The organism is Pseudomonas allii, from assembly GCF_055380095.1.
The window spans coordinates 3,661,642-3,889,195 of sequence record NZ_AP039450.1 but is presented as its reverse complement, the minus strand read 5'-3'; the positions used below and the strand labels follow the sequence as shown (position 1 = coordinate 3,889,195).

Annotated in this window: 206 protein-coding genes and 1 pseudogene (2 of these 207 running past the window's edge); 120 read left to right on the top strand and 87 right to left on the bottom strand. The window is 61.8% G+C overall.

Annotated elements, in window-relative coordinates:
• The 7 genes in view from ACZ445_RS17425 to ACZ445_RS17395 are tightly spaced (at most 9 nt apart) and all read left to right on the top strand, a layout consistent with a single transcriptional unit that may run on beyond the window.
• On the top strand, window positions 1-133 hold the final stretch of the coding sequence (locus ACZ445_RS17425; protein ID WP_179040702.1) for a LacI family DNA-binding transcriptional regulator. Its footprint begins 887 nt before the window's first position; 133 of the gene's 1,020 nt are visible here — the last part of the coding sequence; its start codon lies beyond the left edge, outside the window; it ends in the stop codon at window positions 131-133.
• A complete protein-coding gene (locus tag ACZ445_RS17420) occupies window positions 117-1,121 on the top strand; it encodes an ABC transporter substrate-binding protein (RefSeq protein ID WP_058423988.1) in 1,005 nt (334 codons plus the stop codon). The genes ACZ445_RS17425 and ACZ445_RS17420 overlap by 17 nt, the downstream gene beginning before the upstream one ends.
• A complete protein-coding gene (locus ACZ445_RS17415) occupies window positions 1,122-1,940 on the top strand; it encodes an ABC transporter permease (protein WP_464707328.1) in 819 nt (272 codons plus the stop codon).
• A complete protein-coding gene (locus ACZ445_RS17410) occupies window positions 1,937-2,731 on the top strand; it encodes an ABC transporter permease (protein WP_058423986.1) in 795 nt (264 codons plus the stop codon). The genes ACZ445_RS17415 and ACZ445_RS17410 overlap by 4 nt, the downstream gene beginning before the upstream one ends.
• On the top strand, window positions 2,728-3,759 hold the full coding sequence (locus ACZ445_RS17405; protein ID WP_179029203.1) for an ABC transporter ATP-binding protein: 1,032 nt from the start codon (window positions 2,728-2,730) through the stop codon (window positions 3,757-3,759). The genes ACZ445_RS17410 and ACZ445_RS17405 overlap by 4 nt, the downstream gene beginning before the upstream one ends.
• Window positions 3,760-3,768: 9 nt before the next feature.
• On the top strand, window positions 3,769-4,602 hold the full coding sequence (locus ACZ445_RS17400) for a phosphodiesterase (protein ID WP_310863871.1): 834 nt from the start codon (window positions 3,769-3,771) through the stop codon (window positions 4,600-4,602).
• A 7-nt stretch (window positions 4,603-4,609) separates the two neighbouring features.
• A complete protein-coding gene (locus ACZ445_RS17395; protein WP_058423983.1) occupies window positions 4,610-5,929 on the top strand; it encodes an OprD family porin in 1,320 nt (439 codons plus the stop codon).
• A 117-nt stretch (window positions 5,930-6,046) separates the two neighbouring features.
• Here the strand turns inward: ACZ445_RS17395 and ACZ445_RS17390 are convergent, their stop codons facing one another.
• Both ACZ445_RS17390 and ACZ445_RS17385 read right to left on the bottom strand, forming a co-directional pair.
• Complete coding sequence (locus ACZ445_RS17390; RefSeq protein WP_058423982.1) at window positions 6,047-6,418, bottom strand: GFA family protein; 372 nt, start codon at window positions 6,416-6,418, stop codon at window positions 6,047-6,049.
• A gap of 223 nt (window positions 6,419-6,641) precedes the next feature.
• Entirely contained in the window at window positions 6,642-8,285 is a 1,644-nt protein-coding gene (locus ACZ445_RS17385) for a sensor domain-containing diguanylate cyclase (protein WP_058423981.1), read from the bottom strand.
• Between the two features lie 132 nt (window positions 8,286-8,417).
• Here ACZ445_RS17385 and ACZ445_RS17380 point away from each other — a divergent pair, with 132 nt between their 5' ends.
• Both ACZ445_RS17380 and metE read left to right on the top strand, forming a co-directional pair.
• The gene (locus tag ACZ445_RS17380) at window positions 8,418-9,026 is read left to right on the top strand and encodes a LysE family translocator (RefSeq protein ID WP_058423980.1); all 609 of its coding nucleotides are present in this window, start codon (window positions 8,418-8,420) and stop codon (window positions 9,024-9,026) included.
• A gap of 97 nt (window positions 9,027-9,123) precedes the next feature.
• A complete protein-coding gene (gene metE, locus ACZ445_RS17375; protein WP_464707327.1) occupies window positions 9,124-11,412 on the top strand; it encodes a 5-methyltetrahydropteroyltriglutamate--homocysteine S-methyltransferase in 2,289 nt (762 codons plus the stop codon).
• 9 nt (window positions 11,413-11,421) lie between these two features.
• Here the strand turns inward: metE and ACZ445_RS17370 are convergent, their stop codons facing one another.
• Window positions 11,422-12,576, bottom strand: coding sequence for an acetyltransferase domain-containing protein (locus ACZ445_RS17370; RefSeq protein WP_058423978.1), 1,155 nt, complete (start codon window positions 12,574-12,576; stop codon window positions 11,422-11,424).
• Window positions 12,577-12,669: 93 nt separating this feature from the next.
• Between ACZ445_RS17370 and ACZ445_RS17365 the strand changes: the two genes are divergently transcribed.
• Window positions 12,670-13,206 carry a DUF924 family protein gene (locus ACZ445_RS17365; RefSeq protein ID WP_058423977.1) on the top strand — a complete coding sequence of 179 codons (537 nt, stop codon included), beginning with the start codon at window positions 12,670-12,672 and terminating at the stop codon, window positions 13,204-13,206.
• Window positions 13,207-13,216: 10 nt separating this feature from the next.
• On the opposite strand, the gene ACZ445_RS17360 is transcribed toward ACZ445_RS17365, so the two are convergent.
• Complete coding sequence (locus ACZ445_RS17360) at window positions 13,217-13,912, bottom strand: hypothetical protein (RefSeq protein ID WP_058423976.1); 696 nt, start codon at window positions 13,910-13,912, stop codon at window positions 13,217-13,219.
• Between the two features lie 177 nt (window positions 13,913-14,089).
• On the opposite strand from ACZ445_RS17360, the gene yfcF reads away from it, so the two are divergent.
• From yfcF to ACZ445_RS17340, 4 genes are all read left to right on the top strand, one after another.
• Entirely contained in the window at window positions 14,090-14,707 is a 618-nt protein-coding gene (gene yfcF / locus ACZ445_RS17355; protein WP_179029198.1) for a glutathione transferase, read from the top strand.
• Window positions 14,708-14,817: 110 nt separating this feature from the next.
• The gene (locus ACZ445_RS17350) at window positions 14,818-15,549 is read left to right on the top strand and encodes a GntR family transcriptional regulator (RefSeq protein WP_058423974.1); all 732 of its coding nucleotides are present in this window, start codon (window positions 14,818-14,820) and stop codon (window positions 15,547-15,549) included.
• Between the two features lie 98 nt (window positions 15,550-15,647).
• Window positions 15,648-16,928: an MFS transporter gene (locus ACZ445_RS17345; protein ID WP_058423973.1), complete on the top strand. Its 1,281-nt coding sequence runs from the start codon at window positions 15,648-15,650 to the stop codon at window positions 16,926-16,928.
• A 27-nt stretch (window positions 16,929-16,955) separates the two neighbouring features.
• Entirely contained in the window at window positions 16,956-17,789 is an 834-nt protein-coding gene (locus ACZ445_RS17340; RefSeq protein ID WP_058423972.1) for an amidohydrolase family protein, read from the top strand.
• Here ACZ445_RS17340 and ACZ445_RS17335 read toward each other — a convergent pair.
• Window positions 17,766-18,029 (bottom strand): hypothetical protein, encoded by a 264-nt coding sequence (locus ACZ445_RS17335; RefSeq protein WP_058423971.1) that lies wholly within the window; start codon window positions 18,027-18,029, stop codon window positions 17,766-17,768. The genes ACZ445_RS17340 and ACZ445_RS17335 overlap by 24 nt on opposite strands.
• A 131-nt stretch (window positions 18,030-18,160) precedes the next feature.
• Between ACZ445_RS17335 and ACZ445_RS17330 the strand changes: the two genes are divergently transcribed.
• Together ACZ445_RS17330 and ACZ445_RS17325 are read left to right on the top strand one after the other, a co-directional pair.
• Window positions 18,161-18,805 carry an ATPase gene (locus ACZ445_RS17330; RefSeq protein WP_464703871.1) on the top strand — a complete coding sequence of 215 codons (645 nt, stop codon included), beginning with the start codon at window positions 18,161-18,163 and terminating at the stop codon, window positions 18,803-18,805.
• A 34-nt stretch (window positions 18,806-18,839) separates the two neighbouring features.
• A complete protein-coding gene (locus ACZ445_RS17325; protein ID WP_464703869.1) occupies window positions 18,840-19,181 on the top strand; it encodes a hypothetical protein in 342 nt (113 codons plus the stop codon).
• A 131-nt stretch (window positions 19,182-19,312) separates the two neighbouring features.
• Here ACZ445_RS17325 and ACZ445_RS17320 read toward each other — a convergent pair whose 3' ends face one another.
• Window positions 19,313-20,059, bottom strand: a complete 747-nt coding sequence (locus tag ACZ445_RS17320; protein WP_058423968.1) for a creatininase family protein — start codon at window positions 20,057-20,059, stop codon at window positions 19,313-19,315.
• Between the two features lie 28 nt (window positions 20,060-20,087).
• On the bottom strand, window positions 20,088-20,801 hold the full coding sequence (locus ACZ445_RS17315; protein ID WP_058423967.1) for a murein L,D-transpeptidase catalytic domain family protein: 714 nt from the start codon (window positions 20,799-20,801) through the stop codon (window positions 20,088-20,090).
• 39 nt (window positions 20,802-20,840) lie between these two features.
• Here ACZ445_RS17315 and ACZ445_RS17310 point away from each other — a divergent pair, with 39 nt between their 5' ends.
• Window positions 20,841-22,436 carry a L,D-transpeptidase family protein gene (locus ACZ445_RS17310; protein ID WP_058423966.1) on the top strand — a complete coding sequence of 532 codons (1,596 nt, stop codon included), beginning with the start codon at window positions 20,841-20,843 and terminating at the stop codon, window positions 22,434-22,436.
• Between the two features lie 140 nt (window positions 22,437-22,576).
• Here ACZ445_RS17310 and ACZ445_RS17305 read toward each other — a convergent pair whose 3' ends face one another.
• Complete coding sequence (locus ACZ445_RS17305; RefSeq protein WP_058423965.1) at window positions 22,577-23,098, bottom strand: P-loop nucleotide/nucleoside kinase family protein; 522 nt, start codon at window positions 23,096-23,098, stop codon at window positions 22,577-22,579.
• A gap of 73 nt (window positions 23,099-23,171) precedes the next feature.
• Between ACZ445_RS17305 and dapF the strand changes: the two genes are divergently transcribed.
• Window positions 23,172-23,975 carry a diaminopimelate epimerase gene (gene dapF, locus ACZ445_RS17300; protein WP_058423964.1) on the top strand — a complete coding sequence of 268 codons (804 nt, stop codon included), beginning with the start codon at window positions 23,172-23,174 and terminating at the stop codon, window positions 23,973-23,975.
• Here dapF and ACZ445_RS17295 read toward each other — a convergent pair.
• The gene (locus ACZ445_RS17295; protein ID WP_464707326.1) at window positions 23,963-25,105 is read right to left on the bottom strand and encodes a PAS domain-containing sensor histidine kinase; all 1,143 of its coding nucleotides are present in this window, start codon (window positions 25,103-25,105) and stop codon (window positions 23,963-23,965) included. The genes dapF and ACZ445_RS17295 overlap by 13 nt on opposite strands.
• A complete protein-coding gene (locus ACZ445_RS17290; protein WP_058423962.1) occupies window positions 25,095-25,910 on the bottom strand; it encodes an alpha/beta fold hydrolase in 816 nt (271 codons plus the stop codon). The genes ACZ445_RS17295 and ACZ445_RS17290 overlap by 11 nt, the downstream gene beginning before the upstream one ends.
• Before the next feature lie 128 nt (window positions 25,911-26,038).
• Here ACZ445_RS17290 and ACZ445_RS17285 point away from each other — a divergent pair, with 128 nt between their 5' ends.
• On the top strand, window positions 26,039-27,244 hold the full coding sequence (locus ACZ445_RS17285; protein WP_310863861.1) for a TPM domain-containing protein: 1,206 nt from the start codon (window positions 26,039-26,041) through the stop codon (window positions 27,242-27,244).
• A gap of 4 nt (window positions 27,245-27,248) precedes the next feature.
• Here ACZ445_RS17285 and ACZ445_RS17280 read toward each other — a convergent pair whose 3' ends face one another.
• From ACZ445_RS17280 to ACZ445_RS17265, 4 genes are all read right to left on the bottom strand, one after another.
• Entirely contained in the window at window positions 27,249-27,674 is a 426-nt protein-coding gene (locus ACZ445_RS17280; protein ID WP_058423960.1) for a GNAT family N-acetyltransferase, read from the bottom strand.
• An 18-nt stretch (window positions 27,675-27,692) separates the two neighbouring features.
• Window positions 27,693-27,953, bottom strand: coding sequence for a hypothetical protein (locus ACZ445_RS17275; RefSeq protein WP_147467435.1), 261 nt, complete (start codon window positions 27,951-27,953; stop codon window positions 27,693-27,695).
• A gap of 320 nt (window positions 27,954-28,273) precedes the next feature.
• Complete coding sequence (locus ACZ445_RS17270; protein WP_179028647.1) at window positions 28,274-28,765, bottom strand: GNAT family N-acetyltransferase; 492 nt, start codon at window positions 28,763-28,765, stop codon at window positions 28,274-28,276.
• 142 nt (window positions 28,766-28,907) lie between these two features.
• Window positions 28,908-30,323: a purine-cytosine permease family protein gene (locus tag ACZ445_RS17265; RefSeq protein WP_310863859.1), complete on the bottom strand. Its 1,416-nt coding sequence runs from the start codon at window positions 30,321-30,323 to the stop codon at window positions 28,908-28,910.
• A gap of 218 nt (window positions 30,324-30,541) precedes the next feature.
• Here ACZ445_RS17265 and ACZ445_RS17260 point away from each other — a divergent pair, with 218 nt between their 5' ends.
• Window positions 30,542-31,453 carry a LysR substrate-binding domain-containing protein gene (locus ACZ445_RS17260; RefSeq protein WP_058423956.1) on the top strand — a complete coding sequence of 304 codons (912 nt, stop codon included), beginning with the start codon at window positions 30,542-30,544 and terminating at the stop codon, window positions 31,451-31,453.
• Window positions 31,454-31,656: 203 nt separating this feature from the next.
• On the opposite strand, the gene argE is transcribed toward ACZ445_RS17260, so the two are convergent.
• The 5 genes from argE to ACZ445_RS17235 all read right to left on the bottom strand — a co-directional run bounded on the left by argE (window position 31,657) and on the right by ACZ445_RS17235 (window position 35,956).
• Window positions 31,657-32,802: an acetylornithine deacetylase gene (gene argE, locus ACZ445_RS17255; RefSeq protein ID WP_310863858.1), complete on the bottom strand. Its 1,146-nt coding sequence runs from the start codon at window positions 32,800-32,802 to the stop codon at window positions 31,657-31,659.
• Window positions 32,799-33,476 carry a DUF1028 domain-containing protein gene (locus ACZ445_RS17250; RefSeq protein ID WP_464707325.1) on the bottom strand — a complete coding sequence of 226 codons (678 nt, stop codon included), beginning with the start codon at window positions 33,474-33,476 and terminating at the stop codon, window positions 32,799-32,801. The genes argE and ACZ445_RS17250 overlap by 4 nt, the downstream gene beginning before the upstream one ends.
• A gap of 11 nt (window positions 33,477-33,487) precedes the next feature.
• Window positions 33,488-33,898 carry a RidA family protein gene (locus ACZ445_RS17245; RefSeq protein ID WP_003207327.1) on the bottom strand — a complete coding sequence of 137 codons (411 nt, stop codon included), beginning with the start codon at window positions 33,896-33,898 and terminating at the stop codon, window positions 33,488-33,490.
• Between the two features lie 23 nt (window positions 33,899-33,921).
• Window positions 33,922-35,253, bottom strand: coding sequence for a flavin-containing monooxygenase (locus ACZ445_RS17240; protein WP_464707324.1), 1,332 nt, complete (start codon window positions 35,251-35,253; stop codon window positions 33,922-33,924).
• A 97-nt stretch (window positions 35,254-35,350) separates the two neighbouring features.
• On the bottom strand, window positions 35,351-35,956 hold the full coding sequence (locus tag ACZ445_RS17235; RefSeq protein WP_464707323.1) for a LuxR C-terminal-related transcriptional regulator: 606 nt from the start codon (window positions 35,954-35,956) through the stop codon (window positions 35,351-35,353).
• A gap of 116 nt (window positions 35,957-36,072) precedes the next feature.
• Between ACZ445_RS17235 and ACZ445_RS17230 the strand changes: the two genes are divergently transcribed.
• Complete coding sequence (locus ACZ445_RS17230) at window positions 36,073-37,686, top strand: ATP-binding response regulator (RefSeq protein ID WP_310863854.1); 1,614 nt, start codon at window positions 36,073-36,075, stop codon at window positions 37,684-37,686.
• Here the strand turns inward: ACZ445_RS17230 and ACZ445_RS17225 are convergent.
• A complete protein-coding gene (locus tag ACZ445_RS17225; protein ID WP_033896666.1) occupies window positions 37,676-38,011 on the bottom strand; it encodes a hypothetical protein in 336 nt (111 codons plus the stop codon). The genes ACZ445_RS17230 and ACZ445_RS17225 overlap by 11 nt on opposite strands.
• 176 nt (window positions 38,012-38,187) lie before the next feature.
• Between ACZ445_RS17225 and ACZ445_RS17220 the strand changes: the two genes are divergently transcribed.
• Window positions 38,188-38,658, top strand: coding sequence for a GNAT family N-acetyltransferase (locus ACZ445_RS17220; RefSeq protein WP_464707322.1), 471 nt, complete (start codon window positions 38,188-38,190; stop codon window positions 38,656-38,658).
• Between the two features lie 9 nt (window positions 38,659-38,667).
• Here ACZ445_RS17220 and ACZ445_RS17215 read toward each other — a convergent pair whose 3' ends face one another.
• Window positions 38,668-39,156, bottom strand: coding sequence for an HIT family protein (locus ACZ445_RS17215; protein ID WP_058423947.1), 489 nt, complete (start codon window positions 39,154-39,156; stop codon window positions 38,668-38,670).
• A gap of 125 nt (window positions 39,157-39,281) precedes the next feature.
• On the opposite strand from ACZ445_RS17215, the gene ACZ445_RS17210 reads away from it, so the two are divergent.
• Entirely contained in the window at window positions 39,282-39,611 is a 330-nt protein-coding gene (locus tag ACZ445_RS17210; RefSeq protein ID WP_058423946.1) for a DHCW motif cupin fold protein, read from the top strand.
• Window positions 39,612-39,627: 16 nt separating this feature from the next.
• Here the strand turns inward: ACZ445_RS17210 and ACZ445_RS17205 are convergent, their stop codons facing one another.
• Entirely contained in the window at window positions 39,628-40,110 is a 483-nt protein-coding gene (locus ACZ445_RS17205) for a copper chaperone PCu(A)C (protein WP_058423945.1), read from the bottom strand.
• Window positions 40,110-40,718, bottom strand: a complete 609-nt coding sequence (locus tag ACZ445_RS17200) for an SCO family protein (RefSeq protein WP_016976099.1) — start codon at window positions 40,716-40,718, stop codon at window positions 40,110-40,112. Before ACZ445_RS17200 ends, ACZ445_RS17205 begins: the two co-directional genes overlap by 1 nt.
• Window positions 40,719-40,882: 164 nt before the next feature.
• Between ACZ445_RS17200 and ACZ445_RS17195 the strand changes: the two genes are divergently transcribed.
• Both ACZ445_RS17195 and ACZ445_RS17190 read left to right on the top strand, forming a co-directional pair.
• A complete protein-coding gene (locus ACZ445_RS17195) occupies window positions 40,883-41,266 on the top strand; it encodes a DUF2946 domain-containing protein (protein WP_058423944.1) in 384 nt (127 codons plus the stop codon).
• Window positions 41,267-41,328: 62 nt separating this feature from the next.
• Window positions 41,329-41,874: a putative natural product biosynthesis protein gene (locus tag ACZ445_RS17190; protein ID WP_058423943.1), complete on the top strand. Its 546-nt coding sequence runs from the start codon at window positions 41,329-41,331 to the stop codon at window positions 41,872-41,874.
• Here ACZ445_RS17190 and ACZ445_RS17185 read toward each other — a convergent pair.
• Window positions 41,849-42,763 carry an aromatic alcohol reductase gene (locus ACZ445_RS17185; RefSeq protein ID WP_058423942.1) on the bottom strand — a complete coding sequence of 305 codons (915 nt, stop codon included), beginning with the start codon at window positions 42,761-42,763 and terminating at the stop codon, window positions 41,849-41,851. The two genes, ACZ445_RS17190 and ACZ445_RS17185, sit on opposite strands and share 26 nt — an antisense overlap.
• Window positions 42,764-42,853: 90 nt before the next feature.
• Between ACZ445_RS17185 and ACZ445_RS17180 the strand changes: the two genes are divergently transcribed.
• Window positions 42,854-43,249 (top strand): winged helix-turn-helix transcriptional regulator, encoded by a 396-nt coding sequence (locus ACZ445_RS17180; protein ID WP_071493274.1) that lies wholly within the window; start codon window positions 42,854-42,856, stop codon window positions 43,247-43,249.
• Here the strand turns inward: ACZ445_RS17180 and ACZ445_RS17175 are convergent, their stop codons facing one another.
• On the bottom strand, window positions 43,250-44,131 hold the full coding sequence (locus ACZ445_RS17175; protein ID WP_058423940.1) for a LysR substrate-binding domain-containing protein: 882 nt from the start codon (window positions 44,129-44,131) through the stop codon (window positions 43,250-43,252).
• A 154-nt stretch (window positions 44,132-44,285) separates the two neighbouring features.
• Between ACZ445_RS17175 and ACZ445_RS17170 the strand changes: the two genes are divergently transcribed.
• Window positions 44,286-45,308, top strand: coding sequence for a zinc-dependent alcohol dehydrogenase family protein (locus tag ACZ445_RS17170; protein ID WP_464707321.1), 1,023 nt, complete (start codon window positions 44,286-44,288; stop codon window positions 45,306-45,308).
• Complete coding sequence (locus ACZ445_RS17165; RefSeq protein ID WP_464707320.1) at window positions 45,305-46,459, top strand: MFS transporter; 1,155 nt, start codon at window positions 45,305-45,307, stop codon at window positions 46,457-46,459. Before ACZ445_RS17170 ends, ACZ445_RS17165 begins: the two co-directional genes overlap by 4 nt.
• Here ACZ445_RS17165 and ACZ445_RS17160 read toward each other — a convergent pair whose 3' ends face one another.
• On the bottom strand, window positions 46,460-47,203 hold the full coding sequence (locus tag ACZ445_RS17160) for an SDR family NAD(P)-dependent oxidoreductase (RefSeq protein WP_058423937.1): 744 nt from the start codon (window positions 47,201-47,203) through the stop codon (window positions 46,460-46,462). It abuts the gene before it with no gap.
• Window positions 47,204-47,354: 151 nt separating this feature from the next.
• Window positions 47,355-48,308, bottom strand: coding sequence for a LysR family transcriptional regulator (locus tag ACZ445_RS17155; RefSeq protein ID WP_058423936.1), 954 nt, complete (start codon window positions 48,306-48,308; stop codon window positions 47,355-47,357).
• A gap of 184 nt (window positions 48,309-48,492) precedes the next feature.
• On the opposite strand from ACZ445_RS17155, the gene ACZ445_RS17150 reads away from it, so the two are divergent.
• The 5 genes from ACZ445_RS17150 to ACZ445_RS17130 all read left to right on the top strand — a co-directional run bounded on the left by ACZ445_RS17150 (window position 48,493) and on the right by ACZ445_RS17130 (window position 54,659).
• A complete protein-coding gene (locus tag ACZ445_RS17150; RefSeq protein WP_464693745.1) occupies window positions 48,493-50,667 on the top strand; it encodes an FUSC family protein in 2,175 nt (724 codons plus the stop codon).
• Window positions 50,668-50,796: 129 nt separating this feature from the next.
• Entirely contained in the window at window positions 50,797-52,113 is a 1,317-nt protein-coding gene (locus ACZ445_RS17145) for an OprD family outer membrane porin (RefSeq protein ID WP_464707319.1), read from the top strand.
• Window positions 52,114-52,212: 99 nt separating this feature from the next.
• Window positions 52,213-53,235: a hypothetical protein gene (locus ACZ445_RS17140; RefSeq protein WP_058423933.1), complete on the top strand. Its 1,023-nt coding sequence runs from the start codon at window positions 52,213-52,215 to the stop codon at window positions 53,233-53,235.
• 72 nt (window positions 53,236-53,307) lie between these two features.
• Window positions 53,308-53,751: a CopD family copper resistance protein gene (locus ACZ445_RS17135; protein WP_058423932.1), complete on the top strand. Its 444-nt coding sequence runs from the start codon at window positions 53,308-53,310 to the stop codon at window positions 53,749-53,751.
• Window positions 53,752-53,759: 8 nt separating this feature from the next.
• Complete coding sequence (locus ACZ445_RS17130) at window positions 53,760-54,659, top strand: oxygen-independent coproporphyrinogen III oxidase (protein ID WP_464707318.1); 900 nt, start codon at window positions 53,760-53,762, stop codon at window positions 54,657-54,659.
• A gap of 2 nt (window positions 54,660-54,661) precedes the next feature.
• Here ACZ445_RS17130 and ACZ445_RS17125 read toward each other — a convergent pair whose 3' ends face one another.
• Genes ACZ445_RS17125 through nirS form a run of 11 tightly spaced genes read right to left on the bottom strand, consistent with a single transcriptional unit; the run spans window position 54,662 to window position 63,568 of the window.
• Window positions 54,662-56,116 carry a nitrite reductase gene (locus ACZ445_RS17125; protein WP_058423931.1) on the bottom strand — a complete coding sequence of 485 codons (1,455 nt, stop codon included), beginning with the start codon at window positions 56,114-56,116 and terminating at the stop codon, window positions 54,662-54,664.
• The gene (cobA, locus tag ACZ445_RS17120) at window positions 56,113-56,937 is read right to left on the bottom strand and encodes a uroporphyrinogen-III C-methyltransferase (protein ID WP_058423930.1); all 825 of its coding nucleotides are present in this window, start codon (window positions 56,935-56,937) and stop codon (window positions 56,113-56,115) included. Before cobA ends, ACZ445_RS17125 begins: the two co-directional genes overlap by 4 nt.
• A gap of 43 nt (window positions 56,938-56,980) precedes the next feature.
• The gene (nirJ, locus tag ACZ445_RS17115) at window positions 56,981-58,159 is read right to left on the bottom strand and encodes a heme d1 biosynthesis radical SAM protein NirJ (protein WP_058423929.1); all 1,179 of its coding nucleotides are present in this window, start codon (window positions 58,157-58,159) and stop codon (window positions 56,981-56,983) included.
• Window positions 58,160-58,171: 12 nt separating this feature from the next.
• A complete protein-coding gene (gene ahbB, locus ACZ445_RS17110; protein ID WP_464693741.1) occupies window positions 58,172-58,672 on the bottom strand; it encodes a siroheme decarboxylase subunit beta in 501 nt (166 codons plus the stop codon).
• Window positions 58,647-59,090 (bottom strand): Lrp/AsnC family transcriptional regulator, encoded by a 444-nt coding sequence (locus ACZ445_RS17105; protein ID WP_464703841.1) that lies wholly within the window; start codon window positions 59,088-59,090, stop codon window positions 58,647-58,649. Before ACZ445_RS17105 ends, ahbB (ACZ445_RS17110) begins: the two co-directional genes overlap by 26 nt.
• Window positions 59,083-59,598: a siroheme decarboxylase subunit beta gene (ahbB, locus tag ACZ445_RS17100; RefSeq protein ID WP_310863839.1), complete on the bottom strand. Its 516-nt coding sequence runs from the start codon at window positions 59,596-59,598 to the stop codon at window positions 59,083-59,085. Before ahbB (ACZ445_RS17100) ends, ACZ445_RS17105 begins: the two co-directional genes overlap by 8 nt.
• Window positions 59,595-60,053 (bottom strand): Lrp/AsnC family transcriptional regulator, encoded by a 459-nt coding sequence (locus ACZ445_RS17095; RefSeq protein WP_310863838.1) that lies wholly within the window; start codon window positions 60,051-60,053, stop codon window positions 59,595-59,597. The genes ahbB (ACZ445_RS17100) and ACZ445_RS17095 overlap by 4 nt, the downstream gene beginning before the upstream one ends.
• Before the next feature lies 1 nt (window position 60,054).
• Window positions 60,055-61,224 (bottom strand): cytochrome D1 domain-containing protein, encoded by a 1,170-nt coding sequence (locus ACZ445_RS17090; protein ID WP_058423925.1) that lies wholly within the window; start codon window positions 61,222-61,224, stop codon window positions 60,055-60,057.
• Window positions 61,221-61,538 carry a c-type cytochrome gene (locus ACZ445_RS17085; protein ID WP_058423924.1) on the bottom strand — a complete coding sequence of 106 codons (318 nt, stop codon included), beginning with the start codon at window positions 61,536-61,538 and terminating at the stop codon, window positions 61,221-61,223. The genes ACZ445_RS17090 and ACZ445_RS17085 overlap by 4 nt, the downstream gene beginning before the upstream one ends.
• A gap of 17 nt (window positions 61,539-61,555) precedes the next feature.
• The gene (locus tag ACZ445_RS17080) at window positions 61,556-61,870 is read right to left on the bottom strand and encodes a c-type cytochrome (RefSeq protein ID WP_179029174.1); all 315 of its coding nucleotides are present in this window, start codon (window positions 61,868-61,870) and stop codon (window positions 61,556-61,558) included.
• A gap of 24 nt (window positions 61,871-61,894) precedes the next feature.
• The gene (gene nirS / locus ACZ445_RS17075) at window positions 61,895-63,568 is read right to left on the bottom strand and encodes a nitrite reductase (protein ID WP_058423922.1); all 1,674 of its coding nucleotides are present in this window, start codon (window positions 63,566-63,568) and stop codon (window positions 61,895-61,897) included.
• Window positions 63,569-63,761: 193 nt separating this feature from the next.
• On the opposite strand from nirS, the gene ACZ445_RS17070 reads away from it, so the two are divergent.
• Genes ACZ445_RS17070 through ACZ445_RS17060 form a run of 3 tightly spaced genes read left to right on the top strand, consistent with a single transcriptional unit; the run spans window position 63,762 to window position 65,325 of the window.
• On the top strand, window positions 63,762-64,538 hold the full coding sequence (locus tag ACZ445_RS17070) for an AAA family ATPase (RefSeq protein ID WP_464707317.1): 777 nt from the start codon (window positions 63,762-63,764) through the stop codon (window positions 64,536-64,538).
• Entirely contained in the window at window positions 64,522-65,085 is a 564-nt protein-coding gene (locus ACZ445_RS17065) for a cytochrome c oxidase subunit 3 (RefSeq protein WP_464707316.1), read from the top strand. Before ACZ445_RS17070 ends, ACZ445_RS17065 begins: the two co-directional genes overlap by 17 nt.
• Window positions 65,086-65,091: 6 nt before the next feature.
• Window positions 65,092-65,325, top strand: a complete 234-nt coding sequence (locus tag ACZ445_RS17060) for a cytochrome C oxidase subunit IV family protein (protein WP_310863835.1) — start codon at window positions 65,092-65,094, stop codon at window positions 65,323-65,325.
• 374 nt (window positions 65,326-65,699) lie between these two features.
• On the opposite strand, the gene ACZ445_RS17055 is transcribed toward ACZ445_RS17060, so the two are convergent.
• On the bottom strand, window positions 65,700-67,811 hold the full coding sequence (locus ACZ445_RS17055) for a peptidase domain-containing ABC transporter (protein ID WP_464707315.1): 2,112 nt from the start codon (window positions 67,809-67,811) through the stop codon (window positions 65,700-65,702).
• Between the two features lie 441 nt (window positions 67,812-68,252).
• Between ACZ445_RS17055 and ACZ445_RS17050 the strand changes: the two genes are divergently transcribed.
• The 6 genes from ACZ445_RS17050 to ACZ445_RS17025 all read left to right on the top strand — a co-directional run bounded on the left by ACZ445_RS17050 (window position 68,253) and on the right by ACZ445_RS17025 (window position 73,754).
• The gene (locus tag ACZ445_RS17050) at window positions 68,253-68,429 is read left to right on the top strand and encodes a hypothetical protein (RefSeq protein ID WP_156790784.1); all 177 of its coding nucleotides are present in this window, start codon (window positions 68,253-68,255) and stop codon (window positions 68,427-68,429) included.
• A 134-nt stretch (window positions 68,430-68,563) separates the two neighbouring features.
• A complete protein-coding gene (locus ACZ445_RS17045; protein ID WP_464707314.1) occupies window positions 68,564-69,313 on the top strand; it encodes a HesA/MoeB/ThiF family protein in 750 nt (249 codons plus the stop codon).
• Window positions 69,314-69,317: 4 nt separating this feature from the next.
• Entirely contained in the window at window positions 69,318-69,827 is a 510-nt protein-coding gene (locus tag ACZ445_RS17040) for a GNAT family N-acetyltransferase (RefSeq protein ID WP_058427514.1), read from the top strand.
• 152 nt (window positions 69,828-69,979) lie between these two features.
• Window positions 69,980-70,420, top strand: coding sequence for a c-type cytochrome (locus ACZ445_RS17035; protein ID WP_071492610.1), 441 nt, complete (start codon window positions 69,980-69,982; stop codon window positions 70,418-70,420).
• 3 nt (window positions 70,421-70,423) lie between these two features.
• The gene (locus ACZ445_RS17030; protein WP_179028251.1) at window positions 70,424-71,842 is read left to right on the top strand and encodes a cbb3-type cytochrome c oxidase subunit I; all 1,419 of its coding nucleotides are present in this window, start codon (window positions 70,424-70,426) and stop codon (window positions 71,840-71,842) included.
• Between the two features lie 70 nt (window positions 71,843-71,912).
• Entirely contained in the window at window positions 71,913-73,754 is a 1,842-nt protein-coding gene (locus tag ACZ445_RS17025) for a nitric oxide reductase activation protein NorD (protein WP_179028250.1), read from the top strand.
• Here ACZ445_RS17025 and ACZ445_RS17020 read toward each other — a convergent pair.
• Complete coding sequence (locus ACZ445_RS17020; protein WP_179028249.1) at window positions 73,748-73,939, bottom strand: protein DnrP; 192 nt, start codon at window positions 73,937-73,939, stop codon at window positions 73,748-73,750. The two genes, ACZ445_RS17025 and ACZ445_RS17020, sit on opposite strands and share 7 nt — an antisense overlap.
• A complete protein-coding gene (locus ACZ445_RS17015; protein WP_058427519.1) occupies window positions 73,936-74,619 on the bottom strand; it encodes a Crp/Fnr family transcriptional regulator in 684 nt (227 codons plus the stop codon). Before ACZ445_RS17015 ends, ACZ445_RS17020 begins: the two co-directional genes overlap by 4 nt.
• A 134-nt stretch (window positions 74,620-74,753) precedes the next feature.
• On the opposite strand from ACZ445_RS17015, the gene ACZ445_RS17010 reads away from it, so the two are divergent.
• The 8 genes from ACZ445_RS17010 to ubiT all read left to right on the top strand — a co-directional run bounded on the left by ACZ445_RS17010 (window position 74,754) and on the right by ubiT (window position 81,331).
• The gene (locus tag ACZ445_RS17010) at window positions 74,754-75,929 is read left to right on the top strand and encodes an NnrS family protein (RefSeq protein ID WP_179028248.1); all 1,176 of its coding nucleotides are present in this window, start codon (window positions 74,754-74,756) and stop codon (window positions 75,927-75,929) included.
• 9 nt (window positions 75,930-75,938) lie between these two features.
• The gene (locus ACZ445_RS17005) at window positions 75,939-76,355 is read left to right on the top strand and encodes a hypothetical protein (protein WP_058427521.1); all 417 of its coding nucleotides are present in this window, start codon (window positions 75,939-75,941) and stop codon (window positions 76,353-76,355) included.
• A gap of 100 nt (window positions 76,356-76,455) precedes the next feature.
• A complete protein-coding gene (gene pdxH, locus ACZ445_RS17000) occupies window positions 76,456-77,103 on the top strand; it encodes a pyridoxamine 5'-phosphate oxidase (protein WP_058427522.1) in 648 nt (215 codons plus the stop codon).
• Window positions 77,104-77,186: 83 nt separating this feature from the next.
• Window positions 77,187-77,741: a molybdenum cofactor biosynthesis protein B gene (gene moaB, locus ACZ445_RS16995; RefSeq protein ID WP_179028247.1), complete on the top strand. Its 555-nt coding sequence runs from the start codon at window positions 77,187-77,189 to the stop codon at window positions 77,739-77,741.
• Entirely contained in the window at window positions 77,738-78,964 is a 1,227-nt protein-coding gene (locus ACZ445_RS16990; RefSeq protein ID WP_464707313.1) for a molybdopterin molybdotransferase MoeA, read from the top strand. Before moaB ends, ACZ445_RS16990 begins: the two co-directional genes overlap by 4 nt.
• A 9-nt stretch (window positions 78,965-78,973) precedes the next feature.
• On the top strand, window positions 78,974-79,969 hold the full coding sequence (gene ubiU / locus ACZ445_RS16985; protein ID WP_071492620.1) for a ubiquinone anaerobic biosynthesis protein UbiU: 996 nt from the start codon (window positions 78,974-78,976) through the stop codon (window positions 79,967-79,969).
• Between the two features lie 10 nt (window positions 79,970-79,979).
• Window positions 79,980-80,870 carry a U32 family peptidase gene (locus ACZ445_RS16980; protein WP_179040926.1) on the top strand — a complete coding sequence of 297 codons (891 nt, stop codon included), beginning with the start codon at window positions 79,980-79,982 and terminating at the stop codon, window positions 80,868-80,870.
• Complete coding sequence (ubiT, locus tag ACZ445_RS16975; protein ID WP_179040927.1) at window positions 80,864-81,331, top strand: ubiquinone anaerobic biosynthesis accessory factor UbiT; 468 nt, start codon at window positions 80,864-80,866, stop codon at window positions 81,329-81,331. The genes ACZ445_RS16980 and ubiT overlap by 7 nt, the downstream gene beginning before the upstream one ends.
• A gap of 792 nt (window positions 81,332-82,123) precedes the next feature.
• Here ubiT and narL read toward each other — a convergent pair.
• Window positions 82,124-82,771, bottom strand: a complete 648-nt coding sequence (gene narL / locus ACZ445_RS16970; RefSeq protein WP_179028317.1) for a two-component system response regulator NarL — start codon at window positions 82,769-82,771, stop codon at window positions 82,124-82,126.
• The gene (locus tag ACZ445_RS16965; protein WP_058427559.1) at window positions 82,768-84,570 is read right to left on the bottom strand and encodes a HAMP domain-containing protein; all 1,803 of its coding nucleotides are present in this window, start codon (window positions 84,568-84,570) and stop codon (window positions 82,768-82,770) included. Before ACZ445_RS16965 ends, narL begins: the two co-directional genes overlap by 4 nt.
• A gap of 310 nt (window positions 84,571-84,880) precedes the next feature.
• Here ACZ445_RS16965 and ACZ445_RS16960 point away from each other — a divergent pair, with 310 nt between their 5' ends.
• The 12 genes from ACZ445_RS16960 to ACZ445_RS16905 all read left to right on the top strand — a co-directional run bounded on the left by ACZ445_RS16960 (window position 84,881) and on the right by ACZ445_RS16905 (window position 101,494).
• Window positions 84,881-86,131, top strand: a complete 1,251-nt coding sequence (locus tag ACZ445_RS16960) for an MFS transporter (RefSeq protein ID WP_081049362.1) — start codon at window positions 84,881-84,883, stop codon at window positions 86,129-86,131.
• Between the two features lie 2 nt (window positions 86,132-86,133).
• A complete protein-coding gene (locus tag ACZ445_RS16955) occupies window positions 86,134-87,531 on the top strand; it encodes a NarK family nitrate/nitrite MFS transporter (RefSeq protein WP_310863822.1) in 1,398 nt (465 codons plus the stop codon).
• A 57-nt stretch (window positions 87,532-87,588) separates the two neighbouring features.
• Window positions 87,589-91,362 carry a nitrate reductase subunit alpha gene (locus ACZ445_RS16950; RefSeq protein ID WP_464703830.1) on the top strand — a complete coding sequence of 1,258 codons (3,774 nt, stop codon included), beginning with the start codon at window positions 87,589-87,591 and terminating at the stop codon, window positions 91,360-91,362.
• Window position 91,363: 1 nt separating this feature from the next.
• Window positions 91,364-92,902, top strand: a complete 1,539-nt coding sequence (gene narH / locus ACZ445_RS16945; protein ID WP_058427563.1) for a nitrate reductase subunit beta — start codon at window positions 91,364-91,366, stop codon at window positions 92,900-92,902.
• 3 nt (window positions 92,903-92,905) lie between these two features.
• Window positions 92,906-93,661 carry a nitrate reductase molybdenum cofactor assembly chaperone gene (gene narJ, locus ACZ445_RS16940; protein WP_464707312.1) on the top strand — a complete coding sequence of 252 codons (756 nt, stop codon included), beginning with the start codon at window positions 92,906-92,908 and terminating at the stop codon, window positions 93,659-93,661.
• Window positions 93,654-94,334, top strand: a complete 681-nt coding sequence (gene narI, locus ACZ445_RS16935) for a respiratory nitrate reductase subunit gamma (protein ID WP_248482089.1) — start codon at window positions 93,654-93,656, stop codon at window positions 94,332-94,334. Before narJ ends, narI begins: the two co-directional genes overlap by 8 nt.
• A 10-nt stretch (window positions 94,335-94,344) precedes the next feature.
• Window positions 94,345-95,160, top strand: a complete 816-nt coding sequence (locus ACZ445_RS16930; RefSeq protein WP_310863821.1) for a peptidylprolyl isomerase — start codon at window positions 94,345-94,347, stop codon at window positions 95,158-95,160.
• Between the two features lies 1 nt (window position 95,161).
• Window positions 95,162-96,148 carry a GTP 3',8-cyclase MoaA gene (gene moaA, locus ACZ445_RS16925; RefSeq protein ID WP_310863820.1) on the top strand — a complete coding sequence of 329 codons (987 nt, stop codon included), beginning with the start codon at window positions 95,162-95,164 and terminating at the stop codon, window positions 96,146-96,148.
• 783 nt (window positions 96,149-96,931) lie between these two features.
• A complete protein-coding gene (locus ACZ445_RS16920; RefSeq protein WP_310862930.1) occupies window positions 96,932-98,926 on the top strand; it encodes a ribonucleoside triphosphate reductase in 1,995 nt (664 codons plus the stop codon).
• A 31-nt stretch (window positions 98,927-98,957) separates the two neighbouring features.
• Window positions 98,958-99,113 carry an anaerobic ribonucleoside-triphosphate reductase gene (nrdD, locus tag ACZ445_RS16915; protein WP_058427276.1) on the top strand — a complete coding sequence of 52 codons (156 nt, stop codon included), beginning with the start codon at window positions 98,958-98,960 and terminating at the stop codon, window positions 99,111-99,113.
• On the top strand, window positions 99,110-99,805 hold the full coding sequence (locus tag ACZ445_RS16910; RefSeq protein WP_179040833.1) for an anaerobic ribonucleoside-triphosphate reductase activating protein: 696 nt from the start codon (window positions 99,110-99,112) through the stop codon (window positions 99,803-99,805). The genes nrdD and ACZ445_RS16910 overlap by 4 nt, the downstream gene beginning before the upstream one ends.
• A 69-nt stretch (window positions 99,806-99,874) precedes the next feature.
• Window positions 99,875-101,494, top strand: a complete 1,620-nt coding sequence (locus ACZ445_RS16905; protein ID WP_310862931.1) for a methyl-accepting chemotaxis protein — start codon at window positions 99,875-99,877, stop codon at window positions 101,492-101,494.
• Window positions 101,495-101,605: 111 nt separating this feature from the next.
• Here ACZ445_RS16905 and ACZ445_RS16900 read toward each other — a convergent pair whose 3' ends face one another.
• The 4 genes from ACZ445_RS16900 to ACZ445_RS16885 are packed head-to-tail and all read right to left on the bottom strand — an operon-like array spanning window position 101,606 to window position 104,651.
• Window positions 101,606-102,952 (bottom strand): 4Fe-4S binding protein, encoded by a 1,347-nt coding sequence (locus ACZ445_RS16900; protein WP_310862932.1) that lies wholly within the window; start codon window positions 102,950-102,952, stop codon window positions 101,606-101,608.
• Complete coding sequence (locus ACZ445_RS16895; RefSeq protein WP_179029911.1) at window positions 102,949-103,788, bottom strand: FTR1 family iron permease; 840 nt, start codon at window positions 103,786-103,788, stop codon at window positions 102,949-102,951. The genes ACZ445_RS16900 and ACZ445_RS16895 overlap by 4 nt, the downstream gene beginning before the upstream one ends.
• A 9-nt stretch (window positions 103,789-103,797) precedes the next feature.
• Window positions 103,798-104,121 carry a cupredoxin domain-containing protein gene (locus tag ACZ445_RS16890; RefSeq protein WP_058427281.1) on the bottom strand — a complete coding sequence of 108 codons (324 nt, stop codon included), beginning with the start codon at window positions 104,119-104,121 and terminating at the stop codon, window positions 103,798-103,800.
• Complete coding sequence (locus ACZ445_RS16885) at window positions 104,121-104,651, bottom strand: iron transporter (RefSeq protein ID WP_179029912.1); 531 nt, start codon at window positions 104,649-104,651, stop codon at window positions 104,121-104,123. Before ACZ445_RS16885 ends, ACZ445_RS16890 begins: the two co-directional genes overlap by 1 nt.
• A 179-nt stretch (window positions 104,652-104,830) precedes the next feature.
• On the opposite strand from ACZ445_RS16885, the gene ACZ445_RS16880 reads away from it, so the two are divergent.
• On the top strand, window positions 104,831-105,046 hold the full coding sequence (locus tag ACZ445_RS16880) for a DUF3079 domain-containing protein (RefSeq protein WP_179029913.1): 216 nt from the start codon (window positions 104,831-104,833) through the stop codon (window positions 105,044-105,046).
• Window positions 105,047-105,096: 50 nt separating this feature from the next.
• The gene (locus tag ACZ445_RS16875) at window positions 105,097-105,303 is read left to right on the top strand and encodes a PLDc N-terminal domain-containing protein (protein WP_058427284.1); all 207 of its coding nucleotides are present in this window, start codon (window positions 105,097-105,099) and stop codon (window positions 105,301-105,303) included.
• Window positions 105,304-105,364: 61 nt separating this feature from the next.
• Here ACZ445_RS16875 and ACZ445_RS16870 read toward each other — a convergent pair whose 3' ends face one another.
• Window positions 105,365-105,925: a type 1 glutamine amidotransferase domain-containing protein gene (locus tag ACZ445_RS16870; RefSeq protein WP_058427285.1), complete on the bottom strand. Its 561-nt coding sequence runs from the start codon at window positions 105,923-105,925 to the stop codon at window positions 105,365-105,367.
• A gap of 193 nt (window positions 105,926-106,118) precedes the next feature.
• On the opposite strand from ACZ445_RS16870, the gene ACZ445_RS16865 reads away from it, so the two are divergent.
• From ACZ445_RS16865 to ACZ445_RS16855, 3 genes are read left to right on the top strand one after another with little or no spacing between them, the layout of a single operon-like run.
• Window positions 106,119-106,331, top strand: coding sequence for a hypothetical protein (locus ACZ445_RS16865; RefSeq protein ID WP_179029914.1), 213 nt, complete (start codon window positions 106,119-106,121; stop codon window positions 106,329-106,331).
• Window positions 106,332-106,333: 2 nt separating this feature from the next.
• Window positions 106,334-106,765, top strand: a complete 432-nt coding sequence (locus ACZ445_RS16860) for a DNA methylase (protein ID WP_179029915.1) — start codon at window positions 106,334-106,336, stop codon at window positions 106,763-106,765.
• Complete coding sequence (locus ACZ445_RS16855) at window positions 106,762-107,499, top strand: DUF72 domain-containing protein (protein WP_058427288.1); 738 nt, start codon at window positions 106,762-106,764, stop codon at window positions 107,497-107,499. The genes ACZ445_RS16860 and ACZ445_RS16855 overlap by 4 nt, the downstream gene beginning before the upstream one ends.
• On the opposite strand, the gene ACZ445_RS16850 is transcribed toward ACZ445_RS16855, so the two are convergent.
• Window positions 107,464-108,249: a DeoR/GlpR family DNA-binding transcription regulator gene (locus tag ACZ445_RS16850; RefSeq protein WP_310862933.1), complete on the bottom strand. Its 786-nt coding sequence runs from the start codon at window positions 108,247-108,249 to the stop codon at window positions 107,464-107,466. The genes ACZ445_RS16855 and ACZ445_RS16850 overlap by 36 nt on opposite strands.
• 121 nt (window positions 108,250-108,370) lie before the next feature.
• Between ACZ445_RS16850 and ACZ445_RS16845 the strand changes: the two genes are divergently transcribed.
• The gene (locus ACZ445_RS16845) at window positions 108,371-109,528 is read left to right on the top strand and encodes an alpha-hydroxy acid oxidase (protein WP_179029916.1); all 1,158 of its coding nucleotides are present in this window, start codon (window positions 108,371-108,373) and stop codon (window positions 109,526-109,528) included.
• A 194-nt stretch (window positions 109,529-109,722) separates the two neighbouring features.
• Here ACZ445_RS16845 and ACZ445_RS16840 read toward each other — a convergent pair whose 3' ends face one another.
• Window positions 109,723-110,649: an alpha/beta hydrolase gene (locus ACZ445_RS16840; protein WP_464703815.1), complete on the bottom strand. Its 927-nt coding sequence runs from the start codon at window positions 110,647-110,649 to the stop codon at window positions 109,723-109,725.
• Window positions 110,650-110,811: 162 nt separating this feature from the next.
• Between ACZ445_RS16840 and ACZ445_RS16835 the strand changes: the two genes are divergently transcribed.
• Both ACZ445_RS16835 and ACZ445_RS16830 read left to right on the top strand, forming a co-directional pair.
• A complete protein-coding gene (locus ACZ445_RS16835) occupies window positions 110,812-111,669 on the top strand; it encodes an SDR family NAD(P)-dependent oxidoreductase (protein ID WP_464707311.1) in 858 nt (285 codons plus the stop codon).
• Between the two features lie 10 nt (window positions 111,670-111,679).
• Window positions 111,680-112,267, top strand: a complete 588-nt coding sequence (locus ACZ445_RS16830; RefSeq protein ID WP_464707310.1) for an NUDIX domain-containing protein — start codon at window positions 111,680-111,682, stop codon at window positions 112,265-112,267.
• A gap of 297 nt (window positions 112,268-112,564) precedes the next feature.
• On the opposite strand, the gene ACZ445_RS16825 is transcribed toward ACZ445_RS16830, so the two are convergent.
• On the bottom strand, window positions 112,565-112,924 hold the full coding sequence (locus ACZ445_RS16825; RefSeq protein ID WP_058427294.1) for a hypothetical protein: 360 nt from the start codon (window positions 112,922-112,924) through the stop codon (window positions 112,565-112,567).
• A 5-nt stretch (window positions 112,925-112,929) separates the two neighbouring features.
• Complete coding sequence (locus ACZ445_RS16820) at window positions 112,930-117,774, bottom strand: RHS repeat-associated core domain-containing protein (protein WP_464707309.1); 4,845 nt, start codon at window positions 117,772-117,774, stop codon at window positions 112,930-112,932.
• A 201-nt stretch (window positions 117,775-117,975) separates the two neighbouring features.
• On the opposite strand from ACZ445_RS16820, the gene lexA reads away from it, so the two are divergent.
• The 6 genes from lexA (at window position 117,976) to uvrA (ending at window position 128,032) form a co-directional block, all read left to right on the top strand.
• Window positions 117,976-118,593 carry a transcriptional repressor LexA gene (gene lexA / locus ACZ445_RS16815; RefSeq protein ID WP_464707308.1) on the top strand — a complete coding sequence of 206 codons (618 nt, stop codon included), beginning with the start codon at window positions 117,976-117,978 and terminating at the stop codon, window positions 118,591-118,593.
• Window positions 118,593-119,207, top strand: a complete 615-nt coding sequence (imuA, locus tag ACZ445_RS16810) for a translesion DNA synthesis-associated protein ImuA (RefSeq protein WP_458958828.1) — start codon at window positions 118,593-118,595, stop codon at window positions 119,205-119,207. The genes lexA and imuA overlap by 1 nt, the downstream gene beginning before the upstream one ends.
• Before the next feature lie 7 nt (window positions 119,208-119,214).
• Window positions 119,215-120,627: a Y-family DNA polymerase gene (locus tag ACZ445_RS16805; RefSeq protein ID WP_464707307.1), complete on the top strand. Its 1,413-nt coding sequence runs from the start codon at window positions 119,215-119,217 to the stop codon at window positions 120,625-120,627.
• The gene (locus ACZ445_RS16800; protein ID WP_464707306.1) at window positions 120,603-123,695 is read left to right on the top strand and encodes an error-prone DNA polymerase; all 3,093 of its coding nucleotides are present in this window, start codon (window positions 120,603-120,605) and stop codon (window positions 123,693-123,695) included. The genes ACZ445_RS16805 and ACZ445_RS16800 overlap by 25 nt, the downstream gene beginning before the upstream one ends.
• A gap of 108 nt (window positions 123,696-123,803) precedes the next feature.
• Complete coding sequence (locus tag ACZ445_RS16795) at window positions 123,804-125,516, top strand: ATP-binding protein (RefSeq protein WP_464707305.1); 1,713 nt, start codon at window positions 123,804-123,806, stop codon at window positions 125,514-125,516.
• Window positions 125,513-128,032 (top strand): excinuclease ABC subunit UvrA, encoded by a 2,520-nt coding sequence (gene uvrA, locus ACZ445_RS16790; protein ID WP_464707304.1) that lies wholly within the window; start codon window positions 125,513-125,515, stop codon window positions 128,030-128,032. The genes ACZ445_RS16795 and uvrA overlap by 4 nt, the downstream gene beginning before the upstream one ends.
• Window positions 128,033-128,153: 121 nt before the next feature.
• Here the strand turns inward: uvrA and tkt are convergent, their stop codons facing one another.
• Window positions 128,154-130,217: a transketolase gene (tkt, locus tag ACZ445_RS16785; RefSeq protein ID WP_464707303.1), complete on the bottom strand. Its 2,064-nt coding sequence runs from the start codon at window positions 130,215-130,217 to the stop codon at window positions 128,154-128,156.
• A 175-nt stretch (window positions 130,218-130,392) separates the two neighbouring features.
• Here tkt and ACZ445_RS16780 point away from each other — a divergent pair, with 175 nt between their 5' ends.
• A complete protein-coding gene (locus ACZ445_RS16780; protein ID WP_071488022.1) occupies window positions 130,393-130,617 on the top strand; it encodes a DUF465 domain-containing protein in 225 nt (74 codons plus the stop codon).
• An 80-nt stretch (window positions 130,618-130,697) separates the two neighbouring features.
• Here ACZ445_RS16780 and ACZ445_RS16775 read toward each other — a convergent pair whose 3' ends face one another.
• The 4 genes from ACZ445_RS16775 to hglS all read right to left on the bottom strand — a co-directional run bounded on the left by ACZ445_RS16775 (window position 130,698) and on the right by hglS (window position 134,664).
• Entirely contained in the window at window positions 130,698-131,483 is a 786-nt protein-coding gene (locus ACZ445_RS16775) for an MFS transporter (RefSeq protein WP_464707302.1), read from the bottom strand.
• Entirely contained in the window at window positions 131,426-131,911 is a 486-nt protein-coding gene (locus ACZ445_RS16770; protein WP_464707301.1) for an MFS transporter, read from the bottom strand. Before ACZ445_RS16770 ends, ACZ445_RS16775 begins: the two co-directional genes overlap by 58 nt.
• Before the next feature lie 294 nt (window positions 131,912-132,205).
• Window positions 132,206-133,120: an EamA family transporter gene (locus tag ACZ445_RS16765; protein ID WP_058424192.1), complete on the bottom strand. Its 915-nt coding sequence runs from the start codon at window positions 133,118-133,120 to the stop codon at window positions 132,206-132,208.
• A 167-nt stretch (window positions 133,121-133,287) separates the two neighbouring features.
• Complete coding sequence (gene hglS / locus ACZ445_RS16760; protein WP_464707300.1) at window positions 133,288-134,664, bottom strand: 2-oxoadipate dioxygenase/decarboxylase HglS; 1,377 nt, start codon at window positions 134,662-134,664, stop codon at window positions 133,288-133,290.
• A gap of 289 nt (window positions 134,665-134,953) precedes the next feature.
• Here hglS and ACZ445_RS16755 point away from each other — a divergent pair, with 289 nt between their 5' ends.
• The gene (locus ACZ445_RS16755) at window positions 134,954-136,363 is read left to right on the top strand and encodes an OprD family outer membrane porin (RefSeq protein WP_464703797.1); all 1,410 of its coding nucleotides are present in this window, start codon (window positions 134,954-134,956) and stop codon (window positions 136,361-136,363) included.
• A 69-nt stretch (window positions 136,364-136,432) separates the two neighbouring features.
• Complete coding sequence (locus tag ACZ445_RS16750; protein WP_464703796.1) at window positions 136,433-139,066, top strand: MGH1-like glycoside hydrolase domain-containing protein; 2,634 nt, start codon at window positions 136,433-136,435, stop codon at window positions 139,064-139,066.
• A gap of 47 nt (window positions 139,067-139,113) precedes the next feature.
• Here the strand turns inward: ACZ445_RS16750 and ACZ445_RS16745 are convergent, their stop codons facing one another.
• Window positions 139,114-139,428: an SCP2 sterol-binding domain-containing protein gene (locus ACZ445_RS16745; protein ID WP_071493079.1), complete on the bottom strand. Its 315-nt coding sequence runs from the start codon at window positions 139,426-139,428 to the stop codon at window positions 139,114-139,116.
• A 56-nt stretch (window positions 139,429-139,484) separates the two neighbouring features.
• Window positions 139,485-140,195, bottom strand: coding sequence for a histidine phosphatase family protein (locus tag ACZ445_RS16740; RefSeq protein WP_058424187.1), 711 nt, complete (start codon window positions 140,193-140,195; stop codon window positions 139,485-139,487).
• A 195-nt stretch (window positions 140,196-140,390) separates the two neighbouring features.
• Here ACZ445_RS16740 and sohB point away from each other — a divergent pair, with 195 nt between their 5' ends.
• Window positions 140,391-141,416: a protease SohB gene (sohB, locus tag ACZ445_RS16735; RefSeq protein WP_058424186.1), complete on the top strand. Its 1,026-nt coding sequence runs from the start codon at window positions 140,391-140,393 to the stop codon at window positions 141,414-141,416.
• 132 nt (window positions 141,417-141,548) lie between these two features.
• On the opposite strand, the gene ACZ445_RS16730 is transcribed toward sohB, so the two are convergent.
• The gene (locus ACZ445_RS16730; RefSeq protein WP_058424185.1) at window positions 141,549-143,078 is read right to left on the bottom strand and encodes an MFS transporter; all 1,530 of its coding nucleotides are present in this window, start codon (window positions 143,076-143,078) and stop codon (window positions 141,549-141,551) included.
• A gap of 151 nt (window positions 143,079-143,229) precedes the next feature.
• Between ACZ445_RS16730 and ACZ445_RS16725 the strand changes: the two genes are divergently transcribed.
• Entirely contained in the window at window positions 143,230-144,105 is an 876-nt protein-coding gene (locus ACZ445_RS16725; RefSeq protein WP_058424184.1) for a LysR family transcriptional regulator, read from the top strand.
• On the opposite strand, the gene ACZ445_RS16720 is transcribed toward ACZ445_RS16725, so the two are convergent.
• Window positions 144,083-145,198 carry an MDR/zinc-dependent alcohol dehydrogenase-like family protein gene (locus ACZ445_RS16720; RefSeq protein WP_179029067.1) on the bottom strand — a complete coding sequence of 372 codons (1,116 nt, stop codon included), beginning with the start codon at window positions 145,196-145,198 and terminating at the stop codon, window positions 144,083-144,085. The genes ACZ445_RS16725 and ACZ445_RS16720 overlap by 23 nt on opposite strands.
• Window positions 145,199-145,262: 64 nt before the next feature.
• Window positions 145,263-146,270 (bottom strand): substrate-binding domain-containing protein, encoded by a 1,008-nt coding sequence (locus ACZ445_RS16715; RefSeq protein WP_179040748.1) that lies wholly within the window; start codon window positions 146,268-146,270, stop codon window positions 145,263-145,265.
• Between the two features lie 467 nt (window positions 146,271-146,737).
• On the opposite strand from ACZ445_RS16715, the gene ACZ445_RS16710 reads away from it, so the two are divergent.
• Window positions 146,738-148,300 carry a TerC family protein gene (locus tag ACZ445_RS16710; RefSeq protein ID WP_058424181.1) on the top strand — a complete coding sequence of 521 codons (1,563 nt, stop codon included), beginning with the start codon at window positions 146,738-146,740 and terminating at the stop codon, window positions 148,298-148,300.
• A 21-nt stretch (window positions 148,301-148,321) separates the two neighbouring features.
• Here ACZ445_RS16710 and ACZ445_RS16705 read toward each other — a convergent pair whose 3' ends face one another.
• The 5 genes and pseudogenes from ACZ445_RS16705 to ACZ445_RS16685 form a co-directional block, all read right to left on the bottom strand.
• Window positions 148,322-149,278 (bottom strand): hypothetical protein, encoded by a 957-nt coding sequence (locus ACZ445_RS16705; RefSeq protein WP_058424180.1) that lies wholly within the window; start codon window positions 149,276-149,278, stop codon window positions 148,322-148,324.
• A gap of 10 nt (window positions 149,279-149,288) precedes the next feature.
• Window positions 149,289-150,050 carry a hypothetical protein gene (locus ACZ445_RS16700; protein WP_310862946.1) on the bottom strand — a complete coding sequence of 254 codons (762 nt, stop codon included), beginning with the start codon at window positions 150,048-150,050 and terminating at the stop codon, window positions 149,289-149,291.
• Window positions 150,051-150,120: 70 nt separating this feature from the next.
• Window positions 150,121-150,303 (bottom strand): annotated as a pseudogene (locus ACZ445_RS16695) (GGDEF domain-containing protein); the annotation flags it as partial.
• Between the two features lie 71 nt (window positions 150,304-150,374).
• Window positions 150,375-150,689, bottom strand: a complete 315-nt coding sequence (locus ACZ445_RS16690) for a thioredoxin family protein (protein WP_464703790.1) — start codon at window positions 150,687-150,689, stop codon at window positions 150,375-150,377.
• 67 nt (window positions 150,690-150,756) lie between these two features.
• A complete protein-coding gene (locus ACZ445_RS16685; RefSeq protein ID WP_464703789.1) occupies window positions 150,757-151,005 on the bottom strand; it encodes a hypothetical protein in 249 nt (82 codons plus the stop codon).
• A gap of 333 nt (window positions 151,006-151,338) precedes the next feature.
• On the opposite strand from ACZ445_RS16685, the gene ACZ445_RS16680 reads away from it, so the two are divergent.
• The 8 genes from ACZ445_RS16680 to ACZ445_RS16645 all read left to right on the top strand — a co-directional run bounded on the left by ACZ445_RS16680 (window position 151,339) and on the right by ACZ445_RS16645 (window position 157,935).
• Entirely contained in the window at window positions 151,339-152,187 is an 849-nt protein-coding gene (locus ACZ445_RS16680; RefSeq protein ID WP_058424176.1) for a transporter substrate-binding domain-containing protein, read from the top strand.
• A gap of 51 nt (window positions 152,188-152,238) precedes the next feature.
• Entirely contained in the window at window positions 152,239-152,901 is a 663-nt protein-coding gene (locus ACZ445_RS16675; RefSeq protein ID WP_058424175.1) for an amino acid ABC transporter permease, read from the top strand.
• A gap of 11 nt (window positions 152,902-152,912) precedes the next feature.
• A complete protein-coding gene (locus ACZ445_RS16670) occupies window positions 152,913-153,575 on the top strand; it encodes an amino acid ABC transporter permease (protein ID WP_058424174.1) in 663 nt (220 codons plus the stop codon).
• Window positions 153,572-154,354, top strand: coding sequence for an amino acid ABC transporter ATP-binding protein (locus ACZ445_RS16665; RefSeq protein ID WP_464707299.1), 783 nt, complete (start codon window positions 153,572-153,574; stop codon window positions 154,352-154,354). Before ACZ445_RS16670 ends, ACZ445_RS16665 begins: the two co-directional genes overlap by 4 nt.
• Before the next feature lie 15 nt (window positions 154,355-154,369).
• A complete protein-coding gene (locus ACZ445_RS16660) occupies window positions 154,370-154,759 on the top strand; it encodes a RidA family protein (RefSeq protein WP_010210958.1) in 390 nt (129 codons plus the stop codon).
• Window positions 154,760-154,926: 167 nt separating this feature from the next.
• Window positions 154,927-155,691 (top strand): IclR family transcriptional regulator, encoded by a 765-nt coding sequence (locus ACZ445_RS16655; RefSeq protein WP_058424172.1) that lies wholly within the window; start codon window positions 154,927-154,929, stop codon window positions 155,689-155,691.
• Window positions 155,692-155,700: 9 nt separating this feature from the next.
• Window positions 155,701-156,909 (top strand): amino acid deaminase, encoded by a 1,209-nt coding sequence (locus tag ACZ445_RS16650; RefSeq protein WP_179030340.1) that lies wholly within the window; start codon window positions 155,701-155,703, stop codon window positions 156,907-156,909.
• A gap of 117 nt (window positions 156,910-157,026) precedes the next feature.
• Window positions 157,027-157,935, top strand: a complete 909-nt coding sequence (locus ACZ445_RS16645) for a sugar kinase (RefSeq protein ID WP_179030247.1) — start codon at window positions 157,027-157,029, stop codon at window positions 157,933-157,935.
• A 120-nt stretch (window positions 157,936-158,055) separates the two neighbouring features.
• Here ACZ445_RS16645 and ACZ445_RS16640 read toward each other — a convergent pair whose 3' ends face one another.
• The 12 genes from ACZ445_RS16640 to ACZ445_RS16585 form a co-directional block, all read right to left on the bottom strand.
• Entirely contained in the window at window positions 158,056-158,331 is a 276-nt protein-coding gene (locus ACZ445_RS16640; protein WP_003174397.1) for a peptidylprolyl isomerase, read from the bottom strand.
• 43 nt (window positions 158,332-158,374) lie between these two features.
• Window positions 158,375-160,870: a PAS domain-containing hybrid sensor histidine kinase/response regulator gene (locus ACZ445_RS16635; RefSeq protein WP_464703786.1), complete on the bottom strand. Its 2,496-nt coding sequence runs from the start codon at window positions 160,868-160,870 to the stop codon at window positions 158,375-158,377.
• Between the two features lie 135 nt (window positions 160,871-161,005).
• Complete coding sequence (locus ACZ445_RS16630) at window positions 161,006-162,964, bottom strand: acetoacetate--CoA ligase (protein WP_179030389.1); 1,959 nt, start codon at window positions 162,962-162,964, stop codon at window positions 161,006-161,008.
• 160 nt (window positions 162,965-163,124) lie between these two features.
• Window positions 163,125-163,898 (bottom strand): 3-hydroxybutyrate dehydrogenase, encoded by a 774-nt coding sequence (locus tag ACZ445_RS16625; RefSeq protein ID WP_464707298.1) that lies wholly within the window; start codon window positions 163,896-163,898, stop codon window positions 163,125-163,127.
• Window positions 163,899-163,905: 7 nt separating this feature from the next.
• On the bottom strand, window positions 163,906-165,297 hold the full coding sequence (locus ACZ445_RS16620) for a GntP family permease (protein WP_058424166.1): 1,392 nt from the start codon (window positions 165,295-165,297) through the stop codon (window positions 163,906-163,908).
• A gap of 295 nt (window positions 165,298-165,592) precedes the next feature.
• Entirely contained in the window at window positions 165,593-166,987 is a 1,395-nt protein-coding gene (locus tag ACZ445_RS16615) for a sigma-54 interaction domain-containing protein (protein WP_464707297.1), read from the bottom strand.
• Window positions 166,984-168,558, bottom strand: coding sequence for an ABC transporter ATP-binding protein (locus tag ACZ445_RS16610; protein WP_058424164.1), 1,575 nt, complete (start codon window positions 168,556-168,558; stop codon window positions 166,984-166,986). Before ACZ445_RS16610 ends, ACZ445_RS16615 begins: the two co-directional genes overlap by 4 nt.
• Window positions 168,559-168,568: 10 nt before the next feature.
• The gene (locus tag ACZ445_RS16605) at window positions 168,569-169,591 is read right to left on the bottom strand and encodes an ABC transporter permease (RefSeq protein ID WP_058424163.1); all 1,023 of its coding nucleotides are present in this window, start codon (window positions 169,589-169,591) and stop codon (window positions 168,569-168,571) included.
• Window positions 169,591-170,652, bottom strand: a complete 1,062-nt coding sequence (locus tag ACZ445_RS16600; RefSeq protein ID WP_016976573.1) for a microcin C ABC transporter permease YejB — start codon at window positions 170,650-170,652, stop codon at window positions 169,591-169,593. The genes ACZ445_RS16605 and ACZ445_RS16600 overlap by 1 nt, the downstream gene beginning before the upstream one ends.
• Window positions 170,652-172,511 (bottom strand): extracellular solute-binding protein, encoded by a 1,860-nt coding sequence (locus tag ACZ445_RS16595; protein ID WP_464707296.1) that lies wholly within the window; start codon window positions 172,509-172,511, stop codon window positions 170,652-170,654. Before ACZ445_RS16595 ends, ACZ445_RS16600 begins: the two co-directional genes overlap by 1 nt.
• A gap of 130 nt (window positions 172,512-172,641) precedes the next feature.
• Window positions 172,642-172,923 carry a peptidylprolyl isomerase gene (locus ACZ445_RS16590; protein ID WP_003174386.1) on the bottom strand — a complete coding sequence of 94 codons (282 nt, stop codon included), beginning with the start codon at window positions 172,921-172,923 and terminating at the stop codon, window positions 172,642-172,644.
• A gap of 158 nt (window positions 172,924-173,081) precedes the next feature.
• The gene (locus ACZ445_RS16585) at window positions 173,082-173,576 is read right to left on the bottom strand and encodes a DUF1543 domain-containing protein (protein WP_179029735.1); all 495 of its coding nucleotides are present in this window, start codon (window positions 173,574-173,576) and stop codon (window positions 173,082-173,084) included.
• 106 nt (window positions 173,577-173,682) lie between these two features.
• On the opposite strand from ACZ445_RS16585, the gene ACZ445_RS16580 reads away from it, so the two are divergent.
• Complete coding sequence (locus tag ACZ445_RS16580; RefSeq protein WP_464707295.1) at window positions 173,683-174,504, top strand: aldo/keto reductase; 822 nt, start codon at window positions 173,683-173,685, stop codon at window positions 174,502-174,504.
• Window positions 174,505-174,556: 52 nt separating this feature from the next.
• Here the strand turns inward: ACZ445_RS16580 and ACZ445_RS16575 are convergent, their stop codons facing one another.
• The gene (locus tag ACZ445_RS16575) at window positions 174,557-175,072 is read right to left on the bottom strand and encodes an Hcp family type VI secretion system effector (RefSeq protein WP_025858362.1); all 516 of its coding nucleotides are present in this window, start codon (window positions 175,070-175,072) and stop codon (window positions 174,557-174,559) included.
• Window positions 175,073-175,546: 474 nt separating this feature from the next.
• Here ACZ445_RS16575 and tssA point away from each other — a divergent pair, with 474 nt between their 5' ends.
• From tssA to ACZ445_RS16495, 16 genes are read left to right on the top strand one after another with little or no spacing between them, the layout of a single operon-like run.
• Entirely contained in the window at window positions 175,547-177,100 is a 1,554-nt protein-coding gene (tssA, locus tag ACZ445_RS16570) for a type VI secretion system protein TssA (RefSeq protein WP_464707294.1), read from the top strand.
• A gap of 32 nt (window positions 177,101-177,132) precedes the next feature.
• Window positions 177,133-177,630, top strand: coding sequence for a type VI secretion system contractile sheath small subunit (tssB, locus tag ACZ445_RS16565; RefSeq protein ID WP_058424157.1), 498 nt, complete (start codon window positions 177,133-177,135; stop codon window positions 177,628-177,630).
• A gap of 28 nt (window positions 177,631-177,658) precedes the next feature.
• The gene (gene tssC / locus ACZ445_RS16560; protein WP_071493105.1) at window positions 177,659-179,134 is read left to right on the top strand and encodes a type VI secretion system contractile sheath large subunit; all 1,476 of its coding nucleotides are present in this window, start codon (window positions 177,659-177,661) and stop codon (window positions 179,132-179,134) included.
• The gene (tssE, locus tag ACZ445_RS16555; RefSeq protein WP_058424155.1) at window positions 179,131-179,550 is read left to right on the top strand and encodes a type VI secretion system baseplate subunit TssE; all 420 of its coding nucleotides are present in this window, start codon (window positions 179,131-179,133) and stop codon (window positions 179,548-179,550) included. The genes tssC and tssE overlap by 4 nt, the downstream gene beginning before the upstream one ends.
• On the top strand, window positions 179,540-181,327 hold the full coding sequence (gene tssF / locus ACZ445_RS16550) for a type VI secretion system baseplate subunit TssF (protein WP_464707293.1): 1,788 nt from the start codon (window positions 179,540-179,542) through the stop codon (window positions 181,325-181,327). Before tssE ends, tssF begins: the two co-directional genes overlap by 11 nt.
• Window positions 181,291-182,298, top strand: coding sequence for a type VI secretion system baseplate subunit TssG (tssG, locus tag ACZ445_RS16545; RefSeq protein WP_310862953.1), 1,008 nt, complete (start codon window positions 181,291-181,293; stop codon window positions 182,296-182,298). Before tssF ends, tssG begins: the two co-directional genes overlap by 37 nt.
• A gap of 12 nt (window positions 182,299-182,310) precedes the next feature.
• Window positions 182,311-184,743, top strand: a complete 2,433-nt coding sequence (locus ACZ445_RS16540) for an AAA family ATPase (RefSeq protein WP_464707292.1) — start codon at window positions 182,311-182,313, stop codon at window positions 184,741-184,743.
• Window positions 184,740-186,275: a sigma-54 interaction domain-containing protein gene (locus ACZ445_RS16535; protein ID WP_464707291.1), complete on the top strand. Its 1,536-nt coding sequence runs from the start codon at window positions 184,740-184,742 to the stop codon at window positions 186,273-186,275. The genes ACZ445_RS16540 and ACZ445_RS16535 overlap by 4 nt, the downstream gene beginning before the upstream one ends.
• Window positions 186,276-186,317: 42 nt before the next feature.
• Window positions 186,318-186,449 (top strand): type VI secretion protein, encoded by a 132-nt coding sequence (locus ACZ445_RS16530; RefSeq protein ID WP_464703769.1) that lies wholly within the window; start codon window positions 186,318-186,320, stop codon window positions 186,447-186,449.
• 16 nt (window positions 186,450-186,465) lie between these two features.
• On the top strand, window positions 186,466-187,638 hold the full coding sequence (tagH, locus tag ACZ445_RS16525; protein ID WP_464707290.1) for a type VI secretion system-associated FHA domain protein TagH: 1,173 nt from the start codon (window positions 186,466-186,468) through the stop codon (window positions 187,636-187,638).
• The gene (tssJ, locus tag ACZ445_RS16520; protein ID WP_058424149.1) at window positions 187,635-188,129 is read left to right on the top strand and encodes a type VI secretion system lipoprotein TssJ; all 495 of its coding nucleotides are present in this window, start codon (window positions 187,635-187,637) and stop codon (window positions 188,127-188,129) included. The genes tagH and tssJ overlap by 4 nt, the downstream gene beginning before the upstream one ends.
• Window position 188,130: 1 nt before the next feature.
• Window positions 188,131-189,459 (top strand): type VI secretion system baseplate subunit TssK, encoded by a 1,329-nt coding sequence (gene tssK / locus ACZ445_RS16515; protein ID WP_058424148.1) that lies wholly within the window; start codon window positions 188,131-188,133, stop codon window positions 189,457-189,459.
• Between the two features lie 4 nt (window positions 189,460-189,463).
• Window positions 189,464-190,324, top strand: coding sequence for a type IVB secretion system protein IcmH/DotU (gene icmH / locus ACZ445_RS16510; RefSeq protein WP_179029742.1), 861 nt, complete (start codon window positions 189,464-189,466; stop codon window positions 190,322-190,324).
• 15 nt (window positions 190,325-190,339) lie between these two features.
• The gene (tssM, locus tag ACZ445_RS16505) at window positions 190,340-193,714 is read left to right on the top strand and encodes a type VI secretion system membrane subunit TssM (RefSeq protein WP_464707289.1); all 3,375 of its coding nucleotides are present in this window, start codon (window positions 190,340-190,342) and stop codon (window positions 193,712-193,714) included.
• On the top strand, window positions 193,711-194,424 hold the full coding sequence (locus ACZ445_RS16500; RefSeq protein ID WP_464707288.1) for a PP2C family protein-serine/threonine phosphatase: 714 nt from the start codon (window positions 193,711-193,713) through the stop codon (window positions 194,422-194,424). Before tssM ends, ACZ445_RS16500 begins: the two co-directional genes overlap by 4 nt.
• A complete protein-coding gene (locus ACZ445_RS16495) occupies window positions 194,421-195,266 on the top strand; it encodes a serine/threonine-protein kinase (protein WP_058424145.1) in 846 nt (281 codons plus the stop codon). The genes ACZ445_RS16500 and ACZ445_RS16495 overlap by 4 nt, the downstream gene beginning before the upstream one ends.
• 4 nt (window positions 195,267-195,270) lie before the next feature.
• Here ACZ445_RS16495 and ACZ445_RS16490 read toward each other — a convergent pair whose 3' ends face one another.
• Window positions 195,271-195,600 carry a DUF6388 family protein gene (locus ACZ445_RS16490; protein ID WP_058424144.1) on the bottom strand — a complete coding sequence of 110 codons (330 nt, stop codon included), beginning with the start codon at window positions 195,598-195,600 and terminating at the stop codon, window positions 195,271-195,273.
• Window positions 195,601-195,802: 202 nt separating this feature from the next.
• Here ACZ445_RS16490 and ACZ445_RS16485 point away from each other — a divergent pair, with 202 nt between their 5' ends.
• A complete protein-coding gene (locus tag ACZ445_RS16485) occupies window positions 195,803-197,878 on the top strand; it encodes a PTS sugar transporter subunit IIC/EAL domain-containing protein (RefSeq protein WP_464707287.1) in 2,076 nt (691 codons plus the stop codon).
• Here ACZ445_RS16485 and ACZ445_RS16480 read toward each other — a convergent pair.
• The 3 genes from ACZ445_RS16480 to ACZ445_RS16470 are packed head-to-tail and all read right to left on the bottom strand — an operon-like array spanning window position 197,875 to window position 201,149.
• Window positions 197,875-198,708 (bottom strand): metal-dependent hydrolase, encoded by an 834-nt coding sequence (locus ACZ445_RS16480; RefSeq protein ID WP_058424142.1) that lies wholly within the window; start codon window positions 198,706-198,708, stop codon window positions 197,875-197,877. The two genes, ACZ445_RS16485 and ACZ445_RS16480, sit on opposite strands and share 4 nt — an antisense overlap.
• 15 nt (window positions 198,709-198,723) lie before the next feature.
• Window positions 198,724-199,614: an SDR family NAD(P)-dependent oxidoreductase gene (locus tag ACZ445_RS16475; protein ID WP_464707286.1), complete on the bottom strand. Its 891-nt coding sequence runs from the start codon at window positions 199,612-199,614 to the stop codon at window positions 198,724-198,726.
• Complete coding sequence (locus tag ACZ445_RS16470) at window positions 199,611-201,149, bottom strand: flavin-containing monooxygenase (protein ID WP_464707285.1); 1,539 nt, start codon at window positions 201,147-201,149, stop codon at window positions 199,611-199,613. The genes ACZ445_RS16475 and ACZ445_RS16470 overlap by 4 nt, the downstream gene beginning before the upstream one ends.
• Before the next feature lie 266 nt (window positions 201,150-201,415).
• Between ACZ445_RS16470 and ACZ445_RS16465 the strand changes: the two genes are divergently transcribed.
• The 10 genes from ACZ445_RS16465 to ACZ445_RS16420 all read left to right on the top strand — a co-directional run bounded on the left by ACZ445_RS16465 (window position 201,416) and on the right by ACZ445_RS16420 (window position 214,957).
• Window positions 201,416-202,414: an alpha/beta fold hydrolase gene (locus ACZ445_RS16465; protein WP_464707284.1), complete on the top strand. Its 999-nt coding sequence runs from the start codon at window positions 201,416-201,418 to the stop codon at window positions 202,412-202,414.
• A gap of 294 nt (window positions 202,415-202,708) precedes the next feature.
• On the top strand, window positions 202,709-203,989 hold the full coding sequence (locus ACZ445_RS16460; RefSeq protein WP_179029365.1) for an alkane 1-monooxygenase: 1,281 nt from the start codon (window positions 202,709-202,711) through the stop codon (window positions 203,987-203,989).
• A gap of 133 nt (window positions 203,990-204,122) precedes the next feature.
• On the top strand, window positions 204,123-204,617 hold the full coding sequence (gene praA / locus ACZ445_RS16455) for an alkane oxidation protein activator PraA (protein WP_058424137.1): 495 nt from the start codon (window positions 204,123-204,125) through the stop codon (window positions 204,615-204,617).
• 132 nt (window positions 204,618-204,749) lie between these two features.
• Window positions 204,750-205,253, top strand: a complete 504-nt coding sequence (gene praB, locus ACZ445_RS16450) for an alkane oxidation protein activator PraB (protein ID WP_464703755.1) — start codon at window positions 204,750-204,752, stop codon at window positions 205,251-205,253.
• Window positions 205,254-205,374: 121 nt separating this feature from the next.
• Entirely contained in the window at window positions 205,375-206,784 is a 1,410-nt protein-coding gene (locus tag ACZ445_RS16445) for an outer membrane protein transport protein (RefSeq protein WP_058424135.1), read from the top strand.
• A gap of 290 nt (window positions 206,785-207,074) precedes the next feature.
• Window positions 207,075-209,600, top strand: a complete 2,526-nt coding sequence (locus tag ACZ445_RS16440; protein WP_464707283.1) for an acyl-CoA dehydrogenase — start codon at window positions 207,075-207,077, stop codon at window positions 209,598-209,600.
• Window positions 209,601-209,689: 89 nt separating this feature from the next.
• The gene (locus ACZ445_RS16435; protein ID WP_179029368.1) at window positions 209,690-211,033 is read left to right on the top strand and encodes a 3-oxoacyl-ACP reductase; all 1,344 of its coding nucleotides are present in this window, start codon (window positions 209,690-209,692) and stop codon (window positions 211,031-211,033) included.
• 3 nt (window positions 211,034-211,036) lie between these two features.
• Window positions 211,037-211,927: a MaoC/PaaZ C-terminal domain-containing protein gene (locus ACZ445_RS16430; protein WP_464707282.1), complete on the top strand. Its 891-nt coding sequence runs from the start codon at window positions 211,037-211,039 to the stop codon at window positions 211,925-211,927.
• Window positions 211,924-213,222, top strand: a complete 1,299-nt coding sequence (locus tag ACZ445_RS16425) for an acetyl-CoA C-acetyltransferase (RefSeq protein ID WP_310862966.1) — start codon at window positions 211,924-211,926, stop codon at window positions 213,220-213,222. Before ACZ445_RS16430 ends, ACZ445_RS16425 begins: the two co-directional genes overlap by 4 nt.
• Window positions 213,223-213,253: 31 nt before the next feature.
• On the top strand, window positions 213,254-214,957 hold the full coding sequence (locus tag ACZ445_RS16420) for an AMP-binding protein (protein WP_464707281.1): 1,704 nt from the start codon (window positions 213,254-213,256) through the stop codon (window positions 214,955-214,957).
• Window positions 214,958-215,027: 70 nt separating this feature from the next.
• Here ACZ445_RS16420 and ACZ445_RS16415 read toward each other — a convergent pair whose 3' ends face one another.
• Window positions 215,028-216,143 (bottom strand): Gfo/Idh/MocA family protein, encoded by a 1,116-nt coding sequence (locus ACZ445_RS16415; protein WP_058424129.1) that lies wholly within the window; start codon window positions 216,141-216,143, stop codon window positions 215,028-215,030.
• Window positions 216,144-216,450: 307 nt separating this feature from the next.
• Between ACZ445_RS16415 and ACZ445_RS16410 the strand changes: the two genes are divergently transcribed.
• Both ACZ445_RS16410 and ACZ445_RS16405 read left to right on the top strand, forming a co-directional pair.
• The gene (locus ACZ445_RS16410) at window positions 216,451-217,491 is read left to right on the top strand and encodes a WD40/YVTN/BNR-like repeat-containing protein (protein WP_464708624.1); all 1,041 of its coding nucleotides are present in this window, start codon (window positions 216,451-216,453) and stop codon (window positions 217,489-217,491) included.
• A gap of 30 nt (window positions 217,492-217,521) precedes the next feature.
• Entirely contained in the window at window positions 217,522-219,897 is a 2,376-nt protein-coding gene (locus ACZ445_RS16405) for an efflux RND transporter permease subunit (RefSeq protein WP_058424127.1), read from the top strand.
• Between the two features lie 47 nt (window positions 219,898-219,944).
• On the opposite strand, the gene ACZ445_RS16400 is transcribed toward ACZ445_RS16405, so the two are convergent.
• Both ACZ445_RS16400 and ACZ445_RS16395 read right to left on the bottom strand, forming a co-directional pair.
• Window positions 219,945-224,921: a dermonecrotic toxin domain-containing protein gene (locus tag ACZ445_RS16400; RefSeq protein ID WP_464707280.1), complete on the bottom strand. Its 4,977-nt coding sequence runs from the start codon at window positions 224,919-224,921 to the stop codon at window positions 219,945-219,947.
• A gap of 252 nt (window positions 224,922-225,173) precedes the next feature.
• Window positions 225,174-227,554, bottom strand: the 3' portion of a protein-coding gene (locus tag ACZ445_RS16395) for a dermonecrotic toxin domain-containing protein (RefSeq protein ID WP_464707279.1). It continues 1,612 nt past the right edge of the window; 2,381 of the gene's 3,993 nt are visible here — the last part of the coding sequence; its start codon lies off the right edge, out of view — the gene reads right to left on this strand; its stop codon occupies window positions 225,174-225,176.

Below are 227,554 nucleotides of genomic sequence, written 5' to 3'. Positions count from 1 at the left end.
CAGCACTGTGATTGACCAACTGCTGGCGCAGATCGCCGGCAATGCCCCGACGTCCCATTGCCTGCCTTGCCATATCCGGCCGGGCGAAAGCACTCAACCCCACGAGGAAACCCCTGATGCGCGCACTCCGTAAAACCCTGGCAGCCGTGCTGCTGTGCGGTGCGGCCAGCCTGGCCCAGGCCGCCGACACCGCGATCTGCTACAACTGCCCGCCGGACTGGGCCGACTGGGGCACCCAGCTCAAGGCCATCGCCGCCAGCACCGGTGTGCAGGTACCGCTGGACAACAAGAATTCCGGCCAATCCCTGGCACAGTTGGTGGCAGAGAAAGCTGCACCGGTGGCCGACGTCGTTTACTACGGTGTGACCTTCGGCCTGCAGGCGCAGAAAGCCGAGGTGGTCGACACCTACAAACCCAAGGCCTGGGAGCAGATTCCCGCCGGGCTGAAAGACCCGGCCGGCCATTGGTTCGCGATCCACTCCGGCACCTTGGGCATCATGGTCAACGTCGATGCGTTGGGTGGTCTGCCGGTGCCGCAAAGCTGGGCCGACCTGCTCAAGCCTGAATACAAAGGCATGGTCGGTTACCTCGACCCGTCCAGTGCCTTCGTCGGCTACGTGTCGGCGGTGGCGATCAACCGCGCCATGGGCGGTGACCTGGACAACTTCGCCCCGGCCATCGACTACTTCCAGAAGCTGGCGAAAAACGCGCCCATCGTGCCCAAGCAGACCGCCTATGCGCGGGTGCTGTCCGGCGAGTTGCCAATCCTGGTGGACTACGACTTCAACGCCTACCGCGCGCGCTACAAAGACAAGGCCAACGTCGCCTTTGTGATCCCCCAGGAAGGCAGCATCAGCGTGCCCTACGTGATGAGCCTAGTGGCCAACGCGCCGCACCGCGCCAACGCAGAGAAGGTCCTCGACTTCGTGCTGTCGGACGAAGGCCAGGCGCTCTGGGCCAAGGCCTATCTGCGCCCGGTACGGCCGATGAAGATGCCGGCCGACGTGGCCGCACAGTTCCTGCCCGACAGCGACTACGCCCGTGCCGGCGTGGTGGACTACGAAAAAATGGCCGCTGTGCAGGAAGCCTTCGCCGCCCGTTACCTGAACGAGGTCAAGTAAGTGGCCGCATCGGCAAGACACGCAGCCTGGGCACTGGCCCCGGCGTTTGCGGTGCTGCTCGCGTTCTGGCTGCTGCCGCTGGCGCACCTGATGGTGCTCGGCGCCGACAGCCGCGACAGCAACGGCAGCGGCTACTGGCAGGTGCTCAGCAGCGCGCAGTATTTGGGCAGCCTTGGGCAAACCCTGCTGCTGGCGGTGGTGGTGACGCTGGTGGCGCTGCTGATCGGCGGCATCAGCGGCGTGTTCCTCGCCCGGCAGCAGTTCTTCGGGCGCTCGGCGCTGGTGGCATTGCTCACGTTTCCGCTGGCGTTTCCCGGCGTGGTGGTGGGTTTCCTGGTGATTCTGCTGGCTGGCCGTCAGGGCCTGTTGGCCTCGCTGGGCCTGCAACTGGCCGGTGAGCGCTGGATCTTTGCCTACTCGCTGGCGGGGCTGTTCGTGGGTTACCTGTACTTCTCGATCCCGCGGGTGATCCTCACGGTGATGGCCGCGTGCGAGAGCCTTGATCGCAGCCTGGAAGAGGCCGCGCATTCCCTGGGCGCCGGGCATTGGCGAGTGGTGTGCGATGTGATCGTGCCGGGCCTGGCGCCGGCGCTGGCCTCCTGCGGGGCGATCTGTTTCGCAACCTCCATGGGCGCCTTCGGCACCGCCTTTACCTTGGGCACGCGGCTGAACGTCACCCCGGTAGCGATCTACAACGTGTTCACCAACTACGCCAACTTCGCCGTGGCGGCCGCACTGTCGGTGGTGCTCGGCGCGGTGACCTGGGTCGTGCTGCTGCTCACGCGGCGCCTGGTCAAGAACTCGGGGACTGTGCTGTGAAACGCTCATCGCTGTTTGTGCTGCAACTGCTGTTCACCCTGTTGGTGTGCGCCTTCATGCTGGTGCCGGTGGTGATGTCGCTGCTGGCCGGGTTGACCCGCAATTTCTTCGTCGGGCTGTCCAGTGGCTTGACCTTCGATTGGCTGGTGCAGGTGTGGCAGGCGTATTCGCCCACCGTGTGGTTGTCGCTGCAACTGGCGCTGGCCTGCGCGGTGTGCGTCTGCGTGATAGGTGTGCCGGCGGCCTACGGCTTGGTGCGCATGAACAACCGCTTCAGCCGCGCCTTCGAAGAGTTGATGGTGCTGCCGGTGGCCATGCCGGGGTTGGCCAGTGCGTTGGCCTTGCTGCTGACCTACGGCCAGTTCGGCAGCTTTCGCAGCAGTTGGCTGTTCATCCTGGTCGGCCATGTGCTGTTCACCTTGCCGTTCCTGGTGCGCCCGGTGATGGCGGTGATGCAACGCCAGCAGCTGCCGGTGCTGGAGGAAGCGGCGGCCAGCCTGGGTGCCGGCCCGATCAAGCGCTTTTTCAGCGTGGTGGTGCCCAACTGTCGGGCCGGGATCCTGGCCGGTGTGTTGATGGTGGTGACCCTGTCCCTGGGTGAGTTCAACCTGACCTGGATGCTCCACACGCCGATGACCAAGACCTTACCCGTGGGCCTGGCCGACAGCTACGCCTCGGCACGCCTGGAAATCGCCAGCGCCTACACCCTTATCTTTTTGCTGATGATCGTGCCGCTGCTGATTGCGCTGCAGGCCATCAGTGCCCGTTTGTCCCGTGGAGAGCGTCGATGACCGCTATCACTATCCGCCTGCAAGGCTGTCGCAAGGCATTCGCCGACGGCACCGTGGCCGTGCATGACCTGGACCTGACCGTCGAAGGCGGCGAAACCCTGGCCATTCTTGGCCCGTCCGGCTGCGGCAAGACCACCACCTTGCGCCTGATCGCCGGCCTCGAACGCCCGGATGTGGGCCAGGTGTGGTTCGGCGACCAGGACGTGACCCGCCTGCCGATCGAACGCCGTGACGTAGGCATGGTGTTCCAGAACTACGCGCTGTTTCCCAACCTGGATGTGGCCGGGAACATTGTGTATGGCTTGAAGATTCGCGGTATGTCGGTGGTGGAGCGCAACAAGCGCTGCGAGGAATTGCTGGAACTGGTGGGCTTGCAGCACCACGGCCAGCGCAGCATCCACGAACTTTCCGGCGGCCAGCGACAGCGCGTGGCCTTGGCGCGTGCGTTGGCGCCGCGCCCGAAAGTGTTGCTGCTGGACGAACCGCTGGCCGCCCTCGATGCGCAACTGCGCGAACGCCTGCGCAGCGAGTTGAATGAACTGCTGCGCGGCCTGGGCATCACCTCGGTGTTTGTCACCCACGACCAGGGCGAAGCCATGGCCCTGGGCGACCGCATCCTGGTGATGGAACACGGGCGTGTCGCGCAATTGGCCAGCCCGCGTGACATCTACCAGAAACCGGCCAATGCCTTCGTTGCGGGCTTTGTCGGCAACCTCAATGCCTTCGCTGTGATCGAGCCAGCGGCCCATGGCTTGAAAGTCTGTGGCGGCGAGTTGCCGTGGCATGACGCCCACGTGCCCAGCACGGTGTATTGCCGCCCCGAACACTTGAAGGTGATGGAGAGCGAAGGGCACTTGCACGGTCACCTGCTGGCGCAGTTCTTCCAAGGCGCGCAAAGCCGCCTGCTGGTGGATGTGGGCGGCCCGCAACCGCTGCTGGTCGACAGCAGCGACAACCAGCTGTACGCCGTCGGCGCACCAATTGCCCTGGCGATTGCGCCGCACATGTTGTTCACCCTGAATGCTTGAGACTCTATCGTGAATCGTCCGTTTCTCGTCGCGCAGATCAGCGACCTGCATCTTAAAGCCGGCCAGCGCCTCACTTACGGCGTGGTCGACACGTTAGGCGCGCTGCGCCGTGCCGTCGACCACTTGAACGCCAGCCACCCACGGCCTGATATCGTGGTCATCAGCGGAGACCTGGTGGACTTCGGCCGCGCCGATGAATACGCCGTGCTGCACCCCGAACTCGCGCGCCTGCACATGCCGTGCTACCTGGTGCCCGGCAACCACGACAACCGTGGGCCGTTGCTGGAAGCGTTCCGCGATCACGCGTATCTGCCGTTGTCGGCCGAGGGCCCGTTGGACTGGGTGGTCGACGACCATCCGCTGCGCCTGATCGGCCTTGACTCGACCATTCCCGGCGCTCACGGCGGCCAATTGCTCGACAGCCAATTGCACTGGCTGGATGAGCAATTGGCCCTGCGCCCGGATGCGCCGACCCTGCTGATCCTGCATCACCCGCCGTTCATCAGCGGCATCGGCCACATGGACCGCGAACCTTTCATCAATGCTGCCGCCCTGGAGCACGTCGTTGCGCGCCATCCGCAAGTGGAGCGCCTGCTCTGCGGCCATTTGCACCGGCCGATGCAACGGCGTTTTGGCGGCAGCCTGAGTTGTGTGTGCCCCGGCACCTCTCACCAGATCGTACTGGATTTACAAGAAGCGGCGCCCGCGCATTTCAACCTGGAGCCGGCGGGCTATCTGTTGCATCGCTGGGAGGCGCAGCAGGGTTTGATCAGCCACAACGGCGTGTTCGGGGAGTACCCGGGGCCGTATCCGTTTTATGACGCCCATGGATTAATTGACTGAGGTTGTGATGAAAGCCACTTTGCATGTGTTAAGCGTATTGACCGGCGGCCTGGGCATTGCCCTGAGCCCCCTGGCCTCGGCTGATTTTTTGAGTGACAGCAAAGCCAACTTGAGCCTGCGCAACTTCTACTTCAACAACGACAACCGTGACGGCGCCGCCGCACCGTCGAAGACCGAAGAATGGGGCCAGGCGTTTATCCTCAACTACCAGTCGGGCTTTACCGACGGCACGGTCGGCTTCGGCCTGGATGCCGTGGGCATGCTCGGCGTCACCCTCGACAGCGGCGCCGGCCGCCATGTGGGCAGTTCGATGATCCCCACGGACGACGGCAAGGCTGCCGACTCCTGGGCCCGTGGCGGTGCGACGGCCAAGGCGCGTTTCGCCAAGAGCGAACTGCGTTACGGCTACCTGCGGCCGAACCTGCCGATCCTGGTGAGCAACGACGGGCGCCTGTTGCCGCAGTCGTTCGAAGGCGGGCAAATCACCAGCAAGGACATCGACAACCTGACCCTGGTCGGCGGCCAGCTGCAGCACACCACTGGCCGTGGTTCCAGCGACCGCAGCGGCCTGGCGGCGGCGGGCGGCACCCAGGAAAGCAATAAATTCAACTACGCCGGTGCCGATTACCAAGTAACCAAGGACCTGCTGGTCCAGTACTACTACGCCAACCTCGAAGACTATTACCAACAGCACTTTGCCGGTCTGATCCATGTATTGCCGCTGGGCGACTACGGCTCATTGAAAACCGACCTGCGCTACTTCAAGACCACCTCCGATGGCAAGAACAGCAGCGTCGCCGGCCGTGCCGAAGGTTACAAGCTCGGCGGCTATACCAAGAACGGCACGGGTGAAATCGACAACAACACCTGGAGCGCAGCGTTCATCTACTCCCTGGGCCCGCACGCGATCACCGCCGGTTACCAGCAAGTCTCGGATGACAGCAACTTCGCCCAACTCAACCAGGGCGGCCTGGTCAACAAAGGGGAGGGCGGTTCCAGCCTGTACCTCTACACCGATCGTACCGTGCAGACCTTCATCCAGGCCGGTGAACGCACGGCCTTTGCCCAATACGCCTATGACTTCGCCTCGCTTGGCGTGCCGGGCCTGAAGGCGTCGGTGATGTACTTGAAGGGCGAGCACATCCTCACCGCCAGCGGCAACGATGCCAGCGAGTGGGAGCGCGATATTTCGCTGGATTACGTGGTGCAGAGCGGCACGTTCAAGAACGTCGGGTTCGGCTGGCGCAATGGTGTGTCACGCAGTGAAGTGGCGCGGGACCAGGACCAGAATCGGGTGTTCGTGAGTTACTCGATTCCGTTGATGTAAGTCTGTAAACGCGGGTAACAACTGTAGGAGCGAGCTTGCTCGAGAAGAACCTGAGGGCGACGCGTTAAGTCTGAATGAACGCGTTATCGTTGACGGTTTTCGCGAGCAAGCTCGCTCCTACAGCCAAGTGGCCTTGGACTCGATGCAGCTGTGCTTCAGGTTCTGGGGGGCGAACGGGGTATCGAGTGTGCCCAGCGCAATCGAAATCCAATCGGGATAAAGCCCTTTTGCATCGTGCCAAAACAACGATGAACCGCATTCCGAACAGAACTGGCGAGTAATGCCCGGTGATGACTCATAGCTTTTCAGCGTGCCCCGCACCTGCCGGATATTCACGGCTGACTGCGGCGCACTGGCGTAAGTAGCAAACGCCGCGCCATGGCTTTTCTGGCATTTTTTGCAGTGACAGTGTGTGGCGGCCTTGAGCGAGGTCGAGACTTGATAGGTGACTGCGCCGCAGAGGCAACTGCCTTGAGTAACGACATCCATGTGTGATCGTGTTCTGAACGTAACGGCAGACACTATACCTGTAGTGAGCGAGCTTGCTGTGGCGAGCGGGCTTGTCCCCCGTTGGAGTGCGCAGCGCTCCCATTTTTTTTGGGGCTGCTGCGCAGCCCAACGGGGGACAAGCCCCCTCGCCACAACACGCCCAATCGCCGCAGTAAGCCTGCTCAAAACGGCAAGCCCCGGGGCCACAAAAGGTGTCCAGGCCTCACACCACCCGATTCCTCCCCGCCGCCTTGGCCTCGTACAGGCGGCTATCCGCACGCTTGAGCAACGCCGCGGAGTCGCGGTCCGAAGGCTCGGCCACACTCACGCCGATGCTCACGGTCAGGCGCCCCACGGTTGGAAACACCGCAGCCTCCACCGCCACGCGGATTTTTTCGGCCACCACCTCGGGGCTGTCCGGCGCCTCGACTTCGGGGAGCAGCACGGCGAATTCTTCGCCGCCATAACGCGCCACGAAGTCGGTGACGCGGGTGGTGTTTTCAATCAGTACGGCCAGTTGGCACAACACGTCGTCGCCGATGGCATGGCCGTAGGTATCGTTGACGCGCTTGAAGTAGTCGGCGTCGATCAGCAGCAGGGCGAAGGTGCGGCCGCTGCGTTGGAACAGCAGGCTGTTCTCGGCGAGTTTTTCATCGAAGCGGCGACGGTTGTAGACACCGGTCAAGGCGTCGTGGGTGGCGAGCTTGAGCAGGTCGGCATTGGCTTGGGTCAGGGCGGCGGTACGTTGGGTGACGGTGGCTTCCAGGGAGGCGTTGGCGTCTTGCAGCTCACGTTCCTTGGCCAGCAGGGAGTGCGTCATACCGGTGAGCGAGTGCCCCAATTGGGCGATTTCCCGCACGGGGTGATCATGGGGGAAGACCGCGCCGGGTTGATGGTCCTGCACCTGCTTCGCGGACCTGGCCAGGCGTTCGATCGGGCGGCTGAGGGTGGACGCCAGGCAGTAGGCGACCCAGCCGAACAGCACGGCGGCGATCACGCCCAGGATCAGCAGTTTGTACAGCAGCACCCGCGCCGGTTGCAGAGCGATGTCCAGTGGCTGGCGTACCACGATGTACCAGGACAGGTTGGCGTTGGACGGGCTGGGCACCGCGACCGCTGCACTGACGTAGCCGTTGCCGGTGGTCCAGCCGGAGGGCGAGCGCAAGTCGTGTCTGGGCATTTGCTCGCCCGCGAGGATTTCGGGGTAAAGCACCTTGCCGTCGAAGTCGATGATCAGCGCTTCAAGGCGGGCGGCCGCGTCTTTTTGCATCACCGCCGAGTCGACGATCTGCGTCACCCAGCGCCAGTGGGCATGGGCGCCGAGCACGCCGATGGTCTCGCCCTTGGTGTTGCGTATCGGCGCGGCAAAGTCGATAAAGCGTAGGGGTTCGCCATTGTCTGCGCCAGGCAGCAGTTTGGCGAGCAGCACGGCTTCGTGGGGATCGCCGGTGTATTCGCCGCGCATGCCGGCCTGGAACCATGGCCGTTGCTGCACCGACTGGTTGACCAGCAAGCCATTCACCGCCTGGTGCACGCGGCCTTCGGCGTCGGCCACGCCCATCCACGCATATTCGGTGCGGGACTGGGTCCGCAGCTGCATCAAGGTCAGCATATCCGGCGCGTCCAGGTTGCCCTGGCGAAACAGCGGGGCCTTGCTCAGCAGCGAGACTTCCAGCTGACGTTCGCGCAACTGCACGGCCAATAGCGCAGCGCTGGACCGGGCCGTGCTGAGCAAGGCATTGCCACTGGCCTGCTTGACCTGTTCGGTAGCGATATGGCCAACGTAAACACCGACGATCAGCATCGTGAGCAACGATAAACCGGCAAACCACAGGGTCAGGTGAGTACGCAGACTGGTTTTAATCATGGGTGCTCATTTGAGGGTTTTTTTGTGATTGTAGTATGCGTAATAGGTAGGTACGGGCCAACCACAAACGTACAAGATTTGCCCCGAGCTGCCTCAGTAGACTCGCTCGACTTCTTCTACTGTTGGGATCCCGTGGACATCTTCCTCTACGCCTTCAGCGTCATGTACAGCCCCGGCCCCGTAAATTTCATGGGCCTCAACGCCGGACTCACCGGTCAGTTCCGCCGCTCCACCGGGTTCTTCGTCGGTGTGGGCTGCGCGATGATGCTGCTGTTCGTACTGTTTGGCTACACCGGCGAGGCGATCATCGCCCAGGCCGCGTTGCCGTATATCTCGTTGGTTGGCGGCGTGTACACGCTGTACCTGGCTTATCAGGTGTTCACCGCGCGCACGGTGGTTGATGAAAGCGCGTCAACGGCACAGACCAGGACCCTCACGTTCTGGAACGGCCTGGTGATCCAGTTGCTCAACCCCAAGGGCATCATGGCCGTGTTGCCGATCACCAGTGTGATGCTGCCGGCGGCGCATATCACCGGAGCGTCCATTGCCGTGGTCTCGGCGGTGCTGGCCTTCGGCGCGTTCGGTGCGCCGTGGATCTACGCGTTGCTGGGGGCGCTGCTGGGGCGGCGGATCAACGGGACGTCGGCGTTCACCCTGTTCAATCGGTGCATGGGTCTGGCTCTCGCGGTGTGTGCATATTTAATGTTTCACGCGTTCTATGTGCACCTGATCGCAACGTGAGCAGATTTTGTGATGATCAGGAATTAAATGAGTTTGTCTCACGGTAACTGCCTGTCGACAATGGCTGCCATCACCACCGACATTGGAGTTGCACGTCATGGCAGTCGCCCATTCCCTAGGATTCCCACGCATCGGACGCGACCGTGAACTGAAAAAAGCGCAGGAAGCGTTCTGGAAGGGTGAGCTCGACGAAGCCGGCCTGCGTGCCGTTGGCCGTGACTTGCGCAAGACCCACTGGGACCTGCAAAAGCAGGCCGGCATCGAGCTGTTGCCGGCCGGTGATTTTGCCTGGTACGACCAGGTGCTGACCCACTCGCTGATGTTCGGCGTGATTCCGGAGCGCTTCCGCCCGGCCGATGGCAAAGCGACCTTGCACACCCTGTTCGGCATGGCCCGTGGCGTCAGCGACAGTTGCTGCGGCGGGGCTCACGCCCAGGAAATGACCAAGTGGTTTGACACCAACTACCACTACCTGGTGCCGGAATTCAGCGCTGATCAACACTTCCACCTGGGGTGGGACCAGCTGTTCGAAGAAGTGCAGGAAGCCCGCGACCTGGGCCACACCGTCAAGCCTGTGGTGCTGGGCCCGCTGACCTATCTGTGGCTGGGCAAGGCCAAGGGTGGCGACTTCGACAAGCTCGACCTGCTCGACCGCCTACTGCCGCTGTACGGCCAGATTTTCCAGCGCCTGGCTGAGCTGGGGGTGGAGTGGGTGCAGATTGACGAGCCGATCCTGGTGCTCGATCTGCCGCAGGCATGGAAAAACGCCTTTGAGCGTGCCTACAACCTGATCCAGCGCGACCCGCTGAAAAAGCTGGTTGCCACCTACTTCGGCGGCCTGGAAGAAAACCTCGGCCTGGCCGCCAACCTGCCGGTGGATGGCCTGCACATCGACCTGGTGCGGGCGCCTGAGCAATACCCGACGATTCTTGATCGCCTGCCGGCCTACAAGGTGCTGTCCCTGGGTGTGGTCAACGGCCGGAATGTGTGGCGTTGCGACCTGGAAAAGGCCCTGGCCAACTTGCAGCACGCCCACGAAAAACTGGGTGATCGCCTATGGGTCGCGCCGTCCTGCTCGCTGCTGCACAGCCCGGTCGACCTGACCCGCGAAGACCAACTGGATGCCGAACTGAAAAGCTGGCTGGCGTTCGCCGTGCAGAAGTGCACCGAAGTCGCGGTGCTGGTTCAAGCCGTCAATGAACCCGCAGCGCCCAACGTGGTTGCAGCCCTGGCCGACAGCCGCGCGGTGCAGGCTGCGCGTGCCGCTTCGCCGCGTATCCATAAGCCCACTGTGCAAGCCCGTGTCGCCGCCATCACCGCCCGGGACAGCCAGCGCCAGTCGCCGTTTACCCAGCGTATCGAGCAACAACGCGCTGGCCTCAACCTGCCGTTGTTGCCGACTACCACCATTGGCTCGTTCCCGCAGACCGCGTCGATCCGCCTGGCGCGCCAGTCGTACAAGGCCGGCAAGTTGAGCGAGGCCGAATACGTCGAAGCCATGCACAGCGAAATCAAGCATGCGGTTGAAGTACAGGAAAACCTCGGCCTGGACGTGCTGGTGCACGGCGAAGCCGAACGTAACGACATGGTCGAATATTTCGCCGAGCAACTGGACGGCTATGTGTTTACCCGCTTTGGTTGGGTCCAGAGCTACGGTTCGCGCTGCGTGAAACCGGCGGTGATCTTCGGCGACCTGAGCCGCCCGAAGGCGATGACCGTGGCGTGGATCCGCTACGCCCAGGGCCTGACCAAAAAGGTCATGAAAGGCATGCTGACCGGCCCGGTGACCATGCTGATGTGGTCGTTCTCCCGTGAAGACGTGAGCCGCGAAGTGCAGGCCCGTCAACTGGCCCTGGCGATTCGTGATGAGGTGGTGGACCTGGAAGCCGCGGGCATCAAGATCGTGCAGATCGACGAAGCGGCGTTCCGCGAAGGCCTGCCGTTACGCCAGGCCCAGTGGCAGCATTACCTGGACTGGGCCACCGAGGCGTTCCGCTTGTGTGCCTCCGGTGTGCGTGACGAGACCCAGATCCATACGCACATGTGCTACAGCGAGTTCAACGATGTGATCGAGTCCATCGCGGCGATGGATGCCGACGTGATCACCATCGAGACGTCGCGCTCGGACATGGAGTTGCTCGATGCCTTCGAAGCCTTCGCCTACCCGAACGAAATCGGTCCGGGCGTCTATGACATCCACTCGCCGCGCGCACCGGATGCTGCCGAGATGGCCAACCTATTGCGCAAGGCAGCCAAGCGGATTCCGGCAGAGCGGTTGTGGGTGAACCCGGATTGCGGGTTGAAAACCCGTGGCTGGCCGGAGACGGAAGCGGCGCTGATTCATATGGTGACGGCAGCGCGTCAACTGCGCGCCGAACTGGGCTGACACACAACCCTACAGATATTTGAGCCAGGCCAGGTCGCGGCGACGCGCCTTGAGCCCGGCGAACCAGCGCACAGGCGGGTAGAGCGCCAGGGGCAGCAACAGCGCCACCAGCCACACGGCGCCGATGCTGTCGAAACCGAAGTAGGTGCCGTGGTTGAGGCCGAACAACGCCACACAGGCGACGTAGAGGATTTTCAGCACGTACAGGTGCAGCAAATAGAAGAACATCGGTGCCGCACCAAATGTGGCAAGCACACCAATCCAGCGTTTCTGCCCCGCACGTTCAAATGCCAGTAACAGCAGCACGCCAAGCCCCAGGGTCAGCGCCAGAAACAGCAGCGAAGGCGGGTATTTGGTGATGTTGAAAAAGCTCATCAGCGTCTGCACGCCGCTCTCATAGGCCTGCCAAGGCTTCTCGCCATAGCCATTGGCGGTGCGCAACAGCACGAACCCGACCAACGCACCCACACCACCCAGCAACAGATGACGCTGGCGCAGCGCCGGCGGCATGCCATTGGCAAACCATGGGCCCAGGCTGTACCCCAATGCAATCACGCCGATCCACGGCAGCACCGGGTAGGTCGTGCGCAACCGCAGCGAATCGCCCACCTCGATCCAGCTGCGCTCATGCAGGATCGTCCACGGAATATGCAAGGCCGACCCCGCAGCGAAGTGCACCCCATCCAGCAGGTTATGCCCGCTAATGATCAGCAGCGCCAACCCGATCAGCAGCGCTCGCGGCAACCACACCAGCGCCGCCAGGGCGAGCATGCTCACGCCAATCGCCCAGATCACCTGCAGGTAGATCACGCTGGGCGGCAACTGGAAGGTCCAGGCGAAGTTGACCAGGGTGAATTCCAGCACCACCAGGAACAGCCCGCGCTTGAACAGGAACGCCGATACGTCGCGGCGGCCCTGGTACTTCTGGCCGTAGAGCCAGGCCGACAACCCCGTGAGCAACACAAACACCGGCGCACACAGGTGGGCGAGGGTGCGGCTGGCAAACAGTGCGGGCTCGGTGCTGTCGATGGCCATGGGGTCGCTGACCTGGCGGTGCAGCAGGAAGGTTTCGCGCACGTGGTCGAGCAGCATGAACAGGATCACCAGGCCGCGCAGGGCGTCGATGGAGAGCAGGCGTTGGCGCAGGGGAACAGCATCGGTCATGGGCGTGATCACAGGGCAGGGCGGCAAGGGGGCGTTATCCTATAACATTGGATTCTGATACCGTCAGCTAAATTATCTTTCCAGGTACTCACCATGATCACTGCGCAGGCTGTCATCGACTTCTGGCAACACGCCGGCCCCAAACGCTGGTTTGCCAAGGACGATGCCTTCGACGCCAACTTCCGCGACACCTTCCACACCGCCCACCTGCAAGCGGCCCGGCGTGAGCTGGAAAGCTGGCTGGACTCGGCGCACGGCGCCCTGGCGCTGCTGATCCTGCTGGACCAGTACCCGCGCAATGCTTTCCGTGGCACCGCCCATATGTTCGCCACCGACCCGCTCGCACGGCTGTATGCCCGGCGCATGGTGGACGCCGGGCTGGACCGGCAGGTCGAACCGGCATTGCGTGCGTTCTGCTATCTGCCATTCGAACATTCGGAAGACCCGGCCGATCAACAGCGCTCCCTGGACCTGAACCGGCAACTGGACGCCAACACCTACTATTGGGCCAAGGAACACGCGCGCATCATCGAGCAATTCGGGCGTTTTCCCCATCGAAACGAGGTGTTGGCCAGAGCGACCACTGACGCTGAACGTAGGTTTCTGGAAGCCGGCGGATTTGCCGGATAGCGACTTGACTTTATTGAGCGTTCCGTTCGATTTCCAGGCGTTTGTGCGCATAGGGGCAGCCGTTGGTTGCCAACGCTTTCTCCAGGTATTCAATGCGCAACGGCCGTGCAGTTCTGCGATTGGTTTGGCTGGCGAGCACTTTATAAAGTTCGGCGCGGTAATCATTTTGGCTGCCTGATTGCAATTCGACGCCAGTCGGCCGCGCTCCGCAGGTCAACCATACGGCGGGCTGCGGGTAGTAACGTGCAAAGTCGTCGATTTTGCCCAGAGCGTTTTGCAGTGCCGGTATGTACTTGGGGCCCACTACATAGTCCAGGCAGGTGTTGTCTACATAAAGTGCGGCAGGGGCAAAGCCGTGTTCCAGGCTTGAGACAGCCAGTTGGCACATCTCTTGTTCTTTACCAGGAACCAAATAGACCTGATATAGGAGCATCAGGCGATATTCGGCGACGGGATGTCCGGCCTGCGCCGATTCGCTCAAGCGTTGTTGGACGAGCGCCAGGTTCGCTTTCTTCTCTTCCATATCTGTCGGCGTTTTCTTGGCTAGCAATGAGCGCATCAGGTCTGCGTACTCTGCGTCGCTTTTCTTCAACAGGTTCGCGGCTTGTTGATACTGCGCTTCACCGGGCAGTGCGGGGAGTTCACTGGAAAACGCTACGCAAGGAACACTGGAGAACGACAAAAACACGGCGAAAGGGCGGCGCAAGACGAAAATCCTTTTTTAGTGGTACGCAGGTGCGCGCAGTTTGGCGAGTCTACCTTTACAGGCGTTGCTGTCACAGCGGGCACGGCTATTCCCGCAAGGAATGCCCCCATAAAAACAGCGCATTGTCTTTCTTGTGGCGCATCTCGTAGCGTGGTGTTCCCCTCAAGGAGAATCGTTATGCGCCTGTATGTGGATCATCTGTACACCAGCCCCTACGCCATGTCGGTGTTCGTGACCCTGCGCGAAAAAGGCCTGGCGTTCGACACGATCGCCCTGGACCTGGATGCCGCGCAACAGCACGCCGCCGACTTTGCCCAACTGTCCCTGACCCAGCGCGTGCCGACCCTGGTGGAAGGCGACTTCGCCTTGTCGGAGTCCTCGGCGATCACCGAGTACCTGGAGCAGGCCTACCCTGACGTGCCGGTGTACCCGGCCGATCCAAAACAGCGGGCGAGGGCGCGCCAGGTGCAGGCGTGGCTGCGCAGTGACTTGCTGCCGATCCGTCAGGAGCGCTCGACGATGGTGGTGTTCTATGGGCAGAAGATGCCCGCACTGTCGCCGGTGGCTGAAGCAGCGGCAGCGAAGTTGATCAGTGCGGCCCAGGCGCTGTTGGCGGGTAATCCGCCGTACTTGTTCGGTGAGTGGTGCATCGCGGACGTGGACCTGGCCGTGATGCTCAATCGCCTGATCCTCAACGGTGACAGCGTGCCTGCCGAGTTGGTGGAGTACGCCCAACGCCAGTGGCAGCGGCCCTCCGTGCAGGCGTGGGTGCGGCAACAACGCCTGGCGCAGTAACGACCATTCATCTTCCTTTTGCGGTGATGCGCTTGACAGGCGTCACCCGACGGAAGAATACTCCGGTCATATTCATATATATGACTACATAACAAAGTGAATGTGCCCCCATGAATACGCTGTCCAGTGATGCCCGCCTGCCGCTTTACCAACGCTTGCGCGACCAGCTGATCGAGCAGATCGCCAACAATCGGTGGCGCCCCGGCGAGGCGATTCCCACCGAAGCGGTGTTGTCCGCCGAGTACGCGCTGTCCACTGGCACGGTGCGCAAGGCCGTGGATGCACTGGTCAGCGAGGGCATTCTGGAGCGTCAGCAGGGCCGTGGCACCTTTGTACGCCGCCCGCAATTCCAGTCGTCGCTGTTTAGGTTTTTCCGTTTTCAAGGCCCGTCGGGCGAGCGTCAGGTGCCGCAAAGCCGCATCCTCACGGTCGAGTCCGTGGCCGCGCCGTCGGCGGTCAGCGAGGCGCTGGGCCTGGCCCCCGAGGCCCAAGTGATCCGCATCGTTCGGACCCGTCTGTTTGACGTGCAGCCGCTGCTCGCCGAAGAAATCTGGCTGCCGCGCGCGCGCTTCCAGGCCTTGCTCGACATCGACCTGTCCGCGCAAGGCCCGCTGCTCTATCCGGTGTATGAGAGTGTCTGCGGGCAGGTGGTGGCCTCGGCCGAGGAAACCCTCACCGCCGAATCGGTCAACGCGGTGTACGCGCGTTTGCTGCAAGTACCGGTCAACAGCCCGGTGGTGGTGATCGAGCGTCTGGCCCGCGACTACGCCGGCCTACCCCTGGAGTGGCGACGCTCCCGCGGGCATGCCGAACACTTCCGCTACCGCGTGGACATTCGCTGACCGCACACCCGCACCGTTAACTGTTTGCCCAACACTGGCCCGGCTGTGGCGCGGTTCGCGCCCGGCTGCCTCGCGTTTGACCTATAAGGATAAAAATCATGTTCAGTTGGTATCGCCAAGTCACTCCTCGGGAGCGCAAAACGTTCTGGGCCTGCTTCGGCGGCTGGTCCCTGGATGCATTGGAAGTGCAGATGTTCGGCCTGGCGATCCCGGCACTCATCGCGGCCTTCGCCTTGAGCAAGGGCGATGCGGGGCTGATCAGCGGTGTCACGCTGGTGACCTCGGCCATCGGCGGTTGGGTCGGCGGCACCTTGTCCGACCGCTACGGCCGGGTGCGCACGTTGCAGTGGATGATCCTGTGGTTTTCGTTCTTCACGTTTTTGTCGGCGTTCGTCACCGGCTTTCATCAGTTGCTGATCGTCAAGGCGCTGCAAGGCTTCGGCATCGGCGGTGAATGGGCGGCGGGCGCGGTGTTGATGGCCGAGACCATCAACCCGAAGTACCGCGGCAAGGTGATGGGCACCGTGCAAAGCGCCTGGGCCGTGGGCTGGGGCGTGGCGGTCGGGGTGTTTGCGCTGATCTATTCGTTTGTGCCCCAGGACATGGCCTGGCGGGTGATGTTTGTGGTGGGCCTGCTGCCGTCGTTCCTGATTATCTGGGTGCGCCGCAACGTCGAGGAGCCTGACAGCTTCCAGCGCCTGCAAAAAGAACAGGCGATTCCCCAGAGTTTCTTCAAGTCCCTGGCCGGCATCTTCCGCCCTGAGCTGATCCGCGTCACGTTGTTCGGCGGCCTGCTGGGCCTGGGTGCCCACGGTGGTTACCACGCGGTGATGACCTGGCTGCCGACCTTTCTCAAGACCGAGCGCAACCTGTCGGTACTCAACTCGGGCGGCTACCTGGCGGTGATCATCTTTGCCTTCTGGTGCGGCTGCATCGCCAGTGGTTGGCTGATCGACCGCATTGGCCGCCGCAAGAATATCGTGCTGTTTGCGCTGTGCTGCGTGATCACCGTGCAGGCCTATGTGTTCCTGCCGCTGAGCAACACGCAGATGCTGTTCCTTGGCTTCCCGCTGGGCTTTTTCGCCGCCGGTATTCCGGCCAGCCTGGGGGCGTTGTTCAACGAGTTGTACCCGGCGGATGTGCGCGGCGCCGGCGTGGGCTTTTGCTACAACTTCGGGCGCGTGCTGTCGGCGGTGTTTCCCTTCCTGGTGGGGCATATGAGCGACTCGATGTCCCTCGGCTCGGCCATCGGCATCGATGCCGGGATCGCCTACGGCGTCGCCGTGATCGCCGCGCTGTGCCTGCCGGAAACCCGTGGCCGCGTGCTGGAAGCGGCACCCGCCGAGCGCGTTGTGAGCGACCAGCGCGCCCAGGCCTGATCCTTTTTACTTATGAAAGACGACCCCATGCTTGATAACCGTTCCATCACCGGCATCGACGCCCATGCCCATGTCTTCAGCCAGGCGCTGACCCTGGCCGGTGAGCGTCGCTACACCCCAGGCTACGACGCCACGCTGGCGGACTACCTCGGCCACTTGCACGCCAATGGCCTGAGCCACGGCGTGTTGGTGCAACCCAGTTTCCTGGGCACCGACAACGGCTACCTGTCGGCCGCTTTGCAGCAGGCACCCGATCGGTTGCGCGGCGTCGTGGTGGTGGACCGTGATATCCCGCAGCACGCTTTACAGGCGATGGCCCGCGCCGGCGTGGTCGGCGTGCGCTTGAACCTGGTGGGCAGGGCGCTGCCAGACTTTGCCGAGCGCGGCTGGAAGGTTTTTTTCGAGCACATCGTCGCGCTGGGCTGGCATGTGGAATTGCACCGCGAGGTGGCCGACCTGCCGCAATTGGTGCGCCAGTTGCTGCCGTTCGGGGTCAAGCTGGTGGTCGACCATTTCGGCCGGCCGGATGCACGACTCGGCGTCGCGCAACGCGGTTTTGCCGAGTTGTTGGACTTGGGCCTCAGCGGCCAGTTGTGGCTGAAAGTCTCGGGGATCTATCGCCTGGCCGGCAGCCCGGCGCAGAACCTTGAATTTGCGCGCCAGGCCATGCCGTTGCTGCAGCAGAGTTTCGGTCTGCACCGCTTGGTGTGGGGCAGTGACTGGCCGCACACCCAGCATGACACGTCAGTCGACTACCGCGCTGTGATCGAGCAACGCCAGGCCCTCGGCTGGTCGGCAGCGGTCGCGCAGGCTTTGCTGATCGATACACCCCGGCAGTTATTCGGCTTTGACCACCCGTAGCCAATCCTCTTCCACACGGCGGTCCAGCTCTTCCCAGTCGGCCATGCCCAGTACCCGCGTGGTGTTCAGGCCGCGCAGGTAGCCGCGCAGCTGCTGGGCACTGGCGCTGATCCGATCCGCGTCCGCCGCCTCGTCCTGCAGCACGTGTTCATAGTCGACCAGGTAATCGGCGACCCGCTCGCGAAACTCCGGTAGTACGGCTTCGCGGATGCGGTCGAAGGTTTTCTGGTGGGGCTTCATGGCGTGGTCCTTATAGGTTTTATGTCAGCACTATCGGTTCAGATAATAGTCACCATCACGCATCGCAAGTTCTGTTTTTTCCGGAAAAGCGGAAAATCACCCCATCGAGACGCTGTTCAAGGAAATGCGCGATGAGGACGTTTATTCAGTTGGCTTTGATGGCTCTGATGCTTGGCACGGTGGTCATCAACAACGCGGCAATCGCCGATGATCTGCATACCAGCCATTTGCTACCTATCAACGGTAGCGTAGACTCCCTGCAGCACGCGCAGTCGGTGGGTGTGTTGTTGAGCGACAACACCCGCGACAACCTCAGCTACCTCGAACGCTACCACGACATGGCCTTGAATGGCGCCAAGGATGCCCTCGACGGGCGTATCCGCCAGGCGTTCGTCAACAGTTCCGACCCGGAACTGGCCATCGATTGGTTGATGAGCTCGCTGCAAGGCACCTTTTTGTCGGTAACGGTCTACGACAACCTGGATGCCCTGGTGCAGGCTCACCCCGATGTGGTGGTGATGCTCGATACCCATAACCAACTGCTGACCCAGCGTAACGATGTGGTCGAGGCGCGTTTTGTTGCGCGGTTCTACGACGCGAACCTGCAGTACATTGCCCGGGCCGAAGGCTCGGTGCACAAGCAGGTGACGTCGGTGTGGGTGCATGACAAGGCCGCTCCGGAGATTGCCGCGCAGATCGAGCAGCAGCGTGATGTGCAACTCGATGCCTTGAAGCAGTTCGATGCCTCGCTCAAAGCGTTAGTCCGTGCCGGTTGATGTGAACCTTTATTTTTATAGTCAGGAATTTTCCATGCGCGCTTTTTTCGCCCCGGCCTTGGCCATTGCTTCCCTGGTGTTGGCGGGTTGTGTAACTGCCCCTAATGCCCCGAGCCTGACCCTGCAAACCAGCAAGAGTCCGGAAGCCTACGTGCAGTGCGTGCTGCCCAAGCTGGAAAAGCACGGGATCACCTCGACCGTCACCCAGAACTCGCGCCATGCCAAAGTGGTACTGACCAGCAAGATTGCCGCCGATGACGTGCTGGAAGCCTACAAGGCTGGAGAGGGCGCCAAGGTGTTCTTGTATGAGCGCAAGCCGTTGGCGTCGACGATTACGCCGTCGCGGCTAGAGCTGGCGGCAAAGGACTGCCAATAATCCCAGGCCATACATAAAACCACATGTGGGAGGGGGCTTGCCCCCGATAGCGGTGGATCAGTCAATACATCTGTGACTGCCATACTGCTATCGGGGGCAAGCCCCCTCCCACAATTGGATTTGCGTAGGGCTTAAGGTTTGGCTTCGTTGCTGAAGCTGTTCACTTTCTTGACCAACCCCTGCGCCGCCAACGCCACCAACTCCCCACCTTTTTCTACCGTCGCCAGCGCCGGGTCCGAGCCCATGCGCCCATCCGGGAAGCGCGCGCGGAAGTCCAGCGCCTCGCGGATCGGCCCGGTGTTGGCGATTTGCGGTGAGTAGTCGGCAGTCTTGATCGCGTCCGGGTAGGCCCATTGGGTCACCGCAATCTCTGATGGTGTGGCATGGCTGCCATGGCCCACCGGGAATTGGCGCTGGGCCAGGTCGGTCACGCCTTCCAGGTCCCACCAGTTCACCAGCTTCAACGCAAAGCCGGCGGGGCGACGGGCGAAGCTCGCTTCGGCGTACAGCTCGGAAAACGCCGCTTCAATCGTGGCGATATTGCCGCCATGGCCGTTCAGAAACAGAATCTTCTCGAAACCATGCCCGGCCAGCGAACGCACCCAGTCGCCAATCGCGGCGATAAAGGTGGAAGGGCGCAGGGAAATGGTGCCGGGAAAACCCAAGTGATGCTGGGCCATGCCGATGTTGAAGGTCGGGCCGATCAGGATGTCGGCGTTCTGCTGCGCCTCATGGGCGATGATTTCCGGGCACATCCAGTCGGTGCCGAGCAGGCCGGTGGGGCCGTGCTGTTCGTTGGAACCGATGGGAATCACCACCGTGCGGCTGCGTTCCAGAAACTGCCCGATCTCGATCCAGGTGGACTTATGTAGAAGCATGCGGCGCTCTCTTATCTATGGGGACAGGCTATCCGCCACGGATTGTACGACTACTCGCCACCTGTTGGGGTTTGCAATTGAGGTAGGTCGAAGACTTCAGCCAGCGCTGGTCGGGGTACCACGAAAACATGAACTGCCCATCCTTGAGCTTGTCCACTACCTGGCGGGCCACCTGCGGGCGCACGGCCGGGCAACCCTGGCTGCGACCGATACGGCCTTCGCGCTTGCTCCACAGGGGGCTTACGTAGTCGGCGGCGTGGATCACGATGGCGCGGTCGCGGGCCTGGTCATTGAAACCCGGCTCCAGGCCGTCCATGCGCAACGAGTAACCGTGGGTACCCAGGTAGCTTTCCTGGGTGCGGAACAAGCCCAGGCTGGACTGGTGGCTGCCTTCCCGGTTGGAGAACTGGGTGGCGAAGTTTTCCCCGGACTTGGCGCCGTGGGCCACCAGGTCGCGCAGTACCAGGGTCTTTTTGCGCAGGTCGAAGATCCATAGCCGACGGGCGGTCGAAGGCTGGGAGTAGTCAATGACCGCCAGGCGTTCGGAACGCTCCTCGCCGTTATTGACGGCGCATTGCACCGCATTCAGGGCGCTTTTGAGTACAGTGGGATTGAGTTCTGGAGCCGAGCGCGCCAGGCTGCTATACAGGGAAGGAGAGGTCGGATTGGCAGCGAGCGCAAAATTGCTCAGCGTAGCCAACGTCACGGTGATCAAGCCGAGGCGGCGCATAAAAGTCAGCATCTACAAAGAATCCCCCGGTGTGGATTGGAGCCAGGTCAATTGTTCAAAAAACACGCATGTTACTTGAGCATTTGCCTGCTCGTTGCACCATTGGTCGCGACAGCCGACGCGCTGCCGGTCGAGCCGTTGCCGGTGACCACACCTGCGTCGGTCGATCTGGCGCCGGTGCAGCAGGCCTTGGCGCAATTGCCCAGCGTCTGCCCCGGCTTGGCGCCGCAGATTGACGCCGCCGCCCAACTGCGTCTGCAAGCGTTCTACCAACAGCAGGGGAGCCTGCCGTTGTGGTCCGCCGACGAGCGCCGGCAAGCCCTGCAATCTCAGTTGCTGATGCTCGCCGATGACGGCCTGGACCCCACCCACTATAGCCTGCCTGCGCCAGATGCCACGGCCAACGTGCTGTGCAGCGACATCGCGACCAGCCTGCACTACCTGCAAGCCCTGCAGGATCTGCACTACGGGCGCCTGCAGCAGTCGCGCTTCGAGCCGCTGTGGCATTCCCAGCCACCGACCCGCGACCCCAATGTTGAAGTGCTGGCGTTTGCTGCCACCGGCCTGCAAGACATGACCCAGGCGTTCGACCAGGCGCGCCCCAGCGCGGACCTCTACCGCAGCCTGCGCAATGCCTATTCCACCGTGCGCCAGCAACCATTGCCACATTGGGACGCGGTCGCCAGTGGCCCGTTGTTGCGCCCTGGCATGGACGACCCGCGCGTACCGGAACTGGCGCGGCGCCTGATCGGTGGGGGTTACCTGGCCAAGGCCCCCGGCGGCAAGCAGTACAGCGACGAACTGGTCAAGGCGGTCAAGGCCTTTCAACTGAGCCATTCGTTGCAGGCTGACGGCGTGATCGGCGCCGGTACGGTGGCCGAGCTGAATATCAGCCCGGCGATCCGTCGCGAACAACTGCGCATCAACCTCGAACGCTTCCGCTGGCTGGCCCAGGACCTCGAGCCTGAAGGCGTGCTGGTCAACGTCGCCGCCGCGCAACTGAGCGTGTACCAGAGCGGCATCCCCGTGTGGCAGACCCGCCTGCAAGTGGGCCGCGCCGAGCGCCAGACGCCGTTGCTCAAATCCCGCATCACCCGGTTGACCCTTAACCCCACCTGGACCATCCCGCCCACCATCATGCGCGAGGACAAACTCCCGGCCATCCGCCTCAACCCTGAATACCTGCGCCAGCAGAACCTGCAAGTGCTCGATGCCGAAGGCCACCCGCTGGCGCCGGAACAGATCGACTGGGCGCGCCCGGGCAATATCCTGCTGCGCCAGGAAGCCGGCCCGCGCAACCCGCTGGGCAAGATCGTGATGCGCTTTCCCAACCCGTACTCGGTGTACCTGCACGACACGCCGAGCCAGCCGCTGTTCACCAAAGGGCCACGGGCATTCAGTTCGGGGTGTGTGCGGGTCGAGCAACCGCTGCTCTTGCGCGATCTGCTGGTGAGCCCGGCCGAACGTGCGCGCACCGATGAACTGCTGGCCACCGGCGTGACCCACGAATTCAGGCTGGCCACGCCGGTGCCGGTGTTGTTGAGTTACTGGACGGTGGAGGTCGATCGCCAGGGCGGTCTGGTATATGCGCCGGATATTTATGGGCGAGACCTGGTGTTGATGAAGGCGATGGGCAGTGTGTTATAGGCGACTCAACCTTGTGGCGAGCGGGCTTGCCCCGCGTTGGGCTGCGAAGCAGCCCCAATAAGCCCCCCCGCATTTCCCCTGTCAGAACGCATTGCCTGGTTTTCAGGGCCGCTTCGCGCCCCAACGCGGGGCAAGCCCGCTCACCACAGCAAGCCCGCTCGCACAGGAGTGAGGTTCGCCCTCGTTGTTGTCACGGCCTGCTCCGGTGTCATGAATGCAGTATCGAGCGTCAAGGGCACTTCATCCCAAGGCTCATACTCATGCGCCAACACAGACGCCCAGGAGGGCGGAACCAGGCCGGGAATATCCCCCGTACGGGTTTCCACCCGTCGTTGATGTTCCTGGTGGTCTGAGCAGATCACCCGAACATCCAGTAATGCCACCTTTGCTGCTACAGCGACAGCCTTCCACGCCTCCCGGCTTTCCTTGACCGGATTCACGCAGTCTGCCACCACGGTGTGGCCCAGTTGCAGATTGCTCAGCGCCAGCGCATTCGCCACGCCATAACCGCTGGCACCCACGTCCCCCGTCAGCACCCCGGCCTTGCGTATAGCCTGTTCAATCAGGTCGATACGCAGGTAAACCGCAGCGGTCTGGCGTGCGAGTTCGCGGGCAATCGTGGTTTTGCCGGTGCCGGGCAGGCCGCTGAAGACAATTAGCATGGGTGGGTCTCATAAGATCGGTCCAGTTCAGAGTATCCTTCAGTTCCCCCACAGGTCGACCACAGGACACCCGATGCTTGTGCCGTTCGTGAAAATGCACGCCCATGGCGACGACTTCATCATCATCGACCGCCGTGGTTTGCACGATCCCATCACCGCGCAGATCGCCCGACGCCTGGGCGACCGCCACACCGGTATCGGTTTCAACCAGCTTGCCGTGGTGCTCGACTGCGATGACGCCGCTGCGCGCATCAAGTTCTGGAACCCCAACGGTACGCCGCTGGCCACCTGCGGCAGCGCGACCCGTGGCGTGGCTGATCGCTTGATGCATGAGGCCGCTACGGATTCGGTGCTGTTGCGCACCGACCGCGGCCTGCTGACCTGCGTGCGTGCACCCGGGCGGCAGGTGTCGGTGAACATGGGCGAGCCGTCGTTGGACTGGCGTGCAGTGCCGCTGGCCGAAGCCATGGATACGCTTGTTTTGCCTATCGAGGGCGACCCGGCCGCGTGCAGCATGGGCAACCCGCACTGTACGTTTTTCGTGGATGACCTCAGCGCAATCGACATCGCCGCCGCTGGCCCTGGGCTGGAAAAACATCGGTTGTTCCCGGACAAGACCAATGTGCATTTCGTGCAGGTGCTGGACCGCGGCCGTATTCGCCTGCGCATCTGGGAACGCGGCGGCGGCGTGCCGCTGGGCTCTGGCTCATGCTGCTGCGGGGCGGTGGTCAATGGGATTCGGCGCGGTTTGCTGGATGCCACAGTGCAGGTGCAGTGCGACGGCGGCACCGTGACCGTGCACTGGGCGGGTGAGGGCGGTGTGGTGTTGACCGGCAGTGTCGAGCCGGTGATGCAAGGCAGCGCCTACGGACTCTGAAACATCACGGTAAAGATGGTGCCGCCGGTGGCACAGGAACTCACCGACACATCCCCACCGTGCACCCTGGCCAACTCGCGCACGATATACAGGCCCAGCCCTACGCTGCGCACATCACTGCCCTGGTCAGTACCTCGGGTCATGGGCTCGAACAGCCCTGCCAACAACGCTTCGGGAATGGCCGCACCGTGGTTGTGTACCGTCACTTCGCAGCGGCCATCGCCCAGGCGTGAGGTAATCCGGATCGGCCGTTGCAGGTCGCCATAAGCCACGCTGTTGGCCACCAGGTTGCCGATGATCTGCTGCACGCGGTCGGCGTCCAGGCAGGCGTCACCACTGCCCTCGGTGTGATGCTCCAGCGTCGCCTTGGGGAACGCCACGCGCAGTTCATCCACGGCGCGATGAATCACGCCATGCAAGTCCAGAGGCAATGCCTTGATGGTGATGCCCTGGCCGACCCGGGCCTGGGTGAAGTCCAGCAGGTCGGCGATCATGCGTTGGGCGCGTTCGGACGACTGGCCGATATGCCCCAGCAACTGGCGTTCCTTGGCTGTGCGTTCGCTGCGGCTGAGAAAGTCGGAGGCCATGCGGATGGCGGTGAGCGGGTTTTTCAGGCCATGGCTGACAATCGCCACCATCTGCTCGGCAAACAGCGCGCGGCGCTGGGAAATCGCATAGGCCTCGCGCAACTCGGCCTGGGCTTGCTGCAAGGCCAATTCGGTGGCGGTTTTTTCCTGCAACAGCGCTTCGGCCAGGTTACGTGCGTTGAGCAGCTCGCGTTCGTACTTGTCGCGGTCGGTGGTGCCGAACAGCGCCAGGTCGTACACCGCGACGTCGGCCTGCTCGCGCTTGTTGCCGTTGAGCAGCACGGTGATCTTGTGACCGTCACGGTGCAGCATGTCCAGCTTCACTTCGGTGACGCTGCCATGCATGCGCAACATGGGCGCCAGGTGGGTCTGGTGGAAAATCCGTCCGCCCATGGTCAACAGGTCCTGGAAGCGCTTGCCGCACAACTCGGCGGCGCTGAACCCCAGCCATTCGCTGAAGCGTGCGTTGGTTTGCACCAGGGTGCCATCTTCCGAGGTGACGGCCAGGGCGCAGGCTGCGCTGTCGAATAGATCAGCTGGCACGTGCAGTTGTCCACGGTGCGAGGAAATCGTCCATGGCCGCCGCGCAAGCCTGGGGCGCGCTCATGTGCGGGCAATGGCCGACGTTGTCCACCAGGTGATAGGTGCTGTTGGGCAACACGCTGTGCAGGTATTCGCCGACAGCCATCGGGGCGATCAGGTCATCGGTCGACTGCAGGATCAGCACCGGGGTGGCCAGGCCGATCACATCCTGGCGGTTGTCCGACATGAATGTCACCCGCGCGAACTGCTTGGCGATATCCGGTTCGGTGCGACAGAAGCTCTTGGTCAGCTCTTCGCCCAATGCGGGTTGATCAGGCGCGCCCATGATCACCGGGGCCATGGCGCTGGACCAACCGAGGAAGTTGCTGTCGAGGGTGTCGAGCAGGTCGTCGATATCGCTACGCTTGAAACCGCCGATGTAGCCGTCTTCATCGATATAGCGCGGCGACGGGCCTATCATCACGTGGGCGGCGATACGCCCCGGGGCCTGGCGGTCGGCGAGGGTGCCGATCATCGCGCTGACGGAGTGGCCTACCAGAATCACCGGACCCGTGGCATGGGTGTCGATGATCTGATTGAGGTCCCGGGCATAGCCGTCCAGCGTGCTGTACTTGTCTTTGTCGTAGGCCCTCAGGTCCGACAGGCCGGCGCCCACCAGGTCGTACAGCACCACACGAAAACGCTCGAGGAAATGCGGCGCCAGGTAGTTCCACATGGCTTGGTTGCAGCCAAAACCATGGGAGAACACCAGGGTCGACGTACCGGTGCCCATCACATTGACGTTGTTGCGCTGACGTAGATCCATGGATTTTCCGGTTATGGCGTATTGCTATGTATACGCGCAGTTTAGATAGTCAACGCCGTGGGGTCACGCGTTATAGCGTTGATAAGGTAAAGTCGGCGCCTTCAGGAAGAAACTTCAGGTAACAAAGCATGATGGCGATTTTGCGGCAATCGATCCTGGGCCTGGTGGCGCTGGCGCTTATCGGTCTGTTGAGCACTGCCCACGCGGAGGATTCGCCCATCGGTGTGGCCCTCGACCAGCGGGTGATCGACCTCACCAACACCCTGGACGCCACCACCGCCACCCGTCTGAAAAACCAGCTGGCGGACCTTGAACAGCGCAAAGGCGCGCAAGTGGCTGTGCTGCTGGTGCCCACCACGGGTGACGCGAGTATCGAGGACTACGCCAACCAGCTGTTTCGTGCCTGGAAACTGGGGCGCAAGGACATCAACGATGGCATCCTGCTGCTGGTGGCCAAGGACGATCGCAAGGTGCGCATCGAAGTGGGCTACGGCCTGGAAGGCACGGTCACTGATTTGCTGGCCCATCGCATCATCGAAGAACACATCACCCCGGCGTTTCGCCAGGGCGATTTTGTGGGCGGCGTCTCCCAGGGCGTGAACGACCTGGTGGTGCTGGTGGACGGCGGTGACTTGCCCGCGATTGCGGGGCCGGGGCTCAATCCGCAGTTCATTGCGATACTGCTGGCGTTTGTCATCGGCGCTATCGGCGGTGTGCTTATCGCCGCCGGCAAGCTGCATTGGCGCCGCGCGTTGATTGCCACCGCGCTGGTGACAGTACTCCTGGCGATCTATGGCGGCGGGCGCGATTGGCCGATGTACCTGTTTGTCGTGCCGCTGACGTTGCTGATCGGCGGCGCCACATTCGGCGCATTGTGGCTGGCGCGTGGGGTGTTTTACAGCGTGTTGGGGCTGTTGGCGTATATCGCCGGGGTGCTGGTGGTGAACCACTTCGTCGAGGTCAATTTCGTCCATTGGCTGGTGTGGCCGTTTGGCGGCGCCTTGGTGCTGGGGTTATACGTGGGGCTGTTTTTTGTCATCCGTGAATCCTGGAAAAAACGCCCGCGCTTTTTCATCTTGCGTGTGTTGGCGGTGCTGGCGGTCTACGTGGCCGTGGGGGTGTTGCTGGGGCACGGTTACCAGGGCTGGATAGTGGCGATACCCGCTGCAACGATCGTGGCGTTTATTGTGTTTATCCAGAGTATTTCCGAGGGCGGCTCGGGGTCGGGCGGAGGTTCCGGCTCCAGCTCCGGCAGCGATCGTTCCAGTTCCAGCAGCAGTTCTTCCGGTGGTGGTGGTTCCAGTGGCGGCGGCGGGGCGTCAGGCAGCTGGTAAAACATTACAGCGCCTTAGACAGAAACACCCGGCTGCTGCCGTCCGGTTCGCATGGAATCTCGCCAAAACGCACCCAGCCGTGCTTCTCGTAAAACCCCGGTGCTTGAAAGCTGAGGGTATACAGCACTGCGTGGCGACAGCCGCGGCGCCGGGCTTCATCTTCAAAGGCGTGCAGCAACTGACTGCCAACACCCGACCCGCGCAGGGTGTCGGGCAGATGAAACAGATCGAGAAACGCCGTGCCCAGTGTGGTTTTGCCGGTGATACCGCCAAGGATTTGCCGGGTGTCGGGATCCTTGACCAGCACCGCCAGCAAGCGCCGGTCGTTATAACCCGTGATGGCCTCATTGAACGCCGCCAAGCCGGCGCCGAGGACACGCTCGGCGTCGGGGTTGGGCTGGTCGCTGACTTCAATGTGGAGGGCTGTCATCACGGGGTCTCGTCTGGCTTATGCGCGTTGCCATCCTCCCATGTTATCGGCCTTGGTCTCAAAATCTATTGGTTCGCGGTACGGATCTCCCAGCGGCGTATGTTGCCCTTTGCCCGCCGCCTGGGTGGGTTGCCAGCTTTGCGTAGTGGGGTCGAACACTTCGGCATCATCCCCGGCGGTGTCATCCAGGGGGTTGTGGCGTGGCTGGTCGTTGTCGATGTGCGTTGCAAGCGCTTGATAGGCAGCGGTGTAAGGGTTGAAGCCGTTGATTGAAGACATGGCAATACCTCTCTGATAGTGAAAAAAACAACCCGTCAGCACCTGTCTGGCGGGTTGCATCAGAGGCTACAGAGCGTGCAAAGGCTGTTCAATCAGGCGGTTTTCGGCGGATGTAACGGGGTGAAACCGCTACCGGGTGCACTCATGCAATGGCTTGCGTGGCTGTACGACATGTCCCGTTTTTTTGCTTGTCGATGCAGGCGAAATGTCAGAGAGGGTGCACGTAGATCAGGTATTTGCATGCTGAAATATATCGGCGTCTTTTACTGCCCGTGACTGGCTTACGTCCGGACACACAAGTGCTGCATTAACCCTGGGGTCTAGAACACCATCACCATCTCATGCCACGCCATGCCACCGTGCTCCGACGGCGACGGCTGCACATACTGGTAACCCATGCGCTCATACAGCGGCACGTGTTGCTCCTTGCACATCAGATGAATCGTCTGCTTGCCCATGCCGCGCATGCGCTGCACAAACTCCGTCATCAAGGCTTTTGAGTACCCTTTGCCCTGGTGCGCAGGGTCGACCACCACCGACATGATCACCACATTCGGCGCGTCGGCCGAGTGGCCCACCAACTCCTTGAACGCTTCGTCTGACATCACCACCTTGTGGGCGCAGCCGCCGTTGATGAAACCCACCACTTCGCCCGCCGCTTCCAGGATCAGAAAGCCTTGCGGGTACTGCGCAATCCGCGTGGCGATCTTTTCCAGGGTGGCGGCTTCGTCGCCTTCGTAGGCGGTGATCTCGATTTCAAAGCAACGGGCGGCGTCGGCGGGGAGGGCGTTGCGCAAGGTGAGGGCGGGCATGGGCGTTTCCTGAGGCGCTGAGCGAGAGGCGCATGATAGACAAACATCGACCCGAGCGACACAGATCCCCTGTGGCGAGCAGGCTTGTTGTGGCAAGCCCGCTCGCCACCACGATCTCATCACTCAGCTCACAGCCGGTACTTCAAACCCCACCCACCAACTTCCCTCCGTCCATCCGCCGCTTATACGCACTGTCACGACTCGCCAGCCAGAAATACAACGGCGACGTCACCACCAACCCCACCACCCAGGACAGGTCCGCCCCGTTGATGTGCGCCGAAATCGGGCCCACATACAGCGGCGTATTCATGAACGGAATCTGCACCACAATCCCCACTGCATAGGCGAGCAATGCCTGTGGGTTGTATCGCCCGTAAATCCCGCCGTCCACGCGGAAGATCGAGGCAATGTCGTACTTGCCCTTATGGATCGCATAGAAGTCGATCAGGTTGATCGCTGTCCACGGCACCAACACCACCAGCAGCACCAGCACCATGTCGACGAAGTGGCCGATGAAGTCCTTGGAGGCAAACACCGCGGCAATCGCACAGGCCGCCAACACCAGGATCGAGATCACCGCGCGGCTTTTGGCGGTGGGAATCCAGCGGTACGCAAAGGTCTGCACCAGGGTGATGATCGACAGCACCGCACCATACAAATTGAGCGCGTTGTGGCTGATCACGCTGAGCAGAAACAGCACCAGCATCAACGGACCGATGGCGCCGGTGGCAAGTTTGACGGCGTCCATGGTGTCCATGCCGACCGGGGTGGCGAGCACGGCGACGGCGCCGAAGATGAACGACAGGCTGGAGCCCAGGGCCGAGCCGAGGTAAGTGGTCCAGAAGGTGGAGGCGACCGGCACGTCGGCCGGCAGGTAGCGTGAGTAGTCGGAAACGTAGGGCGCGAATGCGATTTGCCACAGCGCCGCCAGGGACACCGTTGCCAGCCAACCGGAGACGTTGAATTCACCACGGGTCAGGAAGTCGGTGGTCTGTACGTGGGTGAAGATATAGCCGAACCCCAGCACGATCCCGGCGCCCAGCACCCAGGTGCCGATGCGGTTGAGTACGTGGATGAAGCGGTAGCCGATGATACCGATGATGCCGGAGCCGATGGCGCCGATCACGATGCCCACCGGCACGGGCACGGCGTCGACCACGCCATGCAGGGACTTGCCGGCCAGCACGATGTTGGAGGCGAAGAAGCCGATGTACATGACGCCGGCAATCACCACCACCAGCAGAGCACCGAGTGAGCCGAACTGGGCGCGGCTCTGGATCATTTGCGGGATGCCCATCTGCGGGCCCTGGGCCGAGTGCAGCGCCATCAACACGCCGCCGACCAGGTGGCCGACGAGGATCGCGACGATGCCCCAGAGCAGGTTGAGGTGGAACAGTTGCACACCCAGCGCCCCCGTGACGATCGGCAACGGCGCGATGTTGCCGCCGAACCACAGGGTGAACAGGTCTCTGACCTTTCCATGGCGGTCTTCCGGGGGCACGTATCCAATCGTGTGTTTTTCGATAAGCGGGGCGGAGGATGTTGCAGTGGTAACCATGACGAGCTCCAAGGCAAGGTGAGTACGTTGACGTACTTCGCTGTGCGCCACCTGCGCGGCGCTTTGTTGTTGGAGTGATCATCTGCAATGGGCGCGGGGAGGTAAATTAGTAAGTTTGTTGCTATAGACCTTAAAAAATATAGCTCGCGTCTTGTCGCGCTCGGGTATGTTGCCTACACCTGATTGACGGGCGAAGTCCCACGTTTCTGGAGGTCCCGATGGCTGCCTACAACCTGCGCCAGCTCAGATATTTCGTCACCACCGCCGAGTGCGGCAGCGTCGCCGAGGCGTCGCGCAAGCTGTATATCGCGCAGCCGTCGGTGTCCACGGCGATCAAGCAGCTGGAAGACAGCTTTGGCGTGCAACTGTTTATCCGTCATCACGCCCAGGGCGTGTCGCTGACGCCCAGCGGCGCACGCTTCTATCGCAAGGCGCTGGAGCTGTTGCGCGTGGCCCACGAGTTCGAGCAAAACGCCCTGGCGGACAATGACGTGGTGGCGGGGCAGATCGATATCGGCTGCTTCGAAACCGTGGCGCCGCTGTACCTGCCGCGTCTGATCGCTGGCTTCAAGGCGCTCTGGCCGGGGGTGGAAATCCGCATCCGCGATGGCGAACAACAGGAGCTGGTGCAGGCGCTGACGGCGGGCAGTATCGACGTGGCCATGCTGTTCGAGCACGACCTTGGCGCGACCATCGAGACCACGCCGTTGATGCCGCCGCAGCAGCCCTATGCGCTGTTGCCGGCCGATCATCGCTTTGCGCAACAGGCCAAGGTGTCGCTGGCAGACCTGGTGCTGGAACCGATGATCCTGCTGGACGTGCTGCCCAGCCGCACCTACTTCGTGAGCATCTTTGAAGAGCGCGGGCTGACGCCGAATATCGTGTTCAGCTCGCCGTCGATCGAGATGGTGCGGGGCATGGTGGGGCGGGGGTTCGGGTTTTCGATTCTGGTGACCAAGCCGTTCACCGAGTACACCTACGATGGGCAGAAGGTGGTGTGTGTGCCGTTGGCCGAGACCGTCACCGGTTCCGGCCTGTCGGCGGTATGGCTGCGTCGCGCGCCGTTGACCAAGCCGGTGCAGCTATTTGTCGATTACTGCCGCGAAGAACTCGCCCGAATCCTGGGTTGAGTAAAGGACCAAAAATGTGGGAGCGGACTTGTTGTGGCGAGCGGGCTTGCCCCGCGTTGGGCTGCGCAGCGGCCCCAAAAAACAGGAGTGCTGCGCACTCCAACGCGGGGCAAGCCCGCTCGCCACAGCTACAGTGTTCGCCCTTAATGGGGTGGTATCCGCCGACTACGGCCGGTTTTCTAAAGACCTTGAAAGGGCTGGGCTCAAACGCGAATCGAGTCCAACATCCGCCCCAACATCGCATCACATCCCGCCAGTTGCTCCACCGTCACAAACTCATCCGGCTTATGCCCCTGGTCCATGCTGCCCGGCCCGCACACCACCGTGGGAATGCCCACCGCATCAAACAACCCACCTTCGGTCCCAAAGGCCACCGTGCCGAACTCCTGGGAACCGGAAAACGCCGCAATCCACTGCGCCGCCTGGCTGCGTTCATCGGTGACCAAGCCAGGGTACGCCGATAGCTCGGTAAACCGAATCGCACTCTGCGCACTCACTGCCTGCATGCGCGGCAAAACCTGTTGCTCGGCATACGCCTTCAATTCGTCCGCCACCTCGGCCGGGTCTTGCGATGGCAACGCGCGCACCTCGAAATCAAACCGGCAATCTGCCGGCACGATGTTGAGGGCCTTGCCGCCACTGATCACCCCGGTCTGCACCGTGCTGAACGGCGGGTCAAACCGCGCATCCTGGGTCTCCCGCAGCCGCTGCCCAATCCGTCCCAGCTCACCGACCAACTCGGCGGCGTGTTCAATCGCATTCACTCCATACGGCGCATAGGCGGAGTGACACGCCTCGCCATGCACGTCGCAACGCATCGCCAACTTGCCCTTGTGCCCGAGCACCGGCTTGAGTTCGGTGGGTTCGCCGATGATGCACAGCATCGGTTTCACTGGCCGTTGCTCCAGCACAGCGAGCAACGAACGCACGCCCAGGCAACCGACTTCTTCGTCATAGGACAGGGCGATGTGCACCGGCACCCGCAGCGGCGCTGCAACCAGTGCCGGTACCAGCGCCAGCACGCAGGCGATATAACCCTTCATGTCGGCGGTGCCGCGGCCAAACAGTTTGCCGTCGCGTTCGGTCAGCTCGAACGGCGGCACCGTCCAGGGCTGGCCGTCCACCGGCACCACATCGGTATGCCCCGACAGCACAATGCCGGGCAACTCTGCCGGGCCGACGCTGGCAAACAGGTTGGCCTTGCTGCGCTCCAGGTTGTAGACCAGCTCGCAGGCCACCCCGAAACCGGCCAGGTAATCGCGCACAAACTCGATCAGGTGCAGGTTGGATTCACGGCTGGTGGTGTCGAACGCAACCAGCGTCTGCAGCAGTTCGCGGCTGGTGCTCATCGGTCATCTCCGGCCACGCCGTAGCCGGGGGAACGGTCCGGAGCAAGGGCGCGGTCGATGTAGTCCTGCACCTGCGGACGGTAGGCGTCCCAGAGTGTTTGCAGTGCAAGGATCGGCTGTTCATCGGCCCAATCCACCCGCAGGTTGATGATCGGCCAGGTCAGTTCGCCCACCACCACCAGCGCGGCGGAATGCACCGGGCCGGCCTCGCCGCCGGCAGCAATCGCGGCGTGCATGGCCGCCAGCAGTCGGTCGGCCAGCTGGCCTTCGCCTTGCTCGAAAGCAATGACCATCGCCTCGATCACCGCGCGGTCGGCCAGCATGTTACCCGCTGCCACGCACTGCTCACCCGATACCGCATTGTGCGTGCCGAGGGTTTCACTGCCGCTGAAATGCACGGTGCGGCCCAGGTGATCAATCGCCGTCAGTTGCCGGTATTGGCTGTAGCCGTTGCTCGTCAACGCCTTGTCGATGGCCTCAGCCGGGGCCAAGCCCTGTTCCAGCAAATCAAGCACGTCCGGGCCCAGGGCCGGCAGGGTGATGTTCTGGGTCGACACCGCGCCCACGCCCGGCCGCAGCCATGGGCAGCGGGCGCCTACGGCAATGCTTGATGAGCTGATGGCGATGCCTAGCTGCCCGGTCTCGGCGCAACGGGCGACGATTGAAAAGGTCATGGTGGCGCTCCTTATTCGGGAATAACCGCGATCACATCAATTTCCATCAGCCACTGCGGTTGGCCGAGGGCCGACACCACCAACCCGGTGGAGATCGGGAACACGCCCTTGAGCCACTTGCCGACTTCCTGGTACACCGGCTCGCGGTAGCGTGGGTCGATCAGGTAGGTGGTGGTCTTGACGATGTGCGACAGGTCGGAGCCGGCTTCTTCCAGCAGTTGCTTGACGTTTTTCATCGCCTGTTCCGCCTGGGCACGCGGGTCGCCAAGGCCGATCAGGTTACCGTCGAAATCGGTGCCGACCTGGCCGCGCACGTACACGGTGTTGCCGGCGCGCACGGCCTGGCACAGGTCGTTGTCCAGGCTCTGGTTGGGGTAGGTTTCTTTGGTGTTGAACATGCGGATACGGGTGTGAGTAGGCATCAGGAAAACTCCGGCAATCAGGCTCAGGCGTTGACAGGGGACGGGCGAACCACCGGGGCGGCTTCGCGGTATTCGAGGTATTGACGCTGGATGGCGATGTGGTCGGCCACGTATTTGGCGTCGTGCCACACCCCCCAGATAAACGACGAGCCACGGCGCGACTGCCATGGCAACCCGAGGAAGTAGATCCCGGCTTCGCTGGACACGCCGCGCTGGTGCCGGAGCTTGCCGGCTTCGTCGAAGGCCGCCACTTTCAACCAGCTGTAGTCCACCGCAAAACCGGTGGCCCAGATGATCGAGGTGACACCGGCCTTGGCCAGGTCCAGTTGCAGGAGCGGGTTCTTGATACAGTCCGCATCGGGGAACACGCGACGGGCTTCGGGCTCAAGGGGCAGGTCCAGGCCGTTGCGTTCGATGTAGGCATCGGCGGCATCCAGCAGGGCCAGGTAGTTTTCATCGCCGCGTGCCAGGTTCTCCACCAGGTTCGGCTGGAACGTGGCGACGCTGCCATTGAACGCCTGGGTCAGGCCCACCAGGGTCATGCCTTGCTGGGCCAGCTCGCGGAAGTCGATGGTCTTGCCGCCGTGTGCGCCGCTGACGGCAATGGTCACGTGCTCGCGGCCGGGCTTCATCGCCGCCTGGTCCCACTCACCCAGCACCCCCAGCCACCAGCAGAAGTCGCGGTTGCGGTAGGCGCGCGGCGGGCGGTCGTGGGCGCCGACCGAGAGGTACACCTGGCGCCCGGAGCGCTGCAATTCATCGGCAATCTGCACGCCGGATGAGCCGGCGCCCACCACCAGCACGGCACCGGCCGGCAGTTGCGCGGGGTTGCGATAGTCGGCGGAGTGGATCTGATGCAACGCAGGGTCTTTTGGTGCGATGGCCGGAATCACCGGCTTCTGGAACGGCCCGGTCGCGGCCACCACGCGGTTGGCTTCGATCACCCCTTCACTGGTGTGCACGGTGAAGCCGGGGCGGCCGACATTACGTACCACAGAGAGCACCTCGACGCCGGTACGGATCGGCGCGTTGAACTTGCGCGCGTAGGCTTCAAAGTAATCGGCGACGCGTTCCTTCGGCGCAAATTCGTCCGGGGCGACGGTATCGAATGCCAGGCCGGGAAAGCGGTCATGCCACGCCGGGCCGTTGGCCACCAGCGAATCCCAGCGCCCGGTGCGCCAGCGCTCGGCGATGCGGCTGCGCTCCAGTACCAGGTGGGGCACGCCTTGTTTGCTCAGATGCTCGCTCATGGCCACGCCAGCTTGGCCGGCGCCCACCACCAGCGTGTCTGTTTTTGTGAGTGCTTCAGTCATGTCTCTGTCCTTGCGTAATGCAGTTGGATTCAGCGTTGGCATGACTTAAAGGCTAGGGGGAGGGGGGGTATAAATAAAATATTATTAAGCTGGGAAGTGAGCATAAATATCGGATGCAGAGGGGCTCGCGCACGGCTTGTCACTGGAACTCTCCGGCATACTTCACGGCGGCCGCCGCCCGCGAGGGCACACCTAGCGTACGCAGCAGCGACGACACATGGATGCGCACGGTAAACGGCGAGATATCCAGGGCCTTGGCGATTTCCTTGTTGGTCTTGCCCTGGGCGATCAGGCGCAGCACGTCTTGCTGGCGGGCGGTGAGGGTGTGAGTGTCCAGTGGCAGCAGGCCGGAGGGGGCGAACTTGACCAGTGCTTCACCTTCGCGGATCGCCAACAGCGCCTGGCCGATCTCGTCGGGGGCAATGTTCTTGCCGATGAAGCCGTCCACGCCGAGGGCCATGACCTGATCGATCAGCGCCGGGTCGTCCACCATCGACACCACGATCAGCGTGGTGCGCCGCAATTGCTGGCGCAGGTCGACCAGTTGGCTCATGCAGGTCAGGCCGGGGAAGCGCAGATCGAGGATCAGCGTGTCGATCTCGCCGCCGTCGCGGATCAGCGCGAGCACACCGTCGAGGTCGCCGGCTTCCTGCACCAGGGCCTGCGGCAGCAGGCGCTGCACGGTGCGCAGCATGCCTTCGCGGAACATCGGGTGGTCATCGGCGATGATGATACGGCCGGTCATGGGGGGCTCCTCCCTGGGGCAAGGTTGTGCCGTTGCATGCTACCTTACCACCGCGCCTCGGGCCTGCCTGGTGGTGCGTGAAGGAATTGATGACTGCCGCACAAGGACGTTACCCCATGAGTCTTGAGACCAACTCCGAACTCGACCAGGCCAACCTGCGCATCGTGGTCGCCAGCATCGCGATCGTCTACATCGGTGCATTGGGCTTCCTGCCGGGACAGTCGGTGGACACTTACCTTCCGGTGATCCTGTATATCTTCCTGTTCCTGCTGGCCTCCATTGCCTTGCGCCAAGTGATTGTGCGCTGGCCGGGGCATTACCCGGCGCGGCGGATCTTTGGCATGATCCATGACTACACCGGCACCTCGTTCGGCATGGTGGTGGGCGGTGAAGCGGCGCTGCCGCTGTATGCGGTGATGGTGTGGGTCAACCTGGGCAACGGCATGCGCTACGGCTCGCGCTACCTGGCGATCGCCACGGCGTTGGCCTTGCTGGCGCTGCTGATCGTGTATCGGCTGACGCCGGTGTGGCAGGCGCAACCCTTCATGGTGCTGATGTTGATGATCACCAGCACGGTGATCCCGGTGTACGCGCATATCCTGCTGGAGCGCACGCGCAAGGCCTCCGAGCAGGCCATCGCCGCCAACCTGGAGAAATCCCGTTTCCTTGCCCAGGCCAGTCATGACCTGCGCCAACCCATCCATTCCATCGGCCTGTTCACCGCCTGCCTGCGCGAAGCCCGGCTGGGTGACGAAGAGCGGCGCCTGGTGGATAACATCGACCGTTCGCTGCTCAACGTATCGCAATTGTTCCGCTCGATTCTCGACCTCTACACCCTCGATAACGGTCGCCTGCTGCCCAAGTACCAGGCGGTGCATCTGGGCGAGTTCCTTGCCGACCTGGTGCGCCAGAACGCCGAGGCCGCGCGCTGGGCCGGGGTGGAGCTGCGCCTGAGGCCCTGCACGCATTGGGTGCTGGTCGACCCTGCGCTGCTGGCGACCATGGTGCAGAACGTGCTGTCCAACTGCTTCAAATACGGTGCACACCGCCCTGTACTCATCGGCGTGCGCGTTCGCGACGGCGGCTTGGCGGTGGAGATTCATGACCGGGGGCGGGGGATTGCCGAGGAGCATCTGTCAAAGGTCTTCGAGGAGTTCTATCGGGTACGCCACCTGCGTGACAAGGACGTCGAAGGCGTCGGCCTGGGGCTGTCCATCGTCAAGCGCCTGGGGCAGTTGATGGGGGTGCAAGTAGGCCTGCGCTCTCGGGTGGGCCATGGTACTTCTGTAAGCCTGTATGGCTTGACCCTGGCCACCGCGCCACGCGCCACGGCACCGCGCGACGACACACGCCAGGCCGGGCTGCTGACCGGGTTGAAGGTGTGCCTGGTAGAAGATGACCACAACGTGCTGCTCGCCACCCAGGCCCTGCTGGAGCGCTGGGGCTGCGAGGTGCAGGCCGAGTCTTCGGGGCGTGATCTGGTCAGCGATTGCGACATCATCGTCGCCGACTATGACTTGGGTAACCACGCCACGGGTATCGAATGCATCGATGCCCTGCGCCAGCAACGTGGCTGGGCCGTCCCTGCGCTGATTCTCACCGGGCACGACGTGGAGAGAATCCAGGCCGCCTTGCACGACCGCCAGATCGCCATTCTCTCCAAGCCGGTGCGTCCCGCCGAACTGCGCGGGACCTTGCGCGACCTGAGTCAGCAGACGGTTACTGAGTGAAGCCCTGCAGTGGGTTGCCGCGTGCACCTTTGGGTTGGCAGTAGGCCGCAGGTTTCATCATGCCAAAGCTGGCCACGGCGAACATGCCGCCGCTGGCACCGCTGGGCACCGAGCAGTTGTACTCGCCGGAGGCGGCACTGGCGACATAGTAGGTGGTCATCGAGTCGCTGCGCACATTGGAAATACGCTTGACCGGTTCGCCCAGGTTGGTCTCCGACAGCGTCTTGAGGTGATCTTCGGTGGGCTTGATGTTGCTGCAGCCGGCCACGCCGATGATCAGGGCGCCCAACAGGGTGAGGCGGGTAACGGAGGATTGCAGTTTCATGGTGCTTCTTCCTTGGGGTTGTTATGGTTTTTCCAGCGCACAACGCGGCCACGCGCAATAGTTGCACGGTGCCTGGGGAACGTTGGAAGTGCCGGGGAATATAGCGCCGCAGGGGGGGAGGGGTCGATTAGCACAAGTGTGCTAATGGCACGATGATTTCATGGAAGGAGTGGGAAATGCTGGAGATAACACGCGCAACCCCGCGAGATGCCCAAGTGGCATTCGACATACGTTTGCAGGCCATTCGCGGCCAATGCATCGGCGCGTACACGCGCGAGCAAATGCTGCTGTGGACGCGGGGTAAGGCCGAAGATGGTTATAGCGCGCTGATGGATAAAACGTTTTACCTGGGGTGGCTGAACGGTAGGGCGGTCGTCACTGGAATGCTTGATCTGGACAACAATGAAGTCGGCGCACTGTTCGTATTGCCCGATTGCACCGGGCGCGGATATGGCAAGGCGATGCTCGATCACCTTGAGACGGTTGCGCGGGAGATGGCGATTAAGACCGTGGTGCTGGATGCGACGTTGAATGCGGCGAGCTTTTACCGGGCGTGTGGCTATGCGGGGGATGAACAGGCGGTTTATCACTCGCCGTCTGGGTTGACGTTGGCGTGCATCCCGATGACAAAACAACTGATCCCCTGACACCACTGGTCATTGACGCGCGAACGCTGCGCGCAACCTCTCTATGACTTGATGCACCGTTTCTCCCTGGACCTGCGGTGGCGTGAGGCTTTCTCCAAACTCACGCCATACAAACAGCGTCAACTCAGCCCCATCGGTCGATGTTTGCGCCAGTTCCTGGGTGCCAAAGCCTTGCAGCACCCGATAACGCTCATCCCGCCAAAACGCCGCTTCTACCCAGTCATACACGGGGATGAAATGAAAATGCAGCGGGAATCCCGGCATGTGCCCAAAACGGCTGATGTACAGCCATTTCGGTTTGAGCTGCGCTTCTACCATTCGCTGGGTTTTCGCCAGCAGCCCACCCAACTCGGCCAGCGCCGCTTCCGGCATATCGGCCAGGGAGTGGATGGGTGTCTTGGCGCCCAACATCAGGTAGCCGGGCAACGCCGAGGTCAGGTGGTGGTTGAGCAGCCAGTGTTCGGTTTCGTGAAGGATGTAGGCAGGGTCGATCTGCATCAGCGTGTCCGTAAGCTCTGTGCGGGCAGGATACCTGTATCCCATAAAACGGGTCGATCTGTGTCTACCGTCCACCGTGTCTTGTGAATAGCCTCAAGTCACATCAATCAACGCGAGAGCTCGCCATGGATCTCACTGCTGTTCCTTTTGGCACCACCGACTGGGCCACGGTCGAACCGGTGAGTCACCCAGGTATCACTGGCAATGCCCTGTGGCGCACCTGCCACTTCGGCACAACACGTGTGCGCATGGTCGAATACACGCCTGGCTACTTGGCGGACCACTGGTGCTGGCGGGGGCATGTGCTGTTATGCCTTGAAGGCGAGTTGCACACAGAACTGGAAGACGGCCGTCAGTTTACGCTGACAGCCGGGATGAGTTACCAGGTGGGCAATGACATGGAAGGGCATCGATCTTCGACGAGTGCCGGGGCAAGGCTATTTATCGTGGATTGAGGCGGGTGCGCACGTCTCAATGCATCTTGCCATGGTCCATCTTGCTAGGGTCCATCCCATCCAGGCCCCGCACCGGCGCCTTCACTTCAATCGCCTGCTTCTCGCCCTTGGCGTTCTGCACGGTCAGGGTCAGCGGCACCTGGTCGCCTTCCTTGATCTGGCCGGTCAGGCCCATCAGCATCACGTGGTAACCATCAGGGTCGAGGGTCACGGCCTTGCCGGCCGGCAGGGCCACCGAGTCCACCGGGCCCATGCGCATCACGTCGTCCTTCATGCTCATTTCATGGATCTGCACGTCCTTGGCCACCGGCGAGGCCACGCTCAGCAGTTTGCTGTCGCTGTCGGCGGTGACGGTCATGAACGCGCCGCTGGACGGCTGGCCCGGCACAGTGGCGCGTACCCAGGCGTCGGTGACTTGTACCTGGGCGCTGGCGTGGGCGGCGAGGCCCAGCAGGGTCATGCCGATAAGGGTGCGCTTGAGGTGTTGAACGGCAGTCATTAGCAGACCTCCATGACGGTGAGCAGGTCTTCTGCGCACTCTTTAGCGGTAAGGGATGCCTGCAGGCCCAGGCGCAGGTTGCCACGGGTGTCGAACACGAAGCTGGTGGCGGTGTGGGACAGGGTGTAGGTGTCGCCGGCGGGGATCTTTTCATAGAAGATCCCGAACTCCTTGGCGGCCACGGCGATTTCTTCCGGGGTGCCGTACAGCGCTTCGAAACTGGGGTCGAAGGCCTTGACGTACTTGTCGAGAATCTCCGGCGTGTCGCGTTCCGGGTCCAGGGTGATGAACACCACCTGCATGATTTCGCCATCGCGGCCCATCAGTTTCTTGGCCTGGGCGGCGCGCGCCAGGGTGGTCGGGCACACGGCCGGGCACTGGGTGAAACCGAAGAACACCACCGGCATCAGCCCACGGAACGAGCTCAGGGTGACGGTTTCGCCGTCGGTGTTCTTGAGCTTGAAGGTGCGGCCCATGATCTTGTCGCTCAGGTCCTTGCCGTACTTGAAGTTCAGCTTGGGGCTGTAGTCACAGCCGCCCAGCAGGCTGCCCAGGCCCAACAGGCCCATACCGGTCAGCACCTTGCGGCGGGTGAATAACGTACTCATCAACTGTGCATCCTGTGAAGCGCCTGCATTGCTCTGGATCAATACGTCAGGCTTTGAGGGCGCCCAGTCTACCAACCCTGGGAAGCGCACGTAATCTGCGACGTTCTGCCACAGGGGCATGTCGCGCTTCATCCTTTTGCGGCGCTGGTGGTAGAGTCGCCGCCATGAAATCGAGCCACCCTGACCGTTCGCTGATCGCCTGGGCCCTGTACTTCTGCGTGCTCATGAACCTGTTCGTCTGCGGTTTGGGGCATGGGCAGATGACGGGGCAGGCGCTCAACGGCATCGGTGGGGCGTTCTGTTCGGTGAGCGGCAACCAGGCGCCACTTTCCGACAAAGGGTTAGGCAGCCCGTCTTCCAGCAACATCTCGAACTACTTTGCCTGCCCGGTCTGCAACGCATTGACCGTTGCCCTGGTGTTCCTGGTCGGCCTGGCCTGGTTATTGGGCCTGGGACACACCCCGCGCCCGGCCCATGAACGGCGCAACAAGGCGCCGCCACGCTATTCCTGGCCCTCGGCCAATCCCCGCGCTTCCCCTGCATTCTGACGTTTGCCTTGGGCTTCCTGAAACCAGGAGGCTTCCCATCGTCATGACTGTGAGTGCGTTTCATGAACCACCTGTTGCCCGCAGGCGCCCGCCGCCTGGTCAGCAAGGCGTCCCGCCGCCCGCCCGCGGAGCCGGCGCCGCCTGAGTACCCCAGCAATTCCCGCAGTTTCGTGCACCTGGATGCACGGCTGCTGCCGTATTGGCACACCCTGTTCGACATCTGCCCGGCGCTGCTCAAGCTGGACCCGCCCGAGGGCCTCAACCTGTTTCGCAGCTTCATGACCTGGGCCTATCGCCACCGCCCGCCGCTGGATTGGACCTACCACGTGAACGTCTGCCGCTGGCTGCTGGGCTCGGAGTATCGGGCGCAGATCGATGACGAACCCATCGAGGCGTTCATGGCGGCCGCTGCCGCGCGTTGGGTGCAGACAGATAAAAGCCAGGCCAGGGGTGTGGTCCTGGCCTGGCAGGGCGCAACCCTGTTTGATTGGAAAGGGGCACCGTGCGCGGCGGTCGAACCCCAGGTATTGCCCGGCGCGCAAACGGACTTCGCCTGGTGCCCATTGAACAGCCGGGGTGAATTCAGCGGATGGTTGCCGGTGCCCTGAGGTGTTGGCGGATCCACGTGGCAACGTCCGTCATGGCGATGTGATGGCGGGTGTTGAAGGTCACGGCGGGGTCCCAGGCCACGCCGTGGCCTTGGGCGAACACTGCGCGGTATTTCTTCAGGTTGTCATCGGGGTCCTTCGCCAGTTCGGCCAGCAACCTCGGCACCGGCCAGGGCTCGCGCTGCAGCCGGATGCCGAGGGTGGCGTCGACGGTATCGGCCAGTTGCCCATAGGTCAGGGTGTCACCGGCGGTGAACACCACCTGGTTGCCCAGCGCCGGTTCGGCAAGCACGATGTGTGCGGTTAACCGGCCGATGTCCTCAGGCGTGGTGACGGTGACGGCGGTGTCCCAACTGCCCAGCGCATGCACGGTGTTCTGCGCCAGGTCGACCACGCCGAACGAGGGCTCGAACAGAAAACTGGTGAACATGCCGGTGGAGATGATCAGCCATTGCGTGCCGTGCTGGGCGCGCAGCAGGTCGCGTACGTCGAGCTGTTCGTCGAAGGTATCTTGCGGGCTGCCACGGCCGATCAGGTCATAGTCCACGCCGAATTGCCACGGCACATAACGCCGCACTCCACCCTCGATGGCGGCCCGTGCCAGTTTGCGCTGGGTGCCGGGGCCGGCGGCAAAACCGGTGCAGCAGATCACCGTGTCGAAGGGCGCGAAGCGCTCGGCGAGCACGCTTTGGCTGTCGTTCTGCAGGTCACCGGCAACGGGCTCGATACCCCGTGCACGCAAAGCGTTGGCCGCAGCCGAGTGCAGGCTAGCGGGGCGCAGCAGCACGGCGAGGCGTGTGTCGCCCGGTGCAGCCAGGTCGGCCAGTGCTTGCACTACGGCCATGCCCAGTTCGCCGGCACCGAGTACCAAGATGGAAGAGGTGGTCATAGGAACTCCGTCTGGATTGAAAGTCGTGGCATGCTTGCAGAATTCATCGCCGCGCATAAGAAGGCACACCCGTGATACCGAGAGCTCCCCATGGATAACGACGAGATCATCCGCCGCTCCCAAGCCGCCTGCGACGCCCTCAGCGCCGACGATGACGGCCTCAAGCGCGAGGTGCTGACCCACGCGGGCAACCGCTGGTCATTGGGCATCGTGCACGTGCTGGGTGTGTCCGGTCGCTTGCGTCACGCCGAGATCGGCCGGCGCATGCAGGGCGTGACCCAGCGCATGCTGACCCGTACGTTGCGCCAGTTGGAGCGCGACGGGCTGGTGCTGCGCTACGACTTCCAGGAAGTGCCGCCCAGGGTCGAGTACGAGCTGTCGAGCCTGGGCACGGAACTGCTGGTACACATGATCCCGCTATGGACCTGGGTGGTAGAGAAGGGCGATGAATTTCGCCAGGCGCGGCAGCGGTTCGACAACGCCTGATCAGGGAAACAGGCGTTCCTTGAGAAAGTCGATAAACACCCGCAACTTCGGCGACGGGTGCCGGCTCGACGGCCACATCATGCGGAAGCTGCCGTGCTCGGTGCAGTCAGGCAGCACCTGCAGCAATTGCCCGCTGTCGAGGGCCTCGCGGATGGCGAAGTCCGGCAGGTAGGCGATACCAATGCCGTGCAGTGCAAAACACACCCGGGCCTCGAGGTTGTTGCAGATCATCGCTGCCGGCAGGTGCTGGTCGAGTTCGACGCCTTGTGCGTGCAACGGCCAACGCTGCAACTTGCCGGTATTGGGAAAGCGGAACAGGATACAACTGTGCTGGGCCAGGTCGCTGAAGCGCTGCGGTGTGCCGTGACGTTCGAGGTAGGTGGGGGCCGCCACGACGATCATCCGATACTCCCCCACCAACCGTGAACTCAAGCGCGAATCCGGCGCCTCGCCGCTGCGCAGCACCGCGTCGTAGCCTTCTTCCACCACGTCCACGCGGCGGTCGGTGAAGCTCAGGTCCAGCTCGACGTCAGGGTAGGCCTGCTTGAAGTCGGCCAGCACTGGCAAAAACGGATGCCCCACCAGCGGCAGACTGACCTTGAGGCGACCACGGGGCGCCTGGCTGACCTGGGACAACTCTGCCTCGGCTTCCTCGATTTCCCGCAGGATGCGCCGGCTGCGCTCCAGAAACAGCTCGCCCTCGGCAGTCAGCGTCACGCTGCGCGTACTGCGGTGAAACAGTCGCACACCCAGGCGTTCTTCCAGGCGCGCCACGCTCTTGCCAACCGCCGACGCTGTCACCCCGAGCACCCGCCCGGCGGCGACAAAACTGTGGGTATGCGCGACCTGCACAAAGGCATTCAGGGTCGTGAGGTTGTCCATCTGAGGCACCGATTGGCGACGGGAATTGCCGATACCCTAGCGCAATTGCCGGTATTGCGGAATGAAAGCTCCGTAGACCCAGGAGCCGCGCCCTACTTAATCCCGTGAAGCGAGGTTCTTATCCTTGCGCAAAACCCTCACGAGAGACCTGAACATGACTGACTTGATGCAACGCTGGGAAATCCCGACCTTTGGCCTCCATACCTTGCGCCTGGCCCGTGTGCCGCGACCGGTGGCCAAGGCCGGGGAGGTGCTGGTGCGCGTCGCGGCGGTATCGCTCAATTACCGTGACGCCGAGGTAGCGGAAAACGGCATGGGCGCCAGCCTGCAATTCCCCTTTACCCCGGCGTCCGACATGGCGGGTACGGTGGTGGCCGTGGGTGAGGGTGTGAACCGGTTCAAGGTGGGCGACAAGGTGCTGTCGAGTTTCTTTGCCGGCTGGGTCGACGGCAGGCCGTTGTCCTGGGCCGACGCGCCACCGCAAGGCGGCCCGATCCCCGGCATGCTGGCCGAATACGTGACCACCCCCGCTGACTGGTGCGTGCTCGCGCCGCGCTCGTTGAACGCCACCCAGGCCAGCACCTTGCCGGTGGCGGCATTGACGGCCTGGATGGCCTTGATCGAACTCGGCCACTTGCACGCCGGCCAGACCGTGGTGGTGCAGGGCACCGGTGGCGTTTCGCTGTTTGCCGTGCAACTGGCGGCGGCCCATGGCGCCCGTGTGATCATCACCAGCAGCAGCGATGAAAAAATCGCCCGTGCCGTCGAATTGGGTGCCACCCATGGCATCCACCGTGGCCGGGTGCCGGACTGGCACCACGCCGTGCTGGAACTGACCGGCGGACGCGGCGCCGAGCACGTGCTGGAAATGGCCGGTGGCGACAACCTGGCGCGTTCACTGCAAGCGGTGAGCAACGGTGGGCGTGTCTCAGTGATCGGCCTGCTGGAGAGCGACCAGTTGAGCGCGCCGCTGATGAGCCTGCTGGCCAAGCGCGCCGCCATCGTCGGTGTGGCGGTGGGGCCACGCCGTGCCCTTGAAGACCTGATCCGTATGGTGGAGCGACACACCCTCGAACCGATGATCGATCACACCTACCGCTTTGCCGAAGCGCCCCGGGCCTTCGCCCACTTGCAGCGCGGTGCCTTCGGTAAAGTGGTGATCGAGGTCGGCCCGTGATCTATATCATCCTGGGGTTGTTCGGCCTGTATACCCTGGAGTTTGGGGTGGTCGGCATCTTGCCGATGATCGTCGAGCGGTTCGCGATCAGTGTGTCCCAGGCCGGGTGGTTGATGGGGTTGTTTGCGCTGATCGTGGCGGTGCTGGGGCCGTTCCTGGTGCTGCTGGCCTCGCGGGTGGCGCGCAAGAAAATCCTGGTGGGTGCCTTGCTGGGGTTCTCGATCAGCAGTGTGTTGTCGGCGTTTGCACCGAACTTCGAAACACTGATGGCGCTGCGCGTGGTACCGGCCATGCTTCATCCGGTATTTTTTGCCGCCGCGTTTTCCACGGCGGTATCGCTGTACCCCCGCGAACGAGCGGCCCATGCCACAGCGCTGGCGGTGGTCGGCACCACGCTTGGGCTGGTGTTGGGCGTGCCTCTGACCACATGGGTGGGAGCGAGCCTTTCCTATGAGGCCTCGTTCTACTTTTGCGCCGTGGCAACGGCGGTGGCGGCGTTGGGCCTGTGGCTCAAACTGCCCGATCACCCGCGTTCGGCACCCCTGAGTTTCGGCAAGCAGCTGTCTGTGCTGCGCTGCCTCTCGGTGTGGCTGGCGATCCTCGCTACCGTGTTGGTGTTTACCACGATGTTTTCGGTGTACAGCTACGCCGCCGAATACCTCAAGACCCAGGTCGGTATGGATGGCCGGACCATCAGCGTCATGCTGGTGATCTTCGGCATCGGCGGCGTCGTGGGTAACCTATGGGTGGGGCGTGCGCTCAGCCGGCATCTGGTTGTGACGGCCGTACTGTATCCGGTGGTACTGGCGGCGGCATACCTGGTGTTGTATGCCTTTGGCAGCCTGTCGTGGGCGTCGATGAGTGTGATCGTGTTGCTCTGGGGCGCGGCGCATACCTGTGGCCTGGTGGTCACGCAAGTCTGGCTCACGTCTTCGGCACCCGAGGCGCATGAGTTCGCCACCAGCCTGTATGTGTCATCGGCGAATGCCGGGGTGGTGATCGGGTCATCGGTGGGCGGGCTGTTCATCAATGCCTTCGGCACCACCGGGGTGATTGGCTGCGGGCTGATCTTTGCCGGGTTGTCGCTGTTGGTGATCGGTTGGAAGGCCCTGGCATTCGGAGGTGCCAAGGCCATGCCTGCACTGGCCTGATCAGCGCAAGGTATAACCTCCGTCCACCACCCAATCCTGGCCGAACACGCTGCGTGCGCCCTGGCCCAACTGGAACAGGATCACATCGGCCACGGCTCCCGGCTCCAGGAACTGCCCGTCGAGCAGGCGGGCGTTGACGGTCTTCGCCACCGAACCCAGGGCTTCGTCATTGAGCCCCAGGGTGCTCCAGATCGGCGTGGCGGTGGGGCCGGGGGAGACCATGTTCAGGCGGATGCCGTGGGGCGCCAGTTCCACCGCCAGGGTGCGCACCTGGGCGCGCAGGGCGGCTTTGGACGCAATGTAGGCGGCCAGGCCGGGAAAGGTCACTTGCTCCAGGAACGTGCCGATGAACACCACCGACGCCTGCGCCGCGAACTGCCCGCGCAGGCTGCCCAAGGTGTTCAACGCGCCGGCCCCATTGACCGCCCATTGCCGGTCGAAGGCGGCCAGGTCCAGGCCATCGGCCAGTTGGGCAATGCCCGCGTTCGGCACCAGCAGATCCACTGGCCCCATCGGTGCCGCCACCTGCGCCAGGCGCGCCAGGTCGGCTGCCTCGGTCACATCCCCGGCCAGCCACCTGAGCTGCTCGCCAAACTGCTCGGCCAACACGCCAAGCCCGCCCAGTTGGCGCGACATCGCGACCACCTTCGCGCCGCGTTCGAGCAAACGTTGGGTCACGGCCAGGCCGATGCCTGAACTGGCACCGGTGACGACGGCGAGACGCTGGTTGAATTCATTGCTCATGGTGATCTCTCTGTGGGTTTCGACGATTTGTCCTGCCCATTTTCGAGTCAGAAATCATGCCAATGAATAACGTTATGAAAATCAGTCGGTTGCGATTTTTGTTGTCGTTATGACCCTGGCGTCCTGTAGTCGCTATGACCCGATGTAGTCGTTATGACTCAACAGCGCTGAGCAACGGGCGGGTCTTCAGCACAGCCTTATGGTCGGCGAGCACCTCCGGCAGGGAGCTGCGCAGGTACTCCACCCAGGTTTTGATTTTTGCGTCCAGGTAATGCCGGGAAGGGTAGATGGCGTACAGGCTCAGCTCCTCCAGGCGGTACTCGGGCAGTACGCGCACCAGGCTGCCGCTGCGCAGTCCCTTGATCGCCGCATGCACGGGCAGGATGCCGACGCCCATGTCATTGCTGATGGCGGTTTTCATCGCGTCAACCGAATCCACCAGGAAGGGCGAGTGGCTGATGATCACGTTTTCCTTGCCATTGGGGCCGTCGAAGGTCCAGTCCTCGAGGGGGATCACCGGGCTGACCAGGCGCAGGCAAGCGTGGTCGAGCAGGTCCTTGGGAACCTGCGCGATGCCGTGGCTTTTTACGTAGGACGGTGATGCGCAAACGATGCTGTAGGTGCTGCCGAGCTTCTGCGACACATGGCTGGAGTCAGGCAGGTCGATGGCCAGCACGATCGATACGTCGAAGCCTTCGTGCACCAGGTCCGGCGTGCGGTTGCTCATGCTCAGGTTGAAGGTCACATCCGGGTAATGCTGGCGATAACGGGCGATGGCGTCCACCACGTAATGCTGGCCGATGCCGGTCATCGAATGCACCTTGAGCTGGCCGATAGGCCGGGTATGGGCGTCGCCGGCTTCTACCTCGGCTTCCGCGATCGAATGCAGGATCTGCTCGCATCGCACCAAATAGCGTTGGCCGGATTCGGTGAGGGCGATGCGGCGCGTGGTGCGATTGAACAGGCGCGTGCGCAGGTGTGCTTCCAGGTTGGAGATGGAGCGGGATACATGGGTGGTGTTGGTGTTCAGTCGTGCCGCCGCGCCGGTAAAACTGCCGGCTTCGGCGACGCAACGGAAGATGCGCATGTTCTGCAGAATGTCCATCGATGGCTACCAGGGATAACGGATTTTTCCAGTGTGGCATGAAGTCGCGGGCCGCTGTAAACGCTATTTATTGTGGTGTTTTGCGTAACAGTCATTCACGTTCTGGATGACTTACCGACCCTGGCGCAACTGCCTAAAGTCGCCGGCCTTGTGTGCCAGCCAGCTTGTCGGGAGTCCCTGTTTCGTGCCACCACTCACTGATTTTTCACGCCGGCTGAGAGCACTGCCCTGGCGCCGGGGCTTCCTGGAATGGGCGCGCACCGACGGGGTGATGTGGGTCTACCTGTTCAAGGTGCTGATCGCTTCGTACCTGGCCTTGTGGCTGTCGATGCGCCTGGAGTTGCCGCAGCCCGGCACGGCGATCACCACGGTGTTTATCGTGATGCAGCCGTACAGTGGGCATGTCCTGGCCAAAAGCGTCTACCGCGTGATCGGCACGCTGGTGGGGTCGTCGTTCATGGTGCTGTTGATGGCGCTGTTCGCCCAGAGCACCGAGCTGTTCCTGGCCGGGTTGGCCGTGTGGGTGGGCGTGTGCTCATACGGCGCGGCGCGCAATCGTCATTTTCGCGCCTATGGGTGGGTGCTGGCGGGGTATACCGCGGTGATGGTGGGCTTGCCGGTGGTGGGGCACCCGGAGCAGGTGTTCATGGCGGCGGTGTGGCGGGTGTTGGAGATCACCCTGGGCGTGCTGTGCGCCACCGGGATCAGCGCAACGTTGCTGCCCAATACGGCGGGCGCCGCCATGCGCAATACCCTGTACCAACGCTTTGGTCGTTTCGCCGAATTTGTCGTGAGCGGTCTGCGCAGTAGCCACGACCAGGCGGCGTTCGAGGTCGCCAACCTGCGCTTCATCGCCGAGGCAGTGGGCCTGGAAGGGATGCGCAGCGTCAGTGTGTTCGAAGACCCTTACATGCGTCGACGCAAGGGGCGCCTGGATCGGCTCAACGTCGAGTTCATGGCCATCACCACGCGTTTCAATGCCCTGCATCAGTTGCTCGATCGAGTGCAGATGCGCGGTGCCACGGCGGTGCTGGAAGCTGTGGGCCCGGCACTCAAGGCGCTGGTCAATGTGCTGGAACCGTTCGCCGGGCAGGTACTCACAGACCTGGATGCGGCACACTTGTCGACACGCTTGAAGCGTTATATCCACGGGCTGCCGAGCCAGGTCCACCACCTGCGCGCCGAACTGGCGCAGGCGCATCCGCCCGCCGACGACCTGCTGGATTTCCACACGGCCTGCGAGCTGCTTTATCGCTTCGTCGACGAGTTGCTCAGCTACGCCCGGACCCATGCTTCCCTGGCCGATCACAACCACCGGCGTGAGCGTTGGGCCGAACCTTTTCAGCCACAGACCCATTGGCTGGCGGCGGTGGGCGCCGGGCTGCGTGCAGCGGTGGTGCTGCTAGTGTTGTGTGCGCTGTGGATCGCCACCAGTTGGCCCAGTGGCGCGGCGATGACCCTGGTGTCCGCGCTCACGGTGGGGCTCTCGGCGTTCTCCCCCAACCCCCGGCGCATGTCGTTCCAGATTGCCTGTGGGACAGTGTTGGCGGCGGTCATCGGGATTTTCGAGGTGTTCATCGTCTACCCCAGGATCGATGGGTTCCCGTTACTGTGCCTGGTGATTGCGCCGGTGATCATGCTGGGGTCGTTTTGGTTGGCCAAACCTCAGTGGACGGGCTACGGCCTGGGCATGCTGGTGTTTTTCGGCACCAGTTCGGTGCCCGGCAATCTCACGCTCTACAACCCTTATGGCTTGATCAATGACTACCTCGCCATGGTGTTCGGCATGCTGGTGTGCGCGGCGGCAGGGGCGATCATTCTGCCGCCCAACAGCCCGTGGTTGTGGCGTCGGTTGGAACAGGACCTGCGCCAGCGGGTCGTGTTCGCCCTCCACGCACCCTTGCCGGCGCTGGGCTCGGGTTTCGAAAGCGGCACCCGTGACCTGCTTAACCAGGTCCATGGCTTGTCCGCCGGCCAGCCGCAGGTGCAACACCGCCTGCTGCGCTGGACGTTCGTGGTGCTTGACGTCGGCCATGCCCTGATCGAACTGCGCCGCGAGCAGGCGCAGTTGCCGGCGCTGGCCTGCTACGCCGAAACCACCGCGTGGCGCCAGGCGGTACGTGCCGTGGGGCGGGCATTGGTGCGCTTGTTCAACCAGCCGGGGCATGCACGGTGGCAACGTGCACTGGCACGCGTCGGACACGCGATCGAGTGCGTGCAGGACACCGTCGAACCTTTCGAAGCGCACTTTGAGACCTCGGCCTTGCGCCGGGTGGAAAGTTACCTGCACTTCATCCGCACCTCACTGCTGGACACGCGCTCGCCACTCGCTGGATTGTTACCCAAACTGAAAAAGTGATTGGCTGTTTTGCCGGCTTTTTCCCGGCCACGCAACGCTATACCGTGCGCGCTCCCGTTGACTGCAGCCCCCCTGGCACAACAAAAACAGCGCTGCGACGGGGCGCCTCAATCACTTCTCGGAGCCTTCATGAACCACAAGACTTGCCTGGCGCTCGCCGTCTCCATCGGCGCTGCGCAGCAGGCGGCTGCGTCGGGTTTTATCGATGACAGCAAAGCCAGCCTCGACCTGCGCAACTTCTACTACAACCAGGACACCCGCAACGCCAAGGCCGCCTCGGACAAGGAATGGGGCCAGGCCTTTATGTTCAACTACCAGTCCGGTTTCACCGAAGGCACGGTCGGCCTTGGCCTGGACCTGCAAGAGTGGTACGGCCTGCGCCTGGACGCCTCCGGCCGGGCCGGCAAGTCCGGTGCCGATAACACCCCTGGCAGCGTCTTCCCGCTGGACGATGGCAAGGCCGCCCATGACTTCAGCAAGACCGGCGTCACCGGCAAACTGCGCATTGCCCAGACCCAACTCAAGGCCGGCAGCCTGATGCCCAGGCTGCCGGTGCTGACCACTGAAGACGGGCGCTTGTTGCCCCAGACCTTCCGTGGCTATCAGGTGGAGTCCAAGGACTTCAAGGACGTCAACCTGATCGCGGGCAAGATCGAGCAGGTCGTGGACCGCAACTCCAGCAATGGCCAAGGCCTGTCGATTGCCGGCGCCAATGACCCGGTCAAGGGCAAGTCCAGTCACCAGTTCTACTACGGCGGCGTGGATTACACCGTCAGCAAGCAACTGCAGATGCAGTACTACTACGCCAGCCTGGAGAACTTCTACCAACAGCACTTCCTGGGCCTGGTGCACACCTGGCAACTGCCTGTGGGGCAGCTCAAGAGCGACCTGCGTTATTTCTACAGCACCGCCGACGGTAAGAACGGCAGTGCTTCGGGCCGTGGCGAAGGTTATGTCGGCTCGGGCTACTACGCGCCCGGCGTCAACACAGGCAAGGTCGACAACCGTTTGTGGAGCGTACTGTTCACCTATGGCTTGAGCGGGCATTCGCTGAGCCTGGGCTACCAGAAAACCACCGGGCAAAGTGACTTCCCGCACATCAACCAGGGGCAGGGCCGTTCGCTTTACCTGATCACCAACTCCCAGTCGCTCAAGTTTGTGAATGCCGGCGAACAGGCCATGGTGGGCAGTTATGCCTATGACTTTGCCAGCCTGGGCGTACCGGGGTTGCGCTCCAGTGTGACTTACATTCACGGCAGCCATATCCGCACCGCCGGCCGCGACAACAGCGAATGGGAGCGCGACCTGCGCCTGGACTACGTGATCCCCACCGGCACCTTGAAAGGCCTGGGGTTTACCTGGCGCAGTGCGGTATTGCGCGGCAATGACACGGCGGACAAGGACGAGACACGGTTGATTGTCAGCTACAGCATCCCCTTGCTGTAACGCGCAGTGGTGTAGGCAAAAAGCGTGGAATTGGACCTGGGTTTCCCTCGCGCCAGTCCGTAGGGTCGCGGGGGAAAATCCATGAGTAAGGACGCAACAATGTCTCTCGCAAAACCGCTGGCCGACACCCGATTGGAATGGCTGTGGCTGCTGCCATTCGCCGCCGCGCTCTATTACCCCTGGGCACTGCAATGGAGCAACCTGGCCCACGTTGGCGGGGCCGGCGGGCCGGTGACTCTGGCGCTGATGTTGAGTGCCTATGCAGTGCCGGTGGTGGCGTTCTACTGCGTGTTCGTCACGGGTGTGCAGCCGATGATGAGTGCACGCCTGGTGCTTGCCAGGCGCCTGGCCTGCCTGGCCGTTGCCACGCCGCCAGCCTATACGCTGATGGGCGTGCTGCTGTACCTGATGAAGGTCAATGGTCACGACCTCGTCATGTGGAGCGGCCTGTGGTTGGCAGTGAGTGCCTACTTCTCGATGGTGTCGGCCACGCTGCCCAGCATTGACTTCACCCACCACCCGCGCACCTACATCAAGCTGCGGGTCGCCCATGGCATTGCGTCGGTGGCGATCCTGCTGGTGTTCCTGGCGCCGCACCTGTTCAACCATCTGCTCGGGGTTTTCGGCAACGATGCGCATCGTGCGGTGATGGAGGTGTTGCGGGTGGTGTATCGCAACGGTTGGCTGGAGCCGATCCTTATCGTCACGTTCTTTTTCCAGATACTCAGCGGCCTGGTGCTGATCCGCCCCAAAACCGTCCACCGCGCTGACCTGCTGGACGCCTTGCAGACCGCGTCCGGCGCTTACCTGGCCGTGTTTATAGCCTCCCATATCAACTCGGTATTTACCCTGGCGCGCTACTTCGGCACCGACACCGATTACGCCTGGGCCGTGGCCGACCCGGTGGGGTTGCTGGCCGATGCTTGGAGCATCCGCCTGGTGCCGCATTATTCCCTGGCAGTGTTCCTGTTGATCGCGCACCTGGGGTGTGGCCTGCGCGGTGTGCTGCGTAACCATGGGGTGAGCGAAGCGCGTTGTGCGGTGATGACGTGGGCGGTGATTGGCGTCGGTGCGCTGGTGACGCTGATCATCACTGCCGGCATGCTCGGCGTGCGGGTTTAGTTTGATCGGTATCAAGGTTCAGGTGGCGTCAAGGCGCCACACTGGCGCCTTGACGCCACCTGCGAGGCCACCATGCTTTACCTGTTGTTTCTGCTGGCCCATCTGTTCGCCGCGCTGATCTTCATCGGCACGGTGTTTTTCGAAGTGCTGATCCTGGGGGGGCTGCATCGGCAGTTGCCGGCGCGGGTGATGCTGCAGGTCGAGCAAGGTATCGGCGTGCGTGCCCGGGCGCTGATGCCGTGGGTGTTGCTGGTGCTGTTCGGCGCCGGGCTGGGCATGGTCGGCTTGCGTTACCTGCCGGTGTTGGCCGCGCCGTTCGCCTCGTCGTTCGGCACCTTGTTGACCCTCAAGCTGATCCTCGCCGCCAGTGTGCTGCTGCACTTTCTGCTGACGATGCTGCGCATGCGCCGTGGCCGGGTGAGTGCGGCTTACCTGCGGGTTATCCATCTGAGCCTGTTCGGGCATATGGTCGCCATCGTGCTGTTGGCCAAGGGCATGTTTTACCTCAGTTGGTAAAGCCTTTGATGCACATCAAGGTGCGCCGTGGCGTCGCACCGGACAATGGCGCATCGTCGCCGGATCCGGAGCCCGCCATGCACACCGTCATTCCTCTCGATGTCGCCCGTGCTTTGCGCACCAGCCGCCAACGGCAGCGTCCACTGGCAGTGACCCTGCACTGGCCAGGTACGCCGAGTGCCGTTTACCGCAGTAGCCTGGCGCAGCAGATACGCCTGATCGGTGGTTGCCTGGGCAGTCGCCAGCCGGTTGAGCACTTCCAGTGGCGCGGGGCAGCGCCCATTGGCGATGTGCAGATGCAGATGCAGCGGCTGCGCGAGCGCTTGCATTTCCTTGAGCATGACCGCGGCGACTACGCCATCGACCTGGCGCCCCAGCACAGTGATTGGGCCAGCGTCGGCCGGTTGCGCGAGCTGGGTTTCAACCGGGTGTGCATCGGTGTGCCGGATGCCTGTACCGCGGACCCTCTCTCCCAGGACACCTATCGCGATCCTGCACCGATCCAGTCGTTGATCGATGCGGCGCGCACCTTCGGGTTCCGTTCGGTCAGTGTCGACCTGGGCTACGGCAATGCCTGGCAGACCCTGGCCAGCCTGGAGGCGAAGCTGGCCAGCCTGATCGCGCTGGAGCCCGACCGCGTGCAGGTATTCGACTATGCCCGGCCACCGGCGCGATACGCGGGGCAATGCCCGCAGGCATCGTGCAGTGCCGCGCAAAGCACCGCCATGGGGCTGTTGTGCGTCGAGCGCCTGGAAGCGGCCGGTTATCACTACCTCGGCCTCGGCCAGTTCGCCCGTGGCGACGATGAGTTGACCCAGGCCCAGGAGCGCGGTCGATTGCGGCGCACCGACGAGGGCTTCACCCTGCACGGTGATTGCAGCCGCATCGGCCTGGGGCTGTTCGGCTGACACTAGTGGGACGTGCCCTCGGCAAACTCGATCTTGTTGCCCACGTTGTACTTGCCCGATGGCTTGTTCATGGGCAGGCGCTTGATCTCCTTGAGGGTCTGGCTGTCGTAGACGATCAGCGCGCCGTCGGTGGCCCAGATACTCAGTAGCACGTAGCGCCCGTCCCGGGTGAACTCCACGTGGGCCGCCGTCTTGCCCGGCACCGGGCGCAGGGTGTGGGCGATGTGGAGGGTCTGCTTGTCGATCAGGTGGATGGCGTCGTTGTCCGGCCCGAAGAACACATCGCTCCACACGTAGCGCGAGTGGATATGGCTGCGCATGAAGAAGCCCGGGCCGAGGGTGGGGATCTGCTTGATCAACGTCCAGGTGCTCGGGTCGAGCACGGTGATTTGCCCCAGGCTGATGTTCGGGGTGGCGAACACCCAGTTGCCGTCGCGCTTCCAGTACGTACCGGAGCCCAGGTGCGGCATGCCCGCCAGCGGAATGTCAGTGACCACCGCGCCCGAATCCAGGTCGATCACCTGGCCGCCACCGGCCTTGCGTGAAGTGGCGAGTAACTGGCGGTAATCCGGGGTGAACGAGAAGTCGTCCAGTACGTCGCGGGCCGGGATACGCCGGGGTTCAAACGTGGGGTGGGTCGCCGCGTAGGACAGCTCCCACACCTCATTCACATCCTTGAGCGCCACCACAAAACTGTTGCGCGGCGGTGCGGTGTACACCGCGCTGACCCGCGAGCCCGTCTCCAGGGTCTTGACCAGCGACAGGTCACGCGCATCGAGCACCACCAGGTTGCCCGGCAGGTAATTGCCCACCAGCACCCAGCGGCCATCCTTGCTCACCGCCAGGTTGCGAGTGTTGAGGGCCACGCGGGTCTCGGCGATCAGCGTGAGGTTGTGCAGGTCGTACAGGCTGATCCAACCGTCGCGGGAAGCGAAGTAGACGAAGCGCCCGTCCGGCGAGAACTTCGGCCCGCCGTGCACGGCGAAATGGCTGGCGAAGCGGTCCAGAACGGTAAAGCGATCGCCGTCGAGAATGTCGATGTGATGGTCACCGGACTCCACCACCACAAACAGGTTGAGCGGGTCGGCGTGGTGCTGTGGGGTGCTGGGCAGTGTGCGCAGATCTGCCAGCAGGCGGTGGCTGTTGCGGATGTCCTGCGCGTTCCAGGTGGCCGGCGTGGCCGGTGGCTGTTGCAGGAAGTTCGCCAGGCCGTCGATCTGCGCCGCGCTCAACTGCGAGCCGAACCCGACCATCTGGCTGGCGGGACGGCCTTGTTCGATGACCTTGCGCACCTCGTCCGGCTTGATTCGCCCCAGGCTCTCCGGGAGTAACGCCGGGCCGCTGGCGCCGATGCGGTTGAGGCCGTGACAGCTCTGGCAATACTCGCCGTAATCCTCGGCCGGCGTGCCATGGGCAGCGCTGATCCAGAGCAACGGCACCAGCAGCAGGCGTTTCATACCGCCACCGGGATGCGTGGTGCCGACAGGCTGGCGGGGTAGTGCAAGGTGGCGTCGGCGAACAGGTTCACCACATGGCCGATCACCGTCAGGGTGGGCACGCCCGGTTCGCAGTCGGCGGCCAGGGTCGGCAACTGGCGCAAGGTGCCGCGCGCCACGTGCTGGTCGGCGCGGGTACCGTTGCTGATCAGCGCCGCCGGGGTGTCCGCCGGCAGACCGGCCGCCACCAGGTGTTCGGCGATCAGCGCCAGGTTCGCCAGGCCCATGTAGAACACCAGGGTCTGGCTCGGCTCGGCCAGGCTCGCCCACGGCAGCTTCAAGGCACCGTCGCGCTGCAGGTGGCCGGTGACGAAGCGGCAGGAGTTGACCAGGTCGCGGTGGGTCAGCGGGATGCCGGCGTAGGCGCTGCAACCTGAGGCGGCGGTGATGCCCGGCACCACCTGGCACGGGATATCCCGCGCCAGCAGGTATTCGAGTTCCTCGGCGCCGCGCCCGAAGATGAACGGGTCGCCGCCCTTGAGCCGCACCACCCGTTGACCCTGCTCGGCCAGTTCCGCCAGCAGTGCGTTGAGTTGGTCCTGGGGCAGGCTGTGGTAGCCGCTGGCCTTGCCCACGTAATGCCGGGCGCAGCTCAGGGGGATCAGCGCCAGCAGCTCGGCGCTGATCAGCCGGTCGAACACCACGGCGTCGGCCTGCATCAGCAGGCTCCAGGCACGCAGGGTGAGCAGGCGCGGGTCACCGGGGCCGGCACCGACCAGGGCGACTTCACCGGGGTGGAAGGGGCTGTGCAGACTGGCGGGTAGGGCAGTTGGCGTGTGCATGAGACATCCTTGGTTCATCATCAGGTAGGCGCCCCCGGTTGTGTCACCGGGTGGTGCAAGGGATCAACGGTGTGGGATGCCGGGCGATTTCGGCATCGTTGAAGTAGCAACCGGGGTCCGGCCCCCACAGGTCGCCATCGGCCCAGGCGCGGGTGCGGGTGTTGCCGTTGCAGATCGCCAGCCAGCGGCACTCGGCACAGCGCCCGCCGATGCGGCGCGGGTGTTCGCGCAGGCGCAGCAGCAATGGGTCGGGCTGGTCCAGCCAGAGCTGGCGGAAGCGGGTGTTGCGCACATTGCCCACCGAGTGCTGCCACCAGTAGGTGTCCGGGTGCACCTCGCCAGTGTTGTCGATATTGGCGATGCCGCTGCCCGAGGCATTGCCACCCCAGCCATGCAGCAAGTGTTCGAGCTGTGGGTAGTGTTCGGGCAGGTGCTGGTGCACCCATTGCAGCAGCAGCACGGCGTCGGCGTCGTTGTTGCCGCTGACGAAGTCGCTGTCGATACCCTGTTCGATGTCATGCCAGGCCTGCTGGAAAATCAGCGCCATGGCGTCGCGGCTCATCTGCCGGTGTGCATCCAGCAAGCGGCTGCGCTTGCCGCGCCCGCTGTAGTTGAGGTGCGACAGGTAGAACTTCTGCACATCGTAGGCACGCATCAACGCCAGCAACTGCGGCAGTTGCGCGTGGTTGGCCTGGGTCAACGTGGTGCGCAACCCCACGCGGATCCCGGCTTCGCGGCACAGGCGAATGGCGTGCATCGAGCGCTGGAAGCTGCCGTGCAGTTGGCGAAACGCGTCGTGGGTTGCCTCCAGGCCGTCGATGCTGATGCCGACGTAGTCGAAGCGCGCGTCGGCGATCTGCTGGATATTCTGCTCATCGATCAGCGTGCCATTGGTCGACAGGGCGACGAAAAAGCCCTTGTCGCGGGCATAGGCGCTGAGCTGGAACAGGTCCTCGCGCAGCAGCGGTTCACCGCCCGACAGGATCAGCACGCGTACGCCCGCCGCGTGCAAATCATCGATCACCCGCAGCGCCGCTTCGGTGTCCAGCTCATCGCGAAACACGCTGTCGGCGCTGGTGGCGTAGCAGTGTTTGCAGGTGAGGTTGCAACGCCTGAGCAGGTTCCAGATCACCACCGGCGGGCGGTCGCTGCCGGGTGTTGAAGCGCGCGGCGGCGGGCAGCGGCCGGCGAGGGTACGCAAGTACTGACTGATCCGCAGCATAGAGCACTCCTTCTAGTGCGAGGTGGCCAGGCGCAGGCCGGTTTTTTTCAGGATGCGGCTGCTCACCAGCATTTCATCAGCACCACTTGCTTCACCCAGCAGGTAACGCAGGTGCTCACGGTAGCTGTCGATTTCTTCGCGGCTGCGGCCATGCACCATGGCGAACAGGTTGTAGGGCCAACCGGGGCGGCGTGGGCGGCGGTAGCAGTGGCTGACGAAGGGCTGCGCACCGATCAGTTCGCCCAGGCGCGGCATCTGCTCGTCGGGCACATCCCACACGGTCATGCCGTTGTGCCGATAGCCCAGGCGGTAGTGGTTGGGCACCGCAGCGATGCGCCGGATCGCGCCTTCGGCCTGCAAGCGCTTGAGCAGGTCCAGGGTCGATTCGACACTGATGCCCAATTGCTCGGCCAGCCACGCCCACGGGTCTTCCACCAGCGGCAGGCCGCTTTGGGTCATGGCGATCAAGCGCAGGGCCAGGGCGTTGTCAGACCGGGAAATACACACCGACATGGTAGGTTTGCTCCTTCGGCAGATTGAGCACCGCCAGCCCGGTGAGGGCTTCGATGCGGGACAGGGTGGCGGCCAGCTCCGCCTCGGTGGCGCAGGCCAGCACGAACCACATGTTCCAGTGGTGTTCGCGGCGGTAGTTGTGGGCCACTTGCGCCAGCGCGTTGACTTGCGCGGCCACCGCTTCGAAGCGGGCTTCGGGCACTGCCAGCGCAGCGAGGGTGAAGGCGCCGCCGAGGCGCTCGATGTCGAACATCGGGCCGAAGCGGGTCAGCACGTCGTCTTCAAGCAAGTCATGCAGATGGTCAAGCAACTCGCAGGGACGGCTGTGCAGTTCCTGCGCCAGTTGCTGCCACGGCTGGCGCACCAGCTGCAGGCCGCGCTGCAGGCGATTGATCAATTGGCGATCGAGATCATCCATGGGCCCATACCTGTGACGGCGGCGGTGCAAATCGCCCGCCGCATTGTTTGTAGGCGCGGGTGCTGAACAGCAGTTGGTGGGGCAAGTCGCTGAGCTGCTGTTGCTGCAACACCGCCTGGATATGCGCGGTCACGGCTGCGCGTTCACGGCCATGGACCATGCAGAACAGGTTGTAGCGCCACTGCGGCAAACGCCGGGGGCGCTGGTAACACAGGTTGATCCCGGCGGAGCGGCTCAGGCGCGTACCCACTTCGTCCACCAGCGCATCCGGCACGTCGAGCACCAGCATGGCGTTGGCGACAAAGCCCAGGGCGCGGTGGTTGAGCACCAGGCCGACCCGTCGGAACAGGCCTTGCTCCTGCCATTGCTGCATCTGCTGCAACACCTGGTCGTGATGGGCGCCGATCAGCTCCGCCAGTTCCTCGTAGGGCCGCGCCACCCGGGGGAGGCCGCGCTCCAGGCATTGGCGCAGGTCGAGCATCTGTTCGTGGTTCAGCGGCGTGATCACGGGTGTTCTCCCAGGGCAAACCCCAGGTCGATGCGGTAGGCGGTGAGCATCGGCAGGTCCAGGGGCGACAGGCCGGTGTCTTTCTCCAGTTCGGCGAGCACCTGCTCCAGGTGCTGGCGGTGCGGGCCGGTCAGCACGAACCACAGGTTGTAGTGGTGTTCGCGTGCGTAGTTGTGGTTGACCTCCGGGTACTGGCTGACGCGCCGCGCCACCTGTTCCAGGCGCTCGATCGGCACCGCCAGGGCGGCGAGGGTGCTGGCGCCGGCGCGGGTGTGTTCGAACACCGGGCCGATGCGCGACAAGGCACCCGCCAGTTCCAGGCGTTGCAGGCAGGCCATCAGTTCGGCCTCAGTGCAGTCGAGCACCCGGGCCATCTCCCGGTACGGTTCGGCGCACAGCGGCATGCCGTGCTGGTAGCGGTCGATCAGCCGACGGCTGAGCAGGTCAAGGTCCATTTCAATACCCCATCTTTTGCGCACGGTTGCTGAAGAAAATCCCGCTGGGGCTCAAGGCCGGCAGGGTCTTGAGCAAGGTCAGGCGATACGGGTCCCACACCTGCACCTGCTCACCATCGCGCACCGACAGCCACAGCTGGTCGCCACGCCCGGTGAACTCCATGTGCAGCACGCCGGGGCCGGGGCGCAGGTCGGCGATGATCTGGTGGGTTTCACTGTCGAGCACTTGCACCCGGTCGTTGTCCGGGTAGGCAAAGTTGACCCACAGCTGGCGCCCATCCGGCCGCGCGGTGACAAAGATCGGCTGGCCGGCCACGGCGATGGCAGCGGTCTGCTGCCAACTGCGGGCATCCATCACCAGCACCTGGTGACGGCCCACGGCCGGCACAAAGGCTTGGTTGTCGGCCACGGCCCAGCCTTCGAGGTGGGGCATCTTGTACACCGGCAGTTTTTCCTGGCCACGGCCATAGTCGGCAAGCACGCGCTTGACGCCGTGTTCCGGGTGCCACAGGTCGAGCTGGGCCATGCCGTCTTCACCGAACAGTCCCGCCATGTAATAGCGGCCATCGGCGGTGACCAGGGCGTCGTAGGGCTGCTCGCCGATGCCGGTGAAACGGCTGATGCGTGGCGCGTTGCCCTGGCTGAAGTCCGCGCTCCAGATCTCGCCGGTGTCGAACAGGCTGAACACAAAGCGCTGGCCGGGCGCGTCCACCAGTCCGACCACGCGGGAGCGCTTGCCATCGGCGAGGGCGGTGGCGGGAATGTCCGCCACCTGGGCCAGGGTGACGGCATCGAACACCTTGACCCCGCCGGGCTGGTAGTTGGACACGGCGATCAGGCGCCCATCCTGGCTGATCGCGCCGCCGATGCTGTTGCCGCCCTGGAGGATGCGCTTTTCGATGCGCTGGCCCAACAGGTCGACCTTGGTCAGCCCGCCGTCGCGGCCGAAAATATAGGCATGGCGCTGGTCGCGGGAGAACACCACCGAGGCATGGGACAGATCGCCCAGGCCCTCGATGCGCGCCAGGCTGCTCATGCCCGTGGACTCGATGATTTGCACGCTGGCGCTGGTACGTTCGATCACCAGGCCCAGGTCGCCGGTGCCGCGCAACGTCGGTTGGGTACAGGCGCCCAGCAACAGGCAAGCGGCTAACAGGATGGGACGGATCATGGGGCGGGGCTTCCTTGCAGGAGTCGGTCGACCAGCCAGGCGATTTCACTGGCGCTGAGCAGTGGCGCCCAGCCCGGCATCGCACGGGCTGGGCGGCCATGGGTGATGGTGGCGATCAGGCTGTCACGGCTCTGGCCGGCGAGCGCCTTGGGTGTCAGCGGCGGACCGAGGCCACCGGTGAGGTACAGGCCGTGGCAGGCGCCGCAGTCCTGGGTCAGCAGATGTTCCAATCGTTGGGCATCCACCACCGCGCCTGCGGGAATGGGAATGAGTAGAAGCAGCGCCATGGCCGAACTGATCATCGAGACTTTCATGGCGCGCTCCTTGGCGGTTATTTCAGGGTCAGGACCCACTCGGCCAAGACCTTGGCTTCGTCATCCGTGACCTGGTTCGGCGGCATCGGGATCGGCCCCCAGTTACCCTGGGTGCCGTTCTTGATATGACTGGCCAGGGTGGTGGCGGCGTCTTTCACACCGGCATTCTTGGCTGCGACATCCTTCAAGGCCGGCCCCACCAGCTTGCTGTCGACGGCATGACAGGCAGCGCAGGGCTTGCTCTTGAACAGGGCCGGCCCGTCTTGCGCCAGCGCCGGTTGCAGGCTGAGCGCAGCGGCGGTTGCCAGCAGTGCGAGGAGAATATTTTTCATTGGCGGACCTCTTGTTGATTGGGCTCAATAAATATCGTGTTGGGTGTTGAACACGTTGAACTTGCCGGTCGGGGTGATCAGGCGCTTGTCCTTGATCACTTGCTTGAGCTTCAAGGTCTTGTCGTCGATCACCACCAGCGCCGACTCTTCGGTCTGGCCGTTCCACACCGAGAACCACACCTCATCGCCGGCCTTGTTGTATTCCGGTTGCACCACGCGCAACGCGCCTTGCTTGATGCCGGAATACTCGGCGATCGGCAGTACGCTGTAGCCCTTGTCGAGGTGGTTGATATCGAACACCGCCACCGACTGGCTGAGCTTGGCGTCGGGGTTGAGCGTGGTGTCCACGTACAGGTGCTGGGAGTTGGGGTGGGTCTTGATAAACAGCGAGCCGCCGCCCTGGCCCTTCAACGAAGCCACTTGCTTCCAGGCGTACTGCGCGTGCTTGACCGGGTCGGTGCCGATCACCGAAATGCCGCCGTCCCCGAGGTGGCTGGTGGCCCACACCGGCCCGAATTGGGGATGCACGAAGTTGGCGCCGCGCCCGGGGTGCGGGGTCTTGCCCACGTCCACCAGGGCGGTGAGGGTGCGCTCCTTGGAATCGATCACCGCCACCTTGTTCGAGTTGTTGGCCGCCGTGAGGAAGTAGCGGTGGGTGCTGTCCCAGCCGCCGTCATGCAGGAACGGTGCGGCGTCGATGGTGGTGATGGTGAGGTTCTTGATGTCCTGGTAATTGACCAGCATCACCTTGCCGGTTTCCTTGACGTTGACGATGAACTCCGGCCATTCGTGGGACGCAATGATCGCCGCCACGCGTGGTTCGGGGTGGTACTCCTGCTTGTCCACGGTCATGCCACGGGTGGACACGATCTGCCTGGGCTCCAGAGTTTCGCCATCCATCAGGGTGAACTGCGGCGGCCAGTAGGAACCGGCGATAGTGTACTTGTCTTCGTAGCCTTTGAACTTGGACGTCTCCACCGAGCGCGCCTCGATGCCCACCTTGATCTCGGCGACCTTGGTTGGTTCGGCGGGCCACAGGTCGATCATGTCGATCTTGGCGTCACGGCCGATCACCAGCAGGTAGCGGCCCGAGGCGGAGATCCGCGAGATGTGCACGGCGTAGCCGGTGTCGATCAGCTTGACGATCTTTTTGCTGTCGCCATCGACCAGGGCGATCTTGCCGTCATCGCGCAGGGTCACGGAAAACAGGTTGTCCAGGTTGAGCGTGTTCAGCTGTTTCTTCGGCCGGTCTTCGGGCTTGACCAGCACCTTCCAGGTCTTGAGGGTTTCGGCCATGCCCCATTCCGGCGGTGTGGGCGCGGTGTGCTGGATGAACGTGGCCATGCTGCTGATCTGCGCCTTGGTCAGCGCATTGGAGGTGCCCCAGTTCGGCATGCCGGCGGGGGAGCCGTAGGTAATCAGCGCTTCGAGGTAGGCCTGGCCACGCGCCTGGGTGATGTCCGGGGTCAGCGGTTTGCCGGTGGCGCCTTTGCGCAGTACACCGTGGCAGCCGGCGCAGCGTTCGAAGTAAATCTGCTTGGAGGTGTCGAAGTCGGCCTGGCTCATGTCCGGCGCGCCGGCGGTTTTCACCAGCGCGGGTTGCGCGGCGCCATGGGCCGTCGGGGGCATTGCCAGGGCCAGCGCGCAGCTCAGGCTGGCGAGGCTCAGGGTGAAGGTTTTGCGGGTGCGAGTCAGCATTCCATGTACTCCTCAGGCGAGACCTTTGCGATGCCACGCAACAGGTGCGGGGCGCAGGTTCTTAGTGCCCGGCCAGACTATGGCGACGTGTCGGAATGCTCGCTTGACGGCGATCAAGTTTGCCTTGGGTAGCGCTTGCCAGGTTGTCGCAGGCGCCCTTAGCGTGGCCGTCGAACCCGCTTTGGATACCGCCATGACCACACCCTTCTACCAACCCCTCGCCAACGAACAGGTGCTGTTCGAGCACGCCTGGCGTCACCGCATGCCGGTGCTGATCAAGGGGCCGACCGGCTGCGGCAAGACCCGCTTTGTGCAGCACATGGCGCACCGCCTGAACCTGCCGCTGTACACCGTGGCCTGCCATGACGACCTCAGCGCCGCCGACCTGGTCGGCCGCCACCTGATCGGCGCCAAGGGCACCTGGTGGCAGGACGGCCCGCTGACCCGTGCCGTGCGTGAAGGCGGCATCTGCTACCTGGACGAAGTGATCGAGGCGCGCCAGGACACTGCCGTGGTCCTGCACCCGGTGGCCGACGACCGCCGCGAGCTGTACCTGGAACGCACCGGCGAAGTGGTCAAGGCGCCGCCGTCGTTCATGTTGGTGGTGTCGTACAACCCCGGCTACCAGAACCTGCTCAAGGGCATGAAACCCAGCACCCGCCAACGCTTTGTGGCGATGCGCTTCGACTACCCCGCAGGGGCGGATGAAGCGCGCATCGTGGCCCAGGAGGCGCAGGTGGATAACGCGCTGGCCACTGAGGTGGTACGCCTGGGCCAGGCGTTGCGGCGCCTGGATCAACACGACCTGGAAGAAGTCGCCTCCACCCGCCTGCTGATCTTTACCGCCCGCCTGATCGCCGCCGGCATGCCCCCGCGCGAAGCCTGCATGGCCTGCCTGGCCCAGGCCCTGAGCGACGACCCGCAGACCGTCGCCGGGCTGATGGACGTGGTGGATGTGCACTTTGCCTGAGCCCCGGCGCCTGCCGGGTGACCTGGCGATGTGGTTTTTCATCCTCGCCGAATTGACCGTGTTCGCGATGCTGATCCTGGCATTCGCCGTGACCCAGCGCCTGGAACCCGAAGCATTTGCCTCGGGCCGCGCACAACTGGACACCTCCACCGGGCTGGCGATGACCTTGAGCCTGTTGACGACCGGGCTGCTCGCGGCGTTGGCCTTGCAGCAGGTGCGCCTGGGACATTGGCGGCGCAGCGCCGGGCTGTTTGGCGCGGCGTTGCTGGTGGCGCTGGTGTACGTGGGGATCAAGCTTTGCGAGTACACCCATCTGGTGGAGGTGGGGTTGGGGATGGAGTACAGCCGGTTTTTCACCCTGTACTGGGTGCTGACGGGGTTTCACTTGCTGCATGTGCTGCTGGGCATGCTGATCCTCGGGTGGCTGGCGGTGGCGTGCTGGCGGGGCGGGGTGGCGGTGAATGGGGTGGAGTCGGGGGTGCTGTATTGGCACATGGTGGACCTGGTGTGGGTGGTGTTGTTTCCGGTGGTGTATGTGATGGGGTAGGGGCGGATGAGTACGTCGCAGGGGTTGATGGTGTGTTGGGTTGTGCTGGTTTTGTTGAGTGTGGGGACGGTGTTGGCGGGGGGCGCTGGCGTGGGGTGGGGGGTGTTGCTGTTGGCGGTTGGCAAGTCGTGGTTGATTGCGGATGGGTTCATGGAATTGCGGGATGCGCCTTGGGGGTGGCGGTGGGGGATGTTGGGGTGGGCTTGGGTGGTGGTGGGGTGTGTGGGGGTGTTGGTTTGAATACGGGAGGGGGCATATCCGTTTCTTCGGTAACGGCCACCTAGGGTTCCGCCCTTACGGCGGGTCACTTTTGAAAAGCCGGAATGCCGGCCCAGTCAAAAGTAAGCAAAACGCTCTTGCCCCAACACTCGGTACCTCGCCTAGGCTCGGTATGCCCGTAATCCGACAGTGATTTGGGGGGCCGCCTAAGATCAAAATCAAAAACAAAGCGCGGCGGCCTGGTAGCCGACCGGATCGTTGAGGCGTGTGCGTTCCCCCCTGGGCTGGCTTGCCAGCGATGGTCGTTAACGATGACGCGGGTAACCAGAATGCACGCGGCGCCCTCACGTTTTTTGCTGGCAAGCCCGCTCCAGCGGGCATTCGCAACGCGTGAATCATTGTTCAGCATGCGTTACGTCCCTGATGATTTTTCCCTGGTTCAGAGTAATAACCCGCCTTGCCATCGCTATAGTCTCAGGCCTATGTGCCACGAGTACGCGTGTCATTGACACATCTTTGATGGCCGCATTGACGAGCTTTTCATTCCACACATCGAGGTGGCTGGTCGCTTCATCCAGCACCAATAATTTGGGTGACCGGTAAAAAGCTCGTGCTAGCAGGACTCTCTGCTTTTGTCCCCCTGAGAGTCCTGAACCAATATCCCCTACAAGCGTGTTGTAACTCATAGGCATGCTCATGATTTCGTCATGGATGGCGGCTTGTTTTGCACTGTTAACGATTGCTTCATGGTCAGGTTGGGCGTCGAAAAAGCTGATGTTGTCTGCGAGTGATCCAGTAAACAGTTGATCATCTTGCATAACCGTAGCAGTCATCTGGCGATAGTTTTTCAAACCTAGCTGTTCGAGTGGAACCCCGCCTACCAGTATGTCCCCTGAGGTGGGTTTCAAGAGTCCCAGCATCAGTTTCATCAATGTCGTCTTACCGCATCCTGAGCTCCCAGTAATCGCAAGGCATTCACCTGCCGAAATTTTCAGGCTGACATCATTTATGACGTCAGCCTCCTCTTCTGCGTACCTGAACGACACATGACGTAGTTCAACCGTTGCAGGCAAACACTCAATATCCGCATCCAAGGTCTGCGCATCTTTTTCAGGGGCGGTTAGGAGGATATCCGCTACACGTTCGCCGTGAAGTCGCAACATCTTCAACTCGAATAGCTTGTCGATCAGTGCCGCAATGCGCTGACTGAACTGGTCTTTGTAACTGAGGAATGCGAAGAGCATTCCCACCGATAGCTTGCCATCCATGACGGCAAGCGCAGCTAGCCAAATTACAACAACCCTCTCACTGTTGAAGATCCATGTGTGGGCTGATTGGAACGAAATTGAAAGTCTCGAAACGCGTAATTCGGCGTTGAGTTGATCCGCCAGTCCGTTAACCCATGCCAGGCGCCGTTGCTCTTCGCATCCGAACAGGCGAATGCTCTGTATGCCTCTGGCAGTCTCGATAAACAAAGTGTGTTGTTTGGCTGTGTGCGAAATGTGGACTGCAGTAGCCTCGCTCTGTCTGCTGAATGCGTACCAGCGCAGAATCGTGTAGAAACCCACTGCCAATAGACATATGGCGGTGAGCCCTAGGCTGTAGAAGGTCATGAAGACAAGTGTAGTGATGACGAGGAATCCGTCGATGATGCCCTCGATCAGTTGCGTAGTGACGGTTCTCTGGATGACTTGTAGAGCGTTGAACCGAGAAGCTATATCACCCAAGTGACGTTTTTCGAACCAGGTCATGGGAAGCCGTAGCAGATGCGAAAATGCATTACCCAGCCACTGGTAATTCACGTGAGTGGAAAGCGCCGCCGTCATCCACGAGCGAAAAAATGTCAGGCTCGCCTGAAGCAAAATGAGCAGTAAGAATCCCATGCCGAGAACTGTCATTAACCGCCGATCACCTGCGGCGAGTACGTCGTCCACCACCCATTGCACGTAAAACGGAGCGGTCAACGCTATGGCTTGTAAAACCAGGCCTATCAACAGCAGTTTGCCGATGCCTGAATGCAGTCCCTCAACTTTGCCAAGCATGGACCTCAGTGGCGTTCGATTACCGTCATTTGAGGGGGTGAATAATTCTCCAGGTAAAAGCTCCAGCACCACCCCGGTGTAGTGCTCGGATACGTGAGCCATAGACATCCGCCTCACGCCACAGACGGGATCGTGAATCACCACACGCTTGGTTGAGACCTCTTTCAAGACGACGAAATGATTCATATCCCAATGCAAAATACAGGGAAGCCTCAAGCGAGATAGCTGTACCAGCTCCACGCGCAGAGGTCGTGACTGAAAGCCGATGTGCTGAGCAATGGATATCAGACTCTTGAGGGTCGAACCTTTCAGCGAGACACTGAATCGCAGGCGCAATGCAAGTAAGTCAGTGGTTTTTCCCCAGTAGGTTGTCACCATTGCTAGGCATGCCAGACCACACTCTGCGGCTTCAGATTGGAGTAAAACTGGAAGTGAGCGTCTATTGAAACGTCTTAACCAGGTCATATCAGTGCTCACGTGTCATGTTTGTTTGAGAACGGTGAAACACACGGTGCGTGTTGAGTATCCTTTCCGATTATTGGTTGTGCGGGTAAGGGTTGGTACGTGTGCTCTCTTTTCCAGTAGGTTATGTAAAAAAATCCTACAGCAATTAATGTGAGGCTTGAAAAGCAAGTAAATACTATCGCAAGGCGAGTCGGTCCAGAGGTTTGTATTTGTAGGAAGTCTCCTTGCAGGCGAGGCGTTAAATGTTTAAGTGCTTTCGCTCTGAATATAGGTGGTCTTTTTTTGTAGGTGTTTTCTGTAGTCATTTTGCTTTGGCTTTTCATAGATCTGCCTTAAATAAAAAATTCATAATGTCTGTGTTGACTCTAATCAATCGCAATTCTTATAGTCAATCCGTTGGCGCCAAACAATTCTGAAAATTAACAGAGTGAGGATGTAGATATGAAGATCTATTTGCGTGGCCTGCCTGAAGGCCTCATTGGAAAGTCTGAATTGGAGTCGGAAACGTTGGAGTCTGCTTTTGAAGAGTATCCTGTTCTTGAGCTTTTTCAGCATGAAATAGAACAGGTGAGTGGTGGTGCATGCAATGCTAGAAGTTTTCGTGCGTGCGATGGTTGATTTGGCTGATTTTTAATTAATGGTGAATCAGTAAAGATTGACTCGCCCCCGAGTTTCCTGGGGCTTGGGGACGAGTCAATATGAGTTTTTTATCGTGCAGGCAGGGCAGGATTTTATGCAGTTTGATTTTAAGGATGATCGATATAATCGACAGGAAAATATGCCTGAATGGGGGGCAGGAGGGGCAGCGGAAATTGAAGGCTGCGTCGGTTGCAGTGATTGGTGCGGGCGGCGTTAAGTCAACCTTGCTCATGGCGTTGGTGGCGGGTGGAATAGGCAGGATCGGGATAATTGAGTTTGATAAAGTCGAATTGTCGAACCTGAACCGACAAGTTCTTTATCGAACCAGTGATGTCGGGTTACCTAAGGGGATGGCGGCTCATAAAACGCTGACGAATCTGAATCCGGATATAACGATCGAGTTGATTGAGGAAAAAGTCTCCAGATCTAATATTGATAGGCTGCTCCAATCATACGATTTTATTGTTGAAGGGGGTGAATCCCCTGATGGGCGAAATGCGGTTAATGAATATTGCCTTCGAAGAAACAAGCCTATGGTCCATGCGTCTGCCCAGTTTTCTTACGGCTATGTGTTCTCAATGCTGCCTTCAAGAAATAGCGCTTGTTTTGCTTGTTTGTTTCCTCGGGATCATTCTCGTGTTGAACATACAGGACCTGTTCCTGTGAATGTATTGTCTACATCAGTGGCGGGGACGCTGGGCGCAGCAGAAGTGTTCAAATGGTTTTTGGGTTATGAGGAAAAGATGTATTTTAATAAGCGGCTGACGTTTTCGTCACTTTTGTTGAGTGGCGTGTTTAGTGTCGATGAGGTGGCTAAAAAGCGCGAATGTGAATACTGTTCCGTGTATACAGAAGAGAGGTAGATCCATGGAGTTTAAGCAGCCGTCATCCCAAGACGCGGTAGCGCTGTTAGCCTTTTTTAGCCAACTTGTTGAACGGGACCCCGAGCGGGTAGAGCGCCCCACGGATGTTCTATTGTTAAACCCTGACAAGGAAGCCATCTGGATCGGCAAGTTACTTGAAAAAGAGGCAGCGGGGGAAGCTATTGTTTTGTGTGTGTTGAATAAGGCGTCAGTGATTGTGGGACTAGGCGAGGTCGAGCGGCGGCCCCGGTGGATTGAGCGTCACGTAGCGGAAATTCGTTTCGGTTTGCTGCCTGACTACGCTGAAGAAGGACGTGAGTTGGTAAGACTCTTGGAAACGCGGGCAAAAGCCATCGGTATTGAGTGTCTGTACTACTTTCACCTGGCGACGCAATCCCAGGGCATAGCGGTAGTAAAAGCATGCGGGTTTGAACTTGCCGGTACCTTGCCGGGGTATTACAAAAGAGAAAGTGGGTATGTCGACCGTGTTTTCTACACTAAAAACATAACCTGATCGGGTGCATGGTTTTCGTGCGCTTCGAGAGTGTACGTGTATACCCTCGCTAATACCCCACCACCGCGATCAACAATTCTTGATCGCCATCAAGCAGTTTCCCAACCCCACCTTCCTATCATGGCCCCCGCCAAGCCATGAGGAAGACGACCATGTCAGAGACCTTCACCAAGGGCATGGCCAGGAATATCTACTTCGGAGGAAGCGTGTTCTTCTTCCTGATTTTCCTGGCCCTGACCTATCACACCGAACAGACCTTTCCCGCCCGCAGCAACGCCGACCAGCTCACCGAGTCGGTGGTGCGTGGCAAGGGCGTGTGGGAGCGCAATAACTGCGTAGGCTGCCACACGCTGTTGGGCGAGGGCGCCTACTTTGCGCCGGAGCTGGGCAATGTGTTCCAGCGCCGCGGCGGTGAAGAAGGGTTCAAGCCGTTCCTGCACGCCTGGATGAAGATGCAACCGCTGGGCGTCCCGGGGCGTCGGGCCATGCCGCAATTCAACCTCAATGACCAGGAGGTGAACGATCTGTCCGAGTTCCTCAAATGGAGCTCGAAGATCGACACCAACAACTGGCCACCGAACAAGGAGGGCTGAGCCATGCGCAGCGCCAATCCCTATCTGAAATTCCAATCCCAGGCCGTGGCCAAACCCTACTTTGTGTTTGCGCTGATGCTGTTTGTCGGCCAGGTGCTGTTCGGGCTGATCATGGGCCTGCAATACGTGGTGGGTGACTTTCTGTTCCCGCTGATCCCGTTCAACGTGGCGCGAATGGTGCACACCAACCTGTTGATCGTGTGGCTGCTGTTCGGCTTCATGGGCGCGGCGTATTACCTGGTGCCCGAGGAGGCGGACCGTGAGCTGCACAGCCCGAAACTGGCGATCCTGTTGTTCTGGATGTTCGCCGTGGCCGGGGTGCTGACCATCCTCGGCTACCTGCTGGTGCCGTATGCCGCGCTGGCGAAATTGACCCATAACGAACTGCTGCCGACCATGGGGCGCGAGTTCCTTGAGCAACCCACCATCACCAAGATGGGTATCGTGGTGGTGTGCCTGGGCTTTCTGTACAACATCGGCATGACCTTGCTCAAGGGTCGCAAGACCACGGTGAGCATGGTGATGATGACCGGGCTGATCGGCCTGGCGGTGTTCTTCCTGTTCTCCTTCTACAACCCCGGCAACCTCGCGCGGGACAAGTTCTACTGGTGGTGGGTGGTGCACCTTTGGGTGGAAGGCGTGTGGGAGTTGATCATGGGCTCGATGCTGGCGTTCGTGCTGATCAAGGTCACCGGCGTCGACCGCGAGGTGGTGGAGAAATGGCTGTACGTGATCATCGCCATGGCGTTGATCACCGGGATCATCGGCACCGGGCACCACTTCTTCTGGATCGGCGCGCCGCAGGTGTGGTTGTGGGTCGGTTCGATCTTCTCGGCCCTGGAACCGCTGCCGTTCCTGGCGATGGTGATGTTCGCCTTCACCATGGTCAAACGCCGTCGCCGCCAGCACCCGAACCGGGCGGCGACGTTGTGGGCCAAGGGCACCACGGTGACGGCGTTTTTCGGCGCCGGGGTCTGGGGGTTCCTGCACACCCTGGCACCGGTCAACTTCTACACCCACGGCACCCAGCTCACGGCGGCCCACGGGCACCTGGCGTTCTTCGGCGCCTACGCGATGATCGTGATGACCCTGATCAGCTACGCCATGCCGCGCCTGCGTGGCCTCGGTGAAGCGCCGGATGCACGCTCGCAGACCATCGAGGTATGGGGCTTCTGGCTGATGGTGGTGTCGATGGTAATGATCACCCTGTTCCTCACCGCCGCCGGCGCGGTGCAGGTGTGGTTGCAGCGTTGGCCGGTGGAAGGCGTGGCGCTGCCGTTCATGGCCACGGTGGAGCATCTGAATACGCTGTTCTGGGCGCGGCTGGCCAGCGGCGTGGTGTTCCTGCTGGGGCTGCTCTGCTACCTGTACAGCTTCCGGCAACGGCGCGGCGTGGTCGGTGAGCCGGTCCCCGCCGTGTAGACAACAAGGTTAATCCCCAAGAGGGCGGCCCGGCTGGTACAGCGGGCCGTTTTACGTTTGGAGCAATGACATGGCCTTTACCCTGGAACTCGAAGAATGGGTCGGCAGTGCCTGGCACCGCTTTATCACACGCCGCGCCAGCGTGGATTTCCCCGAAGCGCGGGTAGCCCTGGCCGACCATCAACGCCGTGTGGCGCTGCTGTTCCGTGCGCTCGGCGGTGCGAATGGCATCGCCGTAGAAGCGGCTGGCGAGCGCGACCTGTTGCTGCGGCGCAACCTGCTGATGCGCATCGCCGGCACCTGCAAACAGGCACCGCTGGCCACCTGTGACGGCAACCGCCTGCGCTTGCCGGCCAGCGTGGCAGTATTTCCCGACCCGGTGCTGAATGCCGACTTGTACCAATGGCTGGCATTGCTCGCCGCCCACGCCGGCCCCATGACCCACTGGGTCCGCGACAATCAACGCTGGACCTGGCTGTTGCTGCAACGCTACCCGGCGATGCTGCCCCGTTATCGTCGCCTGGTGCATGCCCATCTGGAATTGCGCCCCGACCCGGCGGGCCTCAAGCCCGACGAAGCGGCCCTGGAAAAAGCCTTGCGCAAGGCCCTGCGCGAACCCGGTAGCGTGCGCCAGCTGCCGCGCAGCGAGCGCGCCCCGTGGCCATTGCCGTTATGGCTGTACCCACCGCAGCAGTTGGACGCACCGCACAGCGCCGACCTCGACGACGAAGGTGACGATCTGTCGGCGCCGCCGGGCGCACAACAGGGATCACCCAAGCGCGCCACACGCCTGGATGACCAGGCCCGCGACGGCGGCCTGCTGGTGGTGCGCCTGGAAAACCTGTTCAGCTGGACCGAGCACGTCGAGCTTGACCGCTGGACCGACGACAGCCAGGACCCCGACGCCGCCCGCGTCGCCGAAGACCTCGACCACCTGAGCCTGTCGCGCCAGCGTGTGCGCAAGAGTGGCGGTCTGAAACTGCACCTGGACCTGCCGCCCGCCGATGTCGACGACATCCCCCTAGGCGAGGGTATCAAGTTGCCCGAATGGGACTACCGCCGGCAGTGCTTGCAGGAAGCCTTCGTCAACCTGCAGCTGATGCAGCCGCGCGCCGATCAACCCCAAGCGCTGCCCATGCGCCTGCATGCCCAGGCCCAACGCCTGCGGCGCCAGTTCCAGCACCTGCGCACCGATCGTCAATGGCAACGCCAGCAGCCCCAGGGCAGCGAACTCGACCTGCAGGCCTGGCTGGATTTTCATGTGGAGCGCCAGCACGGCGCCTGTGCCGAACGCGGGCTGTTCATGCAGCAGCGCCAAACTCACCGCGACCTGGCCTGCCTGCTGCTGGCGGACCTGTCGATGTCCACCGACGCCCATCTGAACGACACGCAAAAGGTCATCGACGTGATCCGCGACAGCCTGTTGCTGTTCGGCGAAAGCCTGGCAGGGGCAGGGGACCGCTTTGCACTGTATGGGTTCTCGTCCCTGCGTCGGCAGCAGGTGCGCCTGCAGGTGATCAAACCGTTCCAGCACCCCTACGATGACCGCACGCGCGGTGTGATCCAGGGCCTCAAGCCGGGTTACTACACGCGCATGGGCGCCGCGATTCGCCAGGCCACCCACCTGCTGGGCGCCTGTAAGCAACGGCGCAAACTGCTGTTGCTGCTCACCGATGGCAAACCCAATGATCTGGACCTCTACGAGGGCCGCTACGGTGTGGAAGACACTCGCCAGGCGGTGCTGGAGGCGCGGCGACGGGGGTTGATCCCGTTCTGCATCACCATCGACAAGCAGGCCGGCGATTACCTGCCGTACATGTTCGGCGCCCATGGCTTCACGCTGATCCGCCAGCCGGAGCAGTTGCCCGAGCGTCTGCCGCAGCTGTACCGACAACTCACCGAGGGTCAGTAGAGAGCCCGGGGCAACCAGAAAAACATCGCGATGCAGAACAGCACCAGGCCCACGCAGAACCACTGGAAACGACTGAGCCGCCGCGCCTGGGTGCTGGCCTCGGCGCTCGGCAACGGCATGGCGCAGTGCTCGCAGGTGTCGCGCTCCATGGCATTGCGGTGCTGGCAATACAGGCAGGTCTTCACTCGAATTGCTCCAGGCGCAGGCGGTCGAGAATCGCGATCTGGCGAGCGTCCTGGGTGATGATCTGTTCGTCGATCAAGCGTCGGATGATCCGCGAGAACGTCTCCGGCTGGATCGACAAGTGCCCGGCGATCAGCTGCTTGGCCATGGGCAGTTCGAAGCGGTTTTCGCCGACCGGCAGGCGCATCAACTGGGTCATCAGGTAGCGCACCACGCGGTGGGTGGCGTTCTTCAACGACAGGGTCTCGATCTCGTTGACCCGCTGGTGCAGGCGCACGCACAGCGTGCCGAGCAGGGCGAAGGTCAGGCGGCTGTTGCTGTGCAGCAGGCGCATGTAGGTGGCGTTGGACAGCCGGTACAACTGGGTCGGGCACACGGCTTCGGCGCACGCCACATAGTTGGGCGTATCCATCAGCATCATCGCTTCGGCGAAGGTGTGGCGCTCGCCGACCACTTCGAAGACCTTTTCCTGGCCGTCCGGGGTCAGGCGGTAGATCTTCACCGCACCGGCAATCACGAAGTAGAACGCATCGGCCGGTTCGCCCTGGCGGAACAGGGGTTGGCCCTTGTCGACGCTGAGCAACTGGCTGCTGCTCATCAGCTCGTTGAGTTGGAGCTCGTCCATGGGCTCGAACAGGTGATGACTGCGCAGGATCTGGTGATGGACACGATGGAGCACCATCATTACCTCGGGGCACGAAGGGGAAGGGGCGTCGAGGTTAATCCGGTTGCCCTTGGCGCAGCTTGATCTGCGACAAGGGCAAGACGCGCGCACAGGCGCACCATCGGCGCAGTGATACTTTCAGGAGCCCTGCCATGCACGTACTGGATCGACGCAAGGCCATGTCGATTACCCCGCTGTTTCGCCTGGCCTTCCGGCCATTTTTCCTCGGTGCCTGCCTGTTGGCCGCGCTGGCGGTGCCGCTGTGGCTGTTGGCCCTGGGCGGCATGACCGGCAGTTGGCAACCGGCCGGTGGCTGGCTGGCTTGGCATCGGCATGAACTGCTGTTCGGCTTTGGCCTGGCGATCATCGCCGGTTTCTTGCTGACGGCGGTGCAGACCTGGACCGGTCGCCCCGGGCTCAGCGGGGCACCCTTGGGCGCACTCGCGACGCTGTGGCTGGCGGCGCGCGTGGGCTGGTTGCTCAACGTTCCCCTGCCATTGCTGGCGGTACTGGAACTGAGCTTCCCACTGGCGGTGGCGGGCGTGATGGGATGGACGCTGTGGCAGGTGCGACAGACGCGCAATTATCCGATTGTGCTGGTGCTGGTATTGCTGGCGGTGGCTGATGGCTTGGCACTGTATGACCAGGGCTTGCAGCGCCAGGCAGTGTTGACCGGCCTCTGGTTGGTGGCGGCGATGATGGGGCTGATCGGCGGACGGGTGATCCCGTTTTTCACCCAGCGCGGCCTGGGTCGGGTCGCGGCGGTCAAGCCCTGGCCGTGGTTGGATCACCTGCTGTTGGGCGGTTCGGTGCTGGTCGCGTTGTTGTATGCCGGTGGGTTGGCCGTGTGGCCACAGGCGTGGATCGGCGTGCTGTTCGCGCTGCTCGGCGTGGGCCATCTGCTGCGCCTGGCGCGTTGGCATGATCGCGGCCTGTGGCGGGTGCCGCTGCTGTGGTCCCTGCACCTGGCCTATGCCTGGCTGGCGCTGGCGTGCCTGGGCATGGCGCTGTGGCATTGCGGCGCGCCGCTCAACCCGAGCCTGGCGGTGCACGCCTTGACCATCGGCGCCATGGCCGGGTTGATCCTGGCGATGATCGCGCGGGTCAGCCTGGGCCATACCGGCCGGCCATTGCAGCCGCCCTCGGGGATGACCCTAGCCTTTGCGCTGCTGAACCTGGCGTGTGTGTGCCGGGTGCTGCTGGTGCTGGTGTGGCCGGTGGCGGCGTTGTGGTTGGCGGCGCTGTGCTGGTCCAGCGGGCTGGGGCTGTACCTGTGGCGCTACGGGCCGATGCTGTGGCAGCCGCGTGTGGACGGGCATCCGGGTTAGGAGAGATCCATGTATTCAGTGCTATTGATGGTTCATCTGCTGGCGGCCATCGCGTTCATCGGCACGCTGTTTTTTGAAGTGGTGATCTGGCACAGCGCCCGGGAGGAGTTGGCCTGGTCCGCGCAGTTCACCTGCGACCAGGCGATTGCCCGGCGCTCGCGACGCGTGCTGCATCTGGTGGTCATCGTGCTGTACGGCGCGGGCCTGGGGCTGGCCTGGCACTACTGGGGCATGCCGTGGAGTGGTCGTTTTGCGTGGTTGCTGGGCCTGAAGATCCTGCTGGCCCTGAGCATCATCGGGCACTACCTGCTGCTGGCGTACTGGCTGGGTAAACAGCGCCTGAGCGCCAAGCGTGCACGGTGGATTCGGCGCAGCATCCTCGCGCACATGGTGCTGATCGTGATCATCGCTAAATCGTTGTGGTAAGCGGTATGCGGCGTCATGCCGCGGCCGATTGTTGATCGCGGTCAAGGGATAACGGTACGCCAGTTCCCACACTGTGGCGAACTTTCTGGAGGACCGCGCCATGCCCCTGTCCCTTGCGCAATTGCGCCGCAACTACACCCTCTACGGCCTTCGCGACGACTGCCCGCAGGCCGACCCGCTGGAGCTGTTCGGCCAGTGGCTGGACCAGGCCCGCAAGACCGAAGTGCCGCCGGCCGAGGCCAACAGCATGGCCCTGGCCACGGTGGACGGCCAGGGGCATGCCCACTGCCGCATCCTGCTGCTCAAGGGCTTCAGCGCCGACGGGTTTTTCTTCTTTGGCAATTACCACAGCGCCAAGGGCCATGAACTGGCGGACAACCCCCATGCTGCCATGACGTTCTTCTGGCCGGGCCTGGAGCGCCAGGTGCGTATCGAAGGCCCGGTGGTGAAGGCGGATGCCGAGCTGTCGGACGACTACTTCGATGCCCGCCCGGCCGCCAGTCAGTTGGGCAGTTGGGCCTCGCCGCAGAGCCAACCGCTGGCCCATCGCAGTGAGTTGGAAGGGCGCCTGCGCGAGGTCACCGAGCGGTTTGCCGGGCGCCAGCCGCCCCGGCCCGAGCACTGGGGCGGCTACTGCCTGCAACCCCGGCGTATCGAGTTCTGGCAAGGCCGGCCGGACCGCTTGCACGACCGCCTCGACTACCGCCTGCATGACGCCGGGTGGCAGCGCACGCGCCTGGCCCCCTGACGGCATACCTCCTTCGAGGAATAGGCCCTGCGCCCGATGCGGCGCAGGCTGGACGCATCTTTTCAACGCCTGGAGCCTGGATCATGGCCCATCTGACCCAACGCAGTTTCGTTTCCCTGAACATCGCGGTACTGACCATCAGCGACACCCGCACCTACGACACCGACACCTCCGGCGACACCCTGGCGGACCGCCTGCAACGTGCCGGCCACATGCTGATCGACCGGGGCATCGTGATGGATGACATCTACCAGATCCGCGCGCGCGTCTCGCAATGGATCGCCGACCCCCAGGTGCAAGTGGTGCTGATGACCGGTGGCACCGGCTTCACCGCGCGTGACAACACGCCCCAGGCGGTGTTGCCGCTGCTGGATAAGCAGGTGGACGGCTTTGGCGAGTTGTTCCGCCAGGTGTCGCTGGCGGAAATCGGCATGTCGACCCTGCAATCCCGGGCCCTGGCCGGTTTCAGCAACGGCGTGCTGGTGTGCTGCATGCCCGGTTCGCCGGGGGCCTGTCGTACTGCCTGGGACCAGATCCTGGTTGGCCAGTTGGACAGCCGTACCGGTCCGTGCAATTTTGCGCCGCACCTCAAGCCGCAACTCGATCAGATACTCGCTGCTTGTGAGGCACGCTCATGAGTCCCTGCGACAGCGGCGACCTGCTGCCCGTGGAAGAGGCCATCGAGCAGTTGCTGGCCCAGGCGCCGCCGCCACCAGCCACCGAAATGCTTGCATTGGCCCAGGCCCTGGGCCGGGTGACCGCCGAAGAGGTGTTCTCGCCCCGCGACCTGCCAGGTTGGGACAACAGCGCCATGGACGGCTACGCCCTGCGCGCGTTTGACGTGCCGGAGCAGGGCGGCTACCTGGAAGTGGTCGGGCGGATCGCCGCCGGGCACAGCACGGATGTGCCGTTGCAGCCCGGGCAAGCCGTGCGCATCTTCACCGGCGCGCCGCTGCCGCCGGGTGCCGACAGCGTGGTGCCGCAGGAGCGTTGCCGGGTGTACGGCGAGCGCATCTGGTGCCCGCCGTTGCGCCTGGGCGAACATGTACGCAAGCGCGGCGAAGAGCTGCAACGCGGGCAACGGGTACTGAGCGCCGGCAAACGTCTGCGCGCCCAGGAACTCGGCCTGTTGGCGGCGGCGGGCATTCCCCGGGTCAAGGTCTACCGGCCACTGCGCGTGTGCCTGCTCAGCAGTGGCGATGAACTGCGTGAGCCGGGCGAGTCGCTGGCGCCGGGGCAGATCTACAACAGCAATCGCTACCTTGTGGCGGCGTTGCTGCGCGGCTGGGGCGTGGAGGTGCACGACTACGGCGTGATGGCCGACGCCCTGGCGGCCAGCCGCGATGCGTTGGTGCTGGCCTCGTCTGAGTGCGACTTGCTGCTGACCACCGGCGGCGTGTCGGTGGGCGAAGAGGACCATCTCAAACAGGCGATCCAGGCACTCGGCAAGGTTGAATTCTGGCGCCTGGCGATCCAGCCCGGCAAACCCCTGGCGTTCGGCCAGGTGGCCGGCAAACCCTGGGTCGGCCTGCCGGGCAACCCCACCGCGGCGCTGGTCACCACGCTGATCGTGGTGCGCCCGTTCCTGCTGCGCGCCCAAGGCGCGGAGCGCGTGTTGCCGGTGCCTGTCAGCGTGCCGGCGGCCTTCGAGTGGCTCAAACCCAACAAGCGCCGCCAATACCTGCGTGCACGCTTGAGCCCCGACAGCGATGGGCAACTGCGCGCGATCCTGCACCCCCAGCAAAGCTCGGCGATGCTCGCCGCCGCCTGCTGGGCCGATGGCCTGGTGATCGTCGAGCGCGAGCAGCAGGTGCTCAAGGGCGCGCCCGTGCCGTTCCTGTCGTTTGCCGATTTTCAATAAGGAGCCACCATGCAACTGGTCTGTCCGGCAGGCAACCTGCCTGCGCTGAAAGCCGCCGTACGCCAAGGCGCCGACGCGGTGTACGTGGGTTTTCGCGATGACACCAATGCCCGGCATTTCGCCGGGCTGAACATGGACGACAAGCAGTTCGACGCCGCCGTCGCCCATATCCGCCAGCACCAGCGCAAGCTCTACGTGGCGGTCAACACCTACCCGCAGCCGAAGATCTGGTCGCGCTGGCAGCGCGCCGTGGACCGTGCCGCCGACCATGGCGTGGACGCGCTGATCGCCGGTGACCCCGGCGTGCTTGGCTATGCCGCGCAACGTCATCCACAGCTGGCATTGCACCTGTCGGTGCAGGGCTCGGCCACCCATGCGGCGGCGTTGAAATTCTATGTGGAACGCTATGGCATTCGGCGCGCGGTGCTGCCTCGGGTGTTGTCGTTGGCCCAGGTCAAGCAGGTGGCGGCCAGCGGCACGGTGCCCATCGAGGTGTTCGGTTTTGGCAGCCTGTGCATCATGGCCGAAGGGCGTTGCCATCTGTCCTCCTACATCACGGGTGAATCACCCAACCTGTGCGGCGTGTGTTCGCCGGCCAAAGCAGTGCGCTGGAGCGAAGATGCCGACGGCCTCAGCGCACGCCTGAGCGAAGTGCTGATCGACCGCTACACCCCGGACGAACCCGCCGGCTACCCGACCCTGTGCAAGGGCCGTTTCCTGGTGGGCGGCAAGCGCTTCCATGCGCTGGAAGAACCCACCAGCCTCGACACCCTGGACCTGCTGCCCGAACTCAGTGCGATCGGCGTGGAAGCGGTGAAGATCGAAGGCCGGCAACGCAGCCCGGCCTATGTGGAGCAAGTCACCCGCGTGTGGCGCGCCGCCCTCGACGCGCACCGCAGCAGCCCGGCCCATTTCGCGGTCAAGGACCAATGGCGCCAAGTGCTTGCCGGGCTTTCCGAGGGCAGCCAGACCACCCTGGGGGCTTACCATCGTGCATGGCAATGAGGACACATCGATGAAACTCAGCCTGGGACCGGTGTTGTTTTATTGGGACAAGCAACAGTTGGGGCGCTTCTACGCCGACATGGCTACCTTGCCCCTGGACGTGATTTACCTGGGGGAAACCGTGTGCGCCAAACGCCGCGCGCTGAACCTGGATCAATGGCTGGGCCTGGGGCGTGAGTTGCAGGCGTGCAGCCCGGCGCAGATCGTGTTGTCGAGCCTCACCCTGATCGAAGCTGCGTCGGAACTCTCCAGCCTGCGCCGCCTGTGCGACAACGGCGAGTTGCTGGTGGAGGCCAACGACATGGGCGCCGTGCAGTTGCTGATCGAGCGCAAAGTGCCCTTTGTCGGCGGCCCGGCGCTCAACCTCTACAACGGCCACGCCCTGGTGCAGCTGCTCGACGCGGGCATGCAACGCTGGGTGCCGCCAGTGGAATGCTCCCACGGCCTGATCGCCGATGTGCTGGAGCAGGTCCGCGAACTGGGACGGCCGTTGCCCGAGGTGGAGATCTTCGCCTACGGCCATCTGCCCCTGGCGTATTCGGCGCGCTGTTTCACCGCCCGTGCGGAAAACCGGCCCAAGGACGACTGCCAGTTTTGCTGCATCAACTACCCGGATGGCATGGCGTTGACCAGCCAGGAGGGGCAGGCGCTGTTTACCTTGAATGGGATTCAGACGATGTCCGCTGAGGTGACCAACTTGCTGGCGGACTATCCCGGCTTGGTCGCCTGTGGCGCCGACCTGTTGCGCCTGAGCCCACGGGCCGAGGGCATGGCCGAGGTGGTGCGTGCCTTCGACGAGGTGCGCCAGGGGGCCACGCCGCCGTTGGTGGTGAGTGGCTGCAACGGTTACTGGCATGGGCAGGCGGGCATGTTGCGGGTCGAGGAGGTGGGGTTGTGTTGAATCGCAAGCAATGGTTGCTCAAGGGGGCTGACCGGGTGTTGCCGCTGATTCGGCGGGTGCCCTTTGCGGTGCAGCGCCTGGCGTTGCAACAGGGGCTCAACCGCTGCCTGGCCGAGCCGCTGCGCGACGGCGGTTTTGACCTGCTGCGCGGGCGCTGGATGTGCCTGCGCATTCCGGACCTGGGCTTGTGCTGGTACCTGACGTTGGCGCGGGATGGTTTGCACATTGCGCAGAAGGCGCAGGCCCAAGTGACCATCAGCGGCAATTGGCGCGAGTTCTTGTTGTTGGCCAGTCGGCAGGAAGACCCGGATACGTTGTTCTTCCGGCGGCGCCTGGTGATCGAAGGGGATACGGAGCTGGGGTTGGGCTTGAAGAACCTGATCGACAGCCTCGACCCGGAGGTCTTGCCGCCCTGGTTGTGGCGCAATCTTGAGCGGGCGGGGCGGGGGCTTGCGACCTGACGGCATCTGCACCCTGGGGTTTGGGGTATGCCTCGTTGGGGGGGTATCTCGGTGGGCATATCCGTTTCTTCGGTAACGGCGGCTATTGGTTACGCCCTTACGGCGGCTCACTTTTGAAAAGCGCAAAAGTAAGCAAAACGCTCTTGCCCCAACACTCGGCACCTCGCCTAGGCTCGGTGTTCCCTCACTCCGGCTTGAATCCGTGGGCCGCCGCCACGCGCCATCCATGGCGCGGGGTGGCTAACCCGGCGTCCTGCCGGGTTACCCACGGACTCAAGCCTGCGTTCGGCCAGCGTGTTTGACGGGGCGCCCCAGATCAAAAGCAAGAGCGCGGCGGCCTTAGAGCCGACCGGATTGTATGGCCGGTACTCGGTCAAAGTGTGGGAGGGGGCTTGCCCCCGATGGCAGTGGGTCAGTCACTGATGAGTTGGCTGACACACCGCCATCGGGGGCAAGCCCCCTCCCACAGTTTGATCTTCATGTATCAGTTGAAGGGTGGTTTGCTCTGGCTCTGGCTGTGGCTGTGGCTGTGGCTGTGGCTGTGGCTGTGGCTGTGGTTGTGGCTGTGGCTCTGGCTTTAGATCTGCTTTTGATTTTGATCTTAGGCGGCCCCCCAAATCACTGTCGAATTACGGGCACACCGAGCATAGGCGAGGTGCCGAGTGTTGGGGCAAGAGCCCTTTGCTTACTTTGGGCTGGGCCGGCATTCCGGCTTTTCCAAAGTGAGCCGCCGTAAGGGCGGAACCCATATCAGCCATCACCTAAATAATGGATATACACCCGGTCAAAAGCTCACCCCACCTGCCGGAGGTGCTCCATCGCCCAAACCGCCGCCTCCACCCGCGACCTCAACCCCAGCTTATGCAGCAAATTCTTCACATGCACCTTCACCGTCCCCTCGGTAATCCCCAACTTATGCCCGATCACCTTGTTGCTGTAGCCACTGGCAATCGTCTTCAACACCTGCCGCTCCCGGTCAGTCAATTCCACCGCCGCATGGGGCTGCGGCGAGCGCAACGCCTGGGCCAGGACCCTGGTCAAGCCAGGGCTGATCACCAACGCGCCATGCAACGCATCACGGATAAACTCGACCACCAATTCCGGTTCCATGTCCTTGAGCAGATACCCATTGGCATCCAGGCGCAGGGCATCGCGAATATCGTCTTCGGCGTCGGACACGGTAAACAGCAACACCTTGCCCGCGTAGTCCATGGCCCGCAGGCGACGCAGGGTTTCCAGGCCGTTCATGTGCGGCATGTTGTTGTCCAGCAGCACCAGGTCCGGTTGCAGGCTGGCGATCTGGTCGAGGGCTTCCTGGCCGTTGCCGGCCTCGCCGACCACGTGCAGGTCGTCTTCCAGTTCGAGAATCTGGCGCATGCCGTGGCGCATCATCGGGTGGTCGTCGACCAGCAGGATCCGGTGGCGAAGAGGGACGTTCATGAGGTGCTGCCTTGTAGGGTGTGGCCGAGGAATTCCGGCTGGAAACGCAATTGCACGCGGGTGCCCTGGGGCTCGCGTGGGCTGATCTCAAGCTGGCCGTGCAGGCTGCGGGCGCGTTCGTCCATGATGGTCAGGCCGTGGTGTTCGCGCTGGTCGACGGCGCCGCAGAAACCCCGGCCATCGTCTTCGATGCTCAGGCTCACGGTCTCGCCGACCTGGCGCAGCTGCAGCCAGGCATTCTGTGCATGGGCGTGGCGCAGGCAGTTGGACAGCGCTTCGCGGGTGATCTGCAGCATGTGAATCTGCTCGCTGGCCGACAGCTGGAAGGCCAGGGCGTCCACGTGCAAGTGCACCTGGAATTCGCCGCGCCGGGAGAATTCTTCGGCGGTGTCCTGCAGCTCCTGCACCAGCCCGGCATCGTGGATCTGCAGGCGGAAGGTGGTGAGCAATTCGCGCAGTTGCCGGTAGGCGTTGTTGAGGCCATCGCGCAGTTCGCTGGTGACGGTGGCCAGGGTTTCGACCGGTTCGCCACGACGGATCAGGGTTTGCATGCGGCTCACTTGCAGCTTCATGTAGGACAGCGCCTGGGCCAGGGAATCGTGCAGTTCGCGGGCGATGATGGTGCGCTCGTCGAGCAGCAACAGGCGGTGGTCCTGCTCGCGCTGGCGCTTGAGCGACAGCGAAGTGCCGATCAGGTTTGCCAGGGCCTGGATCAGTTGTTTTTCCCAGTCCTGGGGCGGGTGGCCGTCGAGGAAGTGCGCCTTGAGTTCGCCCAGTTCCGTGCCCTGGTTGCTGATGCTGAACACCTGTGGCGGTGCGGCCTTGTGCTTCTGGCAGGTGGCACAGTCGCCGATGGCGCACACGTTGCGGCTGTTCTCGCCGTGCAGGGCCAGCATCTGCTGGGCTGGGGCGAGGAAGTGACCTTGCAGGCACAGCGACAGGCGCAGGCCCGGCAGGCGTTTCTGGAAGCGCCGGATCAGTTCATCCAGGCCCTCGGCATTGGCCAGGCGCGTGGCCAGGCTGCGGCTGCTCTGGTAGAGCAATTCGAGGGCGGCGTTGGCTTGTTGCAGGTTGAGGGTCTTGAGTTGCACCTGGGTTTCCAGGGTGCGGTGGGAGGCCTCGATGGTCTCGGCCATGGCGTTGAAGCTCAGCGCCAGTTGGCCCAGTTCGTCCTCGGAACGGTGGTTGACCCGGGTCTTGAAGTCGCCGTCGCGAAAACGCCGGGTGGCGTGCACCAGTTCTTCCAGCGGGTTGACCACGCCGTACTGCAACTCGTACAGGCCGAGCAACAGGATGATCAAGGTGCTGAACAACGCCAGGCCCTGGATGCCTTGCTGCCAGCCTTGTTTCTGTTCGCTCTGTTGCTGCAACAGGCTGACGAACTGGTTCAGTTGCTCGACGAACGCCGGTGCGCGGGCCTGGAACAAGTCGGCGTCACCGCGAATCACCGCCGGGCCCAGTTCGCTGTCCCAGCGTTGGCGGATCTGCTGGTAACTCTGCAACAGCGCGCTTTGCGGGCCGTCTTCCAGCGCCGCCCTGAGCGAGGGGCTGTCGAGCCGGCGTTGCAGGCTCTGGCTGACCTCGGCGACCTCATCCGCGCGCGCGCCGGCCGCCAGCTTCCAGCTGAGGTGGTAGGTCTCCATGCGCACCGAGCCTGCGGTGTTGATCGCCGCGGCGTCGCCCTGGCTGAACCAGGCGATCAGCCCGGCACTGAGGGAGCTGGCCAGGGCCAGGATCGCGATGAGGATCACCGCCAGGCCGGCACGGGCGGGCAGGGAACTGCGCAGCCAGTCAAGCATGACGGCGCAGTCGGAGTGGATGGCAGAGCAGCATGGTCGCACCTGGAGCGGGAAAGGGGGTTGTCGATGGCCTTCCCTGGCGCACTACCTCTAAAGAATTGCCGGCGAACCCTCCCACGGATAAAAGCCGGCACAAGAGAACAATCCATTGATAAATAAAGACTTTCTCTTGTTTTGCTGACTACCTCCTTGGAGGTAGACGGGGCGAGCATAGCCCCATACCCACCCGGCGGACGTTGACCTGGGTCAAGTTCCACCCAAGTGCCGCCCCTAACCTGCGCCCATGGAATCACTTTCTGGAGCGCATACCGTGACTCAACCCCGTATAAGACAAGGCCTGGTGCTGGGCATGAGCACCCTGGCCTTCACCGTCTGCTTTATGGTGTGGATGATGTTCGCCGTGCTCGGCGTGCCCATCAAGGAGCTGCTGCAACTCAACGAAACCCAGTTCGGCCTGCTGGCCGCCACCCCGGTATTGACCGGCTCCCTGGTGCGCCTGCCGCTGGGCCTGCTCACCGACCGTTTCGGCGGGCGCATCGTGTTCTTCCTGCTGATGCTTGCCTGCGTGTTGCCGCTGTACCTGATCACCTACGCCACCGCCTACTGGCAGTTCCTGGTGCTGGGCCTGTTTGTCGGCCTGGCCGGCGGCTCGTTTTCGGTGGGCATCGCCTACGTCGCCAAATGGTTCGACAAGCACAACCAGGGCTTCGCCATGGGCGTGTTCGGTGCTGGCAATGCGGGGGCGGCGGTGACCAAGTTTCTCGCGCCGGGCCTGATCGCCCTTGGTACCTGGCACCTGGTGCCCAAGGTGTTCAGCGCGATCCTGTTTATCACCGCGCTGCTGTTCTGGTTCCTCACCAGCGAAAACAAGGCCCACCGCAGCGCCGGCGGCGCCACTTTGCGCCAACAGTTGCTGTGCCTCAAAGACCCGGCCGTGTGGCGCTACTGCCAGTACTACTCGATTGTGTTCGGCGGCTATGTGGCGCTGGCGCTGTGGGTGACCAAGTACTACGTGCAGGAATACGGTTTCAGCCTGCAAAGCGCCGCGCTGCTGGCCGCGTGTTTCTCGCTGCCGGGTGGTGTGCTGCGCGCCGTGGGCGGCTGGATGTCCGACCGCTGGGGCGCGCAGAGCGTGACCTGGTGGGTGTTGTGGGTGAGCTGGGTGTGCCTGTTCCTGCTCAGCTACCCGCAGACCCAGTTGCAGGTGATGACCGTCAACGGCCCGCTGGATTTCCACATCGGCCTCACCCCTGCGCTGTTCACCGTGCTGCTGTTCGTGATGGGCATCGCCTTCGCGTTCGGCAAGGCCTCGGTGTTCAAGTACATCGCCAATGACTACCCGCAAAACATGGGCGCGGTGTCCGGCATCGTCGGCCTGGCCGGCGGCCTGGGTGGCTTTGTGCTGCCGATTATGTTCGGCGCCCTGGTGGACCTCACCGGCGTGCGCTCTTCCTGCTTCATGTTGATGTACGGCGTGGTCTGGGTGTCCCTGGCCTGGATGTACTTCAGCGAAATCCGCAAACAACCGCTGCTCGGCAAGCCCGCGCTCCAAGGAGAATGATCATGTCCATTGCGCAAAAGCCCACCTCGGGCCCGGTGATCCATGACTGGCGCCCTGAAGACCCAGCGTTCTGGGGCGCCAGCGGCAAGAAGACCGCCACCCGCAACCTGTGGATCTCGATCCCCGCGCTGTTGCTGGCCTTTGCCGTGTGGATGGTGTGGAGCACGGTGATCGTGCGCCTCAACGCCATCGGCTTCAGCTTCACCACCGACCAGCTGTTCTGGCTGGCGGCACTGCCGGGCCTCTCTGGCGCGACGTTGCGGGTGTTCTACTCGTTCATGGTGCCGATCTTCGGCGGGCGCCGCTGGACCGCCCTGAGTACCGCGTCGTTGCTGCTGCCGTCGCTGTGGATGGGCTTCGCGGTGCAGGACCCCAACACGCCCTACAGCGTGTTCGTATTGATCGCGTTGCTCTGCGGTTTCGGCGGCGGCAACTTCGCTTCGAGCATGTCCAACATCAGCTTTTTCTACCCCAAGGCGCAACAGGGCACTGCCCTTGGCCTGAACGCCGGCCTGGGTAACCTGGGCGTGTCGGTGATGCAGTTCTGCGTGCCGCTGGTGATCACCTTCGGGGTGTTCGGCCTGATGGGCGGGCAACCGCAAACCCTGGCGGACGGCAGCCAGCTGTGGTTGCAGAATGCCGGTTTCATCTGGGTGCCATTCATCCTCACCGTCACCGTGGCCGCGTGGTTCGGCATGAATGACCTGTCCAGCGCCCGTGCGTCGTTCAGCGACCAGGCGGTGATCTTCAAACGCAAGCACAACTGGCTGATGTGCTGGTTGTACCTCGCGACCTTCGGTTCATTCATCGGTTTTTCGGCGGCGTTCCCGCTGCTGATCAAGACCTCGTTTCCCGAGGTGGTGGCGCTGAAATTCGCCTTCCTCGGCCCGCTGGTGGGCGCGCTGGTACGCCCGCTCGGCGGCTGGCTGGCGGACAAACTGGGCGGTGCGCGGGTGACCCTGTGGAACTTCGTGCTGATGATCGTGATGGTGTTCGGCGTGCTGCACTTTCTGCCGCAGAACGGGCAGGGCGGCAGCTTCTACGGCTTCCTCGGCCTGTTCATGCTGCTCTTCATCACCACCGGCATCGGCAACGGCTCGACCTTCCGCATGATCCCGGTGATCTTCCGCACCGTTCACGAGAAGGCCAGCGCCGGCCAACCCGCTGCGGTGCGTGAACAGGCCCTGAAGGACGCCGGCAAGGAATCGGCTGCGGTGCTGGGGTTCAGCTCGGCCATGGGCGCGTTCGGCGCGTTCTTCATCCCCAAATCCTTCGGCAGTTCCATGGCCGCCACCGGCAGCCCGGCCATGGCCTTCTACATGTTTGTCGGTTTCTACCTGAGCTGCATCGTCGTGACCTGGTGGTGGTACGCCCGCAAGGGCTGCGCCACACCCTGCTAGTCCGACCTGAATTCGCGGGGCAACGCACCCCACGGCACGCCTGATGAGGAAAGCACCATGAGTCACTTACTGGATCAACTGCGGTTCTTCAACCGCAAGCAAGACGAGTTCTCCGAGGGGCACGGCGAGACCCGCAAGGAGTCCCGCGACTGGGAAAACGTCTACCGTTCGCGCTGGCAGTACGACAAGATCGTGCGCTCCACCCACGGGGTGAACTGCACCGGCTCCTGCTCGTGGAAGATCTACGTGAAGAACGGCCTGATCACCTGGGAAACCCAGCAGACCGACTACCCGCGCACCCGCAACGACCTGCCCAACCACGAACCCCGTGGCTGCCCGCGTGGCGCCAGCTACAGCTGGTACATCTACAGCGCCAACCGGCTCAAGTACCCGAAGATCCGCAAGCCGTTGCTCAAGCTGTGGCGTGAAGCGCGCCTGACCAAGGCCCCGGTGGAGGCCTGGGCGAGCATTGTCGAGGACAAGGCCAAGGCCGAGTCGTACAAGAGCAAGCGTGGCATGGGCGGTTTCATCCGCTCCAACTGGGCGGAGGTCAACGAGATCATCGCTGCCTCCAACGTCTACACCATCAAGCAATACGGGCCGGACCGCATCGTCGGCTTCTCGCCGATCCCGGCCATGTCGATGGTCAGCTACGCCGCCGGCTCGCGTTACCTGTCGCTGCTGGGTGGGGTGTGCCTGAGTTTCTACGACTGGTACTGCGACCTGCCACCGGCCTCGCCGATGGTGTGGGGCGAGCAGACCGACGTGCCGGAATCGGCCGACTGGTACAACTCCAACTACATCATTGCCTGGGGTTCCAACGTCCCGCAGACCCGTACGCCGGACGCGCACTTTTTTACCGAGGTGCGCTACAAGGGCACCAAGACGGTGGCCATCACCCCCGACTATTCGGAAGTGGCCAAGCTCACCGACCTGTGGCTCAACCCCAAGCAGGGCACCGACGCCGCGTTGGCCCAGGCCTTCAACCATGTGATCTTCAAGGAATTTCACCTCGACCACCCGAGCGCCTATTTCACCGACTACGCCAAGCGCTTCACCGACCTGCCGGTGCTGGTGATGCTCAAGCCCGTGACCGGGTTTGCCCCCGGCGCCGGCTTCCAGCCTGACCGCTTCCTGCGCGCCTCGGACCTCACCGGTAACCTGGGCCAGGACAACAACCCGGAATGGAAAACCATCGCCCTCGACGAGAGCGGCGAACTGGTGTCGCCACAAGGGTCCATCGGCTACCGCTGGGGTGAGAAGGGCAAGTGGAACATCCTCGCCAAAGAGGGCGGTGAAGGCCGTGAGATTGACCTCAAGCTCAGCCTGATCGGCGCAGACGTGGCTGAAGTCGGCTTCCCGTACTTTGCCGGTGAAGCCCACGAACACTTCCAGCACGTGGCCGGTGACGCCGTGCAGTTCCGCCGCGTGCCGGTGCACAGCGTAACGTTGGCCGATGGCAGCGTGGCCAAGGTCGCCACGGTGTTCGACCTGTCCGCCGCCAACCTGGCCATCGACCGTGGCCTGGGCGGCAGCAACGTGGCCCGGGACTACGACGACGCCAGCGTGCCGGGCACCCCGGCCTGGCAGGAAGCGATCACCGGCGTCAGCCGCGAGAAAGCCATCCAGATCGCCCGTGAGTTCGCCGACAACGCCGACAAGACCAAGGGCCGCTCGATGATCATCGTCGGCGCGGCGATGAACCACTGGTACCACATGGACATGAACTACCGCGGGCTGATCAACATGCTCATGCTCTGCGGTTGTGTCGGCCAGACCGGCGGCGGTTGGGCCCACTATGTCGGCCAGGAAAAACTGCGCCCGCAATGCGGCTGGCTGCCCCTGGCGTTCGGCCTGGACTGGAGCCGCCCGCCACGCCAGATGAACGGCACCAGCTTCTTCTACGGCCACAGCTCGCAGTGGCGCCACGAAAAAATGAACATGCACGACGTGTTGTCGCCGATGGCGGACAAGTCGCAGTTCCCCACCCATGCACTGGACTACAACATCCGCGCCGAACGCGCCGGCTGGTTACCCAGCGCGCCACAACTGAACACCAACCCGCTGCATATCTGCCGGGACGCGGCGGCCGCCGGCATGGAGCCCAAAGACTACGTGGTCAAGGCCTGGCAGAACGGCACCTTGCGCTTTGCCTGCGAGCAACCGGACAGCCCGGTGAACTTCCCGCGCAACATGTTCATCTGGCGTTCCAACCTGCTTGGTTCGTCGGGCAAGGGCCATGAGTACATGCTCAAGTACCTGCTCGGCACCAAGAACGGCGTGATGAACGAAGACATCGGCTTTGGCGGCGAAAGCAAGCCCACCGAAGCCGAATGGGTCGACGACGGCGCCATCGGCAAGCTCGACCTGGTGACCACCCTGGACTTCCGCATGTCGTCCACCTGCGTGTACTCCGACATCGTCTTGCCGACCGCCACCTGGTACGAAAAAGACGACATGAACACCTCGGACATGCACCCGTTCATCCACCCGTTGTCGGCAGCCATCGACCCGGCGTGGGAGTCGCGTTCCGACTGGGAAATCTACAAGGGCATTGCCAAGGCGTTCTCGGCCATGGCGGTCGGGCATCTGGGCGTCGAGCAGGACCTGGTCACCGTGCCGCTGATGCATGACAGCGTCGGCGAACTGGCCCAGCCGTTCGGCGGCACCGACTGGAAAAGCGCCGGTGTGGCGCCTGTACCCGGCAAGAACGCGCCGAACATGGCGGTGGTGGAGCGTGACTACCCGAACATCTACAAGAAATTTACCTCCCTCGGGCCCTTGCTGGAAAAACTCGGCAACGGCGGCAAGGGCATCAACTGGAACACCGATGACGAGGTGGCCTTCCTCGGCGAGCTGAACCATCACGAAGGCGACGCGGGTATCAGCCATGGGCGGCCGAAGATCGACACGGCCATCGATGCGGCCGAGGTGATCCTGTCCCTGGCCCCGGAAACCAACGGCCATGTGGCGGTCAAGGCCTGGGCGGCGCTGTCGGCCTTCACCGGCATCGACCACAGCCACCTGGCGCTGCCCAAGGCCCATGAGGCGATCCGCTTCCGCGACATCCAGGCGCAGCCACGCAAGATCATCTCCAGCCCCACCTGGTCGGGCCTGGAAGACGACCACGTGAGCTACAACGCCGGCTACACCAACGTCCATGAAAACATCCCATGGCGCACCATCACCGGCCGCCAGCAGTTCTACCAGGACCACCCGTGGATGCAGGCGTTCGGCGAACAACTGATGAGCTACCGGCCACCGGTCAACACCCGCACCATCGAAGGCGTGAAGGGCAAGCGCAGCAATGGCGAGACCGAGATCGTGCTGAACTGGATCACCCCTCACCAGAAGTGGGGCATCCACAGCACCTACAGCGACAACCTGCTGATGCTCACCCTGAGCCGTGGCGGGCCGATCGTGTGGCTCTCGGAAATCGACGCCAAGCGCGCCGGCATCGAGGACAACGACTGGATCGAATGCTTCAACGTCAACGGCGCGCTCACTGCCCGTGCGGTGGTCAGCCAACGGGTCAAGGAGGGCATGGTGATGATGTACCACGCCCAGGAACGCATCGTGAACGTGCCCGGTTCGGAGACCACCAAGACCCGGGGCGGCCACCACAACTCGGTGACCCGCGTGGTGCTCAAGCCGACCCACATGATCGGCGGCTACGCCCAGCAGGCCTATGGCTTCAACTATTACGGCACGGTCGGTTGCAACCGCGACGAGTTCGTCGTGGTGCGCAAGATGGCCAAGGTCGACTGGCTCGATGGTTCCACCGGCGATGACTTGCCGCGCCCATTGCCGACCGATATCGAGGAGAACTGAGATGAAGATTCGCTCACAGATCGGCATGGTGCTGAACCTGGACAAATGCATCGGCTGCCACACCTGCTCGATCACCTGCAAGAACGTGTGGACCAGCCGCGAAGGCATGGAGTACGCCTGGTTCAACAACGTCGAATCCAAGCCTGGCATCGGCTACCCCAAGGAGTGGGAAAACCAGGACAAGTGGAAGGGCGGCTGGGTGCGTAACGCCAACGGCAGCATCAACCCGCGTATCGGCGGCAAGTTCCGCGTGCTGGCGAACATCTTCGCCAACCCGGACCTGCCGAGCCTGGACGACTACTACGAGCCGTTCGACTTCGATTACCAGCACCTGCACACCGCGCCGTTGGGCGAGCACCAACCCACCGCGCGGCCGCGCTCGGTGGTATCGGGCAAGCGCATGCAGAAAATCGAGTGGGGCCCGAACTGGGAGGAAATCCTCGGCACCGAGTTCGCCAAGCGCCGCAAGGACAAGAACTTCGACCAGATCCAGGCGGATATCTACGGCGAGTACGAAAACACTTTCATGATGTACCTGCCGCGCCTGTGCGAGCACTGCCTCAACCCGGCGTGCGCGGCGTCGTGCCCCAGCGGTGCGATCTACAAGCGTGAAGAAGACGGCATCGTGCTGATCGACCAGGAAAAATGCCGCGGCTGGCGCATGTGCATCAGCGGTTGCCCATACAAGAAAATCTACTTCAACTGGAAGAGCGGCAAGTCCGAGAAGTGCATCTTCTGCTACCCGCGCATCGAGGCCGGCATGCCCACCGTGTGTGCCGAAACCTGCGTCGGGCGCATCCGCTACCTCGGCGTGTTGCTCTACGACGCCGACCGCATCAGCGAAGTGGCGAGCACTGCCAGCGAGCACGACCTGTACGAGAAGCAACTGGAGATCTTCCTCGACCCGAATGACCCGGCGGTGATCCGCCAGGCGTTGGCTGATGGCGTACCACAGTCGGTGATCGACTCCGCGCAGCGCTCCCCCGTGTACAAGATGGCGGTGGACTGGAAGCTCGCACTGCCGCTGCACCCGGAATACCGCACCTTGCCGATGGTCTGGTACGTGCCGCCGCTGTCGCCGATCCAGAATGCCGCCGCGGCCGGCACCGTGGGCATGAACGGGGTGATCCCGGACGTGGACAGCCTGCGCATTCCGCTGCGCTACCTGGCCAACATGCTCACCGCCGGCGATGAAAAACCGGTCAAGCGTGCCCTCAAGCGTCTGCTGGCGATGCGTGCGTTCAAGCGTTCCCAACAGGTCGATGGCGTGCAGGACCTGCAAGTGCTCGAAGACGTGGGCCTGAGCGTGCCGCAGGTGGAAGAGATGTACCGCTACCTGGCGATTGCCAACTACGAAGACCGCTTTGTGGTGCCGAGCGCGCACCGTGAAGACGCCATGAGCGACGCGTTCGCCGAACGTTCCGGCTGCGGTTTCAGTTTCGGCAGCGGCTGCAGCGGCAGTTCCGACACCAACATGTTCGGCGCCAAGAAGGCCAATCGCCGTGACGTCCTGAAAACCGTGCAGATCTGGGAGGACTGAGCCATGCGCATTCTTAAAGTGATTTCGTTGCTGCTGGACTATCCCACCGAGACTCTGGTGAACGGCCGCGATGAACTGGAGCAGGCGATCATCGAGTCGCGGGAAATCAGCCCCAAGCAACGCGGTGCGTTGTTCGAGCTGTTGGAGCTGATCTGCGGCAATGACCTGATGGATGGCCAGGAGCACTACGGCGCGTTGTTCGGTCGTGGTTGCTCGCTGTCGCTGCTGTTGTTTGAACACGTGCACGGCGAGTCCCGTGACCGTGGCCAGGCGATGGTCGACATGATGGCCCAGTACGAGGCCGCTGGGTTTGCCATCGGCGTCAAGGAGCTGCCGGACTATATCCCGTTGTACCTGGAGTTCCTCTCCACCCGCGAAGACATCGAGGCCCGCGAGGGCCTGGCGGATGTGGCGCACCTGCTGGCGTTGCTTGCGGCGCGCCTGGAAGAGCGTGAGAGCGCCTACGCCAGTTGCATGCGCGCGCTGTTGCAGATCGCCGGCACCGAGCCGCACCAGGCCGTGGCCGAGGTGCGCGCCCAAGTGGCGGCCGAACCGCGCGACGACTCCCTCGAAGCCCTCGACAAGGTGTGGGAAGAGGAGGCCGTGGACTTTATGCAGGCCGAGCAGCAGGACCGTTGCAGCGCCATGCCGAGCGCACCCGGCAAGGCGCGGGAAGAAAGCGCCGTACCGCTGCATTGGGTGGATTTTCAGCAAGCAGCGCCGGCCGCCGTGCCGGCCGGGGAGGTGGGTAATGTCTAAGTGGAATTTGCTGGTATTCGGGGTGTACCCCTATGTGGCCCTGGCGATCTGCCTGTTGGGCAGTTGGGCGCGGTTCGACCTGTCGCAGTACACCTGGAAGGCCGGCTCCAGCCAGATGCTGAACAACCGCGGCATGCGCGTGGCGAGCAACTTCTTCCATATCGGCGTGCTGTTTGTGCTGGCCGGGCATTTTGTCGGCCTGCTCACACCGGCGTCGGTGTATCACCACGTAATCAGCACTGAAAACAAGCAACTGCTGGCGATGGTCTCCGGCGGGTTCTTCGGCCTGCTGTGCCTGGTGGGCTTGCTGATGCTGGTCAACCGCCGCTTGAGCGACCCGCGGGTGCGCGCCACATCGAGTACGTCGGACATCCTGATCCTGCTGGTGCTGCTCGCGCAGTTACTGCTCGGTTTGCTGACCATCGTCGCCTCGACCGGGCACATGGACGGCTCGGTGATGGTGATGCTCGCCGACTGGGCGCAGAACGTGGTGTTGCTGCGGCCGGTGCAGGCGGCGGAGTCGATTGCGCCAGTGTCGCTGATCTACAAGGCCCACGTGGCATTGGGCTTGACCCTGTTTGTGCTGTTCCCGTTTACCCGCCTGGTGCACATGGTCAGCGCGCCGATCTGGTACCTGGGGCGGCGTTACCAAATCGTACGGCAGAAGTCGTGAGGAGCGCGTGATGACCCAGCCTGAATTGATTGCCAGCAGTGAACAGGAATGGCCCATCGTCAGCGTCAATGGCGTATCGATCACGCCCGAGGCGATGGCCCTGGAGTTGCAATACCACCCGGCCGAAAGCCGCGAAGCGGCGGTGTACCTGGCGGCCCGCGCCCTGGTGATTCGCGAGTTGTTGCAGCAGCGTATTGCTGAACTCGGCCTGGCGGTGGACATCGGCCCCGGCGAGAACGAAGAGGAAGCGGCCACGCGCTTATTGCTGGAGCGCGAAATCAGCGTGCCGCAGTGCGACGAAGCGACCTGCCGGCATTACTTTGAGAGCAATCGCGGGCGCTTCCACAGCGCGCCGTTGCTGGCGGTGCGGCACATCCTGCTCGAGTGCGCGCCGGACGATGCCGAGGCACGCCAGATGGCCCATGTGCAGGCGGAAATCCTGTTGCTGAGCCTGGCACAGACCCCCGGCAGTTTCGCCGAACTGGCCCTCAAGTATTCGGCGTGCCCCTCCAAGGCCCAGGGCGGTTCGCTGGGCCAGATCAGCAAGGGCCAGACCGTGCCGGAACTGGAGCGCCAGCTGTTCACCCTGGCACCGGGCCTGGCCGACAAACCGCTGGAAAGCCGCTATGGCTGGCACGTGATCAGCATCGACCAGCGTATCGAAGGGCAGCCGTTGCCTTATGAAGCCGTGGCCGGGGCGATTCGCACCCAGCTGCAACAAGGCGTGTGGCAGAAGGCGTTGGTGCAGTACCTGCAAACCCTGATCGGCGCGGCGGACATTCGTGGCCTTGCGCTGCAGGGCGCCGACTCGCCGTTGGTGCAGTGACATGAGCCTGGTGGATGGGCTCGGCCGTACCATCGACTACCTGCGCTTGTCGGTGACCGACCGCTGTGATTTTCGCTGTGTGTACTGCATGGCGAAGACCATGACCTTCCTGCCGCGCCAGCAGGTGTTGAGCCTGGAAGAACTCGAGCGCCTGGCCCGGCTGTTCGTGGGCCAGGGCGTGCGCAAGATCCGCCTGACCGGCGGTGAGCCGCTGATCCGGCCGGGGATTGTCGGGCTGTGTCGCAACATCGCGGCGCTGCCGGGCTTGCGTGAACTGGTGATGACAAGCAACGGCTCGCAACTGGCGCGATTGGCGCGGCCCTTGGTGGACGCAGGGGTCAAGCGCATGAACATCAGCCTCGACAGCCTGGACCCCGAGCGGTTTCGGGCGATCACCCGCAACGGTGACCTGCGCCAGGTACTGGACGGTATCGAGGCGGCGCGGGAGGCGGGGTTCGAGCGGGTCAAGCTCAATTGCGTGGTGATGAAAGGGCGCAATTTCGATGAGGTGCCGGGGTTGGTGCGGTATGCGATCGAGCAGGGGATCGATATCAGTTTTATCGAGGAAATGCCCTTGGGGGATGTGGGGCGTTCGCGGGGGGAGACGTTCTGTGCCAGTGATGACGTGCGTGGGGTGATTGCCCGTGAGCATGTGTTGCTCGACAGCACCGAAAACAGCGGTGGGCCGGCCAGGTATGTGCGGTTGGCGGGGCATCCGCGGACGCGGATCGGGTTTATTTCGCCTAATTCGCAGAATTTTTGTGGCAGTTGCAATCGGGTGCGAATGACGGTGGAGGGGCGGTTGTTGTTGTGTCTGGGGCAGGAGGATGCGCTGGACCTGCGTGGGTTGCTCAGGCGCTATCCGCTGGAGGATGGGCCGTTGGTTGAGGCGTTGCATCGGGCGTTGCGGGGGAAGCCGTTGGGGCATGATTTTACGGGGGCGGGGGAGGTGCAGGTGGTGCGGTTTATGAGTGTGAGTGGGGGGTGATTGGGGGCATATCCGTTATTTAGGTAACGGCCACTTATGGTTCCGCCCTTACGGCGGCTCACTTTTGGAAAGGCCGGAATGCCGGCCCAGCCAAAAGTAAGCAAAAGGCCTTCGCCCCAACACTCGGTGCCTCGCTTAGGCTCGGCATGCCCTCACTCCGGCTTGAATCCGTGGGCCGCCGCAATGGGCCATCCATGGCCCATTGCGGCTAACCCGGCGTCCTGCCGGGTTACCCACGGATTCAAGCCTGCGTTCGGCCAGCGTGTTTGACGGGGCGCTCCCAGATCAAAAGCAAGAGCGCGGCGGCCTTAGAGCCGACCGGATTGTATGGCCGGTACTCGGTCAAAGTGTGGGAGGGGGCTTGCCCCCGATGGCAGTGGGTCAGTCACTGATGAGTTGGCTGACACACCGCCATCGGGGGCAAGCCCCCTCCCACAGTTTGATCTTCATGTATCAGTTGAAGGGTGGTTTGCTCTGGCTCTTGATCTGCTTTTGATTTTTATCTTAGGCGGCCCCCCAAATCCCTGTCGGATTACGGGCACACCGAGCCTAAGCGAGGTGCCGAGTGTTGGGGCAAGAGCGTTTTGCTTACTTTTGCGCTTTTCAAAAGTGAGCCGCCGTAAGGGCGGAACCAATAGCCGCCGTGACCGAAGAAACGGATATGCCCCCGATCTGAAAAACCTTGACCCCGATCAAGGGCACCCAAGACCAATCTCCGTAATATCACCGCATATTGTGTTTAAAGACTAAAAAATACCTATATGTAGTGTTTGGAGCCCCCCAATGCAAACCGCGCTCACCCCCCTGACCAGCACCCGCCTGCACAAACGCGACGGCACCCTCGTCCCCTTCGACGCCGAAAAAATCCGCCAGGCCCTGATCGCCGCCGGCACCGCCACCGGCGAATACCAGACCACTGACGTCGACCTGCTGCTGGGCGCCGTCCTGGCCCGCCTGAGAGGCATCGACCAACTGGACGTCGAACAAATCCAGGACAGCGTCGAACGCGTATTGATGGACGCCGGCTATTTCCTGTCGATGCGCGCCTACATCGTCTACCGTGAACAACACGGCCGCCTGCGCCGCGACCGCAAGACCCTGGTGGAAGTCGCCACCTCCATGAACGAATACCTCGACCGCGAAGACTGGCGCGTGCAGGCCAATGCCAACCAGGGCTATTCCCTCGGTGGGCTGGTGCTGAATGTGGCGGGCAAGGTCACCGCCAATTACTGGCTGGATGAGGTCTACAGCGAGCAGATCGGCCGTGCGCACCGCGAAGCCGATTTGCATATCCATGACCTGGACATGCTCGCCGGTTACTGCGCCGGCTGGTCCCTGCGTTCGTTGTTGCATGAAGGCCTCAATGGCGTGCCGGGGCGCGTGGAGGCGGGGCCGCCCAAGCACTTGAGCAGCGCGCTGGGGCAGATGGTCAATTTCCTCGGCACCCTGCAGAACGAATGGGCCGGCGCGCAGGCGTTCAGTTCCTTTGACACCTACCTGGCGCCCTATGTGCGCAAGGATCAGCTGAGCTATCCGCAAGTGCGCCAGGCGGTGCAGGAGTTCATCTACAACCTCAACGTGCCGTCACGCTGGGGCACCCAGACGCCGTTTACCAACCTGACCTTCGACTGGGTCTGCCCCGAAGATCTGCGTGAACAGGTGCCGGTGATCGGTGGTGAAGAAATGCCGTTTGCCTATGGCGACCTGCAAGCCGAAATGGAGCTGATCAACCGCGCCTACATCGAAGTGATGCAGGCCGGGGACGCCAAGGGCCGAGTGTTCACCTTCCCGATTCCGACCTACAACATCACCCATGATTTCCCCTGGGACAGCGACAACGCCGACCGCCTGTTCGAGATGACCGCACGTTACGGCCTGCCGTATTTCCAGAACTTCCTCAACTCGGACATGCAGCCCAACCAGGTGCGCTCGATGTGCTGCCGCCTGCAACTGGACGTGCGCGAGTTGCTCAAGCGTGGCGGCGGCCTGTTTGGCTCGGCGGAGCAGACCGGCAGCCTGGGGGTGGTGACGATCAACTGCGCGCGCCTGGGCTACCTGTTCAAGGGGGATACCTCGGGCTTGCTGCAACGCCTGGACAGCCTGATGGAGATGGCCATGGAGAGCCTGGAGGTCAAGCGCAAGGTGATCCAGCATCACATGGACGCCGGTCTCTACCCCTACACCAAGCGCTACCTTGGCACGCTGCGCAATCACTTCTCCACCATCGGCCTCAATGGCATGCACGAGATGCTGCGCAATTTCAGCGGTGACGAGCAGGGCATGCACACCGAGCAGGGCCGCGCCTTTGCGCTCAAGTTGCTCGACCACGTGCGCGCCACCTTGCTGCGCTTCCAGGAAGACACCGGCCATCTCTACAACCTCGAAGCGACGCCGGCCGAAGGCACCACTTACCGCTTCGCCAAGGAAGACCGCAAGCGCTACCCCGACATCCTGCAGGCGGGCAGCGAGGTCGCGCCGTACTACACCAACTCGTCGCAACTGCCGGTGGGCTTTACCCAGGACCCGTTCGAAGCCCTGGAGCTGCAAGACGAACTGCAATGCAAATACACCGGCGGCACCGTGTTGCACCTGTACATGGCCGAGCAGATTTCCTCGACCCAGGCCTGCAAGCAGTTGGTGCGCAAGGCGCTGGGGCGTTTTCGCTTGCCGTACCTCACGGTGACGCCGACGTTTTCGATCTGCCCGGTGCATGGCTATCTGGCCGGTGAACATGAGTTCTGCCCCAAGTGCGATGAAGCCCTGGCAGCCGCCCGTTAAACCAAGCTTTTCAACCCCAAGGAGATTCACCATGCAAGCATCCCAGCCACAACGTCAGCGCTGCGAAGTCTGGACCCGAGTGATGGGTTATCACCGGCCGGTGTCGGCGTTCAACCCCGGCAAGCAATCCGAGCACAAGGAGCGCGTGCACTTCACCGAAACGGCTGCGGCGGCCGGGCGGCAATGAGCCGAGCGCTACGGGTCGGGGGCCTGGTGCCCCTGACCACCCTCGACTACCCCGGCATGCTCGCTTGCGTGCTGTTCTGCCAGGGCTGTGCCTGGCGTTGCCGTTACTGCCACAACCCGGACCTGATCCCGCCGCGCGCCAGCACGGAGGTGGATTGGCGCCGGGTGCTGCTGTTCCTGCAACGGCGCCGGGACTTGCTCGATGCCGTGGTGTTCAGCGGCGGCGAGCCGACCTTGCAGGAAGGCTTGCCGGCGGCGATGGATGAAGTGCGGGCGATGGGTTTTCACATCGGCTTGCACAGCGCCGGGATCAAGCCGGCAGGGTTTGCCAATGCGTTGCGTCATGCCGACTGGGTCGGGTTCGACGTGAAGGCCCTGGCCGAAGACTGCCAGTCGATCACCCTGGTCAAGGGTAGTGGCGCCGCCAATTGGCGCAGCCTCGACACCTTGCTCGCCAGTGGCGTGGACTATGAATGCCGCACCACGGTGCATTGGCACCTGATCGACCCACCGCGCCTGTTGCGGCTGGCCCAGCGTTTGCAAGCCACGGGTGTGCAGCGCTTCGCCGTGCAGATGGTGCGGACCGTCAGCATGCTCGACCCGCAATTGCCGAGTGCACCGGCACAGTCTGCGTTGCCCGAGCTGTGGGGCCGTTTGCGCGAGTTGTTTCCCGCGTTTGTATTGCGAGGGTGACCGACACCCTCAACCGGTTTTTAAAGATGCTGCCCATGGTGGGCAGGTGTTCATCAAGGAATGTTCAGAATGAAGCAGTTAACCACGGCACAACGCATTGTCATCGGTTTCGCGATTGCGCCGCTGGCCCTGGTCGGCTTGGTGTTCTACGCCTTGCACGACCTGGCAACCCTCAAGCAACAGTCCGCACAGATCGTGCAGCAGGACTGGCCGAAAATCGCGCCGATCATGGTGATCGCCACCGGCGTGCGCGATAACGGCCGCAACACCCGCGACCTGCTGATCGACGCAGATAATCAGGCCGCTCAAGCTTCGATCGGCAGCACCCGGCAACGCATCACCGAGGCGTTCGCCACCCTTGAACCGCTGCTCGATACCGCCGAAGGCCAGGCCGCCTATGCGACCCTCAAGACTCATCGTGAAACCTACGTAGCGGCCTTCACCCAGGTGCAGGCGCTGATCAAACAGGGCGCCCGCGAACAGGGCCTGGCCCAGCTCAAGCAACAGGTGATGCCGGCCGAGCTTGCGGTGTTCAAGAGCCTGGATGCGCTGATGGCCATGCAGGGACGCGTGTTCGCCGAGCGTGAGCAGGCGGCGCAGCTGCTGTACGACGACGCCCGGCGCACCATGCTGGGGCTGCTGCTGTTGTGCGTGGCGCTGGTGGTGACCGCCGCCGTCATCGTCACCCGCAGCGTGATCCGCCCGCTGGGCGGGGAGCCGGATGAGGCGGCGCGCGTACTCAGCCATATCGCCCAAGGCGACCTGACCATCGAAGTGCCGCTGTGCAACAGCGCCGAAGGCAGCGTGATGCGCAACCTGCACCAGATGCAGCAGAACCTCAACCAGATGGTCCGGCAGATTGCCGCGTCAGTGGATGGCGTGGCCAGTTCTTCCGAAGAGTTGAGCGCGGTCAGCAGCCAGACCAGCAGCAGCTTGCAGTCCCAGGGCCAGGAGATCGAGCAGGCGGCCACCGCCGTGAATGAGATGACCGCCGCCGTGGACGAGGTGGCGCGCAATGCGGTGAGTACCAGCGAGGCTTCGCGCCTGTCGGAACAGACTGCCCAGCGCGGTCGCGCCCAGGTGCAGGAGACCGTGGCGTCGATCAACACCCTGGCCACCGGCGTGGTGGAAACCTCGGAGCGCATCCAGCAACTGGCCGGCCGTGTGCAGGACATCAGCAGCGTGCTCGAAGTGATCCGCAGCATCGCCGACCAGACCAACCTGCTGGCCCTCAACGCCGCTATCGAAGCGGCCCGGGCCGGCGATGCCGGGCGCGGGTTTGCGGTGGTGGCCGATGAGGTGCGCGCGCTGGCCCATCGCACCCAGGCCTCGACCCAGGAGATCGAGCAGATGATCGGCAATATCCGCCAGGACACCGAACACGCGGTGGCGGCCATGCACAGCAGCAGTGAGCGGGTGCAGGCGACCCTCGGCGTGGCGCAGCGTTCGGGGGAGGCGCTGGATGAAATCACCCGGTCCATCTCGCAGATCAACGAGCGCAACATGATGATCGCCAGCGCCACCGAAGAGCAGGCACTGGTGGCGCGGGAGGTGGATCGCAACCTGGTGGGCATCCGCACCCTGTCGCAGCAGGTGTTGCAGGGCGCCTTGCATACGGAGACGGCGGGGCATGACCTGGCGGGGATGGCGGGGGCGCTGCACCAGACCGTGGCGCGCTTCAAGGTCTAGCGGGAAGTTGGCAAATGTGGGAGGGGGCTTGCCCCCGATGACGGAGTGTCAGTGACAGATGGACTGACCCACTGCCATCGGGGGCAAGCCCCCTCCCACAGTCTCAATGCTTCAGTTGGCCCAGCCCCAGAACTGCAGCCACCAGCCGTAGCCGATCAACCCGGTACTCATCAGCATGCACAGCCATGCCCGTCCGCGTGGCAGTCCCTCGAGTCGTTGCCACGCCAACCACAGGCACCAGCCGATTGCCGCCATCAAGACCCCGGCTCGCAGCGGTTGCACCCACGCCAATACCAAGCCTTCGTAGCGCAACAGCTTCACCGTGGTCGTCGACAACCCCAGGAACAACCCCGCACCACCCAGGGGCGTCAGTGTCAGCGCCAGGGGCCGAAACAGTGCGCGATCACCCGCCGAGCGCGCAGCCAGCTGCAACCACAACCAGCACCCGCCGCCCACCACCAGCGAGCTGCCGGCCAGATACAGCACGATGCACACCCCATCCAGCCAACTGAAACTGTCATTGACTTGCGGGTAATGGGTGAGCAACCACCAGGGGGCGTTGTCGTGCAGCGGCCATAGCCAGTCGCGGCTCACCAACCACTCGGCCAGGTGTTGCTTGAGGGCGATGAACCAGGGGCTCACCGTCCACTGAAACGCGCCCATGGCCAGGCCGATCACGCCGAACAGCAGCAGGCGGACGTCCCAGGCCGAGCCGTGGTGCAGCGGTGCCCGCAGAATCTCCTGGTTGCACGAGCGGGCGATTAATTGCACCGCGCCGCGTTGCCCGCTGCAGCGACCGCAGGCGTGGCATTCGCTGGCGCCTTGCAGGCGACGGATGTCCAGCAGCGGCGCGCAGTTGGGCAACGGCATGCGTGGCGCGGCGTTGGCCTTCCAGCGTTGTTCATCCACGGCGAAGTGCACCGGCGCCAGGCGGGCGAGCAGGGCGAAGACGCCGCTGACCGGGCACAGGTAGCGGCACCAGACGCGTTTGCCGCGCACGAACAGCAGGCCGACCACGACCGCGGCGAGGGTCGAGCCACCGAGGATCAGCAGCGCGGCCTGGGCGTAGTCGTACACGCTGATCAACTGGCCGTAGAGCGTGGTCAAGCAAAAGCCCAGGGTCGGCCAGCCACCCCAGCGCAGCCAGCGCGGAATGCCCAGGCCGCGCCCGTGCTGGCTGGCCCATTCGCTCAAGGCACCTTCCGGACAGAGCACGCCGCACCACAGGCGCCCGAAGAGCACCATCGACAGCAACACGAAGGGCCACCAGAGGCCCCAGAAGATGAATTGCGCAAGCAGCGTGAGGTTGTCGAGCAGGCGCGCCTGGCTGTCCGGCAGGGGCAGCAGCGTCGGCAACACCAGCAGCACGGCGTACACCAGCACCACCGCCCATTGCACGCTTCGGATCAGCCGCCCATGGCGGCGCATGCCATCGCCCAGTCGCTGTAGCCAGCTCATGCGGCTTGCCGTGACCGGCGCAGGCCGTTGCCCACCAGCAGCCAATAGCCGAGCAACACCAGCACCGTGATCAGGCTGGGCGCGGCGCGGTAGCCGGCGAAGTCTGCCAGCAACGCGCCCAGTCCGTGGCTGTCACTGAGCAGCAGGCTGCTGTCCCAGCGGCTGTCGCCAAAGGCCGAGTAGACCCAGTCGGGCATGTCCATCGCCAACAGTTGCCCACTGATGCGGTCCACCGCAGCAACCAATAAGGCGCCGCCCAGCAGCAACAGCAAGGCTTCGCTGAGGGCGAAAAAACGCGCCCAGGAAATAAAGCGTCGGCTGCTGCGCAACAGCACCACGGTCAGCCCGGCCAGCACCAACCCCAGCACGCCACCGATGGCGAACAGGCCCAGGGCTTCGTCGTGCAGACGGGCACCGGCGCCATACAAGAACACCACGGTCTCGCTGCCTTCGCGGCTTACCGCCAGCAAGGCCAGCAGCAACACGCCCCAGCCGCCGTGCCGGGCCAGGCGCTGGTCGGCTTCACTGACCAGCCGGTGTCTGAGGGTGGGCGCATGGCGATGCATCCAGAACACCATCTGCACCATCAGGCCGCTGGCGACCAGGGTCAGCGCCGCTTGCAGCCATTCACCCGCGGGGCCGGTCATGGTTTCGCCGGCCCACAGCATCAACCCCGCCAACCCGGCGGAACCGAGCAAGCCCAGCAGCACGCCGGCCCAGAGGTAACGGGCCAGGCGCGAGCGACCGGCCTGGCAGCTGATCCAGGCCTGCAGAATGCCGATCACCAGCAGCGCCTCGACGCTTTCGCGCCACACAATAAACATCGATGTGTTCATCAACGGCTCCTATTCGGCACGGATGCTGCCTTCGGGCAGTTGGGGGTTGAATTCGTCGAAGAACGGATAGGTGCCTGGCTTGAGGGGGTGGATCACCACAAAGGTGGTCACCCCAGGGGACAAGACTTTTTCCACCCGCAACGGCGTGCTTTCGAATTCGGCCGGGCCTTGTCCGAGGTTCTTGAGCACGATCTTGAAACGCTCGCCGGCCTTGACCGCCAATTGGGGCGGTGTGAAGTGGCCGTCTTGCAGAGTCAATTCATAGCTGGGCAAGGGCGCAGCCAAGGCTGCACCGTTCAGCACAAACCCGCCGAGCAGCAGGGCGCGGCGCATCAATAGCCGCCTTTCTTGCCGATGCCGGCGTAGACGAACTCGTAGTGCACTTCGCAGCGTTCGAACCAGGGCGCGACGCCGGTTTCCTTGTCGGTGTGACGGCCCAGGGAGTGGTGACCGTCAGGCGGTGAAACGGTGAAGGTAAGGCTGTACTTGCCCGGGCCTTGCAGCTTGACGTTGTCGCCATAGTGCGGGCCGTCATTGGCGACCATGGCGTGGAAGTTACCGTTGATGGGCGGCGTGTCACCTTGTTTTTTCAGCGAGAAGGACAGGTTCAGGTAAGGCACGAAACTGCCTTCCTGAAAGCCCTGGGCGTTGTCTGCCGTGGCACGCACATCGGCTTCCAGGTGCACGTCGGAATCGGCGGTGGCGCGCATCATCCCCGCAGGGGCCATCTCGATCGGTTGCAGGTACACCGCGCCGATTTCCAGCCCCGGGCAGTGTTGTGGTTCGCCGATCGGGTACTCCTTGGCGGACGCCGCGCAGGTGGTCATCAACAGGAGGATGGGCAGCAGGGATGAGGTACGCATGAGGGCTTCCTGACGGGTGAGGGGAGAGAGCCCGAGTCTAGGAAGGTCTGCTGTGAATAATAATGATTCTTGTCAAGTTTGCAGGATATTTCATGATTGCCCGGCTTGATCCGGGTCAAGGCTGGGTTGGGATCGTGGCGTTAGGCTTGACCCACAGTTCGCCGGTAGGAAGGTGCTTCATGGCCAAGCCATTTCCGCTGCATCCCAAACACCCTGAACGCATCTGCTGGGGGTGTGACCGCTATTGCGGCGCCTCCGACCTCGCTTGCGGCAACGGTGCCGACCGCACCATGCACCCGGCCGAGATGCTCGGTGATGACTGGTGTGAACACGGCGACTGGGGGCTCACACCCGAGCCACCCGTTACGGATGAACCCTCGCGAAAATTTAAATGAACCCTCGCGGCCCCTGCTTGACCTAAGGCATATGACCTAGGAGGTGAAGCATGGAAATTCAATATATCTGGATTGGTCTGGCAGTGATTCTGCTACTGCTGGAGTTGTGGGCGATCAATATCGTCTTGCGCAGCACGGGGGGCTGGGAGTCGAAAGGGTTATGGCTGGTGGTGCTGATTTTTGTGCCGCTGTTCGGGCTGATCGCCTGGGCGATGTTCGGGCCGAAACGGGAGATGCCGGAGCATCGTAAAAGCTGAAGCATCAGCCCATAAAAAACAGGCGCCTCGACGGCGCCTGTTTTCGTTCAGCGCTTGGGCGTCAGCCTGCCACTGCCTTGGCAATCGCCTCATTGAACGCAGGCAAGTCGTCCGGCGTGCGCGAGGTAATCAGGGTCCAGCCGTTGGCCTTGCATTCCTTGACGTCGGCATCGACCCAGCCAGCGGCCCCGGCGTTTTCCAGGTCGATGCGTACGCTCTTGTAGGAGGTCAGGGTCTTGCCCTTGATCACGCCTGCGTCAATCAGTGCCCAGGGGCCGTGACAAATCGCCGCTACGGTTTTACCGGCCTGCACGAACGCGTTGATCAGCTTCAACGCGGCCGCATCCTGGCGCAGCGTGTCCGCGTTGACAGTGCCGCCGGGAATGACCAGTGCATCGAAATCGGCAGCGCAAAGCTCGGACAGTTTTGCGTCGGATTCCACCGTCTGGTCTTTCTCGGTGTCGCCCACGAAGGTCTGTGTGGTGCCGCCCTTGCTGGAAGCGTGGGTCACCGTCGCGCCATAACCGCGCAGTGCTTCCAACGGTTTGAGCAGCTCGTCGCGCTCGATGCCGGTATTGGAGGTGATGACCAGAATCTTCTTGCCGTTTAGGTGTGAACTCATGATCGAGTGTCTCCTGATGGGGAATGGGATCTGGGAGAGTTGATCCGGCTCGCACGGCAAAGGTTTAAATTAATTTGCGCTTATTTCTCGGGCGGTTGGCGCGGGCAATTTCCTTGAACTATCCAGATTGGCAGGCCTCTGCTGCTTAAGCGCCCGCCATTTTCACGGGCCTTCAATTGACTGGAGATACACCATGACTGCCGATAAAACCCCTGCACCCATCAGCTCTGAAGAAGCCCAGAGCGGCACGGAAAAACCCGTCAAGGGCCAAACCCTGGACCGCCCGAATCCCAAGACCGAAACCGTCGATAAAGTGGTGACGCCCACCTCGATCAAGGACATCGAACGTCAGACCGACGCCATCAACGAACAGGCCGCCAAGGCCGAGCGCAAGCTGGGCCACTGAGCATGGCCCGTGCCATCAGCGCGACGGAGTTAGGCATCGACCTCAAGCCCGGCGATGACCACGCTCTGTTCAAGTGGTTTATCGCCAGCTTCCTGATGGGCAAGCGTATCCAGGCACCGATTGCCGCGCAGGCCTACAAGGTGATTGTCGAGCAAGAAGGCCGTGACACTGCGCGCAAGCTGCAGCACTGCACATCGCGTGAATTGGTGGCCATGCTGGGACGCGCGCATTACGTGCGCTATGACGAAACCACCGCGCAACGCTTGCTCGACCTCAGCGCCAGGTTGAACGCCGAATACGCCGGCAAGATCACCCATATGCGCAGTGTCAGCGAAAGCCGTGAGGCCTTCGAAAAACGTCTCGGGGAATTCGACGGGGTGGGCCCTAAGACCATCGAGATTTTCATGCGCGATGCTGCCAAGGTGCTGTTTTGACTGCAGGTCCCTATGTGGGCTGTGCCGGCTGGAGTTTGCCGCGTGAATACTGGCCGAGGTTTACTGGTGAAGGCACGCATTTGCAGCGCTACGCTTCGCGCTTCAATGCGGTGGAAATCAACAGCTCCTTCTATCGTCCGCACCTGGCGAAGACGTATGCACGCTGGGCGGATTCGGTGCCCTCAGGCTTCCGTTTCTCGGTCAAAGTGCCCAAGCGCCTCACTCATGAGCTGCGCCTGCAAGGCTGTGAGGCTGCACTGGATGAGTTTCTTGGGCAATGCCTGCAACTGGGCGAAAAGCTGGGTTGCCTGTTGGTGCAATTACCGCCTTCGTTGCATTACGAACCGCTCGTTGCCAGCGCATTCTTCACGGCGTTGCGCCAACGTTTCATGGGTCACGTAGTGCTTGAGCCACGTCATGGGAGTTGGCTTGCGGCTGAGGAGATGTTACGCCACCTGCAGGTCGGGCGAGTGGCGGCCGACCCGCCGCTTATTGCGTCGGGAGACGCGCCGGCCGGTTGGCAGGGCGTGCGTTATTGGCGCCTGCACGGGACGCCGCGCATTTATCACAGCGCCTATGGACCTGAACGGGTCCAGGCCTATGCTCGTTTGTTCAGCGCGTCCGTGGAGGATGGCGTGCCCACCTGGTGCATCTTCGACAACACGGCCAGCGGCCTGGCAACCTCCGATGCGCTGTGCCTACTCGACCTCTACCCGCAGCACTTCCACACCTAGCTGTTCATACGCTTCCACACTCGGCACGTGCCATTCGGTGATCAGCGTGTGAATACGACTGCACGGCGCCACCACAAACGGCTCCACGGCGCCGAGCTTGTCGGCCATGGTCACGGCCACTACATGGGACGCACTGTCGAGCAGGGCTTGCTTGACCGCTACTTCATCAAAATGCAGCGAACTGATGCCGACTTGCGGATGCAGCGCGCACACGCCGGTAAACAGCAAGTCGGCCTTGATGCTCTGGATCAGCCGCACGGTTTCATGGCCGCTGGTGGAGAGCGTGGCCGGGTTGAGTTGGCCGCCGGTGAGGATCACTTTTACCTCCGGATGGTCGGCCAGGGCGATGGCGATCATGGGCGATGTGGTGACCACCGTCAGGCGGATCGAGTGCGGCAATGACTGGGCGATCTGCAGGGTGGTGGAGCCGGAATCGAACAGCACGATCTGGCCGTCCTCGACCCGTTCGGCGGCCAGGCGCGCGAGGTGGCGCTTGGCGTCGTTGGTCTCGCCGACACGGGTGAAGAAGTCCTTGCCGGTGTCCTTGGGCCGGGGCAAGGCGCCGCCGTGCACGCGTTGCAGCAGGCCGGCGGCGGCGAGTTCGCCGAGGTCGCGGCGGATGGTGTCCTGGGACACGGCGAAATGCTCCACCAACTCCGACGCGGTGACTTTGCCGTCGCGCTCCAGCAGCAGCAAAATCTTCTGTTTGCGCAAGGAAGGCAGGTCGATGGCTTGATGCGTGTTGTGCATGGTTTTGCATCTTTTTGCGGGTTTGTGCGAGATTAATCGCGCTGTGCTGTAAACGCAATGGCTGGTTGTGCGGGCGATGGGCGGTTACTCTCAGCGTTCAGTCCAGGGAGAGGTGACCTAGATGTCGTTGATCACAACCATCGAAGATTTACGCAAGCTCGCGCAAAAACGTGTGCCACGGATGTTCTACGACTACGCCGATTCCGGCTCCTGGACTGAGAGCACCTACCGCGCCAATGAAAGCGACTTTGCCCGCATCAAGTTCCGCCAGCGGGTGGCGCGCAATATCGACGAGCGTTCGATCCGCGCCAGTATGATCGGCCAGGACATGGCCATGCCCGTCGCGCTGGCGCCGACCGGTTTGGCCGGCATGCAGCATGCCGATGGCGAGATTCTCACCGCCCGCGCCGCCGCTGCCTTTGGCCTGCGCTACACCTTGTCGACCATGAGCATCTGTTCGCTGGAAGACATTGCCGAGCACGTCGGCCAGCCGTTCTGGTTCCAGCTGTACGTGATGCGCGACCGCGCCTTTATCGAGCAATTGATCGAGCGCGCCAAGGCCGCCGGCGTGGATGCGCTGGTGCTGACCCTCGACCTGCAGATCCTCGGGCAACGCCACAAGGATTTGATCAACGGCCTGTCTGCGCCGCCCAAACTGACCCTGCCGAATATCCTCAACATGGCCACCAAGCCGCGCTGGGTGATGGGCATGCTGGGTACTAAACGGCGTGGCTTTGGCAATATCGTCGGGCATGTGAAAGGCGTGGCCGACATGAGTTCGTTGTCGTCCTGGACCGCCCAGCAATTCGACCCGCGCCTGAGTTGGGATGATGTGGAGTGGATCAAGAAGTGCTGGGGCGGCAAGTTGATCATCAAGGGCATTCTTGATGTGGAGGATGCACGCCTGGCCGCGAATGCCGGTGCCGATGCGTTGGTGGTGAGCAATCACGGAGGACGGCAATTGGATGGCGCCCCGTCGAGCATCAGCCAGTTGCCGGCGATTGTGGCGGCGGTAGGCGAGCGTATCGAGGTGTGGCTCGACGGCGGCATTCGCTCCGGCCAGGACGTGCTCAAGGCGGTGGCGTTGGGTGCCAAAGGCACGATGATCGGCCGGCCGCATTTGTATGGCCTGGGGGCGATGGGCGAGGCGGGTGTGAGCAAGGCGCTCGAGATTATCGCCCGTGAGTTGGACGTGACGATGGCGCTGTGTGGGTATAACGATATACGCGATGTGAATCGCGAAATTTTGTTGCCGGGGACATTCCCGGAAAACGTTTAGCGGGCAAAAAAAACGTAAAAAAATAAAAAGAGTTGTCCACGAAAACCGTGGGTATCTCTGTGGATAACTTTGCGAAGCCCCGGCAGGGTTGGCGATTTACGCCAAGATCAATATTTGATCAACTTCGGATTTGGCCCAGCATGGGCTGGGTTTGCGCTTGACAGGCAAGCGCGAACCCAGTGCCGAAAAACGTTTTACGAGTCGCCATTGCGGCCTGTGGAGTGGGTGACAACCTGCGCCGGCATCTTCGCTTGCATCAGTTTGTCCAGCGCCTGGCCGTAGCTGCGACCTGCCAGGCTCATGCTGTTGTTGTGGCTGGCACCGGGCACCAGTAACAGCCGCTTGGGCTCCCGGGCGGCCTCAAACAACTGCTGGCTGAAACGCGGTGGTACATAGCGGTCGTCAAGGCCATGCACCACCAGCAGCGGCATATGGATGTCGGCGATCTTGTCGATGGAATCGAACTTCTGCGACAGCAACCAACGCACCGGCAGTGAGGTATTCGCCACGGCGGTGGCCACATCCGCCAGTGAAGTAAAGGTGGATTCGATGACGAGGCCACGCACCGGCAACGGTGCCTGTTTGCCCAATTCGGCAGCCAGGTCGATGGCCACCGCGCCCCCCAGCGAGTGCCCGTAGATCAGGCGTTTCTGTGGGTCGGGTTGCAGCACCTGGAAGCGTTCCCAGGCGATGCGTGCGTCTTCGTACACGGTGGTTTCCGACGGCAGCTCGCCGTGGCTCTGGCCGAAACCGCGATAGTCGATGGCCAGCACCGAATAACCCAGGGCGTGCAGTTGCTCGATGCGAAACAGCTGCCCGGTGAGGTTCCAGCGCACGCCGTGCAGGTAGAGGATCGCGGGAGCATCTTTCTTGTCCGCCGGGTACCACCAGCCATGGATGTTCTGCCCCGATTTGAAGCTGGCCGGCTTGAGCTCGAATTCCTGCACCGCCTTGGGCAAGCCGCTGTACCAACTGGCGGTGCCCGGCTCGATGCGAAACACCAGTTCGCGTTCCTTGTGTTGCAGCACGGCGCAGCCCACCGGCAGGCCGACAATCAGCAGCGCCATGCACAGCAGGGGAAACCAGCGCAGGCTCAGGCGCGAGAGAAAACGTGAGGGCATGAAGGTTCCAGGTAAAAGGTCAAGCAGGGGTTTTACCAGATGGCTTGCGAAGGCAGGTATTAATTCGACAGCCGCCCATGGGTGTTTCTTACAAAGTGTTACTGCATTGAACAATACGTGCAGAGATTGTTAGGGTGGGCCGCCGAACAGGAGAGCGAGCACATGGATTTCACAGGCAAGACTGCAATTGTCACCGGCGGTGCACGCGGGTTGGGGCTCTGTTACGCGCGAGCCCTGGCCCAGGGCGGTGCACGGGTGGTGATCAGCGATATCGGCGCCGACAGCGCGGGCGCAGGCAGCGATGCAACGGTCGTCCAGGCGGCGGCAGAGGCGTTGCAGGCCGAAGGCTTGAACGTGATCGGTCACGGCGGCGACCTGTCCACGGACGATGGCTGCCGGCAGCTGGTTGCGTACACCCTCGAGGCCTTTGGCCAACTCGATATCCTGATCCACAACGCCGGCTGGGTGGGTTACCAGAACATCGCCGACCTCGACGCCACGTTCCTGCAGCGTGCCATGGACATCAACCTCTACGCCCCGCTGTGGCTGTGCAAGCATGCCTGGCCGCACCTGCTGCGTTCACCCGCGCCGCGCATCATCCTTACCACCTCCGACCGCGCCCTGTACGCGCAGTACGAGCAAACCGGCCTGGTGGCCTACAGCGCCGGCAAGATGGCCCAACTGGGGATCATGAATGCGTTGAGCCATGAGGGGCTGGAGGCGGGCGTCAAAGTCAATGCAATCTCGCCGGTGGCGAAGACGCGCATGTGGGGCGTGACTGACGAGCCGGATGAACTCAAGCCGGAGTGGGTGACGCCGGGGGTGGTGTACCTGGCATCGGCGCAGTGTGAAGACACCGGCTACATCCTGCGCGCGAGCAACGGCCAATTCACCGCTACGCGGTTTACGGAAAACCCCGGGGTTGAATATCCGCGTAATCTGGCGCGGATCAAGGCAAGCAGCGCAGAAGAAGTCGCCGCTGCCTGGGATCGCATCAAACAGACACATTCCCTTTCTTGAGAAAACGACCATGGCTGACAGCCCCGTGCGCATCACCGCTGAAGAGACCCTTTCGAAAAACTGGTACCTGCTGAAAAAGTACAGCTTCGACCTGCGCCGCCGCGACGGCAGCTGGCAAGCCCAGACCCGCGAGGTGTACGACCGCGGCAACGGCGCGACCATCCTGCTGTACAACCGCGCGCAGCGCACGGTGTTGCTGATTCGCCAGTTCCGCATGCCTACGTTTGTCAACGACTACCACGGTTACCTCATCGAAGCGGCGGCCGGGTTGCTGGATAACGCCAGCCCTGAAGAACGCATTCGCCTGGAGGCCGAGGAAGAGACCGGCTATCGCGTCGGCCATGTCGAGAAAATCTACGCAGCGTTCATGAGCCCGGGGTCGGTGACCGAGCGGATTCACTTTTTCTTGGGGGAATATCAGCCGGGTGATCGAGTTGGGACTGGCGGTGGCTTGGAAGAGGAGGGCGAAGATATCGAAGTGCTGGAGCTGGGCTTTGAAGAGGCTTCGGCAATGGTGCGAAACGGCGAGATTGTGGATGGAAAGACCATCATGTTGTTGCAGCATTTGGAGTTGCGGATGCTCAAAGAGGGTTGGTGAACTCCCTTTGTTTGGGTGATCCCGCTTGTTGTGGTTCGCAGCCTTCCTGTGGTGAGCAGGCTTGCCCTGCGTTGGGCTGCGCAGCAGCCCCAAAACAGACAATGCCGGGTTAACTGAAAACACCCATCGCCTGGATTGGGACCGCTTTGCGGCCCGACGCAGGGCAAGCCTGCTCGCCACAGAGGGGGGGTTGCCTTGGAGGGCGGTGTTTGGGTTACCAGGTTGACTGGTCTTCGAGGCTGGCTTCTTAGAATTCTTCGATACCTACCCAGGCAGAAGCCAGATGCGCTTGTTTTCTTAATTTTCCGATCTTGGCGAGTCGTAGTAGTTTTTTAAACATATCAATAAGACCTGCATAAACTTTCTCTGATTAATTACGGGTGCGCTGAAATAGGTTGCCATGCTTTTGAAAATCGCATCAAAATTGTCATTGATGGCTAAGAAATGTGTGATTGAGGCAATGAACCACTCCTGCTCACTCCTCGTATAATCGAGAAATTCTGGTTTGGTTAACTCGTCAAAAAGATCTGCAAGTTCTTTTTCATTATTTACGTCTTTTGATGCAATTAGTTCCTCTCGCTCTAAGTCGTCAGTGTTTTCAATGTCGTAAGTGAACAGTAGTCCACGGATTATTGACATGCTAGGCTTGTTTTTCATTTTAGTCATTTCTCCGTGTATGCAGTTTTTGGGTGGCCTTGGTTGTTTAATATCACCCTTGCTTTACGTTGTTGGCTATATTCCATTCCCTCTCTTGAGTATCCTTCGCCAACAATTTTTCCCATATCCATTGGTTCTAATGATGCAGCGTGTCCGTTTCGTCTAAAAATAAGCTGGGCTCTGTATATCGAGTTTAACTGATCCCTATGGCTGAGATAATGTGTTGCAGCGGGTGGGTATTTAGGTTCCCCTGTGTTTGGCCCCGATGTGTAGCGCTCAATAGTTCCTGTCGTCGGGTTTCTTGCGGTATTTAATCGTTCGAGCTGAGACTCAAGTGTCGTCTGTGCGCCGTGCTTTTCCAGGAAATGTGCTCCCGGTGTTGCCTTCTCAAGCTCGTCCAAACGCCTATAGGCGTTCGCTTCAGCAAGCTCATCAATTCTTGCCTGACGCTCAGCACGCGTCAGTTGCGGCAAAGCGGGCTCACTGTTATTTACGCTTGGCGCAGAGCCTTGAGAAATAGTGCCTTGCTTGCAATCATCTCCGCCAGGACATGAGCTCAGCCCTAACGGGTCTACCCACCCGGTAGGGTTTGGCACGTACTGGTACGCATTGATCCCACCCGCCAGCTTCACCGGATCCGGCGTCAGGTAGCGACCAATATCCGGATTGTAGTAGCGATGGCGGTTGTAGTGCAGCCCGCTTTCCTGATCGAAGTACTGGCCCTGAAAGCGCAGTGGATTGTCGACTTTTCCGACGTCGAGTCGGCTGATTTCACCATATGCGCGGTAATGCGCCGACCAGACGATTTCTCCATCTGGGGCGGTGAGTTCCTGCGGGGTGCCGAGGTGGTCGAGTTGGTAGTGGTAGGGCTTGGTTTCCTTTGGACCAAAACCTTCCAACAGGGCCAGCGGACGAAAGCTGTCCGGTTCGTAGAGATAGCTGCGGTGCCGATCCTGGTGGTGTTCGGCGATGAGCTTGTCGCCTTGCCAGAAGAACTCAGTGGTGATGCCGTCGACGGTTTTGCTGATGCGCCGCCCAAAAGGGTCGTAGCGGTAGCTGGCAGTTTGGCCGTCAGGTCGGGTGATGCCGATCAGCCGGTGCTGGCAGTCGTAGCGGTATTCGGTGACGAGTGCATGGCCTTTGCCGCGTCGTTCGCGAATCAGGTTGCCGAAGGCGTCATAGTCGTAATGATGGTCGCCCTGGATCATCAGGCGGTTGCCGGCGACGATGTCGGGGCCGGGGCGGTTGTGCATGAGCAGGTTGCCGGCGGGGTCGTGGCCGAAGCGTTCCTGCTCGTCTTGGGAGTGGTCGGCGCGGGTGAGGCGGTTGAGTGGGTCGTAGTGGTAGCGGTGTTCGCCCTTGCGGGTGTCGAGCAGGCGGGTGAGGTTGCCGGATTTGTCGTAGTCGTAGTGGCGTCTGTACACCGGGCCTTCGGCGTCATTGATGCTCTGGTTGAACAAGCGTCCCTGGTGGTCGTGTTGGTAGTGGCTGAGCAGTTGGCCTTGTTGGCGTTGCTGTTCGCGGCCAGCGGTGAACAGGTGTGAGGTGAGTACTGCGCCGTTCAGTTCGACGGTGGCGAGGTGGCCGCCTTTGTCGTGAGTTAAGGTGAGGCGGTTGTTGTCCGGCAGGCGCAGGTTTTGCAGTTGGCCACAGGCGTCGTAGCCGTAGCGCAGGGTGCCCCAGCCTTGGTGTTCGGCGGTGAGGCGGTTTTGGCTGTCGTAGTCGTAGGCCAGGGACCAGTGGCCGTCTTCGACGCCTAAGAGATTGCCCTGGCGGTCGTAGGTGTAATCGACGGTATTGCCATCGGGCAGGGTTTTTCTGACGAGGCGTCCGGCGTAATCGCGCTGGTAACGGGTAACCAACTGACTGCCGTCATCACCGTGTTCGGTCTTTTCCGAAAGGTTGCCATTAAGGTCGTAAACGTAAGCCGTGCGCTGGCCGTCAAACCCGGTTTCCTGCTGGATCAGGCCGTTGCTGTGGTACTGGAGCCGGTAGGTCTCGCCCACCTCGTTTTCGATTTCGGTCAGCAGTAAACGCGCGTTGTCGTAGCGGTAGTTGACCTGGCTGCCATCGGCATTGATGCGGCGGCTGATCAGGTGCAGGTCGTCGGCGTATTCGTAGCGGGTGACGTGGTCCAGTTCATCGCGTTCGGAAGTGATTTTTCCGTAAGCGTTGTAGGTATATTTACGCGTATCACCGCTCGGCAAGACGACTTGGACTAGTCGCCCAACGTCGTTCCAACCAAATTGTGTGAGCGCTCCGTGCTCATCTTCTTGGGATGTTTTTCGCCCAAGGTCGTCATAGCGATAACGCTTGATCCCGCCATTCGGCAACTGCTCCTCAAGCAACTGCCCCCGCTCATTCCACACCAGTCGCTGGCAGCTGTGATCCGGATACCAAACCCCAACCAACTGTCCGTATTTGTTGTAGCTGTAATCGGTAACGTGACCGTCAGGATCGATCTTGCGCGTTACATCGCCCTGGTCATTGCGCTCATACTTCCAAACCGCCTGACCCCGCCTTACAACCCGTACGAACCCGTTGTCATGCTCGTAGGTCGTCGGCTCATCGTCCCCCGAAAACAACGCCACCAAGCGCCCGGCTTCGTCGTACTGATACGCCGTGATCGCCCCGAGCGGGTCCTGCTCAACCGTCAGCCGGCCTTGGTCATCGTAGGATTTGAAATGCTCGGCCCCGTCCGGATCCACCCGCTGCACCAGCCGCGCCCGCTGGTCATGCACGTAGACTTCCTGGCTGCCATCGGCGTTAAACACCGTGACCTGGCCGTTGTCATCCCAGGCATAGCGCGTGTCCATCTGCGAGAAACTGGCCCAATGCCGGACACACCGCGCCGCCTTGCCAGACCTTTCCCACTCCCAGAAGAAACTCGCCCCACCGGCCAAGCCACGTTCAAGAATGACGTGCTGTTCGTCGTACCGATAAACCTCGCGTTCGCCGACCGCATTGGTCGCTGAAACCAGTCGTCCCAGGTCGTCATAGGCGTAGGAAACAACCGTCTGCTCCGTCACCCAAACAAACGGCCCGTCATCCACAACGCGATGAATCTGGTAATCCACCGCCACGATGCGGCCCGACGCGTAGCGCAACCACAGCGAGCGCCCGACGCCGTTATCCACCCGCTCAACACGCCCCAGAAAATCCCGGGAAATGCGCAGGCGGTTGTCATACGCGTCGCTGATCGCTGTCAGCACACCGTCGCGGAAGTGGTAGAAACGTGACGCTTGAGCCAGCACCAACTCATCAGGCAACGAGCCCAAATAGATCGCCGCTTCGGCCAGGCTATTGGTGATCGCAGGTCGAGAGGCCGTAGGCAAGGGCAGGGTGGTGGAGCGGTTTTCATGATCGGTCCAAATAACCGAATCACCCTCAACCACCAGCCGATGCGCCAGCGAGTGACTCCAGCCAAACCCCAACCCGCAATCCATTTCCACGGCACTGGTGCGGTACAGCCGGGTCCACTCAAACGGCAGAATCCCGTCCAGCGTTCCATCGGTGAGGGTCAGGAGTTCCTCGCCGGTAACCATCGACACCGGGCAGCCGTTGGTGGTGGTCTTGTCCGAAGATGCCGCCGCATCCCCATTGGGATTGCGAGCAGAGGCCGGCACATCATCCACAGGCTCCTGCCGCACCAGCACCGTCCGCTGCGTGGCCTTATCCCGAACCACCGGCACCGCGTTGGCAACCACCTGATCCCCAGCCTTCAACGGCGCATCCGGAATCGTCTTGATCGTCGTCGCCTGGCTACTGAGCAATATCGGCTTGGCCACCTGCGTGTGATCATCCGCACGAAATTTCCCGAACTGCCCAGCCATGTGCTCAAGCCATTTGCGCGCACGTTGAGACTTGATGCTGCCCAGTACCTTGGTACTGATGCGTACCGCCATCCCCATACCTGCCGTGGCAAGGCACAGCAGCAAATTGATCAATACTTCAGCGCTGATTTCCCCCAGCAGTTCATTCATATAAGGCGGCGGCAACATCCGCATCCAACTGACCATTGCCGACAGATAAATGAACAGCAACGGCTCATCACTCAGCACCAGCAGGCCCTTTGCGATGCTTTCGGTGCCAAGCTTCAAGAGCTTTTCGAATTCTGCCTGGGTCAGGTAATGCAGCAGCTTTTCGGCGTGCTTCAGTGGGGCCAGAAACCACTGAAGCATCTGCTTGATGTTGTCCCAGAGTGAATACAACGCCCCACTAAACCCGCGTGCGTAGGCTTGGTGCAGCGAGAGGTAGCGCTTGAGAAAATTGGCTTCGGAATAACCCTTCCACAAGGCGGCGAAGGTGGTGGCCCATTCACGGCGCAGCCAGCCTTCCAGCGGTTCGATAACCGACTGATAAGAGGCGTACAGCGCCTTGAAGTGCGCCTTGGAAACGTTGGGATAGAAACTGACCCGGTACTGCTGGTTGCGATCACATTCCTTGATTTCGAGAATGCCGCTGGGTCCGATGGTTTTATGGATGGGCTCCCCGAGCGGGCCACCTTTCGGATCAATGCGCTGCACCATCACGGGCGTATCGCCGATGGGTACGAATCGAGAACTCTGGAACATATGCACCAGGGTCAGCGTGCCGTCTGGCCGGCAGTTTGCAGTTGTGGTGCTGGGAAACAGGGAGCGGTTGATCGGCGCGACCAGCGCCACTTCATCCCCCACCTTGAAGACCTGTTCGATCTCCAGCGCCGAAAAGCTGAAAAAGCTCGAAGCCCAGGCGTCGTAGTGATTGAGGCAGCGCTTGAAGTCGCTGATAACGGATTCGACGTCTCGCGTCTTTGAATCCAGGATGGCCAGTACCAAATAGCCAATGGTTTGGCTGGTCACTTCGATCATGAAATAGCCCCATCCACCGGAGCCAAAATCCATACCGCCATTTGCAATCCCTCGCACTGTGTAGTCAGGCGAGGGACTTTGCGGACGTTTGCAGGGCAAGGGAGTAGCGCTAATCCGGCGGTTATGTGGGACGGTTCGACAACGCTTGTCCGCTATCGCGCGACTAGTGGCTATTGTCAGAAATTTCCCACAGGAGTACAAATGTACTCCATGACGACTCTAACCCCCCGCCGTACCGCCATCCTGACCTTTATCCGCGACCGCATCGCGCAGCAAGGCCAGCCCCCGAGCCTCGCCGAGATCGCCGAGGCGTTCGGTTTTGCCTCGCGCAGCGTGGCGCGCAAGCATGTGCTGGCGCTGACCGAAGCCGGGTATATCGAGGTCAACCCCCACCAGGCCCGTGGCATTCGTTTGCTCAACCAGCCGGCGCGCCCGGAATGGCTGGATGTGCCGGTGCTCGGTCGCGTGGCCGCCGGTTTGCCCATCGGCGCCGATGCCGAAGTGCACAGCCGCCTGCAACTGGACCCGTCGACCTTCGCGAAAACCCCGGACTACCTGTTGCGGGTGCAGGGCGATTCGATGATCGAGGACGGCATTCTCGACGGTGACCTGGTCGGCGTACGCCGCAGTGCCGAGGCCTTGAACGGGCAGATCGTGGTGGCGCGCCTGGACGGTGAAGTGACCATCAAGCGTTTCGAGCGCAATGGCGACAGCGTGCGGCTGTTGCCGCGCAACCCCGCGTATCAACCCATCGTGGTGGGGCCTGACCAGGACCTGGCCATCGAAGGGGTGTTCTGCGGTTTGGTGAGGCAAGGCTGATGGGCGCCGTGGTTGCGCTGGACACGCTGTTCAATGGCGGGCGTGTCTGGAAGGGCCGGCCCGCCGCGCCGCCGTCCAGTGTGCATCCCACCGGGCTGGCGGCCCTGGACGCGGTGCTGCCCACGGGCGGCTGGCCGGAGGCGGCCTTGAGTGAAATCCTCATGGCCAAGGAAGGTGTGGGCGAGTTGCAACTGGTGCTGCCGACCCTGGCGCGCTTGTCGAAGGCAGGGGAGCGCATTGTGTTGGTGGCGCCTCCGTATACACCGTACCCCCATGCCTGGCAGAACGCCGGGGTGGACCTGCGCCTGCTCTCGGTGATCCAGGCCGAGGAACGCGATGCCCTGTGGGCGGTGGAGCAATGCCTGCGTTCCGGCAGTTGCGGGGCGGTGCTGTGCTGGCCGCGCAAGGCCGATGACCGGGCGCTGCGGCGCCTGCAAGTGGCGGCGGAAACCGGGCAGACCCTGGCGTTTGCCTGGCGCGCCTTGAGTGAGTCGGTTAACTCATCGCCCGCGGCGTTACGCCTGGCCGTGGAGGCCAAGCCCGCGCAGGTAAGGGTGCTCAAGTGCCGGGGCGGGCTGGCCCATCCGACGCCGATTGCCCTGGCGGGGCACTGAGGTTGTCATGCGCTGGGTGTGTATTGTCTTCCCGCAATTGGCGCTGGACGGGGTGCAGCGTGTGCACCCCGAACCGGACCAACCCTTGGCCCTGCTGGCCGGCACGCCACAGCGGCGCGTGCTGCAAACCGTCAATGACGCCGCCCGCGCCCTGGGCCTGCGCCCCGGTCAATCCCTGACAGCGGCGCATGCCCTGACCAAAACCTTTGCCAGCGTCGAATACGACCCCGCCGAGATCGAGCGCCATCAACAGTTCCTGGCTGCCTGGGCCTACCAGTTCAGTTCCCAGGTCAGCCTGTATTACCCGCGTGCCTTGTTGTTCGAGATTGAATCGAGCCTGGGCCTGTTTGGGCCGTGGCCGCGGTTCGAAGCACGCTTACGCAAAGAATTGACCGAACTGGGTTTTCGTCACCGCATCGTCGCTGCGCCCAACCCGGCGGCGGCGCGGGTGCTGGCGAATTTCTACGATGGTTTGGCGGTGCAGGATCACGGCTTGCTACAGGCCCTGGCGCCGCTGCCCATCGATCGCGCCGGCCTCGACCCGCAGGCCGCCACGGCGTTGTCGCGCATGGGCCTGCGCCGCCTGGCCCAGGTGCAAGCGCTGCCTCGGCACACCTTGGCGCGACGCTTTGATGCCGACCTGCTCAAGCACCTGGACGCATTGACCGGGCAGCGCCCATTGGCCTTGGCGTTCTATCAGCCCCCGGACCGATTCGACGTGCGCATCGAGCTGAATTTCGACGTGCAGTCCCATCAGGCGCTGCTGTTTCCTTTACGACGCTTGACGGGCGATCTGTCGGCCTTCCTGTGTGGCCGCGACAGTGGCGTGCAGCGCTTTGACTTGCACTTGGAACACGCCCAGGCGCCGGACACGGTGATCAAGGTCGGCCTGCTCAGCGCCGAGCGCGAACCGGCGATGCTGTTTGAATTGGCCCGGGGTCGCCTGGAGCAGGTACAGGTCACCTCACCGGTACGCGGTTTCCGCCTGGTCGCCCAGGATTTGCCGGTGTTCGTGCCGCAGCGCCAGGACCTGTTCGACGACCGCCCGCAACAGACCTTGCCGTGGGAACAATTGCGCGAACGTCTGCGCGCCCGTCTCGGCGATGAGGCCGTGCAGGGCTTGCGCTTCCACGCCGACCATCGCCCCGAATGCGCCTGGCAAGCGGCGAGCGACAAAAACCTCTGCCCGACCTTGCACAAGGTGCAACGCCCCGGTTGGTTGCTGAGCGAACCTACGCTATTGGCCGAACACGGCGTGAATATCCTCATGGGGCCGGAACGCATCGAGTCGGGCTGGTGGGACGGCGCCGATATCCGCCGCGACTACTACCTGATCCAGACCCGCGCCGGCCAGCAAGGCTGGGCCTTTCGTAACGTCGGGCAAAGCGATGGGTTGTGGCTGCAAGGCTGGTTTGCATGAATTACGCCGAGCTGCACTGCCTGTCCAACTTCAGCTTCCAGCGCGGTGCGTCGAGTGCGCTGGAACTGTTCGAACGGGCCAAGCGCCAAGGCTACAGCGCCCTGGCGATCACTGACGAATGCACCCTGGCGGGCATCGTGCGGGCCTGGCAGGCGGCGAAGGCGGTGGAATTGCCGCTGATAATCGGCAGCGAGATGCGCCTAGAGAACGGCCCGAAACTGGTGCTGCTGGTGGAAGACCTCAGCGGTTACCAGCACCTGTGCCGCTTGATCACCGTGGCCCGGCGGCGCGCGGAAAAGGGCCGCTATCGCCTGTTGCAGGAGGACTTCGAGCAACCGCTGCCCGGCCTGCTGGCACTGTGGGTTGCCGAGGACGGCGACACCCAGGCCTCGATCCAGTGGCTGCGCCGCACCTTCGCCGGGCGCCTGTGGCTGGCGGTGCACCTGCACTGCGGCCAGGACGATGCGCGCCACCTGGAGCAACGCCTGAACCTGGCCGCCAGCCTGCACATCCCGGCGGTGGCCTGTGGCGATGTGCACATGCATGCGCGTGGCCGCCGCGCCCTGCAAGACACCATGACCGCCATCCGCCATCACGTGCCGGTGGCCGAAGCGGGCACGCGCCTGCACCCCAATGGCGAGCGGCACCTGCGCAGCCTCGATGCCCTGGCCGCGCTGTACCCGCACGCCCTGCTCGATGAAACCCAGGCGATTGCCCGCCGTTGCACCTTCGACCTCAGCCAGTTGCGCTATCACTACCCGCGTGAACTGGTGCCCAGCGGCCACGACGCCGAATCCTGGCTGCGTGCCGTGACCGAAGCGGGCATCGCCCAGCGCTGGCCGCAGGGGGTCGACGCCAAGACCTTGCAGCAGATCCATGACGAACTGACGCTCATCAGCGAGCTGGGCTACGAAAGCTATTTCCTCACGGTGCATGACATTGTGCAGTTCGCCCGCAGCCGTTCGATCCTGTGCCAGGGCCGCGGCTCGGCGGCCAACTCGGCGGTATGTTTTGCCTTGGGCATCACCGAGATCGACCCGAGCCTGACGAGTCTGTTGTTCGAACGTTTCCTGTCCAGGGAGCGCAACGAGCCGCCGGACATCGACGTGGACTTCGAACATGAGCGCCGCGAAGAAGTGCTGCAGTACGTATTCCAGCGCTACGGCCGCACCCGCGCGGCGCTGACCGCGGTGGTCAGCAGTTACCACGCCGCTGGCGCGGTGCGCGATGTGGCCAAGGCCCTCGGGCTGCCGCCGGACCAGATCAACGCCCTGGCCGACTGCTGTGGGCGCTGGAGCGACGATGCCCCGCCGCTGGAGCGCCTGCGCGAAGGCGGCTTCGATCCCGACAGCCCGCTGTTGCGCCGGGTGCTCACGCTCACCCAGCAATTGATCGGCTTCCCTCGGCACCTGTCCCAGCACCCTGGCGGCTTCGTGATTTCCGAATACCCGCTGGACACCCTGGTGCCGGTGGAAAACGCCGCCATGGCCGAGCGCACCATCATCCAGTGGGACAAGGACGACCTCGACGCGGTGGGCTTGCTCAAGGTGGATATCCTGGCCTTGGGCATGCTCAGTGCGATCCGGCGTTGCTTCGACTTGCTGCGCCGTCACCGCAACCGCGACCTGGCCTTGGCGACGATCCCCAAGGACGACCCGGCCACCTACGCAATGATCAGCAAGGCCGACACCATCGGCGTGTTCCAGATCGAGTCGCGGGCGCAGATGTCGATGTTGCCAAGGCTCAGGCCGCAGAAGTTCTATGACCTGGTGATCGAGGTCGCCATCGTGCGACCCGGGCCGATCCAGGGTGGCATGGTGCACCCGTACCTGCGGCGGCGGAACAAGGAGGAGGAGACCACCTATCCTTCGCCGGAGCTTAAAACCGTTCTGGAACGCACCCTGGGCATTCCGTTGTTCCAGGAGCAAGTGATGCAGATCGCCATGGTCGCCGCCGACTACAGCCCCGGCGAGGCCGACCAGTTGCGCCGCTCCATGGCCGCCTGGAAACGCCACGGTGGCCTGGAGCCGCACCAGCAGCGCCTGCGCACCGGCATGCTGAAAAACGGTTACACCGAAGCCTTTGCCGCGCAGATCTTCGAGCAGATCAAAGGCTTTGGCAGCTATGGCTTCCCTGAGTCGCACGCGGCCAGTTTCGCCTTGCTGACCTACGCCAGTTGCTGGCTCAAGTGCCATGAACCGGCGGCGTTTGCCTGTGCGCTGATCAACAGTTGGCCCATGGGCTTCTACAGCCCGGACCAGATCCTGCAGGACGCACGGCGCCATCGCTTGCAGATCCGGCCGGTGGATGTGCAGGCCAGCGATTGGGATTGCAGCCTGGAGCCCATCGACGGCGCGCAGCCGGCGATTCGCATGGGCTTGCGCATGATCTCCGGGTTTCGCGAAGAAGATGGGCGACGGATCGAAGCCGCGCGCCTGCGACGGGCGTTCAGCGACATTGCCGACCTGGACGAGCGCGCCGGGCTGGATGCACGTGCCCAGGCCTTGTTGGCGGATGCCGGGGCCTTGCGCGCCCTGGCTGACAACCGGCACACGGCGCGCTGGGCGGTGGCCGGCGTGCACAAGCAACTGGGGCTGTTTGCCGGCCTGCCGAGCCCGGATGAGGCGGCGGTCGAGTTGCCGGCACCGACCGTGGGTGAAGACCTGCAGGCTGACTATGCCACTGTGGGCACGACCCTGGGGCCGCACCCTCTGGCGTTGCTGCGGGATGAATTGCGCAAGCGCCGCTGTCGCAGCTCCCATGAACTGATGACGGTGGAGCACGGCCGTAATGTCAGCGTCGCGGGGCTGGTGACCGGTCGACAGCGCCCGGGGACTGCCAGCGGTGTGACCTTTGTCACCCTGGAAGATGAATTCGGCAACCTCAATGTGGTGGTCTGGCGTGACTTGGCCGAGCGTCAACGCCAGGCGCTGGTGGGCTCGCGGCTGTTGAAGGTGGACGGGCGCTGGGAAGCGGTGGGCGAGGTGCGGCACTTGATCGCCGGGCGCCTGACCGACCTGACGCCCTTGTTGGAAGGGATCAATGTGCGCAGTCGGGATTTTCACTGAGTCCCGTGGTTTCTGCTGTAATCACTTCTGATGCAGATGAGGTGAAACCATCCGGGTTTGCAGCGCTCCAAAACTTGCCGATGTTCTCTTAGCGCACAGAGCCAACCGATGCAATTCTTATCCAACCCCCACGGCTGCGAAGGCTGGGCCGGTGAAATGGCCCAGCGGATCCGCGCATTCGATTGGTCGGGCACCGACCTGGGCCCCATTGACCGCTGGTCCACCAGCCTGGCGTGTACCGTACAGATGATGCTGGCTTCGCCCGTGCCGATGGTGATGTTGTGGGGACGCCTGGGGCACATGATCTATAACGACAGCTACTCGGCCTTTGCCGGTGGCCGTCACCCCTACCTGCTGGGCACACCGGTGGAACTCGGCTGGCCGGAAGTGGCCGACTTCAATCGGCATGTGATGGACACCTGCCTGGCCGGCGGCACCCTGTCATTCAACAACAAGGACCTGGTGCTGTTGCGCAACGGCCAGCCTGAAACCGTGTGGCTGGACCTCTACTACAGCCCGGTGGCCGGCGACGATCAACAACCGGCTGGCGTGCTGGCGATTGTGGTGGAGACCACCGAACTGGTGAAGTCCGAACAGGTGCGCCAGGAACTCACGCACAACCTCGAACAACGGGTGGCCGCCGAGGTGCAGGCGCGCTCCGCGGCCGAGGACCAGTTGCGCCAGTCGCAGAAACTCGAAGCCATCGGCGGCCTCACCGGCGGCGTGGCCCACGACTTCAATAACCTGCTGCAAGTGATCGCCGGCAACCTGCACCTGCTGGCCCGCCAGGAACCGAACAACGCCCAGGTGCAGCGGCGTGTCACCGCCGCCATTGCGGCGGTGGAGCGTGGGGCCAAGCTGTCGTCGCAACTGCTGGCGTTCGCCCGGCGTCAACCGCTGTCGCCGGCGGTGTATAACCCGCAACGCATTTACGCCGGGCTTGGCGAATTGCTGCAACGAGCGTTGGGCGAAACCATCCATATTGATGTGCAGATGCCCCAGGACGCCTGGTTTATCAACGTCGACCGCAACCAGCTGGAAAACGCGCTGCTCAACCTGGCAATCAATGCCCGCGATGCCATGAAGGGCGAGGGGGTGATCCGCATCTCCGGCGAAAACATCATCCTCAACCCGGACGATTGCGCGGGCAAAAGCATCAAGCCCGGCGAGTATGTGCGCCTGGAGGTGGCCGATACCGGCGTCGGCATGTCCGAGACCACCCTCAAGCGTGCCTTTGAACCCTTCTTCACCACCAAGCGTGAAGGCCATGGCACCGGCCTGGGCCTGAGCATGGTGTTCGGCTTTGTGCGCCAGAGTGGCGGGCATGTGGAAATGTGGAGCGAGGAGGGCAAGGGCTCGGTGGTGCAGATGTATTTCCCCCACAGCCTGGAACCGGAAAGCCTCGATGTGCATATGGACCAGGTGCAGCACAGCGGCGGACAGGAAACCATCCTGGTGGTCGAGGACAATGAAGGTGTGCGCCTGACTGTCGTGGAGCTGCTCGAACAGTCCGGCTACACCGTACTTACCGCCGAAGACGGTGACCAGGCCATGTCGAAACTGCAGGCAGGCTCGCCACCGGACCTGATCTTCACCGATGTGGTCATGCCCGGCCGCGTCAAAAGCACCGACCTGGCCGACTGGGCCCGCCAGCAGACGCCTGCGGTGCCGGTGCTGTTCACCTCCGGCCACACCCGTGACATTCTCTCCAGCAATCACTTGCTGAGCCCCGATATTCATCTGCTGAGCAAACCCTACAGCCCCGAAGCGCTGACGCAACGGGTGCGCAGCGTGCTCACCGCCCGACAAGGTTGTCCATGACTTCAACGCGCAATATTCCCTCTATCACTGCCCAACCCTCGGGCTTTGTCCGCGTGCGCGGCGCCCGCGAACACAACCTGCGCAACGTCGATGTGGATATCCCCCGCGATGCCCTGGTGGTGTTCACCGGGGTGTCGGGTTCCGGCAAATCGTCCCTGGCGTTTTCCACGGTGTATGCCGAGGCCCAGCGTCGCTATTTCGAGTCGGTGGCGCCCTATGCACGGCGGTTGATCGACCAGGTCGGCGTGCCGGACGTGGACAGCATCGAAGGCCTGCCGCCTGCCGTGGCCCTGCAACAGCAGCGCGGCACGCCGAGTGCGCGCTCGTCGGTGGGCAGCGTGACCACGTTGTCGAGTTTGATCCGCATGCTGTACTCCCGCGCCGGCAGTTATCCGAAGGGGCAGGCGATGCTGTACGCCGAAGACTTTTCGCCGAACCTGCCCCAGGGCGCGTGCCCGCAGTGCCATGGCCTGGGGCGTGTGTATGAAGTGACCGAGGCGCTGATGGTGCCCGATCCTTCCCTGACCATTCGCCAGCGTGCGGTGGCGTCCTGGCCGTTGGCGTGGCAGGGGCAGAACCAGCGGGACATCCTGGTGACCCTGGGCTATGACGTGGACATCCCCTGGCGCGACCTGCCGAAAAAGCAGCGCGACTGGATCCTGTTTACCGAAGAGACCCCCACCGTCCCGGTGTACGCCGGCTTCACCCCGGAACAGACCCGCGATGCGTTGAAGCGCAAACTGGAGCCGAGCTACCAGGGCACCTTCATCGGCGCACGGCGCTACATCCTGCACACCTTCAGCCACACCCAGAGCGCACTGATGAAAAAGCGCGTGTCGCAGTTCATGCAGGGCAGCCCCTGCCCGTTGTGCGACGGCAAGCGCCTGACCCAGGCGGCGCTGTCGGTGAAGTTTGCCGGGGTGGACATCGGCGAGTTGTCGCAACTGTCGTTGACGCAGTTGGCCGAGTTGCTGCGACCGGTGGCGGCGGGGCAGGACAAGATGAAGTTGTCGGTGGAGAAACGCCTGGCCGCGCAGCGCATCGCCCAGGACTTGCTGGAGCGGGTCAGTACCTTGACCGAACTGGGCCTGGGCTACCTGTCCCTGGAGCGCAGCACGCCGACCCTGTCGTCCGGCGAGTTGCAGCGACTGCGCCTGGCAACGCAATTGGGCTCGCAGTTGTTTGGTGTGATCTACGTGCTGGACGAGCCCTCGGCAGGCCTGCACCCGGCGGATGGCGAGGCGTTGTTCACCGCCCTCGACCGCTTGAAGGTGGCAGGCAATTCATTGTTTGTGGTGGAGCATGACCTGGAAACCATGCGCCGCGCCGACTGGCTGATCGACGTCGGCCCGGCGGCCGGTGAACAGGGCGGGCAGGTGCTGTACAGCGGTCCGCCGGCAGGGCTGGCGCAGGTGGCGGCGTCGCAGACCCGTGAGTACCTGTTCGCCGAAAAGCGCGTGTCGACTCAGGTGCGCCGTGAACCCAGCGGCTGGCTGCAACTGGAGGGCGTGACGCGTAATAATCTCAAGGGTTTGAACGTGGATTTCCCACTGGGCTGCTTCACGGCGGTCACCGGGATTTCCGGCTCGGGCAAGTCCAGCCTGGTCAGCCAGGCACTGCTGGAACTGGTGGGCGCCGGCCTTGGGCGTGTGGTGGAACACGACGAAGAGCCGAGCCTGGAAGACGACGCCCCGCAAACCAGCGGCGGTCACATCCGCGCCGGGCTGGAGCATATCCGCCGCCTGGTGCAGGTCGACCAGAAACCCATCGGGCGTACCCCGCGCTCCAACCTGGCGACCTACACCGGGCTGTTCGACAACGTGCGCAAGCTGTTCGCGGCCACCCCGGCGGCGAAGAAGCGGCATTACGATGCCGGGCAGTTCTCCTTCAATGTCGCCAAGGGCCGTTGCCCGAATTGTGAAGGCGAGGGCTTTGTCAGCGTTGAACTGCTGTTCATGCCCAGCGTGTACGCGCCATGCCCGACGTGCCACGGCGCGCGCTACAACCCCGAGACCCTGGCGATCAAATGGCAAGGCTTGAGCATCGCCGAGGTGCTGGGGCTCACGGTGGCACAGGCGGTGGAGGTGTTTGCCGAGCAGCCAGCGGTGTTGCGTTCGCTGCAGGTGCTACGGGATATCGGCCTGGGTTACCTGCGCCTGGGGCAACCGGCGACCGAATTGTCCGGTGGCGAAGCGCAGCGCATCAAACTGGCGACCGAGCTGCAACGCAATGCGCGGGGCGCGACCTTGTATGTGCTGGACGAACCCACCACCGGGCTGCATCCACGGGATGTGGACCGCCTGCTCAACCAGTTGAACCAACTGGTGGACGCGGGGCATACGGTGGTCGTGGTGGAGCATGAAATGCGCGTGGTGGCGCAGAGTGACTGGGTGATCGATATCGGGCCGGGGGCGGGGGATCTGGGCGGGAAAGTGGTGGCCAGTGGGACGCCGCAGAAGGTTGCCAAAAGCAAGGCCAGCCGGACTGCGCCATTCCTGGCCAAAGAACTGAACTAAAAGCGGAAACTTGTGGGAGGGGGCTTGCCCCCGATGACAGTGTGTCAGTCAACTGATATGCGACTGACACACCGCTATCGGGGGCAAGTCGAACCGTCGCACCGCCCCTCTCACATTTCGATCACTGTTGAGTCAGTTGGATCTGCGCTTTCGCCTGCTTCACCACATTCTCTACGGTAAACCCGAACCTCTCCTGCAACTGTGCCAACGGCGCCGACGCACCAAAGCTGTTCATCACCACCTTGGCACCGGTTTGCCCCACATACCGGTCCCAGCCAAGGGGACCCGCCTGTTCCACCACGACCCTGGCCTTCACCGCCGGCGGCAACACGCTGTCGCGGTAGGCCTGGTCCTGGTCCTCGAACAACTCCCAGCTGGGCATGGACACCACTTGCGCGGCAATCCCTTCTTCCTTCAACTGCTCATACGCCGCCACCGCCAGGCTGACTTCGCTGCCTGTCGCCAGCAGAATCACCTGGGGCGCATCCGCACCCGCCAACACGTAAGCGCCCTTGGCGGCCCCGGATGCCGGCGCGTACCGCGTACGATCCAGCGTCGGCAACGGTTGGCGCGACAGCACCACGCAACTCGGCCGATGGGTCTGTGCCAGCGCCACCTTCCACAGCTCGCGGGTTTCATTCGCGTCACCGGGGCGCAAGGTCAGCAGCCCCGGCGTTGCGCGCAACTGGGTCAGATGCTCGATCGGCTGGTGCGTTGGCCCATCTTCACCCACGCCAATCGAGTCGTGGGTAAACACGAACACCACCGGCAGTTCCATGATTGCCGACAGGCGGATCGGTGGCTTCATGTAGTCGCTGAACACCAGGAAGGTCGAGGTGTACGGCCGCAGGTAGGACAATGCCATGCCATTGGCGATGGCGCCCATGGCATGTTCACGAATGCCGAAGTGCAGGTTGCGCCCGCTGTAGTCCTCGGCGCTGAAACGCCCGGCGCCGTCGAAGGTGAGGTTGGTCTTGGTCGACGGTGACAGGTCGGCCGAGCCGCCCAGCAGCCAGGGGATCTGTTCGGCAAACGCATTCAGCACCTGGCCGCCGGCGGCACGACTGGCGATGCCCTTGGCGTCGGTATCGAAATCCGGTAGGTGTTTCTGCCAGTGCTCCGGCATTTCCCCGGCACGCATACGCCTCAATTCATCGGCCAATTCCGGCTCGTACTGTTCCAGCTGGGACAGGTGCTCGCTCCACTTTTCATACAGCGGCTCGCTGCGCTCAAGCAAAACATCACGCAATTGCGTGCGCACCTCATCGGGAACCAGGAAGCTGGAATCCTCGGGCCAGCCATAGGCTGCCTTGGTCAGGCGAATTTCCTCTTCGCCCAGGGGCTCGCCATGGGCGGCGGCCGTGTTGTGTTTGTGCGGGGAGCCGTAGCCGATCACGCTGTCGACCACAATCAGGGTGGGCGCGCCGCGGTTGCAATGGAACGCCTCCAAGGCATTGCTCAGGGCTTGCAAGTCGTTGGCATCGGTCACATGCAGGGTGTGCCACCCATACGCCTGGAAGCGCTTGATCACATCTTCGCTGAACGCCAGCTCAGTGTGGCCTTCGATGCTGATGGTGTTGTTGTCATAGATCCAGCACAGCTTGTCCAGTTTCAAATGCCCGGCCATGGACGCCGCTTCGCCGCTGATGCCCTCCATCATGTCGCCGTCGCCGCACAGGGTGTAGACGTTGTAGTCGAACAGGGTTTTTTCTTCGCGGTTGAAGCGCTTGGCCAGCCAACGCTCGGCCATCGCCATGCCGACGCTGTTGGCACAGCCCTGGCCGAGCGGGCCGGTGGTGGTCTCCACCCCAGTGGTCATACGGTATTCGGGGTGGCCGGGGGTTTTGGAGCCCGCTTGGCGAAACTGCTGGATATCGTCCAGGCTGACAGCGGCCTGGCCGGTGCGCTTGCCGTCGGCATCCAGTTCCACCACACCGGCCAGGTGCAGCAGCGAATACAGCAACATCGAGGCATGGCCGACGGACAGCACAAACCGATCACGGCTGGGCCAGTCGGGATGTTGCGGGTGATAACGCAGGAAACGACTCCACAGCGTATAACCCACCGGCGCCAGGCCCATGGGCGTGCCCGGATGGCCGGAATTGGCCTTTTGCACGGCATCCATGGCCAGGGTGCGGAGGGTGTTGATGCATTGGGTATCGACAGCGGTGGCAGCGTGCGTCATGAAACCGTTCTCCCTCGGGTGGCTATCTAGAGTGGAGGGCAAGGCGCGGTAAAGGTTTGATCCAAACGCCCGCGCCGCGACGAACGGGGCTGTATTGACCCTGAACATGACAAGACCCCTCGCAATGGTCTAGCTTCTAGGGCGTAAGCCATTGATCAACATGCGGAGGTACGCCATGCCAGTGAAACACGACCTGTATCAGGACTTGGGGTTGAGCAAGGAAGTCGTTCACGAACGCAGGGCGAGCGACAAACGCCTGGACTCGCTGCTCACGCAGTACGACGACGCTGACAAAGAGGTGCTGAAGGCGGAGTCGGCAAGTGCCAGCGACGAGGATGTGGAGAAGCTGAAGAAGAAACGCTTGTTGATCAAAGATGAGATTGTGGTGAAGTTGGGCTGATCACGATCGAGCCTCCTTGTAGGAGCAAGCGTGCTCCTACAAGGTTATGGACGTATTTTATCTACCCGGCTTTAGGCCTGTCACGGCGCATCTCCAGTAAACCGGGTTGATTCAAGCTTTTTGCTCTTTTTACGACGTTGTTGCCCACCTAGCAGTAAGGTAGTAATTGCAAAAAAGAGACCCATAAAACAGACGCCTGCAACAACAATCAACGTCGACGAGAAACCATATCTATCCAGCAGCCCGCCGAAGACAGTGTAGGAGATACCGATGATGATCGAATTGACTAGATTGGCGACGGAGAGGCAGGAGGCTCGAATGCGTGACTCTATGTTTTCATTGATGTAGGTCTCGTAGGCAGTTTCATAGATAGCGGGGAGTGACATGATTAAAATAAATACTGCGACTGAAGAGAGTGTTCCGGTATTCAAAGATAGGGTGAAGAGCAGTGCGGTGACAATGAGAGTGGTGGTGACGGCTATCACCCCAAGCGTGAATCTGGAGCAAATATATCCTGCAACCATAAACATGGCAGCCGATATGATTTCAACTGCGGCATAAATGCCGGCAATAACAGGTATTTCTAGACCCTGCCGGGAGAAGAATGGCTGGCCGTAGATGAAAAGAGGAATGGTTGAGAGTTCAAATAGAGCATATCCAACAAAGAGAGGTATCAGAAAAGCACCTCTGTTGGAGCTGAAAAATTTGATGAGTGAAGTAAAGCTACCCTCTGCGGTTGTCGTATTTAATTCATTTACGTTGTTGGGGGTTAGTGAAATAGGTGGAAGCTTGATTTCGGAGTTGAATACTACAATGATGGCTCCGATGAGTTTTGATGCCGCAAAAAAATATAGACTCCGTTCCAAGACAAGGTGTCTTGTATGACACCGCCAAGAAGCATGGACAAACTCAGCGATATCGCACCAACAGCACGGGCGCGTGACAATATTTTAGGATACTCATCAGCCCGATGTTCTGCCAGTAAGTTGTCATACAGCAATGCTCTGTCTGAACCAGACCCCATGGCAATGCTGGCACCGAATAGGCAGAATATGATTGCGAAGGGAATAAAAGACGAAAATAGCAAAAAACCAATCCCACTGACACACAAGCCTAAAAAGCTGATGATAAGCGTGCACTTGCGCCCATATCGATCTGCGAGTAAACCAGAGGGGATTTCCAGCGCGACTGAAGAAAAAAACAAGAATGATTGTAGGATACCTATCTCTCCCTGGGTGATACCGAGTTGCAGTAGGTAAAGTACAAATAAGCTTCTCTGGACGTCCAGGTTCATGAAGACAGACAAAACGTAATATAAGTTGTCGTTCTTGTTTTTGATAGGTTTAAGCATGCTTGTTGAGTGTCTGTTTTGGGGGCGGGAAGGAGGCTGATCATTCCTGAATGGCACTCAGTAGAAGCCATGTTGCCAGCATTGTGCAAATGTAGGACTTCCTAAATGCGTGTAGTATTTTTCTGTTGGGTTTAATGTGAGTTGTTCTTTGTGGTGTATTTTTGCATTGCACGCATGATAAGCGCAATGGGGCTTATGTCTGGAGTTTGGGAGCACATACGCGTCACCTTGTAATTACTATTTTTTTTGAGTCGCCAGTTCATAGATTATGAGCACTATCAGCACGCCTACCGTGAATGAGTACAGCAGCAACGCATTCATCGAGATCGGTTGCTTGTACACATACACAGCGATCAAAAACTGCGTGATGGGCAATACGAATTGAAATAAGGCTGCCTGGGAAAGCGGGATTCTGCCGATGGCGTAGGCAAACATTATCAAGGGCACGACCGATATTACGCCTGCCAGGGGAAGCAGCCACTGAGCCTGAGTTGACATGGGGTCTGGCCAGGCAAGGCTCCATCCAAGCAGCGCAACAGCGAGCACGATGGCGAGTGTTAAAAACAGAGTCTCGACGAACAAGCCCTCTACCGCATTCAACGGCGTGGCTTTTTTGATGCAGGTGTAACTCCCCCAAGTGACGGCGATCAGCACGTAAATCCAGTGGTTGAGCTCGCTGCTGGTTAGCGCCAGCAGCAAGGCTGCGGCCATGATAGTCAGCATTGAAACAGTCTGTGCAGGCCTGAGCTTCTCGCGGTAGAAAAAGACGCCCATCGTTATCGATAAAAACGGGGCAAACAAATAGCCGAAGCCACTTTCAAGCACATGGCCGTGCAGGGATGCCCATATGAAGGATCCCCAGTTAACGGCTACCAAAAAAGAAGCAGTGCAGTGCAGGCCTAAGGTGCGGATATTGAGCTTTACGAGGTGACGAAAGCCTTGGCCAAACCCAATGATCACAGCCAGTGCGAGCAGGGATAGCAGGACCCTGTAGGCAACCAGAACCTGGGGCGTGAGTTCGTTCAGCTCTCGCCAGTACAGCGACGATACCCCAAGGAGAATATTGGCAGCTAAGCCGCTGGAGGCCGCCAATAGATAGGTAAATGAAGGCTTGGTCATATCGGCCGCACGCAAGGGAATCTGCTGCAGCATCGTTGTTTTATTACGCAGTGAACAGGGAGGTTCTCCCCGTTCACATTTTTTCAGAATTGACTGAAAGACATTATCCCACTCACTGCCTATGATGCCCATCGCCCGCCCGGCTCTGGGGACTGTTGCAGCGCAAGGATTGCGCTGGTGAGCCGGGTGGGTACTTCAGTTCATGCCAGCAGCGCCTGGGTGCATTCATCGATGGAGCGCTGCTGCGTCTCGCCATACAGTTTCAATTCATCAATCGTTCGCCGGCCCAGTGCCTGTTCGAACTCGGCCTGGTTCGAGTTGGCTGCGTAGTGACTCTGCGCCGCATCCCCCAGGTTCGACTGGAAAATCCCCGCCGCGCTCACCGGCAGAAAATCTTCATACACCAACGGTTCCACGTCGATGTGGCCGGCGGCGATCAGTGCCTCCAGGGTGCGTGGTTGATCGGCGCTGCCGCGTGCCGCCAGGCCTTGTTCGGTGGGGAAGTAGCGGTAGTAGGCCAGGCCCTGCTCGCGCATCTGGGCGTGGTTGTCCGGGAAGGCCTGGAAGTGTTCCTCCATCAATTCGACATAGCGTGCAGCGTTGCCCTCGTTGGGGAAGGCGCCCAGTGCGTCGCGGGCGGCGTTCAGCAGTTGGTCGTAGAGCGCGCGGCCTTTGGGCGTCAACGCCACGCCGCGTTGTTCGATTTCGCCGAAGCGTGCGCTGTGGCTGCCTTGGGCGTCGGTGAAGGCGATGGGTTCATCCAGGGCCTTGAAGCTGGTCTGACGCAGCAGGATCGGGCAGTGGCGGCGCGGCGGGCCTTCGATCACGGCCTTGGGGGTGATGCCTTTGCCGGGCATGGCGGCCTGGACCTGGTCGATGTCCAGGGTGCGCGGGGTCAGGTGGTTGATGTGCGGGCCCTTGAAAGCGACCACGTCGGCGATCAGGCGGTGCTGGTCGCTCAGTTGCTGGTACTGCGCGCCGGTGACGGTGGCGGTGTGATGCCAGCGGAAGGTTTCCAGGGCCTGGCGGATGAATTCGTCGGCATCCTGGGCGTTGAGTCCGCCCTGATTTTCGGCTTTTTCAATCAGCGCCAGGGCGCCGGAGGTGAAGATCGAACGCTTGGCCAGGGCGGTTTCGGCGAAGGCGCGCAGGTCGGGGTTTTCGATCAGTTCCAGGCGCAGCAATGAGGTGAACACGCGAAACGGGCTGGTCTGCAACGCCTGTTCATGCACGGCGCGAAACGCGGTGGAGTGTACGGGCACGCCAGCCGGGGTCAGGTCGTAGTAGCCCACCGGCTGCATGCCCATCACCGCGAACAGGCGGCGGATGGTGGCCAGCTCGGTGGCGGTGCCCAGGCGGATCGCGCCGTGGCGTTCCATGTCCAGGCGCTGGATTTCGCCGGTGCGTTGCAGCTGTTGCGCCAGCAGCGGTTGGGTGTCGAGCACGTGCGCATTGGTCTCGGCCACCAGCTCCATCAGCGCGCCATACAACGGAACTTCATCTCGGTACATGTCGGACATGGCCTTGGAAAAGCCCTTGCGGATCTCGTCGGGGCTGACCTGTGCGGTGCTGGGCATAGAAAAATTCCTGATGGCGGGGGCGAGGATAGTGGCCTTTTGCTGGATTTTGTTGAGCGCAACGCCGCCTTGCAAACGAAGATTCTTCAGGACTTCATTCTGCAAATGAATGAGATGACGTGAAGATGACAAAAAACGGCCCGTGTGAAATTTCATTTTCGGGCGTTTTTCCTAACTAATTCTTCACGAAGTCCGCCCCGGCCGGCGTGAAAGAATCGTCACGTTTGCAAGGATGAAAACGCCGTTACGCACATCGCACACATAAAAATATGTTTAGGGGCCGTCGTTAATGAAAATTTCTACACTGGCGTTGTCGATCACCGCCGCCGTTCTTGCACAACAGGCTTACGCCGATGATTTCGGGCTCGGCTCGCTGGGCACTGGCAACGGTCACAGCGGCTTTCTTGAAGACAGCCATGCGTCCGTCAGTTCGCGGACCATGTACTACAGCGCGGACAACCGCTCGGGGACCAACAACGATTTGCGCGAAACCGCCACAGCGCTGCGGTTTGACTACAAATCCGGTTTCACCCAAGGCACCGTTGGCCTGGGCTTCGATGTCATGGCCTTCGGCGCCCTGCGCCTGGACGGTGGCGACGGACACACGGCGGGCGCGGGCCTGGCGGGTAATGGCAATAGCTTCTTCCCGACCAAGAACAACGGCACTGAGCCGGCCGATTCCTTCGGGCGCGCCGCCGGTAATGTGAAGTTCCGTATTTCCCAGACCGAGTTGCACGTCGGTGGTGGCCTGGCGCCTGTCCTGCCGATCCTGGTGTCCAACGACAGCCGCGTGGCACCGCAGACCTTTGATGGCGGCATCCTCACCTCCAACGACATTCCCAATGTCACGTTCACCGGTGGTGAGCTGAACCGCGCCGAAGGCCGTGCTTCCAGCAACTCCACAGGCCTGAGCGTGGCCGGTGGTACTCGCGACAGCGACAGCTTCAAGTTCGGTGGGGTGGACTACAAGCCGTTTGGTTCTTCCGACAACGTGATCGCGAAAAACCTGACGTTGCAGTACTACTACGCCCAACTGCAAGACTTCTACAAACAGAACTACGTCGGCCTGGTCCACACCCTGCCGCTGGGCAATGACCAGTCGTTCAAGACCGACCTGCGCTACTTCGACAGCCGCAGCGACGGCAAGAACGGCGAAAGCGGCTACCAATTCAACAACAACGGTGGCTACGCCAAACACGCCGGCGAAGTCGACAACAAAACCTACAGTGCGGCCTTCACCTACCAACTGGGCGGCAGCAGCTTGATGCTCGGCCACATTGGCGTGGGTGACGACGGCGGTTTCGTCTGGGTCAACCAGGGCAGCCTCGCCGACCCGCACGCCCAAGGCGCTGGCGGCAGCGACTTCTACCTGTTCACCGACGCAGTGGTCGGCCAGTTCTCCCGTGCCGGTGAGCAGGTCAACTTTGGCCAGTACACCTATGACTTCAAGGCCTACGTACCTGGCCTGAAGGCGTCCGTAGCCTACCTGGACGGTTCGGACATCAAGTCGAAGGTCGCCGGTGGCCCGGACCAGAAAGAGAACGAAGCTGACTTCCGCCTGGACTACGTGGTGCAGGCAGGTCCCCTGAAAGGCTTCGGTACCACGTTCCGTACCGGCACCTATCACGGCAAGAACACCGGCACCGCCGACCAGGACCAGACCCGCCTGATCTTCAACTACACCTACGCCATCTTCTAAGTCTTCATGTGCACCCGGGCGTCATTGGGCTCTACACTGCCTCTCACCTGGTAGGCGATGGAGGACCCGATGACGGCCACACCCGACACCCGAATGCTGGAGACAACCGAAGGCCAGCGCCTGGCGCAGCAGGATGCCGAGCGTTGGCGCGAGTGGGGCCCCTATCTGAGCGAACGCCAATGGGGCACGGTGCGCGAAGACTACAGCGCCGACGGCGACGCCTGGGCCTACTTCCCCCATGAACATGCACGCAGCCGCGCCTACCGCTGGGGCGAGGATGGCCTGGCCGGTTTCAGCGACAAGGCGCAACGCTGGTGCCTGGGCCTGGCCCTGTGGAACGAGCGTGACGCGATCCTCAAGGAGCGCCTGTTCGGCCTCGACAACGCCGAGGGCAACCACGGTGAAGACGTCAAGGAACTGTACTTTTTCGTCGACGGCGTACCGAGCCATGCCTACATGCGCATGCTCTACAAATACCCCCATGTCGCCTTTCCCTACGCCGACCTGATCAGCGAAAACGCACGGCGTGGCTTGGCCGATGCCGAGTACGAGATCCTCGACACCGGCGTGTTCGAAGACAACCGCTACTGCGATATCAGCGTCGAGTACGCCAAGCACCTGCCTGACGATCTCTTCATGCGCGTCACCGTGCATAACCGTTCGGACCAGCCGACGCGGCTGCAGGTGTTGCCGCAACTGTGGGCGCGCAATGACTGGAGCTGGACCTTTGACGCGCCCAAGCCGCAGCTGGTGTTGGACGGGGCGCAGGTGCTGGCACGCCATCCGGAACTGCCGGACCGTCATCTCAGCGCCTGGGGCCAGGACGGGCTGGAGTGGCTGTTCTGCGAGAACGAAACCAACTACCCCAGGCTGGATGGGCAGCCTGCACCGGGGCTGTTCAAGGACGGGATCAACGATTTCGTGGTCGAGGGTGTTCAATCGGCTATTCGGCGTGACAGCGGCACCAAAGTCGCGGCGCGTTTCGTCGTCGAACTGGCCGGGCTGGAAAGTAAAACCCTCTACCTGCGCTTTGCCCCTGTCGACGCGCCACAGGTCAACGCGCGCAAGCTGTTCGAACAACGCCGCCAGGAGGCGGATGACTTCTACGCCGCCCTGCAACACGGCATGACCGACGACGATGCGCGCAATGTGCAACGCCAGGCGCTGGCCGGGTTGCTGTGGTCCAAGCAGCTGTACTATTTCGACGTCAACCAATGGCTCGACGGCGACCCCGCACAACCCGCGCCGCCGCCCGAGCGCCTGCATATCCGCAATACCCATTGGCGCCACCTGTCCAACTTTGACATCCTCTCCATGCCCGACACCTGGGAATACCCGTGGTATGCCTCGTGGGACCAGGGCTTTCAGGCAGTGGCCATGGCGCTGATCGATCCGGGGTATGCCAAGCAACAGCTGTTACTGCTGGTGAAGGACCGCTTCATGCACCCCAACGGCCAATTGCCGGCCTACGAATGGCGGTTTGACGACGCCAATCCGCCGGTGCATGCCTGGGCCAGTTGGCGGGTGTACCAGCAGGACAAGGCGTTGAACGGCGTAGGCGATATGGATTTCCTCGAGCGGATTTTCCACAAACTGCTGCTGAATTTTTCCTGGTGGGTCAACCGCAAGGACGCCGAAGGCCGCAACCTGTTCCAGGGTGGTTTCCTGGGGCTGGACAATATCGCCTTGTTCGACCGTTCCGCCGCACTGCCGCCGGGGTATCAGCTGGATCAGGCCGACGGTACGGCGTGGGTCGCGGCCTATGCACTGGACCTGATGCGCATCGGCCTGGAGCTGGCCAAGCGCAATGCGGTGTATGTCGACATCGCGGTGAAATTTTTCGAGCACTTCCTGTATATCGCCGGCGCCATCAACCGTGTCGACGACAGCGCCGAAGGCCTGTGGGATGAGCAGGACCTGTTCTTCTACGACGTACTGCACCGTCCCGACGGCCAGAACGAGCCGGTGCGCCTGCGTTCGATGGTTGGGCTGATGCCGCTGTTTGCCGTGCTGGTGCTGGAGCAGCGCGAGCATGAGGGCCTGGAGGGCTTGCGCGAGCGTCTGCTGGGGTTCATGAAACATCGGCCGGACCTGGCCAAGCTGGTTTCACGCTGGAACGAACCGGGGCAGGGCAATCGCCTGTTGCTGGCGCTGCTGCGCGGCGAGCGGACCAAGGACCTGCTGCGGCGCATGCTCGATGAACAGGAATTCCTGTCGACGTTTGGCGTGCGCTCCTTGTCCAAGGCATTCGCCGAGCAACCGCTGGCGTTGAAGATGAATGGCAACACGCTCAGTGCGCGTTACCAGCCGGGTGAATCCGACTCGCGGCTGTACGGCGGCAACTCCAACTGGCGCGGGCCGTTATGGATGCCGGTGAACTACATGTTGATCGAGTCACTGCGTGAGTTTCACCGTTATTACGCGGACAACTTCTCGGTGGAGTACCCCACGGGCAGTGGTTATCTGGCGTCTCTGGAGGACGTGGCCGACAGCCTGAGCCAGCGACTGACGCGGTTGTTCCTGAGGGATGAAAACGGCTCGCGGCCGTCGATGGTGGGGTATGCGCCGTTGGAGGCGGATCCGGCAAGTCGCGATCTGGTGCTGTTCCATGAGTACTTTCATGGCGAAACCGGGCGGGGCCTGGGGGCTTCGCATCAGACGGGGTGGAGTGCGTTGGTGGCGTTGTTGCTGCAACCCAAATAAAAATCCCGCCTGTAAAGGCGGGATCGGGATTCAGGGTTGCCCGTGAATCAGGAAGGGAACAGCTCGCTCAGCTTCATGGCCAGCATCATGTCGCCTTCGGTGCGCAGCTTGCCGCCCATGAAGGCCTGCATGCCGTCGGTCTCGCCGCTGACGATGCCTTTCATGGTTTCTGCGTCCATCACCAGGGTGACCTGGGCGTCCGGGTTTTCACCTTCCAGCAGTTCGCAGGTATTGTTTTTCACTACCAGCGAGAAGTTCTGGGTGTCGTCGATGCGGAAACCGAACACCAGGTCCAGGCCGTCAGCGGCGGCTGGGTTGAATTTGGCTTTCATTGCTTCTACAGCTTTGGCTACGTCAGTCATGGTTTCGATCCTTTAGGGTAGAGTCCAGTGACCTTGGGGTCACGGTTGGCCGCAGTTCATCGGAACGTGATGAGCTGCGGCGCCTTCAACAGTTGCAAGTGGGTATGGCTGTTGAAGGAAGCCAGTGCCACCTCGCGCCCGCGGAATTTCAGCTGGTTGAGCGAGGTGTTAACAATTTGCCAGTTCAGTTCGAACGCCTGTGCGGCAGGCATTCGGGTGATCAGGTGGAGCAGGGCGGTGATGGTGCCGCCGGAGGTGAACACCGCGATCTTCTGCGTGTTGTCCGCCGCCTCAAGGATGCGTTGCAGGCCGCCTTGCACACGTTCCACGAAGCCCAGCCAGCTTTCCAGTCCCGGTGGGTCATAGGTGCCGGCCAGCCAGCGCTCGATGATCAGGGCGAAGATGCGCTGGAACTCGCTGCGGTTCTGCGCGGCATTGCGCAGGATCTCCAGGGCTTCGGGTTCGGTGGTGAGCAGGTCGGGAAGCAGGGCGCGGATGATTGCGTCGGCATCGAATTCGTTGAACGCGCTGTCGACTTCCAGCGCCGGCACCGGCAAGTCGAGGGCGTGGTACTGCTCGAAGGCGGCGGTGGCAGTGTGCTGCTGGCGGCGCAGGTCACCGGCCACGCAGCGGTCGAACACCAGGCCCATGTCCGCCAGGTGGCGACCGAGCACTTGCGCCTGCTCCACGCCGACGGGCGACAGCACGTCATAGTCGTCTGCACCGAAGGAGGCCTGGCCATGTCGAATCAGATAGATGCTGCCCACGTCCGTTTTCCCGGTACGTTGAAAGTCTGGCGAGGTTATGAGGATGCCTGCGAGCTGTCAATGAAAAAACATACGCTTGTTTTAAAAGCTCGTTGGAGCCTGTCGTTGCTGGCGGTTTGATCACTGGCCCGAACGCGGTGCCGCCGGTATGCTGGGGTAATCCGCGCCCGGCGCACTGCACTTGTAAGGAGCAACATGGATTTTTTGGCCGAATATGCGAGCTTTCTGGCGAAGACCGTCACCCTGGTGGTCGCTATTCTGGTGGTATTGATCAGCTTCGCGGCGCTGCGCAGTAAAGGGCGTCGCAAATCCGCCGGCCAGTTGCAGGTCAGCAAGCTCAACGATTTCTACAAAGGCCTGCGTGAGCGCCTGGAGTCGACCCTGCTCGACAAGGACCAGCTCAAGGCTTTGCGCAAGTCCGAAGGCAAGGCCGAAAAGAAGAAGGGCAAGCAGAAGGCCGAGGCCAAGCCGCGGGTGTTCGTGCTGGACTTCGACGGTGACATCAAAGCCTCGGCCACCGAAAGCCTGCGCCACGAAATCACTGCATTGCTGAGCCTGGCTACCCCGAAAGACGAAGTGGTGCTGCGCCTGGAAAGCGGCGGCGGCATGGTCCACAGCTACGGCCTGGCCTCGTCGCAACTGGCGCGTATCCGCCAGGCGGGCGTGCCGTTGACCGTGTGCATCGACAAGGTCGCGGCCAGCGGCGGCTACATGATGGCGTGCATCGGCGAGAAGATCATCAGCGCGCCGTTTGCCATCCTCGGCTCCATTGGGGTGGTGGCGCAGTTGCCTAACGTCAACCGCCTGCTGAAAAAGCACGACATCGACTTCGAAGTGCTGACCGCCGGCGAGTACAAGCGCACGCTCACCGTGTTTGGCGAAAACACCGAGAAGGGCCGCGAGAAGTTCCAGGAAGACCTGGACATCACTCACCAGTTGTTCAAGAACTTCGTATCGCGTTATCGCCCGCAGTTGGCAATCGATGAAGTCGCCACCGGAGAAGTGTGGCTGGGTGTTGCAGCCCTCGACAAGCGACTGGTCGATGAGCTGCAAACCAGCGACGAATACCTGGCCACCAAGGCCAAGACCGCCGAGGTGTTCCACCTGCACTATGCCGAGCGCAAGAGCCTGCAGGAGCGGGTGGGCCTGGCGGCCAGCGGTTCGGTGGACCGGGTGCTGCTGACCTGGTGGAGCCGGTTGACTCAGCAGCGGTTCTGGTAACTCTGTTCGGAAAATGGCGCTGATCCCTTGTGGGAGCGGGCTTGCTCGCGAAAGCGGTTGATCAGTCACAGCATTGTTGACTGACACTCCGTCTTCGCGAGCAAGCCCGCATTGGGTTGCGTTGTGTATGGATTATCGAGTCAGCAATGAGGGCTGCTGAACTGTGGGTATTGGTTTCCTCATCAACATCCCCACCACCAACGCTCCAAACAACCCCAACAACCCCGCCACCCATAACACCCCGCTGAACCCACCCACAAACGCCTGCCGTGCCAGTGGCTGTATCACCGCCTGTGCCGATTCAGGCAACAAGCCCATCGCCGCCGGCATATCCCCGGCCACCACGCGTGAAGCAATCCCGTTGACCTGTGCCTGCCATTGCGCGCCGATGCTGGCGCTCAACAGCTGCTCGCTATGACGGCTCAACAGCGCCCCATATACCCCAATCGCCAGCATGATCGCGCTGAAGCGCATGGTCGTGCTCATGCCCGACGCCATCCCCGCGCGGTCCCGTGGCACACAGGCCATGATGTTTTTTTGCGTATCGCCATTGAGCAAGCCAGCACCGGCGCCCGTAACGGCAATCGCCAGGGCGAAGGGCAGGTAGCCGCCGGCGTTCACTGCCCAGGCACTCAAGAGGTTGCCGCTGCCCACCAGCGTCAACCCGGCGGCCATCATTGTCGCGGGTGCAAAGCGTGCGGCCAGGCGTGCGCCGATGCGCGGACAGATCAGCATGGTCAGCGCAAACGGCAGCATGCCCAGGCCCGAGGCGATCGCGGAAAACCCCAGGCCGTTCTGCAGGTAGAACGGTAGCAGCGTCATCATCACCTGGGCACAACCGGCATAGGCGAACATCCCCAGCAGCGCACCGATAAAGCGTGGGTGGCGGAACAGTTGCAGGTCGATCATAGGCCGCCGTTGCACCCGTTCGACGAGGACAAACACGCCCAGCAAGACCGCGCCGCCGATCAGGCGGGCGTAGGTCAACGGGCTGTCCCAGCCGATGCGATTGGCTTCGATCAGCCCCCAGATCAGGCACAGGAGGCTGGCGCTGAACGCCAGGCTGCCCCACGGATCGAGCCGCGCGGATTGGGTGTCGCGGGATTCCGGGATGGCGCGCAGGACCAGACTCATCAGCATCAGCCCCACCGGCAGGTTGAGGTAGAAGATCCAGCGCCAGCCCAGGTACTGGGTGATCAGGCCGCCCAAGGTTGGTGCGGCAGTCATCGCCACGCCCATGCACGCGCCCCAGAAGGCCCAGGCCTTGGCACGCTCCACCTCGTCGTGGAATGTATGGCCGATGGAGGCGAGGGCGGACGTGAGCAACAGCGCCGCGCCCACGCCTTTGACCGCGCGGGCGATATCGAGGTACAGCGCGGTAGGTGCTGCCCCGCAACCCAATGACGCCAGGATGAAGATACTCAGCCCCCAGATCAGGGTTTTCTTGCGCCCGAACCGGTCGGCAATGCTTCCGGCCGGTAACAATAACGCGGCAAACGCCAGCATGTAGGCACTGACCACCCATTCGATATCGGCGAAGTTCGCCCCCAGGTCGCGGGCGATGCTCGGCAGGGTCACGGCGACGATATTGGTGTCGAGCACGATCAGCGAGCAGACGCCGGATGCAGTCAGCAAAGTCAGGCGTGGGCTGACCCGGCTCATGGTTGAATTACCTCAAAGGCAATAGGTGAAGTGCAGTTGACGGACATCGCAAGGGCTCTCTACTGTTCTGGTTTGCCTCAGCATATCCGCGCTGCGCAGCGCCTTTATTAGCCAGGCCGACTCATTTCATTACCTTTGAGCTAATGCAGAAATGGAAATCCGTCATTTTCGTTATTTCCTGGCCGTTGCCCGTCAGCGCAACTTCACCCGCGCCGCCGAGCAGTTGGGTATCGCACCTCCCACCTTGAGCCGACAGATCCAGGACATGGAAACCAGCCTGGGCACCCGCCTGTTTGTCCGCCAGCAGCGCGAAGTCAGCCTGACCGAGGCCGGCGCCGCGCTGCTGATCGAGGCGGAGACGACGGTGCGTCAGTTCGAGTTCGCCCAGCGCAATGCCCAGCGTGCCGGGCGCGGTGAGATTGGCCATCTGGAGTTGGGCTATGTGGCTTCCGCCGTGTATTCCGGCGTGTTGCAACGGCAGATGCAGGGGTTCTGCCAGGCGTTTCCCGATATCAGTGTGAGCGTGCGCGAATGCGCCATGGCCACACTGCCAGGCGCCGTTGCGGACGGGCGCTACGACATCGGCTACATCCGTTCGCCGATGACCTTGCCGGACGGTGTGGAAGCGGTGCGCCTGGACAGTGAAGGTTTTGTGCTGGCGCTGCCGCAGGATTCATGGCTGCTGGGTTTGAAGGTGATCCACTGCGAGCATCTGCAAAACGAGACCTTTATCTTGCCGGAGCAGATCAGCGGCACGCTGCACGTGGCGGCCCAAGGTGGTTTTGCGCCACGCCTGGGGCCGCAGCCGGGTGGATTGGTGGCGGTTGTTGCGTTGGTGTCATTGGGGCAGGGCGTGGCGGTGGTGCCGGCGTCGGTGGTGGGGCATGTGAGCCTGCCGGGGGGGGTGTACCGCCCTATCCAGGGCAGCGAGGCGGCGTCCTGGTTGTCGTTGATCCACCGGCGCTTCGAGAAAGCGCCGGCAGTGGTGCGGTATATCCAGCAGGTCAGGGCTCAAGCACAACCTTGAGGGACTTGTCGCCGCGCTCCATCACTGCAAACGCTTCCTTGAAGTCCGCCAGGGCGAACTTGTGGGTGACCACGTCGCGCATGTCGATCTTGCGGTTGCCGATAAAGTCGATGGCGCGTGGGTACATATAGGGCCCCAGGTGCGAGCCGAGCACATCCAGTTCCTTGCGGTCGCCGATGATCGACCAGTCCACCGTGGCCTCGTCATTGAACACGCTGAACTCGACGAACCGCCCCAGCTTGCGCAGCATCGCCAGGCCCTGGTTCACCGCCTTGTGATGCCCGGTGGCTTCGATGTAGATGTCGCAGCCGTAGCCATCGGTGATGTCGCGGATCTTCGCCAGCACGTCGACTTCGGCCGGGTTCCACACTTCGTCGGCGCCCATGCGCAGGGCGAGGGCGGCGCGTTCCGGTTTCATGTCCAGCACGATGAGTTTCTTCGGATTGCGCATGCGCACCGCGCCGATGATGCCCAGGCCCAGGGTGCCGGCACCGGCGACCACCACCACGTCATCAAAGTCCACATTGGCGCGTTCGGCAGCGTGCAGCGAGCAGGCCAGGGGTTCGATCAGGATCGCTTCATCCGGGGCGATGGAGTCCGGGACCTTATGGATGATGCCTTCCTTGGTGAAGATCATGTACTGGGCCATGGCACCCTGTACGTTGTTCTGGAAGCCGTACAGGTCGTGTTTCTGGCACATCCAGTACTGGCCGTGGTTGCAGAAGCGGCAGCCCCAGCACGGCACGATCTGCTCGGAAATGACCCGGTCGCCGATCTTCACGCCGCGCTTTTCCGCGCCAGGCCCCAGCGCGACCACGCGGCACACGAATTCATGGCCGGGGATCATCGGTGGTTTCACATAGCGCGGTTGCTCGGCGTCGCCCCAGAACGACGGCGCGCCGCGATAGGTCTTGATGTCGCCCATGCAGATTCCGCACAGCTCCACCTTGGTGAGGATTTCCTCGGGGCCGGGGGTGGGCACGTCGACGGTTTCCAGCCGATAGTCTTCCGGGCCATGGCAGACCACGGCCTGCATGGTTTTCGGGATGACGGGATGCAGTTGTTCTTGCGGGCGTTCGGTGACGGTGGACATGGCAGGCCTCACAACAAAGATGAACGGATCGCCCCCATACGGGGAGCGATCAACCGGCTACGGTTTACTTGGCGCCGCTGACTTGCTTGTACAGCGCATCGGCGTTGGCGTTGGTCACCGGCACCCAGGGCAGGATGTAGTTCTTCGCGGTGCCGTCAGCCCACTTCACATCCTTGGCGTAGCGTTCCCAGATTACCGAGCGGGGCTTGTAGTCGCTGCCGGCCAGGGCGCGCAGGGCCACGTCCAGCGCACCCTGGGACTGGGCCTGGGCATCCTGCAGGAAGGTAGTGACTTCGTCTTTCTTGGCGGCCTGGATGGCATCCGGCATGCCGTCGATGGAGGTGACCGGCACATCCTTGAAGGTCAGGCCGTGGGATTTCAGGGCTTGTACGGCGCCGAGGGCCATGTCGTCGTTCTGCGCGATGACGCCGTTGATGCCTTTGGGGTGGGCGTTCAGCCAGTCTTCGGTCAGTGCCATGGCCTGGGCGCGGTCCCAGTTGGCGGTCTTTTTCTCGATGATCTTGATGTCCGGGTGCTTGCCCAGCACTTCCAGCTCACCTTTTTCCCGGTCGATCTGTGCCGACTGGCCGATCGGCCCCTGGATGATCACCACATTGCCCTTGCCATTGAGTTTGTCGACCATGGCCTGGGCCTGCAGGCGGCCGCCCTCCACATCGTCGTTACCCACGTAAGGGACGGCGGCATCGGCAACTTTCGTATTGGAGGCGATGACCACCACGTCGTTACTCATGGCCTGCTTCACGGTGCCGACGCCGGCCTTGGTGTCGATGGGCACGAAGAGGATGGCGTCGTAGTGCTGGGTCACCATGTTTTCGATCTGGTTGTTCTGGGTCAGCGCGTCGTAGTTGCCATCGAATACGGTCAATTGCACGGTGCCGTCTTTAACGGCGGGGTGCTCCTTGAGTTCGCGTACCCAGTTCTGCATGAATTGGCCCTTGAGGCCGTAGACCGCGGCGCCGACCTTGTAGGTCTTGCCGTCGGCGGCCAGGGCGATGCTGCTGGTGAGGAGGGAGAGGGCCGCAGCGGCGGCGAAGGTCGTAGCAAGTTTCATGATGAGCACCCCATTTATTGTTGTAGTCAGTCGTTCATTCATTGCCTTGTGCTGATCATATGTTTATCAAATGAAAATCTGATCAGTCAAATGCTTTCGTGTAAAACTGAGAAATAGGCTTATTTATTGGCTTTTAGGGCTTTTCACTCAAGATTTGTAGGTTTTTATTGTGATAATAATTTCACCTAATGATCAAATGATCGTTCTGGCTTCGAAGGTTTTACAGATCTTGTAATAGTTTTGGGTTGTGGGAATTTTGCCTTTCGACTGTACGATTCAAGTCCTTTTGTCATTGCAGGATTTGCATGAACACCCTCTCGGAGCCTCCCAGTCGTCTTTCCCCAAGACATCCGCTGCCGCTGTTCCCGTTGAAGCACCCCGTATTCCGACTGCCAGCCGTGTACCGGTCCACTGACCGCGCCTTGCCGTGTCCGGCATTCTGAAAACCGATTGAAGAGACTCTATAAATGGAATGGTTAGCGGATCCAACGGCCTGGCTCGGCCTGTTGACCTTGATTGTGCTGGAACTGGTGCTAGGCATCGACAACCTGGTGTTTATCGCGATCCTGGCGGACAAGTTGCCGCCGGAGCAGCGTGATCGTGCGCGCTTGATCGGCCTGTCCCTGGCGTTGCTGATGCGCCTGGGTCTGTTGGCGAGTATTTCCTGGTTGGTGACCCTCACCCAGCCGTTGTTCGAGGTGTTCGACAAGAGCTTCTCCGGCCGTGACCTGATCATGCTGTTTGGTGGTGTGTTCCTGTTGTTCAAGGCCACCATGGAATTGCACGAACGCCTCGAAGGGCATGTGGCCCAACGCACGGGCAATGTGGCCTATGCGATGTTCTGGCCCATCGTGGCGCAGATCGTGGTGCTCGACGCGGTGTTCTCCCTGGATGCGGTAATTACCGCCGTGGGCATGGTGGACGAACTGGCGGTGATGATGATCGCGGTGATCGTGTCCATCGGCCTGATGATCGTGGCGAGCAAGCCGCTGACGCGCTTCGTCAACGCGCACCCGACGGTGATCATGCTGTGCCTGGGCTTCCTGATGATGATCGGTTTCGCCCTGACCGCCGAAGGCCTGGGTTTCCATATTCCCAAGGGTTACCTGTACGCGGCCATCGGTTTCTCGATCCTGATCGAAGTGTTCAACCAGATCGCCCGTTCACGTCGCAAGAAGTCGGCGCAAGGCGTGTTGCCGGTGCGCGAGCGTACCGCCCATGCGGTGATGCGCCTGCTCGGCGGTCGCAGCCTGGCGGTGGAAGAGGTGGGTGAAGAGGTGGCTGACCTGCTCGGCGAGCCGGATGCCACCCAGGGCCCGCTGTTTGATCGACGTGAGCGCGTGATGATCAGTGGTGTGCTGCAACTGGCCGAACGGCCGATTCGCACACTGATGACCCCGCGCGCCAAGGTCGACTGCATTGATCTGGCGGACGACCCCGACAGTATCCGCCTGAAACTGATGCATTCGTCCTACTCGCGACTGCCGTTGATCCGTAACGGTGCCGTCGACGAACCGGTGGGCTTCGTGCACAAGAAGGAATTGCTCAAGGAATACCTGGCCGGCAACGAGCCGAACCTGGAGCACCTGGCGCGTCGGGCGATCAATTTGCTCGAGAGTTTCTCGATCCTCAATGCGCTGGAGCAGATGCGTCAGGAATCCACCCACATTGCGTTCGTGATCAACGAATTCGGTGACTTTATGGGCGTGTTGAGCATGACCGACATTCTCGAGTCCATCGCCGGTGAGTTGCCGGATGCCAGCGAAATCGAAGGGCCGGATATTGTCGAGGAAGGCGCTGGCTTTCGCGCCAATGGTGCCTTGAACCTTAACCTGGTCCGGCAGCGTACCGGTTTCAAGGCCACGGCGACCGAGGACTACCAGACCCTGGCCGGTCTGGTCATGAGCCTGCTCGATCGCCTGCCGGTGGTGGGTGACAGTCTGGAGCATGAGGGTTGGTGCTTGACCGTGGCGGCTGTGGAAGACCGCCGGGTGACGCAGGTCAGCCTGCTTCGGAGCGTGGGTTCCTGATGGGGGTGCAAGTGTTGCCACTCAGCTTCCCTTGAGGCCTGGAGTGGCGCCGCCGGGTGTTCTGCCGTCACGTCTGAGCGCGGCTTTTTGCTGTGCGGGCGTCTTTGTTCGGAAGGCATCGACGGTGCCTTTCAAGTGTTCGGCGTTTGCAGTGCCAAATGCCGGGTGTGTTGGGCGCGATGGCCCTGCGGTCGTGTTGAACAAGCCGGCCAATGCAGTCAGCTCCGAGAGGTCGGATATTGGCCAGAAAACCCCGGATGCACTTGCCACCGCCACTTTCATCGGGTGTGCGCCACCTGCTGAGTCACCGACATGGGCCTTGCAGAGCAGTTGAAGGTAGTCCGCCATGTGAGCCAGCGACAGGCCGTGGCGTTTTTCCGCCAGGAGCGTGTGCACGGGGATCGCCGCAGTCGGTTTTAAGTCGGGCTGGGTGATTGCGTCGTAGTAAGTGTAGGCCTCCATAGTGAGCTTGCGCAGGTTTGGGTTAGAGGGTGCGGATGCGTCGGGCTGCTGTGTGACAAAAAAATGCCCCTTTTTTGACCGGTTGATCAATACGTGGTTGGCTTCGGGGTCGATCAGCCACATCAGAATCCCTAGGAATTTGGTGTATTCGGAGCTTCTGGTGCTGATGTCCGATTTGAATTCAATCAGGAAGAACCGGTCTTCATGGGCGGTTAGCACGTCGCCCGCTGCACTTTCAGCCTTGCCGTCCAATTTCGCGAGGAGTGGCGGTGTTGCCGCCATTTTTTCCACTGCCCGGTAGAGCTGTCCCTTGGTCTCATTGCAGGTATTTTGCTGTTTTGGGTGTGAGGGATTACACAGCAGTGATTGATTGTCCAAGAGGAACTGGGCAAGCGCGACTGAAATCAGTGCCTGCTGTTTTTCGCAGTGAAGGATCCACTGAATATCGCGAAACGCCAGAATCAACGTATCTTCCCAGGGCTGGTCGGCGTTCTCTGTTGCAGTTGCGTTGCTCATATCCATCCCCTCAGTTAACCGCTACGCCACTGAACTTGACCACGTTATCCTCGCCCTTGAGGCTGCGAAACCTGATCTTGAGTGCCGGGATGCTCTCCAGCTTCCCGCGCACGGGTTGGAACACCATCGTCACGCGGGTCGGCACATTGCGTACCAACGCAAAGGCGCTCCACTGGTCAGACTTTGACTGGCCGACAAGCAGTTGCTCGACATCCAGAGAGCCGCCGGTTTTTTCAAACAGAGTACTTTGCTTAAGGTCGCGCATTTCGCGGTCGACATGGGTGTTGGTGAGTTCCAGCAGGCAGCTCGGTGCTTGACCAATCTGCTCACACTCCAGCAGTTCGAAGCGTACACCGTCGACTAGCTCGATACGCTTGCCAAACAGGTTGGCGCCGTCATTTTCAGTCATCAACTTTTGTGATTGGGCAAATTCGAAAGTGGGTTTGGCGTACTCGCTACCCAGAATGAAAAAACCGCCGGCGAGCAGTACGGCCAGAATCACCGAAAGCGTGCCTTTTATCGCGTCCGGCAGGCGACGCGCCTGCCATCCAATAGACACTGCCGCGAGGAACAGGAATACGCTGATTACCAGTATCAAGTTTTTCCAGTTGAGAAAGCCAAAGCCGAACACGCTGGGATCGGGAAACACATAGGTGATCAGCGCCCACATGGCGCCCAGCGTTGCGCTGATACCGGCCATGACTTTGGTGATTGCAACATTGAGGCGTTTTTGTGGAAGCAGAGGAGTGTCCATACGCAGAAGAAAATCCATCGAGGCGGTAGAGGGGGCCGAACATTAACTCAATGAAGGCATTGAGCTATTATCCAGTAAGTGGCGGCCCGGTAAAGCCCTGGCCGCCTGGAAAGCTGACGATCAGGTCGAACACCACCCAGATGCAGATGCTCGTAATATAGATCAGCAGGCAGAAGGGCTTGAGTCGCTCGAAATCATGCTGGGCGAACTCAAGTTGCAAGGCGGAAGAGGGGTGTTTCTTCAGGACTTCGGCTTCAATGGTCTTGAACATTGCTGACCCTGGCGGCTGAGACTGCTTTGAGCCGCGTAGACGCTGGTCGGTGTCGCGCAACCGCCAGGTGATCAAGCAAACTCTGCGAGTGCCTGGAGCAGAGCCGACTCGGTAACCCCTTCAAGGGCCGACATCAACTGGCCTTGTTTGTAGATCAGTAGCGTTGGAATACGCACGACCTTGGGGTGTCTGGGCGTATTCGCGCAGTCGAGGATCAATACCTTGATTTTTCCATGGTGCGCTTTGGTGATTTCTACGAACCACGGCAGGGTCAGATTGCATGCGTGACAGCCTTCGGAGGCGAACAGGGCAAACACGGTGAGCGGTGTATCCAGAGCTTGTTCAAAAGCTTCTTTGTCCTTGATAACCGCATTGAAATAGCTCATTGACGTTCTCCAGTCAGAAACCCAGCTCACGCTAAGCCGGGAGGCGTCAGTCGTCTACTGTCAACCTTCACAGGTCCTTGTCACGCTCCAAGCGTTCGCGGGCTTTGCGCGCCTGGCTCGCGCATTTCTTGTATTCCAGATTATCCCTTGAGGCCTTCGCCTGGCGGTAGCCGTGGTGGTTCTGGCTGGTGTAATTGGTGCTCAAGGCTTCGTTCAGCTTGCGTAGCTCTGCCTTGCATTCGCGGCGGTCGTTGCTCGCCAAAGCGCTGCCAGCCACCAGAAAGGAAAGCAAAACCAGGGTGAGGCGGAAGGTCATCGGGGTGGAGTCCTTGTCGGAATGAATGTGCCAAGGCTAGCCCAGCGCGAGGATTTTTCCACGCGACAGGCGCACCGCAACGGTGCGTGGTAATACCGCTGTGGCGCACGCAAGTGTGGCCTGTCACCGCCGTGTGGGGCCTTGGGTAGCAAAGTGATTTCAAGTGCTGGCTTAACGCCTGGTTACGGATCTTCATTTATCTATCTGATCTAAAACAGATTTATTCATGCCGTGTTTTTCCGTTACCGCGTGTGGCACACTTTCTGCTGTCTATTCCGTTGTTACAAACTAAGTTCCGGTATAGCGGAATACACAACTCCTGGAGTGCTTGTCATGCATCACCGACCTTCCGTGTTCAAAGCGTGTGTTTTTCTCTTCGCCGCATCGGCTTCCCTCGCAAGCGTCGTGCAGGCGGCGGACAGCAAGCTCGATGATGTGCTCAAGCGTGGGCATCTGATCGTGGGTACAGGCAGTACCAATGCGCCGTGGCACTTCCAGGGAGCGGATGGCAAGTTGCAGGGTTTTGATATCGACATCGGCCGCATCGTGGCCAAGGGTTTGTTCAATGACCCGAGCAAGGTCGAGTTCATAGTGCAGTCTTCTGATGCGCGGATTCCCAACCTGCTGACCGACAAGGTCGACATGAGTTGCCAGTTCATCACCGTCACCGCCAGCCGCGCGCAGCAGGTGGCCTTCACCCTGCCGTACTACCGCGAAGGCGTGGGCCTGCTGCTGCCGAACAACAGCAAGTACAAGGAAATCGAAGACCTGCAGGCCGCCGGCGACAGCGTCACCGTGGCCGTGCTGCAAAACGTCTACGCCGAAGAACTGGTGCACCAGGCGCTGCCCAAGGCCAAGGTCGACCAGTACGACAGCGTCGACCTGATGTACCAGGCGGTTAACTCCGGTCGCGCCGACGCCGCCGCCACCGACCAGTCCTCGGTCAAGTACCTGATGGTGCAGAACCCAGGCCGCTACCGCAGCCCAAGCTACGCCTGGAGCCCGCAAACCTACGCGTGCGCCGTCAAGCGTGGCGACCAGGACTGGCTGAACTTCGTCAACACCGCGCTGCATGAAGCCATGACCGGCGTGGAGTTCCCGACCTACAAGGCCTCGTTCAAGCAATGGTTCGGCGTGGACCTGCCGGAACCTGCGATCGGCTTCCCGGTTGAGTTCAAGTAAATCGAAAACCTGGGGCGTCGCTGACGGCGCCCCAATCAGGTACTGCTGACCATGAACTATCAGTTGAACTTTGCCGCCGTGTGGCGCGACTTCCCCAGCTTGCTGGCGGGGCTCGGCCTGGGCCTCGAGCTGGCGCTGCTGTCGATTGCGATTGGCTGCGTGATCGGCTTGATGATGGCATTTGCCATGCTGTCGAAACACAAGGCACTGCGCGTGCTGGCCTCGGTGTATGTGACGGTGATCCGCAATACGCCGATCCTGGTGTTGATCCTGTTGATCTACTTCGCCTTGCCCGGCCTGGGCATCCGCCTGGACAAGATCCCGTCGTTCATCATCACCTTGTCGTTGTATGCCGGGGCTTATCTGACCGAAGTGTTCCGCGCCGGGCTGCTGAATATTCCCAAGGGCTTGCGTGAAGCGGGGCTGGCCATCGGTCTGGGTGAGTGGCGTATCCGCGCCTATATCACGGTGCCGGTGATGCTGCGCAATGTGCTGCCGGCGCTGTCGAACAACTTCATTTCGCTGTTCAAGGACACCTCGCTCGCCGCCGCCATCGCGGTGCCGGAGCTGACCTATTACGCCCGCAAGATCAACGTCGAAAGCTACCGGGTGATTGAAACCTGGCTGGTCACGACCGCGCTCTACGTGGCCGCCTGTTACCTCATTGCCATGCTGCTCCGTTACCTGGAACAGCGTCTGGCGATCCGTCGTTAAGGAAGGTTTCCATGTACGAATCCCCCAGCTGGTTGCATGAGTTGTGGATCGCCCGGGACACCCTCTGGGCGGGGTTTCAGACCAGTGTCTATGTGTCCGCATTGGCGATTATCTTCGGCACCCTGATCGGCATCGTCGCCGGGTTGATCCTGACCTACGGCAAATTCTGGATGCGGGCGCCGTTCCGGCTATACGTCGACCTGATCCGCGGTACGCCAGTGTTTGTGCTGGTACTGGCATGTTTCTACATGCTGCCGGCGCTCGGTTGGCAGATCACCGCGTTCCAGGCCGGTGCGGTCGGGTTGACGCTGTTCTGCGGCTCCCACGTTTCGGAAATCGTGCGCGGCGCACTGCAAGCCATTCCCCGTGGGCAACTGGAAGCGGGCAAGGCCATCGGCCTGACGTTCTACCAGTCCCTGGGCTACGTGCTGTTGCCCCAGGCGTTGCGCCAGATCCTGCCGACCTGGGTCAACTCTTCCACGGAAATCGTCAAGGCCTCGACGTTGCTGTCGGTGATCGGCGTGGCCGAGTTGCTGTTGAGCACCCAGCAAGTGATCGCACGCACCTTCATGACCCTGGAGTTCTACCTGTTCGCAGGCTTTATGTTCTTTGTCATCAACTACGCCATCGAGTTATTCGGGCGCTACATTGAAAAGCAGGTGGCCTTGCCATGAACCAACCTCAAACCAACCCACCACTGCTGAATATTAGCGGCCTGCGCAAGCAGTACGGCCAGGTGGAAGTGCTCAAGGGTGTCGACCTGTCCATGCAGCGCGGCAACGTGGTGACTCTGATCGGCTCTAGCGGCTCGGGCAAGACCACCCTGTTGCGCTGCGTCAACCTGCTGGAAGAGTTCCAGGGCGGCCAGATCACTCTGGATGGCGAATCCATCGGCTACAGCGACATCGCCGGCAAGCGCGTGCGTCACCCCGAGCGCGTGATTGCCCAGCATCGGGCCATGACCGGCATGGCATTCCAGCAGTTCAACCTGTTCCCCCATTTGACGGCGTTGCAAAACGTCACCCTGGGTTTATTGAAAGTTAAGAAAATGCCTAAGGACGAGGCGGTAGTATTGGCGGAAAAATGGTTGGACTGTGTAGGACTTTTGGAACGTCGAAACCACTTTCCCGGCCAATTGTCTGGCGGCCAGCAACAGCGCGTGGCGATTGCCCGTGCGATTGCCATGAACCCCAGCCTGATGTTGTTCGACGAAGTCACCTCGGCCCTCGACCCGGAACTGGTGGGTGAAGTGCTCAGTGTGATCAAGGGCCTGGCGGAAGAGGGCATGACCATGTTGCTGGTCACCCACGAAATGCGCTTTGCCTATGAGGTATCGGACAAGATCGTTTTCATGAACCAGGGGCGCATTGAAGAGCAGGGCACCTCGAAGGATATCTTCGAACGCCCGCAATCGCCGCGCCTGGCGGAATTTCTCAAGAACATTCGTTTTTAATCAGGAGCCTTTTTTATGAGCATTACTCGTTACGGTGCCGGCAGTACGGCCGGCGGCGGTCAGCCCCGGCCTTTCGCCCGCGCGGTGGAAGCGGACGGTTGGTTGTACGTCTCGGGCCAAGTGCCTGCGGTGGATGGCGAAATCATCACCGGCGGGATCATCGAGCAAACCCGGCAGACCATGCGCAATGTGGTGGCGATCCTCGAAGAGGCTGGCTACGAGTTGAAAGATGTGGTGCGCGTCGGCGTATGGCTGGAAGACCCACGGGACTTCTGGAGTTTCAACAAAGTGTTCGGCGAATACTTCACCCCGGAACACGCTCCGGCGCGGGCCTGCGTGCAGGCCAACATGATGGTCGACTGCAAGGTGGAGATCGATTGCGTGGCCTACAAGAAAAAAGGCTAAATGCCCCATTCTTGAGACCACGGAAAATCCATTGTGGGAGGGGGCTTGCCCCTGATGAGGGTGTGTCAGCACAAGCACAGGTCACTGGCTCGCCGCTATCGGGGGCAAGCCCCCTCCCACAAGGATCTGCGCAGATCACAGCATTTTTATAGGAATCGAACTCTGCCATGACCGAAGACACCATCAAACGCCGCGCCAAAGGCCTGGACCGTGCATTCGATATCCTCGATTTCCTCAAGGAAATCGGCCAGCCCCTGCGCCCGAATGATATTGCCAGCGGCATTGGCAGCCCAAAATCCACCGTCTACGAATTGGTCGCGTCGCTGCTTGAACGTCGTATTCTGGAGACGGTGGGCAAGGACGGTCACGTCTACCTCGGCCGCCAGCTGTACTTCCTGGGCCAGGCGCACCTGCGTCACTTCGACTTGACCCGCGAGGCCGACCACGCGTTGCAGGAGATCGTCAGCCAGACCCACGAAACCGCGCAGATGTGCCTGCTCAACGGGCGCAAATACACGGTGGCGCTGATGCGCGAGGGCGAGCGGCATTTCCGCATTTCCTCGGATATCGGCGAAAACGCGCCGATCCCCTGGACCGCCTCCGGGCGCCTGTTGCTGGGGCACTTGAGCGACCAGCAGATCGTCGACCTGATCGACCATGACGACTTCATTCTGCCGGATGGCCAGCGCCTGCCGCTGGACACCTTCCTGGCGCAAATCCGTCAGGCCACCCTCGATGGCTTCTTTTCCTTCGACAGCGTGGCCGACACCTTTACCCATTGCTTTGCCGCCCCGGTGCGGGACGCGCAAGGCATCAGCATTGCGACCCTGTGCATCGTCGCCCCGCGCGCGGACGCGATCAAAAATTACAACGACTATCGCCGGGTGTTGATCGAAAGCGCCAACAACCTGGCCCGTCGTATCAACGAATAGGAGCATTTCATGTCTGCCATCAATGCCGTTGAAAAGGGCGCCGCCGCCGTCGGTGCCCATCTGGTTCGCGACGTCAGCCTGCCGGCTCTGGTGCTGCACCGTGACGCCCTGGAACACAACATCCGCTGGATGCAGGACTTTGTCAGCAAGAGCGGCGCACAGCTCGCGCCCCACGGCAAGACCAGCATGATGCCGGCGCTGTTCCAGCGTCAGATTGCGGCGGGCGCCTGGGGCATCACCCTGGCCAACGCCGTACAGACTCGCGCCGCGTATGCCGGTGGCGTGCGCCGCGTGCTGATGGCCAACCAACTGGTGGGCGCGCCGAACATGGCGTTGATCGCAGACCTGTTGGCCGACAAGGACTTCGACTTCCACTGCATGGTCGATCACCCGGACAACGTTGCCGACCTGGGGCTGTTCTTCGCCGCCCGTGGCCTGCGCCTGAACGTGATGATCGAGTACGGCGTGGTCGGCGGCCGTTGCGGTTGCCGCAGCGAGCAGGAAGTACGCGAGCTGGCCAAGGCGATCAAGGCCCAGCCGGCCCTGGCCCTCACCGGTATCGAAGGCTATGAGGGCGTGATCCACGGCGAGCACGCCATCAGTGGTATCCGCGATTTCGCCGCGAGCCTGGTGCGCCTGGCGGTGGACTTGCAGAACAATGGCTCTTTCGACCTGCCCAAGCCCATCGTTACGGCGTCGGGGTCGGCCTGGTACGACCTGATCGCCGAGTCGTTCGAACAACAGAACGCCGCCGGCCGCTTCCTCAGTGTGCTGCGCCCCGGCAGCTACGTGGCCCATGACCATGGCATCTACAAAGACGCACAGTGCTGCGTGCTCGACCGTCGCAGCGACCTCGATGAAGGTCTGCGTCCGGCCCTGGAAGTCTGGGCGCATGTGCAGTCGTTGCCCGAGCCGGGTTTTGCGGTGATCGCCCTGGGCAAGCGTGACGTGGCCTACGACGCCGGTCTGCCGGTGCCGCTCAAGCGCTACAAGGCGGGTATTGTGCCGGCCGAAGGCGATGACGTGAGTGGGTGCAAGGTTACGGCGGTGATGGACCAGCATGCGTTCATGACGGTGGCACCGGGGGTTGAGTTGCGTATCGGCGACATCATCTCGTTCGGCACCTCGCACCCTTGTCTGACCTTCGATAAGTGGCAGGTCGGTTGCCTGGTGGATGAGCAGTTGCAGGTGATTGAGTCCCTGCATACCTGCTTCTAAACCGCGTCGTTCCTATTGGGGGCAAGCCCCCTCCCACAGTTTGATGTGTGAACCTATTAAAATGTGGGAGGGGGCTTGCCCCCGATGAGGCCATCAGCCACACCCGAGACAATTGCCATGACCACCCAACCCCGCATCGCCCTGATCGGCGAATGCATGATCGAACTGCAACACCGCGCCGACGGTAGCCTGCACCAGAGCTTCGGCGGCGACACCCTGAACACGGCGGTGTACTTGCGCCGCGAGCTGGGCGATACCGGCAGTGTCGACTACGTCACCGCCCTGGGTGATGACAGTTTCAGCGATGCCATGTGCCAGCAGTGGACCGACGAAGGGTTGGGCTTGGACAGGGTCCAGCGCCTGCCCGGACGTCTGCCGGGGTTGTACTGCATCCAGACCGACGCCAACGGCGAGCGAAAATTCCTGTATTGGCGCAATGAAGCCGCCGTGCGCGACTGCTTCACCACGCCGGCAGCCGAGCCGATCCTGGCCGCGCTGCCGGGCTATGACGTGGTGTATTTCAGTGGTATCACCCTGGCCGTGCTCGGTGAAGTCGGCCGCGAACGCTTGCTGCAAACCCTGATCGAAACCCGCCGACGTGGCGGTAAGGTGGTGTTCGACAATAACTACCGGCCGCGATTGTGGGCGAGCGTCGAGGCGGCGCGTGCTGCGTATGAGCGTGTCCTGGCCGAAGTGGATATCGCCTTGCTCACCGAGGACGACGAGCGTGCGCTGTTTGGCTATGTGGACAGCGAACAGGTGTTCGCGGCGTATCCGGAGATTGAAGAGCTGGTGCTCAAGCGTGGCGCGGACGCGTGTCTGATCCGGTGCCAGGGCGAGCGCTTTTGCGTGTCGGCGATCAAGGTGGAAAAGGTGGTGGACACAACAGCGGCGGGGGATTCGTTCAGTGCGGCGTACCTGGCCGGGCGGCTCAAGGGAAGCTCGCCGGAGCAGGCTGCATTGGCTGGGCATCGGTTGGCCAGTCGGGTTATCCAGGTGCCGGGGGCGCTGATTCCCCGGGGGTGAATGGCCGCCTGCGGCGGATCGGGGGCAAGCCCCCTCCCACAGTTGACCGCATTTCATCTGGAGGAATGCGGTCCCTTGTGGGAGGGGGCTTGCCCCCGATAGCGGTCTGCAGCCAACCCATCAATCCCGGTAAAACACCTGCACCAGGTGATACCCGAACTTGCTCTTGATCGGCCCGTGCACCACCTTCACCGGTTTCTTGAAGATCACCGCATCGATCGCCCCCACCATCTGCCCGGGTCGTACTTCACCCAGGTCGCCGCCGCGTTTGCCCGACGGGCAGGTGGAGTACTTCTTGGCCAGCACATCAAACGCCTCGCCCTTGGCGATGCGCTGTTTGAGCTGTTCGGCTTCTTCGCTGGTTTTCACCAGGATATGACGGGCTTGGGCTTTCATTGATCTCTACCAGGTGTGCGACGGCGCGCGATTATGCCTGAACTCATTGGTCGGCGTTGATCATGCTGCGGATTTTTGTCGCCAGCAGCTCGATGGAAAACGGCTTGGCCACCATGTCCATGCCGTCTTCGAGGAAGCCCTGGCGCTCGGCGGCTTTTTCCGCGTAACCGGTCATGAACAGCACCTTCAGCCCTGGCCGGTGCTGGCGCGCAATTTCCGCCAGTTGCCGGCCATTCATGCCCGGCAACCCGACGTCGGTCACCAGCAGGTCCACGCGCAGATCCGACTCCAGCAGCGGCAATGCGGCCCGAGCGTCGCCCGCCTGATGCGCCGTGTAGCCCAGTTCATCGAGCACATTGACCACCAGCATGCGCACTGCCGGGTCATCTTCGACCACCACCACGGCTTCACCGGCGAGGGCCACCGGCGCTTCACTGTGGCTGGCGGGCAAGCTGCTTTCCAGGGAGGTGCCGTGCAGGCGCGGCAAATACAGGCGCACGCAGGTGCCCTGGCCCGGTTCGCTGTGGATGGTCACATGCCCACCGGACTGCTGGGCAAAGCCATAGATCATCGACAACCCAAGGCCCGTGCCCTGGCCGATGGGTTTGGTGGTGAAGAACGGGTCGAACGCCTTGGCCAGAATCTTCGGCGCCATGCCGGTGCCGTTGTCGCACACGCCGAGCATCACGTAGTCACCGGCCTTGACCGGTTCCAGGGTGGTGATGTCAGTGCCGTCCAGGTAACTGTTGGCGGTTTCGATCAGCAGTTCACCGCCGTCGGGCATCGCGTCGCGGGCGTTGATCACCAGGTTGAGCAGGGCGTTTTCCAGTTGGCTGGCGTCGGTGTTCACCGGCCAGATGTCGTGGCCGAGCTGCACTTTGAGGGTGATATGTGCGCCCTTGGTGCGGCGGAACAAGTCTTCCAGCGATGCGACCAACTGGTTGGGATCGAGCGGGCGGCGGTCCAGCGACTGGCGCCGGGAGAACGCCAGCAAGCGGTGGGTGAGGGCGGCCGCACGGTGGGCGGAGGACACGGCGGCATCGGTAAAACGGCCGATCTCGTCACTGCGCCCGGCAGCGATGTAGCGCTGCATCAGGTCCAGGCTACCGATGATGCCGGTGAGCATGTTGTTGAAGTCGTGGGCGATGCCACCGGTGAGCTGGCCCACGGCTTCCATCTTCTGCGCGTGGCGCAGTGCATCTTCGGCGCGCTCGCGTTCGAACATTTCGTTTTGCAGGCGCTGGTTGGCCTCGGCCAGCGCCTGGGTGCGCTGGGCCACGCGTTCCTCGAGGTTTTCATTGAGGTGGCGCAGGGCTTCTTCGGTGAGCTTGCGCTCGGTTTCATCGATCACAAAAATGTAGAAACCATTCACTGAACCGTCATTGCTGAAGCGTGGCAGGTACTTCATCAGGGCATGGCGTGGTCGACCGTCCTGGTGCGGCGTGATGGTCATGAAGCTACAGGCCTTGCCCTTGAGTGCGGCGGTGATCTTGTCCTCACGCCCGGCATACACCTCGTCGCCGAGCACTTCGCGGATGGTCTTGCCGTACAGCTCCTGGGGCGTCATGCCGTACCACTCCAGGTACGCACTGTTGTTCAGGCGAAAGCGCTGCTCATGGTCGGCATAACCGATCAGCACCGGCATGGCGTTGATGATCAACTGCAGTTCGGTCTGGCTTTGGCGCAAGGCCTGCTCGGTGTGTTTACGCTCGGTCAGGTCCAGCGCGGCGCCGAGGAACCGCGCCGGGCGCCCTTGATGATCCTTGTAGCAGCGCCCGCGGGCAAACACCCAGCGCAGTTGGCCATCGGCTTGCAGCAGGCGGTATTCCTCGGCGTATTCGGTGCCGAAAGTGATGCAGTGCTTGATGCTGCGCGCCACCATGCCACGGTCTTCCGGGTGCACGCCTTGCAGATAGGCGCTGATCGGCAGCCGGCTTGCATCGCTGGGGTCGACACCGTGCAGGTAGGCGAAGTGCGTGTCGGCGATAAAATGGTCTTCGCCGATATCCCAGTCCCAGGTGCCGACCGCGTCGGTGGCCGCCAATGCCAGTTGCAGGCGCTGTTCGGTGTTGTGCTGGGCCTTGCGCCGTTCATTGGTTTCGATGGCGGTGACCAGGATGCCGGCAACGCTGCCGCTTTCATCGCGGACCGGGCTGTAGGTGAGGTCCAGCCAGATTTCTGTATCGCGATTGTGGCGTTGCAGTACGAAGCGCTGCTCGCTGAAGGTGCGCACCTGGCCGCTGAGCACGGCGTCGTAGATCGGCGCGGTAAAACTCTCCAGCTCCGGCCAGGTCTGGTGTGCCGGCTGGCCCATGGCCTCGGGGTGCTTGTTGCCCGCCAGTTGGGCGAAACCGTCGTTGTAGAGTTGCGTGAGCTGGTTGCCCCACAGCAGGAGCATCGGCATCGGCGAGTGCACGACGATATCGACCGCCGTGCGCAGGCTTTGCGGCCAATTTTTGGCCTCACCGAGAGGGCTTTGCGCCCAGTCCAGCCGCGCAATCAATGCGGCGGCTTCGCTGCCGGTGGATGTTCCAATCATGAAAAAGCCCTGAGCGTAACGCTTTGAAAAAAGACAACACCCATTATCCCGTCTGCCGGCAATGGGTGACTACCCCCGAAAAATAGCATGCATTCGGGGTTTGTCTTCAAATGAGTACGTCAGCGCTGAAACCTTTCATCCTTGCGCCAGTTCCGGGCGGTTGCGGAACTGATCAAGGGCCTGGGGGTTAGCCAGGGCGTCGGTGTTCTTAACCGGCTCGCCGTGCACCACATTGCGCACTGCCAATTCGACGATCTTGCCGCTGATGGTGCGGGGGATATCGGTGACAGCGAGGATCTTCGCCGGCACATGGCGCGGCGTGGTGTTGGCGCGGATCACCTGGCGGATCTGTTGCTCCAGGGCGTCGTCCAGTTCGATACCGTCATTGAGGCGCACGAACAGCACCACGCGCACGTCGTCGTGCCAGCGTTGGCCGATGGCCAGGCTTTCCAGCACCTGGGGGACTTTTTCCACCTGGCGGTAGATCTCGGCAGTGCCGATCCGCACACCGCCGGGGTTGAGCACGGCGTCGGAGCGCCCGTGGATCAGCAGACTACCGTTCGGCCGTTGTTCGGCGTAGTCACCCTGGGCCCACACGCCAGGAAACTGGCTGAAATACGAGGCGCGCAGCTTCTGGCGGTGCGGGTCGTTCCACAGGCCGATGGGCATCGCCGGGAAGTGCCGCGTGCACACCAGCTCGCCTTTTTCACCGACCAGCGGCCGGCCCTGGTCGTCCCACACTTCGATGGCCATCGCCAGGCTCTTGCACTGCATTTCACCGCGCCGCACCGGCAGCACCGGGTTGCCGATCACAAAGCAGGAGACGATATCGGTGCCGCCCGACATGGACGACAGGCACAGCTCGGCCTTGATCTCGCGGTACACGTAGTCGTAGCTCTGCGGTGACAGCGGCGAACCCGTGGAAATCAACCCTTTGAGGCTGCCCAGGTCGTGGCTCAAGCGCGGCTGCAATCCGGCCTTTTCCAACGTGGCGAGAAACTTGGGGCTGGTGCCGAACACGCTGATTTTTTCCGCATCGATCAAGTCGATCAGCCGCTCGGGCCCGGGATGAAACGGCGAGCCGTCATACAGCACCGCCGTGGCGCCGATAGCCAGTACAGACACCAGCCAGTTCCACATCATCCAGCCACAGGTGGTGTAGTAGAACAGGCAGTCCTCACGGGACAGGTCGGCGTGCAGGCCGTGTTCCTTGAGGTGGGTGAGCAATACGCCGCCGGTGCCGTGGATGATGCACTTGGGCACGCCGGTGGTGCCGCTGGAGTAGAGGATGTACAACGGATGGTCGAACGGCACCGCAATGAACTCAGGCTCGCCGCCGGGTTGGTAGACGTCTTGCCACAGCGCGACGCGTGCCTGGGTCTGATAGTCCTCGATCCGCGCCTGGGGCTTTGCGTAAGGCACGATGATCAACTGCTCCAGGGATGGCAGGCGCGCGAGGATTTCATTGAGCTTGGTGGTCTGGTCGATGTCTTTGCCGGCATAGCGGTAACCGGCGCAGGTGATCAACACCTTGGGCTCGATCTGGCCGAAGCGGTCGATCACGCCCTGGGTGCCGAAGTCCGGCGACGAACACGACCAGATCGCCCCCAGGCTGGTGGTGGCGAGCATGCCCACCAGGGTTTGCCAGGTGTTGGGCATGCACGCGGCGACGCGGTCGCCTTGGGTCACGCCGGCAGCGCGCAGGCTGCGTTGCAGGCCGGCGACGTGGGCGGCCAGCTCGGCGTAGGTCAGTTGCTCGCGCTGGCCGTCTTCTGCGATAGCCACGACGGCGACGTGATCATCACGCCGGCGCAGCAGGTGTTCGGCAAAATTCAGCGTTGCGCCGGGAAACCAGTGGGCGCTGGGCATTTCGGCGTCTTCGATCAGCACTGCGGTGGGCGGGCTGCGCCACTGCACGTCGAAATAGTCCACGATCGCCCGCCAGAAATCCGGGCGCTGGTCGATGCTCCACTGGTGCAGCGCCGGGTAGTCGCCAAGCTGCACGCTGTAGCGCTCGTTGATGTAGCGCCGGAACTGGTCCATGCGCGTGTTGGCGATGCGTTCGGGGGAGGGGTGCCAGAGGATCTCGGACATAGGCAGGTCTCTTTTTATGTATTAATTCATCCAGACAATGCAGGGCCAATGTGGGAGGGGGCTTGCCCCCGATGAGGGAGTGTCAGTTGAGACATGGGGTGACTGGCCCACCGCTATCGGGGGCAAGCCCCCTCCCACATTTGGATCTTGATTGTCTGGTCTACTGGGCCAGCCAGCCGCCGTCGATATTCCATGCGGCACCGCGCACCTGGCTGCCGGCTTCACTGCACAAAAACAGCACCAGCTCACCCAACTGCGGCGGTGTCACAAACTCCAGAGACGGCTGCTTCTCCGCCAACAGGTCATGCTGCGCCTGCTGCGGGTCGACGCCAGTGGCGGCGCGATCATCGATCTGCTTCTGCACCAGTGGCGTCAGCACCCAGCCCGGGCAGATGGCGTTGCAGGTGACGTTGCTGGTGGCGGTCTCTAGGCCGACCACCTTGGTCAGCCCGATCACGCCATGCTTGGCCGCCACATACGCGGCCTTGCCCACCGACCCGACCTGGCCATGCACCGAGGCGATATTGACGATGCGCCCCCAGCCCTTGGCCTTCATGCCCGGCAAGCTCAAGCGCGTGCTGTGGAACACCGAGGACAGGTTGATCGCGATGATCGAGTCCCAGCGCTCGACGGGGAAGTCTTCCACCGCCGCCACGTGCTGGATACCGGCGTTGTTGACCAGGATGTCGACGCCGCCGAATTCACGCTCGGCATAGGCGAGCATGTCGGCGGTCTGCGCCGGGTCGCTGACGTCGGCCGGGTGGTGGCCGACTTTGCCGCCGAAAGCTTGCACCTGGGCGATCACCGCGCTGGTGTCGCCGAAGCCGTTGAGGATCAGGTTGGCGCCGGCCTTGGCCAGGCTTATGGCGATGCCCAGGCCGATGCCGCTGGTGGAGCCGGTGACCAGGGCGGTCTTGCCGTTCAATGTCGTCATGCAAACCTCACACAATGCCGGTGGCGTAGAAAGTACCGATCACCACGAACACCGCAAGCGTCTTGATGATCGTGATGCCGAAAATGTCCTTGTAGGCTTCGCGGTGCGTCAGGCCGGTGACCGCCAGCAGCGTGATCACCGCGCCGTTGTGGGGCAGGGTGTCCATGCCGCCGCTGGCCATGGCCGCGACGCGGTGCAGCACTTCAAGGGGGATATTGGCCGCATGGGCTGCCGAAATAAAGCTTTCGGACATTGCCGCCAGGGCGATGCTCATGCCGCCCGACGCGGAACCGGTGATACCGGCCAGCAGGGTCACGGTGATCGCTTCATTGACCAGCGGGTTGGGAATGCCCTTGAGCCAGTCGGCCAGCACCAGGAAGCCCGGCAGCGAGGCGATCACCGCACCGAAGCCATATTCAGAGGCGGTGTTCATCGCCGCCAGCAGCGCACCGCTGACCGCACTTTTGCTGCCTTCGGCCAGCTTGCTCTTGATCGCCGAGAAGCCGAACACCAGCACCACGATAATCCCCACCAGCAACGCTGCCTGCACCGCCCAGATCGCGGTGAGCTTGGCGATTTCGGTGGTCACCGGCGTGCTCATGCCCGGCAGGCTGAGGCTGTGGGTCTTGCCGTACCACTGAGGGATCCAGTGGGTGAACAGCAGATTCATCACGCCGACCAGGATCAGCGGCGACAGCGCGATCCAGGGGTTGGGCAGGGTCAGGTTCTCGGCGGTTTCCGGCTCGTTGCGCAGCTCGGTGCCATAGCCTTCACCGGCACGTTGCGCCTTGTTACGCTGGCGCGCCAGGTAAAGCATGCCGGCGCAGAACACGAAGATCGTACCGATCAACCCCAGCCACGGCGCGGCCCAGGCGGTAGTGTTGAAGAAGGTGCTGGGGATGATGTTCTGGATCTGCGGCGTGCCGGGCAGGGCGTCCATGGTGAACGAGAACGCGCCGAGGGCGATGGTCGCCGGGATCAGGCGCTTGGGGATATTGCTCTGGCGGAACATCTCCGCTGCAAACGGATACACCGCAAACACCACCACGAACAGCGATACACCGCCGTAGGTGAGCAGGGCGCAGACCAGCACGATCACCAGCATCGCCTGGCGTGTGCCAAGCAAGCGAATGGCCGCCGCCACGATAGAGCGCGAAAAGCCCGACAGCTCGATCAGCTTGCCGAACACCGCGCCCAGCAGGAACACCGGGAAATACAGTTTGATAAAGCCGACCATTTTCTCCATGAACACCCCGGTAAACGCGGGTGCGACGGCGGAAGGGTCGGTGAGCAGGACCGCGCCGAGGGCGGCAATGGGGGCAAACAGGATAACGCTATAGCCACGGTAGGCAGCCAGCATCAGCAGCGCGAGGGCTGCCAGGGCAATGATCACACTCATGGTGTGTCTCCATCGGATTGTTATTTTTGTGGGGTGTTGCTGTGGGAGAGGGCTATAGCGAGATGTGTGCCAGGTTATTAACTTGTTGAAATTTATGAATAATTTATAGGTTTTGGTTGGTTGCTCTGAATATTGTCTCTAACTTGAGACAAGTGATAAGCCATTGTGGGAGGGGGCTTGCCCCCGATAGCGGTAATTCAGTCACCTAATAGTTGACTAACACATTGCCATCGGGGGCAAGCCCCCTCCCACATTGGATTGTCTCTTTGTTGAGAGATGTGTCTCGATTTAGAGATCAGCTGATACCCAACGCCACCATCTTCTTGTATAGCGTTGACCGCCCAAGCCCCAGTCGCTTGGCCGCTTCCACCACATTCCCCTCGCACGCGTTCAATGCCGCCGCAATGATCTGCCGATCAAACCGCTCCCGCGCCGCATTGAAGCTTTCACCCTCGACCGTCGCGACGGCACTGCCACGCGCCACGGGGGTGAAGGTGCCAATCGCCGCCCGAATCTCCTCGGCATTCAACACCAGGTCATCACTGAGCAACGCCGCCCGCTCCAGCACATTGCGCAGCTCACGGATATTCCCCGGCCACGCATGCTGTGCCAGCAACGCCAGGGCCTCGCGGTCCAGTTCATGCTGGCTGCGCAGTTCCTCCAGAATCGCCTCGCTCAACGCCGGAATATCTTCAAGCCGCTCACGCAACGGCGGCACTTGGATCGGCAGCACATTCAGCCGGTAATACAAATCCGCGCGGAATTCGCCGCGCTTGATCGCCGCCTCCATGTCCATGGAGGTGGCGGCGATCACCCGTACATCGCTGTGCAGCATCTCATTGGAGCCGACCGGCTCGAATTCCTTTTCCTGCAACACCCGCAGCAGTTTGGTTTGCAAGGGCAGGGGCATGTCACCGATTTCGTCGAGGAACAGCGTGCCGCCCTGGGCGATCTGGAATTTGCCGGGGCGGCCTTTGCGGTCGGCACCGGTAAACGCGCCCGGCGCGGTGCCGAAGAACTCGGCTTCCAGCAGGTCAGCCGGAATCGCCGCGCTGTTGACGCTGACAAACGCCTTGTGCGCACGGGTGGAGGCGCCGTGAATCGCCTGGGCCAACAGCTCCTTGCCGGTACCGGTTTCGCCCAGCAGCAACACGGGCGATTCGGCACTGGCACTGCGCCGCGCGCGGCGTTTTACTTCGAGGCTGGCGGCGCTGGTGCCGATAAAATGCGCAAAGTTGTATTTGCTCTGCCGCGAACGTAGCAAGGAACGCGTCGACGCCAGTTCTTGCTGCATGCTCAGGTAGCGTTCGATCAGTGGCGACAGGTTGCGCAGCTCATCAAACAAGGCAAAGCCGATCGCACCGATCACCGCGCCGGCATCATTGTGGATCGGCAAGCGCATGACCACCAACGGACCCTTGGGTGTGTCCTGGATGTCCAGCAATATGGGCTGGTCATTGCGCACCACTTGGCGCAACAGGCTGTTGGAAATCACCTGTTCGCAGGGCTGGCCGATGGCTTCGTCGGCGCTCTTGAGGCCGAAACGCTTGGCGTAGCGCTCGTTCATCCACACGATATTGGCGTCGCGGTCGACAATCACCGTGCCTTCGCTGGACTGCTCGATGATCTCGAACAGCGACTGGATGGCCAGGCCGCGAACCTGTTGGTAATCCGTGAGGCTGGTACTCATGACGACAGCCCGCAGGCGGCCGCCAGCAATTCCTTGGTGTACGGATGCTGCGGCGCATCAAACACCTGGTGGCTCACGCCGGCCTCCACCACCTTGCCGTCCTTGATCACGATCATGTCGTGGGCCATGGCACGCACCACGGCCAGGTCGTGGCTGATAAACAGGTAGGTCAGGCCGTATTTTTCCTGCAGTTCACGCAGTAGCGCCACCACTTGTTTCTGCACGGTGCGGTCGAGGGCTGAGGTCGGTTCATCCAGCAACATCAGCGCCGGCTTGAGTACCAGGGCGCGGGCGATGGCGATGCGTTGACGCTGGCCACCGGAAAATTCGTGGGGGTAACGGTGACGGCTGGCAGGATCGAGGCCCACGTCCTTGAGCACCTGCACCACCTGTGCATCGCGGTCGGCCAGGCTGCATGGGGCGTGAACTTCCAGGCCTTCGCTGATGATCTGTTCCACCGTCATGCGTGGGCTGAGGCTGCCGTAAGGGTCCTGGAACACCACCTGCATCTGCTTGCGCCACGGGCGCATCTGCTGGTGGTTCAGCGGGTCGAGGGCTTCACCCTGGAAACGGATGCTGCCGCTGGAGTCCAGCAGCCGCAAAATCGCCTGGCCCAAGGTGGACTTGCCCGAGCCGGACTCGCCGACAATCCCCAGGGTCTTGCCGCGCTGCACGCGGAGGCTGATGCCATCCACCGCTCGCAGGTAGGTCTTGCGTCGGAACAACCCGCCGCCAAGGGGGAATTGCACGGTCAGGTCATCCACCTGCAACACGGTCTCGCGTTCATCGCTGCACAGCGCATCGCCGGCCGGTTCTGCATCCAGTAGCAGGCGGCTGTAGGGGTGTTGCGGCGCGTTGAACAGTGTCTGGCAGTCGGCCTGCTCGACGATCTCGCCGGCTCGCATCACGCACACGCGCTGGGCAATGCTGCGCACCAGGTTGAGGTCATGGCTGATCAGCAGCAGGGACATGCCCAGGCGTTGTTGCAGGGACTTGAGCAGCAGCAGGATCTTGCGTTGCACGGTCACGTCCAGCGCCGTAGTCGGTTCGTCGGCGATCAGCAGTTCCGGCTCGCAGGCCAGCGCCATGGCGATCATCACCCGCTGGCGCTGACCACCGGAGAGCTGGTGCGGATAGGCCTTGAGCCGCTCCTGGGGCTTCTGGATGCCCACCAGTTCGAGCAATTCGAGGATGCGCGCCTGCGCCGCTTTGCCGCCCAGGCCCTTGTGCAGCAGCAGGGTTTCACCGATCTGTTTTTCGATGCTGTGCAGCGGATTGAGCGAGGTCATCGGCTCCTGGAAGATCATGGCAATGCGGTTGCCGCGCAGCTTTTGCAAGGTGGTGGCCGAAGCGCCGACCAGTTCCTGGCCACGGTATTTGATGGAACCGGTGGTTTGAGTACCGGCCTCCGGCAGCAGTTGCAGGATCGAGTGGGCCGTCACCGACTTGCCCGAGCCCGACTCGCCCACCAGTGCCAGGCATTCGCCGGGGCGTACATCCAGGCACAGGTTGCGCACCACGGTCTGGCCGCTGAACGCGACGCTGAGGTCGCGGATTTCGATCAGGTTCATAGGCAGTCACTCATGAGCGTGGGTCGAAGGCATCACGCAGTGCCTCGCCGATAAAGACCAGTAGCGACAGGATCAGCGCCAGGGTGAAAAACGCGGTCAGGCCCAGCCACGGCGCTTGCAGGTTCTGCTTGCCCTGTGCGATCAGCTCACCCAGCGACGCGCTGCCTGCCGGCATGCCGAAACCGAGGAAATCCAGGGCGCTCAGCGTCGAAATCGCACCGGTCAGGATAAACGGCAGGTAACTCAAGGTCGCGGTCATGGCGTTGGGCAGGATATGCCGGCGGATAATCTTGCCGTCGCCCAGGCCCAGGGCCCGTGCGGCCTTGACGTACTCCAGGTTGCGCCCGCGCAGGAACTCGGCGCGCACCACATCCACTAGGGCCAGCCAGGAAAACAGCGCCATGATCCCCAGCAGCCACCAGAAATTCGGCTCTACAAAACCCGACAGGATGATCAGCAGGTACAGCACCGGCAACCCGGACCACACTTCCAGCACACGCTGGCCGATCAGGTCCACCCAGCCGCCGTAATAGCCCTGCAACGCACCGGCGGCAATGCCGATGGCTGCGCTGATCGTGGTGAGCGCCAGGGCAAACAGGATCGACACGCGCGCGCCAAAGATCACTCGCGCCAGCACATCCCGCGACTGGTCATCGGTGCCCAGCCAGTTCACCGCCGAGGGCGGGCTGGGGGCAGGGCGGGTCAGCTCGTAGTTGGGTGTGTCATCGCTGAACGGAATGGGCGGGAACAGCATCCAGCCGCCGTCCTGCTCGATCAGCTTTTGCACGTAGTCACTGCGGTAGTCGGCCTGGAACGGCAACTGGCCGCCGAACTGTTGCTCGGTGTAGCGCTTGAACACCGGGAAATACAGCTCGTTCTTGAAACTCAGCACCAAGGGTTTGTCATTGGCGATCAACTCGCCGCCCAGGGTCAGAATAAACAGGCCGATAAACAGCCACAGCGACCACCAGCCGCGACGGTTTTTCTTGAAGCGCTCGAAACGCCGACGCGCCACGGGAGACAGATTGAGCATCAGGCGTTCCTCGCGGCGAAGTCGATACGCGGGTCCACCAGGGTGTAGCAGAGGTCACCGATAAGTTTTATCAAGAGGCCGAACAAGGTGAAGATGAACAGCGAACCAAACACCACCGGGTAGTCCCGGGACACAGCTGCTTCGTAGCTCATGCGGCCCAGGCCATCGAGGGAGAAGATCACCTCGATCAGCAGCGAACCGGCAAAGAACACAGCAATAAAGGCCTGGGGAATCCCGGAGATCACCAGCAGCATCGCGTTGCGGAACACATGCCCGTAGAGCACGCGTCGTTCGCTCAAGCCTTTGGCGCGCGCGGTCACCACGTACTGGCGCGTGATTTCATTGAGGAACGAGTTTTTGGTGAGGATGGTCAGCGTGGCAAACCCGCCGATCACCAGTGAGGTAACCGGCAACACCAGGTGCCAGAAGTAATCGGCGATCTTGCCCACGGTGCTCAGCTCTTCGAAGTTCTCCGACACCAGCCCGCGTACCGGGAACCAGTTCAACGATGTGCCACCGGCAAACACCACGATCAGGAACATCGCGAACAGGAACGCCGGCATGGCATAGCCGATGACAATTGCGGTGCTGCTCCACACATCAAAACTGCTGCCGTGGCGCACTGCCTTGCGGATCCCCAGGGGGATCGACACCAGGTAGGTGATCAGCGTGGCCCACAGGCCGAGGGAAATGGTCACGGGCATTTTTTCCAGGATCAGGTCGATCACCGTCTTGCCACGAAAGAAACTGTTGCCGAAGTCCAGTTGGGCGTAGCTCTTGAGCATCAGCCACAGGCGCTCGGGCGCGGGCTTGTCAAAGCCGTACTGTTTCTCGATGTCAGCGATCAGCTTCGGGTCCAGGCCCCGGCTGGCGCGGGAGCCACCGCTGATGCCTTCGCCAGAGGAACCGCCGACGCCACCGCCGCCGATCCCTTGCAGGTGGGCGATGGCTTGCTCCACCGGACCGCCGGGGGCGGCCTGCACGATCACGAAATTCACCAGCAGGATGATCACCAGCGTCGGGATGATCAGCAGCAGGCGCCGCACGATATAGGCAAACATCAGCGCGCACCTCCGCGTTTTTTCAACTCAGCGTTCATTTGTTCATTCGTCAGGGGCGTGGGGCTGATTTCCCACCAGGTTTCCAGGGCTTCGTCGTTCTTTGCCTCGATGGCCGGGCGGCCGAAACGGTTCCACCACGCGGCGGACGTGCCGGGCGGGTAGTAATTGGGGATCCACAGGTAGTTCCATTGCAGCACCCGGTCCAGCGCGTGGGCGTAGGTGAGCATCTGCGCCTGGCTATCGGCTTTGACCAGGCCCTTGATCAGGCTGTCGACAGCGGGGTCCTTGAGCACCATGTAATTGTTGGCGCCGGGGTCGAAGGCGGCGGCCGAGCCAAAGTAGTTGTACAGCTCCATACCCGGCGACGTGGTGACGGGGAAGCCAGTGACGATCATGTCGTAATCCCGCGCCATGACCCGGTTCACGTACTGGGATGAGTCGATTCGGCGGATATTCAGGGTGATACCGATTTGCGCCAGGTTGCGCTTGTACGGCAGCAACAGACGCTCCAAGCCGTTTTGGGCATTGAGGAACGTGAATTCCAGCGGCTCGCCCTCGGCGTTCACCAACTTGTCGCCGTCGGGTTTCCAGCCTGCTTCTTCCAACAGGCCCAGGGCTTGCAACTGTTTGTCGCGGATCATGCCGCTGCCATCGGTCACCGGTGCCTTGAACACCTGGCTGAACACCTCATCGGGGACCTGGCCGCGCAAGGGTTCAAGAATCGCCAACTCCTCTTTTGTTGGCGGCTGGCTGGCGGCCAGCGGGCTGTTGGAGAAGTAACTCTGCTGGCGGATGTACATGTTTCGCATCATCTGCCGGTTGGCCCATTCAAAATCCCACAGCATCGCCAGGGCCTGGCGCACGCGGCGGTCCTTGAACATCGGTTTTTGCACGTTGAACACATAACCCTGGGCCGGTTGCGGCATTTCCCTGGCCAGGTGTGCGCGTTGCAGGCGGCCGTCATCCAGGGCTGGGCCGTTATAGCCGATGGAGTAGCCGGTGGCGGAAAATTCGCGGTTGAAATCGTAGGCACCCCCGCGCAATACCTGGCGGGCCACTTCGGTGTCGCCGAAATACTCCAGGCTCAGGTGATCGAAGTTGTACAGGCCGCGGCTGACAGGCAAGTCCTTGCCCCACCAGTTCGGATCACGGGTAAAGGTGATGGTACTGCCGGAGTCGATCTTGCTGACTTTGTAGGGGCCGCTGCCCAACGGCGCTTCATACCCGCCGCCATTGGCGAAGTCGCGGGTTTTCCACCAATGCTCAGGGAAGACCGGCAGGGTGGCGATGTCCAGGGGCAGGGTGCGGTTTTCATTGCTGGAGAAATCGAAACGCACCTGGCGCTCGCCTTCGACTTCGACGTGCTTGACGTCGGCGAACAAGGTGCGAAAGCGCAGGCTGCCCTGGGTCATCAGCAGGTCGAAGCTGTAGCGCACGTCCTCGGCGGTGATCGGCTTTCCATCGGCAAAGCGCGCCTTGGGGTTGAGGAAAAAGCGTAGCGACAGGCCGTCGTCGGCGCGCTCCATTTTTTCGGCGACCAGGCCGTAGACCGTGTAGGGCTCGTCCAGGGAACGCTGGGCCAGTGGCGCGTAGAGCCAGCCGTCGACCTGGGACACGCCGATGCCCTTGTCGATATACGGCAACACATGGTCGAAGCGCCCGATCTCGATGGCCGAGCGGCGCAAGCTACCACCCTTGGGGGCGTTGGGGTTGGCGTAGTCGAAATGGGTAAAGCCGGCAGGGTACTTGGCCGGTTCGCCGTACACCGTCAGGTACGGCTGGGGCGCCGCGATCACCACCGTGCTGGCGAGCAACAGTGCCAGGGACGAGCTAAAAAAGTAGGAAAAAGCCAATCGCATTGTCAGCCTTGAACGCCGTATGAAGAAGAAAAGGGATTTGTACGCTAACGGCATCAGCGTCGCCAGTCATCACATGCACAACGGCCCACCAAAAGGCGGGCCGTTGTTTATCGCATCAGCACAGACGGGATCAGTCCTGGCGGCTGGTGACTTCCAGCAGGTGGTAACCGAACTGGGTCTTTACCGGGCCTTGCACGGTGTTGACCGGGGCGCTGAACACGACGGTGTCGAATTCCTTGACCATCTGGCCTGGACCGAACGAACCCAGGTCACCGCCTTGGCGGCTGGATGGGCAGCTGGAGTTGGCTTTGGCGACTTCTGCGAAATCTGCGCCGCCTTCGATTTGGGCCTTGAGTTCGTTGCACTTGTCTTCAGTGGAAACGAGGATGTGACGGGCGGTGGCTTTGGCCATGGGAAGTAACTCCTTGAATAAAAAAGGTGAGCCTACCGGATTCAGGCGGTTATTTCCTGGCAAAGTTCCGCCGGATTGCCCGAGTGGCTCAGGCGCAGCCCATGGCGCCGCTATGGGTGAGCCATTCGATGAGCCGCGCATGCACTGTCGGGTAGGGTTCAGGTCAGGACGATGTAGTCGTTCTGCTGGATGATCGGTCGATGTGGGCCTTGCACCAGGTGGATATAACGACCGTCCACCAGGTCGATGGGCAGGCAGTCGTCGATGTCCAGTACTCCATCGGTATGGGCCTGGGACCAGTGACGTAGCATTTGTTGTTTGCCCTTGTTCGTGGCCTCCTGCTTATTGCGGGCGGCCACCAGTAGGTAGTGGTGGGCCTCGCCAAAGCTGTTGGCCTCATAACCGCCCAGGTTGATGAAGTACAGGTGATGTGCGCCGGCGGCAGGTGCCAGGGGGCTGAGTTCGACCTTCCAGCCGTCGACGCCATCCACCGCCATCCACGAGTCGATATGCATGCCCTTGGGGCTGCCGAACCAGTCGGCGCGCAGTTGCGGGTAGGCTGCTTCCAGCGTGTCCGCCACGGCAAACAGCACATCGTGAACTTCAATTTTCGCCCGCGGGTGCTTACCCCCGAGCATGACGACAAACAGCATTGCAGAGACTTCCTGGCGACTTGGCAGAGGCTAACCATACTTCGATTGAACCCTTTTGTCCGGCCAATGCCACACTGTTAATCCGCGAACTCATCAGGAGGTTGTCATGCGTACCATTGATCTGGCGGGTATTCCCGTTCCTGTCATCGGCCAGGGAACCTGGCGCATGGGCGAAAACCCCGACCAGCACCGCGCTGAAGTCGCGGCGTTGCAACTGGGTATCGACGAGGGCATGACCCTCATCGATACCGCCGAAATGTACGGGGAGGGCGGCGCTGAAACGGTCGTCGGCGAGGCCATTCGTGGCCGCCGCGACCAGGTGTTCCTGGTGAGCAAGGTCTATCCGCACAATGCCAGCCACAAGGGCGTGCCCCGTGCCTGTGAGGCCAGCCTCCAGCGCCTGGGCACCGACTACATTGATCTTTATCTGCTGCATTGGCGCGGCCAGTACCCGCTGGAAGAAACGGTCGAAGCCTTCGAACGCCTGCGCGAAGCGGGCAAGATCGGACGTTGGGGTGTTTCCAATTTCGACGTGGCCGACCTGCAGGAACTTGCTTCCCCGGCCTGTGCCACCGACCAGGTGTTGTACAACATCGAAGAGCGCGGCATCGAATTCGACCTGCTGCCCTGGTGGCAACAGCACCACTTGCCCTTGATGGCGTACTGCCCGATCGCCCAGGGCGGCGAACTGCTGTCCAGCCCCACCCTCAAGCAGATCGCCCGCCGTCACGAGGTCACACCCGCCCAGGTCTCCCTGGCCTGGGTGTTGCGTCAGGACGGTGTGATCGCCATCCCCAAGGCCGTTACGCCCGAGCACGTGCGACTTAACGCAGCAGCAGCCAAGCTGGTGTTGGATGAGCACGACCTGGACGCGATCGATCGGGTATTCGGCGCGCCAAAACGTAAGCATCCTTTGTCGGTGGTGTAGTTGCCGTACGGGAACGGCGCCTTCCTTGGCGCCGCGCCCGCATCAAGCCGGTTTAACCCGCAACCGGGCTGCGCCAGTCATCCGACCCGGAAGTACCGGACACTTCGTGAGTCCACACAATCTTGCGATAGGTGAAGTACACATCTTCCAGGTGAGTGAAATGGGCGTTGTCGGGGTCCTGGCAGTTGGGCATGCGTGACTGGATATCCACGATGGTCGCCCCCTCCAGTTCGATGGTGAAGTAATGCTCCTGGGTGCCGGCCGACGAAGTGCGCAGCCATTCCAGCCGGCACTTGACCTCTTCGCCGCTGGTCAATGCACTGAACAGCAAGGGCGAGGACTTATCGAACACTTTGCTGATCATCAGGGGCTTATGCACCCGCTGGCCTGTTGGCTGGCCCGACTGCGGGTCGCGGGGAATGATCACCTGATGAGAAAAAGCCTGGACCAGAATCTGGTCCTCATGGCCTTCCTGGTAAATGTTACCTACCGAGTCCTGGGTAAACGTGCCTGCCGTGATCAAACCTTGTTTTACACCGGTAATAGAGAGATACGCGGGTGTTGGCATGACGGGGTTCCTTGTCTGATTGATGAGGTAGTTCCAACCGATAAGTTTTCGGCTGGGCAAATGCCTATAACAAGAAGCGTGCCTGAAAGTGCAAGCACCAATGGAATCAGGGTGATGCTGTTGTAGTAGGTCGGATATTCAGTGCGATAGGCTGCTACTGGGCTTAATTGCGTGTATTTCATTGCGCATGGGTGCGCATTTAGTTGCTCATCTTGAAATGTCGGTAAATGCTGAAGTTGGATGATTAGTTGAATGACTATGCAGGGTTAGGTGCGCAAAATCCTGCGCATGCCCTGTGGTAAATGGGTTTGTAGGAAAAGGACTAAGTGTAATTCCATCGCTTGCTGAATGTTTTGGGCATGACTAAGGTTCGAGGGCTTCGCAGGAGATTGCGAACTCAAGATGGCTGGCTGTTAGGCAGTACTTGCGTGACTAGTTGGTTTTGTTTGGTTTTTTAGTTGTGTTCGGTGGCAAATGATTTATTCGGATGATCGGTATGATTATTACCTCGAAGTTGCGAAATTACCCTGTCTGCAAACGAGTTTTGCCGGCAGCGATATGCGCTTTTCGAGTGAATATGAAGTGCTGGAGTCCGAGCTGGCCAAGGCGCAATCGATTCATGCCGGCAGTCAGCCCGACTGGCACAGGGTGCTGGAAACCAGCGAGAACCTGCTACGCCATCAGTCCAAGGATCTGCGGGTGGCTGTGTGGTTGACCTGGGCGTTGCACCAGCGTGAATCCTACCCGGGGCTGCTGGCAGGGCTCGGGTTGTTGCGCTACCTCTGTGAGCATCAGTGGTCGGTGCTCTACCCGGAAAAACCGCGCACCCGCAGTGCCGCATTCGGATGGCTGGTATTGCGCCTTGAGCCGCTGTTCGCGCAGGGCCTGGCGCTCCAGAACCAGCAGCCTTTGTTCCGCGCCGTGCTTGAGCACCTGGTGCGTCTGGACGAGCTTTGGGCCGAGCACCTGGGGGATGATGCGCCGCTGCTGTTGCCGGTTCGCAGGCAATTGGCGCAGCGATTGGAGCGGGCAGCGCAGGACGATATCCCGGTGGCGGGGTTGAGCGGGGTTATCGAGCAAGTCAAGCAGGCCGCCAGCCAATTGCGCAAGCCCGAAGCAGCGGTGGAGAGTGAAAAGGATGCGCACAAGGTGCTCCGTACCTTGCAGGAGCAGGCCCGCCCACTCTGTGCCTGGTGGCTGCGCCAGAACGCCACCGACCTGCGCGCGTTGCGGTTGAGTCGAACACTGGCATGGCTGGCACTCACCAGCTACCCGAATGCCGATAACGAGCAGGTGACCGCACTGCGCGGGCCGGCTCCCGACAAGCTCAAGCGTTATCAGGAGCGCTTTGCGCAAGGCTATCACGCAGACCTGGTGCTTGAACTTGAGGCCAGTCTTGCCGGGGCGATGTTCTGGTTCGATGGTCTGCGCATGCTCTGGGAATGCCTGGAGGTCCTGCAGGCTGATCTGGCCATGACCGAGCTGGAAGTGACCTTCGCGCTGTTGCTGCAACGCTTGCCGGACCTGCCGGCGTTTCGTTTTCACGACGGCGCACCCTTTGCCGACGCCACCACTCGCGACTGGATCACCCAGCAGGTTGCCCGTCACCTGCACAGGTCTGAATTGCCCGCAGCAGTCATTGATGCCCAAGCCGAGCCCTGGGCGATCACCCTGCAGGCGGTGACACAGCGTCTGCGCCAGGACGGGCTCAAGTCTGCCATCCGAGAGCTCAAGCAAGGCATGCAGGCCGCGCGCAGTGATCGCGCACGTTTTCATTGGCGGCTCGGCCAAGCGCGTCTGTGCATACAGGCGGGCAAGCATGAGCTGGCGAAGATCCAGCTCGAACAGCTTGACCACGAACTGCAACGCACGGGCCTGGAGCGCTGGGAGCCGGAGCTGGCCCTGGAAGTGACGCAGCTTCTGCACCGCTGTTGCGACCTGTTGCCACAAAACCATGCCGTGCGCGAACGCAAGGAAGACACCCATCGCAGGCTGTGCCTCTTCGATCTGGAAGCGGTACTTGAATAGGCTTTCGAGCCACTTGAAAAAGGAGAGACACCATGGCCAAAGAAGGTTCGGTAGCCCCCAAGGAGCGTATCAACATCACGTTCAAACCCGCCATCGGCGGGGCGCAGGAAGAAGTCGAGCTGCCATTGAAACTGTTGGTACTGGGCGATTTCACCCAGCGTGAGGACGCGCGAAAGCTCGAAGATCGCAAGCCCATCGCTATCGACAAGAACACCCTGGATGACGTGTTGGCCAAGCAGGCATTGAGCTTGACGTTGAGCGTGCCCAACCGTTTGCAGGAGGAGGCTGGCGTTGACGAGTTGGCCATTCAGGTACGTATCAATGCCATGAAGGATTTCAACCCGGCGAACCTGGTGGAACAGGTGCCCGAGTTGCACAAGCTGATGGCGCTTCGTGAGGCACTCATGGCGTTGAAGGGGCCATTGGGCAACACCCCGAGCTTTCGCAAGGCGATCGAACAAGCCCTGGCCGACGATGAGTCCCGCGCACGGGTACTGGCGGAACTTGGGCTGGACAGCTCCGACGCCTGACATTTTTCAGTAAAAGGACACTGACCCCATGACGACACAACAGCATTCGCTGCCGGCACAACCTGCAGATCAGTACAGCATCCTCGATAACATCGTTGCCCAGACATTACTGAGCGCCGACGACGACGCCTATGACATTGCCAAGCGCGGTGTCTCGGCGTTCATCGAAGAGTTGATCAAGCCCCAGAACCGTGGCGAGCCCGTCAAGAAACGCCTGGTCGACCGGATGATCGCCGAGATCGACACCAAGCTCAGCCTGCAGATGGACGAGATACTGCACCATCCCGACTTCCAGGCGCTGGAAGCGTCCTGGAAGGGGTTGCAACTGCTGGTCGATCGCACCAACTTTCGCGAGAACATCAAGATCGAACTGCTGAACGTCTCCCGGCAAGACCTGCTGGAAGATTTTGAAGACTCGCCGGAAGTGACCCAGTCCGGGTTGTACAAACATATCTACAGTGCGGAGTACGGGCAGTTTGGTGGCCAGCCGGTGGGCGCGATTATCGCCAACTACTTCCTGTCCCCCAGCGCCCCTGATGTAAAGCTGATGCAGTACGCCTCCAGTGTGGCCTGCATGGCCCATGCGCCATTTATCGCAGCTGCCGGGCCGGCGTTTTTCGGCTTGGAAAGTTTCACTGGTTTACCCGACCTCAAGGACCTGAAGGATCATTTCGAAGGCCCGCAATTTGCCAAGTGGCAGAGCTTTCGCCAAAGCGAAGATGCGCGCTACATCGGCTTGACCGTGCCGCGATTCCTGCTGCGTACGCCCTATGATCCGCTTGAGTGTCCAGTCAAGACCTTCGCCTACCAGGAAAACGTGGTCAACAGCCACGAGCACTATCTGTGGGGCAACACGGCCTACGCCTTCGCCACGCGCCTGACTGACAGTTTCGCGCGGTTCCGCTGGTGCCCGAACATCATTGGCCCGCAAAGCGGTGGAGCGGTGGAAGACTTGCCGTTGCATCATTTCCAGAGCATGGGGGAAATCGAAACCAAGATCCCCACCGAAGTGTTGGTGTCCGACCGTCGTGAATACGAACTGGCGCAAGAAGGCTTCATCGCCTTGACGATGCGCAAGGGCAGTGACAATGCGGCGTTTTTTTCCGCCAGCTCGGTGCAAAAGCCGAAACACTTCGGGCTCAGCCCCGAGGGCAAGGAAGCCGAGTTGAATTACCGCCTGGGCACCCAGTTACCATACATGATGGTGGTCAATCGCCTGGCCCATTACCTCAAGGTCCTTCAGCGTGAGCAATTGGGTTCATGGAAGGAGCGCACCGACCTGGAGCTGGAACTCAATAAATGGATTCGCCAGTACGTCGCCGACCAGGAAAACCCCAGCGCTGAAGTCCGTGGGCGACGGCCCTTGCGGGCGGCACGCATCGTCGTCAGTGATGTCGAGGGTGAGCCCGGCTGGTATCGCGTCAACCTGAGTGTGCGACCGCATTTCAAGTACATGGGCGCTGATTTCACGCTATCCCTCGTCGGCAAGCTCGACAAAGAATGAGCAAGGAACGGGAAGTGCGCGGTTATCGAAGCCTGTTCGAGCGCCTTGAGCGTCCGGCGGCAACCCCCGCCAGTAGCGTGACATCTGTCGCGCACCATCTGGGGAAAATGCTCAGTATCCGTGCCGGCAGCGTTCAGACACTGCCGGACTACGGTATGCCCGACCTCAATGATATGAATCAGAGCCTGCATGAATCGCTGAGTCAGTCACGTCTGTTGATCGAGCGATTTATCCGAACTTACGAGCCGCGCTTGAAGCAGGTAAAAGTGATGACGTTGCCACGGGATCATGACCCGCTGGCACTTGCGTTCGCTATCGAAGCCAGCCTGGTGGTCAAGGGTGTTGCTCAACCGGTGGTGTTTACTGCGCGGCTCTCTGATTCCGGCCGGGTAGAGGTCATGCCTGATGACCTTTAACCGTTACTACCAAAGCGAACTCAGTGCGCTACGACAGCTCGGACGACGCTTCTCCGAGCGCAATCCGGCGCTTGCTCCCTTTCTTGCGGAGGCCGGTCAGGACCCGGACGTAGAGCGGTTACTGGAAGGCTTTGCATTTCTCACCGGGCGCTTGCGCCAGAAACTGGATGACGAACTTCCAGAACTGACCCATTCGCTGATGCAGTTGCTCTGGCCCAACTACATGCGCCCATTGCCGGCGTTCAGCATCCTGCAGTTTGATCCGCTGAAACACTCAGGCCCTGGCGTATGGGTCGCGCGTGATACGCCGGTTGAAAGTGCCGCAGTCAATGACGAACGATGCCGCTTTCGTACCTGTTACGCCACTCAGGTTCTGCCGTTACAGCTGAGTGCGCTGGACTACAGCGCCCAGGCTGAACGGGGAAGTTTGAGCCTGCGCCTGGAGATGAGTGCAGAAGGCAACTTCAGTGAGTGGAACTTCGATCAGCTACGTCTGCATCTGGCGGGGGATCGCTACATCAGCCAGGCGTTGTACCTGAGTCTGTTGCGTCATCTGGAGGGTATCGAGTTGCTGCCTTTCGGTCGGGATGGCTTGCCGGTCAGTGGGGTGGATGGGCAGGCGATATCGCTGCTTCTGGGCGCCGGTGAGGTTCATCCGGTAGGGTTCAGCGAGGAGCAGGCACTGATTCCGTATCCGCCGAACACGTTTGATGGCTATCGCCATCTGCAGGAGTACTTTGCCTTTCCCGACAAGTATCTGTTTGTCGATGTGGGAGGGTTGGGGGTACTGCACAGATTACCTGGCGAACTGCTCAAGCAGGTGTGCGGCGTGGTGTTGCGCTTCCGATTGGGCAGGCCATGGCGAGAACCCAGACAGCCCAGCCTGGATAACGTGAAGCTGTACTGCACCCCCATCGTCAACCTGTTCAAGCATGACGCGGTACCCATCCGCCTGGACGGAAAACAGGACGAATACCTGCTGATCCCTGGTGAGTACTCACGCGGGAACGCCAGTGTATTTTCCGTAGACAGCGTCACGGGTTGGCACCCCGGAGGGCTGGGATATCAGGCCTACGTGCCCTTTGAATCCTTCGAGCATGGGGGGGATACCGCGCGTTCCCAGGGGCCGGCGAGTTACAGCATTCGCCAGCGGCCATCGGCGCAGCACACCGGGCTGGATACGTGGCTCGGGTTGGGCAGCGGTCTGGAGCTGGATCAGCAGACACTGTCGATCGAGCTGACGTGCACCAATCACAACCTGCCTCGACAGTTGCAGATCGGCGACATCAACCAGCCTTGCGAGCAGACGCCGCAAGGGCTGTCGTTTCGGAATATCTGCGCACCGACAGCCAGTTTTACTCCACCTCTGGACCGAGACTTTCTCTGGCGGCTGATCAGCAACATGTCGCTCAACTACCTGTCACTGACCGACATCCATGCCTTGAAAGTGATCCTCGAAACCTACGATCTCCCACGCTATCACGATCGCCAGGCACAGAAGGTCAGCGAGCGGCGATTAGGTGCGATGCGTTCGGTCAGCCACACAGCGGTCGACCAATTGCTCCACGGCTTGCCGATTCGCGGGTTACGCATCGACTTGACCATCGATCCCCAGGGCTTCCTGGGGGACGGCGAAGTGTTTGTGTTCGCCTCGGTGCTCAACGAGTTCTTCGCGCTGTACGCCAGCCTCAACGCTTACCACGAACTTAGAGTCATCAGCACACAAGGAGACGTGTACCTATGGCCACCACGGATGGGCCAGCAGCCCTCGCTTTGACACAACTGACCCGGGTCATCCGTGAGTACTCGCTGTTTCAGGCGGTCCTGCGGGTCATCCAGCGTCTGCGCGATGCCCATCCGTTGCTGGATGACGACACGCTGTACGACTTGCTGGAGTTCCAGGCCAACCCGGGCCTGGGTTTTCCCGGTCACGATATCGACCGGGTGGCGTTTTTTATCGAGCACGGCCAGTTGCGTGCGCGTTTGCGTCTTAACGTGCTGGGCCTGTGTGGTGCGGGCTCGCCATTGCCGGCGTTTTACAGTGAGCAGGCGTGCACTGACGAGTTGGGTGGCAATGCAACCCGGGACTTTCTCGACGTGTTCCACCATCGTCTGCAGCGGTTGATGTTGCCGATCTGGCGCAAATATCGCTATCGGGCGTGTTTCCAGGCAAGCGCCGGTGATGCCTTCTCCGAGCAGATGTTTGCGTTGATCGGGTTAAGGGGGCCGCAAGTCCGCAGCGCCACGCAACTGAACGGCAAGCGACTGTTGCCCTACCTGGGGTTGCTCAGCCTGCGGGTGCATTCGGCGGCCTTGATGGAGACGGTGCTGCGTTACTACTTCAAGCACTGTCGTTTGTTCGTCGAGCAGTGGGTCCTGCGTAGCGTGGTCATCGCCGAGTGGCAGCGAAATCGGCTTGGCGCCGCGAACAGCACCCTTGGCCATGACCAGGTGCTGGGCAGCCGGGTGGCTGATCGCAACGGCAAGTTCAGGGTGCATCTGCAGGGGCTGGGGTGGGACCGATTCCATGGTTTTTTGCCGACCGGCGCGGACTACCCGCTGCTGTGTTCGTTGGTGCGCCTGACGGCGCGGGACCCTCTGGACTATGACGTGCGCCTGGTCATGGCCAAGGAAGAGATCAGGCCTTTGCACATCGGCGAACACAACGTCTGCCGCCTCGGCTGGACCAGTTGGCTGGCGCATGAGTGCGCCGACGGTGCGGTCATTGTGCCAGGCAACGCTTATTAGGGATGAATCAGGATGATAAATGTGGACCTGCAACAACTTATCCAGGCATTGACCCCCCAGGCCCGCAGAGACCTGGAGCGTTCCGCCGAGCGTTGCGTCATGCGCGGCGGCCGGGAAGTGCGGGTGGAAGACCTGCTGTTGACCCTGCTGGAACATCGCGATGGCCTGCTGGCGCGGGCGCTGAAGGATGCCGATATTGAAACCGCAGAACTGCAAGCCACGCTGCAACCCAAGGGAGAGGCGAGTGCGTCACGCAATCCAGTGTTTGCCCAGGCACTGGTGCAATGGCTGCAACAGGCTTCGATGGTTGCTCATTTGGAACTGCGACACATTGAAGTCGATCACGGCGCGCTGTTGCTGGCGCTCTTGCGTCATCCGCTGCAGCACGCGGGCAGCGCCTTTCAAGTTTTTCTGAGCCGGCTGGATGCTCAGCGTGTGCAGGCGTTCGTGTTGAGTCAGGCGCCTCGTACAGACCCTGCACCGCAGGGCGAATCACTGCTGGAGCGCTTTACTCACGACCTGACACGCCAGGCCCATGAAGGGCGTATTGACCCGGTGTTATGTCGTGACGTTGAGATCGGCCAGTTGATCGACATACTCATGCGTCGACGCAAAAACAACCCAATCCTGGTCGGCGAAGCCGGAGTGGGCAAGACAGCCGTTGTCGAAGGCCTCGCGCTGCGGGTGGCCACTGCACAGGTGCCCGAGTCTCTCAAGGAGGTGCGGGTACTGACCTTGGACATGGGCCTGCTCCAGGCCGGTGCCAGTATCAAGGGCGAGTTCGAGCGACGCCTGAAGGGTGTGATCGATGAGGTCAACGACGCGGTGAAACCGGTGATCCTGTTTATCGATGAAGCGCACACGCTGGTGGGAGCGGGTGGGCAAGCGGGTGCGTCCGATGCCGCCAATCTGCTCAAGCCGGCGCTGGCCCGCGGCGAGTTGCGCACCATCGCTGCGACGACCTGGACGGAATACAAGAAATACTTCGAAAAAGACCCGGCATTGGCGCGGCGTTTCCAGCCTGTGCGGGTCGGTGAGCCCAGCGTCGAGCAAGCGATCTCGATCCTGCGCGGACTAGTCCCGGTGTATGAGCGCAGTCATGGCGTTTACGTGCGGGACGATGCGGTGGTCGCGGCGGCGCAGATGAGCGCCCGTTACCTGGCCGGACGTCAGTTGCCCGACAAGGCGGTAGATGTGCTGGATACCGCCTGCGCTCGTTTGCGCACTCGCCGCGAGACCGCGCCCGAGGCGTTGCAACACCTTTACGCAGAACAGGCGCAAGGCGCGCGGCAGCTTCAGGCATTGAATCGAGACCGGGACGAAGGCTTTCCCGTGGACGAACAGACCTTGCACGCGTTGAACCTGCGGATGGAGGCACTGGACGGCGAGCGCCTGGACCATGAGCAACGCTGGCTTGAACAGCAGCAAACCACGCAGCAGGTGTGCCCCCGCCTGGTGGCTCAGGTCATCAGTGCCTGGACGGGGATCCCGATTGAACACCTGGCACTTGAACACAGTGAACGGGTGCTGGGTTTTGCCGATGCGCTGCGCCTGCGCATTCTCGGCCAGGAGCAAGCGGTGCAGGCCCTGGACCGCAACCTGCGTGCCGTAGCTGCCGGGCTCAACAAGGCTGACGCGCCGGTCGGCGTATTCCTGCTGGTCGGCCCCAGTGGCGTGGGCAAGACTGAGACGGCGCTGGCACTTGGCGACCTGCTGTATGGCGGTGAGCGCTTCGTCACCACCCTCAATATGTCGGAGTTCCAGGAAAAACATTCCCTGTCTCGGTTGATTGGTGCACCGCCCGGTTATGTCGGTTTTGGCGAGGGCGGCGTGTTGACGGAAGCCGTGCGCCAACGCCCGTATTCGGTGGTGCTGCTCGATGAGGTCGAGAAGGCCGACCCGGAAGTGTTGAACCTGTTCTATCAGATTTTCGACAAGGGCCTGGCCAATGATGGGGAAGGCCGGGAAATCGACTTTCGCAACACGCTGATCCTGATGACGTCCAACCTGGGCAGTGAGCGCATCGGGCAATTGTGCGCAGGCGGCCGGCGACCTGACGTGCAAACGCTGCATGAGGCGATCCTGCCGCAATTGCGTGACCACTTCAAAGCTGCGTTATTGGCCAGGATGCGTGTCGTGCCGTATTACCCGGTCACGGGTGACGTCCTGCATGAATTGGCAAGGCTCAAGCTCGAACGCCTGGGACAACGCTTGAGTCTGCGCAGTCTGGCATTCAGCTACGCGCCGGAGCTGGTTGAACACATGGCCGAGCGGTGCGCCCACGATGACAGTGGCGCGCGTTATGTCGATCAATGGATCGAGCTGCATTTGTTGCCGCAGGTGGTCGACCGGCGGTTGCAAGCCATGGCCCGAGGTGAGCCTGTGTCACAGGTCCATGCGCGGTTGGCGGCTAACGGCTATCCAACCTGTGAGTTCAGCCAATGAGGGACGATCGGCTGCTTACCCTGTTGCCCCGTTCGACGGCCTGTGCCGATGCGCTGCTTGACGGGTTCATCCGCTTGGGCAGCGCGGTCGACGCAGCCACTCTCCCCGGTTTGTGTGTCGCCGCGGCGGCGCAACTGAGCGAGTGTGAACTCAGCCAATGGTACTGGCGCAACGAATCCACTGACCGGCTTGAGCTGATAGCCCAGCATTTGCATGGCATGCCTTGCCCTGGCGATCCGGCCTGTACCAAGGATTTCCAGCATGAACAGGTGCTGGACTACGTGCTGAACCAGCAAACCGCCCTCAGCCTGGAAGCACACTCAGGCAGCGTTTACGAGTGCGGGTTCCTGCCGGTCATGGCGACCCCCTGGCAAGCGTTGTCTTGTGTGCCGTTGTTTGACCGAGGCAAGGGCATCAAGGGTGTGTTGCTGTGTGCCAGTCAGCATCGGAAAAACCTGCAGGGCTACACCGCCGCCTTGAGCCAACTGGGCAGCCTTGCGTTGATGCAGCGCGCTTTGCTGCGGTGTCAGTGTGCCACGGGACGTGTTGCCCAACCCCAGGCTTGCCTGCTGGCACCACGTTCAGCGTACGGGTTGATCGGCGGCAGTACGGCTATGGACGAGACGTATCGTTTGATCGGCAAGGTCCTGCATACGCCCTACACCGTGTTACTGCGTGGCGAGACCGGTACAGGCAAGGAGGTCGTGGCGCGGGCGATCCATTCTGCGGGGCCGCGCAGGAGCAAAGCCTTTGTGGTGCAAAACTGTGCGGCGTTTCCCGAAGGGCTGCTGGAGAGCGAGCTGTTCGGTTATCGCAAAGGTGCTTTCACGGGGGCTGAGCGTAACCACACCGGGCTGTTTGACAGCGCTGACGGCGGCACGCTGCTCCTCGACGAAATCGGTGATATGCCGCTGTCGCTGCAGGCTAAATTGCTGCGGGTCTTGCAGGAGGGCGAGGTGCGTCCGTTGGGCGCCAGTACGGCTCACAAGGTGGATGTACGCATCATCGCCGCAACCCATCGTGACCTCGCCGCAATGGTCGCCCAAGGCGGCTTTCGCGAGGACCTTTACTACAGGCTCGCGCAGTTTCCCATCGAACTGCCGCCCCTGCGTGAGCGCGACGGCGATGTGTTGCTGTTGGCGCGGGAGTTCGCGCATCAAGCCTCTGCCGACCTCGGGCGTGTGCCGGTGGAATGGTCGAATGCAGCCCTTGATCAACTCTCGGGTCACGCCTTCCCCGGCAATGTCCGCGAACTCAAATGCCTGGTGGAACGTGCGGTGCTGCTCTGTGACGACGGCGTCATCCTGCCGGCACACCTGTCCTTGCCGGTGCCTGCTGCCACTGGGGCAGTCGATGCGACGTTGCGCCAACGCCTGGAGCGGGTAGAGCGGGTATTCCTGATCGATTGCCTGCACAAGAACCGTGGCAATCGCACCCGTACCGCCCGCGAGTTGGGCGTTGCACGGCGCACGCTGCTTTACCGCCTGGCGCGCTTGAAAATCCCCGTGGGGGACGCCCGTGAGGAGTGTTGAGCAGGGAACGTGCGGGCCGCTTATTTTCATGGGAGATACCTGATGCCTTTTCATCCGTGGCAAGTCCTGGTGCTTGCGCTGTGTTTGTTGAGTGGCTGTAACGCCAATTATGTCTTTGATGATGCCGACTACCGTCCGTTGGGTGACCCCCATGCGACTCGTCGTGGGCACTGAACAGGGGGCCGCTGCCATGCAATTGATATTTGAACTCTGTAGCACCGCAAGCGGGGAGCCGCCTGAGCGCAAGACGTTTGACGGTGTCGGTGGCGTGATCGGACGTGGGTCGGGTTGTGACTGGGTGCTCCCGGATGCCAACCGTCTGATTTCCAGTCACCACGCCCTGGTCAGTTTTAGAGAGGGCCGCTATTTCCTGACGGATATCAGCAGCAACGGTATCGGTGTGTCGGGCAGTATGGAGCGCCTGTGCAAAGGGCAGGCACGGCCCATCAGTGATGGCGATGTGTACCAACTTGGGCTGCTGGATATCCGTGCCCGCCTGGTGGTGCAGGCAGGGCAGGTTTTTGCTCGGCAAGCCACGATTCCAGACGACGCGTTCCTGGGGCTGGATCCTGTCGACGCATTGGATCGCGAGGCACGGCTCGGCAGTTCCTCAGCAGAGCTGGACGCTCTGGACATCACGCCGCAGGCACCGTTCGAAGCGTTACGTCAGGGCACGGTGGAGCACGATCACCTGGTCGTGCCGCAATGGGCTGAGCCGGCCAGGGACGTTGTGTCACCTGGCCCGGTCACGCCACCAACGGCAACCTCGCAAGCATTCTGGGCGCAGTTCGCCCACGCATTGGGCATGCAGGTGGACTCGCTTGATGCGCCGGGGGGCGAAACCCTGGCGATCAAGGTGGCGGGCCTGTTCAGGCAAACCCTCGAAGGATTGCAGCAAAGCCTGCGAACCCGCGATGAACTCAACAGCGAGGTCCACGGCTTATTGGCGGTTCCGCTGCTCAATACCCGCAATCCGTTGAAAGATTGTGCCGACAGCCATGCCGCCCTGGCTTTTTTGCTCGGCGACGATGAGTCCGGACAGTTATCTGCCGAGCAAGCGGTCGACCAGGCGTACCGAGACTTGCAGGTTCATCAACTGGCTCTGGTCGTGGCCTGTCGGGCTGCCGTACGGGGTGCATTGGCAGCCTTTGCGCCTGGGCACCTGCTGCTGCGCTTTGAACGTGACGGCAATTCACCCAGGTTCTTCAGCGATGGCGCCCATTGGCGGGCCTACCAACGCCATTACAGGCGACTGACTGACGAGGAACCCTTGGAGGAGCAGATGCTGCGTCATGACTTTTGCAAGGCCTATGAGGAACAGGTACGCCTGGTCTCCACGCTTCACGCGGGGTACGCAGGATGATTGGCCGGTCTCGGGTCGCTGTCTTATCAACGCTGCTACTGCTGGGATTGCTGGCGGGATGCAGCACCTTTTCACCGTTTTCCACCCTCACCAAGCTGGACCTGACATTGACGGCCAGCGACGAGGTCAACCCAGACCTCCACGGCCGCCCCTCGCCCGTGGTGGTGCAATTGCTGGAACTGCGGCATCCGGTGGCCTTTGAAAACGCCGATTTCTTCAGCCTCTACGGCCGGGCCGAGCAGGCACTGCCCAAGGATTGGGTCAGCGGCGAGGAGCTGGAACTGCGCCCCGGCGAACGGTTGGCACTCAAGCTGAGTGTCGAACCGCGCAGTCGCTATGTCGGCGTGCTGGCGGCCTATCGTGACTTGCCCCATGTGCAATGGCGATGGGTGCTGCCTTTGGCTCCCGGGCAGTTGACCCGTGCCGACATCGTGCTGGACCAGACGGGTATCCGGATGGCGGCACCTCAACCTGACGGGACGGAGGACTGAGATGCAGACCCACAACGTTATCTGGCAAGAGGGCATGCTGCTCAGGCCCCAACACTTGCAGCACAGCGATCGCTACTACCATCGGCAACTCAACCATACCCGGCTGCTGAACAGTGATGCCTGGGGTTTCCTGAGCCTGGAAGTCGATGTGCAATACCTCAACCTGGGCAAGATTGTGGTGAACCAGGCCAGCGGAGTGTTACCGGACGGCAGCCTGTTTGAGCTGAGCGGCACCCTGGAACCCTTGATGTTGCAGGTGCCTGCCAATGCAGGCAGGCAGGCTGTGTACCTGGCGCTACCGCTGGCGACCGACAATCAAATTGAGGTGCGTACGAAGGAACAGGGCGATGTCCTGGCGCGCTATGTCGCCTGTGATACCGAGATCGGTGACTCCACTGCCGGGGTCGACTCCCGTTGCCAGATCAAATGCGCGCGTCCGGACTTGCGCCTGATGCTGGGCGAGCCGCCCGGTGACCCGTTCTACGTGAAACTCCAGGTTGCCCGGGTGGTGGATTCGACCCAGGACGGCGGTGTGAGGCTGGATGCGGATTTTGTACCGACGTTTATCTACCTCCAGGGCTCGGGGTATGTGGCGTCTTGCATCAGCGAAGTCACCAGCCTGCTGGCGACCCGTGGCGATGCGATTGCAGCCCGCATACAGGGAAACGGCGCTTCGGCCAGCGCACAGGTCGGCGACTTTTTGATGCTGCAGTTGATCAATCGTGCGGAGTTGAGATTGCGTCACTACCTGAGCCAGACCCAGGTGCGCCCGGAGGTGATGTATCGGGAGTTGCTGTCGATTTTCGGTGAGCTGTGCACGTTTTCCAACGACAACAAACGTGCGCACTTTCCGGCGCAATATCGGCATGGCGATCAGGGCGCGAGCTTTCGCGGATTGATGGAAGGCCTTCGTACGGTGCTGTCGCTGGTGTTGGAACAGCAGGCGGTCGAGTTGACGCTGCAACCACGTCAGTACGGAGTGCTGGTATGCCCGGTGAGCGACCTCAAGTTACTCGGTACGGCCACCTTCATCCTGGCGGCCACTGCCCAGTGCGATACCGAGGAACTGCGTCATCGACTGCCGGCCCATCTCAAGATCGGACCGGTGGAGCGCATCCGCGAACTGGTCAACCTGCACCTAGCCGGGATCAGGGTCAAGCCGTTGCCGGTAGCGCCGCGGCAGATCCCGTTCCACGCCGGCAAGACCTATTTCATGCTCGAACTCAGCCCCCGTGACATTGCACAGCTGGAGCAATCCGGTGGTTTCGCCTTCCACGCCAGCGGCGAGTTTGCCGAGCTGGAACTCAACTTCTGGGCTATCAGGAACTGACGTCATGACTATGGACAGTGAATACCCGCAAGACGAAAAAACCGTGTTGCTTGACCGTGAGGGTCTCGGCCCGGCGCACGCAGCCGTTACGGACTTTCCGTCGCCGCCACGCTTTGAGCAACTGGAAGACCGCATGATCTATTGCGCCCAGCAAGGTACACGGCACTTCAAGAGTGGCCCCAACGTGCTGTTGACCGCGGCCTGGGAACTCTTGCTGCAAGTGGTCCAGCTCAAGGCCAGCCCCGGTCGCGAAAGCCAGCAGGCACTCAGTGAGCAGTTTTCCTCAGGCATCAATGCGTTCGAGGCCTATGCCTTGTATCTGGGGGCCGAGAACAGCCAGGTGATGTCGGCGCGTTACGTGCTGTGCAGTGTCATTGATGAAGCCGTGGTCACTACGCCGTGGGGCGGTCGTAGCGACTGGTCGAAGACCAGCCTGCTCAGCCGCTTCCACAACGAAACCTTTGGCGGTGAAAAGTTCTTCCAACTGCTCGAACGCTTGTCCCGCGACCCCGTCAAGCATGTGGCCCTGCTGGAATTGATGTACCTGTGCCTGTCCTTGGGGTTCGAAGGCCAATACCGCGTCATGGAGCGGGGAAGGGCGCAGCTTGAAACCCTACACGACGCGGTGTATCGCCAGATCAGGCATGTGCGCGGTGATCAGCCGCCGTTAACCCTTGTATCAGACGCCGACGGGACCGCTCAGGCACGGATACGCATTGTCTCTGCTACCTGGGCCGCAGTCTGCGTGCTGGCGTGTCTGCTGGTGGTGTATTCGGGGTTCGCCTGGATGCTGGGGCAGGAGCGCAGGGCGACGTTGCACGCTTTCCAATTTTCGCTGGCAGAGCCGTCTCGGACGCCCTTGTAACGCTGGGAGCAATGAATGAACGCATTCTTCAAACGCGTGGGCAGGGTGCTGCGCGAGAGTTGGGTATGGAGCCTGTTGCTGGTGCAGGCCGGCGCGCTGCTGGTGTGGTTTGTCGGGCCGTTGCTGGCGGTAGACGACTACCGTTTCTGGCAGGGTTCGACAGCCCGGTTGTTGACCATCAGCGCAATGCTGCTGTTATGGGGGTTGGCAATGGTGGTGGTGGGGGCACGTCGCTCCGCACGTTTGGATCAGCCTGGGCAGCGTGAACATCTTCAGCAGCAGGGGTTGATCAATGACGAAGTGGCGCAGGTGCGGGGGCGCTTCAAGGAAGCGCTGCAGACGTTGAAAACCGCCCAGCGCTACGGCGAGCGCAGTGAGCGTTCGCGCCAGGAATTGCCCTGGTACCTGTTGATCGGCGAGCAGGGCAGCGGCAAGACCGACTTGCTGGCCGCTGCCGGGTTGCCGGCGGCGCTCGACCGGACGCACGTGATGCCGCCAGGCGCCACCTCGTACTGTGACTGGTATTTTGCCGACAACGCGGTGGTGGTCGAGATGGCAGGTCGATACCTGAGCCAACCCGACCACAGTGTCGATGCAGCAGGATGGTCGACAATGCTGGACATGCTCAAATCATGGCGCAGGGCACGGCCGCTCGATGGCCTGGTGGTGACGCTGTCCGTCGGTACGCTGTTGCGCAGCAACGAACACGACCTGGAGCGTCATGCGCGCCATGTGCGTAACCGCTTGCAGGACATTCAGCAATCACTGCAGGTGGATGTGCCGGTGTATCTGGTGCTGACCCAGCTTGATCGGTTGGCCGGGTTTGCCGAGTTCTTTGATGCGCGGCAGGGCGATGCCTCAGAAGACTGGCTGGGTGAGCGCCTGGTGGCGGCTGCGGCAGGCATGGAAATCGCCGAGGTACGCGAAACATTCGACGCCTTGTTGCAACGCGTGGGGGCCGAGCTGATCCCGCGCTTGCATCAGGAGCGCAACCTTGAGCGCCGAGGCCGCATGCTGGGTTTTCCTCAGCATCTTGCACGCCTGGGTGAGTTTGTCTGCCTGTTTATCGAGAGTGCGTTTGCCGCCCATCGCTACCAGAGAGTCAACGGCTTGCGCGGGTTCTACCTGACCTGCGCAAAGACAGATGATGTGCGTGCCCATTTTGCCCGGGGCCTGTTCAATCGGGTGATTTTTGCCGAGGCCGGTCTTGCCGGGCTGCGTGCCCCGGAGCGGCAGCGCATCCGTCGACGCCACGGGTTGATGGCGCTGGCCGCCTCATTGGTTGTGGGTACGGCCGGGGCGCTGTGGGCGCACAGTTACGCGTTCAACCATCAGCGGCTGGTGCAACTGCGGGAGCTGACTAACCCCAAGCCCGTAGGCCAACCCGAAGCGGACGCCAGCCTGGCGTTGCTTGCACTGTTGGACAGTCGTCTGGCGGCCACAGGAGTGTTTCCACCGGCGACCGAAGTACCTTGGGTTGAGCGGGGCGGCTTGTATCAGGGCGAGATGAGTCGGCCGTTATTGAGCAGCGCCTATGAACAAGCCCTGCATCAGCAATTGCTGCCCTACGTGACCCTACGGCTCGAACAACAGGTACGTGACAGCCTGGGTGATCGCGAGCAGTTGCTGGACAGCCTGCGTGCTTACCTGATGCTCAACCTGCCCGAGCGACGTGACAAGGCCTGGTTGGCTGAGCAAGTGGCGGGGCTGCGGACTGTTGGGTACATCGAGGAAGCATCGACACACAAACGCCTGAACGAACACGTTGCACGGCTCGTTGAACAGGGTTTTTCGGCCCCGCTGAATGATGAGTTGGTCGCCCAGGCCCGCCTGGTGCTGCGCGGTGAGCCAATGACAGAGGTGGTCTACCGGACACTGCGCGAGCAAGCGCGGCACCTGGAACCCTTGCGCCTCGCTGAAAGCCCGGCGTTTTCCAGGGTTGAGCCCCCCATCCCGGGTTTCTATACGCGTAAATACCTGCAGTTTTTCGAAAGCCAGGGGCCACAGTTGGTCAATGCCATCGCCCAGGATAACTGGGTGCTTGGCGAGGCCGCAGACCTCAGCGTCGTGGACTTGCGCAAGCTGATGCTGGAGCTGGAACAGCGTTACTTCAGCGAGTACGCCGACATCTGGAGTGATGCGCTGGGTCGAGTCAGGCTGCTGGAAAGCGACGATCTGAGGCACGATGCGCAGCAGCTCGCGAACTTCACTTCCGCCCAGTCGGCGCTGGTGTTGCTGTTGCGGCAGGTGCGTGAACACACGCGACTGCTGCCGACCCATGAGCGGCTTGAAGCGGTGAGCCAGCAGGTCGCTGAGTTGGGCGCGCCGGTGTCCGGCTTGCTCACCCGAGCCTTGCCGCGCCAAACGCTGCCGGATACTGCCCGGCGCGCTTTACTGCGTCGTTTCGAGCCTTTGCACCTATTGCTGGATGAAGAGCAGAACCCGACCGCCGAGCTGACCCAGGCCTTGCGCTTGCTGGATGAGCTGCACCTGCAAGTCTCTACACTGAGCCGTGACAGTTCGCCCGAGCAGGCAGCATTCAAGATGGCTAGGCAACGCATGGATGGACAGCAGCCGCTGCTGGGTAATCTGCGTGACGCTGCGGCGCGTTTGCCGCAGCCGCTCAAGGGCTGGTTGGACGGGATTGCCGAGCAGACCTGGCGCCATCTGCTGGATGACGCCTATGGGTATGTGAACCAGCGTTATCACAGTGAGGTGTATGGCTTTTATGTGAAGGCGATCCGGCACCGCTACCCCTTCAATGCCGATGCCGGCAGTGATGTTGCCCTGGGTGATTTCCAGTCGTTCTTCAAACCACGGGGGGTGATGGAGCATTTCTATGACAGCTACCTGCGGCCGTTCGTCAGTGTCGAGGGGAGCCGCTATCGTTTGCGGGGCCTTGAGGGCCGCAGCCTGCCGGTTTCACGCTCGTTGCTCGACCAACTGACCCGGGCGCAGGTGATTCGCCAGGGGTTCTTCAGCGCAGACCAGGGGGATTGGACCGTCCTGTTCACGCTGGCACCCTACAGCCTGGACCAGGCCGTCAACCGGGCGACGCTGCGGGTGGGCGATCAGCAATTGGAATACCGTCACGGCCCCATCGTGCCCATGGCGTTCCATTGGCCGGTTGATGCGGACAATGGGCGCAGCAGCCTGGTACTGGAGCGCGGTACGGAGCGACCGCTGGGCATTGAAAAAGACCGGGGGGCCTGGTCGTTGTTCAGGCTTTTCGAATTGATGCAAAACGAGCCGGCCAGCGGCAGGGATGCACAGATACTCAAGGCCGACCTGGCCGGCCTGCGTGCCAACTACCTGCTCACCAGCCAACGCAGCCCCAGCCCGTTCCAGATGGCCACATGGCGTGGCTTTCGCCTGCCGGAGCAATTGTGAACCGCGCGCACCCTTGGCGAAGTGCCGGCCGCACGGTGCAAGGCAAGCGTCGTGCGCGTAACGAGGATGGGTTCCTCGATTGCCCGCAACGCGGTTGCTGGGTGGTCGCCGATGGAATGGGAGGGCATCATGCTGGGAATGTGGCCAGTCAAAGGGTAATCAGCAGTCTGGCGGCGCTGCCAGGGCAAGGCAGCTTCGATCAACGGGTCGAGGCTGTCCAACACTGCCTGCGCGGGCTCGACAGCCAGTTGCAAGCGGCCGATGGCCCCTCAGGCATTATGGGCAGTACGGTGGTTGTGCTGTTGCTTGATCGTCACCGCGCGGCGTGCATCTGGGCAGGGGACAGCCGATGTTATCTCTGGCGAGGGCAGCGTTTGTATCAGCTGTCCAGGGACCACTCCCTGCAACAGCAACTGATGGACAAGCAGCATATGAGCCTGGAACTGGCCCGCGCTCATCCAGATGCCCGCGCCTTGACTCGTGCCATTGGCGCCGGAAAACCGCTGAGTCTGGAGATACTGGAACTGCGTCCCCACCCAGGCGATGTGTTCTTGCTGTGCAGTGATGGTCTGTACCAGGGGCTCAGCCACCGGGAACTGGGGTGCGCGATGAATGCCGGCACGCCAGGGCAGGTGGTGGAGCGGTTGTTCAGCGACGTGCTGCGTGGGCCTGCGCAGGATGACCTCACTGCGGTGGTGGTGCAGCCATGAACGCGGCAGCCGGCCCGCCAAACCTGCTTGCGGGACGCTACCAGCTGGAGCGAATGCTCGGTTCAGGGGGCATGGGGGTGGTTTATCGTGCCCGGGACTTGCTGCATGAGGCGTTTGGCGAACCGTACGCGCACGTGGCGCTGAAGCTGTTGGGTGAGACGCTCTGTGCGTCCACCGACGCCCACGTGTTGCTGTACAGCGAGTTCGCCCTGACCCGAAGCCTGCGCCATGAACACGTGGTCCGGGCCTTTTCTTTCGAGGTCGACACAGCGCACCAGTTGGCATTCTTCACCATGGAGGTGATGCCCGGCCTGACCCTGGACCGCCTGCTCCCGGAATGCCCGCGAGGGTTGGCGTGGCAGGTGCTGCAACCCATCGCCCTGCAACTGCTGGATGCGCTGGCCTACACCCATCGACAAGGGGTCCTGCATGGCGATGTGAAACCGGCGAACATCATGGTGGGAGAGCAGGGGGTACGGCTGTTCGATTTCGGCCTGGGGCATGCTGAAGCGCAGGCAAGGGCTGGATTGCCTGGCTTGAGCCGCAGTCGCTTGAATGCCTGGACCCCCGCGTATGCGGCGCCGGAGCTGATGGCCGGCGGGCTTCCGTCAGCCCGTGCCGATCTGTACGGGGTTGCCAGCGTGCTCTATGAACTGGCCGAAGGACGGCGCCCCGGCGAACGTCTGCAGCATCAGCCGCTGCCGAGGCCGAGGCAACTGCCCAGGCATTGCTGGTCCGCCGTGTGTTCGGCTCTGGCGATGGATCCTGAACAACGAACGGTGTCGGTCGCCGAGTTGCGCGAAGTACTGGGGGGCAGGCGCCGTCTCTGGTTCCTGGGGTAGTGCGTTAGCGGGGCAGGTCGTGCAGTTGGCAGTACTCGACCCAGCTCAGGCCCGCCATCTGCGCCACCTCCTTGTGCACTTCGAGGCGCTGGGCCTCAAAGGCCTCGCAGGAATCGGCGGTCAGTTTGAGGGTCAGCTCCCAGGCAAACAGGCCCTGGCGTTCAGCTTGCGCTTCAAAGGCTTCATGCAAGCGTTCGGCGCGGTACTGGGCCAGGGTTTCGCCCCTGGCCTGCGCAGCCAGCGGATTCAGGGTATCCAGTTCGGCGGCGATTTCGGGGTGTTGATCAAGGAATTTGTCCAGCGCGCGCTGGTGGTTATCACCGGGTTGTGACAAAGGCTTACTCCAAACACAGGTCAGGGGGAGGCGGATAGGCTTCATTGAAGCAGATTCGGCGATTGGCCTGTTATCCGATACGGAAAATTCACCCAGATGAATGGCAAAAGGCTTTCGCTCATTGGGCCAGGACGTGTAGCGTTAGCCGGTGCTTCCAGCCCTGCCTTGCAGGGACAGTGGGCGATGGGCAGAGGGATGGGTCATGGCGCAAACGCTGTTCAAGCTTTTCTTCACCCAGCGCCTGGCCGCATTGGCCAGCACTGAATCGTTGCGGGCGATCCGCGAAGGGCTGTTGTGGATTCTGCCTTGCCTGCTGGTCTCGGCGGGTTTTCTGATTCTATCGGAATGTGCCCGCGTCCTTGCCTTTGAGCCACAGGTGGTGGCGTTCCTCGCCGGCCTGCACAACCAGATCAGTTCCGTGATCCCGCTGCTGGTGGCCGCGTCCATCGGCTACATGTTGGCGATCCAGCATCGTCTGCCCCAATTGCCCGTGGCATTCCTGTGCCTGGCCCATGTGGTGGTGGCGACATTTATCCTGCGGGACTACCCCAGGGCCTCGGCCACGTTTGTGCTGTTTATCGCCATTGCCTCACCACTGTTGAATGTTCCCGCCATTGCCTGGCTGCACCGCTACCGCTGGACCCGGCTGGTCAACGAAGACCTGGTGGGGCACAACCTGCGGGGCACCATTAATATGGTGCTGCCAGGCGCTATCACCGCCCTGGCATTGGTGGTGCTGCTGTCCTTGTTGCTGCAAATTCCGTATGTGGCGCAGTTACAAGGCCCCCAGGTCCTCGACGCACTGGAATCGCCCTACGGCAGTGGCCTGTTCGTGACCTTGATGAATTCGCTGCTGTGGTTTTTCGGCATCCACGGCGTGTACGCGATGCAACCGCTCTTCGATGTGCTGGACCAGGCCGTGGTGTTGAACAGTACGGCCCTGGCGGCGGGTGAGCCGCTCAAATATGTGTTGAACAGTGGCCTGTTGGGCAGCTTTGCGTTTATCGGTGGCTCGGGCGGTGCATTGTGCCTGTTGCTGGCCATCCTGCTGTTCTCCAAGAGCCAGTCCATGCGCCTGTTGGCGGTGGCGAGTCTGCCGCTGTCACTATTCAACGTCAGTGAGGTGCTGCTGTTCGGCTTGCCGATCATCCTCAACCCGCGTTTGTTCATACCGTTTCTGATCGTCCCGGCGTTGAATGCCATGCTGGCATTGACGGTGGTACAGATGGGCTGGGTGTCGCCGGCGGTGGTCAGTGTGCCGTTCACCGCGCCGGTGCTGCTCAATGCCTATCTGAGTACCCACGGCGACCTGGCTGCGGTGGCGCTGCAAGTGGCGCTGCTGGGCCTGGGCACCCTGGTGTACGCGCCGTATGTGCGGGCGATCCATCGCCAGGCCAGCGAAGGGGGCACGGTGTACCTCAAGTCCCTGGACATGACCTTCCGTGGCCTTGAAGAAAAGGGCCGCCTGCGTGAGTTGGACCCGGTACTCGCCTCCCACAAGACCCTGGCGCGCCAGGCCTTGGAGCTGAGCCGCATCCAGCAGATCAGCGACTATGAGTTCTACCTCGAATTCCAGCCGCAGGTCTCGACCCGCACCGGCCTGTGCACCGGGTGTGAAGCGCTGATGCGTGCCCGCGACGCCCAGGGCACGGTGCATTCGCCGTGGGAATTCCTGCAATGGCTGGCCCAGGCGCGGCTGATGCCGGATGTGGATGTGTGGGTGGCATCCCAGGCGGTTCGCCAGTACCAGAAGTGGCAGAAACTCGGTTTTTCCCTGCCGATGACCATCAATATTTCCAGCGCGACCTTGACCGACGCCGCCTATGGCGAACGCCTGGTGGAGATCCTGGCCCAGGCCCATGGGCACGTATCGGTAGAGATCACTGAGGACGCGCTGGTCAGTGATATCCAGGTCACGCGCCAGACTATCCAGAAGCTGCAGGCCATCGGTGCCAAGGTGTATATCGACGACTTCGGCACCGGCTTTTCGGCCCTGAGTTATCTGCATCAGTTCCCGGTGGACTTCATCAAGATCGACCGCAGCTTCGTGGTGGCCCAGCACGACCCCAAGGGCGCCCAGGTGATGACCGGCATGCTGCGCTTCTGTGAGGCGCTGAACCTGGGCGTGGTGGTGGAAGGCGTCGAGACTGCCGAGCAGTTGGCCTTCCTGAATACCGGCGCCGAATTGATTATCCAGGGCTGGTATTTCAGCAAGGCGCTGCCGGGCGATCAGTTGCAAGGGTTTGTACGTGAACGCGCCGCCTTGGCGCAGGCTTAATACCCGCGCTGGGTCTGCTCGATCTCCTCGACCAGGCCATTGATCCCGGCCAGGCGCGCGCGATTGTCGTGGTCCCAGGGGTGAAAGCCGGGTTTGAAGTAATGCAGCCACGGCACCAGCATCCGTGGGAAAACACCCTTCGGCCCATACAGAAACTTCAACATGCGCCAGAAACCCCTCAGGTGCCCACCCGACTTGCGGTCGGCAATCAGCAAGCGCAGGTGAAAGTCGAACACCACCAGCCAGAAGAACACCGTGGTGGTCAGCATGGTGCCGGTGCGCAGCAGATAGCGCTTGGGGCCGGGCTTGATCACGCGGTTCCATACATCGAACGCCACGGCCTTGTGTTCGGTTTCTTCCAGGGCGTGCCAATACCACATCTGCTGATAGCCCTTGAGTGAATTGCCGAAGCGTGAAGGGTCGCTCAACAGGATTTCAGCCAGCATCGCCGTGTAGTGCTCAAGGGCAATGGTGACCGCCAGGTTGAAGGACGCAGGCAGGTGTTTTTTCTGCCAGTCGAGGATGAACTTCAAGCGCCGGTCCAGCGTATGTGCCGGCAACCCGGCGGCTTGCAGCAAGTCGTTGTAGGCCACGTGTTCGCGGCTGTGCATGGCCTCCTGGCCGATGAAACCCTGGATCTCTTTTTTAAGAGCTGGGTCGTCGATGTCCTGGCGATAGTGGCGCACGCTGTCCATGAAAAACAGCTCGCCCTGGGGAAACAGCAGCGACAGGGCATTGAAGAAATGCGTGATGAACGGGCCCTGTTCATGCCAGTCCTTGATGCGCTCGGCGGGCAGGGCGAAATGGATGTCACGGCGGATCGGCAACATAGTGCGTGCTCCTGTTCAGAGGTGGGGCTCGTCGTTGGTTTCAAATACCGGCGTGCGCGGCTTGGGCGCCATGCGCTTGCTGGCGAACACCACCAGGGCCTGATAGGCCGCCGGCAGGCAACGGGCGAGCAGGTCGAGGCAATACGCGTCGCGGCCGATCAGCACGCGGCGCTTGTTTTTGCGCACGCCGTGCAGGATCACTTTGGCGGCCTGGTCGGCGTCGGTGATGAACAGCTTTTCGAAATCGGCGCGGGCCTGTTGTTCGCTGTGGATCAGGAAGCCCGTCATGTTCGCGTCGATACGGCTGCTGCGGCAGATATCGGTGCGGATGCCACCGGGGTGCACGCAGGTGGCCGACACGCCGCAGTGTTGCAGGTCCAGTTCCTGGCGCAGGGATTCGGTGAAACCGCGCACCGCAAACTTGGTGGCGTTATAGCCGCTCATGCCGGGCTGGGCGAACAGACCGAATACGCTGGACGTATTGATCACATGGCCTTCGCCCGAGGCTTTCAGGTATGGCAGAAATGCTTTGGTGCCATGCACCACGCCCCAGAAGTTGATACCGACGATCCATTCCAGGTCGGCATAGTCCACGCCTTCCACCGTGCTCGACAGGGCCACCCCAGCATTGTTGAACACCAGGTTGATCTGGCCGTGATCGACCACGCAGCGTGCGGCCCAGTCCTCCATGGCCTGGCGATCGGACACGTCCAGCACCTGGGTAGTGACCGACACCGGGGCCAGGGTCGAGGTCTTGATCAGCGCCAGGGTCTGCTCCAGCCCCTGGCTGTTTTTATCTGCCAGCGCCAGGTGGCAACCTTCACGCGCCAGGGCCAATGCCAGGGCGCGGCCCATGCCGGATGCGGCGCCGGTAATTGCCGCTACGCGGCCATTGAATGACTTCATGACAGGCTGCCTTCCGGGGTGGAGTGGGGGGCCGGCACGGGGCGGCTGGGCAGGTTGACCGGCAACTGGTCGACCACGTAATCCTTGAGCGCAAACTGGCGGGTGACCTGCTTGAAGCGCCAGGTCGAGCCGGGCCACAAGGTGGTGTTCCTGCCGGTGCGAGGGTCGAGGTACCAGCTCTGGCAACCGCCGGTGTTCCAGATGGTGCGCTTGAGCTTGGCTTGCAACTGTTGGTTGTAGGCGCTTTCCACGGCCGCCTTGACGTCCACCGTGGCGATGCGGTGCCGCTGCATGTGCTGGAGGGCATCCATGATGTAAGTCACCTGGGCTTCGATCATCAGGATCATCGAGTTATGCCCCAAGCCAGTGTTGGGCCCGACGATCAGGAACAGGTTGGGATAGCCAGGCACGGTGGTGCCCTTGTACGCATGGGCGCCGTCTTGCCAGGTGTCCATCAGGTCCACACCGCCGCGCCCGATGATGCAGTCGCGTGGCAGGGGATCGGTGGCCTGGAAACCGGTGCCGAAGATCAGGCAATCGGCCGGGTGCTTGATGCCGTCGGCAGTGATCACACCGTCGGCTTCGATGCGCAGCACGTTATCTGTCACCACCTCGACATTGCTGCGCGACAAGGCGGGGTAGTAGTCGTTGGAAATCAGCACGCGCTTGCAGCCGATGGTGTAGTCCGGGGTCAGGGGCTTGCGCAGGGACGGCCGGGCTACTTGTTTATGCAGGTGACGCAGGGCGATTTTCTGCACCATTTTCATCAGCCGCGGGTGCAGGGCAAAGCCCACTACACGGCCTTCCAGCGCACAGTAAAAAGCACCGCGCACCAGGCGCTGAGTGAAGGGCAGGTGCTTGAACAGCCAGCGCTCCAAAGGCGTAATCGCCCGGTCGGGCTTGGGCATGATCCACGGTGGCGTACGCTGGAACAGGTCCAGATGGGCCACTTGCGGCGCGATCTGCGGCACGAACTGAATGGCACTGGCGCCGGTGCCGATCACTGCCACGCGTTTGCCTTTCAAGGAATAGTCGTGGTCCCACTGCTGGGAGTGGAAGCGCTTGCCCTTGAAGCTGTCCAGCCCCGGAATATCCGGTAACGCTGGGCGCGACAGGCCGCCCATGCCTGACACCAGCACCCGCGCGCTGACCTGGCGGCCATCGCTGAAGTTCAATTGCCAGCGTTGCAGGTGCTCATCGAACACCGCGCGCTGCAAGCCCATGCCGAAACGCAGGTAGGGCGCCAATCCAAAGCGCGTGGCGCATTGCTCCAGGTACGCACGGATCTCCGCCTGCGGCGCGAACTGCCGCGTCCAGGCCGGGTTGGGCGCAAAGGAAAACGAATACACATGGGACTGCACATCACAGGCGCAGCCCGGGTAGTGGTTGTCCCGCCAGGTGCCACCGAGGGTGTCGGCCTGTTCGGCGATAAAGAAGTCGGTGAACCCGGCCTCCTTGAGCTTGATCGCCATGCACAGGCCGGCGAAGCCGGAGCCGATGATGGCGATGTCGATTGAATCACTCTGGGCATTCATAAGCAGTCCCTCGTGGGCATCGGATGTGCTCCTTTCTTGTTTTGTCTTTTAGATAGAACACCATTGCAAAGAAAAATTGAATTACTTATTTTAAAAAAGATTTTAAATAATCTACCTGAAAATATCGCCTACGCTAGTCCCAGGTCTCTCATGTGCCACTTGTCCGACGGACAGGCACGCCGTTCGGGTCCAGGGTGTGGACGATGGCCGAGGCCTTGATCAATTCCGGTCAGGTCGCCGGCAGCAGGGATGCAGAGGACCGAGCTATGGCTGTTGAATGGGTTGTCGCTGCGGCTGTTTTTGTAGGCGCGAGCGCCGTTTTGTGGGGGTTCAGTACGTGGATGACGCGGCGTATCGAAGCCGCCGTTCCGATCAACGGGCGCTTTCTGGAGGTGGACGGCGAGCGCTTTCATTATTACGAGGAAGGCAAAGGCCCGCCGCTGGTGATGATTCACGGGCTGATGGGCAGCAGTCGCAACCTGACGTATGCCTTGTCTGGTCAGTTGCGCGAGCATTTTCGCGTGATCAGCGTCGACCGACCAGGGTCGGGCTATTCCACCCGTCATAAAGGCACCCCTGCGGACTTGCCAGCCCAGGCACGGCAAGTGGCGGCGTTTATCAATACGCTGGGCCTGGATAAACCGCTGGTGCTGGGGCATTCCCTTGGGGGGGCGATTTCCCTGGCGCTCGCCCTCGACCATCCCCATGCGGTGTCCGGGCTGATACTGGTGGCGCCCCTGACGCACCCTCAACCGACCTTGCCATTGGTGTTCTGGTCACTGGCTGTGCGACCTGCCTGGCTCAGGCGCTGGGTGTCGCGCAGCTTGACGGTTCCCATGGGCCTGTTGACGCGCCGCTCGGTGGTCAAGGGGGTGTTCGCACCGGACAGTGCCCCGGAGGACTTCGCCACCCGTGGCGGCGGGCTGCTGGGCATGCGTCCTGACAACTTCTATGCAGCCTCCAGCGAGATCGCCTTGGTCAACGACCACCTGCCGGACATGGTCAAGCGCTACCCGCAACTGTCGCTGCCCATCAGCCTGATCTACGGCGCACGGGACAAGGTCCTGGACTTTCGCAAGCACGGCCAGGCCCTGGCCGACAAGGTGCCGGGCCTGAAGCTGCAAGTGGTGGAAGGGCGCGGGCACATGCTGCCGATCACCGCCACCGAACGGGTGGTCGAGGCAGTCCAGCAGTTGGCCAAGCGGGCGCGGCCAGCACAGACCGCCGCGATCCTGCATCCGCCATTTGCCCTGGCGAACAAATAATCGTGGCCCTCGTTGCGGGTTGGACCGTCCGAAATGCTTGCCCTAGAGACCTGACCCAACAGCTGAAAAAGAGACTGCCCGGTCACGCAAAAAAGGCCTCGAAAAAGTAGTTGACGACCTAACGATTCCGCGCTATTTCTTTAAAAAAATATTTCAATGTTTATTTTGAAATGATTTTTGAAATGCCTAAGAGCGAATAAAAATGAAAAAAACGTCTTTTATCGCATGGTTGATTTCCTGGAGCCTTCAGCGCTCCCTGAACCTGTTTCCTGCCTCCCAGCCACGGAGGCTGCCATGAATCAGACCCTGGCAGCCCCAAGCGTATGGACCGACGGCAAACGTCACCTGTGGTGGCTGGGCATCATGCCCCTGGCCACCCCGTTGCTCTCCGGCGCACTGGCCATCAGCACCGGTATCCAGCAACTCTGGTGGGTCGGTGTACTGGTGATCTTCGGCCTGATCCCGTTGATCGATGGCTTGCTCGGTGAGGACGTGAGCAACCCGCCCGAATCCGCCGTCAGCCACCTCGAATCCCAAAGCTACTATCGCTGGATCGTCTACACCGGCGTGGTGTTTGTCATCTCGTCGGTGGTGATCACCGGCTGGCTCGCCGCCGGCGGCATCGACTGGATCATCCAGGGCGGCCTGTTGCAGGCTGCCGCGAACCTGGAGCCGTCCAGCTGGCTGTCTCACGCTGCGAGTTACATCACTGCACGCACGCAACTGCATGGCGAACCGAGCTGGTTCACTTACCTGGGCATGGCCATGTCGACCGGCGCCGCCACCGGCATCGCGATCAACACGGCGCATGAGCTGGGGCACAAGCCCAACGCGCTGGAAGTGTTCCTGGCCAAGGTCACCCTGGCACCGACTTTCTATGGGCACTTCTACACCGAGCACAACCGTGGCCATCACGTGCGTGTCGCTACGCCGGAAGACCCCGCCAGTTCGCGCTTGGGCGAGAGTTTCTGGGCGTTCCTGCCACGCTCGGTGTGGTTCAGTGCACGCTCGGCGTGGAACCTGGAGCGCGAACGCCTGCGCAAACTCGGTTTGCCGGCCTGGCACTGGCAGAACGGTGTGCTCAGCGCCTGGATGTACAGCGTGGTGCTGTGGGGCGCGATGATCGCCTGGCTGGGCGCGGCAGTGATTCCGTTCCTGATTATCCAGGGCATCTACGGCTTCTCGTTGCTGGAAGTCGTGAACTATGTGGAGCACTACGGCCTTAAACGCCAGAAGTTGCCCAACGGACGTTATGAACGTTGCTCGCCACGGCATTCATGGAACAGCAACCGTATTGTTACCAATATCTTTCTGTTCCAACTTCAACGGCACTCTGATCACCATGCCAACCCGACCCGTAGTTATCAGTCGTTGCGCCACTTTGATGAATCACCGCAACTGCCCTATGGCTACGCGAGCATGATTGTCTGGGCCTATGTGCCGTACTTGTGGCGGCGGCGCATGGACCATCGCGTGCTGAATCATTATGCCGGGGATATCTCCCTGACCAATCTTCAGCCCTCACAGCGGTTGAAGTACCTGGAGAAGTACAGTAGCAGCGCCAAACCGTTTTAAGTTCAACTAACCGGTTGTTGGCGTACTCGGGGCCTGCGTGCCGCGCAGGCTAACTTCGCCCAAGGTTTACAAAATCAGTTGCAACACAGTGGTTTGACCCGAACAAAAATAATTAAAGGGAAGGACGTACACCATGCAATCACCTGCCAAGTTCACCACCCACATCGTATTGGCCGCGCTGGGCCTGATCGCCTATCACCAGGCCCAGGCTGCGCGCATCGAACCGGCGGGCAGCGCCTTTACCGCCCAAGGCCCCATCAGCTTCTCCAAGGGCGCGCTGATCAGCGCCGACTGCACCATCAAAGTGGCGGGCAAGGTCGCGGCCGATGGCTCCTCGGTGAATGTCGACAAAGTTGAATTCGACGGCGGCCTCAAGTGCAGCCGCGTGGAAGCCATCAACTTGCCGTGGGTGTTAGTCGCCAAAGACGCCAAGAGTGGTTCCATGTCAAAAATCAGCGTGGACGTGCATGCCTTTGGCCTGGGCGGAAAGTGCGGACCTTCAACGGCTGATGGAACATGGGATAACGCCACTGGCAAGTTGGAAGCCGCCAATGTGCCGATTGGCGAAGACTGCAAGATCAAGACGGTGTCGATCAAGATGCCGCCGAACTTCAAAGTTGTTGAATAACTGTCGGATGTTGCAGCGGTAATTGAATTGAGATTTGGCTGGAAAGGGAAGTTCTGCAGATTCACCGTGACCTCTCGTTCATGGCCATTACCCCTGGCGAAATGACTTCGCCTTAACATGTGAGGAAAAACAATGAAAAGCTTGAAAACCCTCGTTTGTGCAACTTCGTTCGCCCTCTGCGTTGGTGCCGCTTCAATGGCCAGCGCGGCCACTATCGCGCCGACTGGCGGCTTCACTGCAAGCGGTCCGATTTCGGTGGCTTCACCTGCCTCGCTGGGAATTGCCGTGCCTTGCAACATCACGTTCACCGGTACGGTAGCGGCTAATGGCACCACTGCTGCCATCACCGGTGCCAGCGTCAGCGGCTCTAACGCGTTGTGTGGTGTACCGGTTATGCAGAACTTGCCTTGGACGCTGAAAAACATCGTGCCCGTGGCGGGTAGCACCAACAACTTCACTGGGGTTGTGGAAGGTGTGAGCTTCAAGATTGTTTCGAACTGTGGCACTGCAAACATCGCCGTCACTTGGAACAACGCGACCAATACGCTGAGTATTCCGGCTGCACAAACTGTGGGTGCCTGCAGCATCAAAACCCTGGCTGTCAATCCAAGCCCGGCCTTCACTGTGACCCCTTGATAACGTGCTTCTGGCTGTAAACGTGATGATCACACGTTAAGGCGGGCGCCTTGCAAAAGGCGCCCGCTGACGTGGGACAGGTTTGAACGCCGAACATGAGAAAAATAATAAGGAACAGGGCATGAACAATAAAAAACAACAGGCGCGCACATTATTGAGTCTGGCGATTCTAGGCAGCCTCATGACTGCAACCGGTCAGGCGCAGGCTGGCGGGTTTTCCACGCCGACTTTCGGTGCTCCTGGTTGGGGGAGAGCCTTCGGGGGTGGATCGTTGTTCCAGAATGACCCGTCTGCGGCTTACAACAACCCGGCGGCCATGGCTTTCATCGATCACAACGTTTCTCAGTTCACCGTCGATTACGCACGGATTAATATCAAATACAAGGGGACGGCCAAGGATTACGCAGGCAATGCGCCAGCCGCCGTGGACCCCACTGATTTAAGCTCCACGCCACGCACAGGTGATGGTGGACAAGGCGGCTTTACCGCGTGGTTGCCCACCGGCTTCATGGTGATGCCTATCAACGACCGTTTTGCTTTCGGTTTAAGCCAGGTAGTGCCGATGGGTGCACGTACAACGTGGGACCAGGACTGGATCGGCCGGGATTTTGCGGTCGATACGCGTATTGAAACCGTCGGAGTCACGGGTTCGTTATCGTTCAAGGTTAATGACCAGTTCTCTTTGGGCGCCGGTGCAATTGTTCAGCACACCAAAGGCTTTGTCAGCCAGAACATCGACTTATATGCAGCAGCGGCGTTGTCACCTGCCATCGGAATTCCGTTCCCTTCCGGTGTGGGTTCTTCTTTGATGCGGGTCAAGGTGGATAACACCTCCGTTGGCTGGTTTGCCGGTGTGGTCTGGAAGCCAACCGAATTCGACACCCTGGGTTTGAACTACCACGCCAAGATAAAAAACAAGCTAGAGGGTAAGTACAGCATTTACGCCGACGACGCGAACAAAGCGCTGATCGATGGTGGCCTGCCTGCACTCGCGTATCCGGGGCTCAACCTCAACTCCAATGGCGCCAATGCCTCCGCGCAACTGGATGTGCCGGCAAATGCCTCTGTCGATTGGGTGCATCAGTTCAATAACCGTTTGACGTTGGGCGCCAGCGTTACCTGGACTCAATGGTCGTCGTTCAAGGCACTGACATTGAAGTCTGACGGCGCGCAAATTGTGTCAATTCCCTACAATTATAAAAACGCTTGGATGGTGTCGCTGGGCGGTGACTATAAATTCACCGACGACTTCACTTTCCGTGCCGGTGTAGCCACCGACCAGACCCCGACACGAAACTCCACACGTGACCCACGTATTCCGGACGGTGATCGTATATTTGCGTCCCTCGGGTTTGGCTACAACATCCGGGCTATTCCTGGTTTGAGTATCGATGGGGCTTACTCGCGGCAATTTGTCGAGAAAGCCAAGCTGAGGACCCACAACCAGGATCGTTTGGGTGGGGCCACTCTCGATGGCAAAGCCGACGCGAAGGGTGAAGTCGTCAGCCTTTCAGCGACTTACGCGTTCTGATTCATTGTGAGCGCAGGGCCCATAGACGAGCGGCAGGGAGCGCATCTCCCGTGCCGTTTGAGTCTGGCCTGGCGTTGATGGGTCGCGTAGGCGACCCGCACCGCTTCAACTCAATCGCGACTCTGTAAGGCTGACCTGTTCAGCCGTTGTTTATTCGTCCAAGTATTAAATAAAAATTTCAAAACAAAAATTGAATGTTTTTCTCCGAGTTTGTAGTGTGGCCTTACGCCTGAGGTCAGTGCGACCTGCAAGCGCTTTTGCCATACCCTGAATCGAGTAGAGGTATCCCCATGGTTATCTGGTTATTGGTGGGTTTCGCAGCTGCGATTGCCCTGGCGTATCGACAAGCCGCAGCCATTCACTGGCTGGGCACTGGCTTGATCTGGCTGGCGGCCGGTTACCTGTTCAACGCGGTGGCCGGTTTCGGCATTGGCGTCGCGGCGCTGCTGGTGGTGTTGCCCGCAGCGCTGATGACCATCAAACCCCTGCGCCGCACCTTGCTCACCAGCAAGGCCCTGGGTTTGTTTCGTACAATCATGCCCGCCATGTCCGACACCGAGCGCGCCGCCATCGAGTCCGGCACCGTGTGGTGGGACGCCGAGCTGTTCAGCGGCAAGCCCGATTGGCAGCGCCTGCTGCAAGCCGCGCCCGCCAGCCTGAGCGCCGAAGAGCAGGCCTTCCTCGACAACGAAGTGGAGACCCTGTGCGAGATCGCCAACGATTGGGAAACCACCCAGATCTGGCAGGACATGTCCCCTGAAGGCTGGCAATACACCAAGGATGCCGGGTTCCTCGGCATGATCATTCCCAAGCAGTACGGTGGCAAAGGCTTCTCCCACTATGCGCATTCGCAGGTGGTGATGAAGCTGTCGACGCGCTGCTCGGCGGCGGCGATTTCGGTGATGGTGCCCAACTCCCTCGGCCCAGCCGAACTGCTGTTGCACTACGGCACCGATGCCCAGCGCAATTACTACCTGCCGCGTCTGGCGCGGGGCGAAGACATCCCGTGCTTTGCCCTGACCAGCCCGTATGCCGGCTCGGATGCCGGGGCGATTCCCGACCTGGGCATCGTCTGCAAAGGGACGCATGAAGGCGAGGAAGTGCTCGGCTTCCGGGTGACCTGGGACAAGCGCTACATCACCCTCGGTCCCATCGCTACGGTGCTCGGCCTGGCGTTTCGCGCAGAAGACCCGGACGGGTTGCTGGGTCAGCCAGGCTCCCTGGGGATTACCTGCGCGCTGATCCCGACATCCCATCCCGGCGTCAACAGTGGTCGTCGCCATTGGCCACTCAACGCCGTGTTCCAGAACGGTCCTACCACCGGCAAGGACGTGTTCATCCCCTTGGAATGGGTGATCGGCGGGCGCGAACAAGTCGGCAATGGCTGGCGCATGTTGATGGAATGCCTGGCCGCCGGACGGGCGATTTCCCTGCCATCGGCCAACGTTGGCCTGGGCAAGGTCGCGGTGCGCGGCACGACCGCGTATGCGGCGATGCGTAAACAGTTCGGCCTGCCCATCGGCAAGTTCGAAGGCGTGCAAGCGCCCCTGGCGCGGATGGCCGGGCACCTGTATGCCTGTGATGCGGTGCGTAAGGTGTCGGTAGCATCCCTGGATGCCGGTGAAAAACCTTCGGTGATCTCGGCCATTGCCAAGTACCACGTTACCGAACGGGCGCGGATCATCGTCAATGACGGCATGGACATCGTCGCCGGCAAAGGCATCTGCATGGGGCCGAATAACTTCCTGGCCCGCGCCTATCAGCAAAGCCCCATCGCCATTACGGTGGAAGGCGCGAACATCATGACGCGCTGCCTGATTATCTTTGGCCAGGGCCTGATCCGTTGCCATCCCTATGTGTTCCGCGAGATGGAAGCGGCGCGCAACCCGGACCGGCGCAAGGCGCTGGAGGCATTCGACAGTGCCATGTTCGGCCATGTGAGCTTTGTATTGGCCAACACCGTGCGTGCAGTGGTGCATTCCCTGACAGGCGGCCGGCTGATTTCTGCCCCGGCGAAGACCGACCCCGCGCTGGCGTCCTACTACCGCCAGGCCAATCGTCTGTCGGTGGTGCTGGCGTTGGTCTCGGATATCTCCATGGGCGTGCTGGGCGGTGCCCTCAAGCGCAAGGAAAGTATCACCGGGCGCCTGGGGGATATTCTGTCGCAGCTGTACATCCTGTCCTGCGTGCTCAAGCGCTTCGAGGATGACGGCCGGCCCCAGGCGGATTTGCCGCTGGTGCACTGGGCGGCCCAGGATGCCTTGCTGCGTGCCCATGAAGCGTTGGCCGAAGTGCTCGACAATTACCCGTCGAAAGCCGCTGCATCCGTGCTGAAGGCATTGACGTTCCCCTTCGGTATCCCATTGCGCAAGCCGTCCGACCGTCTGCTGGCCCAGGTGGCCGATGTGGTGCAGACGCCGGGGGAGACCCGCGACCGTCTGCTGGCCAATTCCTACATCCCGCGTCCGGAAATCGACAAGCTGGCCTATGGCGAACTGGGTTTCCGTCTGTTGCCGCAAGTGGAGCTGATCGAGGCCCGACTCAAGTCCGCCGTCAAGCAGGGCCTGATCGAGCCAATGCCGATCTCCGCCACGGCGTTCACGACCTGGCGCGTCAAGGCACGGGCACTGGACCTGATCAGCGACGACGAAGACACCTTGCTCGGGCGTTATGTGGAATACGCCGATCACGGTATCCAGGTGGATGACTTCCCGCAGGACTTCGGCTTGTTGGAAGCGTTGCAACAGCGCAAGCAAGCGCTGGAGCCGATCCCGAAACGTCGCGCCAGCCAAAGCGAAAACGCCTCGGTCAATTAGGAAAAAACCCAATCAATGTGGGAGGGGGCAAGCTCCTCCCACACAGACCGGGTTTACACGGCAAGTATGTGTGGTGAGTGGATCTATCTATGAGTGACAGCTACCTTTCGTTCGTCAATTCCCCCTGGGGCCGTCGCCTGGCCCAGGCCGTGGGTTTACCGCAACCGCTGCCGCTGCAACGCCACCGCAGCGGCCAGCACGGCCTGGTCAACCCGGTGATCGTCGCCGGGGCAGGGCGCCTGGCCGCTGAAGTGCAGCGTGTGTTCGAGGCCACCGACACAGTGATCGCCACCCCGGCCACGCCCAAGGCGCCGTCCACGGTCAAGGTGCAGGGCGCAGTGTTTGACGCCACCACCGTGGCCGACCTGCAACAGCTGGACGAGCTGTATGAATTCTTCCACGCCAACGCCAAACGCATCGGCCACCATGGCCGTGTGGTGGTGCTCGGCACTGCGCCGGAACATTGCCAGGACTTGCCCCAGGCCATCGCCCAACGCGCCCTTGAAGGGCTGGTGCGCTCGCTGGCCAAAGAGTTGCGCCGGGCGATCACCGTGCAATTGATCTACGTCGCGCCGGGTGCCGAAGAAGCACTGGACAGCAGCTTGCGCTTCTTCCTGTCGCGCCGCTCGGCCTATGTGTCCGGGCAAGTGGTGCGCCTGGAACAACCGGTAGACGGCCACGTCAACGTCAACTGGGACAAACCCTTCGCCGGCCGCCGCGCCCTGGTCACCGGCGCCTCCCGTGGCATCGGCCTGGCGATTGCCCAGGTGCTAGCCCGAGATGGGGCGCATGTGGTGTGCGTGGACGTGCCCCAGGCGCAAGACGCCTTGCAGCAAGCCGCCACCAGCGTTGGCGGTTCCGCGTTGCCGCTGGACATCACTGCCCCGGACGCTGCCGCCTTGTTGCAGGCCCACACCAGCCAATACGGCGCGTTTGATCTGGTGGTGCACAACGCCGGGATCACCCGTGACAAAACCATCGCCAAGATGCCCGAAGCCGCGTGGCGCAGCGTGCTGGCGGTCAACCTTGAGGCACCGTTGCAACTCAGCCAGGCGTTGCTCGGCAATCAGGGGCTCAATCCCGGTGGGCGCATCGTGTGCGTGTCGTCGATCTCCGGCATCGCCGGCAACCTCGGCCAGAGCAATTACGCCACCTCCAAGGCCGGTGTGATTGGCCTGGTGCAAGGGCTGGCACTCCATGCAGCGGCGCAGCAGGTCACCGTGAATGCGGTGGCGCCCGGGTTTATCGAGACCCAGATGACCGCGAAAATCCCGCTGATGATCCGCGAAGCGGGGCGGCGCATGAACTCGATGTCCCAGGGCGGGCAGCCGATTGACGTGGCCGAGACCATTGCCTGGCTGGCACACCCGGCGTCCGGCGGGGTCAACGGCCAAGTCGTACGCGTGTGCGGGCAAAGCCTGCTGGGGGCCTGAGCCATGGACTACGTGACGCAGATTATCGACCCGCCGCCATCGCGCACGCGCTTGCTGCTGGATGGCGTGCGCGCCTTGCGCAAACCCAAGCTGGACGGTGCGCGGCTGCTGCCCAAAGAGCGTCTGGTGCGTGCGGCCGCAGAGTTGTCCGGCGCCGGCATTGAGGCCTATGGCCGCGCCTGCGGTTTTCGCCGCGAGCAGGGTGTGCCGTTGTCCTATCCCCATGTGCTGGCGTTCCCGCTGCACCTGATGCTGCTGACGCGCCCAAGCTTCCCGTACCCGGCCAGCGGCATGGTGCACCTGGCCAATCGCATTCGCCAGCACCAGCGCCTGCACCCAGGCCAGGCGTTGCGCCTGGAGGTGTATGCCGAGCGCTGGGTCGCCCATCCCAAAGGCCAGGCGCTGAGCATCGCCACCCGTGCCTACGGCGCCGACGCCCTGGTCTGGGAGAGCGACAGCCTGTACCTGCGCCGGGACGTCAAGGACCCGGTCGGCCAGCCATGGGACGATGTGTTGCCATTGCAGGATGAGGGTTTGTTGCGCACCCAGCGCTGGGTGTTACCCGCCGACCTGGGCCGGCGTTTTGCCAAGGTGTCGGGGGATTTCAACCCGATTCACACCTCGCTGATCGGCGCGAAGCTCTTCGGCTTTCGCCGTGCTATCGCCCATGGCATGTGGACCCTTGGCCGAGCGCTCGCCGCACAGCAACCGCCCGGCGGGCTGGACCAGGCCGAGGCCCATTGCGACTTCAAGCTGCCGATCTTCCTGCCCGGCCAGGTAGCGCTGTGGAACCACCCCGTGACCGGCCCGCGCCGTGAATTCGAAGTGCGCAACTTCGCCGGCGACAAACCCCATATGCGCGGCCTATTCATTTGGAATGAGAGCGTTCGATGAGCGACTACAGCTTCAACCCGCCGCCGACCCGCCGCGTGGCGATTATTGGCGGCAACCGCATCCCGTTTGCCCGCTCCAACACGGTGTACGCCCACGACAGCAACCAGGACCTGCTGGTGGCTGCCTTGCAGGGCCTGGTCGACCGTTACAATCTGCACGGCCAGCGCCTCGGTGAGTTTGCCGCCGGGGCGGTGATCAAACACTCGCGGGATTTCAACCTGGCGCGCGAGTCGCTGCTCTCCACCACCTTGTCGCCGGACACGCCGGCCTACGACGTGCAGCAAGCCTGCGGCACCGGCCTGGAAGCGGCCTTGCTGGTGGCGAACAAAATCGCCCTGGGCCAGATCGAGGTGGGCATTGCCGGCGGTTCCGACACCACCTCCGACGCACCGATCGGCATCAACGAATCCCTGCGCCACACCTTGCTCGCTGCCAACCGCGCCAAGGGCATGGGCGCCAAGTTCAAGACGTTGCTCAAGGTTCGGCCGTCGATGTTCTTCAAACCATTGCTGCCGCGCAATGGCGAGCCACGCACCGGCTTGTCCATGGGCGAGCACTGCGAAGCAATGGCCAAGCGCTGGCAGATCAAGCGACTGGCCCAGGATGAGTTGACCCTCACCAGCCATCAGCGCCTGGAAGCGGCCTACAAGCGCGGCTTCTTCGACGATCTGATCAGCCCCCATCGCGGGCTGGCAAAGGACAACAACCTGCGCGCCGACGCCAGCCTGGAGAAACTCGCCGGCCTGGCCCCGGCCTACGACCGCCAGGACGGCACGCTCACGGCGGGCAATTCCACGCCGCTGACCGATGGCGCTTCGGTGGTGTTGTTGGCCAGCGAGGCGTGGGCCGCCGAACACGGCTGGCCGGTGCTGGCCTACCTGCGTACCGGCGAAACCGCCGCGGTGAACTTCGTCGACGGCACCGAAGGCCTGTTGATGGCCCCGGCCTACGCAGTGCCGCGCATGCTCCAGCGTGAAGGTTTGAGCTTCAACGACTTTGATTTCTTCGAGATCCACGAAGCCTTTGCCGCCCAGGTGCTGTGCACGCTCAAGGCCTGGGAAGACGCCGATTATTGCCGCGAGCGCCTAGGCCTGGAGGCACCGCTGGGGGCCATTGACCGCGCAAAAATGAACGTCAACGGTGGCTCACTCGGTTGCGGCCACCCGTTTGCGGCCACCGGTGGCCGCCAACTGGCGGCGCTGGCCAAGCTCATTCACGAGAACGGGGGTGGGCGCGGCCTGATTTCCATCTGCGCGGCGGGCGGGCTGGGCATTACCGCCATCGTCGAAAAGTAGCTCTATCAAAAACAACAACAAGGAGACTGCCATGAACGCTGTAAGCCTGGAACACACCGAACGGGTCTGGTTGAACGCTTACCTGCCTGGCGTCCCGGCGGATATCGATGCCGGTATCGAGGACTATCCGTCGTTGCGCGAGGTGTTCCTGGAGCACCTGGATAAGTTTCGCGAGCGGGTCGCGTACGTCAGCATCGGCACCGAAATGACCTATGCCGACTGGCAGGTGCAAGGCTACTCTTTTGCCGCCTGGCTGCAGGGGCAGGGGGTCAAACAGGGCGACCGCGTGGCGCTGATGATGCCCAACTGCTTGCAGTACCCGATCTGCCTGTTGGGCACGATCCTGGCCGGCGCGGTGGTGGTCAACGTCAACCCGCTGTACACCGCCCATGAACTCAAGCATCTGCTCAAGGACAGCGACGCAGAAACCGTGGTGATCTTCGAGAACTTCGCCCACACCCTGGAAAAAGTCATCACCGGCAGCAGCGTCAAGCGCGTGGTGATCGCCGCCATCGGTGACCTGCTCGGCACCTTCAAGGGCGCGGCGATGAACTTCATCCTGCGCCGTGTGCAAAAACAGGTGCCGGCGTTCAACCTGCGCGGTTCGGTGCGCTTCAACCAAGTGCTGAAACAGGGGCGGGCAATCAACCATTTTCCAGTGGGGATGCATCTGGACGACCTGGCGTTTCTGCAATACACCGGCGGCACCACCGGCGACGCCAAGGGTGTGATGCTCAGCCACCGCAATATCATCGCCAACCTGCTGCAGGCCAAGGCGTGGGTGGGGGACCAACTGGACCAGGACAAGCAGGAAACCAACGTCACCTTGTTGCCGCTGTACCACATCTTTTCCCTGACGGTAAATTGCCTGATGTTCATGTGCCTGGGCGGGCGCAACATCCTGATCGCCAACCCGCGGGACGTGAAACGGGTGCAGATGATCCTGCGCAAGGAGCGTTTCAACGGCATTGCCGGGGTGAACACCTTGTTCAACGGCTTGCTGGAGAACAAGGAGTTCTGTGCGCGGGACTTTTCCGACCTGCGCATGGTGATCGCCGGCGGCATGGCCACCCACACGGCGGTGGCCAAGCGTTGGAAGGAAGTCACCGGGCTACCGATCATCGAGGGCTACGGCCTGACCGAATGTTCACCGGTGGTGAGCATCAGCCCGATCAACATTGCACGGATGCGTGAGATGGAGTTCACCGGCAGCATCGGCGTGCCGTTGCCGTCGACCTGGGTGCGCTTCATGCGCGAAGACGGCGAGCTGGCCGACATCGGCGAGCAGGGCGAACTGCAAGTGCGCGGGCCGCAGGTGATGCAGGGGTATTGGAAGCGCCCTGAGGCGACCGCCGAGGTGCTGGATGCCGAGGGGTGGTTGTCGACCGGCGATATCGGCGTGATGGACGAGCGCGGCTATATCCGCCTGGTGGACCGCAAGAAGGACATGATCCTGGTCTCGGGTTTCAACGTATACCCCAATGAAATCGAGGATGTGGTGGCGCTGCACCCAGGCGTGGGCGAAGTGGCGGCGATTGGGGTGGAAGATGGCGTGACCGGGGAGAAGGTGAAGATCATCGTGGTGCGCAAGGACCCGAACCTCACGCAGGAGCAGATTCTGGCGCATTGCCGGGAGTACCTGACGGGGTACAAGGTGCCGAAGTTCGTGGAGTTCCGTACTACTGAGCTGCCCAAGACCACCGTCGGTAAAGTTCTGCGCCGGGCACTGCGCTAGACTTTGCTTTTTGTAGTGAGCGGGCTTGCCCCGCGCGAGGCAAGCTCGCTCACCACAAGGTTCGGGGCTGTTAAACTTCTTCGACGTGTACCCAGCGTTCTTCTCTGGCCGCCACACGAATCGCCGTCGCCAACCGCTCCACTTCCCATGCTGCCTCAAAGTCGGTGCCATCTGTACCTTGACCGGCCAGCGCCAGCATCAACTCCTGCACCTCCAGCGTCTTCAGCTCGTTGTACCCCAACTGATGCCCCGCCGCCGGGCTGAACGCCGCATAACCCGGTAGGGCAGGGCCGGCGAGCAAACGCTGGAAGCCGTCCTGGCCTGCGCGGCACACACGCAATTCATTCAAGCGTTCCTGATCGAAGGCCAGGGTGCCTTTCGTGCCGCTGATCTCGAAACTCAGGTGGTTCTTGTAGCCGTGCTTGAGCCAACTGCTGCTGACGGTGCCACGGGCGCCATTGGCGAAACGCAGCAGGGCATGCACCTGGTCATCCACGGCGATGGATTTCAGCTCGGGGCTGCCGTTGATGGCAGGGCGCCGGCCGTGGACGGTCTGGGTGTCGGCGCACACGCTCGTTACATCCCCCACCAGATAGCGGGCCATCGACAACAAATGGCTGCCCAGGTCCGCCAGGGCGCCCCCCGCATGTTCGACCTCACAGCGCCATGACCACGGGGAGGCAGGGTTGGCCATGAAGTCCTCGCTGAACTCGCCCTGGAAGCTGATGATTTCGCCGAGGTCGCCGCTGGCAATCATCTGCCGCGCCAGCGTGATCATCGGGTTGTGCTGGTAGTTGTAGCCCACCCGCGTCACCACCCCGGCGGCACTGGCGGCGCGGCGCATGGCGTCGGCCTGTTCCAGGCTCACGGCCAGGGGTTTTTCGCAGTACACCGCCTTGCCCGCAGCAATCGCGGCCATGGCCATGGGGTAGTGCAAATGGTTGGGGGTGGTGATGGCCACCACGTCGACGCTCGGGTCGTTGATCAGCGCCTGCCAGTCGCCATGGGCCTGGGCAAATCCCCAGGCGGTGGCGCAGCGCTGGGCGCGTTCGCTGTCGGCATCAGCCAGGGCGGCCAGCTTGAGGGGTACTGGCAGTTCGAATACCGCACGGGCGTTATTGAATGCCAATGCATGGGCGCGGCCCATGAAGCCTGTGCCGATCAAGCCGATTCCGAGTTCATGCATCGCCGTGGTCCTTTGGATTATTATTTTCAGGAAGACTATTAATGGAATAAAAATTCCTTAAATTCAATAGATGGAATAAAAATTCATTTGCACGATGGCAATCACCCCGGCGAATGCAGCTACATTCACCATGGGGCCAAATGCCTTCAGTTAACAAAAGATAACGTAGCGCCGATTGTCAGACGATTCGAAAGCCCGATAGGATGGCCCCTGCTTCCTCCAGGCGCTCTAGATTGCAGGTTTCAAGGCCCCGGAAGGCAAGCGATAACAATAATAAATGGGAGAAAGGTCTATGAGTGAGCCTGTCATGGGTTGGGTTGTCTGCCGCCCACGCGCCGCACGCAGGGTTGCGATGCTGGCCACAGCGCTCTCGTTGCTGGTCGGTGGTGCGTTGTCCACGCCGGTACTGGCCGCCAGCGATACCGCCGCAACGCCGGTGTTTGCGATTGAATCCCCCAAGGCCGCCAAAGGCCTGATGATCGACGTGGTCCACGCGGGCAAGCGCCTGGTGGCGGTCGGTGATCGCGGGCACATCCTCTATTCCGACGACCAGGGCAGCACCTGGACCCAAGCCAAAGTCCCCACCCGGCAACTGCTCACGGCGGTGTTTTTTGTCGATGACAAGCAAGGCTGGGCGGTCGGCCACGATGCGCAGATCCTGGCCAGCAGCGACGGCGGCGCCACCTGGACCCAGCAGTACCAGGACCTCAAGCGCGAAGCCCCTCTACTCGATGTGTGGTTCAACGACGCGAACCACGGCCTGGCCGTGGGCGCCTACGGTGCGTTGATTGAAACCACCGACGGTGGCAAGACCTGGAATGACGTCAGCGACCGCCTCGACAATGAAGACCAGTATCACCTCAACGCCATCGCGCACATCAAGGATGCCGGCCTGTTCATCGTCGGCGAGCAGGGCAGCATGTTCCGCTCCAGCGATGACGGCCAGACCTGGGAAAAACTCGAAGGCCCCTACGAGGGCTCGTTGTTCGGCGTGATCGGCACTGCCCAAGCGCAGACGCTGCTGGCCTATGGCTTGCGCGGCAACCTGTACCGCTCCACGGATTTCGGCAGCACCTGGGAGCCGGTCGAATTGAACGCGGCGCGGGGAGCGCTGGAGTTTGGTTTATCGGGCGCGACCTTGCTGGATGACGGTGCCATCGTCGTGGTGGGCAACGGTGGCAGCGTGGTGGTCAGCCATGACGATGGCCTGACCTTCAGTGTGTTCAACCGTCCGGACCGCATTTCGCTGTCGTCCGTCACGGCGGCCGGCAACGGCAACTTGATTCTGGCCGGGCAGGGTGGTGTGCGCGTTGCCACGCCGACTGGCGCCGAACTGCTCCTGAAATAAAGAGCCAAAATAAGAAGAAGGCGGGGAACTATGAGCAGTCATCACAACGATAAAGCGACCTTTCTTGAGCGCCTGATCTTCAACAATCGCCCGGCAGTGATCGTCATCTGCCTGCTGGTGAGTATTTTCCTGTTCTGGCAGGCGACGTTGATTCGCCCGTCCACCAGCTTCGAGAAGATGATCCCCCTCAAGCACCCCTTCATTGAAAAGATGATGGAACACCGCAACGACCTGGCCAACCTGGGCAATACGGTGCGCATCTCGGTGGAGGCCAAGGACGGTGACATTTTTACCAGGGAGTACATGGAGACCCTGCGGCAGATCAACGACGAGGTGTTCTACATCTCCGGCGTCGACCGTTCGGGGCTCAAGTCGCTGTGGAGCCCCAGCGTACGCTGGACCGAAGTGACCGAAGAGGGTTTTGCCGGCGGTGAAGTGATCCCGCAGAGCTACAACGGCTCGCCGGAAAGTCTCGATCAACTGCGCAACAACGTGCTGAAGTCCGGTCAGGTCGGGCGCCTGGTGGCCAACGATTTCAAGTCGAGCATCGTCGACATTCCGCTGTTGGAGTCCTACCCGGACCCGCAGGACCAGGGCAAGTTGCTGGCCCTGGACTACCGCAAGTTCTCCCACGAACTGGAAGACAAGATCCGCGACAAGTTCGAAGCCCAGAACCCCAACGTCAAGATCCACATCGTCGGCTTCGCCAAGAAGGTCGGTGACCTGATCGACGGCCTGGTCATGGTGGTGATGTTCTTCGGCATCGCGTTCGTTATCACCCTGATCCTGCTGCTGTGGTTCACCAACTGCCTGCGCAGCACTGTCGCCGTGTTGAGCACCACGCTGGTGGCGGTGATCTGGCAACTGGGGTTGATGCACTTCTTCGGGTTCGGCCTTGATCCATATTCGATGCTGGTGCCGTTCCTGATCTTCGCCATCGGGATCTCCCACGGCGTACAGAAGATCAACGGCATCGCGCTGCAGTCCAGCGAGGCGGACAACGCGCTGACCGCCGCCCGGCGCACCTTCCGGCAACTGTTCCTGCCGGGGATGATCGCAATCCTGGCCGACGCGGTTGGCTTCATCACGCTTTTGATCATCGACATCGGTGTGATCCGCGAACTGGCGATTGGCGCGTCCATCGGCGTGGCGGTGATCGTGTTCACCAACCTGATCCTGCTGCCGGTGGCGATCTCCTATGTCGGCATCAGCAAGCGTGCCATCGCCAAGAGCAAGAAAGACGCGAATCGCGAACATTCGTTCTGGCGCCTGCTGTCGAATTTTGCCAACCCGAAAGTTGCGCCGATCTCCATCGCCCTGGCGCTTGTCGCCTTTGGTGGCGGCCTCTGGTACAGCCAGAACCTGAAGATCGGCGACCTTGACCAGGGTGCGCCGGAGCTGCGCCCGGACTCGCGCTACAACAAGGACAACAACTTCATCATCAGCAACTACTCCACCAGTTCCGACGTGTTGGTGGTGATGGTCAAGACCAAGGCCGAAGGTTGCTCGCGTTATGAGGCCATGGCGCCTATCGACCAGTTGATGTGGAAGATGCAGAACACCGAGGGCGTGCAGTCGGCGATTTCGCTGGTGACCGTGTCCAAGCAGATGATCAAGGGCATGAACGAGGGCAACCTGAAATGGGAAACCCTGTCGCGCAACCCGGACGTGCTGAACAACTCCATCGCCCGTGCCGATGGCCTGTACAACAACAACTGCTCGCTGGCGCCGGTGCTGGTGTTCCTCAACGACCACAAGGCCGAAACCCTCGACCGTGCGGTGCATGCGGTTCAGGACTTTGCCAAGGAGAACAACAAGGACGGCCTGGAATTCATCCTCGCCGCCGGTAATGCCGGGATCGAAGCGGCCACCAACGAAGTGATCAAGGAGTCGGAACTGACCATCCTGATCCTGGTGTACCTGTGCGTGGCGACCATGTGCATGATCACTTTCCGCTCCTGGGCCGCGACCCTGTGCATCGTGCTGCCGCTGGTGCTGACCTCGGTGCTGGGCAACGCGCTGATGGCGTTCATGGGCATTGGCGTCAAGGTCGCGACCTTGCCGGTGGTGGCCCTTGGCGTGGGGATTGGCGTGGACTACGGCATCTACATCTACAGCCGCCTGGAGAGCTTCTTGCGTGCCGGTTTGCCGTTGCAAGAAGCCTATTACCAGACCCTCAAGTCCACCGGTAAAGCCGTGCTATTCACCGGCCTGTGTCTGGCGATCGGCGTGTGCACCTGGATCTTCTCGGCCATCAAGTTCCAGGCCGACATGGGCCTGATGCTGACCTTCATGCTGTTGTGGAACATGTTCGGTGCGTTATGGCTGCTGCCGGCGCTGGCGCGGTTCCTGATCAAGCCGGAGAAGTTGGCGGGGCAGAAGGGCAACTCGTTGTTTGCGCACTGAGTCGACGCGTCCTGAAAAAGCCGCACAGGGTGCGGCTTTTTTGCGGGTTACAGTTTCAGGAACAGTTTCTCATCCAGCGGCTTGCCAATCTGCGCACGGACAAGATCCACCGCTCCGGCAGGACCCGGCTGGTTGACCAGGTCTTTTTGGGTCAGGTAGCGCTGGGCCGGTATCTTCAGGTGAGCTGCCGTGTAAGCATCACGCGGCGTTTCGGGTTGTGGGTAGTGGAAGTGCGCATACCACAGCACCTCAAGAGTGCCTTTTTTCCTGACCGCGTACTCGGTAAAAACGTCACCGCTTGCGGTGGGTATGTCGCGACGCACCAGATTGATATCGACAAAGCCGTACCGCCAGAGGAAGTCGACATTCTCCGGTGTGGGCTTCACCTCGAAATAGCCATCCGCCGCATATTGCCGTGCTTTGCGCTGCAGCTCATCCGCCTCGTTTCTCCAACGGGCCACAACCTCAGCAGTTTCCGGCCGTGTTCCCTGGTGAGTCTCAGCTTGGCGCGCCAGTTCTCGCAACGTGTCGGCCTGAGGTTGCAGCATACCGTGCCAGTCCAATGGAGTAACGGTATCTCGAGTCTCGGGTTTTTCGAGTTTCCTTTTCTGAAAGTTTATCGAAGCCTCGTTCTTCGCGGCTTCTGCCATCACTGCGCCGGCTTCCTTTTTGTAGGTCGCCAGTGATTTTGGCGGACGAGGGCGCTGGGAGGCGGACGGCGGCCCTTCCACCATCTCAACCCATGCCCGTTCGGTGAGATGTTCGCTGTAACTGGCCAAGGTTTCGCCCGTTTGTGGGTCTTTCACATCAATGATGTTGAACGGCGCGGTGCTGGGTTCACGCAAGGTGCCTGTCAACGTCTGTTTGTCACGGGTGTTGAATACCCGCTGGTTCTTCGCTTTGGGCGTGCGATTCTTGTACGTGGGTTGGGTGGGTGTCAGTTGCAGTTCTTCCCGGATGACGTCGGTCAGATCACTTTCGGCAGCGGCGATGAACTCGTTCAGACGCTGGTGGAACACATTCTGGTACTCGGGGCGGCACTGGTCAGGGCTTGTTTCAGATAGGGCGATGCTGTCACGCAAGGTCTGTTTGTAGGTGTCGATGATGGTTTGCAATAACGCTTTGCGTTCATCAAGTGTGTAGCCGTTATATTCGCGCAGGTCCATAAACGCCCGATTCACTGCGTCCAGCGACGTTTTGTGGAAGCGATTTGCATAAAACCGCGCGCCTGGCTCTATTTTGGCAAACCGATTGACGCTGAGTAGCTTGAGGCTCCTCAAGGCTGTTAACTTTTCCTCGAACACCTCCAGGCTTGGGTGCTGGCGATGCGTACTTCCAAGGTACTGTTCGACTTGCTTGGCTGCGAAGGACGAGTCGCTGCGCCACTCTTCCTCTAGCGTCGCGAGGGCTTGCTCGGCCTGCCACAGGTTTTCACGGTTCTGATAAACCGCTTTCGTCCCTTCGATGACTTTTTGGTACGCCGCTTCGGAACCCGAACAAATCTCTCGAACGAGCTCGCTCATGGGTTCGCCTTTGGGGGTGTGTGCCGTGCTCTCTGCGAGCAATCGTCGGTAGACGATAATCGAGTTGTTCAGCGCTCTGAACATGCCCTTATACAGGTCCGAACGTCGCTTCTTGTATTCCGTGAGGTCATCGATGCCAGCGATTTTTTTGGGCCGGATGACGTTGATGGCATTTTTGCCATGCATCAGGAGTTCAGCAAGGGCGGGTTCTATCTGGGTGAGATGGTGGTCGACCTTGTTTTTGAGTGCCTCAGTAGCACGCAGTTGTTCCGCATACTGAGCGTCAAAACGTCCGTTTGATCCTTCTGTTTGGGTGAGCTTCCATATCTGTTTGAGTCTCTTTCTGGCGTCTTCATACCCCACCAGGTCCTCGCTGAGCTTGTTCACTGCGCTGAGATAGGTTGTCGTGGTCTCGCCCACCTTGACAGCCTGGCGCTTGAACTCGGCACTTTTCTGCTCCGTAGCCCTGCGGTTTTCATCCATTGCACGTGCGATCGCACCTTTGGGCATACCACCCCGGAGCTTGGGGCCGAGGTCGAAATCCCAGCGGCCAGTAGTATCCCGCTTCAAGGGTGGCCCCGTGCGCGCCTTGTCGTGCTGATCAATCACGAACACCCCGTCCAGGTCCCGCGCCACGCGAAACCATTGGTTACCGATGTGGGCATGCAGGTTGTCATCAATGCGGTACAGGCCTTTGAGGCCCCCTTCAGCGATCGGTGCGCCTGGCTCGGCAGGGGCAGGCACGCTGAATGTCTGCACGTGCGCCCATTGGGCAGGGCTCAGGTCTCGCGGGCTGGAAAAGGCAAAGTCGAATGCCCGCCGACTGTCGATGAATCCGCGGGCGGACACCGGGTCATTCTCTTCGACCAATATTTGCGAGGGAGGGCTGACGGCGCCGGTGCGACGTAGCGCAATCTTGACGTCCTTGCGTTGCGCAAAGGGCACGTCGCCTACGGGGCGTGCAGGCTTGGGCCTGGCGGCGGTGTGGCTCAACAAAGTGCCGACGTTGACCAGCAGGTCGACCATGATGGCCGCCGGGTCACGGGTATTTGACTCACTGGCTTCCTTGATGTCGTTCTCGATGCTGGCCAATTGCAGCAGCCAACCGACCATCGCGCCCGGGCCGCGTAAAACGGGCAATAGCGTATTGAACAGCAGCCAACCCAGCTCTTTGTAGGACGCCCAACGACTCTGGGCGTCGGAGGTGGATTGGCTATCGGCCAGCGTGACCAGGCTGCGAGCGTTGGCATTGAACAGATGGTTCATCAGGTCGCCGTTCTGCACATCGCGGCGCAGTTGCTGTGCCGCCGGATAACCGTCGATTGCCAAGGTGGTGGGCGCGGGTTGGCTGGGGGCGTCGAATTCATTGAACACGCCGTAACGCGCGATATTGGGCGTCTTGAACCCGCCGTTACCGTAGACCGCACGGGTCTTTTCGTCCGGCAGCCAGGCCAGGATGCTCTGTTGCAGTGTGCCGGGCTTCTGGATCGCGGCCAGCAGCGCATCCCGGCTGGGAAACTCTTGCACGCTTGGGGAAAGTTGCGGGCCGTACAGGATGTGCGGGCCATTCGTGGGGTCCACGGGCTCGATCAGGAACAGGTTGGCGGCCACATCCGGCGTGGCTCCCGGCTTGCGCAGGAACGCCAGGGGACGCACGGTGATTTCCTGGCCGTCGACCCGGCGCGCACTGACGCCCGGCTGGGCGATGGCTTCGACAAACTGGTAACCTTTCGCGCTGATCCCCGCGCGCCCCTTGAGCTTGAGTTCCAGTGCCTGCATGACCAGCTGGATCGGTACTTGCTCGCAGAACAGCGCGGCACGCTCCCGGGCCTGGTCAGTGTCACTGAGCAGTTGCTGGTTGAGCAGGGCAGGATAGTGCCGGCCGATGTCGACCTTGCTGATCAGGTCCTTGAGCGCTTGCGCCATCTGGGGATCGCTCACCGGCTGCCCGCGCAAGCGAATATCCATGGCCCCCTTGGGCAGGCCTGAAAGATTCTCCAGCGCCATGTCCACCAGGCTCATCCTGATCGGTTCGATATAGCCGCTGCCCATGTTGCCCACGGGGACTTTGAAGGTGATTTCCAGGTCCTTGGCGGTGTAGCCCTTGGGCGCCAATTCTGCGTCGAGCTGTTGTTCGGCGTAGGTGCGCAGGTCCGGAATGTCGGTGAGGAAGTTGCGCCCCTGGTTGCGTCGTACGCTGCTGGCCAGATCCAGGATATGGCGTTGGTAGGCAAAGCGCTCGAATTCACGGGCCTTTGTCAGCCACTGGGGCAGGTTGCGCTTGAACTGCTCCAGCCGCTCGGGCGGCAGCGGCGAGGTTGTGCTGAACCACGCGGCAGTATCGGTGGCTTGGGAAAACAATTGTTCAAGATCGGTCGCACTGCCCTGGGCCGGCAGCTTGATTGCGTTGAGGTTCTGCAACTGACGGTCCAGGAGAATGGCAGCCTGGGTATCGAAAATATTGCCGTCGGGCTCCATGCGCGTCCAGCTCAAGTGATCGAATTGGAACTGCGTGCTGAGCTGACGTTCCCAGGCCAGGGCAAACTGCTCCAGGGAATCATAGGGTGTGACAACGCCCGCGCTCGTCACCAGTAGCACGACGGTATGGCCGTCGACCTCGTGGGTGATCAACAGGTCCGGGCTCAGCACGCTGGCGCTGGTCTGGGCGTGTTTCATGGTGGAGTCGAGGGTGAACACCTTGGCGGCGTTCGCGCCGTGGACACGGGTTCGTTCACTGGCTTCGGGGTAGCGTGTGACCTGATCCAGGGTTGTACGCTGGCGCTCATCCAGGCCCGGCTGCTTGAGGCCCGCGATGCGCAGGGTGTCGCAGAGGGTGTCGCTGAGCCATCGCCAGCGGCTGGCGGACGTTTCTGCTCCCTGGCCCCAATATTGGCTCAGTGCCTGCGCGTAGGCGTCCTTCAGGCTGGATTTCAGGCTGCCGATGGCCAACTCGACGGTTTGCGTACCCAGGGGCGTTGCACGATTACCTGTGCTGTCGACGAAACTCAGCGTGCTGCCAGTAGTGGCGTTCACCCACTTGCACGGCTCCCCAAAACGGTCGCTGAAGTCCAGTTCGGTGCCGGATGCCAGATGTTCAAGCGCCAGGTCCACCAGTGGCCTGAGTTGGTACTGCAGCGGGTTGGATTGTGTCGCAATTGCCACCGAGGTCGTGGCACTGTCGAAATCGAGCGTGGGGTATCGATGCCTGATCGCTTCATTCAGCAGGGCGGCCACCACCGAACGTACCGTTGGCCGTGTAGCGAATTGGTCAGCCACCACCTGGGCGGGTGAGTCAAGGGTTGCCGGCGTGCCTGAGGTGAGCTGAGCGATGGCCCTCGACCCCAGGCTTGGGATGGGCGGGCGGGCACGTCTGGGTTGCGCTGCTGCGGTCGACGGCACCAGGGGCGCAGGTTGTGTGACGGAGGCTCGGCTATCGACGGCCGGCAGCGCGGTCGCCAATTGGGGGAGGGAGGGGTGATAGGCGGTTTGTACCAATGACATAGAGGCACTTCCTTGGCTTCGGGTTGATGAACGCCAGGGAAGGTACAAGCTGGATGCAACGAGGGTTTTGGAAAAGCGTTTTGAACTGTGTCGAAGCACCGTCGACACGCTAGCCAGCCCTTTCCAAGCCACGCTTGTGCGTGTGTTTCTGTGTATGAACAGACAGCGCCAACGGGCAGGCGACCGTCCGTTCGGCAGCCGTACCCGCGAGCGACCACGCTATCGCCTCGTCATCTGCCTAATCGGCCGCGCTCATTCCTGATTCCCTTTGGGCTTGGGCGCTATCTTCAGGAACAGGTTGTCCAGTGGCGGGGTGATCCGCACATAGACAATTTTGGTCACCGGTGCGTTGTCGGGGTCCTTCACACGGCTCAGGTAATCCTGCACATGGGCCTTGAGCAAATCCTTCTGGGTGAGTTTGCGTTGCTCTGGCAACTTCAGATGCGCCCGGGTGTAATTCGCTGGCGCAGTGTCAGCGGTTGCGTAGTGGAAGTGCGCGTACCACAACACCACCGATGGCTTTTGTGCCTTGTCGTACACCGCGTATTCGGTGAAGAAGTCGCCACTGAGGGTCGGGCGTTGCGGATCGGCCTGGCTGGTGAGGTTGATATCGATCTGCTGGTGGTCCCAGAGGTAAGCGACGCTTTCCATTGTCGGCCACTGGCGTTTGTAGGCATCGCTGCAGATACGTTGTGCCCAGCGACTGATGTCCTTGGCCTGTGCCAGGCATTCATCGATCAGATTCTGGGCGGTAGGCGCGTTGAAATGGTCGCGGTTTATTTCGTTGGCGAGCTCCGTCAGTTTGTCGGCTTGTGTGTTGAGCAACTTATCCCATTCGCCGGGGTTGGCGTCCTGGCGGGTGAGGGGGGAGTCCAGCTTCACCTGGTCCATCGCGACCAGTTGTTCCAGGTCTTGGCGCTGTTCAATCAAGGCCTGGGCTTCACTTTTGAGCGCCGCGAGTGAGCGAGCCTGTGGGGCCGGCGCGGGGGTAGCTTTCTCGTCGACAGGGGCCCAACCGTCCGTGTGTTTGTTATACGAAGCCAGGGTTTTACCCAGCAACGTGTCGGTGATGGTGATGTGTTCCTGGGCGTTTTGCGCGTCGGCGGGCTTGAGTTCGCCGATCAGGTATTCCTTTTTGCGGGTCTTGAACACGCGCTTTGCCGCAGGCTTGGCGCGCAGGGTTTTGGATAACGGCAGTTCGACCTTGAGGTCTTCCTGCTCTCTAACCACCGATTCCAGTTCGTTTTGCGCCAACGCCTTGGCGTATTCAAGGCCTTTGAGCACACGCTCGGCTTCCGGGCCTAAAGCGTCGGATTTGAGCCTCTTGAGGGCTTGGAGGGCGAATTCGGCATGCTGGTATTTGTCGAGGACGGTCTCGTAGACATTGCGTTGCTCGTCCAATGGGTACTCGGTGCTGCTACGTACCTCGAGGTGGGATTTCAGGCCTATGTCCAGCCCGGACACTTGATAACGGGCGTTGTAATACCACTGCAACGCAGAAAGTTGTGAATGCATCTTGAGGCGTAACTGGCTCAGGCCGGTCAGCAGTTCCAACGCACTTAGCTTCAGGTTGTCGGAGAAAAACAATTCAACCACTGGAATGCTTGCCAGCAGTTCTTGGCGTACTGCACGTGCGGCCCCCGACTCTTGCCCAAGGTGCTGGAGGGTGGCTTCCATTGTGGCGGCATGCACGGCCATGTGTTCGAGGTAATCGATGTAACCCGTGACCATCCGGATGTTTTCGTCGACGAGGGTCAAGTCTCCCGCCACGATTCGCGGCTGCATCCGGTTGTTCCATGCCTCCAGTGGTTCGCCTGCTTCGGTAGCGGTATGGAAACCCAACGCTTCCAATTGCATCTTGTGGAGAAACAACTGTTGATTCCAGATCTCTTTCAGGATGGTTGATGGATTGATCAGGGGCAGGTCAGCAATCGTGGCGGCCTCCAGTTGGCGGGTCAAGGTGGCTAGCTCCAAGCGCACGGGCAAGGCTTGGGACAGTTGAGTTTCGAGGTGCTCAAGCAGTATTTGAAACTGAGTGCGCAGGCGCTTGTATTCCAAGACTTCAGTCTGTTGGCGTACTTCCAGGCCGGGGCGTTGCGTATCGGAAGCTTTAAGCAGCAGATCCTGAATGATTCGCAGGGTCGTGAGTTGTTTCTCCAGGCTTTTGAGGGCGGGTGGCAACTGGGCGCCTGCTTGATCGATCGGTGCCGTGAGGAACTGCGCTTCCTGAACGAGTTGGAGCGTGCGCGCCTGCAACCTTTCATTCTCAAGCTGCTTTTCATTGCGCAGCTCTTGCACTCGCTTGCGTCCACCCCCCAGCAGCTTGAGCCCCCGGTCCAGCGTCCAATGGCCGCGGCCGTCGGTTTTCAGCTGGATGCCCGGGTGTTCCGGCTTCAGAGGATGAATAATGAAGACCTCGCCAAAACCCGGCACGATGCTGACCCTGAATAGCAGGCCGCCCACCGAGGCATGCCATTGGCCGTTGATCGAGTACAAGCCGCGATACACCCCAAGGGACACCGGCTCGGGAAGGGGGGTAGGCCAGGGCACATTAACGGCCCGCAACTTCTGCAGCAGCCCGGCCGATGCGCCGTCGCCCGCCAATGAGCGGTCAAAGTCCAACAAAGTGCGGC

Bases quoted from the DNA above. Each gene is read 5' to 3' on its own strand.
- narJ (WP_464707312.1), top strand. From the start codon at position 92,906: ATGCGCATTCTTAAAGTGATTTCGTTGCTGCTGGACTATCCCACCGAG.
- ACZ445_RS17335 (WP_058423971.1), bottom strand. From the start codon at position 18,029: ATGAAGCCCCACCAGAAAACCTTCGACCGCATCCGCGAAGCCGTACTA.
- narH (WP_058427563.1), top strand. From the start codon at position 91,364: ATGAAGATTCGCTCACAGATCGGCATGGTGCTGAACCTGGACAAATGC.
- nirS (WP_058423922.1), bottom strand. From the start codon at position 63,568: ATGCTGACTCGCACCCGCAAAACCTTCACCCTGAGCCTCGCCAGCCTG.
- ACZ445_RS17185 (WP_058423942.1), bottom strand. From the start codon at position 42,763: ATGACCACCTCTTCCATCTTGGTACTCGGTGCCGGCGAACTGGGCATG.
- ACZ445_RS17365 (WP_058423977.1), top strand. From the start codon at position 12,670: ATGATCACTGCGCAGGCTGTCATCGACTTCTGGCAACACGCCGGCCCC.
- dapF (WP_058423964.1), top strand. From the start codon at position 23,172: ATGCTTGTGCCGTTCGTGAAAATGCACGCCCATGGCGACGACTTCATC.
- narI (WP_248482089.1), top strand. From the start codon at position 93,654: ATGTCTAAGTGGAATTTGCTGGTATTCGGGGTGTACCCCTATGTGGCC.
- ACZ445_RS17210 (WP_058423946.1), top strand. From the start codon at position 39,282: ATGGATCTCACTGCTGTTCCTTTTGGCACCACCGACTGGGCCACGGTC.
- yfcF (WP_179029198.1), top strand. From the start codon at position 14,090: ATGCGCCTGTATGTGGATCATCTGTACACCAGCCCCTACGCCATGTCG.
- ACZ445_RS17045 (WP_464707314.1), top strand. From the start codon at position 68,564: ATGATCGATATAATCGACAGGAAAATATGCCTGAATGGGGGGCAGGAG.
- ACZ445_RS16445 (WP_058424135.1), top strand. From the start codon at position 205,375: ATGAACAATAAAAAACAACAGGCGCGCACATTATTGAGTCTGGCGATT.
- ACZ445_RS16650 (WP_179030340.1), top strand. From the start codon at position 155,701: ATGTCTGCCATCAATGCCGTTGAAAAGGGCGCCGCCGCCGTCGGTGCC.
- ACZ445_RS17125 (WP_058423931.1), bottom strand. From the start codon at position 56,116: ATGAAACGCCTGCTGCTGGTGCCGTTGCTCTGGATCAGCGCTGCCCAT.
- ACZ445_RS16910 (WP_179040833.1), top strand. From the start codon at position 99,110: ATGAGCCGAGCGCTACGGGTCGGGGGCCTGGTGCCCCTGACCACCCTC.
- ACZ445_RS16980 (WP_179040926.1), top strand. From the start codon at position 79,980: ATGAAACTCAGCCTGGGACCGGTGTTGTTTTATTGGGACAAGCAACAG.
- ACZ445_RS16660 (WP_010210958.1), top strand. From the start codon at position 154,370: ATGAGCATTACTCGTTACGGTGCCGGCAGTACGGCCGGCGGCGGTCAG.
- argE (WP_310863858.1), bottom strand. From the start codon at position 32,802: ATGAGCACCAGCCGCGAACTGCTGCAGACGCTGGTTGCGTTCGACACC.
- ACZ445_RS17305 (WP_058423965.1), bottom strand. From the start codon at position 23,098: ATGCTAATTGTCTTCAGCGGCCTGCCCGGCACCGGCAAAACCACGATT.
- ACZ445_RS16845 (WP_179029916.1), top strand. From the start codon at position 108,371: ATGTCGTTGATCACAACCATCGAAGATTTACGCAAGCTCGCGCAAAAA.
- ACZ445_RS17345 (WP_058423973.1), top strand. From the start codon at position 15,648: ATGTTCAGTTGGTATCGCCAAGTCACTCCTCGGGAGCGCAAAACGTTC.
- ACZ445_RS17340 (WP_058423972.1), top strand. From the start codon at position 16,956: ATGCTTGATAACCGTTCCATCACCGGCATCGACGCCCATGCCCATGTC.
- cobA (WP_058423930.1), bottom strand. From the start codon at position 56,937: ATGCACACGCCAACTGCCCTACCCGCCAGTCTGCACAGCCCCTTCCAC.
- ACZ445_RS17030 (WP_179028251.1), top strand. From the start codon at position 70,424: ATGCGCAGCGCCAATCCCTATCTGAAATTCCAATCCCAGGCCGTGGCC.
- ACZ445_RS17140 (WP_058423933.1), top strand. From the start codon at position 52,213: ATGTCTCTCGCAAAACCGCTGGCCGACACCCGATTGGAATGGCTGTGG.
- ACZ445_RS16725 (WP_058424184.1), top strand. From the start codon at position 143,230: ATGGAAATCCGTCATTTTCGTTATTTCCTGGCCGTTGCCCGTCAGCGC.
- ACZ445_RS16620 (WP_058424166.1), bottom strand. From the start codon at position 165,297: ATGAGTGTGATCATTGCCCTGGCAGCCCTCGCGCTGCTGATGCTGGCT.
- ACZ445_RS17280 (WP_058423960.1), bottom strand. From the start codon at position 27,674: ATGACAGCCCTCCACATTGAAGTCAGCGACCAGCCCAACCCCGACGCC.
- ACZ445_RS16880 (WP_179029913.1), top strand. From the start codon at position 104,831: ATGGCCAAGCCATTTCCGCTGCATCCCAAACACCCTGAACGCATCTGC.
- ACZ445_RS16670 (WP_058424174.1), top strand. From the start codon at position 152,913: ATGTACGAATCCCCCAGCTGGTTGCATGAGTTGTGGATCGCCCGGGAC.
- praB (WP_464703755.1), top strand. From the start codon at position 204,750: ATGAAAAGCTTGAAAACCCTCGTTTGTGCAACTTCGTTCGCCCTCTGC.
- ACZ445_RS17135 (WP_058423932.1), top strand. From the start codon at position 53,308: ATGCTTTACCTGTTGTTTCTGCTGGCCCATCTGTTCGCCGCGCTGATC.
- ACZ445_RS17350 (WP_058423974.1), top strand. From the start codon at position 14,818: ATGAATACGCTGTCCAGTGATGCCCGCCTGCCGCTTTACCAACGCTTG.
- tssA (WP_464707294.1), top strand. From the start codon at position 175,547: ATGATTTATTCGGATGATCGGTATGATTATTACCTCGAAGTTGCGAAA.
- tkt (WP_464707303.1), bottom strand. From the start codon at position 130,217: ATGACGCACGCTGCCACCGCTGTCGATACCCAATGCATCAACACCCTC.
- tssC (WP_071493105.1), top strand. From the start codon at position 177,659: ATGACGACACAACAGCATTCGCTGCCGGCACAACCTGCAGATCAGTAC.
- narL (WP_179028317.1), bottom strand. From the start codon at position 82,771: ATGAACGTCCCTCTTCGCCACCGGATCCTGCTGGTCGACGACCACCCG.
- ACZ445_RS16635 (WP_464703786.1), bottom strand. From the start codon at position 160,870: ATGATTGGAACATCCACCGGCAGCGAAGCCGCCGCATTGATTGCGCGG.
- ACZ445_RS16530 (WP_464703769.1), top strand. From the start codon at position 186,318: ATGCCTTTTCATCCGTGGCAAGTCCTGGTGCTTGCGCTGTGTTTGTTG.
- ACZ445_RS16680 (WP_058424176.1), top strand. From the start codon at position 151,339: ATGCATCACCGACCTTCCGTGTTCAAAGCGTGTGTTTTTCTCTTCGCC.
- ACZ445_RS16745 (WP_071493079.1), bottom strand. From the start codon at position 139,428: ATGACTGACGTAGCCAAAGCTGTAGAAGCAATGAAAGCCAAATTCAAC.
- ubiU (WP_071492620.1), top strand. From the start codon at position 78,974: ATGCAACTGGTCTGTCCGGCAGGCAACCTGCCTGCGCTGAAAGCCGCC.
- ACZ445_RS16755 (WP_464703797.1), top strand. From the start codon at position 134,954: ATGAAAATTTCTACACTGGCGTTGTCGATCACCGCCGCCGTTCTTGCA.
- ACZ445_RS16540 (WP_464707292.1), top strand. From the start codon at position 182,311: ATGATAAATGTGGACCTGCAACAACTTATCCAGGCATTGACCCCCCAG.
- ACZ445_RS16930 (WP_310863821.1), top strand. From the start codon at position 94,345: ATGACCCAGCCTGAATTGATTGCCAGCAGTGAACAGGAATGGCCCATC.
- ACZ445_RS17025 (WP_179028250.1), top strand. From the start codon at position 71,913: ATGGCCTTTACCCTGGAACTCGAAGAATGGGTCGGCAGTGCCTGGCAC.
- ACZ445_RS16860 (WP_179029915.1), top strand. From the start codon at position 106,334: ATGGCCCGTGCCATCAGCGCGACGGAGTTAGGCATCGACCTCAAGCCC.
- ACZ445_RS16655 (WP_058424172.1), top strand. From the start codon at position 154,927: ATGACCGAAGACACCATCAAACGCCGCGCCAAAGGCCTGGACCGTGCA.
- ACZ445_RS17215 (WP_058423947.1), bottom strand. From the start codon at position 39,156: ATGCAGATCGACCCTGCCTACATCCTTCACGAAACCGAACACTGGCTG.
- ACZ445_RS16400 (WP_464707280.1), bottom strand. From the start codon at position 224,921: ATGTCATTGGTACAAACCGCCTATCACCCCTCCCTCCCCCAATTGGCG.
- ACZ445_RS16690 (WP_464703790.1), bottom strand. From the start codon at position 150,689: ATGAGCTATTTCAATGCGGTTATCAAGGACAAAGAAGCTTTTGAACAA.
- ACZ445_RS16440 (WP_464707283.1), top strand. From the start codon at position 207,075: ATGGTTATCTGGTTATTGGTGGGTTTCGCAGCTGCGATTGCCCTGGCG.
- ACZ445_RS17260 (WP_058423956.1), top strand. From the start codon at position 30,542: ATGGCTGCCTACAACCTGCGCCAGCTCAGATATTTCGTCACCACCGCC.
- ACZ445_RS16750 (WP_464703796.1), top strand. From the start codon at position 136,433: ATGACGGCCACACCCGACACCCGAATGCTGGAGACAACCGAAGGCCAG.
- ACZ445_RS16900 (WP_310862932.1), bottom strand. From the start codon at position 102,952: ATGAGCTGGCTACAGCGACTGGGCGATGGCATGCGCCGCCATGGGCGG.
- ACZ445_RS17105 (WP_464703841.1), bottom strand. From the start codon at position 59,090: ATGGATGATCTCGATCGCCAATTGATCAATCGCCTGCAGCGCGGCCTG.
- moaB (WP_179028247.1), top strand. From the start codon at position 77,187: ATGGCCCATCTGACCCAACGCAGTTTCGTTTCCCTGAACATCGCGGTA.
- nrdD (WP_058427276.1), top strand. From the start codon at position 98,958: ATGCAAGCATCCCAGCCACAACGTCAGCGCTGCGAAGTCTGGACCCGA.
- ACZ445_RS16715 (WP_179040748.1), bottom strand. From the start codon at position 146,270: ATGAAACTTGCTACGACCTTCGCCGCCGCTGCGGCCCTCTCCCTCCTC.
- tssF (WP_464707293.1), top strand. From the start codon at position 179,540: ATGACCTTTAACCGTTACTACCAAAGCGAACTCAGTGCGCTACGACAG.
- ACZ445_RS16700 (WP_310862946.1), bottom strand. From the start codon at position 150,050: ATGGATTTTCTTCTGCGTATGGACACTCCTCTGCTTCCACAAAAACGC.
- ACZ445_RS17015 (WP_058427519.1), bottom strand. From the start codon at position 74,619: ATGGTGCTCCATCGTGTCCATCACCAGATCCTGCGCAGTCATCACCTG.
- ACZ445_RS17195 (WP_058423944.1), top strand. From the start codon at position 40,883: ATGAAATCGAGCCACCCTGACCGTTCGCTGATCGCCTGGGCCCTGTAC.
- nirJ (WP_058423929.1), bottom strand. From the start codon at position 58,159: ATGCTGCGGATCAGTCAGTACTTGCGTACCCTCGCCGGCCGCTGCCCG.
- ACZ445_RS17155 (WP_058423936.1), bottom strand. From the start codon at position 48,308: ATGGACATTCTGCAGAACATGCGCATCTTCCGTTGCGTCGCCGAAGCC.
- ACZ445_RS17405 (WP_179029203.1), top strand. From the start codon at position 2,728: ATGACCGCTATCACTATCCGCCTGCAAGGCTGTCGCAAGGCATTCGCC.
- ACZ445_RS17250 (WP_464707325.1), bottom strand. From the start codon at position 33,476: ATGACCTTTTCAATCGTCGCCCGTTGCGCCGAGACCGGGCAGCTAGGC.
- moaA (WP_310863820.1), top strand. From the start codon at position 95,162: ATGAGCCTGGTGGATGGGCTCGGCCGTACCATCGACTACCTGCGCTTG.
- lexA (WP_464707308.1), top strand. From the start codon at position 117,976: ATGTACTCCATGACGACTCTAACCCCCCGCCGTACCGCCATCCTGACC.
- ACZ445_RS17390 (WP_058423982.1), bottom strand. From the start codon at position 6,418: ATGGATGTCGTTACTCAAGGCAGTTGCCTCTGCGGCGCAGTCACCTAT.
- ACZ445_RS17265 (WP_310863859.1), bottom strand. From the start codon at position 30,323: ATGGTTACCACTGCAACATCCTCCGCCCCGCTTATCGAAAAACACACG.
- ACZ445_RS16895 (WP_179029911.1), bottom strand. From the start codon at position 103,788: ATGAACACATCGATGTTTATTGTGTGGCGCGAAAGCGTCGAGGCGCTG.
- ACZ445_RS16675 (WP_058424175.1), top strand. From the start codon at position 152,239: ATGAACTATCAGTTGAACTTTGCCGCCGTGTGGCGCGACTTCCCCAGC.
- ACZ445_RS16605 (WP_058424163.1), bottom strand. From the start codon at position 169,591: ATGCTCAATCTGTCTCCCGTGGCGCGTCGGCGTTTCGAGCGCTTCAAG.
- ACZ445_RS17060 (WP_310863835.1), top strand. From the start codon at position 65,092: ATGAGTACGTCGCAGGGGTTGATGGTGTGTTGGGTTGTGCTGGTTTTG.
- ACZ445_RS16625 (WP_464707298.1), bottom strand. From the start codon at position 163,898: ATGACGACATTGAACGGCAAGACCGCCCTGGTCACCGGCTCCACCAGC.
- ACZ445_RS16835 (WP_464707311.1), top strand. From the start codon at position 110,812: ATGGATTTCACAGGCAAGACTGCAATTGTCACCGGCGGTGCACGCGGG.
- praA (WP_058424137.1), top strand. From the start codon at position 204,123: ATGCAATCACCTGCCAAGTTCACCACCCACATCGTATTGGCCGCGCTG.
- ACZ445_RS17325 (WP_464703869.1), top strand. From the start codon at position 18,840: ATGCGCGCTTTTTTCGCCCCGGCCTTGGCCATTGCTTCCCTGGTGTTG.
- ACZ445_RS17010 (WP_179028248.1), top strand. From the start codon at position 74,754: ATGCACGTACTGGATCGACGCAAGGCCATGTCGATTACCCCGCTGTTT.
- ACZ445_RS17180 (WP_071493274.1), top strand. From the start codon at position 42,854: ATGGATAACGACGAGATCATCCGCCGCTCCCAAGCCGCCTGCGACGCC.
- pdxH (WP_058427522.1), top strand. From the start codon at position 76,456: ATGCCCCTGTCCCTTGCGCAATTGCGCCGCAACTACACCCTCTACGGC.
- ACZ445_RS16410 (WP_464708624.1), top strand. From the start codon at position 216,451: ATGGGTTGGGTTGTCTGCCGCCCACGCGCCGCACGCAGGGTTGCGATG.
- ACZ445_RS16955 (WP_310863822.1), top strand. From the start codon at position 86,134: ATGTCCATTGCGCAAAAGCCCACCTCGGGCCCGGTGATCCATGACTGG.
- ACZ445_RS16795 (WP_464707305.1), top strand. From the start codon at position 123,804: ATGCAATTCTTATCCAACCCCCACGGCTGCGAAGGCTGGGCCGGTGAA.
- ACZ445_RS17330 (WP_464703871.1), top strand. From the start codon at position 18,161: ATGAGGACGTTTATTCAGTTGGCTTTGATGGCTCTGATGCTTGGCACG.
- ACZ445_RS17130 (WP_464707318.1), top strand. From the start codon at position 53,760: ATGCACATCAAGGTGCGCCGTGGCGTCGCACCGGACAATGGCGCATCG.
- ACZ445_RS17205 (WP_058423945.1), bottom strand. From the start codon at position 40,110: ATGACTGCCGTTCAACACCTCAAGCGCACCCTTATCGGCATGACCCTG.
- ACZ445_RS17270 (WP_179028647.1), bottom strand. From the start codon at position 28,765: ATGCCCGCCCTCACCTTGCGCAACGCCCTCCCCGCCGACGCCGCCCGT.
- ACZ445_RS17315 (WP_058423967.1), bottom strand. From the start codon at position 20,801: ATGCTGACTTTTATGCGCCGCCTCGGCTTGATCACCGTGACGTTGGCT.
- ACZ445_RS16730 (WP_058424185.1), bottom strand. From the start codon at position 143,078: ATGAGCCGGGTCAGCCCACGCCTGACTTTGCTGACTGCATCCGGCGTC.
- ACZ445_RS17050 (WP_156790784.1), top strand. From the start codon at position 68,253: ATGAAGATCTATTTGCGTGGCCTGCCTGAAGGCCTCATTGGAAAGTCT.
- ACZ445_RS16405 (WP_058424127.1), top strand. From the start codon at position 217,522: ATGAGCAGTCATCACAACGATAAAGCGACCTTTCTTGAGCGCCTGATC.
- ACZ445_RS17230 (WP_310863854.1), top strand. From the start codon at position 36,073: ATGAGTCTTGAGACCAACTCCGAACTCGACCAGGCCAACCTGCGCATC.
- tssG (WP_310862953.1), top strand. From the start codon at position 181,291: ATGGCCACCACGGATGGGCCAGCAGCCCTCGCTTTGACACAACTGACC.
- uvrA (WP_464707304.1), top strand. From the start codon at position 125,513: ATGACTTCAACGCGCAATATTCCCTCTATCACTGCCCAACCCTCGGGC.
- ACZ445_RS17275 (WP_147467435.1), bottom strand. From the start codon at position 27,953: ATGTCTTCAATCAACGGCTTCAACCCTTACACCGCTGCCTATCAAGCG.
- ACZ445_RS16535 (WP_464707291.1), top strand. From the start codon at position 184,740: ATGAGGGACGATCGGCTGCTTACCCTGTTGCCCCGTTCGACGGCCTGT.
- ACZ445_RS16850 (WP_310862933.1), bottom strand. From the start codon at position 108,249: ATGCACAACACGCATCAAGCCATCGACCTGCCTTCCTTGCGCAAACAG.
- ACZ445_RS16770 (WP_464707301.1), bottom strand. From the start codon at position 131,911: ATGAACCTGGACGTCCAGAGAAGCTTATTTGTACTTTACCTACTGCAA.
- ACZ445_RS17370 (WP_058423978.1), bottom strand. From the start codon at position 12,576: ATGACCGATGCTGTTCCCCTGCGCCAACGCCTGCTCTCCATCGACGCC.
- ACZ445_RS16575 (WP_025858362.1), bottom strand. From the start codon at position 175,072: ATGCCAACACCCGCGTATCTCTCTATTACCGGTGTAAAACAAGGTTTG.
- tssJ (WP_058424149.1), top strand. From the start codon at position 187,635: ATGATTGGCCGGTCTCGGGTCGCTGTCTTATCAACGCTGCTACTGCTG.
- ACZ445_RS16585 (WP_179029735.1), bottom strand. From the start codon at position 173,576: ATGCTGTTTGTCGTCATGCTCGGGGGTAAGCACCCGCGGGCGAAAATT.
- icmH (WP_179029742.1), top strand. From the start codon at position 189,464: ATGACTATGGACAGTGAATACCCGCAAGACGAAAAAACCGTGTTGCTT.
- ACZ445_RS17170 (WP_464707321.1), top strand. From the start codon at position 44,286: ATGACTGACTTGATGCAACGCTGGGAAATCCCGACCTTTGGCCTCCAT.
- tssB (WP_058424157.1), top strand. From the start codon at position 177,133: ATGGCCAAAGAAGGTTCGGTAGCCCCCAAGGAGCGTATCAACATCACG.
- ACZ445_RS16710 (WP_058424181.1), top strand. From the start codon at position 146,738: ATGGAATGGTTAGCGGATCCAACGGCCTGGCTCGGCCTGTTGACCTTG.
- ACZ445_RS17090 (WP_058423925.1), bottom strand. From the start codon at position 61,224: ATGATCCGTCCCATCCTGTTAGCCGCTTGCCTGTTGCTGGGCGCCTGT.
- ACZ445_RS16890 (WP_058427281.1), bottom strand. From the start codon at position 104,121: ATGCGCCGCGCCCTGCTGCTCGGCGGGTTTGTGCTGAACGGTGCAGCC.
- ACZ445_RS16595 (WP_464707296.1), bottom strand. From the start codon at position 172,511: ATGCGATTGGCTTTTTCCTACTTTTTTAGCTCGTCCCTGGCACTGTTG.
- ACZ445_RS17395 (WP_058423983.1), top strand. From the start codon at position 4,610: ATGAAAGCCACTTTGCATGTGTTAAGCGTATTGACCGGCGGCCTGGGC.
- ACZ445_RS16415 (WP_058424129.1), bottom strand. From the start codon at position 216,143: ATGCATGAACTCGGAATCGGCTTGATCGGCACAGGCTTCATGGGCCGC.
- ACZ445_RS16580 (WP_464707295.1), top strand. From the start codon at position 173,683: ATGCGTACCATTGATCTGGCGGGTATTCCCGTTCCTGTCATCGGCCAG.
- ACZ445_RS16830 (WP_464707310.1), top strand. From the start codon at position 111,680: ATGGCTGACAGCCCCGTGCGCATCACCGCTGAAGAGACCCTTTCGAAA.
- ACZ445_RS16665 (WP_464707299.1), top strand. From the start codon at position 153,572: ATGAACCAACCTCAAACCAACCCACCACTGCTGAATATTAGCGGCCTG.
- ACZ445_RS16825 (WP_058427294.1), bottom strand. From the start codon at position 112,924: ATGAAAAACAAGCCTAGCATGTCAATAATCCGTGGACTACTGTTCACT.
- ACZ445_RS16965 (WP_058427559.1), bottom strand. From the start codon at position 84,570: ATGCTTGACTGGCTGCGCAGTTCCCTGCCCGCCCGTGCCGGCCTGGCG.
- ACZ445_RS16870 (WP_058427285.1), bottom strand. From the start codon at position 105,925: ATGAGTTCACACCTAAACGGCAAGAAGATTCTGGTCATCACCTCCAAT.
- ACZ445_RS16875 (WP_058427284.1), top strand. From the start codon at position 105,097: ATGGAAATTCAATATATCTGGATTGGTCTGGCAGTGATTCTGCTACTG.
- ACZ445_RS16495 (WP_058424145.1), top strand. From the start codon at position 194,421: ATGAACGCGGCAGCCGGCCCGCCAAACCTGCTTGCGGGACGCTACCAG.
- ACZ445_RS16420 (WP_464707281.1), top strand. From the start codon at position 213,254: ATGAACGCTGTAAGCCTGGAACACACCGAACGGGTCTGGTTGAACGCT.
- ACZ445_RS17070 (WP_464707317.1), top strand. From the start codon at position 63,762: ATGACCACACCCTTCTACCAACCCCTCGCCAACGAACAGGTGCTGTTC.
- ACZ445_RS16600 (WP_016976573.1), bottom strand. From the start codon at position 170,652: ATGTTTGCCTATATCGTGCGGCGCCTGCTGCTGATCATCCCGACGCTG.
- ACZ445_RS17320 (WP_058423968.1), bottom strand. From the start codon at position 20,059: ATGCTTCTACATAAGTCCACCTGGATCGAGATCGGGCAGTTTCTGGAA.
- ahbB (WP_464693741.1), bottom strand. From the start codon at position 58,672: ATGTCGGTGTGTATTTCCCGGTCTGACAACGCCCTGGCCCTGCGCTTG.
- ACZ445_RS16720 (WP_179029067.1), bottom strand. From the start codon at position 145,198: ATGTCCACCGTCACCGAACGCCCGCAAGAACAACTGCATCCCGTCATC.
- ACZ445_RS17285 (WP_310863861.1), top strand. From the start codon at position 26,039: ATGATGGCGATTTTGCGGCAATCGATCCTGGGCCTGGTGGCGCTGGCG.
- ACZ445_RS17290 (WP_058423962.1), bottom strand. From the start codon at position 25,910: ATGGATCTACGTCAGCGCAACAACGTCAATGTGATGGGCACCGGTACG.
- ACZ445_RS17245 (WP_003207327.1), bottom strand. From the start codon at position 33,898: ATGCCTACTCACACCCGTATCCGCATGTTCAACACCAAAGAAACCTAC.
- ACZ445_RS16485 (WP_464707287.1), top strand. From the start codon at position 195,803: ATGGCGCAAACGCTGTTCAAGCTTTTCTTCACCCAGCGCCTGGCCGCA.
- tssK (WP_058424148.1), top strand. From the start codon at position 188,131: ATGCAGACCCACAACGTTATCTGGCAAGAGGGCATGCTGCTCAGGCCC.
- ACZ445_RS16615 (WP_464707297.1), bottom strand. From the start codon at position 166,987: ATGAGTACCAGCCTCACGGATTACCAACAGGTTCGCGGCCTGGCCATC.
- ACZ445_RS17160 (WP_058423937.1), bottom strand. From the start codon at position 47,203: ATGAGCAATGAATTCAACCAGCGTCTCGCCGTCGTCACCGGTGCCAGT.
- ACZ445_RS16685 (WP_464703789.1), bottom strand. From the start codon at position 151,005: ATGACCTTCCGCCTCACCCTGGTTTTGCTTTCCTTTCTGGTGGCTGGC.
- ACZ445_RS17085 (WP_058423924.1), bottom strand. From the start codon at position 61,538: ATGAAAGTCTCGATGATCAGTTCGGCCATGGCGCTGCTTCTACTCATT.
- ACZ445_RS16590 (WP_003174386.1), bottom strand. From the start codon at position 172,923: ATGGCCAAAGCCACCGCCCGTCACATCCTCGTTTCCACTGAAGACAAG.
- ACZ445_RS16905 (WP_310862931.1), top strand. From the start codon at position 99,875: ATGAAGCAGTTAACCACGGCACAACGCATTGTCATCGGTTTCGCGATT.
- ACZ445_RS16480 (WP_058424142.1), bottom strand. From the start codon at position 198,708: ATGTTGCCGATCCGCCGTGACATCCATTTCGCCCTGCCCGCCGAGCGC.
- ACZ445_RS17055 (WP_464707315.1), bottom strand. From the start codon at position 67,811: ATGACCTGGTTAAGACGTTTCAATAGACGCTCACTTCCAGTTTTACTC.
- metE (WP_464707327.1), top strand. From the start codon at position 9,124: ATGGCAGTCGCCCATTCCCTAGGATTCCCACGCATCGGACGCGACCGT.
- imuA (WP_458958828.1), top strand. From the start codon at position 118,593: ATGGGCGCCGTGGTTGCGCTGGACACGCTGTTCAATGGCGGGCGTGTC.
- ACZ445_RS17385 (WP_058423981.1), bottom strand. From the start codon at position 8,285: ATGATTAAAACCAGTCTGCGTACTCACCTGACCCTGTGGTTTGCCGGT.
- ACZ445_RS16640 (WP_003174397.1), bottom strand. From the start codon at position 158,331: ATGAAAGCCCAAGCCCGTCATATCCTGGTGAAAACCAGCGAAGAAGCC.
- ACZ445_RS17225 (WP_033896666.1), bottom strand. From the start codon at position 38,011: ATGAAACTGCAATCCTCCGTTACCCGCCTCACCCTGTTGGGCGCCCTG.
- ACZ445_RS16460 (WP_179029365.1), top strand. From the start codon at position 202,709: ATGAATCAGACCCTGGCAGCCCCAAGCGTATGGACCGACGGCAAACGT.
- ACZ445_RS17420 (WP_058423988.1), top strand. From the start codon at position 117: ATGCGCGCACTCCGTAAAACCCTGGCAGCCGTGCTGCTGTGCGGTGCG.
- ACZ445_RS17005 (WP_058427521.1), top strand. From the start codon at position 75,939: ATGTATTCAGTGCTATTGATGGTTCATCTGCTGGCGGCCATCGCGTTC.
- ACZ445_RS16885 (WP_179029912.1), bottom strand. From the start codon at position 104,651: ATGCGTACCTCATCCCTGCTGCCCATCCTCCTGTTGATGACCACCTGC.
- ACZ445_RS16610 (WP_058424164.1), bottom strand. From the start codon at position 168,558: ATGAACCTGATCGAAATCCGCGACCTCAGCGTCGCGTTCAGCGGCCAG.
- ACZ445_RS17240 (WP_464707324.1), bottom strand. From the start codon at position 35,253: ATGCCAACGCTGAATCCAACTGCATTACGCAAGGACAGAGACATGACT.
- ACZ445_RS16630 (WP_179030389.1), bottom strand. From the start codon at position 162,964: ATGTCCGAGATCCTCTGGCACCCCTCCCCCGAACGCATCGCCAACACG.
- ACZ445_RS17145 (WP_464707319.1), top strand. From the start codon at position 50,797: ATGAACCACAAGACTTGCCTGGCGCTCGCCGTCTCCATCGGCGCTGCG.
- ACZ445_RS16465 (WP_464707284.1), top strand. From the start codon at position 201,416: ATGGCTGTTGAATGGGTTGTCGCTGCGGCTGTTTTTGTAGGCGCGAGC.
- ACZ445_RS17200 (WP_016976099.1), bottom strand. From the start codon at position 40,718: ATGAGTACGTTATTCACCCGCCGCAAGGTGCTGACCGGTATGGGCCTG.
- ACZ445_RS17035 (WP_071492610.1), top strand. From the start codon at position 69,980: ATGTCAGAGACCTTCACCAAGGGCATGGCCAGGAATATCTACTTCGGA.
- ACZ445_RS17040 (WP_058427514.1), top strand. From the start codon at position 69,318: ATGGAGTTTAAGCAGCCGTCATCCCAAGACGCGGTAGCGCTGTTAGCC.
- ACZ445_RS16920 (WP_310862930.1), top strand. From the start codon at position 96,932: ATGCAAACCGCGCTCACCCCCCTGACCAGCACCCGCCTGCACAAACGC.
- hglS (WP_464707300.1), bottom strand. From the start codon at position 134,664: ATGCCCAGCACCGCACAGGTCAGCCCCGACGAGATCCGCAAGGGCTTT.
- ACZ445_RS16765 (WP_058424192.1), bottom strand. From the start codon at position 133,120: ATGCTGCAGCAGATTCCCTTGCGTGCGGCCGATATGACCAAGCCTTCA.
- ACZ445_RS16780 (WP_071488022.1), top strand. From the start codon at position 130,393: ATGCCAGTGAAACACGACCTGTATCAGGACTTGGGGTTGAGCAAGGAA.
- ACZ445_RS16470 (WP_464707285.1), bottom strand. From the start codon at position 201,149: ATGAATGCCCAGAGTGATTCAATCGACATCGCCATCATCGGCTCCGGC.
- ACZ445_RS16840 (WP_464703815.1), bottom strand. From the start codon at position 110,649: ATGCCCTCACGTTTTCTCTCGCGCCTGAGCCTGCGCTGGTTTCCCCTG.
- ACZ445_RS16805 (WP_464707307.1), top strand. From the start codon at position 119,215: ATGCGCTGGGTGTGTATTGTCTTCCCGCAATTGGCGCTGGACGGGGTG.
- ACZ445_RS17220 (WP_464707322.1), top strand. From the start codon at position 38,188: ATGCTGGAGATAACACGCGCAACCCCGCGAGATGCCCAAGTGGCATTC.
- ACZ445_RS16705 (WP_058424180.1), bottom strand. From the start codon at position 149,278: ATGAGCAACGCAACTGCAACAGAGAACGCCGACCAGCCCTGGGAAGAT.
- ACZ445_RS16435 (WP_179029368.1), top strand. From the start codon at position 209,690: ATGAGTGACAGCTACCTTTCGTTCGTCAATTCCCCCTGGGGCCGTCGC.
- ACZ445_RS16950 (WP_464703830.1), top strand. From the start codon at position 87,589: ATGAGTCACTTACTGGATCAACTGCGGTTCTTCAACCGCAAGCAAGAC.
- tssE (WP_058424155.1), top strand. From the start codon at position 179,131: ATGAGCAAGGAACGGGAAGTGCGCGGTTATCGAAGCCTGTTCGAGCGC.
- ACZ445_RS16990 (WP_464707313.1), top strand. From the start codon at position 77,738: ATGAGTCCCTGCGACAGCGGCGACCTGCTGCCCGTGGAAGAGGCCATC.
- tssM (WP_464707289.1), top strand. From the start codon at position 190,340: ATGAACGCATTCTTCAAACGCGTGGGCAGGGTGCTGCGCGAGAGTTGG.
- ACZ445_RS16820 (WP_464707309.1), bottom strand. From the start codon at position 117,774: ATGATCGAAGTGACCAGCCAAACCATTGGCTATTTGGTACTGGCCATC.
- ACZ445_RS17235 (WP_464707323.1), bottom strand. From the start codon at position 35,956: ATGACCGGCCGTATCATCATCGCCGATGACCACCCGATGTTCCGCGAA.
- ACZ445_RS17190 (WP_058423943.1), top strand. From the start codon at position 41,329: ATGAACCACCTGTTGCCCGCAGGCGCCCGCCGCCTGGTCAGCAAGGCG.
- ACZ445_RS17065 (WP_464707316.1), top strand. From the start codon at position 64,522: ATGTGCACTTTGCCTGAGCCCCGGCGCCTGCCGGGTGACCTGGCGATG.
- ACZ445_RS16645 (WP_179030247.1), top strand. From the start codon at position 157,027: ATGACCACCCAACCCCGCATCGCCCTGATCGGCGAATGCATGATCGAA.
- ACZ445_RS16475 (WP_464707286.1), bottom strand. From the start codon at position 199,614: ATGAAGTCATTCAATGGCCGCGTAGCGGCAATTACCGGCGCCGCATCC.
- ACZ445_RS17095 (WP_310863838.1), bottom strand. From the start codon at position 60,053: ATGGACCTTGACCTGCTCAGCCGTCGGCTGATCGACCGCTACCAGCAC.
- ACZ445_RS16425 (WP_310862966.1), top strand. From the start codon at position 211,924: ATGAGCGACTACAGCTTCAACCCGCCGCCGACCCGCCGCGTGGCGATT.
- sohB (WP_058424186.1), top strand. From the start codon at position 140,391: ATGGATTTTTTGGCCGAATATGCGAGCTTTCTGGCGAAGACCGTCACC.
- ACZ445_RS17175 (WP_058423940.1), bottom strand. From the start codon at position 44,131: ATGGACAACCTCACGACCCTGAATGCCTTTGTGCAGGTCGCGCATACC.
- ACZ445_RS17080 (WP_179029174.1), bottom strand. From the start codon at position 61,870: ATGAAAAATATTCTCCTCGCACTGCTGGCAACCGCCGCTGCGCTCAGC.
- ACZ445_RS16430 (WP_464707282.1), top strand. From the start codon at position 211,037: ATGGACTACGTGACGCAGATTATCGACCCGCCGCCATCGCGCACGCGC.
- tagH (WP_464707290.1), top strand. From the start codon at position 186,466: ATGCAATTGATATTTGAACTCTGTAGCACCGCAAGCGGGGAGCCGCCT.
- ACZ445_RS16865 (WP_179029914.1), top strand. From the start codon at position 106,119: ATGACTGCCGATAAAACCCCTGCACCCATCAGCTCTGAAGAAGCCCAG.